Source organism: Acidobacteriota bacterium (genome assembly GCA_040754075.1).
Lineage (GTDB): Bacteria > Acidobacteriota > Blastocatellia > UBA7656 > UBA7656 > JBFMDH01.
In genome coordinates this window covers 115343-346028 of sequence record JBFMDH010000002.1, presented here as the reverse complement: position 1 = coordinate 346028, position 230686 = coordinate 115343, and the positions used below count along the sequence as shown (strand labels likewise).

At 50.8% G+C, this 230686-nt stretch carries 172 protein-coding genes, 3 tRNA genes and 1 pseudogene (2 of these 176 cut by a window edge); 83 read left to right on the top strand and 93 right to left on the bottom strand.

Annotated features, from left to right (window positions below):
- The 6 genes from alaS to selA all read right to left on the bottom strand — a co-directional run.
- A protein-coding gene (gene alaS / locus AB1757_03485) for an alanine--tRNA ligase (protein MEW6126102.1) crosses the window boundary here: on the bottom strand, positions 1–115 show its 5' end (the start). Its footprint begins 2648 nt before the window's first position; only the first 115 of its 2763 coding nucleotides appear in the window; the start codon lies at positions 113–115; the stop codon falls past the left edge of the window.
- A gap of 326 nt (positions 116–441) precedes the next feature.
- The gene (locus AB1757_03480) at positions 442–1356 is read right to left on the bottom strand and encodes a DUF4388 domain-containing protein (GenBank protein MEW6126101.1); all 915 of its coding nucleotides are present in this window, start codon (positions 1354–1356) and stop codon (positions 442–444) included.
- A 96-nt stretch (positions 1357–1452) separates the two neighbouring features.
- Positions 1453–2076 carry a regulatory protein RecX gene (locus tag AB1757_03475; protein ID MEW6126100.1) on the bottom strand — a complete coding sequence of 208 codons (624 nt, stop codon included), beginning with the start codon at positions 2074–2076 and terminating at the stop codon, positions 1453–1455.
- Positions 2040–3248: a type IV pilus twitching motility protein PilT gene (locus AB1757_03470; GenBank protein MEW6126099.1), complete on the bottom strand. Its 1209-nt coding sequence runs from the start codon at positions 3246–3248 to the stop codon at positions 2040–2042. The genes AB1757_03475 and AB1757_03470 overlap by 37 nt, the downstream gene beginning before the upstream one ends.
- Before the next feature lie 320 nt (positions 3249–3568).
- A complete protein-coding gene (locus AB1757_03465) occupies positions 3569–5230 on the bottom strand; it encodes a hypothetical protein (protein ID MEW6126098.1) in 1662 nt (553 codons plus the stop codon).
- A gap of 63 nt (positions 5231–5293) precedes the next feature.
- Positions 5294–6751: an L-seryl-tRNA(Sec) selenium transferase gene (selA, locus tag AB1757_03460; GenBank protein ID MEW6126097.1), complete on the bottom strand. Its 1458-nt coding sequence runs from the start codon at positions 6749–6751 to the stop codon at positions 5294–5296.
- 85 nt (positions 6752–6836) lie between these two features.
- Between selA and AB1757_03455 the strand changes: the two genes are divergently transcribed.
- Both AB1757_03455 and guaB read left to right on the top strand, forming a co-directional pair.
- The gene (locus AB1757_03455; protein ID MEW6126096.1) at positions 6837–7478 is read left to right on the top strand and encodes an MXAN_5187 C-terminal domain-containing protein; all 642 of its coding nucleotides are present in this window, start codon (positions 6837–6839) and stop codon (positions 7476–7478) included.
- A 202-nt stretch (positions 7479–7680) separates the two neighbouring features.
- Positions 7681–9144: an IMP dehydrogenase gene (guaB, locus tag AB1757_03450; GenBank protein ID MEW6126095.1), complete on the top strand. Its 1464-nt coding sequence runs from the start codon at positions 7681–7683 to the stop codon at positions 9142–9144.
- A gap of 78 nt (positions 9145–9222) precedes the next feature.
- Here guaB and AB1757_03445 read toward each other — a convergent pair whose 3' ends face one another.
- The 9 genes from AB1757_03445 to recJ form a co-directional block, all read right to left on the bottom strand.
- Positions 9223–10278, bottom strand: a complete 1056-nt coding sequence (locus AB1757_03445; GenBank protein MEW6126094.1) for an ABC transporter ATP-binding protein — start codon at positions 10276–10278, stop codon at positions 9223–9225.
- 77 nt (positions 10279–10355) lie between these two features.
- Complete coding sequence (locus AB1757_03440) at positions 10356–10763, bottom strand: PTS sugar transporter subunit IIA (GenBank protein MEW6126093.1); 408 nt, start codon at positions 10761–10763, stop codon at positions 10356–10358.
- A 165-nt stretch (positions 10764–10928) separates the two neighbouring features.
- The gene (rapZ, locus tag AB1757_03435; GenBank protein ID MEW6126092.1) at positions 10929–11804 is read right to left on the bottom strand and encodes an RNase adapter RapZ; all 876 of its coding nucleotides are present in this window, start codon (positions 11802–11804) and stop codon (positions 10929–10931) included.
- Between the two features lie 84 nt (positions 11805–11888).
- Positions 11889–12422, bottom strand: coding sequence for a ribosome-associated translation inhibitor RaiA (gene raiA / locus AB1757_03430; GenBank protein ID MEW6126091.1), 534 nt, complete (start codon positions 12420–12422; stop codon positions 11889–11891).
- Positions 12423–12558: 136 nt separating this feature from the next.
- Positions 12559–14112: an RNA polymerase factor sigma-54 gene (gene rpoN / locus AB1757_03425; protein MEW6126090.1), complete on the bottom strand. Its 1554-nt coding sequence runs from the start codon at positions 14110–14112 to the stop codon at positions 12559–12561.
- A 91-nt stretch (positions 14113–14203) separates the two neighbouring features.
- Complete coding sequence (gene lptB / locus AB1757_03420) at positions 14204–14926, bottom strand: LPS export ABC transporter ATP-binding protein (GenBank protein ID MEW6126089.1); 723 nt, start codon at positions 14924–14926, stop codon at positions 14204–14206.
- 448 nt (positions 14927–15374) lie between these two features.
- Positions 15375–17942 carry an LPS export ABC transporter periplasmic protein LptC gene (gene lptC / locus AB1757_03415; protein MEW6126088.1) on the bottom strand — a complete coding sequence of 856 codons (2568 nt, stop codon included), beginning with the start codon at positions 17940–17942 and terminating at the stop codon, positions 15375–15377.
- A gap of 199 nt (positions 17943–18141) precedes the next feature.
- Positions 18142–19998 (bottom strand): hypothetical protein, encoded by a 1857-nt coding sequence (locus AB1757_03410; GenBank protein MEW6126087.1) that lies wholly within the window; start codon positions 19996–19998, stop codon positions 18142–18144.
- A 238-nt stretch (positions 19999–20236) separates the two neighbouring features.
- Positions 20237–21949 carry a single-stranded-DNA-specific exonuclease RecJ gene (recJ, locus tag AB1757_03405; protein ID MEW6126086.1) on the bottom strand — a complete coding sequence of 571 codons (1713 nt, stop codon included), beginning with the start codon at positions 21947–21949 and terminating at the stop codon, positions 20237–20239.
- 247 nt (positions 21950–22196) lie between these two features.
- Here recJ and AB1757_03400 point away from each other — a divergent pair, with 247 nt between their 5' ends.
- Positions 22197–23408 carry an alpha/beta hydrolase gene (locus AB1757_03400; GenBank protein MEW6126085.1) on the top strand — a complete coding sequence of 404 codons (1212 nt, stop codon included), beginning with the start codon at positions 22197–22199 and terminating at the stop codon, positions 23406–23408.
- Positions 23409–23447: 39 nt separating this feature from the next.
- Here the strand turns inward: AB1757_03400 and AB1757_03395 are convergent.
- Both AB1757_03395 and AB1757_03390 read right to left on the bottom strand, forming a co-directional pair.
- Positions 23448–23529: transfer RNA gene (locus AB1757_03395), tRNA-Leu, on the bottom strand.
- Positions 23530–23859: 330 nt separating this feature from the next.
- Positions 23860–24741, bottom strand: coding sequence for a hypothetical protein (locus AB1757_03390; protein ID MEW6126084.1), 882 nt, complete (start codon positions 24739–24741; stop codon positions 23860–23862).
- A gap of 142 nt (positions 24742–24883) precedes the next feature.
- Between AB1757_03390 and rnr the strand changes: the two genes are divergently transcribed.
- From rnr to AB1757_03375, 3 genes are all read left to right on the top strand, one after another.
- Positions 24884–27094 carry a ribonuclease R gene (gene rnr, locus AB1757_03385; protein MEW6126083.1) on the top strand — a complete coding sequence of 737 codons (2211 nt, stop codon included), beginning with the start codon at positions 24884–24886 and terminating at the stop codon, positions 27092–27094.
- 581 nt (positions 27095–27675) lie between these two features.
- On the top strand, positions 27676–28605 hold the full coding sequence (locus AB1757_03380) for a hypothetical protein (protein MEW6126082.1): 930 nt from the start codon (positions 27676–27678) through the stop codon (positions 28603–28605).
- A gap of 167 nt (positions 28606–28772) precedes the next feature.
- The gene (locus tag AB1757_03375) at positions 28773–29795 is read left to right on the top strand and encodes a hypothetical protein (protein MEW6126081.1); all 1023 of its coding nucleotides are present in this window, start codon (positions 28773–28775) and stop codon (positions 29793–29795) included.
- Positions 29796–29891: 96 nt separating this feature from the next.
- Here AB1757_03375 and AB1757_03370 read toward each other — a convergent pair whose 3' ends face one another.
- From AB1757_03370 to AB1757_03360, 3 genes are all read right to left on the bottom strand, one after another.
- Complete coding sequence (locus AB1757_03370) at positions 29892–30701, bottom strand: hypothetical protein (GenBank protein ID MEW6126080.1); 810 nt, start codon at positions 30699–30701, stop codon at positions 29892–29894.
- 124 nt (positions 30702–30825) lie between these two features.
- A complete protein-coding gene (locus tag AB1757_03365) occupies positions 30826–32190 on the bottom strand; it encodes a hypothetical protein (GenBank protein MEW6126079.1) in 1365 nt (454 codons plus the stop codon).
- A gap of 79 nt (positions 32191–32269) precedes the next feature.
- The gene (locus tag AB1757_03360) at positions 32270–32851 is read right to left on the bottom strand and encodes a hypothetical protein (protein ID MEW6126078.1); all 582 of its coding nucleotides are present in this window, start codon (positions 32849–32851) and stop codon (positions 32270–32272) included.
- A gap of 183 nt (positions 32852–33034) precedes the next feature.
- On the opposite strand from AB1757_03360, the gene AB1757_03355 reads away from it, so the two are divergent.
- Entirely contained in the window at positions 33035–35203 is a 2169-nt protein-coding gene (locus AB1757_03355; GenBank protein MEW6126077.1) for a winged helix-turn-helix domain-containing protein, read from the top strand.
- Positions 35204–35251: 48 nt separating this feature from the next.
- On the opposite strand, the gene AB1757_03350 is transcribed toward AB1757_03355, so the two are convergent.
- The 3 genes from AB1757_03350 to AB1757_03340 all read right to left on the bottom strand — a co-directional run bounded on the left by AB1757_03350 (position 35252) and on the right by AB1757_03340 (position 39820).
- On the bottom strand, positions 35252–36298 hold the full coding sequence (locus AB1757_03350) for a VWA domain-containing protein (GenBank protein ID MEW6126076.1): 1047 nt from the start codon (positions 36296–36298) through the stop codon (positions 35252–35254).
- A gap of 150 nt (positions 36299–36448) precedes the next feature.
- A complete protein-coding gene (locus AB1757_03345) occupies positions 36449–37699 on the bottom strand; it encodes a DUF1501 domain-containing protein (GenBank protein MEW6126075.1) in 1251 nt (416 codons plus the stop codon).
- 105 nt (positions 37700–37804) lie between these two features.
- Positions 37805–39820, bottom strand: coding sequence for a DUF1800 domain-containing protein (locus AB1757_03340; GenBank protein MEW6126074.1), 2016 nt, complete (start codon positions 39818–39820; stop codon positions 37805–37807).
- Between the two features lie 235 nt (positions 39821–40055).
- Between AB1757_03340 and AB1757_03335 the strand changes: the two genes are divergently transcribed.
- The 19 genes from AB1757_03335 (at position 40056) to hypE (ending at position 56659) form a co-directional block, all read left to right on the top strand.
- Entirely contained in the window at positions 40056–41126 is a 1071-nt protein-coding gene (locus AB1757_03335; GenBank protein MEW6126073.1) for a hydrogenase expression protein HypE, read from the top strand.
- Complete coding sequence (locus AB1757_03330; GenBank protein MEW6126072.1) at positions 41123–42775, top strand: PAS domain S-box protein; 1653 nt, start codon at positions 41123–41125, stop codon at positions 42773–42775. Before AB1757_03335 ends, AB1757_03330 begins: the two co-directional genes overlap by 4 nt.
- The gene (locus tag AB1757_03325; GenBank protein MEW6126071.1) at positions 42772–43446 is read left to right on the top strand and encodes a response regulator transcription factor; all 675 of its coding nucleotides are present in this window, start codon (positions 42772–42774) and stop codon (positions 43444–43446) included. Before AB1757_03330 ends, AB1757_03325 begins: the two co-directional genes overlap by 4 nt.
- A gap of 231 nt (positions 43447–43677) precedes the next feature.
- Positions 43678–44742: a hydrogenase expression protein HypE gene (locus AB1757_03320; GenBank protein MEW6126070.1), complete on the top strand. Its 1065-nt coding sequence runs from the start codon at positions 43678–43680 to the stop codon at positions 44740–44742.
- Between the two features lie 16 nt (positions 44743–44758).
- Positions 44759–46564, top strand: coding sequence for a nickel-dependent hydrogenase large subunit (locus AB1757_03315; GenBank protein MEW6126069.1), 1806 nt, complete (start codon positions 44759–44761; stop codon positions 46562–46564).
- Between the two features lie 185 nt (positions 46565–46749).
- Positions 46750–47637: a NifU family protein gene (locus AB1757_03310; protein MEW6126068.1), complete on the top strand. Its 888-nt coding sequence runs from the start codon at positions 46750–46752 to the stop codon at positions 47635–47637.
- Between the two features lie 87 nt (positions 47638–47724).
- Positions 47725–48372: a DUF5947 family protein gene (locus AB1757_03305; protein MEW6126067.1), complete on the top strand. Its 648-nt coding sequence runs from the start codon at positions 47725–47727 to the stop codon at positions 48370–48372.
- Positions 48365–49066, top strand: coding sequence for a DUF6084 family protein (locus AB1757_03300; GenBank protein ID MEW6126066.1), 702 nt, complete (start codon positions 48365–48367; stop codon positions 49064–49066). The genes AB1757_03305 and AB1757_03300 overlap by 8 nt, the downstream gene beginning before the upstream one ends.
- On the top strand, positions 49066–50148 hold the full coding sequence (locus AB1757_03295) for a hypothetical protein (GenBank protein MEW6126065.1): 1083 nt from the start codon (positions 49066–49068) through the stop codon (positions 50146–50148). The genes AB1757_03300 and AB1757_03295 overlap by 1 nt, the downstream gene beginning before the upstream one ends.
- A gap of 18 nt (positions 50149–50166) precedes the next feature.
- Positions 50167–50466 (top strand): hypothetical protein, encoded by a 300-nt coding sequence (locus tag AB1757_03290; GenBank protein MEW6126064.1) that lies wholly within the window; start codon positions 50167–50169, stop codon positions 50464–50466.
- Positions 50463–51053, top strand: coding sequence for a hydrogenase maturation protease (locus tag AB1757_03285; protein MEW6126063.1), 591 nt, complete (start codon positions 50463–50465; stop codon positions 51051–51053). Before AB1757_03290 ends, AB1757_03285 begins: the two co-directional genes overlap by 4 nt.
- Positions 51054–51225: 172 nt before the next feature.
- Positions 51226–51453: a hypothetical protein gene (locus AB1757_03280; protein MEW6126062.1), complete on the top strand. Its 228-nt coding sequence runs from the start codon at positions 51226–51228 to the stop codon at positions 51451–51453.
- Between the two features lie 27 nt (positions 51454–51480).
- Positions 51481–52059: a YceI family protein gene (locus tag AB1757_03275; GenBank protein MEW6126061.1), complete on the top strand. Its 579-nt coding sequence runs from the start codon at positions 51481–51483 to the stop codon at positions 52057–52059.
- A 202-nt stretch (positions 52060–52261) separates the two neighbouring features.
- Entirely contained in the window at positions 52262–52606 is a 345-nt protein-coding gene (gene hypA / locus AB1757_03270) for a hydrogenase maturation nickel metallochaperone HypA (protein ID MEW6126060.1), read from the top strand.
- Positions 52607–53266 carry a hydrogenase nickel incorporation protein HypB gene (gene hypB, locus AB1757_03265; GenBank protein ID MEW6126059.1) on the top strand — a complete coding sequence of 220 codons (660 nt, stop codon included), beginning with the start codon at positions 52607–52609 and terminating at the stop codon, positions 53264–53266.
- Between the two features lie 45 nt (positions 53267–53311).
- Positions 53312–53572, top strand: coding sequence for a HypC/HybG/HupF family hydrogenase formation chaperone (locus AB1757_03260; protein ID MEW6126058.1), 261 nt, complete (start codon positions 53312–53314; stop codon positions 53570–53572).
- Positions 53573–53682: 110 nt separating this feature from the next.
- Positions 53683–54372 carry an SIS domain-containing protein gene (locus AB1757_03255; GenBank protein MEW6126057.1) on the top strand — a complete coding sequence of 230 codons (690 nt, stop codon included), beginning with the start codon at positions 53683–53685 and terminating at the stop codon, positions 54370–54372.
- Positions 54373–54384: 12 nt separating this feature from the next.
- The gene (gene hypD, locus AB1757_03250) at positions 54385–55521 is read left to right on the top strand and encodes a hydrogenase formation protein HypD (GenBank protein ID MEW6126056.1); all 1137 of its coding nucleotides are present in this window, start codon (positions 54385–54387) and stop codon (positions 55519–55521) included.
- Position 55522: 1 nt separating this feature from the next.
- Positions 55523–56659 (top strand): hydrogenase expression/formation protein HypE, encoded by a 1137-nt coding sequence (gene hypE, locus AB1757_03245; GenBank protein ID MEW6126055.1) that lies wholly within the window; start codon positions 55523–55525, stop codon positions 56657–56659.
- An 87-nt stretch (positions 56660–56746) separates the two neighbouring features.
- Here the strand turns inward: hypE and AB1757_03240 are convergent, their stop codons facing one another.
- Positions 56747–57814, bottom strand: a complete 1068-nt coding sequence (locus AB1757_03240) for a tocopherol cyclase family protein (protein MEW6126054.1) — start codon at positions 57812–57814, stop codon at positions 56747–56749.
- Positions 57815–58251: 437 nt separating this feature from the next.
- Positions 58252–61872: an FAD-dependent oxidoreductase gene (locus tag AB1757_03235; protein MEW6126053.1), complete on the bottom strand. Its 3621-nt coding sequence runs from the start codon at positions 61870–61872 to the stop codon at positions 58252–58254.
- A gap of 213 nt (positions 61873–62085) precedes the next feature.
- Here AB1757_03235 and AB1757_03230 point away from each other — a divergent pair, with 213 nt between their 5' ends.
- The 3 genes from AB1757_03230 (at position 62086) to AB1757_03220 (ending at position 64851) form a co-directional block, all read left to right on the top strand.
- On the top strand, positions 62086–62658 hold the full coding sequence (locus tag AB1757_03230; protein MEW6126052.1) for a class IV adenylate cyclase: 573 nt from the start codon (positions 62086–62088) through the stop codon (positions 62656–62658).
- Positions 62659–62722: 64 nt separating this feature from the next.
- A complete protein-coding gene (locus AB1757_03225; GenBank protein MEW6126051.1) occupies positions 62723–63742 on the top strand; it encodes an NDP-sugar synthase in 1020 nt (339 codons plus the stop codon).
- 20 nt (positions 63743–63762) lie between these two features.
- A complete protein-coding gene (locus AB1757_03220; protein ID MEW6126050.1) occupies positions 63763–64851 on the top strand; it encodes a phosphotransferase in 1089 nt (362 codons plus the stop codon).
- Positions 64852–64878: 27 nt separating this feature from the next.
- Here the strand turns inward: AB1757_03220 and AB1757_03215 are convergent, their stop codons facing one another.
- The 5 genes from AB1757_03215 to AB1757_03195 form a co-directional block, all read right to left on the bottom strand.
- The gene (locus tag AB1757_03215) at positions 64879–65397 is read right to left on the bottom strand and encodes a peroxiredoxin family protein (protein MEW6126049.1); all 519 of its coding nucleotides are present in this window, start codon (positions 65395–65397) and stop codon (positions 64879–64881) included.
- A gap of 230 nt (positions 65398–65627) precedes the next feature.
- Positions 65628–66764 (bottom strand): citrate synthase, encoded by a 1137-nt coding sequence (locus AB1757_03210; GenBank protein ID MEW6126048.1) that lies wholly within the window; start codon positions 66762–66764, stop codon positions 65628–65630.
- Positions 66765–67121: 357 nt separating this feature from the next.
- The gene (locus tag AB1757_03205; protein MEW6126047.1) at positions 67122–68087 is read right to left on the bottom strand and encodes a tetratricopeptide repeat protein; all 966 of its coding nucleotides are present in this window, start codon (positions 68085–68087) and stop codon (positions 67122–67124) included.
- 67 nt (positions 68088–68154) lie between these two features.
- Positions 68155–69228, bottom strand: coding sequence for a glycoside hydrolase family 16 protein (locus AB1757_03200; GenBank protein MEW6126046.1), 1074 nt, complete (start codon positions 69226–69228; stop codon positions 68155–68157).
- A gap of 19 nt (positions 69229–69247) precedes the next feature.
- The gene (locus AB1757_03195) at positions 69248–70531 is read right to left on the bottom strand and encodes an ROK family transcriptional regulator (GenBank protein ID MEW6126045.1); all 1284 of its coding nucleotides are present in this window, start codon (positions 70529–70531) and stop codon (positions 69248–69250) included.
- A 305-nt stretch (positions 70532–70836) separates the two neighbouring features.
- Between AB1757_03195 and xylA the strand changes: the two genes are divergently transcribed.
- Together xylA and AB1757_03185 are read left to right on the top strand one after the other, a co-directional pair.
- Entirely contained in the window at positions 70837–72000 is a 1164-nt protein-coding gene (gene xylA, locus AB1757_03190) for a xylose isomerase (protein ID MEW6126044.1), read from the top strand.
- Positions 72001–72136: 136 nt separating this feature from the next.
- Positions 72137–74515 (top strand): glycoside hydrolase family 3 N-terminal domain-containing protein, encoded by a 2379-nt coding sequence (locus tag AB1757_03185; GenBank protein ID MEW6126043.1) that lies wholly within the window; start codon positions 72137–72139, stop codon positions 74513–74515.
- A 478-nt stretch (positions 74516–74993) separates the two neighbouring features.
- On the opposite strand, the gene AB1757_03180 is transcribed toward AB1757_03185, so the two are convergent.
- A complete protein-coding gene (locus tag AB1757_03180) occupies positions 74994–78563 on the bottom strand; it encodes a carboxypeptidase regulatory-like domain-containing protein (GenBank protein ID MEW6126042.1) in 3570 nt (1189 codons plus the stop codon).
- Positions 78564–79133: 570 nt separating this feature from the next.
- Between AB1757_03180 and AB1757_03175 the strand changes: the two genes are divergently transcribed.
- Positions 79134–80513, top strand: coding sequence for a hypothetical protein (locus tag AB1757_03175; GenBank protein MEW6126041.1), 1380 nt, complete (start codon positions 79134–79136; stop codon positions 80511–80513).
- A 111-nt stretch (positions 80514–80624) separates the two neighbouring features.
- Here the strand turns inward: AB1757_03175 and AB1757_03170 are convergent, their stop codons facing one another.
- The 10 genes from AB1757_03170 to AB1757_03125 form a co-directional block, all read right to left on the bottom strand.
- On the bottom strand, positions 80625–84131 hold the full coding sequence (locus AB1757_03170; protein ID MEW6126040.1) for an FG-GAP-like repeat-containing protein: 3507 nt from the start codon (positions 84129–84131) through the stop codon (positions 80625–80627).
- A gap of 467 nt (positions 84132–84598) precedes the next feature.
- Complete coding sequence (locus tag AB1757_03165) at positions 84599–85441, bottom strand: hypothetical protein (protein MEW6126039.1); 843 nt, start codon at positions 85439–85441, stop codon at positions 84599–84601.
- Positions 85442–85487: 46 nt separating this feature from the next.
- On the bottom strand, positions 85488–86063 hold the full coding sequence (locus AB1757_03160; GenBank protein MEW6126038.1) for a hypothetical protein: 576 nt from the start codon (positions 86061–86063) through the stop codon (positions 85488–85490).
- A gap of 26 nt (positions 86064–86089) precedes the next feature.
- A complete protein-coding gene (locus AB1757_03155) occupies positions 86090–86980 on the bottom strand; it encodes a hypothetical protein (protein ID MEW6126037.1) in 891 nt (296 codons plus the stop codon).
- A 98-nt stretch (positions 86981–87078) separates the two neighbouring features.
- Complete coding sequence (locus tag AB1757_03150; protein MEW6126036.1) at positions 87079–87465, bottom strand: hypothetical protein; 387 nt, start codon at positions 87463–87465, stop codon at positions 87079–87081.
- A 92-nt stretch (positions 87466–87557) separates the two neighbouring features.
- Entirely contained in the window at positions 87558–88487 is a 930-nt protein-coding gene (locus tag AB1757_03145) for an ATP-binding cassette domain-containing protein (protein MEW6126035.1), read from the bottom strand.
- A complete protein-coding gene (locus AB1757_03140) occupies positions 88487–89302 on the bottom strand; it encodes a hypothetical protein (protein ID MEW6126034.1) in 816 nt (271 codons plus the stop codon). The genes AB1757_03145 and AB1757_03140 overlap by 1 nt, the downstream gene beginning before the upstream one ends.
- Before the next feature lie 278 nt (positions 89303–89580).
- Positions 89581–91371, bottom strand: a complete 1791-nt coding sequence (locus AB1757_03135) for an OmpA family protein (protein MEW6126033.1) — start codon at positions 91369–91371, stop codon at positions 89581–89583.
- 403 nt (positions 91372–91774) lie between these two features.
- The gene (locus tag AB1757_03130; GenBank protein MEW6126032.1) at positions 91775–93643 is read right to left on the bottom strand and encodes a tetratricopeptide repeat protein; all 1869 of its coding nucleotides are present in this window, start codon (positions 93641–93643) and stop codon (positions 91775–91777) included.
- 143 nt (positions 93644–93786) lie between these two features.
- Positions 93787–94440, bottom strand: a complete 654-nt coding sequence (locus AB1757_03125; GenBank protein ID MEW6126031.1) for a hypothetical protein — start codon at positions 94438–94440, stop codon at positions 93787–93789.
- 141 nt (positions 94441–94581) lie between these two features.
- Between AB1757_03125 and AB1757_03120 the strand changes: the two genes are divergently transcribed.
- Positions 94582–95781 carry an endonuclease/exonuclease/phosphatase family protein gene (locus AB1757_03120; protein ID MEW6126030.1) on the top strand — a complete coding sequence of 400 codons (1200 nt, stop codon included), beginning with the start codon at positions 94582–94584 and terminating at the stop codon, positions 95779–95781.
- Between the two features lie 91 nt (positions 95782–95872).
- Positions 95873–97318 carry a dicarboxylate/amino acid:cation symporter gene (locus AB1757_03115; GenBank protein ID MEW6126029.1) on the top strand — a complete coding sequence of 482 codons (1446 nt, stop codon included), beginning with the start codon at positions 95873–95875 and terminating at the stop codon, positions 97316–97318.
- An 80-nt stretch (positions 97319–97398) separates the two neighbouring features.
- Here AB1757_03115 and AB1757_03110 read toward each other — a convergent pair whose 3' ends face one another.
- Positions 97399–97758, bottom strand: coding sequence for a hypothetical protein (locus AB1757_03110; GenBank protein MEW6126028.1), 360 nt, complete (start codon positions 97756–97758; stop codon positions 97399–97401).
- 328 nt (positions 97759–98086) lie between these two features.
- Here AB1757_03110 and AB1757_03105 point away from each other — a divergent pair, with 328 nt between their 5' ends.
- A complete protein-coding gene (locus tag AB1757_03105) occupies positions 98087–99367 on the top strand; it encodes a Glu/Leu/Phe/Val dehydrogenase (protein ID MEW6126027.1) in 1281 nt (426 codons plus the stop codon).
- A 335-nt stretch (positions 99368–99702) separates the two neighbouring features.
- On the top strand, positions 99703–102171 hold the full coding sequence (locus tag AB1757_03100; GenBank protein ID MEW6126026.1) for an OmpA family protein: 2469 nt from the start codon (positions 99703–99705) through the stop codon (positions 102169–102171).
- A 201-nt stretch (positions 102172–102372) separates the two neighbouring features.
- On the opposite strand, the gene AB1757_03095 is transcribed toward AB1757_03100, so the two are convergent.
- Positions 102373–102726 carry a DUF1992 domain-containing protein gene (locus tag AB1757_03095; protein ID MEW6126025.1) on the bottom strand — a complete coding sequence of 118 codons (354 nt, stop codon included), beginning with the start codon at positions 102724–102726 and terminating at the stop codon, positions 102373–102375.
- Positions 102727–102920: 194 nt separating this feature from the next.
- On the opposite strand from AB1757_03095, the gene AB1757_03090 reads away from it, so the two are divergent.
- Complete coding sequence (locus AB1757_03090) at positions 102921–103457, top strand: hypothetical protein (protein MEW6126024.1); 537 nt, start codon at positions 102921–102923, stop codon at positions 103455–103457.
- Positions 103458–103716: 259 nt separating this feature from the next.
- Here AB1757_03090 and AB1757_03085 read toward each other — a convergent pair whose 3' ends face one another.
- A complete protein-coding gene (locus tag AB1757_03085) occupies positions 103717–104682 on the bottom strand; it encodes an OmpA family protein (GenBank protein ID MEW6126023.1) in 966 nt (321 codons plus the stop codon).
- 414 nt (positions 104683–105096) lie between these two features.
- Here AB1757_03085 and murJ point away from each other — a divergent pair, with 414 nt between their 5' ends.
- Both murJ and AB1757_03075 read left to right on the top strand, forming a co-directional pair.
- On the top strand, positions 105097–106809 hold the full coding sequence (gene murJ, locus AB1757_03080; protein ID MEW6126022.1) for a murein biosynthesis integral membrane protein MurJ: 1713 nt from the start codon (positions 105097–105099) through the stop codon (positions 106807–106809).
- 6 nt (positions 106810–106815) lie between these two features.
- A complete protein-coding gene (locus AB1757_03075; GenBank protein MEW6126021.1) occupies positions 106816–107676 on the top strand; it encodes a Rossmann-like and DUF2520 domain-containing protein in 861 nt (286 codons plus the stop codon).
- 2 nt (positions 107677–107678) lie between these two features.
- Here the strand turns inward: AB1757_03075 and AB1757_03070 are convergent, their stop codons facing one another.
- Complete coding sequence (locus AB1757_03070) at positions 107679–109031, bottom strand: pentapeptide repeat-containing protein (protein MEW6126020.1); 1353 nt, start codon at positions 109029–109031, stop codon at positions 107679–107681.
- Positions 109032–109585: 554 nt separating this feature from the next.
- On the opposite strand from AB1757_03070, the gene AB1757_03065 reads away from it, so the two are divergent.
- The 6 genes from AB1757_03065 to AB1757_03040 all read left to right on the top strand — a co-directional run bounded on the left by AB1757_03065 (position 109586) and on the right by AB1757_03040 (position 115529).
- Positions 109586–111205 (top strand): aspartyl protease family protein, encoded by a 1620-nt coding sequence (locus tag AB1757_03065; GenBank protein ID MEW6126019.1) that lies wholly within the window; start codon positions 109586–109588, stop codon positions 111203–111205.
- 139 nt (positions 111206–111344) lie between these two features.
- Positions 111345–111809 carry a type II toxin-antitoxin system VapC family toxin gene (locus AB1757_03060; protein ID MEW6126018.1) on the top strand — a complete coding sequence of 155 codons (465 nt, stop codon included), beginning with the start codon at positions 111345–111347 and terminating at the stop codon, positions 111807–111809.
- Between the two features lie 82 nt (positions 111810–111891).
- Positions 111892–112083, top strand: coding sequence for a hypothetical protein (locus tag AB1757_03055; GenBank protein ID MEW6126017.1), 192 nt, complete (start codon positions 111892–111894; stop codon positions 112081–112083).
- Between the two features lie 19 nt (positions 112084–112102).
- A complete protein-coding gene (locus AB1757_03050; protein MEW6126016.1) occupies positions 112103–113203 on the top strand; it encodes a trypsin-like peptidase domain-containing protein in 1101 nt (366 codons plus the stop codon).
- A 116-nt stretch (positions 113204–113319) separates the two neighbouring features.
- Complete coding sequence (locus AB1757_03045; protein MEW6126015.1) at positions 113320–114159, top strand: DUF3881 family protein; 840 nt, start codon at positions 113320–113322, stop codon at positions 114157–114159.
- 803 nt (positions 114160–114962) lie between these two features.
- On the top strand, positions 114963–115529 hold the full coding sequence (locus AB1757_03040) for a dihydrofolate reductase family protein (GenBank protein MEW6126014.1): 567 nt from the start codon (positions 114963–114965) through the stop codon (positions 115527–115529).
- 99 nt (positions 115530–115628) lie between these two features.
- Here AB1757_03040 and AB1757_03035 read toward each other — a convergent pair whose 3' ends face one another.
- Together AB1757_03035 and AB1757_03030 are read right to left on the bottom strand one after the other, a co-directional pair.
- Complete coding sequence (locus AB1757_03035) at positions 115629–116168, bottom strand: tetratricopeptide repeat protein (protein MEW6126013.1); 540 nt, start codon at positions 116166–116168, stop codon at positions 115629–115631.
- Between the two features lie 93 nt (positions 116169–116261).
- Positions 116262–119261, bottom strand: a complete 3000-nt coding sequence (locus AB1757_03030; GenBank protein MEW6126012.1) for a TonB-dependent receptor — start codon at positions 119259–119261, stop codon at positions 116262–116264.
- A gap of 334 nt (positions 119262–119595) precedes the next feature.
- Between AB1757_03030 and AB1757_03025 the strand changes: the two genes are divergently transcribed.
- The 6 genes from AB1757_03025 to AB1757_03000 all read left to right on the top strand — a co-directional run bounded on the left by AB1757_03025 (position 119596) and on the right by AB1757_03000 (position 126647).
- Positions 119596–121089 (top strand): hypothetical protein, encoded by a 1494-nt coding sequence (locus AB1757_03025; protein ID MEW6126011.1) that lies wholly within the window; start codon positions 119596–119598, stop codon positions 121087–121089.
- 301 nt (positions 121090–121390) lie between these two features.
- On the top strand, positions 121391–123586 hold the full coding sequence (locus AB1757_03020) for a glycoside hydrolase family 44 protein (protein MEW6126010.1): 2196 nt from the start codon (positions 121391–121393) through the stop codon (positions 123584–123586).
- A gap of 212 nt (positions 123587–123798) precedes the next feature.
- Positions 123799–124644, top strand: a complete 846-nt coding sequence (locus AB1757_03015) for a DUF5602 domain-containing protein (protein ID MEW6126009.1) — start codon at positions 123799–123801, stop codon at positions 124642–124644.
- A gap of 167 nt (positions 124645–124811) precedes the next feature.
- Entirely contained in the window at positions 124812–125543 is a 732-nt protein-coding gene (locus AB1757_03010) for an MBL fold metallo-hydrolase (protein ID MEW6126008.1), read from the top strand.
- A 101-nt stretch (positions 125544–125644) separates the two neighbouring features.
- Positions 125645–126016, top strand: a complete 372-nt coding sequence (locus AB1757_03005) for a cupin domain-containing protein (protein MEW6126007.1) — start codon at positions 125645–125647, stop codon at positions 126014–126016.
- Between the two features lie 157 nt (positions 126017–126173).
- The gene (locus AB1757_03000) at positions 126174–126647 is read left to right on the top strand and encodes a hypothetical protein (protein MEW6126006.1); all 474 of its coding nucleotides are present in this window, start codon (positions 126174–126176) and stop codon (positions 126645–126647) included.
- A 109-nt stretch (positions 126648–126756) separates the two neighbouring features.
- Here the strand turns inward: AB1757_03000 and AB1757_02995 are convergent, their stop codons facing one another.
- Together AB1757_02995 and AB1757_02990 are read right to left on the bottom strand one after the other, a co-directional pair.
- Positions 126757–131151 (bottom strand): protein kinase, encoded by a 4395-nt coding sequence (locus tag AB1757_02995; protein MEW6126005.1) that lies wholly within the window; start codon positions 131149–131151, stop codon positions 126757–126759.
- Positions 131152–131229: 78 nt separating this feature from the next.
- Positions 131230–131790, bottom strand: coding sequence for a sigma-70 family RNA polymerase sigma factor (locus tag AB1757_02990; protein MEW6126004.1), 561 nt, complete (start codon positions 131788–131790; stop codon positions 131230–131232).
- Between the two features lie 241 nt (positions 131791–132031).
- Between AB1757_02990 and AB1757_02985 the strand changes: the two genes are divergently transcribed.
- From AB1757_02985 to AB1757_02960, 6 genes are read left to right on the top strand one after another with little or no spacing between them, the layout of a single operon-like run.
- Positions 132032–133336, top strand: a complete 1305-nt coding sequence (locus AB1757_02985; GenBank protein ID MEW6126003.1) for a TolC family protein — start codon at positions 132032–132034, stop codon at positions 133334–133336.
- A gap of 2 nt (positions 133337–133338) precedes the next feature.
- A complete protein-coding gene (locus AB1757_02980; GenBank protein ID MEW6126002.1) occupies positions 133339–134541 on the top strand; it encodes an efflux RND transporter periplasmic adaptor subunit in 1203 nt (400 codons plus the stop codon).
- A 25-nt stretch (positions 134542–134566) separates the two neighbouring features.
- Positions 134567–137704: a CusA/CzcA family heavy metal efflux RND transporter gene (locus AB1757_02975; protein MEW6126001.1), complete on the top strand. Its 3138-nt coding sequence runs from the start codon at positions 134567–134569 to the stop codon at positions 137702–137704.
- 11 nt (positions 137705–137715) lie between these two features.
- A complete protein-coding gene (locus tag AB1757_02970) occupies positions 137716–138243 on the top strand; it encodes a DUF2231 domain-containing protein (protein ID MEW6126000.1) in 528 nt (175 codons plus the stop codon).
- A 49-nt stretch (positions 138244–138292) separates the two neighbouring features.
- The gene (locus AB1757_02965; protein ID MEW6125999.1) at positions 138293–138973 is read left to right on the top strand and encodes a response regulator transcription factor; all 681 of its coding nucleotides are present in this window, start codon (positions 138293–138295) and stop codon (positions 138971–138973) included.
- Position 138974: 1 nt separating this feature from the next.
- The gene (locus tag AB1757_02960) at positions 138975–140384 is read left to right on the top strand and encodes an ATP-binding protein (GenBank protein MEW6125998.1); all 1410 of its coding nucleotides are present in this window, start codon (positions 138975–138977) and stop codon (positions 140382–140384) included.
- A 143-nt stretch (positions 140385–140527) separates the two neighbouring features.
- On the opposite strand, the gene AB1757_02955 is transcribed toward AB1757_02960, so the two are convergent.
- Positions 140528–140698: a winged helix-turn-helix domain-containing protein gene (locus AB1757_02955; protein MEW6125997.1), complete on the bottom strand. Its 171-nt coding sequence runs from the start codon at positions 140696–140698 to the stop codon at positions 140528–140530.
- A gap of 338 nt (positions 140699–141036) precedes the next feature.
- On the bottom strand, positions 141037–142413 hold the full coding sequence (locus AB1757_02950; protein MEW6125996.1) for a hypothetical protein: 1377 nt from the start codon (positions 142411–142413) through the stop codon (positions 141037–141039).
- 276 nt (positions 142414–142689) lie between these two features.
- Between AB1757_02950 and AB1757_02945 the strand changes: the two genes are divergently transcribed.
- The 8 genes and pseudogenes from AB1757_02945 (at position 142690) to AB1757_02910 (ending at position 156833) form a co-directional block, all read left to right on the top strand.
- Positions 142690–146061, top strand: coding sequence for a carboxypeptidase regulatory-like domain-containing protein (locus AB1757_02945; protein MEW6125995.1), 3372 nt, complete (start codon positions 142690–142692; stop codon positions 146059–146061).
- A gap of 280 nt (positions 146062–146341) precedes the next feature.
- Positions 146342–147610: an MFS transporter gene (locus AB1757_02940; GenBank protein ID MEW6125994.1), complete on the top strand. Its 1269-nt coding sequence runs from the start codon at positions 146342–146344 to the stop codon at positions 147608–147610.
- A 32-nt stretch (positions 147611–147642) separates the two neighbouring features.
- The gene (locus tag AB1757_02935) at positions 147643–149262 is read left to right on the top strand and encodes a glycoside hydrolase family 43 protein (protein ID MEW6125993.1); all 1620 of its coding nucleotides are present in this window, start codon (positions 147643–147645) and stop codon (positions 149260–149262) included.
- A gap of 17 nt (positions 149263–149279) precedes the next feature.
- Positions 149280–150356, top strand: coding sequence for an alpha/beta fold hydrolase (locus tag AB1757_02930; protein MEW6125992.1), 1077 nt, complete (start codon positions 149280–149282; stop codon positions 150354–150356).
- The gene (locus AB1757_02925; GenBank protein ID MEW6125991.1) at positions 150356–151858 is read left to right on the top strand and encodes a family 43 glycosylhydrolase; all 1503 of its coding nucleotides are present in this window, start codon (positions 150356–150358) and stop codon (positions 151856–151858) included. The genes AB1757_02930 and AB1757_02925 overlap by 1 nt, the downstream gene beginning before the upstream one ends.
- A gap of 21 nt (positions 151859–151879) precedes the next feature.
- Positions 151880–154237 (top strand): subclass B3 metallo-beta-lactamase, encoded by a 2358-nt coding sequence (gene bla, locus AB1757_02920; protein MEW6125990.1) that lies wholly within the window; start codon positions 151880–151882, stop codon positions 154235–154237.
- 89 nt (positions 154238–154326) lie between these two features.
- Positions 154327–156324 (top strand): YjhG/YagF family D-xylonate dehydratase, encoded by a 1998-nt coding sequence (locus tag AB1757_02915; protein MEW6125989.1) that lies wholly within the window; start codon positions 154327–154329, stop codon positions 156322–156324.
- A gap of 182 nt (positions 156325–156506) precedes the next feature.
- Positions 156507–156833 (top strand): annotated as a pseudogene (locus tag AB1757_02910) (transposase family protein).
- Here AB1757_02910 and AB1757_02905 read toward each other — a convergent pair.
- Complete coding sequence (locus tag AB1757_02905; protein MEW6125988.1) at positions 156717–157202, bottom strand: helix-turn-helix domain-containing protein; 486 nt, start codon at positions 157200–157202, stop codon at positions 156717–156719. The pseudogene AB1757_02910 and the gene AB1757_02905 overlap by 117 nt on opposite strands.
- A gap of 101 nt (positions 157203–157303) precedes the next feature.
- On the opposite strand from AB1757_02905, the gene AB1757_02900 reads away from it, so the two are divergent.
- Positions 157304–157699, top strand: coding sequence for a tyrosine-type recombinase/integrase (locus tag AB1757_02900; GenBank protein MEW6125987.1), 396 nt, complete (start codon positions 157304–157306; stop codon positions 157697–157699).
- Positions 157700–157802: 103 nt separating this feature from the next.
- Here AB1757_02900 and AB1757_02895 read toward each other — a convergent pair.
- The 13 genes from AB1757_02895 to AB1757_02835 all read right to left on the bottom strand — a co-directional run bounded on the left by AB1757_02895 (position 157803) and on the right by AB1757_02835 (position 174902).
- Positions 157803–157879 (bottom strand) — tRNA-Met (locus AB1757_02895).
- Positions 157880–157978: 99 nt separating this feature from the next.
- The gene (locus AB1757_02890; GenBank protein MEW6125986.1) at positions 157979–159565 is read right to left on the bottom strand and encodes a flippase; all 1587 of its coding nucleotides are present in this window, start codon (positions 159563–159565) and stop codon (positions 157979–157981) included.
- A 19-nt stretch (positions 159566–159584) separates the two neighbouring features.
- Positions 159585–160532 (bottom strand): glycosyltransferase, encoded by a 948-nt coding sequence (locus tag AB1757_02885; GenBank protein ID MEW6125985.1) that lies wholly within the window; start codon positions 160530–160532, stop codon positions 159585–159587.
- A gap of 470 nt (positions 160533–161002) precedes the next feature.
- Positions 161003–163093, bottom strand: a complete 2091-nt coding sequence (locus AB1757_02880) for a radical SAM protein (protein MEW6125984.1) — start codon at positions 163091–163093, stop codon at positions 161003–161005.
- Positions 163094–163262: 169 nt separating this feature from the next.
- The gene (locus tag AB1757_02875) at positions 163263–164201 is read right to left on the bottom strand and encodes a radical SAM protein (GenBank protein ID MEW6125983.1); all 939 of its coding nucleotides are present in this window, start codon (positions 164199–164201) and stop codon (positions 163263–163265) included.
- Positions 164202–164853: 652 nt separating this feature from the next.
- Positions 164854–166881 carry a S8 family serine peptidase gene (locus AB1757_02870; protein ID MEW6125982.1) on the bottom strand — a complete coding sequence of 676 codons (2028 nt, stop codon included), beginning with the start codon at positions 166879–166881 and terminating at the stop codon, positions 164854–164856.
- A gap of 21 nt (positions 166882–166902) precedes the next feature.
- Positions 166903–169806, bottom strand: coding sequence for a CHAT domain-containing protein (locus tag AB1757_02865; protein ID MEW6125981.1), 2904 nt, complete (start codon positions 169804–169806; stop codon positions 166903–166905).
- A 124-nt stretch (positions 169807–169930) separates the two neighbouring features.
- Positions 169931–170545: a zf-HC2 domain-containing protein gene (locus tag AB1757_02860; protein MEW6125980.1), complete on the bottom strand. Its 615-nt coding sequence runs from the start codon at positions 170543–170545 to the stop codon at positions 169931–169933.
- A gap of 110 nt (positions 170546–170655) precedes the next feature.
- On the bottom strand, positions 170656–171888 hold the full coding sequence (locus AB1757_02855; protein MEW6125979.1) for a DUF5666 domain-containing protein: 1233 nt from the start codon (positions 171886–171888) through the stop codon (positions 170656–170658).
- Positions 171889–171974: 86 nt separating this feature from the next.
- The gene (locus AB1757_02850; GenBank protein MEW6125978.1) at positions 171975–172577 is read right to left on the bottom strand and encodes a sigma-70 family RNA polymerase sigma factor; all 603 of its coding nucleotides are present in this window, start codon (positions 172575–172577) and stop codon (positions 171975–171977) included.
- 303 nt (positions 172578–172880) lie between these two features.
- Entirely contained in the window at positions 172881–173225 is a 345-nt protein-coding gene (locus tag AB1757_02845) for a hypothetical protein (GenBank protein MEW6125977.1), read from the bottom strand.
- A 33-nt stretch (positions 173226–173258) separates the two neighbouring features.
- On the bottom strand, positions 173259–174467 hold the full coding sequence (locus AB1757_02840) for a S8 family serine peptidase (protein ID MEW6125976.1): 1209 nt from the start codon (positions 174465–174467) through the stop codon (positions 173259–173261).
- A 361-nt stretch (positions 174468–174828) separates the two neighbouring features.
- Positions 174829–174902, bottom strand: a tRNA-His gene (locus AB1757_02835).
- 270 nt (positions 174903–175172) lie between these two features.
- On the opposite strand from AB1757_02835, the gene AB1757_02830 reads away from it, so the two are divergent.
- From AB1757_02830 to AB1757_02805, 6 genes are all read left to right on the top strand, one after another.
- On the top strand, positions 175173–176462 hold the full coding sequence (locus AB1757_02830; GenBank protein MEW6125975.1) for a carboxypeptidase regulatory-like domain-containing protein: 1290 nt from the start codon (positions 175173–175175) through the stop codon (positions 176460–176462).
- Positions 176463–176642: 180 nt separating this feature from the next.
- The gene (locus AB1757_02825; protein ID MEW6125974.1) at positions 176643–179858 is read left to right on the top strand and encodes a M14 family metallopeptidase; all 3216 of its coding nucleotides are present in this window, start codon (positions 176643–176645) and stop codon (positions 179856–179858) included.
- A gap of 48 nt (positions 179859–179906) precedes the next feature.
- On the top strand, positions 179907–181295 hold the full coding sequence (locus tag AB1757_02820; GenBank protein ID MEW6125973.1) for an amino acid permease: 1389 nt from the start codon (positions 179907–179909) through the stop codon (positions 181293–181295).
- Positions 181296–181422: 127 nt separating this feature from the next.
- A complete protein-coding gene (locus tag AB1757_02815; GenBank protein ID MEW6125972.1) occupies positions 181423–182805 on the top strand; it encodes a PQQ-binding-like beta-propeller repeat protein in 1383 nt (460 codons plus the stop codon).
- Positions 182806–183073: 268 nt separating this feature from the next.
- Positions 183074–184444 carry a PQQ-binding-like beta-propeller repeat protein gene (locus AB1757_02810; GenBank protein MEW6125971.1) on the top strand — a complete coding sequence of 457 codons (1371 nt, stop codon included), beginning with the start codon at positions 183074–183076 and terminating at the stop codon, positions 184442–184444.
- Between the two features lie 535 nt (positions 184445–184979).
- The gene (locus AB1757_02805) at positions 184980–186536 is read left to right on the top strand and encodes a PQQ-binding-like beta-propeller repeat protein (GenBank protein ID MEW6125970.1); all 1557 of its coding nucleotides are present in this window, start codon (positions 184980–184982) and stop codon (positions 186534–186536) included.
- A gap of 133 nt (positions 186537–186669) precedes the next feature.
- Here the strand turns inward: AB1757_02805 and AB1757_02800 are convergent, their stop codons facing one another.
- Positions 186670–187167, bottom strand: a complete 498-nt coding sequence (locus AB1757_02800; GenBank protein ID MEW6125969.1) for a hypothetical protein — start codon at positions 187165–187167, stop codon at positions 186670–186672.
- Positions 187168–187439: 272 nt separating this feature from the next.
- Between AB1757_02800 and AB1757_02795 the strand changes: the two genes are divergently transcribed.
- Positions 187440–187856, top strand: coding sequence for a hypothetical protein (locus AB1757_02795; GenBank protein ID MEW6125968.1), 417 nt, complete (start codon positions 187440–187442; stop codon positions 187854–187856).
- 110 nt (positions 187857–187966) lie between these two features.
- Here the strand turns inward: AB1757_02795 and AB1757_02790 are convergent, their stop codons facing one another.
- Positions 187967–190900, bottom strand: a complete 2934-nt coding sequence (locus tag AB1757_02790) for a prolyl oligopeptidase family serine peptidase (GenBank protein ID MEW6125967.1) — start codon at positions 190898–190900, stop codon at positions 187967–187969.
- A 285-nt stretch (positions 190901–191185) separates the two neighbouring features.
- Between AB1757_02790 and AB1757_02785 the strand changes: the two genes are divergently transcribed.
- Positions 191186–191566 carry a hypothetical protein gene (locus AB1757_02785; GenBank protein ID MEW6125966.1) on the top strand — a complete coding sequence of 127 codons (381 nt, stop codon included), beginning with the start codon at positions 191186–191188 and terminating at the stop codon, positions 191564–191566.
- A 105-nt stretch (positions 191567–191671) separates the two neighbouring features.
- Here AB1757_02785 and AB1757_02780 read toward each other — a convergent pair whose 3' ends face one another.
- The 4 genes from AB1757_02780 to AB1757_02765 form a co-directional block, all read right to left on the bottom strand.
- Positions 191672–192796: an MlaD family protein gene (locus AB1757_02780; protein MEW6125965.1), complete on the bottom strand. Its 1125-nt coding sequence runs from the start codon at positions 192794–192796 to the stop codon at positions 191672–191674.
- An 89-nt stretch (positions 192797–192885) separates the two neighbouring features.
- Positions 192886–193701 (bottom strand): ATP-binding cassette domain-containing protein, encoded by an 816-nt coding sequence (locus tag AB1757_02775; protein MEW6125964.1) that lies wholly within the window; start codon positions 193699–193701, stop codon positions 192886–192888.
- A gap of 79 nt (positions 193702–193780) precedes the next feature.
- Positions 193781–194539: an ABC transporter permease gene (locus AB1757_02770; GenBank protein MEW6125963.1), complete on the bottom strand. Its 759-nt coding sequence runs from the start codon at positions 194537–194539 to the stop codon at positions 193781–193783.
- A gap of 357 nt (positions 194540–194896) precedes the next feature.
- Positions 194897–195409, bottom strand: coding sequence for an HNH endonuclease (locus AB1757_02765; GenBank protein MEW6125962.1), 513 nt, complete (start codon positions 195407–195409; stop codon positions 194897–194899).
- A 239-nt stretch (positions 195410–195648) separates the two neighbouring features.
- On the opposite strand from AB1757_02765, the gene AB1757_02760 reads away from it, so the two are divergent.
- Positions 195649–196047 carry a hypothetical protein gene (locus AB1757_02760; GenBank protein MEW6125961.1) on the top strand — a complete coding sequence of 133 codons (399 nt, stop codon included), beginning with the start codon at positions 195649–195651 and terminating at the stop codon, positions 196045–196047.
- A gap of 198 nt (positions 196048–196245) precedes the next feature.
- Here AB1757_02760 and AB1757_02755 read toward each other — a convergent pair whose 3' ends face one another.
- The 7 genes from AB1757_02755 to AB1757_02725 all read right to left on the bottom strand — a co-directional run bounded on the left by AB1757_02755 (position 196246) and on the right by AB1757_02725 (position 203851).
- Positions 196246–197694, bottom strand: coding sequence for an amidohydrolase (locus tag AB1757_02755; protein MEW6125960.1), 1449 nt, complete (start codon positions 197692–197694; stop codon positions 196246–196248).
- 62 nt (positions 197695–197756) lie between these two features.
- Entirely contained in the window at positions 197757–198089 is a 333-nt protein-coding gene (locus AB1757_02750) for a DUF971 domain-containing protein (GenBank protein ID MEW6125959.1), read from the bottom strand.
- Between the two features lie 31 nt (positions 198090–198120).
- Positions 198121–198900 carry an enoyl-CoA hydratase/isomerase family protein gene (locus AB1757_02745; protein ID MEW6125958.1) on the bottom strand — a complete coding sequence of 260 codons (780 nt, stop codon included), beginning with the start codon at positions 198898–198900 and terminating at the stop codon, positions 198121–198123.
- Position 198901: 1 nt separating this feature from the next.
- Complete coding sequence (ftcD, locus tag AB1757_02740) at positions 198902–200488, bottom strand: glutamate formimidoyltransferase (protein MEW6125957.1); 1587 nt, start codon at positions 200486–200488, stop codon at positions 198902–198904.
- A 139-nt stretch (positions 200489–200627) separates the two neighbouring features.
- The gene (locus AB1757_02735) at positions 200628–201407 is read right to left on the bottom strand and encodes a TdeIII family type II restriction endonuclease (protein MEW6125956.1); all 780 of its coding nucleotides are present in this window, start codon (positions 201405–201407) and stop codon (positions 200628–200630) included.
- Between the two features lie 15 nt (positions 201408–201422).
- The gene (locus tag AB1757_02730) at positions 201423–202235 is read right to left on the bottom strand and encodes a TdeIII family type II restriction endonuclease (protein ID MEW6125955.1); all 813 of its coding nucleotides are present in this window, start codon (positions 202233–202235) and stop codon (positions 201423–201425) included.
- Positions 202236–202273: 38 nt separating this feature from the next.
- On the bottom strand, positions 202274–203851 hold the full coding sequence (locus tag AB1757_02725; GenBank protein ID MEW6125954.1) for a DNA methyltransferase: 1578 nt from the start codon (positions 203849–203851) through the stop codon (positions 202274–202276).
- A 466-nt stretch (positions 203852–204317) separates the two neighbouring features.
- Here AB1757_02725 and AB1757_02720 point away from each other — a divergent pair, with 466 nt between their 5' ends.
- The 4 genes from AB1757_02720 (at position 204318) to AB1757_02705 (ending at position 209910) form a co-directional block, all read left to right on the top strand.
- Positions 204318–206093 carry a hypothetical protein gene (locus tag AB1757_02720; protein ID MEW6125953.1) on the top strand — a complete coding sequence of 592 codons (1776 nt, stop codon included), beginning with the start codon at positions 204318–204320 and terminating at the stop codon, positions 206091–206093.
- 170 nt (positions 206094–206263) lie between these two features.
- Entirely contained in the window at positions 206264–207148 is an 885-nt protein-coding gene (locus AB1757_02715) for an SPFH domain-containing protein (protein ID MEW6125952.1), read from the top strand.
- Between the two features lie 90 nt (positions 207149–207238).
- Entirely contained in the window at positions 207239–209302 is a 2064-nt protein-coding gene (locus tag AB1757_02710) for a S9 family peptidase (GenBank protein MEW6125951.1), read from the top strand.
- Between the two features lie 236 nt (positions 209303–209538).
- Entirely contained in the window at positions 209539–209910 is a 372-nt protein-coding gene (locus AB1757_02705; protein MEW6125950.1) for a VOC family protein, read from the top strand.
- 81 nt (positions 209911–209991) lie between these two features.
- On the opposite strand, the gene AB1757_02700 is transcribed toward AB1757_02705, so the two are convergent.
- From AB1757_02700 to AB1757_02675, 6 genes are all read right to left on the bottom strand, one after another.
- A complete protein-coding gene (locus AB1757_02700) occupies positions 209992–211134 on the bottom strand; it encodes a glycosyltransferase (protein ID MEW6125949.1) in 1143 nt (380 codons plus the stop codon).
- A gap of 167 nt (positions 211135–211301) precedes the next feature.
- Positions 211302–212057: a GNAT family N-acetyltransferase gene (locus AB1757_02695; GenBank protein MEW6125948.1), complete on the bottom strand. Its 756-nt coding sequence runs from the start codon at positions 212055–212057 to the stop codon at positions 211302–211304.
- A 191-nt stretch (positions 212058–212248) separates the two neighbouring features.
- Entirely contained in the window at positions 212249–214303 is a 2055-nt protein-coding gene (locus AB1757_02690) for a S8 family serine peptidase (protein MEW6125947.1), read from the bottom strand.
- Positions 214245–214484 carry a hypothetical protein gene (locus AB1757_02685; protein ID MEW6125946.1) on the bottom strand — a complete coding sequence of 80 codons (240 nt, stop codon included), beginning with the start codon at positions 214482–214484 and terminating at the stop codon, positions 214245–214247. Before AB1757_02685 ends, AB1757_02690 begins: the two co-directional genes overlap by 59 nt.
- 203 nt (positions 214485–214687) lie before the next feature.
- Positions 214688–215035, bottom strand: a complete 348-nt coding sequence (locus AB1757_02680; GenBank protein MEW6125945.1) for an AhpC/TSA family protein — start codon at positions 215033–215035, stop codon at positions 214688–214690.
- A 42-nt stretch (positions 215036–215077) separates the two neighbouring features.
- On the bottom strand, positions 215078–215203 hold the full coding sequence (locus AB1757_02675) for a hypothetical protein (protein MEW6125944.1): 126 nt from the start codon (positions 215201–215203) through the stop codon (positions 215078–215080).
- Positions 215204–215399: 196 nt separating this feature from the next.
- Here AB1757_02675 and AB1757_02670 point away from each other — a divergent pair, with 196 nt between their 5' ends.
- The 4 genes from AB1757_02670 (at position 215400) to AB1757_02655 (ending at position 218801) form a co-directional block, all read left to right on the top strand.
- Positions 215400–216062 (top strand): SOS response-associated peptidase, encoded by a 663-nt coding sequence (locus AB1757_02670; protein MEW6125943.1) that lies wholly within the window; start codon positions 215400–215402, stop codon positions 216060–216062.
- Between the two features lie 175 nt (positions 216063–216237).
- Positions 216238–216657: a secondary thiamine-phosphate synthase enzyme YjbQ gene (locus AB1757_02665; GenBank protein MEW6125942.1), complete on the top strand. Its 420-nt coding sequence runs from the start codon at positions 216238–216240 to the stop codon at positions 216655–216657.
- Positions 216658–216701: 44 nt separating this feature from the next.
- A complete protein-coding gene (locus tag AB1757_02660) occupies positions 216702–217595 on the top strand; it encodes a carbon-nitrogen hydrolase (GenBank protein ID MEW6125941.1) in 894 nt (297 codons plus the stop codon).
- Positions 217596–217724: 129 nt separating this feature from the next.
- A complete protein-coding gene (locus tag AB1757_02655) occupies positions 217725–218801 on the top strand; it encodes an agmatine deiminase family protein (protein ID MEW6125940.1) in 1077 nt (358 codons plus the stop codon).
- Between the two features lie 253 nt (positions 218802–219054).
- Here AB1757_02655 and lhgO read toward each other — a convergent pair whose 3' ends face one another.
- The 9 genes in view from lhgO to AB1757_02610 are tightly spaced (at most 35 nt apart) and all read right to left on the bottom strand, a layout consistent with a single transcriptional unit that may run on beyond the window.
- Positions 219055–220251 (bottom strand): L-2-hydroxyglutarate oxidase, encoded by a 1197-nt coding sequence (gene lhgO, locus AB1757_02650; protein MEW6125939.1) that lies wholly within the window; start codon positions 220249–220251, stop codon positions 219055–219057.
- 14 nt (positions 220252–220265) lie between these two features.
- The gene (locus AB1757_02645; protein MEW6125938.1) at positions 220266–221828 is read right to left on the bottom strand and encodes an NAD(P)-dependent oxidoreductase; all 1563 of its coding nucleotides are present in this window, start codon (positions 221826–221828) and stop codon (positions 220266–220268) included.
- Positions 221829–221857: 29 nt separating this feature from the next.
- Positions 221858–223057, bottom strand: coding sequence for a DegT/DnrJ/EryC1/StrS family aminotransferase (locus AB1757_02640; protein ID MEW6125937.1), 1200 nt, complete (start codon positions 223055–223057; stop codon positions 221858–221860).
- A complete protein-coding gene (locus tag AB1757_02635) occupies positions 223054–223719 on the bottom strand; it encodes an acetyltransferase (protein MEW6125936.1) in 666 nt (221 codons plus the stop codon). The genes AB1757_02640 and AB1757_02635 overlap by 4 nt, the downstream gene beginning before the upstream one ends.
- On the bottom strand, positions 223716–224363 hold the full coding sequence (locus AB1757_02630) for a sugar transferase (GenBank protein ID MEW6125935.1): 648 nt from the start codon (positions 224361–224363) through the stop codon (positions 223716–223718). The genes AB1757_02635 and AB1757_02630 overlap by 4 nt, the downstream gene beginning before the upstream one ends.
- Positions 224364–224381: 18 nt before the next feature.
- Positions 224382–225593 (bottom strand): glycosyltransferase family 4 protein, encoded by a 1212-nt coding sequence (locus AB1757_02625; GenBank protein MEW6125934.1) that lies wholly within the window; start codon positions 225591–225593, stop codon positions 224382–224384.
- Positions 225593–227773, bottom strand: coding sequence for an alginate lyase family protein (locus tag AB1757_02620; protein MEW6125933.1), 2181 nt, complete (start codon positions 227771–227773; stop codon positions 225593–225595). Before AB1757_02620 ends, AB1757_02625 begins: the two co-directional genes overlap by 1 nt.
- A gap of 35 nt (positions 227774–227808) precedes the next feature.
- Positions 227809–229227 (bottom strand): phenylacetate--CoA ligase family protein, encoded by a 1419-nt coding sequence (locus AB1757_02615; protein MEW6125932.1) that lies wholly within the window; start codon positions 229225–229227, stop codon positions 227809–227811.
- A 23-nt stretch (positions 229228–229250) separates the two neighbouring features.
- Positions 229251–230686, bottom strand: the 3' portion of a protein-coding gene (locus tag AB1757_02610) for a DUF362 domain-containing protein (GenBank protein MEW6125931.1). The gene runs 85 nt beyond the window's last position; only the last 1436 of its 1521 coding nucleotides appear in the window; its start codon lies off the right edge, out of view — the gene reads right to left on this strand; the stop codon is at positions 229251–229253.

Genomic DNA, 230686 nt, shown 5'->3' with positions numbered 1-230686 from the left:
TGGTAAATAACAAAGTCGGGTCATTTGCCGGAAGCAGAGGCGAGCTTTTCACGATGCGATGCCCGCGCTCGGCAAAATAGTCTAAAAACTTTTGTCTGATTTCATGTCCAGTCATAACGGTTATCTTTTATGTTTAAAGTTGAAATGCGGATTATAACAAACCAAAGCAGACTGTCACAGTAGCGCCCGATAGTTATTGAAGTGAGGGGAAGGCGATGAATAAGCTTTACGGCTTTCCGCACACTCAATTGGTCTGCAATGAGTGGTAAAAATCATCTTGGGATTGAACGGATGAAACGGATTTGACGGATTCAATCCGCTCAACGAATCCTCGCGAACAGCCGCATCCGAAAGCTGAACCCTCTCTCTTGAAAAAAGGCACACGCTCTTCGGAGGTAGTAACTGAAACGGAAAATAAGCGACAGCGCGTGTGATTGCCAATTAATTGATGTGGGCGTTCTCTTCGTCTTTGCTTGCGAGAATGTCGAGCAACAGCCCGGTGTTGTTGCCGGTGTGAAAAATCTGTGTGTAGGCTTTATCGGTTTTTCTGAAGGCGAATGAGCCTTCGTGTAAATCGAGAAAAATACTGAGCGCCTGCGAACCGGTCAGCAGCCCGAATTTCGCATTGACCAGACGACCTTCGTTGAAATAGATAATGCCCTGTTCGTCATTTAAAGGAATGACCAACTCACCCGACACTTTGCTGTTTTCAATCATCTGAATGACATCAAAGAGATTGATAATCGCGAAATTGCCGGTCAGGATGGTCTGCTCGTCCGGCATACTTTGCGCCAGATAACCGCTGTTCATTTGCCGAACCGCCTGCGGCGGATTCAAATTTTGTGTCGGTACACGTGTACCGGCAGGCGGCGGCGCAGGTTTATTGAGCGGCGCGGTCGGCGGGTTTGCCTCGTTTGCAGGTTGCGGCGACTTGCCCGTCGATAAATTGCCGGTCGGCGGACTGTTTTGCGGCAAAGTGAGACCGCCCGAATTCAAAGGCACTGTTGATTTAGTTAGCGAAAGATAAATATTTTTGTCAAAAGGTTCTTTTTCAACGAGACAGCGAATGGCATATTCCTGTTCGGGTTTTAATTTCAAAAATTGAATCCCCATGCCGACCTGCGGCATGCAATATCGCACTTCGCCTTCGATTTCCATCGGCAGTCCTAAAACCACAAAGCGCATTTTCAAAATTGAACCGATTGCCAGATGCGCCAGCGAATCAATAAACAGTCCGGTTATGCTGATGTCGTTAATGCGCGTGTTGAGTCTGCCGATGCCTTTGCCTTCGCATTGAATTTCGCAGATATAACTGACGCGCTTGGCGCGTCTTCGTTCATTGTCTTTTGAAACCATTGGGTATTCTCTTTTTCTTTCGCGGTCTTATCGCTTGAGCATAATCAACTACACAAGGCAGCGTGGATTTCTGAAAATCAACGGATGCAATCTGATTTATGTCCATTCTTCGTCTGTGGCATTTTCAATCAGGCGCAGTTTTTTCATAATCAAATCATATGAAAAACCCTGCCTGATCAGATGCGCGATAATCCGGCGTTTACTTTTCGGGTCATCCGGGAGGCCGTGAATGCGCAGGTGCTTATCTATTGCTTGTTGCAGAGAATTCTCTTCCGTACTCTCCGCATAAATTTTCTCAAAAGTCTCTTCGATAATTGCGCGCGGAACCTTTTTTTCAACCAGTTCACGCCGCAACCGCGATTTACCGATGGCGCGCAAACTGAGGCGCGACTCAGCGTAGTTGAGCGCAAAACTGCGGTCATTGATATAGCCCAACTCTTTCAGTCTGGCAATCGCCTGTTCAATCATTTGCGGCTCAAGCCAGCTTTTTTCAAGTAACTTTTCGCGCAACTGTTGTTCGCTTCGCGCTCTGGCGGCAAGCAGTTTGAGCGCCGCATTCATCGCCTTCTGGCGCGCCTTTTCTTCGCTTAACGGCGCGCGCGGTTTGCTTTCAACATCTTCATCGGCTGCGGAATTTTGTTCCGCTCCCGGATAAGCCTTGCCTGTGCCGCGACGGGCGCGGTTTATCGGATAATCTGTTCTTTTCCTTCTAAAAGCCAATTGACGAACTGTTTGGTTTCAGGTTTTGCGCCTTCAAGTGATGCCGTGCGTTTACGCGAACGTTCCATATCGTCGCGCGCCTGATCGGCGGCTGAACGAATCCCGGAAACCCGCAATTTAAATTCATCGGGATTGGTCGAACTTGCCAACGCCTCTTCATACGTTATCAACCCTTGTGAATACAAATCAAATAGCGATTGATCAAAAGTCTGCATGCCGTATTGTGAAGTTCCTTGAGCAATCGCGTCACGAATCAAATGGGTCTTTTCAGCATAGACCACGCAATCGCGTATGTAAGGGGTTACGACCATCACTTCGACGGCAGGCACACGACCAAGCGTCGGGTCAGCGGCGCGCACCAATCGCATGGAAATCACCCCACGCAGGACGCTCGCCAGTTGCAGGCGAATGGAATTCTGCTGATGCGGCGGAAAACTCGAAACGATGCGTTGAATGGTTTCCGTCGCATCCAGGGTGTGCAGCGTTGATAAAACCAGGTGTCCGGTTTCGGCTGCCATCAAAGCCGTTTCAATGGTTTCGTGGTCACGCATTTCACCGACCAGAATAACATCCGGGTCTTGTCGCAATGCGCCGCGCAACGCCTCATAAAAACTGCGGGTATCGACATCGACTTCGCGTTGATTGACATAAGCTTTTTTGTCGCGATGCAAAAATTCAATCGGGTCTTCGATGGTGACAATGTGCCCTGTGCGCATGCGGTTGATGTAATCAATCATGGCTGCCAGCGTGGTGGATTTGCCGGAGCCTGTGGTTCCCGTAACCAGCACCAGACCGCGCGAATTATCGGATAAATGATTAATCGCCGTCGGCAGGCGTAATTCTTCGATGGTACGAACGGTCGTCGGAATGACGCGCAGCACCATACCGACGGTGCCGCGTTGTTGAAAGATATTGCAGCGGAAACGCCCTAACCCTTGCACCGCATAAGCCACGTCGATTTCCGAATTTTCACTGAAGCGTTGTTTCTGCCGGTTATTCATCATTGAAAAAGCCATGTTAAGCGTATCTTCGGCTGAAAGTCTTTGCGCTTCGACCATCGCTTGAAGGTCACCGTTGATTCGTAGAAATGGAAAGCTCCCGGCTTTGATGTGTAAATCCGATGCCCCCTTGCTACAGGCAAGGGTTAATAGTTGGTCAATGCTTGCTGACATTTTTGCCTCTTTGAAATCTGGGTTAGTAAACTGTTTATACCATCAATGAAAGTTGACGAGGTTCAGTGCAAAGGGGCAGCCTTCTTCAAACTCAGAGATTGACGACGGGTTAAGCTAGCGACAGTTTCAGCGTTGGTATTATAGGTTCAACCAAAATGCACTTCAACAGTTTAGTTTTCAGCGGGTGGTCGGTGGTCGGTAACCGGTACTCGGTAGCCGGTAGTCAGGAATTTCTGATAAAAGTTATGCCGTTTCCCAAACCACCAATTATCGTCTGTCAGCTACCCATTACCGGCTACCGATTACCAGCTACCGATTTTTTATTGTTTTGCCGAAGTAAATTTGATTTCGCCATTTTTGCCGAGCAGTTTGGTGACGCTGTAGCGGGCAAAGCCGCCGCTTTTGCTACCATCATATTCAAACTCGTAAGTTCCCTGCTGGCTGGGTTCGAGGGTAGCGGGGGTGATGGCGACCTGACGAACTTCAATGGGGTTTTCGCCGCGATAAAAAGTAATTTCAACCGATAACTCTTCGAGCGTTTCCTGTGAAATATTCAACACCGCGCCTCGGGCTTTGACGATATTTTTATTCACTTCCGGGTTACGCGAAGGAATGATTTGCGCTCGCGGGGTTTCAACCGCAGGAGCGGGCGCTTGCCCTGTGCGCAATCGCGCCAGCACCGCATCGACGCGATTATGAAATGAAGGAATTTTGAAATAGGCTGCCACACCGCCGCCCATTATTAACAAAACAATTAAAAAGGTAATCAACCCACCACGACTCGTGTCGCCGGTATCCGTCGGTTCGCCATAATGGGTAAATCCGGTGACGCCGATTTCCTCTTCAGCAATGACGGGTTTGCCAATTACCAGTGGCGCATCGCTGGCTTCGACCGGCAACCCCAGAACGGCTCCTGCAACTTTGCGATTGGCTGGCGCAGGGTGCCAGTCCGCCTTGGGGTGCGCGGTCACCACTTCGGTTTGCGGATTGAAAACCGGCACAGGCTGCGGTTTCGCGTTTTCAAAAACCGGCTCTCTATCAATTCGCGTTTCTTTGGTGCGCAAGGGCGCGATGGTTCGCGTCTGTGCAGGTGAGGGCGCGGGTTCGCTTTGCGGAATCAGCGGCTCGATGCGTGGCGGTTCAAACGGCTCGCGGCGCGGGCGGGGCGGCGTGAAATTTTCCTGTGCAGCGGGCGGCTCAACGCGCGCCGAGGCTTCGCTGATGACGCTTGCCAATGGTTTTGTCGCGCTGTCCTCAAATGCGGCATATTGGGTCGTCACCGGCGCTTGTCGCTCACTGGTAAGCGTTGAAGTCGGCTCGGCTTTTAACTCTTCCCATACTTCATCACTAAAGGGGGTTTCTTCATTTGCGGCAATCTCAGGTTCGGGCGCAGACGTTAGCATCGCGGTTTCATCAACCGCTGGCGGCGCAGACGAACTCGACAGAATAAGCGTTTCATCGGGCGCAGTCTGAGTTTCATTTTGATGGGCTAATGTAACATTTGCTTCGTCTATCAAGGCTGCTTGCGCGGGTGTTGACGCTTCGGCTTTCACATTTTCCGGTTCAACAGGCAACGTGGCAGATTCAACTTCGGACGGCGCTTCCTCAAATGATGGAGAAGATTCAACGGCTACCGCTTCGGGCGATTCATCAACGCTTGATTCACCGGCAATTTCATCGCTCCAGTATTTGTGCGGTGACGGAACCTCATCAAGCGCGTTTTTTTTTGCGGTAATCTCTGCCTCAAGAATTTCATCAGGCGCAGATTCCAGAACGCTTTCCTGTTCGGTGACGATTGGCGGTTCATCGGTCAATAATTTTTTAATCTCCGGTTCATCTTCCACCCCGCCCCGCTTGCGGTTAATCATCAAATAAACCAGCAAGGCGAGTCCCGCAAGAAAGAAGAAAATGCCAACCGTCCAAAGCAACCACGAAACTTTCGCCGGTTGCGCCTGCAAGAAATAAATAAGTGTTAAACGCATGCTTTATCGTCCCATTTTGAGAATAACAGTCTGCCTGATTGCTGCTCAAGCAAGACTTCTGTCCTATGTTTCTACTGATGCCGCGCCTGGCTGGGTAGGTTGCGCGAGCCCCATCAATGACTCAATAATCATCGCCTCTTCATCTGGCGCGACGGTTCGTAAATCAATCACCACGCGGTCACGTTCAGTTCGTGCAACAATCGGAATCGGTTGATTTCTCAACTGCGTTTCAATGGTTGCCGCAGATAATTCTGCTGATTGAATGGTCACCAGCACCGTGGACAATTTCACTTCGGGAGCCGAACCGCCACCAATTACCGATGCGCCGCGTTCGAGCGCGATGTGCAAACGCTTGCCGGTTGCGGCAATCAACCGCTGACAAAATGCTTCGGCGCGTCCGGCAATTTCATTTTCGTTCATTGCCATCGCGCGAATCACCGGCACATCGCGAGTAGCAGCGCCGCGTTCATAAATTCTCAAAGTCGCTTCAAGCGCCGCATAAGTCATCTTGTCAACCCGCAAGGCGCGCATTAATGGATTCTTTCTCACCCGTTCAATAATCGCGCGGGTTCCGGCAATGATACCGGCTTGCGGCCCGCCTAACATTTTATCGCCGCTAAATGCCGCAACCGAAATCCCAGCTTTGAAAGATTCATTCACCACCGGCTCATCTTTGACGCCGTAAGGCGCAAGGTCAATCAAACATCCTGAACCCAAATCTTCAAATACCGGGATGCCTGCGCGTTCTGATAATTCGGCGATTTCTGCCAGCGTCGGGCGTTCAGTAAATCCAATAACGCGATAATTCGACGGATGCACACGTAAAATCAACCGCGTATGTTCGTTAATGGCACTTGCATAATCGCTGATGCGTGTGCGATTGGTGGTGCCGACTTCGCGAAGTTTTGCGCCGCTTTTTTCCATCACTTCGGGAATACGAAAACTGCCGCCGATTTCAATCAACTCGCCACGCGAAACAATCACTTCGCCGCCTTCGGCAAGGGTGTTTAATACCAGCAGCACCGCCGCCGCGCAATTGTTGGCGACAATCGCGTCCTCGCTGCCAACGAGTCGCGCCAGCAACTGCTGACAATGCATTTCGCGTTTGCCGCGTCTGCCCGCAAGCAAATCGTATTCGAGATTTGCATAATGCGAAGCGGCGTCTGCAATTGCGGCAATCGCCTCTCGGGCAAGCGGCGCGCGTCCCAAGTTGGTATGAATAATCACCCCGGTTGCGTTTATCACGCGCCTGAGCGAAGGTTGCATCACAACCCTCGCTTTGCTCTCAAGCCTTTGCGTAATCTCTGCTTCTAAATCGACGCCAGACTCCGGGCTTCCCTTTCCTGAATCCTGAATCCTGAATCCTGAATCCTGAACCAGTTGTTCGCGCAATTCGTCGACGATTTCACGCAACAAATCACGAACGCGGTCGCGGCTCAAGGTTGCAGAGAGTTTCACTGCCGCAGAACTTGCGAGCAATTTTTCGATAGATGGCAACGCTCTCAGTAATTCGTTCGACATGGATTATTATTGACACGCCCAAGCGGCTATCTTAGATTCTAGCATAACCCCCAAATTATCTAAGCCTCTGACGAAATTTTATTAAATGGAACCACAAAAGCCCATCAATCCGATTGACCAGGACCTTGACCGATTGGAAACTGAAATCCGTCGTTTGAAAGTTGAGTATGATATTTTTTTCAATGGCGGCACGGCTAAACCACCGATGGATACCAAAGGTCGCGTCGAAGCCATGATTAAACGCATCTTCGATTTGAAGGGCATGTCATTCGGTCAGCGGTTTCGTTATAACAACCTGGTCGCCCGCTACAATGTGATGCGCGAATTGTGGCGGCGTCAGCAACAGAAGCGCGAAGAAAATGGCGTTTTGCCAACTGTCGAAGCGGTCGCGGCAGTCAAATCCATCAACGTCGCGATTCGTTGTCGCGACCCGAAACGCGAACCTGAAAAAGTCAGCGAACTTTATGATTATCTGCTGGCGGCTAAACGCGAATGTGGTGAGCGCATCAATGGTTTGAAATTTGACACCTTCCAGAATTTTATCTTCACGCGCTCAGACCAGATTAAACAGACCTTGAAAACCGAAGCCGTCGATTTCATTGTCGTGGTCGAAAACGGCAAAGTGAAATTTACGGCGCGCGCCGTCAAAGACCCGTCGAAAGCGCCGGAGCGTAAAGTCGGTCGCTTGACCACCGGGGCGCTTACCCATCCACATAACCGCGATTAAGCCAAACGAACTTCCTCATCCCCACCTCGATAATAAAAAAAGCCCGATTTTACAGGCTTTTTCGTATAATTCGGCGAATGACAAATCAATCCCGTTTGCTAATCGGCGAAGCACTCTGTTAGCATCCATAGCTGGCACGGTAGTGACCAGCATCAAATTCAAACTGCATCAAGCCATTGATGCTTCGCGAGGTAAATTAAAGATGCTGGCTGGTGACATTCTTGAAGCTTTAACCTTTGACGACGTTTCCCTGGTTCCGGCGCGCAGTGGCGTGCTTCCCAATCAGGCAGAAACCGAAACCCGATTCTCACGCAATATTCCTCTCAATATTCCCATCACCTCCGCCGCAATGGATACGGTTACGGAATCGCATCTGGCGATTGCCATTGCTCAACAAGGCGGCATCGGAGTCGTTCACAAAAATCTGTCCATCGACGCGCAACGCGACGAAGTCGATAAAGTGAAACGCAGCGAATCGGGCATGATTGTTGACCCGATAACCATGACGCCTGACAGAAAAATTGCCGAGGCAATGGAAATGATGCAGCGTTATCGCATTTCGGGCGTGCCGATTGTCGAAGCCAACGGTCACCTCGTAGGCATTCTGACGAACCGCGATTTGCGCTTTGAAACCCGTTCGGATTTACCCATCAGCGAAGTGATGACCAAAGAGCCGCTCATCACCGTCCCGGTTGGCACCACGCTGATTGAAGCCAAAGCCAAACTGCAACAACATCGCGTCGAAAAACTCCTGGTGGTTGACGAGAATCAAAAGCTCAAAGGTTTAATCACCGTCAAAGACATTCAAAAAGCTATCAAATACCCGCTTGCCGCTAAAGATAATCTCGGACGTTTGCGGGTCGCCGCAGCCATCGGCGCGACCGGCGATTTTGTCGAGCGCGCCCAGGAACTGGTTCGCGCCCGCGTTGACGCCTTGGTGATTGACACCGCACACGGGCACACCGAAGGGGTTATCAGCGCGGTAAAAGCCATCAAAAGACAATTCCCTGATGTTGATTTGGTAGCCGGTAATGTATCGACTGCGGAAGGCACGAAAGATTTGATTCTCGCAGGCGTTGATGCCATTAAAGTCGGGCAAGGCAGTGGTAGTATCTGCACAACGCGAATCGTCAGCGGCGCAGGTATTCCGCAGGTAACTGCGGTAATGGAATGTTCGAGAGCCGCGCATGGAACCGGTGTTCCGATTATCTCTGATGGCGGCATCAAATATTCCGGTGAGATTGCCAAAGCGATTGCCGCAGGCGCAGACACTGTCATGATTGGTTCATTGTTTGCCGGAACCGATGAAAGTCCCGGCGAAATTATTTTATATCAAGGGCGTTCATTTAAATCCTATCGCGGTATGGGTTCGATTGGCGCGATGCGCGAAGGCAGCAAAGACCGCTACGGACAGGCTGATACCGAAATGTCCAAGCTCGTCCCCGAAGGCATCGAAGGGCGTGTGCCTTACAAAGGACCGCTATCGGCAATGATTCAACAACTGGTCGGCGGTTTAAAATCCGGTATGGGTTATACCGGTTGTCGCACTATTCAAGAACTCAAAGAGCGCGCCCAATTCATTCGCGTCACCAACGCCGGGCTTCGCGAAAGCCACGTCCATGATGTCATCATCACCAAAGAAGCGCCGAATTATCAGATTGAATAGAAAGCAGGATTTAGGAATCAGGATTCAGGGGCGGTCAGTGACCGCCTTTTTGTTTAACGAGTCGCAGCATATGAGATTTTATTCGGCGAAATGACAGGCGACGACATGCTGCGGCGCGAGTTCGCGTAGCGCAGGTTCGGTTTTGCATTCATCTTGCGCCAGCGGACAGCGATTGCGAAATCGACAACCGGTGGGGAAATCCAAAGGACTCGGCACTGCGCCGGGTATCACGTCAAGCGTCGCTTTCTTTTCTGCTATCGAAGGTAATGAACGAAACAGTCCGTGTGTGTACGGATGTTTCGGGCGCTCGAACAAATCATTGACGCTGGCGTATTCGACAATCTTGCCCGCATACATCACCGCGACATTATCACAGGTTTCGGCAACCACACCCAAATCATGAGTGATGAGCAAAACCGCCATATTGAATTCGCCTTGCAGTTCTCTTAAAAGTTCAAGGATTTGCGCTTGAATCGTCACATCGAGCGCCGTGGTCGGTTCATCGGCAATCAGCAATTGCGGTTTACAAACCAATGCCATCGCGATCATGGCGCGCTGTTTCATGCCGCCCGACATCTGGTGCGGGTATTCATCAAATCGGGTTTCCGGCGAAGGGATGCCGACGCGCCTGAGCATTTCAACCGCCAGGCGCCGCGCTTCAGCTTCCGACGTTTTCTGATGCTCAATGATGGCTTCGGTGATTTGTTTGCCGATGGACATGATGGGATTGAGCGACGACATCGGCTCTTGAAAAATCATGGAAATCAGATTGCCGCGCACCCGTCGCAATTCTTTTTCATTTTTCGCGAGTAAATTTTCGCCTTGAAAACGTATCTCGCCGCCTTCGTATTTGGCGGGCGGCACGGGCAGCAATTGCAGAATCGAAAATGCCGTGACCGATTTGCCGCAACCCGATTCGCCAACCAGTCCCAAAGTTTCACCTGCGCGCATTTGCAGATTCACCCCATCAACGGCTTTTAAAATTCCATCTTCGGTATGAAAGTAGACTCGCAGATTTTTGATTTCGAGAATAGCAGACGCTTCACTTGCGGATTGCGAACCGTTCAATTGCGGATTGCGGATTGCGGATTGCGGATTGTTGCTCAGGGATTGCAAGTTATCGGTTTCGCTCATGTTTGAGTCTTTAACAAAATGCACCGTCTTTGGCGTGTCGCAGATAATGAAATTTGTTTACCTATCGGCAACTACATTTATTTTTTTCGCGGGGAGAGGATGTCGCTTGCTAAATAGATTTGCTTTTGTCCCTCGTCGCGCACCAGATGCGCGAGGTCGCTCAGTTTTAAATCCGCGTCCTGGGTTGCGAGTTTAATGACCATCGGCAGATTGACGCCGGTGACGACTTCAACCGGCAAATCATCGAGGAAACTGGCGGCAAGATTGGTCGGCGTGCCGCCGAAAACATCTGTTAGTAGCAACACGCCCGCGCCGCTATTGACCTGATTGATGGCGCGTTCGATTTCTTCGCGGGCAATGTCTACATCGTCGTGCCAGCCGATGGACACGGCTTTAATGTGATGAATTTCGCCAACGATGGTTTCGGCAGCCAACACCAGTTCGTTAGCCAGTTGTCCGTGGGTTACGATCACTCCGCCAATCATCAGCTTTCAGGATACAGGAGCCAGGATACAGGATTCAGGGAAAGGAAAGTATGAAGTAGGAAGGCTGAACGATGAACCGAAAGCGTTTTGTAGTTGTTCATCGTTCAGCCTTCATCGTTTCTTCTCCCTGAATCCTGTATCCTGTATCCTGAATCCTAGCTCCTTTCATGCTTTATATCGTTGCTGGTCTTTATCAATATCGCGATGCATCACACGGGTTTTATAACCGCGTGCATTCAATTGTTTATGCAAAGCTTCAGCAATCATCACCGAACGATGCCGCCCGCCTGTACAACCGATGCCAATGGTCAAATAACTTTTGCCTTCGCGTTGATAACGCGGCAATAGATACGCCAGTAAATCAACGAAACGATAAATCGCCTCTTCGACTTCGGATTCGTTTTCCAGATATTCAATCACCGGCGCATCACGCCCGGTATAGGCTCTGAGTTCAGGGATGAAATGCGGATTTGGCAAAAACCGGACATCGAAAATCATGTCGGAACTACGCGGAATGCCGTGGCGGAATCCGAATGAGGCGATGGTGACGCTCAAATCTTTTGCCTGACCTTTTTCGGCAAACCGCTCTTTGATGACATCGCGCAAGGTGTGCACGGTATGTTCCGACGTATCAATAATCACATCGGCAAGAGTGCGAATTTCCGCGAGCATTTCGCGCTCCTGTTCGGTTGCGGCAGAAACCGTGCCTTCCGGCAGCGGATGCGGTCGGCGGGTTTCGCTGTAACGCCTGAGCAAGACATCAGTATCGGCTTCCAGAAACACCACCGTGACATCAACGTCTTTGGCGAGTAACTCCTGATGAATTTGCGGAAAGAGATTAACCAAATCGCGCGACCGCACATCAACGACAAAAGCTGTGCGGTTGATTTCCATGGATTCATCACACAGGCGGACGAATGTGGGAATGAGTTGCACCGGAAGATTATCAACCGCGAAATAGCCTAAATCTTCAAACACTTTGAGCGCAGAAGACATCCCTGCGCCACTCATCCCGGTAATAATGACAACGGAAACAGCCATAAATCAGTAGTCGGCAGTCGGTGGTCGGAAGCCGGTTATTCGCCATTACGACTGACTACCGGCTACCGGCTACTGGCTACCGCGTTAAGGTTCAATCAAACCGAAGTTGCCATCTGTGCGTTTGTAGAGGACGCCGACCTTGTTGGTTTCGGCATCGCGAAAGACGATAAATAAATCTTCAGAATCGGCGACCAGCAAAGCCGCCTCTTCGGGAGTCATGGGTTTCACTTTATAGCGACGCGCCGGAATGATGCGTGGCGCAGGTGGTGCGGCTTCGATAATGCCACCGGGCACGGGGGCGACTTCTTTAACCGGTTGACGATTGCGTTTTGCGGACTGAAATTTTTCTTTGACCTTGAAAATTTGTTTTGTAACTTTGGTTGCCGCGAGGATGATAGATTGCTTGACATCGTTATTTTCGGCAATCCCGGTAAAGACCGTATCACGCCAACGTATAACAATCTCGGCGCGTTTGCGATGTTTTTCGGATGACAGGATGATGTGCGTCCGCATGGGCGCGGAATCCAGAACTTTATTAAGTTTTTGCAACTCTTTTTGTGCCAGTTTCTCAATTGCAGGAGTTACTTCAATATGACGACCTGTGAATTCAAATTCCATAACAGCATATGCTCCTTTCTTTGAAGTAGATGGCAGGCAGTAGGCAGTAGGCAGCGATTTTCAACAACTCAATTCTGCAACATGCTTACTCCTCGCTGATTGAGAGGCGGTCAAAGAACAAGGAAAGACGAAAAACTCAGACAATTGACCGACGTTCGCGCGAGCCGGGAATATTCATCTGGTCGCGATATTTGGCAACCGTGCGGCGGCTCAATTTGACGCCTTCTTTGGCGACGCGCTTGGCAATTTCGTCGTCGGTAATCGGGTTGTGCGAATCTTCTTCCTCAATCATTTTTTTAATCTTCAATTTGAGCACCCGCGTCGAAACATCTTCACCGGTATCCGAGCGCATGCCTTCGGTAAAAAACCTTCGCAGTTCATAAACGCCCTGCGGCGTATTGACATATTTGCGATTGACAACGCGCGAAACGGTGCTGAGGTGCATACCGATGTCTTCGGCAATATCTTTGAGCATCATCGGCTTGATATGCTCTGTGCCTTTGTCGAGAAATTCGCGCTGACGTTCAACGATTGACTGGCAAACGCGGTAAATCGTCTGCCGTCGATGTTCGATATTTTTCAGTAAATCGACTGCCGAACGAAAACGCTCTTTGATGTAATCGCGGGTCTCTTTCGAGGCGTCTTTGGATTCCATCATCTGCCGGTAGGTGCGATTGATTCTCAACCCCGGCACCCCGTCATCTTCAAAGCGGATGACATAATCATCACCGACTTTTTCGATGGTCACTTCGGGAACCACGGGTTGCGCTTCTTCGGCGGAATATTTGCGACCGGGTTTGGGGTCGAGCTTTTTAATAATCGCCATTTCGGCGAGCACCTGATCAACTGAAACCCCCAGGTTCTTGGCGAGGTCGGGCAGTTTATGGGTTTGCAAATTTTCAAAATGGTCGCGCACCATCCGATATGCCAGGCGTTCGCCGTATCCATAATATTCGAGTTGAATCATTAACGATTCGCGAACATTAGCAGCCGCCACACCGACCGGGTCTAATCGCTGAATGATGTGCAAAGCCTGTTGCACGACCTCTTCTGACCACGGACCCATCGCCGCAATCTCTGCAATCGTGGCATCAAGAAAGCCGGTGTTTTCATCAAGGTTGCCGATAATCGCTTCGCCGGCGCGAATCACCTCTTTAGGCGCTTCCACCAGATGCAATTGCCACATCAATTGTTCATAAAGCGACTGGCGGCGGGTCAGCATATTTTCAAACGAGGTCTCTTCGCGCGCTTCATATTCGTGGGTCTTGTAACCCGGATCGAGATATTCTTCAAAAGTGGAGCCGAAATCGATTTCCTGAAAAGAATCGCGTTCGCGGTCAGGTTCCGTATCGCCCTCAAAAGGTGAAGCCTCGGTTGCGGTATTAGTGACAGAAGGCTCAACCGTATCAAAGGATTCTGCCGCGCGGGTTTCAGTGCTTTGAACGGGCGTTTCAGGTGCCGCATAATCGGCAATCGTCGCATCGATTGAGGCGATCTCTTCGTTCATCGAAGTATCCGGCGCGTCTCCCGGTTCGACGGCTTCGAGCACAGGATTGGCGGTGATTTCCGTGGTAATCATGTCAGCCATTTCGAGCTTGGTCATCGCCAGTAGCTCGATACGTTGACGCATCTGCGGCGTGAGCACCAATTTCTGCGAAAGGCTGGTTTGAAGATTTGGTCTAACTGACATAATGCTACCAATCGGTCGTCGGTCGTCGGTCGTCGGTGGTCAGTAAATTTTTGGTTTTAAGAACTGACTACTGACTACTGACTACTGACTCTTACATCCTGAAATTTTCTCCCAAATAAACTTGTTTCACTTCTTTGTCGCGCGTCAGCGCATCCGGTGTTCCGGCTCTGAATATTTTCCCTTCGTTGATTATATACGCTCTGTCGGTAATTGCCAGAGTCTCACGGACATTATGGTCGGTTATCAAAACCCCGATGCCGCGTTCGCGCAGTCTTTTCAATATTTTTTGTATATCAATCACCGCTATCGGGTCAATACCGGCAAACGGCTCATCAAGCAAAATAAATCGCGGTTCAATCACCAGACAACGCGCAATTTCTGTGCGCCGCCGTTCACCACCCGATAATTGATACGCTTTGGTGTGACGCACGCGGGCAATATCAAAATCATTTAACAGGCTTTCAAGCCGTTGTTCGCGCTCAGCTTTCGTAAGCGGCAGGGTTTGCAAGACCAGCCAGATATTTTCTTCAACCGACAATTTGCGAAACACCGAGGCTTCCTGCGGCAAATAGCTGATGCCGTTGCGCGCTCGCAAATACATGGGCAACCGCGAGATGTCTTTGGTATCGAGATAAACCTTGCCGGCATCAGGTCGTTCGATCCCGACTATCATATAAAAAATCGTGGTTTTGCCCGCGCCATTTGGACCCAACAGTCCGACAATTTCCCCCTGTACGATTTCAAGCGAAACATCATTGACCACAGGGCGTTTGCGATAGGATTTTCGCAAATGCTCAACGCCGAGTACGCTCAAGGCTCGCAATCCGGCGCTTTCGCTGATGCCAACTTGCCGGTTCGCTACAGGCTTGCCGTTGATTTCCGACAAGACCAATTCATTGATGACGACTGGCGCATATTCGGTTTGGTTAATTTCGGCTTGCAAATTCACAGTTGTTTCAACAGGGTGTTTCAGAAGTTGTTCAGCAGTTTCCGGCGTCAACGCATCAGATAAATTCACGCTGACCGGTAATGCCGCAAGAGATTCAAAATCATCTGTAGCCGCAGACACGCCCACCTGAATTTCCGCATTTTCCTCAGATAAATGGGTCGTAATGAGCGAATCCGACGAAGGCGTAATCAAGCGCGCAGGCGCGCTCTTTCGCTTAATATTAGGGGCGGTCGGGTTGGATTTACTGCGTCTATTTTTTTTGGCTGGTGATTTACTCACGGACACCTTTGCAACTGCTTTCTGCTGACAAAATTTATTTATTTTTGGTTAGCCGATGAGTCGTTTTCACGCGCCCTGTCCCTTGTTGATTCTCCACAACGACCTTATCATCGCGACTATAGAAAGTCAATTGACCGCCTGTTGTGGTTCCCTTCTCGGCGTCTTCAACTCTGGCATTTTTTCCTACTAAAATGGCGCGACCATCCGCAGATGTGTAAATCGCTTTATCGCCGGTTCCGCGTCGTCCGGGCTGGGTCAACACAACCGCGCCTTCGGCAATCATCTTTTCGACTTCATTGCTTTCCTGCATTAAATGAACATCCACCACCGCGGCTTCGATATTGTCCGTGCCCTGTCGCGCTTTCACGGAACCCTCATAATGAACGAGGCGCTCTTTATCCGAATAAATCATTTTGTCGGCGGTCGCAAAACCCGGAACCACCTCCTGTTGATTGGCGTCATTATTTTTCTTCGCATTATAAAGCGCGCTTTCAACCCGACTGGTGGCAATCATCTTTTTATCATTTTGAAAAAGTTCGATGCGGTCGGCTTTGACAAAATTGTTATCTTGCCAGCCCCGCGCATTGCCCGTGTAAATGGCATAGCCTTCCGAGTTGCGCGCATCAGCTTTTTCAGCCGTCATAAAGACCGGCGACTTGGTATTTTTGAAAGGGGTGGCGTCACCCGCCGTTTCGCGACTGTAATAGGTCGTGCGCACATCGCCGCGCGCATGGGTTTCATCTTTGCTGCGGTCGTAATCAATTTCGTTAGCCTGGGTGCGGGCTTCGGCGTCCCAGACCATCGGACGTTTGCCGCGCAGATAAAGCATCTCGATTTGCCCGTTGTAAGTTGCGGTTTCCGCCGTGCCGTTGCGGTCGCCTTCGTTATATTTGAAATCGCCCTGCTGCACAAGCGTCTGCACATCCTGGGTCTCTTCGATGAAATCGGCTGTGAGCGTTCGACTGGTCGTCGTGCGCAATGGATGGGCGTTTTCAACCGTGGCTTCAATTTCGACCTTCACACCGTTGGTGGCTTTGAAATTTTTCAAGCGATTATTACTTTCAAAAAACTCTGCGGTCATCTGCGGCGCGCGAATCGTCTTTTTATCCGCGCCTTTTTCGGCACGCACCGGCGTCACTTTCATTACGGCGTTTTCCGTCGCTTCGGCAAACGCCAGATTTTTACCGCCCGGATAAAATGAAGCGGTAACTTGACTCGCAGTCAATTCGCGCTCGGTCGGGTTGGCTTTTTCATCTTTCGGTTTGGGCGCGTGAACCTGTAACACAGCGCCGCCGGTTGCCAACGCCGTATTCATCGCGCCTTCCAAAAAAGCGACATTGATTTCGGCGGCGCGAAGTTCGCGATCAACCGTGGACGAACCTGTCGCAAAAACCTGCAATGTCGCATCGCCCGTCGCCTGCAACGAATCAATCGTACTGTCTTTGGCACCCGGCATAAAGGTCGCGTCGAATTTGGCGGCGCGGGCTTCTTTCACAGGTTCACCGCTGAGGGTGCGCGCGAAGGCGCTACCCGTAGCCGTCGCGCGAATCAAGCGTTGTTCGGCAAAAAAGAAATCCATATCCGAAGATTTGATTTCGGCTTTTTCAGATTGTTTCAAATAGGCATTGCCACGCGCTTCGATGCGTTCGATTTTATTATCATCGCTCAACAGTCCGAGCATGGTGTTGGCGCGCATTTCATCTGCGCCCTGGGTGACGATGACCTTGTCATTGAAAGCGACGCGATGGTCTTGGCGTTCCAAAAGACCCGAAACCGCGCGAATGCGAATCGGCAATTTGGCATTGCGCGCGGCTAACAATTGATTATCGGTCGGTGACTGATTTTGATTTTTAGCAGGCGCGTTTTTATTCGGCGATTTCGCCGCGGCAAGCGCCGCCTGGCGTTTGCGTTCGAGTTTGCGGGCGCGTTTTGCGGCTTTACGGGCGGCGCGTTCGGCATCGCTTTCGGTCGTTTCAGGTTTCGCACTTGCAGATTTATCGGCGTTGGTTTTACCGGTTTCAGCCGTCGGTTTAATCGTCAGATCAACATCTTTCAGCAAATGCACGCGCTCATCATTGACTTCAATCATCGCACCCATCGTCGTGCCGGAAACTTTATCGCTGTCGAATTCAACCAACTCCGGCGTATCAATCACGCTCTTTTCGTGGTCGTAATGCAGGTACTGAGTCTTGATCGTCGCGCCTTCGCTGGTGATCACGACGACATTGGAAATAAATTTGGCTTCGAGGGCGTTGAGGTTTGCGGTATCACTGACTTCGGCGCGGTCAGCCGTCACCGTATCATTGCGTGTGCCCTCGTTGCCGAACGATTCGAGCTTCACTTTTTCAAGTTCGTGCGCGCCGTTGGTGTAGGCTTTGTCAACTTCGGCGGTGAGTACGAAACGCACCTTGCCGCCGACTTCGTGCGCGTAGCGTGTGTTGTTGAAGACCGCAACAATTTCGCCTTCGAGAATTTTCGGCGTCGCTGGCAGGTCAAGCGGTTTGCGTTTTTTGACGAAATAGACGCCAAGCGCCACTGCTACGGTAATGAAGACCACCAGGGCAATAACTTTTCCAACCGATACCAGTCTGATTTTGTTCACGGCAAAAATTGTCACACATAGACCGGACAGTTTGCCAGTTCAGGCTTAGCTGTTTTGGGCGCAAAGAAAGCGTCAGGCGCAATTCGTTAATCGCCGCAATGGCGGTTTATATGAGTTCATCGAACCTATTTCCAATTCACCGGCTTAACTCATACAAACCGCCATTGCACGATTTCACATCAAGGGTTGATTTTCTGTTTCATTTTTTGGGCTGATTGTCCGGGCTGGGTTGCGGAGTCAACGAACGCAACAGCGTACGCGATTCGTCTACGGTCAAAACATTGTACGTCCCCTGTCTTTTCACGATACAAAACAGATTGGTCTGTCCGAGCAAATTAAAGAATGAGGCATTCTTATCGTTGCGCGGGTCTAACGAAGACGCCTGTCCGACGTAAAGTGAAGGACACATCACAGAGTTATCGGGAACTGAATCCGGCACATCCAGGCGAAACTGCATTGGTTTGGTCGCTCCCGTTGGAATACTGATGATTTGAATGGCAGGCAATTGAAACAGATTATTCAATCCGCTTCCGTAAGTGCTCACCAATATCCAGCCTTTTGCAAAGAGGGTAGATGGCAATCCATTGGTGAGGTTAACCGAAAACGTACAGCTTCCGCCTCCCGATGGAATGCTTGAACATTGTTGAATATTGGAAAATCTAACGGGCAATGGCGGAACTCGTATATCACCCAGATTTTTATTTTGTCCTTCCGGAACTTCAAATATTTCCGACCGTGTCTGCCGATAGTATTGCGCCGAAATGGAAATCTGATACTGTCCTGCAAGCAACGGATTACCTGAGTAATCTCTATCAAATTGAATCCGTCCTAAGCTATCAGGGTTGCGATAGGCAACCGTTTGATAACAGCCGTATATATTACAGCGATTGAGTTGCGCATAAGCATAAGGCGGCATATTACCGGGCAATCCTTGTCCATTGTTGGCATCAACCAAGCGGGCGCTGATTGAGCCAGCAAGCGGCAAGGCAACCAGGTTGTTATCTCCGAGGTTCTTATTCTCCCCTTGCCCGACCGTGAACATTGCGGATTGACTCGGTTGATAAAGATTGGCATAAAAGAAGGCTTGATAGGTTCCGGTTGGCAACGGTCTTCCCGAATAATCGTGCTCAAACCGAAAGCGTCCCAGATTATCAGTGGATTGCGAATCGACGCCTTCATAACACTGGCCATTATTACAACGCCGCAATTCGACGCGAGCAAAAGGAAAACTATTTCCCGGAAGTGGCGCACCGGTTTCGGAATCGAGCAACCTGCCACCAATCGAATCCGCCAGCGGAACCTGCGTCAAAGAAAAATTACCTAACTCTTTCGCTTCTCCCGGCGCTATCGTAAAAATTGCCGATTGTCCTGAATTGTATAGTTGCGCGGAATAAGCAATCTGATAGGTTCCCGCAGGAATGGGATTGCTATAGTAAATCCGGTCAAATTTAAATCTCCCGTTGCTATCAGTGCCTGCGGTGGCAACATTTTCGTTACATTGCCCGTTGCTGCAACGATATAATTCCGCGCGCGCATAAGGGTAATTTTGACCGGTTAGCGGCGCACCGGTCGCCGCATCAACGATGCCACCGCTGATGAGCCGCGCATCCACGAATTGGGCAATCGTCAACATATAAGTTCCGATGCCGCCGCCGGCAAAATCAGCATCGCAACATCTCGACACGCCCAAAATGAAAACCCCATCTGCCGGAACCGTAAAATCCAATCGGGCATTGTGGTAATAACCGCCATCATCATTGGTTGCCAACAACGTGCAACTGGAATTGAACAGCCCTAAAAATGGATCGGGCAAAGTCCCTCTGCCGGTTGATTGACCTTCGAGGTCAACAAGAATTTTGGTATTGGGCGCAGCCGTGAAACGAAAGAAATCCACATCGGGATTTTGCACTGTAGAAGTTAATCCACCGGAAACCACGAACGGCAAACCGATACTTCCGAAATTTTGTGCCGTTTGACAACTATTATTGGGTTCTTGCTCCTGCGCCTGCCCGAACACCGCAGGCGCAATGGCAAAAAACCAAATGAGACCTATCATTGACAGATAAATTCTGTAGAAATTAAAGAAGTTTGATTTCATAAATCGGCTCCCACGATTAACCGAATCTCGCCTGCAAACATTTTTGCAAGCAGGATGATTTCTGAGGTAAACCCGCAAAAAATTAAGCCTGAACCTATTGAAAGGGAAATTTGTTAGCTAATGAAGCGCGCCAATCATATCCAGCGATTTCTGGCGCGTCAATAAGGTAAGAAAAAATTAATAAAAGTTTCCCGAATTATTGCAATTTCAAATCTTTCAAAACCAGTTGCGCAGAGGTGTTGCCGTTGTAGGTATTTTCGGAAAGCGTATAAGCAATGTTGACGATGTCGCCTGCAAAAACTTCATTCGCTAACTCGGCTCCGCCCCAGCACACGGCATCGAGCCAGCGTCCCGCGTGCAGGAGCCGCAACTTGAGATGCTTGTCTTTCATGATGCGCGGCGGAGAGACGACCTGCGCGCCTGTGGTGGCAAAGACCGGTTCGGGATTGCCCGCGCCGAATGGCTCAAGGCGACGGATTTCTTCGAGGGTTTCGAGCGTCGCCTGTTTGAAGGAAAGTTCACAGTCAATCTCGACAATCGGAATCAAATCTTCCTGTTTGAGAACGCCGCGCGCATGGGCATCCAGACGTCTGCGTAAATCGGCGATTTTATCGGCGCGAATGGTCACTCCTGCCGCGTGCGAATGCCCGCCGAATTTCTCAAACACATCGGCGCAACTCTCCAGTCCTGCGAGTAAATGAAACGCCGGAATCGAACGCCCGCTGCCATGTCCGAGTCCGTCTTCGACGGAAATGATAATCGTCGGGCGGTAAAGTCTATCGACGACTTTTGACGCGACGATGCCGATGACCCCGCGATGCCAGCCTTCGCCTGCGACCACCGCCACGTAAGAATTGCTCAGTTCTTTATCGCTTTCAATCTGTTCAAGCACCTGCGCGAGGGTGTCGGCTTCGATTTGTTGGCGCGCGGCATTTTGCACATTCATGGCATTTGCCATCTGGGTTGCAGTTTGCAAATCGGGCGCGTCAAATAAATCCACAGCCATGCTTGCGCCCGCCATTCGACCAACAGCATTGATGCGCGGCCCGATTCTAAAGCCAATATCGGAACCCGATAGCGGCTTTGCCTGCGAGACACCCGCAACTTCAAGCAGCGCGCGCAGCCCGAAATTTCTCGGATGGCGCAATCCGAGCAGTCCATATTTGGCGATGATGCGGTTTTCGCCCGTGAGCGGCACAATGTCGGCAATCGTGCCGATGGCAGCAATTTTAACGAACGATTCGATGTAATGGGCTTGATTGGTTTTCGTCAGTAACGCCTGCGCGAGTTTGAACGCCACACCGACGCCCGCGAGATTTTTTTCCGGGTAATTACAATCCGTGCGTTTGGGATTTAAAACGGCGTGCGCCTGCGGTAATCCTTCTTCGGGCAAATGATGGTCGGTGATGATGACATCCAAACCCAAGGTCTTGGCGTATTCAACAACCTGTTGGGCGCGAATGCCTGTATCGACACTGACGATTAAATGCACGCCGCGCGCGTGCGCCATATCCATTGCGTCTTCGCGCAGACCGTAACCATCTTTCAAACGTTCGGGAATGTAATAGGAAACATCTGCGCCGATCAGTTGCAGAGCTTTTTTCAAGATGACCGTCGATGTTGTGCCGTCCACATCGTAATCGCCGTAAATCATGATTTTTTCCCGGCGCTCGACGGCTAATAATATTCGTTCGACGGCGTCGCGCATGCCGCACATCAAAAACGGGTCGTGCAGGTTTTCGAGTCGGGGGTTAAAAAATCTTTCCGCGGTTTCAATATCGTTTATGCCACGAGTCGCAAGCAATGCGCCGGTCATTTCGGAAACCGGTAACCCGCGCGATAACAGCAAAGCGATGCGCTTATCATAAGGCTTATAAATCCACCGTTTTTTTTGCGATTTTTTTGGCATTCGTAAAATTTCTGATTGCGTTTTCAGCGGTTATTGAGCAGTCACCCATCTGAAACCTTTTATTGGTGCCCCAAGTCGGTGTCTTCAACGATTGATAAGATAGCACAAGTTCAAAGGTTCACCTAACCCTCAACGTTGATTGCCGAACCCAGGCAATTTTTTAATGCGCTTCCGACTTTTTTATGCTTTGCTTCGTCTTAAACTTGCACTCTCCGTTACCTGCAAGTTTTTCTACAAGGGAGTTCTTATGCAAAACAGTAGCAGCAAGTCCGGTTTGCAGCGTCGCCTGATGCGGATGGTGATTATCGCAGTCCTGGTCGGATTGATCATAACAACCGGATTTTTTTCTCAAGAGGCAGTAAATGCGCAATCGCAGCCAGCAGTGATGCGCAATATCGAATATGCACGAGTTGGCAGCAAATCCTTGCTGCTTGATTTGTATCTGCCGGCAAGCGGGCAAGGCCCGTTTCCCTTGCTTGTCTGGATACATGGAGGGGGTTGGGTTGGCGGAGATAAATCTCTGGGCAGCAGCAGTCTGCAAGTGCAGCAAACGGCGCGCGGCTACGTGGTGGCAAGCATCAATTACCGGTTGAGTCACGAAGCGATTTTTCCGGCACAGATAGAAGATTGTAAAGCGGCGATTCGCTGGTTGCGCGCCAACGCCGCGCAATACCGGATTGACCCCAATCGCGTCGGCGTATGGGGAAGTTCGGCGGGCGGTCATCTGGTCGCATTGCTGGGAACTTCGGGCAATGTCGCAGACCTTGAAGGAGCCGTTGGCGGCAACCTGCAACAATCCAGTCGTGTGCAAGCCGTCGTTGATTGGTATGGCCCGACACACCTGCGCACGATGGCAAGTCAAGCACTGCCGTGCAGCGTCATTGACCATGATGCGGCGATTTCGCCCGAATCTCTGCTGGTCGGATGCGCCATTCAGAGTTGCCCGGACAAAGCCGAACGCGCCAGCCCTACAACTTATGTCACGGCTGACGACCCGCCGTTTCTGATTATGCATGGAACAAGCGATTGTCTGGTGCCGCCTCTGCAAAGCCAGGAACTTACTGACCTGTTGAAAGCCGCAGGGGTAACGGCGACCTTGACCTATCTGCAAGGCGCTGGACATGGCGGCGCGGAATTTACGAGCGCCGATAGTCAACAACAGATTCAGGATTTTCTCGACCAGTATCTAAAAACCGTTGCCTCGCCGCAAACTTTGAAAATCACCAGTGCCGAAGCCGGCAAAAAGAAACTCTTCGTTCACGGAGAAGGGTTTGCCAACGGGGCAGTGATTCTTTTAAACGGCGAAGCGCAAGCGACCATCAACGACGGGCAAAATCCGAGTACGATTTTGATAGCTAAAAAAGGCGGCAAGAAAATCGCCGTCGGGCAAACCGTCATGCTTCAAGTACAGAATCCCGATGGCAGCAAATCGAATGAATTGCTGTTTACCAGGTCTTGAGGATGCGATGCGGGGTGTTGTGAAAGGATAAAAACGGAATGCCGAAGGCGGGACTCGAACCCGCACGGGTCTCCCCATACGCTTCTGAGACGTACGTGTATACCAATTTCACCACTTCGGCATATTCTGAAAGTCAATGATCAAAGAAAACTTATACTACTCAGCCCGCGCAAAATGTGTCAATTCATTTTTCGTTGAACAGCGGTGGGTTCGGTTTTCAAGTCGCTTTCAATGAAAGCCATCGCGCATATATCGCTGGAAAATTTATCCTCGGATTGGGCGGATGAAGCGGATCAGACGGATGCAAACTTTATCCGCCCAATCCGCTTTATCCCTTTCATCCGAGGATAAATTTCAAACTTCTGCCAGTCGCCCATTCACGTTTATGAAGCGAATAAACACTGTGCTTCCCGCTTGGGTTTATCCATTGCTCGAAAGAGCCGTCATCTGACTACTCTTTCGGCAATTCGTTGATTATATCAACGATGATTTTCCACGCGCCTTTCGCATCGCGTTTCCAGGCGCGCACATAATAACCTTTGGTCACTTGCTCCTGGTCGCGCAATTCAAACTTGCCGTAGGTGTAGCCTAAATCGGCTGTAATAGCAACGTCTGCAAACATCGGTTCACCCGACATGGTCAACGTTTTCTCCGCAAGAAATTTGCGAATCTCGGTTTTGCCGACAACCGGCATGCGCCCATTGCGGTGAATGCGCGCATCGTCCGTTGTATAAGCGATGAAGGCTTTGCTGGTGCCCTGGTTGCTTGCAAGACGCAGGAACTCACGGTCGGCTTTCAACAATCCTTCGCGCTCGGTTTGCGGATTCACATTCATTTTTTTGAAAGCCGTTTTCGGCGCGGGCTTGAATTCATAATTGGTTGCTTTTGGTTCGGGGGTTTGAATACCGCAATCAATCACCACTTTCCAACTGGCATCGGCTTGTTTGCGCCAAAACGAAAAATAGTAACCGTGCCCGGTGGGTTGCGGATTAGGTCGCGTGTCGGTGAGCGTATAAGGGCCTGTGGTAAAGCCCAAATCGCCCGCTTGCGAAATGTCTGCGTAAACGGGTTGCCAATTCAAAGTAAATGGCGAACGATTCGGCGGACGTTTGCTGAGATTTTCTCTGGTTTTTGTCGGATGCGGCGTGAAATTAATCCCGTCTTCGGCAAAAAATTCGATAAACGAATCGCGCACTCCTTTTTCAACCGACGTTTTGGCAAATGCGCGTTCGGCATTGGCTATGTCATCCACCGTTGATGGCAACTTTTTATCCCTCGATGAAACCGAAACTACGATGAGCAACAGCATCGCCAGCAGCATAAAACTTTTCATAAACTTCCTCTCGTTTGATTTGAATCTGAATCTTCTTCACTTCACAATCATTTTGCAGGTTTAGCAAGGCTGGGTTCAACGATAGACCGCAGATAGTTTGGATTCCGGCAATCTCGAATTTAAAAGGGAGTGACAAGCCATTTTGAATACCACGGATTTATCACCGCAAAAAATCCTCCAGGCATTGCCGAAATCGCGTGAGCGAAGCATCAGCTTAAATGAAATGGCTGAAGTTCTCAACCTCAGCGATGCGCAGAAAATCGCCCTTCATAAAACCCTTGAAAAATTCGTGCGCCTGAAACTCGCCGCCGCCGAAAAGGGTCGCTATTTTCGCAAACCCAATAGCGCCGTGTTAATCGGCACTTTGCGTTGCACACGCACCGGCTACGCCTTTGTCACCCCCGATGATGAACGCGAACGCGAACGCGGCGACCTGTTCATCAGCGAAAAAGGCATCGGTTCAGCCATGCACGGCGATAAGGTCATTGTCCGTGTCATCGGGCAAAGCGCGCGCGGGCGCGATGGTTGGATTGAAACTGTGTTGCAACGCGCCAATAAAACCGTGGTCGGCAAATTCAGCAAATCCGGCAACGGCGGCTACGTCACGCCGATTGAAACCCGCTTGCTATACGACATTGAAATCGCCCCTGCCGATACCCACAAAGCGCGTCACGGTGAATTCGTCCATGTCGAAATCACCCGCGTGCCTTCCAGCCATAAACTCCCGGCGGGTCGCATCATCGAAGTGCTCGGCGACGAAACCACCAAAGGCATCGATATCGAAATCATCATTCGCAAACACAACCTGCCGTTCGTTTTTCCACAACCGGCATTAAGCGAAGCCGAAAATATAGATGATGCAATCAATGAAACGACACTTAGCGGTCGTGAAGATTTGCGCCATTGGTTGACGATTACCATTGATGGCGAAACGGCGCGCGATTTCGATGATGCGGTGTCGCTCGACGTGTTAGCGAACGGCAGAATGCGGCTTGGCGTGCACATTGCCGATGTCAGTTACTTCGTTCGCGATGGCAGCCCGCTTGATGAAGAGGCATTCCGACGCGGCACCTCGGTCTATTTTCCTGAACGCGCCATTCCGATGTTGCCCGAACGCTTGTCGAATGATGTCTGTTCGCTTAGACCCCGCGTTGACCGCTTGACCATGTCCGCGATTATGGAAGTCGATGGCAAAGGTCGCGTGGTTGATTACCGGCTCACGCCTTCAATTATTCATAGCCGCGAACGCATGACCTATACGGCAGTTAATGAAATTCTCACCAACCCCGAAGGCGAAACTGCCAACCGATACGCGCATATTAAAGAGATGCTTCTTGCAATGCGCGACCTGGCGCTGGTTTTAATTAAACGGCGCGAAGCGCAGGGCGCGATTGATTTCGATTTGCCGGAAGCCGAACTCTTTTTTAATGATGAAGGGCAGATTGGCGGCATCGTGCGCGCTGAACGCAACCTCGCGCACCGTTTGATTGAGGAGTTTATGTTGATGGCGAATGAAACGGTGGCGACGCATTTTGAAAAGCTCCCAGTGCCCTGCGTCTATCGTATACACGACGAGCCGAATCCGCCTAAGGTCAAAGAGTTTTCCGAAATCGCCGCTTCGTTCGGTCATAACTTTTCCATGCACGGCGACACGCCGCAGCGCGGCTTTCAACATCTGGCGCGAGAAATCGAAGGCAAACCCGAAGAGCGTATGCTCTCTTACCTGATGTTGCGTTCGATGCAGCGCGCCAAATACAGCGCGAAAAATACCGGGCATTTCGGTTTGGCGATGAAAACCTATACCCATTTCACTTCGCCGATTCGCCGCTACCCGGATTTGATTGTGCACCGGCTGTTGCGCGAGATTATCGAAAAGGGCAATGCCGACGAAGCCGATTGGCAAGTGCTTGATTTAGGACAAAAACGCGCCTTGAAACAGATGGATCGCGAAGTGTTCGAGGAAGCGCGTGAAATAGAAATCCGGCGAATGCTTGAAAGCATCGCCGAGCAATCCAGTTTGCGTGAACGCGCCGCAGACGATGCCGAACGCGAATTGATGGATTGGCGCAAAGCCGATTTCATGGCTGAACACGTCGGCAGCCAGTTTAATGGGGTCATCACTTCGATTAAAGATTTCGGATTTTATGTTGAGTTGGAGGATTACTTCGTTGAAGGTCTCGTCCATATCACGACGCTCGCCGATGACACCTACATTTATAACGAGCGTCGGCACCGGTTGACAGCCAAACGCAGCGGCTTGCAATTGCAACTTGGCGATTTGGTGCGCGTCTCTGTGGATAAGGTAGACCGTGACCGTCATTTAATTGATTTTTCGCTGGTCAAAAAACGATAAACGTCCGCCAAAGCCTCAAGCATCGCTTTAAGCCAATGGTGAAAAAGCCTTGAAAATACAGGTGATTTCTTAAAGAGCGAACAAAATTTGCCTCTAAAAAAACTGCCGCACTTTTATTATCTTTTGTTCAAACGGGTAGTTCACAACCCAGAGGGCGTTTGATATAGTAGCGCGCAACTCGGCAACCATGAGGGAATTTGGATTGTGGCTGTCAAATAACCTCCTCTTCTTTAATGGTTGAGGGACACAACCATTAGAGGGACGCAGAAAACTGAAGGGTTACTCTCCCGAGTCTCCCTTCAGTTATTTTTTTGTCTTCAAAACGAACGCTAACCCATCACGCTTTCAAGAAACCCGATGGACTTTGAAGCTGTTGACCAAACGGTCTTTGACCGCGTTGTCCAATATCCCCCTGATTCAACCGCAATAAAGGGCTTGGTAAGCCGCGCTAAAGTCAGGCTTCGGGAATTAATTATTGACTTGATTTAGAGACAGTGATAGCTTGCCGACATAGGTTTTTTGGAAATTTGCTCCTACGCTTTTGTCCTGATGTTCCCCCAGAAAAATTTCGAGGAGTGGTTATGAAACTTTCAGCCTGTTCTATCATCTTGCTGCTGGCATTGTTCTGTCTGACTTTGTCACATCCAACCAACGCGCAACGCGGCGGCCAAGCCTATCCCGATTCGGTGGTCAAACGTTCGGATATGTATTGCGCCGGTTACATCAGCGAATCGACGCTGTGGCCCGATGTTTATATCATTGGCGGCGAAAAAGAGAACTTCAAAAATTCATTCTCTCAGGGCGATGTGGTCTTCATGAATAAAGGACGCAATGCAGGGGTTCGCGCCGGACAAACCTATTCGGTGATTCGCCCCGTGGGCAAGATGAAACATCCGTTCAATAAAAAACGCAAAATGGGAACCTATGTGCATGAAGTGGGGATGATTCGGGTGATTCAGGTAAATGATAAAACCTCTACGGCTGAAGTGACAGTGTCCTGCGAAATGATTGAAATGGGCGATATGCTCAAAATATATGAAGAGCAACTCGCGCCCGAACCGCGCGCCGGTGAACCACTGCCTTTGCATGGCGAATCATCGGGCGATTTAAGCGGGCAGATTGTTTTAGCGCGTCACGGACGCGAATATATCGCGACCGGCGATGTGGTTTACATTGACGTCGGCGAAACCAAAGGCGTGAAGACTGGCGATTACTTTACGATTTACCACGCGATAACTGATGATTGGGAAAACGTCGGCAAATATCCGCAGGATAAAATCGATCAATGGCGCAGCCGGGATTATCAAAGCGATCACTGGCGCGGCGGCACGTTTTCCAATCAAGCGCCGCGCGTTAAACGTAATGATGTGGTGCGCGAGCGCCCGGAAATTCCGCGAAAAGTTTTAGGCGAAATGATTGTTTTGAAAGTTGAAAAAGGTTCAGCCACCTGTGTCATCACCCGTTCCGTCGGGGAAGCCAACATCGGCGATTGGGTTGAACGCAACAACTAACCGGCTCATTGAGGCTGACAAATTTAATCAAAGGACAAGTCTTGTGCTTGTCCTTTTTCATTTTTCCAACTCATTGATTAAAATAAATCCGATTCTTTCTAAATCCTGCTTTTCCAGTTCGGACGTAATCAATATAATTCTCAGGCTTATTGAAAGGAGAGAACCCTATGCCACGGAAAAACAAATTTTTTGTCTGGTTGTTGACTTTCAGTTTACTTTGCAGTTGTACAACCGTTGCCTTCCCTTCGATTGATGACACGAAAGAAAAAAAACAAGGAAAGAAGGAAAAAGAAAATGGCGGTGATGAAAAGGCCAAAGCCGTAATGTGGCAAGAGCCAACCGATTTGGAAAGTCGTGACCTGTTTTACGGACCCGGCGGCGCTGCCGGTGCGCCAGACCCCAACGATACTTTCAAATTCATTCGTCGCGTGACCTCCGGCACTTCCGAAAAAATGGAGGTCGAAGACCCCAAAGGACGCAGTTGGACGGTGAAACTCGGTGCCGAAACCCGCCCCGAAACCACTGCCACAAGGTTGGTGTGGGCGGTCGGTTATCACGTTGACCAGGATTATTTCGTCAAACTCGCCAAGATTGACGGGCGCGGCGGGTTTGACGTTGCCAATACCCGATTTGAACGCCGTGATGACGGTTATAAAGAAGTAAAAAATAATCCGATTTGGAGTTGGACAGAGGGTGGTCAGTTCGCCGGCACCAAAGAGTTGCAAGGTCTCAAAGCCTTAATGGCGCTGTTGAACAACTGGGATTTGAAAGACATCAACAACAAAGTCATTCGTCCTGATAAAGAGAGCGGCGGCGACCGCAATATGCAGATTTATTATGTCGGCGATCTGGGCGGCACACTGGGTTCAACCGGCTCGGCATTTCGCAAAATTCCCGGATTCGGCAGTGCCCCCGCCGGCAGCAAAGGCGACCCCGATGACTTCGCCGGACAAACCTTTATTCTCGGCACCAAAGACGGCAAAGTTTTGTTCAATTACAAAGGCAAAAACCGTAAAGCCCTTGAAGATGTCAGCGTCGAAGCCGCGCGTTGGATGGGCAATCTACTCGGTCGGCTTTCCGATAAACAACTCGGCGACGCCTTTCGCGCCGGTGGCTTTAGCGAATCCGAAACCGCTATTTACATTCGCGCCATGCGTAGTCGCATCAATCAACTGAAAAATCTTCGCTAGTGAGCCAGTCCGTTGCCGGAGAAATTGTTTTTGATGACACCGGCGGTTTACTCAAGCCGGTCTCTATTTTAAGAGACCGGCTTTTAACTTTCATCATCATTCCTGTCTATGGACGACAAACCACACAACATTGCTGCCTTTCATAAATATCGGGCGCGTTCTCTCAGGTGAAGAGTAGCGATATAAAACGGCAACGGCATATCTTCCGGGCGCAAGATTTTCTGGAATACCCGCGCCTAAATAACCATTCGCTCCACCATAATTCTGCAACAACCTTTGCAGATAGAAACGCTCGGAAATCCCGCGACGGTTTCTGAGGCTTTCAACCGTCACCAAAGCGATGACCAAGTCATGGCGACCGGGTCCTGCGCCGCCCAGAACAATTTGCCCACTTGGGTGCGCGAGCCGCGCATCACTTATCCAGATATGCTTCATGGGGCGTGGGCACTCTCGCCCCGCGCTTCTTTCATAACGCTCGTCGCTTCTTGTACTGACCGCTTGACAATCATTATCGAGAATCTGATTGGAGTCGGCAGCTCTCGCTGGCGGCGCGGGTTGGCGTACGATAACCGCGACGCGATTGCTGGATAGAAATTCTCGCCCCGGAACCCGGATGTAAATACCGTAACTATCGGGCGGAATCGTGAGAGGAATCCGCGCGCGAATCACCTGCTCGCGCCACTCCAGAATCGCCATCTCATAATCATCAAGCTGGCGATTGACGACGCGCACAATCACCAGACGCTTGCCGCGACTGCTACCAAAATTTCTTCCGTGAATGGTGACTTCGTTGCCGCTTTCGACCTGATGCGGTTCGATGGTTTCAATCCGCATTTGCGCTCGCGCCGTGCCAGCCAAACCGTATAACAATGCCAAAAAACATCCTATAAAAATAATGCGTCTCATCTACTCCTCCTGTTGTGACTCGGTTGATGACCCTGGTAAATGGACGGGGATGAAAATCCTGTAAGAAAAATATTTTCATCCCCGTGCGCTTCAACCTTTTGCCGGATAGTCAAGTGCATGAATCTCACCCAAAGGGCAGGATTGATGTCACCCTGAAATAGACCTGATAGTCTGCGCCGGCTGCGCCATCCGTCCATCCTCCATCATTATTGTTTTGATGATTGGTGCTGAAGTGATAAAAAATATTTCCTCGACGATGCGGGTCTTCATTGTCCCAACGACGCAGATCATCGGCAGAAATATTTTTAACTTTCGTTTCCACCAGATCATCTTCACCGCCGGTAAACAAATTGATCGCGACATTGATGACCAGCGCAATGCCAAGCCCGACGATACAGGGAACGATGGTGTTATGTGCTGTGGCGCTACAGATGGCTCCGGCGGTTGCCCACATCAAGCGGATGGCTTCTTCCACTTCTGCGGGGTCGCCCTCATCTTTTTCAAAGAGGTGAACGGTCAAAGTCAGGTTCTGTGCCAATTGTCCGTTTCCTCCTCCCCAACAACCTCTTCGCGGGCCGGTTCGGGTTTCATCGGAATCTACTCCCGTATACCAGTTTGGTTCATGTGGGCGGGGGTGGCGCGTCGTCCAATCGTTGCCGCTGGCATCTACTACGGTCGTAATAATGTAGATTTCATCAGCATCGCTCAGGTTATCGGCGTCGGTGTCCGAACGGCAGCGAAGTCCTTCGTACCAAAGTTTGTATCTCGCCGGTTCGTCCTGCCTGACCATCAGCGCATCAGTTGGCGCCATAAAACCGGCATAAGTCACCAATGGCGTTTCAGACCCATTGAGAATACTCCGGTTCAAAGGTTGGCGTTGTAACGGCTTTCTCTTTTGCTGCTGTTTACGCTTATCAACATCAGCGGGTGCGGGTTCAGAATCGGGAGGTTCGGTTTTTGAATGTTTTGAATTTGACCGAACTCTTGGCGCACGCTCATCAGGTTCCGAGCGTTGCAGGTAACGGCTGATGTCGGTGTTGGTTAAACGATTGAAAGCGGTTTGATATTCTTGATTTGAAAATTTTCTCTCAAGCGGAATATCCCCATATTGTCCGAACGCCGCCCGACGCTCTGCTAAAGGAATACTCTGAAAATTTGCCATCAGTTGCCGAACACGTTCCCGATTGAACTTCTTTTTTGTGAGTGTTTGTTCAAGGCGTTTGTCCATCTCCGTTTTATCGGCAATGTTGTTCGCATAGCGTTCCAATAGATGAATAAACATGGCGACTGCCTGGGGGTCTTTCAGATTACTCAACCGTTTGTCTTTACGCGCTCCCTCGGTTTTGGTTTGGCTACGCGCCTGATTACGGATAACAGCATCTTTGCCTGATTGGGGATACCCCATAGCCAGCAAGCCTAGGATAGCCGTCAACGCAATGAAGCTTCTGAAAGACATAGATTTGATTTTTGGTGAAATGGGTAACTTCATACTTCTTACTCCTCAGTAGTTTTACAAAGCTGCCTCCCGACACATTAAGGCGGCTTCTGTCAGGTACTCTATTTTTCAATCAGGTGAAATGTCCTGAAAAAGTTGGTGAAAAACTCTGAAGAAGGCGGAATAAAAGGGTTCGCGGTCGAAAGCGCGAATGATTTTCAAAATTGCGCATCGGTTTAACTTCATAAAGTTCGATGCGGGCAATCTGATATTGCTCATCAAGAATTGCCCCTTCCGGAATTCGCAGTGAAAAGCGAAGCCTTCCTTGACGGAGTTTGACCTCAAACTGTTCTCCCGGCTCATTCGTTTTGATACGTAACGGTTTCTGGAGCATGCCGTTGACTTTCAGGCACTGCGAAGCCAGGAGTTGCCAGGTTTGTCCGCTACGCTTATTAAAGACTCGCGGCATCTTTTTAATCTTCATTAAGACCGTTTCGTAAGGCGCAGGTTTCATCGATTCGTAGGGCCAAATGAAGTTGAAGCCTTTTTCCGGCGATAAATCAAAGGCAACGATGAAGCCATTGTCTTGTCTAAGCGGATGCGTTGACGAAGCGACGCTAACAGACTGAGATGGGGCTATCCCGGCAAACAGCAAGAGGGGAATCGCTAAGGAAAGGAGCAAACGATTGGCATCAGAACCATTCACTTGAATCATAAAACCTCCCGCCCTGGCAATTGAGAATGTCCTTCCCTGAAGGAAGCCGACAGGAATATAATGGCTGCCGGCTAATCTTGGAGTTCCAGTGAAGGACATCTTCACCATAAGGTTTTATCTGGTGAAATGTCCTGAAAAAGTCGGTGAAAAATTCCGAAGTTTGCGAAAGAGGCTGGAACCGCTATGGAAACGACGCAACCTCAACCGCATCAATGGCGTTTTGGCGAATTCTTATTGGATACCCAACGGCGCGGTTTGTATCGCCATCAGGAACGCATTCGTCTGACCGCAAAACCCTTAGAGGCGCTAATTTTTCTGGTTGAAAATCACAGCCGCATCATCAGCAAACAGGAATTGCTTGATGCGGTTTGGAAAGATACCTTCGTCACCGAAGACGTGCTCACCCATGCCATCCGCGATATTCGGCGCGCCCTCGGCGATGACAAAGACAATCCCGTTTTCATTCAAACCGTTCCGCGTCAAGGCTACAGATTTGTCTGTGCGGTCACTGCGGCTGAAGCGATAGCCGATGCCCAATCAACTGACCTGATGGCAAAAACGAATTCACTCGCTTCGAGCGCGCCTCGTTTGCCAACCCCTGTTCGACGCCGGATGTTGACGCGGTGGGTTTGGCTCGGTTTAATCGGCTTGCTGAGTGTTTCGCTGTTTATCTCGACGATAGATGTATTCACGCACAAAAACCTGTCGCCTCGTCAAGCGCCAACTCCCGCTATCAAACAACTCACTTCGGGAGAATTTTCCAGTGGCAAACCCATGTTTTCACCCGATGGAAAATTCATTCTCTACGTTTCATCTTCGGAAGAGACCCGCGGGTTTGGCGACCTGTTCATCAGGCAATTTCCCGAAGGCAATGCCCTGCGTATCACTAACAAAATTAATCCGAGCGGCGATATGGCGGTCTTTACTGGCGATGGCAGCCACATCGTTTTTTCGATTCCACGCAAAGACGCAGCAGATGTTCGCCATCATGATTTATGGATTGTGCCCGCGTTTGGCGGCCCGCCCAAACGCTACCTCGAAGACGCCAGCGGCGCAGGTTTTTCACCCGATGGCAAATGGATTGCCTATACCAAACATTCACCCTCAGGAGATGGTCTATGGATCAGCCCGACCGATAAGTTGGAAGAAGCCAGCGAAGTGATGCGCGACGCTTATACTCCACGATGGTCGCCCGACGGCGCGTGGCTCGCCTTCACGACCAGCAATCCCAATGAAGGCACCGGCAATTTGTGGATTAACAAAGTCACCCCATCAACCGATGGCAAAGCGATAATCACCAATCAACGACAACTCACACCGGATAAAGAACAGCTATATGGGTTGAGCTGGTCTGCCGACAGCCGGTTCATTTTTTTTGCCTCAAAACGCAATGGCTCTTCACAACTCTACAGCGTCGCGCTCGCTGATGGTTCAACTGCCGCTTTAACGCCGGGCGTAGGCGATTATGCAGCGCCTTCGGCATCCCCCGATGGACGCGCCTTGATTTTCCAGCATTTTCGTTTAGTCAATAACCTGATGACCACAACCCTGGGAAACAATTGTGAAGCAAAAAATATCACCTTCGAGCAATTTCATCTGTCGCCCAGATTGTCGCCATCGGGAGAAAAATTAGCCAGCATCGTTGAACAATTGGATGAAAGCAAACGACTCTATCTCACAGACCTGAAAACCAAAGCGAGTTCCGAACTTAGCTCCCGCGAGGCGCATTACCCTTGCTGGATTGATGAAACGAACCTGGCATTCCTATCAATCAATGAAACCTCACAAATCACCGAAGTATTAAAAGTCAATCTCCTCACCCGCGAAGAAACTTTACTGACGAGTTTTACCAACAAAGCCTCCTGGTTAGCGGTTCATCCCGACGGAAAAAAATTAGCGGTCATCGTCAAAGCTTCCGATGGCAAGGAAAAAATTCTGATGCGCGATTTGAGCACTCAGGTTGATACCACCATTCATGCAGGAGCCGAGTACGAATTTCTGCGCTGGCTGCCCGATGGACAAAGATTGTCGTGGTCTCAACCGGGCGTCTCAAGAGATTCGCCGAACATCAGCGGCGGCATCTGGATAATCGAAATCGGCGCATCTGCGCCCCAGCTTATCGTCAAAGATGGCTTTTGTCCGGTTTGGAGTGGAGATGGAAATACGCTTTATTTTTCCGGCAAACAGGGGCATTCGGGCTTGTGGAAATATCATCGGCAAGATCAAAGCGAACAGTCGCTTTGTAGTTGGCAACACTGGGGACTCAGTTTCGATCTGGTTGGCGAACGCTTAGTTTATGTGCAGCACAAAAACAATAGCCAGGTTTATTCCATATCCCTACAGCCAAAATAAATTTAATGATAATCACTGGTCTCAAAAACGGCGCATAAACTTTTGTTCTCAATCTGTATAACTGCGACGCGCTCTGACCACCACTTGCGGTTTGGCAACTTCAACTTTTATTTTATGCGTCGAGCCTTCTTGTCTTTCGCCATCGGGATAAAAGCCCAGCCGATATTGATGCCGCAGTTCATCGGCAATCAACGCAAAATTCATTTTTAAATCGCTGACTTCGCCTTCATAAAAACGCCCTGCCGAAACGTTCGATAATTCTTGCAGAAATTCCTGCGCGTTTTGATTCTGTTGCTGGCGACGTTGGGGGCGTTGATTTCTATCGGGAAATTGCGGCGATAAAAATTGCTGATTCATTAACGGAAATCTGCGATTGCCGCCGCCGCGACGGGTAATCGGCGGAAAAGGTCGCCGGTCACGCATACGAAAATTCGGTTGATTGGTCGCATAAAAAATCGAATAAACCATAGCGTCGGATTCGGCTGCCGCGTCCATCAACTCATCGGTTGTCACATTGCTGCCGTGGTCTTTGCCATCGGTGAGCAAGATAATCGCTTTGCGTCCGCTGACATTTTTAAAGTGTTTGTCGAAGACCTCAAACACTGCATCGCGCAACGTGGTGCCGACATATTCGCCTATCCCGGCTCGTTTAATTCCCTGCTCCAACTCTTTGCGATTCGAGGTCAGCGCGGTCAATACATGAACATCGTAATCGAAAGTCACAATCAGGGCGCGGTCTTGCGGTTTGAGTTGTTTGAGAAAATCTTTGGCGCGGTCTTTGATTTCATCAAGCACATCCGTGGTGCTGCGACTGGTATCGAGTAGCAAGGCGATATTCAAAGGTTCTTCTTCCGTCGCAAAAAACGCGATGGATTGTCTGGCACCATCTTTATAAAGCGTAAAATCTTCCACCTTGAGTCCGCCGATGTATCGCCCGTTGCGGTCGCTGACAATCACCGGCACACTGACCAGGGTTGAACCGAGTTTAATCGGCGCGTCAGGTTCGCTCTGGCTTTGAGCCTGTGCGCTGAAAATAAAAACCGGGAAAAACAGTAATAAATTAAGGGCAAATAGAATTCTTTTAGCGAAGGTCATCACTTCCATCCTTCAACGAAATTTTGCAGGTCGAATAAATTTTGATTTGAAAAAGTGTGAGAGGGACTCGCGCGAGTCCCTCTGAGAATTGACGTTGGACAAGAGATGCGAACTCAATATTCGCACTTCAATTGATGTTTCGGTTCGCGATTAACCTTTAATGAACCCTTTGAAATTCGCAGGGTTCACCGCATAACCCGGAAAGATTGAATTCACGTTGCTCGCGTTCAGGTGACGCGCCGCAATTTCACCAAATACATCGCGAAAATCTGTCGTCAATGCCAGGTCGCGCCCTTCGTACAATTGCTCTTGCGCAAGCCCCGGGAACTTGCCGTAGACTTTGCCGCCTTTCACTTTGCCGCCAAGCGCAAATAGACAACTGGCGTGTCCGTGGTCGGTGCCGCCCGAACCGTTTTGCCGAATCGTTCGTCCGAATTCGGTCATGGTTAAAATGACGACGTTGGTCATGCGGTCGCCGAGGTCTTTGTACAATGCAGCAATGGCTTGCGAAAACTGTCGCAGATTATTCGCCAGTTGCCCGCGCGCATTGCCTTGATTGGCGTGCGTATCCCAGCCGCCGATGTCGGCAAATGCGACTTCCAATCCGATGTTCGATTTGATCAACTGCGCGATTTGCAGCAGGCTTTGACCGAATGGGGTGTTCGGATAGGTCGCGCCATTTGCAGCCCGGTATTGCTGCGGATTGGCTTTTTTCAACATCTTCATGGCTTCAAAAGCATCTTTGCCGGTGTCGTGTAGCGAATCCGCCATGTTCTGCGCGTAGAGCGCTTCAAACCCTGTGGCATTGCTGCGCACCCCGAAATCATTGATGTTGGTCAGGGCAATCGCATTCTCTTTGCCGAGCAAACTGCGCGGCATATTTGAACTGAACGCGACGGCGCGAAACGGCGTTGCCTGCGCATCTTTTTTCGCCGACAGGTAACGATTCAACCAGCCATCAGGCGTTCCTTTTTTTCCCGGTGTAGCCGATTCCATGTAATCCTGCGCGTCGAAATGTGAACGGGTGTTATCGGGCGAGCCGACTGCATGAACGATGGCGAGTTGCCCCGCATCATAAATCGGTTTGAATGCGGCAAGCGCCGGGTGAAGCCCGAAAAATCCATCAAGGTCAATCGTCGTTTCCGCATCGCCGGTTTTCGGTTGCCCAATTGCGATTTGTGAACGCAGGCTGTAGTAATTTTTATCGCCAAACGGCACCACGGCTGAAATGCCATCCATTGCGCCGCGTTGAAAAATCGCAATAATGACGGGCTTATCTTTGCCGCTTGCGGTTGATTGCGCGAGCGCCGCGCGTTGTAAAAATTGCGGCACTCCGATTACTCCTGTGCTTGCAAGCGCCAGCCCTGATGACTTCAAAAAATATCTTCGTGTGATTGCCATAACCTTACTCCTCGTGCTGAATGCTTATTGAATGATGAATGATGAATGATGAATGATGAACAAAAGAGTTCTTCTATATTTCATCGTTCACACTTCATACTTTGTTTAACGACGTTGAAATTCCGGCGAACCGAGTACGAGTCCGAATACTTTCGCGAAGGTCGGGTCAACCGGGGTTTGCGCGATGGTCGGGCTTTGAATACCCATTCGTCTTTCAAAGCCGAGCAAATTGCGTTCGGCTCGGCTCACCTGATCGCCGCCGCCGAGCGCCTGTCGCGGTCGCGGATTCGCATTCGGATCATTCATCATCTCATCGGCTTTCGCGGCTCCGGCGATGGTTGGAATTTTCGCTTCATCGCCGAGTTCGCCTTTCACTGCGACCCCTTCTTTCAATTGTTTCTCAAGCACCGCGCGGGTTTGCGCTGACACTTGATTATCCAACAATACGGCAATCGCTTTATCGAGCACCTGTTTTTCATTTTTCGCATCGGCTTTGCCCGCAACTTTGTTGATGTCGGCATTGGTTCCGGCAATCTTATTTGAACTGAGCGCCAAGGCGAAATTCAATCGTTCCAGCAACGCGCCGGTGTTGACCCATTGTTCGGCGCGGTCAGGATAACCGGTCGGCGGTTGATAAAGGTAAAGCGGTTGTCCCATCTTGGCAACAAATTGCGCCACCTGACGCGGGTTGACGGTTTCTGCGCCAACGGCGCGAATCGCTGAAATGGCGAGTTCAAACGGCGATTTGATTTTGGCGCGATAGCTTTCCGTCGCGTAAAACTCCGGTGAAGTGTAAATGGTTTTTAACATTTCGCGGATGTCGCCATCGGTCTTCATATAAACGCCTGCGACTTTTTCAATCAACGATTGCGGCGGGTTGTCGCTGACGAATTTATGCGCCAGTTTAGTTGAAATGAATTTCGCGGTGCTCGGATGTTTCGCAAGAATTTCAATAACCTTTTCGCCATCTTCGATACCGCCGCCTGCGGCAATTTTTTGACCGAGGATGATTTTTTCGCCGCTATCATGCATCACTGGACGGAACATAAATTCGCCTGCGGCTTTTTTGCCCCCGGCGTTTGGTCGTTCAATTGTCCAACCGGTAAAGCAACGCGCCACTTCCTGCACATCTTTTTGCGTGTAGCCGCCATCGACGCCAAGCGTGTGCAGTTCCATCAACTCGCGCGCATAGTTTTCGTTGATGCCGGGTTTGCGGCGGGCGAATTGCTCTTGCGCCTGCTGCAATCGCTGGCGTTGTTCTTCGGTCATCTGCCCCGGTTGAAAACGTCCGCCCGGACGATTGGCTTGTCCTCTGCGCGCTGTCGGCAAATTCATATTCGGAGAACTCGATTGAAAGTTGTCGAGATATTGCATCATTGCCGAACTCCTGGCAGTTGCCAGCACCAGGTCTTTGAATTTGCCGAGCGTATGCGGGCGAATGGCATTCATTTCGTAATCGGTTGCGGTGGCGCGCACACCGTTTTTGGGCCAGAAGACATTGAAATGATTGAACCAGAAATCGGTCAGCACTTCCTGTAACTGGCGTTCGCTGTAAATCGCGCGGATGATTTTTTGCCCCTGTAGTTCCTGCAACAAAAAAGCCTGCGGTCGGGCATCGTTTTCCTGGTAATACTTCATCACCGCCTGACGTTGTTCGCGGCGGTCTTTTTCATCCGCCTGCGCGTCAGGGTTTTGATTATTTGCTGCCTGTTGACCGGGCTTAAATCCAAGCTGGCGCAACAAAAATTGCGGATTCGGGTATTTTTCGTTGATCTGAGCAAGCGTCATATCAAGCGACTCGAACGGTTTCAACCGCGCATTGATTGCCGAATCATCAATGCGGTCGGGGTGGAGTTGCAAATCGAGATATTTGTCAATGCCCATTTTTTTGACCCGTTCGACATCGCCCGGACGCGCGCCGAATCCCGCGCGGTTAAGCAGATGAACAATTTTTTGTTCTTCGCTGAGTCCTTTGTTTGCAGAGGTTTTCATCTTACTATCGGCTGCGACCAACGCAATATTGGATGCAATCATTGAGAAAACCAGAAACAGCGCAGTCATTGAATACAGCGCGCGCCGATTGGCTGTCATTAAATTAAATGTGAAAGCTTTTTTCATCATAACCACTTCCCTCAAAAAGATATTGCCACTGACTGACCCGTTCGTCAGCAAATTTGCTCAAGTCCTGTTGTTGATTTTGGCGTTGCAAAACCTTAGACGAATGAGGTGGTCATTTGGTTTGGAAAGTTGAAATATTTTGCGCGGCGGAGAAAAAGAAATAAATCACAGAAAGATGGCGCGAAACCGCAACTCGAATTACTATTGCTGTAATTTGTCAACGAGGAAACCGGAATCAATGAACGCGAACCAACCTGTCACAGACGCAAGTCAATTGCCCGCAAGCGAGATTTATGTTTTGTGGATAACCGCAGGGCTTGGTTGTGACGGCGAATCGGTCGCGCTTACGGCAGCCATGCAACCGAGCATCGAAGACCTGGTGCTCGGCAATTTGCCGGGACTGCCGAAAGTGCATTTCTACAATCCATTTTACGCTTATGAAAATGCCGATGAGTTTATGCGCTTGCTGGCATTGGCTGAGGCAGAAAAACTCAAGCCGTTTATTCTGGTTATTGAAGGCTCAATTCCCAACGAAGCGATTAAAAGCGAAGGGTACTGGGCGGCGCTTGGCACCGACCCGACAACCGGACAACCGATCACCACTTGTGAATGGATTGACCGTCTCGCGCCCAAGGCTTGGGCAGTAATGGCGGTTGGCACCTGTGCAGCTTATGGCGGCATACACGCGATGGAAGGCAATCCGACCGGGGCGATGGGGCTTGCCGATTATCTCGGTTGGAATTGGAAATCGAAAGCCGGTATCCCGATTGTCAATGTGCCGGGCTGTCCGACGCAACCGGACAATCTGACAGAGACCTTGCTTTATCTGCTTTTTCAAGCCGCAGGGCGCGCGCCGGAGATTCCGCTTGATGAAGCCTTCAGACCGGTATGGCTATTCGGCGATACGGTTCACGAAGGCTGCGACCGTGGCGGCTACTATGAACAGGCACAGTTTGCCGAAAGCTATGGCTCGCGTTATTGCATTGTCAAACTCGGATGCTGGGGACCGGTCGTACAGTGCAATGTTGGCAAGCGCGGTTGGATAAATGGATTGGGCGGTTGTCCGAATGTCGGCGGCATTTGCATCGGTTGCACAATGCCGGGTTTCCCCGATAAATTCATGCCGTTTATGGAACAGCCGCCGGGGTCATTGCTCTCATCTCAGGCAGTGATGACTTATGGTCGGGCGATTCAGGCGTTGCGTCGCTATACCCAGATTTCTCTGAACCAGGAACCGGCATGGCGCAAACGCGGGTCTCGATTGACCACAGGCTATCACACGCGAATCTACACCAATGAAAAGTCATGAACGTTAATGAGCCGCCCACAACTGTCAACCGCAAAGGTGAACCATCCTATACGGATTCGGCTTTGCCCGCCGACCTCAGCGAAGCAGAAAGCGTATTGACCGCGCTTGCCGATGTTTTTTTTCTGGTTGAATCGAACCTCGGACAAACGCCGCTTTCATTCATCGGGCAGGCGCAAAGAGAGTTGCCCGATTTAAGCGAGCGTTACCGCATTCTGGTCGAGCAAATTCCGGCAGTAGTCTTCATGGCGTTTTTCGACAGAGGCATCAGCGAAGCCTATGTCAGTCCACAAATCGAACGCACGCTCGGCTTCACGCAGGAAGAATGGTTGCGCGACCCGGTGCGTTGGTATAAACAGATTCACCCGGATGACAAAGGGCGTTGGAGTATCGAAGCGGCACAAACCTTTTTGACCGGAGAACCTCTGCATTCGGTGTATCGCGTCCTGACGCGCGACGAACGGGTGGTGTGGTTTCAATGTGAAGTGAAGATGGTGCGCCACACCGACGGGCGACCGTGGTTCATTCACGGCGTCGGCTTTGACATCACCGACCTCAAACAGACGGAAGCGGCGCTCTCTCGCAATGAAGAGATGCTGCGCGGGATTTTTGAATACGCGCCGGACACCATGCTGGTGGTTGATCACAACGGGCGCATTGAACGGGTCAACGCTCAGGTAGAAGAGATGTTCGGATACCGACGCGACGAGTTGCTTGGGCAGCAGGTTGAAGTCCTCTTACCTGAAAAATTCCGCCAGCACCATGTGGCGCGCCGCACCGCTTACACCCTTGACCCGCACCTGCGACCGATGGGCGCGGGGCTGACGCTTTACGGCAAACGTAAAGACGGCAGCGAGTTTCCGGTTGAAATCATGCTCAGTCCGGTAACTGCGGCATCCGGCAGATTGGTTATCGCCGTCATCCGTGACATCTCCAGACGCAAACATAATGAAGAAGCCTTGCGCGAATATGCCGAGCGCATGGAAATCCTGTCGCGCCGTTTGATTGCTGTGCAGGAAGCCGAACGGCGCAAGCTGGCGTTGGAGTTGCACGATGAAATCGGACAAATTTTAACCGGGCTTAAACTCAAATTGGAGATGAGCGCCAAACTCACGACCGGCGCGGCACACGCAAGCCTCACCGAAGCGCAGACCCTGGTCAATGAATTGATGACCCACACGCGTAAACTGTCGCTGGATTTGCGCCCGGCGACGCTTGACCATCTGGGGTTGTTGCCGACTTTATTGATGCACATCCGGCAATATTCTTCGCAAACTCAGGTGCGCGTCGATTTCGGGCATAGCGGACTGGAAAGCCGACGCTTTGCCCCGGAAATTGAAACCGCGGCTTTCCGCATTGTGCAGGAAGCCTTAACCAATGTTGCCAGACATTCCGGCGCACAAGAAGCAAAGGTGCGCATCTGGGCTGATCAACATACGCTCGCCGTTGACATTGAAAATTCCGGCAAAGGCTTTGATGTGGAGACGGTTTTTGCCGCCGGACAGGGGAACGGACTGACCGGGATGCGCGAACGCGCTCTGCTTTCAGGCGGACAATGGGCTATCGAATCAACCGCAGAGAGCGGCACCCGGGTGGTCGCCGAATGGAATCTCAGCGACACTCCCGACTCGCCAATGAATGAGGAAAAATGACGCCAAAAAAAATCTCCATCGTCCTGGCTGATGACCACCGCATCGTTCGTCAAGGATTGCACGCTTTGCTCAGAGGTGAAGCCGATTTCAATGTCATTGGTGAAGCCGATGATGGGTTGGAAGCGCTCGAACTGATTAAGAAATTGACCCCCGATATTGCGGTGCTGGATTTAATGATGCCCGGATTGAACGGCTTGGAAGTGGCGCGACAGGTCAGCAAACAACTGCCGCAGACCAAAGTCATCATTCTTTCCATGTATGACGATGAAGGGTTCGTGCTGGAGGCGCTTGCCAATGGAGTTTCGGGTTATGTGTTGAAAGATGCGGGGTCGTCGGATTTCATTCAAGCGGTGCGCGAAGTCGCCGCCGGTTATCGTTACCTCAGTCCGCCGTTATCCGACCGCGCCATTGAAGCCTATCAACAGATGGCGAAATCCGGCACCTTCGATAAATACGAAACCCTGACGACACGCGAACGCGAAGTGTTGCAACTTTCCGTCGAAGGACATACCAACAGCGAAATTGCCACGCGCCTCAACATCAGCGTGCGCACTGCTGAAACTCACCGTTCGCACCTCATGCACAAACTCGGCGTGCATACCCAGGCGGACTTAATTCGCTACGCTTTGCGACGCAAAATTATCCCGATGGAAAAGGATATCAAGAAGTGAATCCGGCGCTAACTTATCACTTCATAAAACTACGTAGTTTTTTCTCAAAAAATGCGTAGATTTTCGTAGGGCTAGTACGTAGAGTTGCGAATAGACGTCCAAGCCGCCTCGCCTTACAATCGTTGCTGTTTCAGTCTGTAAAAAAACAAGAAATTCGGACTCAGCATCATTAACGCTTAGTAGCACTCTAATTTCTTTACATCACTAACCGGTCTCGGAAAGGAGGCATTAATGGCAACGGAGACGATTCCCTATGGTCGGGTGACGCAACGCGCGCCAGCCGTCAGCGACATTCATATTCTCTGGATTACCGCAGGTTTGGGCTGCGACGGCGACTCGGTCGCCATCACTTCCGCCACTCAACCCGGCATTGAAGATGTGCTTTTGGGAGCCATTCCCGGACTTCCCAAAGTTCACCTCTACAACCCTGTGCTGGCTTATGAAGTTGGCGACGACTTCATGCAGTATTGGGATAAAGCCGAACGCGGCGAACTTGATCCTTTCGTGCTGGTTGTCGAAGGTTCGATACCGAACGAAAAAATCAAGAGCGAAGGTTATTGGGCGGCATTTGGCACCGACCCGACAACCGGGCAACCGATCACCACTTGCGAGTGGATTGACCGGCTCGCGCCGAAAGCCTTAGCCGTGGTTGCCATCGGCACCTGTGCGACTTATGGCGGCATACACGCGATGGAAGGCAATCCGACCGGAGCGATGGGGCTTGCCGATTATCTCGGTTGGAATTGGAGATCGAAAGCCGGTATCCCGATTGTCAATGTGCCGGGCTGTCCGGTACACCCGGATAATTTTATGGAGACGGTGCTTTATCTGCTGTATCTGGCGGCGGGGCTTGCGCCGATGATTCCGCTTGATGAGGTCGGGCGTCCGCTGTGGTTATTTGGCAGCACGGTTCACGAAGGCTGCGACCGCGCAGGCTATTACGAGCAGGGCGAGTTTGCCGAGGAATACGGCGCGCCTCAATGTATCGTTAAACTCGGATGCTGGGGACCTGTGGTCAATTGCAATGTGCCCAAGCGCGGTTGGACAGGCGGCGTTGGTGGTTGCCCGAATGTCGGCGGCATCTGCATTGGCTGCACGATGCCCGGTTTCCCCGACAAGTTCATGCCGTTTATGGATGAGCCGCCGGGCGCGAAACTTTCTTCGACAACTGTCGGGCTTTACGGCAAAGCAATCACGACATTGCGCAAGCTCACCAATGCAACGCTCAATAAAGAACCGAAATGGCGGCACACGCGCGCCGAACTAACCACCGGCTATCGCCCAAGAACTTACTAATAAGGAGCAGAACATCATGTCAACAATGACGAAACCGAAATCAAGCGCGCCGACCGCCTCAAAGAAATTAGTAGAGATGAACTGGGACCCGATTACCCGCATCGTCGGCAGTCTGGGCATCTACACGAAAATTGATTTTGACAATCGCGAAGTCGCCGAATGTTACAGCACCTCGTCAATCTTTCGCGGCTACAGTATCTTCATGAAGGGCAAAGACCCCCGCGATGCGCATTTCATTACCAGCCGCATCTGTGGCATCTGCGGTGATAATCATGCCACCTGCGCCACCTATGCGCAGAATATGGCATTCGGCATTCATCCGCCGGCGCTTGCCGAATGGATTGTCAATCTTGGCGAAGCGGCAGAATATATGTTCGACCACAACATCTTTCAAGATAATCTGGTCGGCGTCGATTTCTGTGAACAGATGGTCAGAGAGACCAATCCGAGTGTCTGGGAAAAAGCCAAGAAGACCGACGCGCCGCACGCCGATATTCATGGCTATCGCAAAATTTCCGACATTATGACGGCGCTCAATCCGTTCACCGGGGCTTTTTATCGCGAAGCTTTGCAAACCAGTCGCTATACCCGCGAAATGTTCTGTTTGATGGAAGGCAAACACGTCCATCCATCAACTCTCTATCCGGGCGGCGTCGGCACCGTGCCGACCATTCAACTCTTCACCGATTACATCGTCCGCCTGATGCGTTATGTCGAATTTATGAAGAAAGTCGTACCGCTGCATGATGATTTGTTCGATTTCTTTTATGAAGCCCTGCCGGGTTATGAAAAGGTCGGACAGCGGCGCGTGCTGCTTGCCTGTTGGGGGTCGTTCAATAACCCGGACATTTGCGATTACACCTATAAAAACATGAGCGATTGGGGACGCGCCATGTACGTGACGCCGGGCGTTGTCGTGGATAATAAACTGGTCACTACAGACCTCGTGGACATCAATCTCAACATCCGCATTCTGCTTGGCAGTTCATACTATGATGGCTGGGAAAACGCTGAAACTTTCGTCAAGCAAGACCCGCTTGGTAATCCCGTAGACCAGAATCACCCGTGGAATCAAACGACGATTCCCCGACCGCAAAAGCGCGATTTCGATGACAAATATACCTGGGTAATGTCGCCGCGCTGGTATCACGCCAATGAACCGGGCGACACCAAACATCTGGCATTGGATACCGGCGGCGGCGCGATTGCCCGGCTCTGGGCGACGGCGCTTGCCGGACTCGTGGATATCGGTTATGTCAAAGCCACCGGCAACAGCGTGAAAATCTATTTGCCAAAAACCATGTCAATGCCGGAAGTTGAATTCGAGTGGAAAGTGCCGAAATGGTCAAATGCCATCGAACGCGACCGCGCGCGCACTTACTTTCAAGCTTATGCGGCGGCTTGCGCGCTGCATTTCGCCGAACAGGCGATGGCGGAATTGCACGCCGGACGCACCAAGACCTGGACGGAATTCAAAGTTCCCGAAGAAGCCATTGGTTGTGGTTTTCACGAAGCGGTGCGCGGGGTGTTATCTCATCACGTCGTCATCCGTGATGGCAAGATTGCCAATTATCATCCGTATCCGCCGACGCCGTGGAATGCCAACCCGCGTGACATTTATGGCACTGCCGGACCCTATGAAGATGCTGTACAAGGCACTCCGATTTTTGAAGAGAACGGTCCCGATAATTTCAAAGGCATCGATATTATGCGTGCCGTAAGAAGTTTCGATCCCTGTCTGCCGTGCGGGGTGCATATGTATTTAGGCAACGGGAAAACATTGGAGACGCGCCATTCACCCATGTTCGGCGTCAATTATTAAAAGTGAGGGAGTCCTGAGTCAGTCGCTCTCACGCATCCTAAGGCACGGAGTTTTATCTATGGTTCTTAACTTTCAGCTCCGTGCCTTAAACCGTCTTTAAAAAGCCGACCCGATTTTATTGCGGCGACCATTTACAATTGGGGTTATCCAATTAAAATTTTGCGAACCTGAAAAGAGGCATGGTTGTGGCTCAAATCGATAAAAGAGAATTTCAACAACGACTGCAAAAAATCGAGCATCTGGTTCACACCATCGAATCGGCAGCCGACCCGAATGTACGCGCCAGCGCCGTCGAGTTGATGCAAACCGTGATGGAACTCCACAGCAAAGGCATCGAGCGCATGCTGGAAATAGCATTTGAATCCGGGCAAACCGGCAGTGAACTGATTGACCGTTTTGGCGACGACGATCTGGTTGCCGGGCTGTTGTTACTTTACGGATTGCATCCGCTCGATATGGAGTCGCGCATTCTACAGGCGCTCGATAAAGTGCGTCCTTATTTACGTTCGCACGGCGGCAATGTTGATTTTCTCGGCATCACTGACGGCGTGGTTCGCTTGAAATTGCAAGGCAGTTGCAATGGCTGCGCGTCGTCGGCGATGACGCTGAAATTAGCCATTGAAGAGGCGATTTACGAAACGGCTCCCGATGTTCTCGGACTCGAAGTCGAAGGCGTGGTCGCTCAACCAACGGCGTTTGTGCAATTGGAGAAATCCATTGCCCAAACACAGCAAACGACGGCAACCGGCGAGAGCCACGGTTGGGAAAATGTCAGCGGCTTGATTTCTTTGCTCGAAGGCGCGGTGCGCACCATAGAGGTTTCCGGTCGTCCGATTCTCTTTTGTCGGGTGGGAGAAAATTATTATGCCTATAACGACCTCTGCCCCGATTGCGGTCAGACCTTGCAAACCGCCGCTTTAAAAGCAACCGCGCTCATCTGTCCCGCTTGCGAGCAACGCTTTGATGTGATGCGCGCCGGACGCAGTTTAGATAAACCGCATCTTTACCTGGAGCCGTTTCCGTTACTGGTCGAACAAGGACAGGCGAAAATTGCTTTGCCGATGTTTGATTGAGTTTAATCATCGGGAGCCAGCGGTTTTCATTTTGCCAGAGAACAGGGGTGAAAATGAGGCTCCTGATGATGAGAGTAAGTGCATTCCATGCATATATCACAACGCCACAATCCATTCACTACGTTGCGCCGCCTGATGCGCGAAAGCGCGCCGCTTGAACGGTGCGAATTGTGCAACACCGAATTGAGCGCAGAGCATCAGCACCTGCTTGAGCCTGCCAGCCGCAAATTGGTTTGTGCCTGTGAGGCGTGTGCCATCCTGTTCAGCAATCCCGACAGTAAATTTCGTCGCGTTCCCAAACGCATCGGTTATTTAAGCGATTTTCTGCTGACCGATGGGCAGTGGGAAAGCCTGATGATTCCCATCAATATGGCGTTCTTTTTTCGCAGCACGATTGCCAATCGCGTGCTGGCGTTTTACCCAAGCCCCGCAGGTCCTACGGAATCGTTGCTGACGCTTGAAGCCTGGCAGGAGATTGTCGCGCAGAACCCGATTTTGCAGACGATGGAAGCGGACGTTGAAGCGTTGTTGATCAATCGCCTCGGACGTGAGCGGCAGTTTGCCGCTGCTCAATATTATCTGGTGCCGATTGATCAATGTTACAAACTGACGGGACTGATTCGCGCACACTGGCGCGGGCTTTCGGGTGGGACGTTGGTATGGGATGAAATCAGAGATTTTTTCGACGATTTGCAAAATCGCGCAATTTCCATCAAGGAGCCGGTTCGTGCCTGATTTACATTTTGAAATTCGCGCCGCCGAAGCCCAAGCTTATGCCGCTGCGCCGACGTTGATTTTTAAACTCGAAATTACCAACGCCAATTCGCAGGAGTCGATTCATACCGTCGCGTTGCGCTGTCAGATTCAAATAGAAACCACGCAGCGTCGCTACAGCGCCACCGAGCAAGAACGGCTGCACGATTTATTTGATAAACCTTCGCGTTGGCATCAAACCCTCAGAACTTTGCTGTGGACGCATACCAGCGTGATTGCGCCGTCATTTACCGGCAGCGCATTGATTGATTTGCCGGTTCCCTGCACGTTCGATTTCAACGTGGCGGCGACCAAATATTTTGCCGGGCTTGAAAGCGGCGAGGTGCCGTTGGTTTTGCAATTCAGCGGCACGATTTTTTATGCCGGCGCAACCCACCCGTTACAGGTGGCGCAGATTCCCTGGAGCAAAGAGGCGAAATACCGACTGCCGATAAGCGTCTGGCAAGAGATGATGAATCTCTATTATCCGAACACGGCGTGGCTCAGTTTACGTCGCGATGTTTTTGACCGCTTATACCTGTACAAAATTGAGCGGGGATTGCCGACCTGGGAACAAACCTTAGAGCAGTTGTTGTCGGCATCCGCGCAGTCGCCAAAAAACGAAACCCCAGGGATGCAGGCGATAGAGACGGATGATAACGAAACGGTGCATTGATGAATTTTAAACAGGTGGAAAAAATTGCCGACGCGGTGCTTTATGAAGGCTATATTCTCTACCCGTATCGCGCTTCGGCGGTCAAGAATCAACAGCGTTTCAATTTCGGCGCGTTACTGCCCGAATCCTATTGCGAAGCGCAACGCGGCAGCGAACACTCAAGCCTGCAAACCGAATGTCTGGTGTTGAGCAAAGCGCACACCACGATTGCTATAAAAGTGCGCTTTCTGCATTTGATGGCGCGGGACATTTACCAACTTGCGGATGCCCCGATTGCGGATGCAAGTGATGACGGGGAGTTGGCGTCGGCGCTCGCAACAAAGTTGCAAGCAGTCGAGGCGCTGGAGGTTGACGGGCAGTTTTTTCAACGATGGCAAGAGGCAACGGAGCGCGAATTCAACGCGCCAAACCTTCAACTGGATGAACTCCTTGCCAAACCGCAGCAGTTGACTTTTTCGTTTCCGGCAAAGCTGGAGCGCGAACTGCTCAGGGATGCCAACCAGGCGGTTGTCGGGGCGGTGATTCGCACACAACAGACGATTGCAGGCACGATTGAATTGCAGGCGCAAGACACCGGATTGCCGGTTGATTCACCGGAACGTTTATGCAAACTCACGGTTCGCCTCCTCAACTTGACGCGCCTGGATGATGCCAATGGTAAAACCCGGGATGAAGCCTTGCTTTACGCGCTGGCTTCCGCGCATACGATTTTAGGCGTGCAGGGCGGCGAATTTGTTTCGCTGCTGGAACCGCCGGAAACCTTCAGCGAGGCGGTTGCCGATTGTCAAAACCTTGGCACCTATCCGGTGCTGGCGGGCGAAGCAGGCGCGCGCGCGGTGATGCTGTCATCGCCGATTATTCTTTATGACTATCCGCAAATCGCGCCGGAAAGCGACGGTGATTTGTTTGACGGAACCGAGATTGACGAAATTCTGTTGCTGAGAATTATGACGCTCACGGATGAAGAGAAACGCGAGATGCGCGCCGTGGATGAACGCGCGCGAAAAATTTTGGACAGGGTCGAAAGTTTGCCGCCCGAACAGTTGATGAAATTGCATGGCGCGCTGCGCGAACGAATTTGATTTGAGGTTCTCAACACCATGAACGAATTGGATTGGCATCTGCTTGAAGACAAACTGCCACTCGATAGCATTACAGTTGGCGGCGTCGAACTCAAAGCGGGCAATCGGGTGCGCCTCAGACCGCGCAAAGGCGGCGACATTTTTGATCTGGCGCTCGCGGGCAAGCTCGCGACCATCGAAGGCATCGAGCAGGATTATGAAAATAATATTCTGCTGGCAGTCGTCGTTGATGACGATCCGGGCAAAGATTTGGGAATGCTCAGGCAACCCGGTCACCGCTTCTTTTTTTCGCCGGAAGAGATTGAGCCACTCGTTTGAAGGGCATTTTTAAAGGTGAAGGCATGGAACAACCGCGCATCCTGATTGCCTGTATCGGCAACATTTTTCAAGGCGACGACGCTTTCGGTGTGGAAGTCGCCAAACAGCTCAGGCAACGCGAAATGCCTGATGCGGTGCGCGTGGTTGATTACGGGATTCGCGGTTTCGATTTGGCTTATGCATTGATGGATGGTTATGACGTGACCATCTTCGTTGATGCAACCATGCGCGGCAATGCGCCGGGAACGCTTTATGTGATTGAACCGGATTTACAGGAATTCGACGAATCAACCGAGCAGGGCTTGATGGTTGAACCTCACGGCATGAATCCCCTGAAGGTGTTGCGTATGGCGCATTCAATGGGCGCGCAGTTCAACAAATTGCTGGTGGTCGGTTGCGAACCGGCATCGCTTGGCGGCGAAGAAGGCGCGATGGGATTGAGCGCGCCGGTGCAGGCGGCAGTTGGTGAAGCCGTCAAGCTTCTTGAAGAACTTATCAAAGAGAATTTGTATGGTTGCTCATCACCTGAACGAAGTCAGCATTCGGCAAGCGGCAGGTCAAAATCATCAGGCGGTGAAGTTGGTTAAACCATGCCGATGTGAACGGTGGTTTGCACGGCTTTCTAAAGTTGATGAAGTGAATCGTTGAAGGTGTTTGGAAGCTATCGAAGCATTGATGTCTGCGGTCAATTCAACCGCTAACCTAATTTGATTCAAGATGCCCGCAATACCCTGCGGGAACTTTGCAAAGGAGCGCAACATGGAACACAACGGCAACAATTCGGAAAGCAAAGAAACGCTTTATTTGATGGGTGGTCTTGCCCTGATGGTTTTCGGTGCGGGTCTGGTGATTACGCATCCGGTTGTGCGTAAGACGGTGAGCGCGGGATTATCCGCCGTTTTGCCCGGATTACAGAACAAATTTCCGGTGGATTTGTCGGCTATCGGTCCCGATATTCAGAGATACTTCAAACTTCGAGAAATGTAATTTGTATAGAAAGGCTGAATCAATTGCATGAGTGAACGTGACGGCTCAGTAACTCGCTATAGGTTGGATGCTGCTCAAAGTAAATTCACGGTACAGGCATTTGCCACAGGCTTGCTCGCCGGGTTCGGGCATAATCCGACCATTGCCATCCGTAATTTTACGGGCGAAGCGCAATTCACCCCGGATAATCTGACCAACGCCTCGCTACAGTTAACGGTAAATATCGATTCTCTGAACTTGCTTGATGATGTCAAAGAAAAGGACAAGCAAGAGATCGAGCGCACGATGATGCATGATGTGCTTGAAGCCAGGCGCTTCCCTGAAATCATTTTTCAGAGCAAAGAAATTATGCTGACGCGCATTATTGAGGGGCGTTATAAAGCGAAAATTATCGGCGACGTGACCTTGCACGGCGTGACGCGCAGCGGCATCTGGGTGATTGCGCAGATTACCCTGAATGGCGATGGGTTGCGAGCAGTCGGTGATTTTACGTTAAGGCAGACCGATTTCAATATCAAACTGGTGTCGGTTGCAGCCGGCGCGTTGAAAGTTAAAGATGAAGTGAAATTCACTTTTGATCTCGTCGGGCATAAAGAAACCGCTTAGACATCGAAGCTGAGGTTGAGCAAGCTGAGTGAAGAACCTGAACAGCCAAGCTCCGGCAATCGCCGCCTGGCAAGCCTGGTTCTGGCTCTCGGTTTATCAAAGCCCGCTGAACCGACTGATTATAGAATTGGCGAGATTGAGGTAAACGAAGTGAAGTACATTTGGCAACAGCACAAAGGTGAATCATCAACCGGATAACGCCATGCATGAATTATCTATTGCAATGAGCATGATTGAGATGGCGACTCAGGAAGCGGCGCGTCAGGGCGCGGCGCGAGTCACCGCGCTTCATTTAAAACTGGGACAACTTTCAGGGGTGGTCAAAGAGGCGTTGTTATTTTCGTGGGAGGTCGCCTGCGTAGACACGCCGCTTGCCGGTTCACGACTGGTCATCGAAGACGCGCCCGTGGTGGTTTATTGTTCGCGGTGTCAACGCGAACGCCCCCTGGATTCGATTCAAAAATTTTTCTGTCCGGTTTGCCACGCGCCCGCACCCGAAATCCGGCAAGGCAAAGAACTCGAAGTCATCGCTTTGGAGGTTCAATAAATGAGCACTCCCCGTTTAGTTCAAGTCAGACAAAACGTCCTGAAACACAATGATGTTTTGGCGCGCGTGTTGCGCGAACGCCTCAACAAAGCCGGGGTGTTTGCCGTGAGCCTCGTATCAAGTCCGGGCGCGGGCAAAACCGCTTTTTTAGAGCAAACCCTCAAACAATTGCGTTCGACTTGCCGGGTTGCGGCGCTGGTGGGCGATTTGGCAACCGATAATGACGCGGCGCGGCTTGCGCGCGCTGAAGTGCCGGTCAAACAGATTACCACAGGCACGGTTTGCCATCTTGAAGCTGAGATGGTGGCGCGCGCTCTTGAGGGTTGGAATCTGAGTGAATTGGATTGTCTGTTTATTGAAAACGTCGGCAATCTGGTGTGCCCGTCGAGTTACGATCTCGGCGAAGCGTTGCGATTGGTCTTGATGTCGGTTACCGAAGGCGAAGATAAACCGCTCAAGTATCCAACCATTTTCAATACTGCGGATGTTGCCATCATCACCAAAATAGATTTGGCTGCGGCAGTCGAATTCGATGTGCAGGCGGCGCAGCAAAGCATTCAATCGGTTCACCCTGAGATGCCGATATTTGAATTGTCGGCAAAGACCGGACAGGGCATGCAGGAATGGCTCGATTTTCTTCACGCTCAGGTGCAGCGGTAAAAAATATCGACAAACGGCGACGGACGTCACGGAGGGTTTGAATTTATGTGTTTAGCGATACCGGGAAAAATCATCGAACTGGTTGACGAAGAAAATCAAATTGCCAAAGTCGAAGTCGGCGGCGTGCGCCGCAATGTCAACACCGGTTTGCTCGATGAGGTTCACATCGGCGATTACGTGTTGATTCACGTTGGTTTTGCCATGAGCAAAGTAGATGAGCAGGAAGCTCAGGAAACGTTGCGGTTGCTGGAGGAACTCGGCTCTTATCAAGATGAGTTCGAGCAGTTCAGCGCCACTTTAGAGTAGCGCACTTGCGGTTGCGTTGAACCTCTAACGGCGACCGCATTTCAACAGTTCGCGACAAATCGCCGTCCCAAAATTTTTTTGAATTGCAACCGCAAATCAGCAACAGACAAATGACCAAAAGCCTTGAAGATTTTTCACGCGCCTTCTATCCCTTCCTGCATGACGAAGAGAAAAAGCCGCAGGAGTTGATGGCAGCCTTGCGCTTTTCTCTCAGTGAAAAAGCGCGTGAGAGCGTCGCCGTCAAAGAACAATTTTTTGCGAACAATCAGGATGCGATACTGGCAGCTTCGCTGGCTCTGGCTAAAGCGTTTTATCACGGGCGCAAATTGCTGGTGTGCGGCAATGGCGGTTCGGCAACCGACGCCGAGCATATCGCGGTTGAGTTTATGCACCCCATCACGGTCGGGCGCAAAGCGCTGCCGGCAATCTGTTTGAATAACGATATGGCGATGGTCACGGCGGTGGCGAATGATGTGGGGTTTGCGGATGTTTTCGCCCGGCAACTTATCGCACTTGGCAAACCGGGCGATGTGTTGCTGGGGCTTTCAACCAGTGGCAATTCCGAGAATCTGCTGCACGCTTTTCTAACGGCGCGCCGTTTGAAACTCATCACTATGGCGTTTGCCGGAGGCGATGGCGGTCGGGTGGCGGCGCTGCGCGAGGAAGGTTTGCTCAATTACTGCTTGACGGTTCCGACTTCCAGCATTCATCGCATTCAGGAAACCCACGTCGCGCTTTACCATGTGATGTGGGACATGGTGCATACCTTCCTCGAACACAAATCGCTGATTGCAGATTGACGGAGGCAAATAATGAAATTCATAGATGAATATCGGCAAAGCGAATTGGCGCGCGTGTTGGCGAATAAAATTTCCCGTTTGACGACCCAACCGCTCAAACTGATGGAAGTCTGCGGCGGGCACACGCACACAATTTTCAAATATGGGATAGAAGATTTATTGCCTGCCAACATTGAAATGATTCACGGTCCCGGTTGCCCGGTCTGTGTCATCCCGACCGGTCGCGTCGATGATGCGATTGCCATCGCCCAGCAAGCGGAGGTGATATTTACCACCTTTGGCGATGCCATGCGGGTGCCGGGTTCAAAAACCAGTTTGCTCAACGCCAAAGCCGCTGGCGCAGATGTGCGCATGGTTTATTCGCCGCTTGATGCCTTGAAACTCGCCCGCAAAAATCCTGACCGTCAGGTGGTCTTTTTCGCGCTCGGTTTTGAAACCACTTCCCCGTCAACGGCATTGACGGTTTTGCAAGCCGCCAAAGACGGCATCGAAAATTTCAGCATCTTCTGCAATCACATCATGATTGTTCCGGCGCTGAAAGCTATGCTCGATTCGCCGGATTTGCAACTTGATGGGTTTGTCGGTCCCGGGCATGTGAGCACGGTTATCGGCACGCGCTGTTATGATTTCGTGCCGCAACACTATGGCAAACCGCTGGTCGTCACGGGTTTTGAACCGCTCGATATTCTGCAATCGGTTTATATGATTGTCACCCAAATCGTTCAGGGACGCGCCGAAATCGAAAATCAATACGGGCGGGTCGTCGAACGCAACGGCAATCAGCGGGCTTTGGAAGCTTTGTTTGAAGTCTTCGACGCCCGCGATTATTTCGAGTGGCGGGGACTCGGTTCCATCGCCCATAGCGGTATGAAATTGCGCCATCAATACGCGAAGTTTGATGCCGAATTGAAATTCAGCGTACCGGGTTTGCGGGTTGCCGACCCGAAAGCCTGTCAGTGCGGCGAGATTTTAAAAGGCGTCAAAAAACCCTGGGAGTGCAAAGTATTTGGAACCGCGTGCACGCCGGAAACCCCGATTGGTTCCTGCATGGTATCAAGTGAGGGCGCGTGCGCGGCTTATTACAATTTCGGCAGGCTCTCGAAAATCGCCGAGCGTGCAAACACGCAACCGGTTGCTGCGAGGATTTGAAATGCCCACAGAATTTATATCATCGCCACTTTTTGAGCGCGTCGAACGGGCGCGGCGCAGAAAACCAAAAATCAAAGACACCCATATTACTCTGGCGCACGGCAGCGGCGGACGCGCCATGCATGAATTGATTGAAGGGCTTTTCCTCGATTATTTGAAAAACCCCTTGCTTGAAAAGCTTGAAGACCAGGCAGTTTTTGAAATCCCTCAGCATTCGTCAAAATTGAACGGCAACGGAAATCAGGGCGCGACGCGGCTGGCATTTACAACCGATTCATATGTGGTTGACCCGATCTTTTTTCGCGGCGGCGACATCGGCAAACTTGCAGTTCACGGCACGGTCAACGACCTGGCAATGAGCGGCGCGCGTCCGGTTTATCTTTCGGCAGGGTTTATTATCGAAGAAGGCTTTGCAGTTGACGACCTCAAACAGGTTCTCGCTTCGATGCGCGATGCGGCGCATGAAGCCGGTGTTGACATCGTCACCGGCGATACCAAAGTTGTGCAAAAAGGCAGCGCCGACAAACTCTTCATCAACACCTCGGGCATCGGAGTGATTGAACATCCGGTCGATATTTCCGTTTCACGCGCCGCGACCGGCGATAAAGTAATCGTCAGCGGCAGCATCGGCGACCACGGCACCACGATACTGATTGCCCGTGGCGAACTCGAACTTGAAACCGACATTGCAAGCGATTCCGCGCCGCTTAATTCACTCGTAAGCGATATGCTTGATGAAGCGGCGCAAGGTTCGCGGTTGGATGGAATTCATGTTTTACGCGACCCGACGCGCGGCGGTGTGGCAACCACATTGAATGAAATTGCTCTTGGTTCCGAACGCTACATTGAAATTTATGAAAGCCGGATTCCGGTGCGTGAAGAAGTAAAAGGAGCGTGTGAAATTTTAGGACTGGATGCGCTCTATGTTGCCAACGAAGGCAAGTTGATAGCGGTGGTTGCCGATGATATTGCCGAAGCGTTGGTGGCGCGAATGCGGAAAAATATTTATGGGCGCGATGCCTGCATCATCGGCGAAGTCAAAGCCGAACCGCAAGGCATCGTTTCAATGGTCACCGGATTTGGCGGCACACGCATTGTAGATATGCTGGTCGGCGAACAACTGCCGCGCATTTGTTGACGGAGTGGTCGCAGATAAAAGTTGATGCCGCGTCAACCATTAAAAGAGATTGATGAAAAGTTATCTTGCGGGTTGATAAATACAGGCTTAAATCATTCGCACGGTTTCATCGAGGCTGCGCGCGGCGTGTTCGAGATGCGCAGTCGCATGGGCATGAATGGTTTCAACATGACGCCAGCGAATGCCATGCACGCGGCGCAGGATTTTAATTTTCAAATGCGCCACTTCGCTGTTGATGCAATAGAGCGGCTCGCCATCCGGGTCAACATATTTCACCTGCAACATATCTTTCAAACGACATTGCGCCGTGCCTTTGATATAAACCCTGGGATTGAGCGCGGCAAAATGCCAATAGCCGATGCCCAGTTCATGCTGCCATTGTTCGGTAAACCGCATGCGTGTGAAATGATGTTCTTCGTCGTGATGACGCAGATAAAGCGAAAGCAGCGGCGCAAGCGTCCGTCCTGCGCGACGCGGACGCGCCGATAGACCTTCAAAGACTGTGCCTTCGTTTTTTTCAAAAGCGTTGGCGTGCACCCACACCCATTCATCAACGTGTTTGCTGCCCCAGAGATGGGTCTGACAACCGGGTTCATCATCAATTAAAATCGCTTCACCATCAACATAGATGACGCCGCTAAAGCGGGTATCGAGATTGGGGGAACAGACGAATGATGACGGGCGCACAATCGTCGTCAGGCTTTTCGGCACATGATAGTAGGTCGTTTCATTGGGAGTGAATCGCAAATCCCAGGCTATCGTGTGTTCGCCGTTTTCAACCCGACCGCTCGCGCCTGACGAGGTGAGCGTGGCTTCTTCGATGCGCAATTTGAATTGCTCTTTTTCGGTGTCGAACAAATCAATCGCATGAGTTTGCACCATACCGAAATTCTTTTCGGGATGCTGGCGGTCAAAAACCGTCGCCCAGAGTTCGGCGTGTGGCAGTTGCCCGCTATGCCCAATGGTCACGAAGGGGTCTTGCGCGAGGTGCGGGACTTCGATGGTGTAGCGAAACCAGAAGCCGCGCCCGGTCGAGCGTTGATTGAAAGTTAAAAACCAGACTTCGTAATGTCCGGCGCTTTTACCGTCCCAACGACAACGATTCGCCGCAGCCTCTGCTGCACCACTCCTTGCCGGATTGACACTGACCGCCATATGCAAAAGTCCTGTTTGAATTTCGTTTTGCGAGGGTTCTGATACTAACTCGGAACCGATTAAGGGTGACTTGACAACCAGACATTAACACCGCTTTGACTGGTTGGACAAACGCTTTTTGCTTTTGAAAAAGGATGTATTGAAGTCCCCTCAATGATTGGGCGGCTGGTCTCAGTCCGGTTTTATGATTAATGGGAATGACGGAAAATCACTGTACGACTGATCAAGGTTGGCTTCCCGGCGGATACTGCGGATCGAGCGGATCAAAACGGATAGATTCATACAGGTTTTATCAACCCTGAATCGGCTTTATCGGTTTTCAAAATCCGCTTGAATCCGCAGTATCCGCCGCATCCGCTGGGAAATTCACTTTAAAAATTCGCCCGGTCTTTTTCCGTAAGCGCATTGACTGCTCAACCATTGGTTCTCGATCTCACTTAAACCACCTGCACTTCGCGTTGTTCAAAGAGATGATCTAACCACAGCGAAGTCAGTTTCTCCGATGTCGAGTTTTGTCTCAAGCGTTGATGCAGGAAACTGAAATCAACGCGGTCAAGGTCCTGGTCTTGATTCAAACAGCTAAACACAAACGATTCTTTACCGCTCACCGGGTCAATGTGGCGTTGCAGACATTGCGAGCAGACCTCTTTCATCATGCATTGCATCGGCGAGTTGATTGAACCGATGCCCACATGCGTGGGATTTAACACATCGGCTAAAATCGTGTGTCGCGCTTGACGAACTGCTGCCATCATTCTGTCCGAACCGATGCAAATCAATCGCTCAACCGCCTGCAACGGAATCGGCACTTCGCCGAGTTCCCCGCGCGCATAACGATTCATCGCCTGCACGATATTGCCGACGACGCTGCGATCCTGCGGACGATGCGCAGGGATGGCTTCGCCTTCATCAACGCTCCAGATGACAATATCGCAAGCCTCTTCGATGGCGCGACGTTTGAACATATCTTTGCCGCGTTTGTAACCGGCGAAATAGATGACGCGATTGCCACGGGCTTTTAACGCTGCGGCAATCGAAAACAGCACAGCGTTGCCGAGTCCGCCGCCTGCCAGCAACACCGTTTGATTTTCCGGTATTTCAGTAGGCGTGCCTGTGGGTCCCATCAAGACAATTTCTTCGCCGGGTTCAAGCATCGCGCAAAGCCTGGACGAACCGCCCATTTCCAAAACGATTAATGAAATCAAGCCGCGTTCGGGGTCTGTCCACGCACCGGTGAGCGCCAGAGCTTCCATAGTCAAGCGAATGCCTTCGACCTCTTCGGCGGCGCTTTCGTAATTTTGCAAACGATAAAATTGACCGGGTTCAAAATTACGCGCAGCCATCGGCGCGCGGGCAATCACTTCGACAATGTTTTCGCCGAGGCGGATGGCATCCACGACCTGCGCGCGCAAGCCATCTTCCAACACTTCGGCAAACCGCACCCAGGCATTTTCACGCTCGGCTTGCTCTTCCAGAGTCTGTTCGGCAACTTCGCGCTCGAACAATTTCTTCACGTCCTGATAACCGTGTCTTGCCGAAGCCATCGCTTTCACGACGTTACCGGCAAACACCGGATGCGCGTCGCCATAAAATGAAATGAACCGACCGTTGTTTTGATACGAACTGAGAAAGCCAATGTCATTGCCGGTGACGCGCTCAAGTTCAAACTTGCCATCAACGGTTTCCACAGCGCGATGCATCGCGAAACATTTGCTCCTTTCATCAATGATAAAGGTGCCGGGATGCTCTTTTTCATAAACCGTATTCGGATTGGTTCCGGCGGCAATCATAATCGCCCGCGCCGGAAATTCGACCTTCTCGCCGGTGTCAGCCCATTTGCCGTCAACCAGCGTCTGGCGTGTGCAGACCAACGCTTTGGCGTGTCCGTAATCATCGAGCAAACATGCCGCAGGACTCATGCATTCGGTAAAGCCTATGCCTTCTTCGAGCGCCTTGATGACCTCTTCGTGATTCAAACGATAGGCGGGCGAATCCTGCAACCGTTTGCGATAAACAATGGTCACGCCGCCCCACAAGCGCACCAGTCTCGCAAAATCCGCAGGGCGACCGGCAGCCGCAGCCGCTGCGCGTTCGGTCTGCACCATGCGCCCATGCGCGAGAAAAGTGTGTACACGTTCGGTCTCTTCTTTATCGAGTTTCGCCCAGATGGCTTCTTCACCGATGCGACGGCGCAAACGCTCGAAGCGTTCCAGAACTTTTTCAACTTGTGTGACATAGTAAGCCTGCAATTCGGTCGCCGTATCAATTGCTGTAAGTCCGCCGCCGATGACTACCGCTGGCAGTTCAACTTCGAGATTGGTTAGCGAATTTTTACGAAATGCGCCCTGCCCTTGCAGTCCCATCAGAAAATCGGAAGCCATACGCACGCCACGCGACAGGTTATTTTCCATTGGCACCAAGGTCGGGCGACCCGCGCCCGCGGCAATCGCGATGTGGTCGAACCCTGAATTCCACGCATCTTCAATAGTCATCGTGCCGCCAAATCGCACGCCATCCATCAAGCGGAATTTTTTGCGCCGCATCAACAGAATGTAATTAATATCGAGGAAATTTTTATCCCAGCGCACCGTGATGCCATATTCGGCAACGCCGCCAAAGCCGACGGTTGGGCGTTCCGATAGCGGGCCTAGAATTTCTTTAATATCGCGAATCGGTTGCGGCACGCGGCGTTTTGCGCCTCGCAGTTGCAATGCCAGCGGTTCGACCTTCAAGCCTTCGATACCGACGACGCCGAAGCCTTCGTTAAGCAGATGATGCGCCAGCGTATAACCGGCAGGTCCCATGCCAACGACCAAAATATTTTTGCCGTTGTAACGCAATGGGTAAGGTCTTCGCGCATTGAGCGGATTCCAGCGCGCCAGGAGCGAAATAATCTCGAAGCCATACGAAAGATGCAATACTTCTGTGAGAATGCCGGTTTCGATTTGCGGAATGTTCACCGGGTCTTGCTTTTGAAAGATGCACGATTTCATGCAGTCATTGCAGATGCGATGACCCGTTCCGGCAAGCATCGGATTATCAATCATAATTACCGCAAGCGCGCCAATCGGATGCCCGTTTTTATAGAGGGCAATCATCTCCGATATTTTTTCATCGAGCGGACAGCCTTCGAGTTTGATGCCCAAAGGGTTGCGTTGTACCGCGCCGTCTTTGGCAAGCAGCCCTGTCGAACAGGAATCTTTGCCGCGTTCGTGACAGGTCAAACAGTAGTGTGATTCGCGCAGGTTTTCGCGCGGGGTGAACCGTTCATCGGTTAAATTGAATCCGTCACGATGGCGGCGCGTATCGTGCGGACCCATGAAAAATTCGGGAAGGTCAGGGCGCGGGTGAATGCGCGGCACCAGTTCCGTGTATTCGGTTTTGTGCGGAACCTGAAAACTGACGATTTGGGCGCGGCGTTCGGCGAGGCTTGGATGAAAGGCGAGCGCCTGAATCCACGTTTCGACATGCGTAAAACGCTCTTGCGCCGCAGCTTTTTCTTCCGGGTTTTCGCTGGTTTTGATGATGTCCTGCAAGGTCATGCAGACGACTGCCAGTTCGCGTTCGGAATCGGCGGTCAATGACACATCGAGCATCATCTCATCAACAATTTTTCTAAAGGTGAATTCCACTTCGACCGGGTCAATTTCGGCGATGGCTTCGAGGGTTGGCGGATTTTTAAAAATCCGTCTTTCCAGATAATCGCGTTTCCAGCGAAATAATACCTGTTCGTTGCGCACCCGTTCACAAAGCCCCTGGTAATCATTTTCGATTTTGAACAACTGCGCAATAAAGCTGCCCAGATAGGGCGCGATACGCATCAAGAGTTCCGATTCCTGAAGCCGCGTACAATTTTTTCCGCCGGTGTCGCGATACTGTTTAAATTCGGCGGCTAGTCCACTGTCGCCTTGCTCCAGGTAATGAAAAAACGTGCGGTCGAGCGCTTCGAGCCGCCGCACGCGGTTAAGGTCAGCATATTTGAAACCGGGTATCCCCAGTTGTAAGTTCCACGCCCGCGCTTCACCACGGGTATTTTCGGATAAATGTTTTAATGCCATTGGCGTCCCCAGTATGAATGATATGAATTTAAAGCCTATTGCTCGATTTCACTTTACCACGCGGTTTTTGTTCGCAAAAGTATAACGCTCTCGCGCCCGGCGTTTTCCCGTCGTCGCCTTGACCTGTTCAAATTATCTTAATTGAACTGAGCATTGACGCGCGGTTAAGCCAGCCTAGATAATTAGCGATTAAATTTTTACCCGAGGTTTTGCGTGGCGAAATCAAATACCCATCTGGAAATTGAAGTCAAACTGGCATGTGATTCGGTTGACGCGCTTCGCAACGCCGGACTTGACCTGAGCATCGTAAAACCGCGCTATTTTGAAGACAACTGGCTTTTCGATTTTGCCGACCAGCGATTATTCAAAACCGGCGCGGCATTGCGCGTGCGCAAAGTGGAAAATCAAGGGCTGGTCACTTATAAAGGCATCGTGATGAACAGCGCCACCTCGCCGCTCAAAGTTCGCGAAGAGATTGAAACCGAAGTTGCCCAGCCTGAACACCTGGCAACCTTATTTGAACGTCTGGGTTTGCATCGCTCATTTCGTTATCAAAAATATCGCACCGATTATCGCGTCAAACTCGCCGATAAATTCGTCAGCGTTACTTTTGACGAAACGCCGATGGGCAATTTCATCGAAATCGAAGGCGATGAAACCGAAGTATTAGCTGTGATGCAGGCGGCAGGTTTTCGCGCCGAAGACATCATCCGCGAAAGCTACCCTGAACTTCAGGTCAAACGTTGTCGCGAGATAGGCATACCAGTTAAAGATTTAGTTTTTTGAAGGATTCAGGATTCAGAGAGATACTTTTTGAAATCCTGAATCCTGAATCCTGAATCCTCGAATTATGAAAGCAATGATACTCGCAGCAGGATTTGGCAATCGCTTGTGGCCCTTGACACAAGACCGCGCCAAGCCTGCTATTCCCTTTCTCGGTCGCCCGTTAATCGCCCATTCGGTCGAACTGCTCAAACACGCAGGCATCACCGACATCACCGTCAATTTACATTATCAGGGTGAGTCGATTAAAAAGGCTCTCGGTGATGGTTCCCGGTTTGGCGTCAACCTTGATTACTCCGAAGAAGCCGAGATACTCGGCACCGCAGGCGGCATTGATAAAGTTCGCGAAAAATTCCTGGACGATGATTTCGTCGTCATCAACGGAAAAATTGTCACCGACGTTGATTTGCAATCGGCAATCCGCGCCCATCGCGAACGCCAAGCGATTGCCACACTGGTATTGAAAGAAAATGTGGCGCGCGAACGCTTCAGCATCATCGAAGTTGATGAGCGCAATTATATTTCGCGGTTTGCGGGATTTCCGCAAGCGGTTGCCACCGCCGCCGATTCGCAAAGCGGTGCGACTTCACCGGTTGAACCCGCGCCGTTGATGTTCGTCAGTATTCACATTCTTTCGCCGCGAATTTTCAATTACATTCCGCGCCACGGCTTTTCCGATACGGTGATGGATGTTTATCCGGCGGCAATGCGCGCCGCCGAAGCCGTCATCGGTCACATCGCCACAGGTCACTGGTATGAATTCAGCACCCTGACGCGCTATCTGGAACTGAGCCTCGCGCTGCTGCATAAAGATGGAAAACACATGGTGCAGGGCGCGAATTGCCAAATTGCCGACAGCGCCAGAGTCAGCGATTCGATTTTATGGGATAACGTTACAGTCGAAGCCGGTGCGCGTGTGCAGCAGGCGGTGTTAGCCGAAGGTGTGCGAATTCCTGCTGGCGCGCACATCGAACGCGCCGTGGTGGTGCGTCGCGAAATCATCAATCGCGGTGTTGAAGAACGCCAGCGCCTTGAAATTGCCAACATCGAAGAGGCGGGCGAAAATATCATTGTTCATCTGAAATAAGCGTAAGTTGAATTTTCATTATGACAGCAGAACCCTCAATCCCCCTTTCTGAAACAGTCATCGGGTTAATTGCCCGGTCGCTACAAGCAACGCCTGAGCGTGTAAGCGTCGAGCGCGTCACGGGCGACGCTTCGACCCGCGCCTATTTCCGCGCCCGCGCAAACGAACAAAGCCTCATTATCGCGCTTTACGGTTCGCCATTCGATGAACGATTGAGCGGCGCAGAACGGCTCACCCTGCTGGAGATGGATAACCCTTCGGCGCGACTGGCGTTTGCCAGCGACCCCATCGCTTACCTCGAAGCCACGGCGCTTTTCCTCGAAGCCCAATTGCCGGTGCCGAAAATCATCGGCGTATCGGGCGAAAATCGCGTGATTTTTATTGAAGATGTCGGCGATGCCCGGTTGCAGGATTGGATGCAGAATCGTTCAATCAGTGGAGTGCGTGAAGCCTACCAGCGCGCCATGCAACTCATCGTCAAAATTCAGGAAGCCACGGAACTCACCAAACAATCGGGTGTCATTTGCTCTGAGCTTGCCTTCGATGAAGCGAAGTTGAAATGGGAATTGGGATTTTTCTTTGTTAATTTCGTCAACAAGTATTTGAACCTGAAACTCGATGCCGCAACATCAATGGCGATTCAACAGGATTTTAAAACCCTCTGCGCAGACCTTGCGGCGCGTCCACGGGTGCTCACTCATCGCGATTATCATACGCGCAACCTGATGATGAAGGACGGCGAGATGTTTATCATTGACCATCAGGATGCGCGCATGGGTCCTGCGAGTTACGATGTCGCATCATTTCTGAGCGACCCTTACGCGGCAATTGATGAAGCGATAAAGAACGACATGCTCGACTATTTTATTGATTTGAAATCAAGCTCGAGCCAGCCGCTCGCAAGCCTTGAGGCGTTTCGCGAAGAGTTGCACCTGATGACCGTGCAACGCATGGTCAAAGCCATCGGCACTTATGCCTATCAGGCGGCGGTGATGAAAAATGAAATCTATGTTTCATACATTGCGCCCGCCGCCCGTGCCGCACTTGATTCAATGCATACCTTACAACGCTTTGAACCGTTAAGCGCGCTGCTTGAAAAGGCTTTGTGAAATACGGCTTTGGTGTTTCGACACCGGCTATTTAATTTTTTTCAATTCCTCAAGCAAGGTGTCATCTAGCGGTCGCACTTTGTAATCACTCGCCACATATGACCAGCGCACGATGCCACGCTTGTCTAATATGAATACGGCGGCGGTGGAAATTTTTCCGCCGGGGTCGAGAATCGAATAAGTGTCGATGATTTTGTGCCCTTCGTCTGAAAGAATCGGGTAAGGGATTTTAAGCTGTTCTGCCATCTTCTGGCTTTTATCGGGTGAGTCAACGCTGATGGCAAGCACGTCTGCGCCTGCGCTTTTGAATTTCTCATAATTGGTAGCCAAACTGGCTAGTTGTTTTCGACAATAAGGTCACCAGTAACCTCTATAAAAAACCAGCACGAGATTGGATTTTCCCGCGTAATCTTTAAGCGCCACCGGTTTGCCGGTGTGCGCAGGTAAATTAAATTCAGGCGCGCGATCACCTACCTTTGGCGTTTCTGCGAATGCAATGAGCGCCAGCAACAGCGTGAGCGTGCCTGTTTTGATTATTTTCAACATGACCTTTCTCCAAAATGAATTTCAGATATTGTTGGGGTGTGGGCTTCAACCTTTTAAGCGACAAAATTCAGTGGTGTTGGCTTTGGCTTCCTGCATTGAATTTTGCCGAAGGGAATCCCCGTTGATTAAATGCCTGCGACGGGCGATTTTATTCCAACCCGTAAAAATAAAAACAGCCACGCCGGTTTTACGACGTGACTGTTGAATCTTCCAAAAGCGTTTTAATTCGATTAACCGCGCTCGTCAATCGGCGTATAGGTCAAATCCATTGCCCCGACGTATTCGGCGCGCGGACGAATCAAACGATTACTCGCGTATTGTTCAAGGATGTGCGCCGTCCAGCCCGAAATCCGACTGCAAGCAAAAATCGGGGTGAACAAATCGGTCGGAATGCCAAGCGAATAATAGGTCGACGCCGAATAAAAATCGACATTGGCATAAAGCCCTTTTTCGCGCATCACCACTTCTTCCATCTTGCGCGACATTTCATACCAACGCGATTCGCCGGTCTGTTGCGCGAGTTCGCCCGACATCTTCTTCAAATGTGTGGCGCGCGGGTCTGTGGTTTTATAGACGCGATGCCCGAAGCCCATGATTTTTTTCTTTTGGGCGAAAGCATTCAATGTCCAGGCTTCGACGTTATCGACCGTGCCGATTTCCAGAAGGTTTTTAATCACCCCTTCGTTTGCGCCGCCATGCAAAGGACCTTTGAGGGTGCCGATTGCCGAAACCACTGCCGAATACATATCCGAAAGCGTCGCCGCCGTGACGCGCGCTGCAAAGGTCGAGGCATTCAATTCGTGGTCGGCGTGCAGGATGAACGCGACATCCATGGTGCGCGTTGCCACGTCATCAGGCTGAGTGCCGTTCAAGGTGTAGAGGAAATTGCCCGCCACCGATAAATCTTCGCGTGGCGCAACCGGTTCCAAGCCGTTACGCAAACGTTGAAAGGTGGTGACGATGGTCGGAAATTTCGCGGTCAGGCGAATGGCTTTGCGCAGATTGGCTTCGCGCGACATATCCTGCCCGTCAGAATCGTAAAGCGCCAAGGCAGAGACCACCGTGCGCAACATATCCATCGGGTTGATGCCTGCGGGAAGTGAACGAATCAAATCAACAATCTCACGGGGAAGCGCCGCTTCTTTTTTGAGTTGTGATGTGAGTTCTTCGAGTTCGGGTGCGGTAGGGAGTTTGGTGTTCCAGAGCAGATAGATGACTTCTTCAAAGGTTGAGCGTTGTGCGAGGTCGTGAATGTTGTAACCGCTGTAAATCAGTTTTCCGATTAATCCATCAACCGTGCTGATAACTGATGAAGCGGCGACAATGCCTTCGAGACCAGCCTTCGCGGCATTGGCTTCACTCGACATTTAGATTTTCCTTTCACTGAGGTGTTCATTGAATCCTGAATATTTTTCAGATATTCAAGAATAGGCAACGCTTAGAAGCGTGTCAACGAAGAGTAAAAACAAGCTTGAAAAAATCGTTACTCGTTGACCGAATGCTAACGGTTTCGTTGGTTGCAAGCGCGCTTGCCCGAAAAAATTGTCCATTTGGATGAGACCGACGGAGCCGAAAAGCTGGCGAAGCGCATTTGCCCGACCCGTTTTTTTTTGCTCAATCCGGGGATAAAATTTCATCTTCCGGTCGTGAGCCACTGACTTGCTGAAAGAGAACCGAATCCCCTATTTATCTTGATGAGTTCAGGAATAAAAAACGGACGGAGTTCAGTTGGCATTCAATTTATCGAGCATCTCTTTCGCATGCGTCGCGGTTTCACCCACAGGCGTGACGGCAAGATACAATTTCAACTCCCGCGCCGCTTCTTCGCGTCTGCCGGTTTTTAAATAGATATGCGCGAAATAATAATGGGCAATGGCAAACTCATTGCCGCCTAAAAGCAATGCCCGCACCAACTCTTTTTCCGCCACCGGCAAATCATCTATATCGAGCGCGGCAATGCCTAAAAAAAGATGCGCCGCTGCATTCGCGCTATTGGCAGCAATCGCCTGACTCAGATGGTCAATCGCTTCCGCATAGCGTTTCTGTTCGACCCGCACAATGCCTAAATTTAAACGGGCGCTAAAGAATTTCGGGTCTTGTTCCAGTATGGCATCGAACTGTTCGGCGGCTTCGTCGAAACGTTTGAGCTTGAGGTATTGCACACCGAGGTCATTACGCGCCGCCAGATAATTCTCATAAAGCGCAATCGCTTCTTTGAAATAGGCAATCGCCTCCGGCGCGGCATTTTTCTTTACGCTCTTGATTCCCAGATCATAAGCTTTTCTGGCAGCCAGTGGAATCGCGCTGTCAGCAACTTTTGCCGATACGACTTCCCCGCGTTTCTCTTTTACGGTAGGCGCATTTTTTTCCGCCAACGTGATAATGACAAAAGCCTGTTCGCCAGGGTTTAAATGGATTCGTCGAGTGACCGGTTCATAAATTTTTTCATCACCGATGGCCTGCACTACATAATTGCCTTCGAGCAGATTAGTGAAATTAAATTCGCCGGTTTTATTGGTGTAAAGCGTCACCAGCGGGGCTTCAGGTTTACTGAGAATGATTTTGACGCTGGCGCTCATGGTTACGCCGGTCGCCAGCACCAGGCGACCCGAAATCGTTGCTGACCCGGTATCAGAATAAGGCACGCCGTTTTGACCGGGGATTCGCTGCGCCTGAACAGGTGTCGCCATAGCGATTATGCAAATAGCGAAAATGAAAACGTGAAAGCTGAGTTGGGCTTTCATATCGACTCCTTTTTCAAGGGCGCGTGTAGTTAAAGGCTTCTGAAAGTGTACCGTCCGCGTTCCGCACTTGCAATATCACGGTTTGCCCCGGAGAGATTTTCTTTGCCAGTTTCTTGCCGATTAACAGGTTGGCGTTTTGTTCGTCATACAAGGTCTTCTGTTGTTCATCATTCATGAAAATCTTTGCGCCGCTGTCGAAATTTTCACCGCTTACGCGCAGGTCTTTTTTTTTAACCGTCACATTGATGATTTTCGGGCGCGTGCTGTCGCTGTCCGCATAAACGCGCACATAATCGACCGTCATTGATTGCGGAAAAACCGTGGTGTCGTCGGGGTTGCCGGGAAAATTGCCGCCGATGGCGATGTTCAAAATCATGAAGAACGGATGGTCAAATACCCAGCGATTGCCTGCCGCAACATCATTGGCGGTTTTCGTATGATAGAGATTGCCATCTACGTAAAAACGAATCGTCGTGGGAAACCATTCGACCGCGAAAGTGTGAAAGTCATCGGAAAATTTTTGCCCGCCTGCAAGGGTGTAAATGCCTGTCAGGGGATTGGCGCCCGAATAACCCGGGCCGTGCAAAGAGCCGTGATTGATGGATGGCTCCTTGCCGATGTTTTCCATAATGTCAATTTCACCGCAACGCGGCCAACCGTTCGCATCAAGGTCATTGCCAAGCATCCAGAATGCCGGCCAGATGCCTTGTCCATAAGGCACTTTAATGCGCGCTTCAAATTTGCCGTAGCGTTGCTCGAATTTGCCTTTCGTCAGCAATCGCGCCGAGGTGTATTCGCGCGTCACGCCGTCCGCGCCGGTGTAGCGTTCTTTGAGGGTTTTGATAACCAGATTGCCTTGCCCATCAAGATAGGCATTTGCCAGACGGTTGGTGTAATACTGCAATTCATTGTTGCCCCACCCGTTGCCGCCTATGTCATAGCCCCACTTCGCCGAATTGGGCGCGGTGCCCGTTTCGCCGTCAAATTCATCCGCCCAGGTGAGCGTCCAGTTTTGCGCGGTGCTGGAACTCGCCAATGCACAAATCAATAATAAACCGCCGAGAATTCCCAAAAAACTTTTACCCATGAGAGTGATTCGCTTTCGCTTACAAAGCTCTTTCCAATATTGGGGGATTGGCTAACACGGCGCGATAGACGCGCGCCACGCCGCCCATCACGGTGGCATCGAAACCGTATTTGGCGACCACCAGTTTGACTTTCTCTTCCGTCCAATGTAAAGCGCGTTTGTGCAATTCCTCATTGATGCGCGGCAGCAAAAATTCACCCGCGAGACTGAGAATGCCGCCAAAAACCACCAGGCTGGGATTGAGCACATTGATTAGCGAAGCGATGCCGGTGCCGAGATATTTGCCGACTTTATCGAGCGCCACAAGCGCCGCCCGGTCGCCTCTGCGCGCTGCGTCAACCACCATCTCGACAGTTAAATGGTCGAGTTTGCCTTTGGTTTGCGCCGGCAGCGAACTCGTCGAACCGGCTTTAATCGCTTCTTTGATATAACGAAAGAGCGCAAATTGCGACACCTGAGTTTCCCAGCAACCGCGATTGCCACACATACAGGATTCGCCTTCCGGGTTCATGGTCATATGACCGAATTCGCCTGCAAACCCCGATGCGCCGTTATACAAATGACCTTCGATAACCATGCCGCCGCCAAGTCCCACGCCGGCGCTGACGTACAGCACTTCGCTGTAGCCTTCTGCCGCGCCGAAATATTGTTCACCGAGCGCCGCCAGCGTCGCTTCATTTTCCACAATAATCCGGGTGTCGAATGATTTGCGCAGCCAATCCCTGAGCGGCACATCCTTCCAGCCGAGATTGGGCGCAAAGAGTAAATTGCCGCTTTGCCCATCAACCAATCCGGGAACCCCGAGCGCCAGACCAAGCAGCGGGTAACCTTTTTTATTGCCAATGGCGATGGCTTCTTTTAAGAGTTTGAGCAGGCGTTCAAGAATGGCGGTTTGGCTGAGCGTCGGGCTGATGCTTTCGCGTTTTTTCCAGATGATTTCGGTAGCAAAATCTGTCGTGACTGCCGAGAGAAAATCGCCGCCAAGTTCGGCGCTCACAATCGCACCGCGAGCCGGATTGATGTCGAGCATCACCGAGCGTCGCCCGATGCCTTTGGGAGAACTGATGCCGATTTCCTGAACGAAATGGTTATCCATCAATTCGGTTATCAAACTCGACACCGTGGTTTTATTCAGTCCGGTCATTTTGGCAAGGTCGGCGCGCGAAATCGGCGCTTTGTCATGCAGATGATGCATAATCCCTGAAAGATTTTTTTGTCGTAGCAACCCTTGATTACCAGTTTGAAAATTATCAGCGAACACCCCGCGAGTGATTTCTCTCGCAGCTTTTAGGTAAGATTTCATGTCGTTTGTTCCCTTGCCCGCGCTTTGATTTCCCGTACGGCTCAATGAGTCTAAGACCGGTTTACTGATTTACAGTTTTTAGTTACGGTTGTTGAGGGCATTAAGTTTTTTGTAGCCTGAACGTCTACCATAAACTTGTTGTATTATGAAGCTTGTTTTCATCGTTCGCCAAATTCTCAGGGATTATAAATTAGTTAGTTGACAAAACCAACTAATTAAAATAATCTGCAAGATATTCTCAAGTGCCAAAGAACAATCAATAAAATGCTGGCATTGACGGTTTCGCGAGAGAGTAAGGAGAGTCTATGACAGATCAGTTCACGCCTCGTCCTGAACATCACTTCACCTTCGGACTTTGGACAGTTGGCAATCGCGGACGCGACCCCTTCGGCGAAGCGGTTCGCCCGTCACTGCCGCCGGTTGACATCGTTCACCTGCTTGCCGAAATCGGCGCCATGGGAGTCAATTTTCACGATAATGATTTAGTGCCCATCGACGCCACGCCTGCCGAACGCGACCAGATTGTTCGCGATTTTCGCGCCGCTTTAGAGAGCACCGGACTCAAAGTGCCGATGGCAACCGTCAATCTGTTTTACGAACCCGTCTTTCGCGATGGCGCGTTTACCGCCAACGACCCGCAGGTTCGCGCTTATGCGTTGCAAAAAACCCTGCGGGCGATGGACCTCGGAGCCGAATTCGGCGCCAAAATATTTGTTTTATGGGGCGGGCGCGAGGGCGTTGAAACCGATGGCTGCCGTCGCGCCGATGATGCCATCAAACGGTTTCGCGAGGCGCTCAATTACCTTTGCGAATACTCGATTGATAAAGGTTATGATTATCGCCTGGCACTCGAAGCCAAACCCAATGAACCGCGCGCCGACATCTATTTCGCCTCGACCGGCGCTTACCTTGCCTTGATTCCGACGCTTGCCCATCCCGAACTGGTTGGCGTCAACCCGGAAGTCGCGCACGAACACATGGCAGGACTCAATATGACGCACGCCGTGGCGCAAGCCTGGGAAGCCGGTAAACTTTTTCATATAGACCTCAATGACCAGATACCCGGACGCTACGACCAGGATTTGCGCTTCGGTTCGGCAAATCCCAAAGCGGCTTTCTGGCTGGTGAAATTTTTAGAAGATGTGGGCTATGAAGGCTCGCGCCATTTCGACGCCCACGCCTATCGCACGGAAGATTACCAGGGCGTCAAGGATTTCGCGCGCGGCTGTATGCGAACCTATTTGATTTTGAAAGACAAAGCGGCGCGTTGGAATGCCGACCCGGAAATCAAAGCCTTGCTTGCGGAAATCAATGAACCGAATGCGCAACCGGCGTTCGGCAAGTTTTCCAAAGATGGCAGCGCCAGGCTTCTGGCACAAACTTTCGACAGAACTGCGCTTTCCGCGAAAGGCTTGCAGTACGAGCGGCTCGACCAACTGACGATAGACATTCTGCTCGGCGTGCGTTAAATCAGAAATTCCTTGCGACACGAAACCAGCTACAGTAGCTGATTTCGTGTCGCTTCCCTTTTGTAACACCGGTTCAGGTTCCGGCAAACCCGAAATACCTTTCTGTTCAGTCAATCCCAACTCACAGGTCAAAACTATGCGATTAAGCAAATTGCTCTCTATTTCGATTCACAAAAATCACTGTCGTTTTCTGGTTTTCAGCTTAACTATCTTGTCACTTTTCGTCGGACTCTTGCCGACCCGCGCGGCACACCTGCAAAGCAACCCGCCAGCCTATCGCAATGCCGGTTTGCCGATTGAACAGCGGGTTGCAGATTTGCTTTCACGCATGACGATTGATGAAAAGGTCGCGCAACTTGAATGCCTGTGGTTTAAAAAGCCGCAGGCATTACCGTCGAATCCGGCTACCATGCCCGATAGAGGCGATTTTTCGCCTGAACAGGCAGCCGTGGTCATGAAAAACGGCATCGGGCAAATCGCCCGGCAGCGCGAAAGAAAAGATGCGCGGCAGGCAGCCATTTATGCGAATGCCGCGCAGAAATGGTTGATTGACCATACGCGGCTCGGCATTCCGGCAATTTTTCACGATGAAATTCTGCATGGCAATATGGGGCTTGGCAGCACACACTTCCCGACGCCGTTGTCGCTCGCTTCGAGTTGGGATACCGAACTCATCAGTCGCATTTTTACCGCCGCGGCGCTTGAAACCCGGGTGCGCGGTTCGCATCAAGTTTTAGGTCCAAATCTCGATTTGGCGCGTGAGCCGCGTTGGGGGCGCACCGAAGAGACCTATGGCGAAGACCCTTATCTGGCATCACGAATGGCGGTCGCCTGTGTAAAAGCCATTCAAGCGCAAAACGTCATCGCCACGGCAAAACATTTTGTTGCCCACGGACAACCTGAAGGCGGCACCAACGTTGCGCCCGTAAATGTTTCGGAAAGAGTGTTGCGCGAAGTCTTTTATCCGACCTTTGAAGCGGCAGTGAAAGAAGCGGGCATCAAGAGCGTGATGCCATCTTATAACGAAGTGGACGGTGTGCCATCGCACGCCAATTACAAACTGTTGCAAAATTTGTTGCGCGAAGAATGGGGTTTTGATGGCTTTGTGGTTTCCGATTATTTTGCCATCGGCGAATTACAGGGACGACATTTGTTGACCGCAAATAAAGCCGAGAGCGCGAAGGTTGCGTTTGAAGCGGGCGTTGATGTTGAACTGCCTGACCCGGATATTTATCAAACCTTGCCGCAGCTCATCGCTGAAGGAAAAATTTCCGAATCGCAGCTTGACCAATCGGTTGCGCGGGTTTTACGCGCCAAATTTCAACTCGGACTTTTTGAAAACCCTTATGTTGACCCGGAACGCGCCGCGCAAATCGTCAACTCACAATCTCATCGCGAGCTTGCAGCGGAAGCCGCGCGGCGTTCGATTACCCTGTTAAAAAATCAGGACAATCTCTTGCCGCTCGATAAAACCAAAGTGAAATCCATCGCCATTATTGGACCCAATGCCGCAAAAGCGCATCTTGGCGGCTACAGCGATGACCCGCAACGCGGCATCAGTATTTTGCAGGGCGTGCGCGATAAGGTCGGTAGTCAAATCAAAGTCAACTACGCCGAAGGCTGCAAGATTACTAAAGAAGGTGGCAACTGGTTTGGCGATACGGCGACGCTCAATGACCCGGCAGATGATGAACGATTAATCAACGAAGCGGTGCAGGTCGCTAAAAATTCGGATGTTGCGGTGCTCGTTCTGGGCGGCAATGAAGATACCAACAAAGAAGCGTGGGCGGAAAATCATTTGGGCGACCGCGACAACCTCGATTTAGTCGGCAGACAAAACGATTTGGTGAAAGCGATTTTAGCGACTGGCAAACCGACAGTTGTTTTTTTAATCAACAGCGGCGCGCTGTCGATTAATTACATCGCCGAAAAGGTTCCGGCGATTTTGGAAGGCTTTTATCTCGGACAGGAGACCGGCATGGCTGCGGCAGATGTGTTATTCGGCGACGTCAATCCCGGCGGCAAACTGCCTGTGAGTTTTCCGCGTTCGGTCGGACAATTGCCGATTTACTACAACCAGAAACCGACAGCCAAACGCGGCTATCTGTTTACCAGTAAAGAGCCGCTCTATCCTTTCGGCTTCGGGTTGAGCTACACCACATTTGCGTATAGTGATGTGAAAGTCTCGCCGGAAAAAATCGGAGTTGCCGGAAAGGCAACAGTGAGTGTAACGGTCACTAACACCGGCAAAGTTGCAGGTGATGAAGTCGTACAACTCTACATTCACGACAAAGTAAGTTCGGTGACTCGCCCGGTAAAAGAATTAAAGGATTTTGCCCGCATCAATCTCGCGCCCGGTCAAAGTAAAACCGTGACGTTTACGATTACGCCCGAAAAATTACGCTTTTATGACATCAATATGAAGCGTGTGGTTGAGCCGGGAATGTTTGACATTATGGTCGGCACCAGTTCAGTGAAATTACAAACGGTGAATTTAGAGGTCGTCGTGAAATAGAAGCGTATTTGAGTGATGAACGCGGCAATTGTGAATCGCCGCGCTCATTTCGAGTTGATTTTGCCTGATGGCATTTTTCAATTGCACGAGAATGCCATCAGGCAATTGGTTCACTGACACAGCCGACGGCATTGTGGTTTGATTGAAGGGCTACTCCCAGGAATGCTGCGAATTACCCAAATGAATCATCGCAGTGACTCGTCGCGTTGAATTGGGGTACTTCAGGCAATTCGGGTTTAAGGAGCATTGACCTCTCGTTCTTAACTATCCGACTTCGCAATCAATTCCTCTATTGCAGATTGCAAAACGATTTACTGGAGTTGAGGAAGCGGTCTTTAGACCCTTGTTCAACCGATTCAAAGTAAACGCCATCGCACACCGCTCTATACACAAAATCATAAACCGATCAGCAAAAAAATAGCGCGAGGAAGAAGAACTTCCCCGCGCTTAACCGCTGCTAGAGTCATCGAAAGGATGATTAGAAGTAATACTTCAAAGCGAATTCAACCACGCGATGCCCGTGTTTGTTGGTGACTCTTCCAAAGTTGTTGATGGTGTCCTGAGTGAACTTGAACCCTTTGGTCGGGTCACAAACGTTATCGGTAGTTCCGCCGGTGCCATTGGGAACGCCGTTGACTTTCACATTACATTCAGTAATCAATCTGACGTTGATGTCGCTATTGGAGTTATCGCCCTGAATGAATCGGGGGTACGCCTGATTGAAGATGTTAAAGAATCCCGCACGGAATTGAATCTTCTGCCGTTCCGTGAGTTGGAAATTCTTGAAGAAGGTGATGTCGTGATTCCAACGATGCGGCGCTCTCAGATAGAAAGGTTGGACATAAGGCCCGGTGGTTCCGAATGAAGGAATCGCCAGCGCGTTCAGGTCTAACATTCTGCTGCCGAGTTTCAGACCGCTTTCAACTTGCGGGTTCCCCAAATAAACGGGGGTTACCGCGCCCGATGATGAGCCGGAATTGCTGAAAGCGTCCGTTCCGAAGAAGGCAAGCGAAGTGCCTGCGGCAAAGAGGTCGCCTTCAAATCTGAGGCGAATCGGCAAGCCGCTCTGGAAGGTGGTAATACCGGACATCTGCCAGCCATTGAACACCGCATTGGTAAACCCGTTCTTGAATCCGCTTCTTGCAATATCCGGCACCAGATAGTTGTAAGAGAGATTAAAAATGTGGGTTCTATCGTACGGCAAAATGCCATAGCTGCGTCCGCGAGTATCAATCGGGTCAACCAGATCGCCTGTCTCATTGACGCCGGTGGTGCCGAGCGCTTTCGAGAAGGTGTAGGTTGCAAAATACTGCAAGCGTTGTCCCGTTTGATGACTCAAGGTCATTTGCAACGAATGATAGGAAGAGGTCGCCGCATATTCAAAGGACGTAATGTTATTGTACGCCGGGAATGGGCGGAATTGCGCCAACACACCTGACTGTCCGGCAACCGCTACCCGCTGAACCGGATCAGACAGGTCGGCGTTACCGACTCTGCCGCTTAACAATCTGCCCAGCGGCACATAATTGATGTTCCGTCGTTGTGGCAGGTGTCGCGCTTGGGTGCCGACATAACCGGCTTCAAAGAGGTTGTTCCAAGGTAACTTCCTGGCTACGGACAAACTCATGGTTGCGATTCGCGGAATCTCTATTGAATCCGGGTTCGCGGTTTGAACATCAATCGAACCGATTTGGGTGAAGGGATTGATGAGCGGCAAGGTGCTATAAGTCAATCCTCTACCGCCTCCTAAATCACCGAAGGCATAGCTATCAAAGGTTGCCCCATAAGTATTCGGCGGTGAACCATTCAAAATATAATACTGATAGTTCCCCTGTACGCGATTGTAGAAAAGTCCAGCGCCGCCGCGCACCACAGTGTCGCCTTTGCTGCCAATATCCCAGGCGAAATTCAGTCTGGGTGCCCATTGAACCCCCGGCGAATCGGTGATGCCTTTGGGGATTTCACCTCTGGAGGCTTGTAAAATACCGTTCGGTCGGGTCGGGTCGTTGTTGATCAACACGCCCGCGCCCTGCACATAAGAAGCCGGATCGAAGCGCACTGCCAACCCGTTCTTCTCTTTGTTGGTTGGGAAAAAGGCTGCGCGCAAACCATATTCAATCGTGAGATTCGGTCGCACTTTCCAGCCATCCTGAGCATAGGCTTCATAGTTCCAGAAGACGAAATCGCCAATTGGAACTTTGGTCGAAGCGGCTACCTGTGTCGGTCTGCCGACGAGAATGTCCGCAAACACATTGCCGGTTGAACCGTTGCCCCATTGCGAGAAAATCAACTGGGTTTCCGCATTGCTTTGGAGGTTTTGAATCTTACCGCCACGTTCAATCAAACCGCCGAATTTCATGGTATGCGCGCCATAAACTTTCGTCAGGTTGTCGGTGACAGAAAGACTTGAATTATGCGCAAAGAGCGGCAATCCGCCCGGTTCCCAGAAATCGCCGGAAGTTTGACCTGACCAACTGGTAATCAGGGAAATCGGCGCATAAGGGCTTTGCTTGCCGAAAGGACCGGCAAAATTCGGAATGCCCAACGCCTCCAGGGTCACTTTGCTCGGGTCTCTGTAGTCATTGTCCAGTTTCAATTTGCTAAAGCTGAACAACACTTCGTTGGTCATTGTCGGGTTGATGACGTTGGTCATGTTGACAGCCAGCGACCGACCGAGGTTGGTGCCTTGAACGTGCGAAGGCAATTCATAGGCAGAAGGGTTCCACCACAAACCGCGCGCATAATCCTGATCTTCAAATTCACGTGCCCAACGCACATAGAGTTTGGTGTCATTGGTCAGATTGTAGTCAACTCTTAGAGTCTGTTGATTACGATTGATGGGTTGCAGTGCTTGCGAGACATAATTGTTGCGACCGCCATTGGGGTCTGTGAAGTTCGGCAATGGATAAAGGTTGATGAGCGCTTTTCCGACCGGGTCGATGCGATTGCGCACATCCAAGCCGCCCGGGAAGATGCCGTTGCGCTCGGCTTCGGTCGGTACAACATCGAAGCGCGCGCCAGGGTCTACTTTCTGGCGCTGAATTTCCAGTCCGTAGAAGAAGAAAAGCTTGTCACGGTTTTTATTGAAATTGGTTCCCGGAAAGATCACCGGACCGCCGACGTTGCCGCCCGGATACTGGTAACTTTCTTCAGGCCTGGCCACCCCATTTATTGTATTTGAGCGGTCATTGGCATTGATTTTGTGGTTGCGAATGTAATCATAGAGCGTTCCATGAAACTCGCTGCTGCCGCCTTTGGTGGTGGCGCTGATTTGCACCCCGCTGGAGCCGTGTTCAGCAGCATAGTTACTGCTCTGGACTTTCACTTCCTGAACCATGTCGTTGTTGGCGGTAATGATGGTGCCATTGTTCGCGCCGATATCGATAACTCTGGAACCGTCAATACTGACGTTGTTGTTTTCACCGCGAAGTCCATTGACGTGGTATTGATTGTTAGCATTTGCGCCGGCATTGAAACCTACAGCCTGTTGACCCGCTTCATCCGGGTTCGGAGCCGTCACTCCCGGAAGAATACGCAGCAGTTCGAGCGAACTGCGGCTGATGATGGACAGGTTTTCAATCTGCTTAGAGGTGATGGTATTCTCTTTTGCACCTGTCTCTTTTTGTATCTGCTCACCGGCCGCCTGTACGGTCACAGTTTCACTGGTGGCACCGACCTCCATAACGATGTCGAGACCACGCGTATCACTGGTGTTAAGCACCACATTGGTTTGCTGGTTGGTTTTAAACCCTTGCGCTTCAACCTTGACCGTGTAAGTGCCGGGCGTAAGCGCGCCAAAGACATAATTGCCTTCGTCGTTGGTTGACGCTTGCCGCTCTTCCCTGGTTCGATCATTGACAATCGAAACATTGGCTTTTGCGATGACCGCGCCATTGGGGTCTTTAACCGTGCCACGCAAAGTTGCGCTTCCAGTGACCTGTGCGTAAGTTGTCCAGGTGCCAGCTAAAATCGCCGCCAAGCAGATGACCAGGCTGTAGGAGAGGCGTCGAGATGTTGAGAGAAGCCTTTCCTTAAACGGAATTAGCATATAGGTACCTCCTGATTATTTATGAGCGAAACAGCACGAAACTACGTAGTTGATATAGAAACCTGCCGTGCAATAAAGTCCTGACGAGAAATTTACGGTTCCGACAAATCTTAAATTCTCAATTCACTCACCAAGTTTATTACACAGCAGGTTTAGCCTTTTGCACCGAATTTCTGAGCGGTTTGTTGAATGCCGATTAATATCCACTTCCCACTCATCAGTGCAGAACTTTAGAAAATAGCTTGCTGATTAAAAAAAGCGTTGGTGTACCAGCCTGCGACCAGCACACCAAAATCGCTAGAGAGGCTTACCTAAAAAACTGAACTGCCTGTATTAGACCACTTAACTTTAAATCCGCTGCACTATAATTTAATTAGTTGGTTTTGTCAACCAACTAATTAAATCGCCCCGAGAAAAATCACTTTGCCACGCAATTTCGGATTAATGGGGTTTGAATACTTTCCTATGCTACGCTGTTACGGACTTGTTTTGGAAGTTAATGGGGGTATAATACCTGAGTTACTAGGGGTTTTATACCTTTCCACAAGTTCATAACTCGGCAGTTTCATTATGGATACAACGAGAGAACAAAAACTGGAGCAGGTGGAGCGCATCTTGCAAAGTCAGGCGCTGCAAAGTTCCGAAAGTCTCAAATCTTTTCTGAAATTCATAGTGGATAAGGCGATTGATGAAAAGGAAGATGAGCTGAAAGAATATACCATCGCCACAGAAGTTTTTGGTCGCGGCAAACAATATAACCCCAGAACCGATTCCGTCGTGCGTGTTCAAGCCGGACGCTTGCGCGCAAAACTTTTGGAGTATTACGCCACTGAAGGAAAATTCGATAATCTGATTATCGAGTTACCCAAAGGACATTACAAACCGGTCTTCTCTTACGTTCCGGCTCCCGAACCGGCGAACCTATCGGCGTCTTCATCGCTCACGCTTGCTCCTTCGGTCGTTCATCATCTGGAGGCTTCCGATCCGGCGCACGCCGATTCCATACAAAGCGAAATCGCAACTTCAAAAAATCAAAAACGCTGGTTAATGATTGCCGCCGTCTTGATAGTCGCGTTGCTTGCGACCGTTGCCATTTTGGCGTTTTCAAACCTTGAACTGCAAAAGCGCGCCGAACAAACCGCAGCGACAATCCCTGCGGAAGTTCAGGAAGGCATCTGGTCGCCGTTTTTGAAAACTGACAGTCCGACATTACTGGTGCTCAGCAATCCTCCGGTTTATCGTTTTTTAAATGCCATGGATCCGCCCTATCTGGCTGAACGCGCCGTCCCGCTCACGGCTGAACAGAACAAGACCTTAACCGAAATGCTTGGCGAGACCTTTATTACCAAAAACAATCCAACGCCCAAGCTGATCATCTGCCCTGATGAATTTACAGGCGTCGGCGAAGCTATCGGCTTGTATCATGTCACAGACCTTTTCCGTAAAGCCGGACGCGGGCTTTCCCTCAAACAAAGCCGCACGGTGAGCAGCGAAGATTTGAAAAACCATAATGTCATCATGCTGGGCAGCGTCTGGGTCAATGAATGGACAGTTAAATTACCGATCAAAGAAGATTTCGTTTATACGAATCGCGCCACTATCGAAAATCACAATCAACAACCCGGTGAAGAGGGCGAATACAAACCCCAATTCGACAATTATGGTCGATTGATTGAAGATTACGCGTTGATTACCGTGAAACCGAATATCTCGGAAAAAGACACGGTGATGGTGTTAGCAGGCATCCATAGCGAAGGCACACAGGCGGCGGCTGAGTATGTCGCCGGTGAAAACTATCTGAGCGCCCTGAATCAACGCCTGCGAACCTTGGATACCGGCAACGAACCGCCACGTTATTATCAAATTTTATTAAAGGTCGCCGTCGATAACGGCATTCCAACGACCATCACCCCAATTGCCATTCACCCGCTCACCTCCGAGAGAAAATAGCGATGCCAGTCTGAACGCGTGCAAATCATTCAAAAAATTTACCCATCTACCAGATCAATAAAACGCCATATTTTTCAGCGCATTTCCCGTACCGATATTGCCAACCGTTATTCAACGACTTCCGCTTTCCAGAAATTTTGCAGCAAGCGGGGCTTCGATGCGCGGCAGCGGCGAACCGACAACCCGCGTATTAAACCGCTTGAGATAATCGCGATGCACCGCCGTTTGTGGATAAGTTTGCATATCTTCATAAGGATATTTTTTCATCGCGTGAAAAGGCAGAGGCGTTACCGCATCCGGGCTTGCGGAATGAATATCCATCTCTTTGCTGTAACCATCCGAATAGAGTAAAAACGCGCGTTTCCAGCCTTTCGGCAAAGGTGCTAGTTTTTTAGCATCAAAAGCGAGCGCAATTTCATCGCCCGGACGCGCAATCACAAATAGATCGTCGGTGCGCGCAAGTAGTGTGCGAACATCACCTTCTCGCGTGTACCGCCCGGCGAAGGTTTTCCACGGCGAAGTTAAGGTCACGCGCTGGTAATCATAGGTGTAAGGTTCGCGACCATCCGGGGTAACTTCCGCTGAAAACCCGCGCCAACTGAGTTTCGCTGTCAATGCTTTCAACCACTCGATTCGCGGTTGCGCCAATACACCTGCCCTGTCGACCAGAATCTGATCCCAGTAAATTCGCATATTGGTCACAATGCGAACCTCACGGCTGGCGGTCAGAAATTTCCCGCTTAAATCAAGCACAATGGTTTGCGGACGCCCGACCGGAATACCAACCTCCATCACGGTTTGCCAGTTGCCGTCTTTATCTTTCACTTGTAAACCTGGCGGTTGCATCGTCAACCCTGCTTGATGCGCCGCCACGTTATCGCTTGAAAAAGCGTAATCCGTCCACCCTGTGAGCAGCAGCAAAGTTTTTTTGCTGCTGGCTTCACCTAAATTCAAGGTCAGTGAATGGGTTTCGGCATAACCGCGTATGCGGTGCAGCGTAAAATTATCGGGATAACTTCTATCCATCTTCGCAATTCGCGCCAGCACATCCTGCCCTTTATCATCGACTGCCGACACCGGCGGTTGCGCGTTGCGTGTGGTGAACAATTTAAATTCACGCGGCGGACTCGTCATGCCTTCGTTGGGAAAAACTTCGATGTTCGATGGATGAGCAATCGCCATCAATTTGAGATTATCGACAAACAATACCTCTTCGAGTTCATTGGTGACGCGAAGTTCAAAAATTCCGTTGCGCGCTTTCAATTGCTCGTCGCGTATGCGCGTATATTCAACGGGGTCTGGATGATTGTAAACCTCCGGCGCTTCCCAGTAACCCATTTCCCCGCCGCCCATAAAATCGGTGATGAATTCAAAGCGTTCGCCATTCCAGGTATAGAGATACGGACAGGACGAAGGTTTGCGGTCAACCTCAGTGATTGACATGGTCTGGGCGTTGATATTTGCGGCGCGCGGCGTTTCGGTTTCCGATTGTAAAATCCCCGAGGTCCACAATACGCGCACGGTGTCTGCGGCGGCGCGTTTGCCCAAGCCGAACAACACATCGGCGGGTTGCGCAGCGGGAACGGCGGAAGCGGTTTCGATTTTTTGTTGCAAACTTCCGGCGCGCATTTCGACTTTTGCGCCGACGCCGCTACGATTGCTGATTTTTCCGGCAAGGTTGATGCGCAGCGAGCGGTTGCGATTGCCGCCATCATTGCGCGCCACTTTGATTTGTTCGGGCGTTATGTGCAACAGCAAATCGGTATCGCCATCACTGTCCAAATCAGCCGCCGCAAACCGATGCGGCGAATCACTGGTCGGCACACTCATCGCAAAATTTTTTGCCACGGCGCGGTCGGTAACGTTTTGCCAGTTGTTGCCGAGATTTCTCCAAACGCGCAATTTGCCGCCGGCAATCGCAATTAAATCGAGCAAGCCATCGTTATCGTAATCGACAAATTGCGCCGCGCTCGCGCCTTCTATCCCCGCGCTTGCGGCAGTCATGGTAAAGCCGCCACGCCGATTGCTCAGGGCAAAAAAGCCTGCGCCACTTGCTTCGCCAAAATAGAAATCGGTGAAACTGTCCTTATTAATATCGCCTGCCGCCACGCAGGTGAACCGCCCTTTCATCGTGAGTCCGACTTCACTTGTGACATCTTTAAAGCTGCCATCGCGTTGATTGCTGTAAAGCGTCGGCGGCGCGTCATAATTTACCAGTAACAAATCCACATCACGACGGTTATTATAATCGGTTGGCACGACGGCTACCGCGTGACCGGCTCCTGTAGCCAGTTTCGCGGCTTCACTGTTATCCGTGAAGGTGCCGTTGCCATTATTTCTGAGCAGTTGATTGGGCGCTGCGGCAAAGTCATCAGGAAAGGTTAATGCGCCGGTTGACTTGGTCGGTTTATTGAGGTCGGCAAACCCGGCAATAAAAATATCAAGGTCGCCATCGTGGTCAACATCGACAAGCGCGGCGGAAATCGCAAGCGGATTGAATGCTGGAATCTTCGCGGTTGGTGTAGCGTCTGAGAATTTGCTGTTGCCGTCGTTGTGGTAAAGCGCGTTGCCGCCCAGTCGCAAAACGAAAAGGTCAGCGCGTCCGTCATTATCATAATCACCGGCAACCGCGCCGATGGCTATTGTCTGAGGGTTGGATAAAGCAAGCCCTGAATCTTTGCTCACATCAACAAACTTGCCTTTGTCGTTGCGATAAAGTTTTTGCGCGCTCGGCGTCACTTCAAATAAATCAAGGTCGCCATCGCCATCAAAATCAATCGGCGTCAAACTGCCGCCAAGCGCGGCAATCAATTCACGCTTTGCCGCATCGCTTAATTCTGCCGCTGAATTAAACCGCTGTCCGAAAAATTTGTTCGCCCCTGTTTTTTTCTCTACGCCTGCGGAAAAGAAACTGCCGGTCGCTTCGTTAAAGGTCACGTCGGGAATCGTCGTATCAATCAACTCAGGTTCCGCGCCGGTTGACACCATCGCTTCGGCATATTGCCCTTGCTCAAGATAATTTTGTCCGAGACTCGTCCCATAGCCGCCATCGCGCAGCGCCAAAAACCGCGCCATCATTGGCTGTCCCTCTTCGCGCACCCCTGAGCGCGTCAAGGCAATCGCCAGATTATACGTCGCGGTTATGTTGTAAGGCTCGATTCTCAAGGCTTCGCGCAACAACTTGATGGCGTCATCAAATTTGCGCTGCTGCATATAAAGCTGCGCGAGGTTGATGTTGCTTGCGACATCGAGCGGGTCGGCTTTGAGAACTTTTTGAAAAGCGGCAATCGCATCTTCGGGGCGACTCTGATTGCGCGCAATCAAGCCGAACATAAATTGCACCTGCGGCGCATCTGGCGCGACTTCAGCGGCGGCTTTGATTTCCGTAAGCGCCCCTTCGACATCGGGCACGTTGTAGAGCGCGATGGCAAGGTTGATGCGCGCCGCGTAAAGTTGCGGATTGATTTTCAAGGCGCGGCGAAATTCTTCTGATGCTTCTTTGTGTTTGAACTGTTCAAGCAAAGCGACGCCGAGATTGTTTGCTCGGTAAGCGTCTTCGCGAACCGATAAATTGGGCTTCGTCGCGTCATTTGATTGCAGCAAAACCGGCGCAGTCACGACAAAAGCGCACACTGAAATGAATAGAAAAATTACAAGCCTACGCTGAAGGGGTTTCATAAGCGAATACAACTACGCTCCATATTTATTGAATTGATTTGTCGCCTACCAACTTTAGCGTCACTGACTCGTTCTCGCAAATTTCGATTGAAGGCGACGGCAAAATCTTCGACGCTCAGTTAAGAGCATGGTGATTAGTATCGGTGTGTTTTGATGTGCAGTAGCTAAGCCTCTCTGATAAGCGCGATGAGGGGCATAGCCCCGAAAGAAAATTAACAATGCCGAACGGTGAGTCTCGGACTCACCGCACATCAAAGCGGCACAGCCGCAAAACCACCGATACCCACCCCTTACGCGATCAGAAACCGCCGCTCAACCAATATGGAAATATTTTCCAGTGCCCAAAAACCAAAGGCGCAAAGCTTGCGACCCTGCGCCTTCTGAAAATCTTCAATTGATTTTTTAACCTACATTTTATTTTCGGGTGGCGGCGCATCAGGCGAATTGCCGACGGTGACGGGGTTGGGTTTGCCTTCGAGAAACGGACTGATTAGCTCGGCGAGGCGTTTTTCTTCGGCTTCGCGACGCACCGCAAAATCAATCGATTGACGGCGGGCGTCGGCGACTTCGGTTTTCAACGCTTCCATCTCGGCTTGCTTGCGTTTCAAATATTCTTCGACCTCTTTGGAAATCAGTTGAACCTTTTCGCTGTTGCGTTGTTCGATGCCGTTGGCGCGATCCGTCAGCATTTTCTGATACGCATCCAACGCGCGGTCACGGCGCGCGGCATCGGCAATCGGCACATCAATGCCGAGGTTTTTTGCCGACAATGCCAGATTGACCGCGATGATTTTGACGCTCAGAGGTTGATTGGCGACCGTTGGATTGTCCATCAACTGCGCGAGTTCATCGACACTGCAAGGCGAATTGGCAATGCCCGCATCCTTATAAATCTGCGCGAACTCTCGTTGCGCCAAATCATCGCCGGGCTTGGTCGCCGGCGGTTTAAACGTAGGCGGCGGTTCGCTGGCAACCAAATCGCCGACCCGTTGCTGTGGTCGCGGCACACCGAGCGAACCCGTAGGCACAGCGCGGCGCGGCGGCGCTTGTTGCGGTGCGGTAAATTGCGGTGGTGGCGGCGACGACGATGGCTCCTCTTCGGGTTCAACCTTGATGAAAAAATCCATCAATGATTTAAACGCGCTGCCCGATTTTTTCGTCTCACCCGACGGACTGACGCCCTGCGACATCTGTTCCATCTCACGCAAAATATCTTCGGTACTTTTCGGTCTTTGTGGCGGATTCGGCATTTGATTCTCCTTAGTAGAGACCAAGGGGATTGGCTATTCTTGTGAATCAATCTCTACCCATTAAATAGTTGATTACATAGTTGAGGTCTACCCCAACTCCTTTTATATTTGGTCGCAGGAGCAGTGCATCAGCTAATGCCCCTAACTTCCCTTTTTTCATCTCACTACTAACTTGAAAGTTGGACAAGGTTTTCTTTTCTTTTATGCCAGTGAATAGTCGTTCGATAAGAATTACAACGTCTCTTGGTGTCTTACAAATTTTTTGTAGTGGAATTAATAATAACCGATCAGAATAGTCATCTCGCAATGTAGAATAGTTATATTGACGATCCTCCTTAAATAAATGGGGATGCCTTGTTGTAATTAGAATTGCTGGAAGCAACTTATCGCCCGGTTGACCATTGATATTATGCCAAGACAACACATCATCATTAAAATGGCTACCTTCTAGTCCCATCATGACAACTGAGTGTGTTTCTGATGCTAATGTTGCCATCTTGTGAAAGTTCGACCTAAGAGTATCAGCTATTGGCTCTTTCCAACCATAATCAAGCAGGTAAATGTAATAATCTCTCTCAGCATTAAGCGGTAATTTTGCAAGCGAATGTATCATTAATCCCATTTTTACTCTCCGAAACATCAATTGCTTCATTTCACGCGGCGAAGGTGTTCGCGTTGCGGCAAGCGACGCGCTTCTTCACCTGGCGGCGCATCCCAATCGCTTAAACCGGACTCTTCGGGGGCGGCTTCAAGGGTCGCCAGATTATCACCTTCGGTGACTAAAACATCTTCGTAAGCCGAGCGGAATTCATCGCTGATGCTTAGATTATCGAGCAGATTGCCAACCAGATCGGAGATGCCCGCGACGTTGGTAAATGAATAAACTTCGTCTTGAATCAAACTCAAGGAATTTTTAACGACGTGAATGCGGGCTTCGAGGAGCCTGACCAACTCATCGAGTTTTTGAATGCGTCCGAGCCGCTTTTTGAGAATGCTCAAATTTTGCGCCAATGCCTGACGCACGGCTGGCGATTGTTCGCGTTCAACCGCTTTTTCGGCTTTGGCGATTTCATTCGCCAGCATGGTTTGCAGGTTGCGATAATTGCGCGTCGAAAGCAGGTGATGGGCGCGCAGCATCTTGGCATATTCGATACGAAACGCGAATAACCGTTCGATGACCCCTGACAACATCACACGGCTTCCGGCATCGCCCAGTTCATTCGAGCGTTTTTCAATCTCCTCGCAAAGCGAGCGCACGGAATTGAAATCCTGTTGATAGTTGAGCGGCAACGATTGCACGATGGTCTTTTCGGTGTCTTCGCTTTCGAGTTTCTGATGCCGGTTTTTGCGGGCGCGAATGATGCGTTGCACACGCACATTTTGGGCAATGAAAATCGCGGCGATTTCACCGGCAACCAGCAGCGGCAGAAAGCCCAGGAAATTCACTACCAGCATCAAAAAAGCCATCACTCCAACGAAGGCAAGATTGATGTCGCTCTTTAAGACCTCTTTGACATAATTGATTTCTTCGTCAGCCATAAAAATAACATTTCGAGTCGAGAGTCGAGGGTCTGGAGTCCGGTGTCCGTTTATTTGAACACCATCACATCCTGACTGGGACTTGCGACATTCGGTATTTACGCAGCGTGCGTCATGAAAATCATTAAGAAATCCTGCTCATCGGTGACGTAAAGTTCATGGCAGATGATATTGCCGAGTTGCGAACTGGCGTTTGCCATCGCCTGTTCGAGTGCCGAAAAATCGCCGCCCGAAGCATCGACTTTACCAAGCGATACCGATTGCAATTGAATCGGATAAGGTTCTTCATCATCGCGATAACCGAGCGTGATAATAAGACGTTTTGCCGATTCCAGATATTCAACGCCAATGCTTTTCGCTGCAATTTTATTGTCGCTGGCAAACTGCGCCACCGCATCGGCAAGGCTGCCAATAGTTTTATCAGCCTGCAATTCTCCTGAAAAGACTTTAAATTTGTTATGAACTTGACTCTCGATTTGACTCATAATTTTTCTCCTTTTGGTTCCACTGCAATCTCAACTCTATAAATCACGGTCTAAACGATGCAGACCACGGCATGAACGATATAACCAAGACTTTACAATTTTGGAAACTCGACCATTTTAATCTCTTTGCGAATTTCCGCAAAGCGCGGCAAATCTTCGATGTTCGGTTGATAAGCCACGCCTTCGGCAACCAAATCGTACTCTTTCATCACCCGCGACCCCATAATCGGTTTGCCCTGCGAATCGCGTTCGCGCCCGAGCAGATAAACATGGTCGGAAATAATCAATGCCGAAGTCACATCATGGGTGATGATAATAAACGTATTGAGCGTGTGTTCATGAGCGATGCGATTAATCAGGTTAATGACGTTTTGAATATTCACCGGGTCGAGTCCCGAAAACGGTTCGTCGAGAATGATGAAATGGCGGTCGCGCATCAACTGTTGCAAAATGGCGACGCGCTGTCGTTGCCCGCCTGAAAGTTGCACAGGCCAGGCAAGCCCCTGTTTGACCAAATCGAATTCATCCAGATAACGCGCGGCTTTATCTCTGGCAGCTTCTTTGCTCATGCCCGTGCGCGTTGCCGGAATGACCAAATTATCCAGAACATGTAAATCTTCAAAGAGCGGATAACGTTGAAAAACGACGCCGACATCGCCGACCTTTACCGAACGCATCCCTTTGCCGTTGGTAATCATCACGCAACCCGATGTCGGTTGATCAAGTCCGGCAATCAATCTAAGTGCAGTGGTTTTACCGGAGCCTGATGGTCCCAGGAGGCTGACGATTTGCGGTTTGCCTTTGATGTCTTTAATGGTCAGGGAAAGATTTTTGAGCGCGATAAACGTGGTGCCGTCATTCATCGGAAATTCTTTGCAGACGTTTTCCAACGTCAGCAGCGGTTCAAGCATGGTCGCGCCATCTTTCAAGGGACCGTCAATGCAATGTCCGTCATCGGCTTCGGCGTGGCTGGCGTCAGGCGTTTCTTTTACCTCTTCATTGTTTGGTTTGGTCTCGTCCATTAAGCCCTCTCGGCAATCACGCTATAAGGAAACAGTATGCGCTTCATCAATTTGAACAAAGCGTCTTCGATGATGGCAATCGCGCCGATGATGATGAGATAGGCGTAGACTTCCGCAAGTTGATTGGTCGCGTTGTAGGCATAGATTTGCGCGCCGATGCCGCCTTCCGTTCGATTATAAGTTTCAATTGCGGTAATCATCACCCAGCCCATCGCCGCGTTTTGCGCCACCATATCAATCATCTGCGGCAAGGTCGGGCGCACAACGACGCTATAAAAGGTTTGCCAGTCGTTATAGCCCAGGACTTGAGCCAGCTCGAATTTTAATTTGGGAATCGATTCAATGACCGCGGTCATACTGGTGACTAAAAAGAACGACATACCGGCAGTGAGCATTGCGACTTTCATTGGCCAGCCAATCGAAAAGAGCGTCAGGAAAACCAGATTGAAGCCGATGATGGGAATGTAGCGCAACCATTGCACGATTTTGTTAAACGGTTGCAGGATGGGCAGCACGCTCATGTAAGAAATCAGTAGTGAGATAATTGCCGAATAGAGCAGCCCCACGACATTGAGTTTCAAGGTGACATAAACATTGGGGACGAGATTGCTGCTGCCTTCGGCGTTGAACATTTTGCCGAAGGCTTGCAGGACTTCAAACGGATTGGGAAGCGATTGAATCGGATTGACAAACCAGACCAGTAAAAACAGGGCAATCCAGATGATCATCAAACTCGAACGCGCAAAGGCTCCAAGTTGTCCATACACGCGAATCGCATCACTGAAAGAACCAAAGGAACTTTTTGAGTTGGTCATAAACTATTTAAGGAATTCCCTCTACCGCACATCTCAAAGATATTTCTCCATCAGGCTATCTTCCAAAATGCGCTGTACCTTTTCATCATTGGGCGGTGAATCTGTGATAGCAATTCCCAATGCCTTTTTCAGCGTTCGTTTTCGGGAATGCAATTCATAAGGCGCAAGGGTTTGCAAAACCTCTTGAATTAAGTGGAATCGTTGAGATGGCGGTTATTGCCCTACCCTCTCAACGATTCGTTCATAACCGAGTTCTGCCTGCCGTTCCATCTTTTCTCCTACTTCAAGATTATCACGACGCGGCGATTGGCGGCGCGTTCCGCCTCATCTTTGTTGGTATTGCCGGGCAAGGGACGCGCCGGGCCAAAGCCTTCGATATTCTCTTTGCGCCGGTCGCTGATGTTGACGCCGGTCGTGTCGGAATCTTTCAACCACTGCCAGACCGAATTGGCGCGCGCCAGTGACAATTGCACATTGGTGGCAAAATCGCCGACACTATCGGTGTGCCCTTCAATAGATACTTTGGTATCGCTGGCGCGAATGAGCAGGCTACGGATTTCCTGCAATTGAGCCATCTCTGAAGGTTTGATTTTCGCCGAACCGCTGTCAAATCTGATTTGGAAATTTGCCTGCACGACTTTGCCTTGACTTTGCCCCTGGTCGAAACTCGCCGTGTAAACGCCTGTGGTGCTGCGTTCATCGGTAATGTCGCGAATGAAACTCGTATCCACCACCTGCTCAACCGTCGCATAATTTGAGAGTCTGTCGGGCAGCAATTTCCTCAAGCGTTTGGCGTGGTCTGAATAGGTGATGCCGAAAATCGTATTGGCAATCGGCGTGTTGCTGTCCATGCCGAAAAGATGGCGCACTTCGGCGATGTTGTTGACGCGCGAACCGCCAAGCGGCACACCGTTTTCAACCGTGTTATTGAAATAGGTATTCCAGAATGTCGGTCCCATGCCTTCCATGTTGAAGACCACCGCATTCAATGGAGCAACGCGGTTTTTGAAATAATCCGGGTCGGTTTTGATTTTTTCATTCGAGCGCGCGATGCAACGCAACAGCGTTTTCACATATTCGCGATGCTGATTGAGCCAGTCTGCATTGCCGAAAAGAATTTGCGGCATCATGTAGCTGTATTCCTTGGTCGAAACAATCTTCTGCAACTTTTCATTGACGCCTTTGTAATTGACTGCCGGGCGACCTTTGACAGCCATCACGTCGCCGGGTGTCCAGGTGGCGACGGCATTGATTTCATAAGCTTCGGTTCTGCCGGTCGCTTTATTGCGCAGATTGACCTTGGCGTTTTGGGTGAATTTCGTAGCCGCTTCAATATGGTCTGTGGCATTAACGAAATTAATCGCGTCGGGGTCATAAACCTGCTCATCGGCATTTACGGGAATCTGGTTATCGGCAGCCCAGTTGACGGTGACGTTCCAGTCGCAATACGGCACAGCGGTGACGACCAGTGCGCCGCGCGCCAGTTGCGGGTCTTTTTTCCACGATTCAGGTCCCATCAAACAATCTTCACCAAATGAATACCCGCTCGACCAGATGACCTTGGCTTTGTTGCCGCGCAACAATTGATTTGCGCCATTGATGTCAACCGCTGCTTGATCACCGGTTGTCGTCACCAGTTGCATTTGCCCTGCGGCGAGTGCCTGCACCTGTTTCGAGGTATCGTTTTCAACGATGAGTTCGGTATTGGTAATTCCTGCCTGACACAAACAACTATCGAGATGGTCGCCGGATTTGCCGGGTCCACCGACGGCATCAATCAGACCGCTGACGGTCTGCCAAGTCCAGATGCCAATTTTTACCGGCGGATTATCGTTGGTGCGGGTTGGCGGCGAAACCGAAGACGGGGGGAGATTGCCCAGCGCAATTTTGCTGAGGTCTTCGGGTTTATCTAAAATTTGTCCCGCCGTGCCGTTTTTGTTTTGATTTGAATTTGAACTGAGCTTTTCAAGGATGCCTAATTGTTGGAGTCCCACATAAACCAGACCTCCCATTAAAGCTAAAATTAAAATGATGGCTCCGGGTCCCAGTTGTACGCGACCAATTCTCATAATCGTCTCCTGATGTCAAAAGTTTTTATAAACAATACGGCTGTTCAGTTGGCTAAAAGCGCCTGCGCTAACCTGTACGAGGGCGTGTGATGAAACTGTGCAGCCGCCATTATATTCAGCGCATCGCCCTGTGTAAACAAACTCCTCAAGGCGCGCGCGATTTATTGCTTCGCGCCTTCGTCTTCATAAGCGCCGCCCTCTGACGAGCGCCATAAAAATCTATGACAGAAAAAAGCAAAGCGGAGACGAAAGAAATTTCGCCTCCGTTTTGATTCTTGCTCATCTGAATTAACGCAATGCCAATGGTGGGTAAATGTATTGCCGGAACCCCAGAGGCGGTCACTGACCGCTGCTCAACTTATTAACCCCTGACTTTCAGTTCATCTCAATTGACTATCTCAATTCAATTGACTATCTCAATCACCACCGCTTCGCCATTGACCCGTTTATCACTTGAAGGCTTGAAATAAATCACCGCAGGAATTTTATTTGCTCCGCAAACGAATTGCACATCGTAGAACCCTTTGCGGCTGAACATGGGAATTTTGTCGTAATCAGCGATGAAAAATTTTGCCAGTTTCGCGCCATCTTTTAAGGTCATTACCATCGTATTGCCTTTGCATTCGATGGCAGTAATCACCCCACTCAGGTTTTGCGACTGGGCAATGAGGTCAGCAACTCGTGGCGGAATCAAAACTCTTTGTTGCGGGGACTCTTCGTAAACTCTGCCATCGGTTGGCGGGCTGTTAGGTGTTGTCACATTGGCATTGCGCTCTTTGCTTTCGGCAATGAATTTTTCCTGCGCGTCAATGGCTTTCAATAATCGTTCAGCCGAACTTTTCGCCTGCGCATCATCGGAAGCCAGCATCGGTTCCAGAGTTTTTCGCGCCGCCGCAAAATCACGCATGAACAGTTGCATTTCTGCCAACCGCCGACGAAACTCGGCATTTTGCGGCTCCAAGGCAAGCGCCGTTTTCATCTCCTGCAATGCGAGATTTTGCTTGTCTGTATCCAGCATATAAACATGCGCAAGCAGGGCGCGCGCATGAGCATAATAGGGACTGAGGCTGATGGAAGTTTTCAGCGAATCAACGATGGATTTATAAGTAGCGGATTTTATATCGCGTGTGGTTCGCAACGAATCGTTATAGAGTTCCTGCGCATAATAAAAATGCGTCAGGTAATTTTTTGATCCACGTTCGACCGCCTGTTTGAAATATTGTTGCGAGGCTGGAAAATTGTTTTTACGAAGCGCGGCAAAACCCATTCCTTCATAAGGCGCGGCAAAGTTCGCATCCAAAGCAATCGCCTGTTTGAAATATTCTTCGCTCTCATCAAGGCGCTGGGTTCTCAACAGCAGGTTGCCTAAATAATATTGAATTTCGGCGTCTGAAAGCGGGCGCGATGTTACCTCTTTTTCGCCTTCGATGCTATCGAGCGTGTAAGTGACAATCGTATAAGCGTTGAGGTTGACATAATCGCGCAGATTTTTTTCAACCGTCGCGAAATCGGTTTTGAAGATTTGCAAAAATGCGGCTTCGGTATTTGCGCCTTCATTAATCAGGCGCACGAACTGAGTCAACTGCGGCTGTCGCGCCAGTTTATCGCCAAGCATCAGGTAATGCACCAACGCCCATGATTGCGCGTAAAAAATGCTCTGCTTGTCGCGTTCATTATAAATTGGCGAGTCCTGCCCGACATTGAACAGTTCCTTGAGGCTGAGCATTTTTTTATCGCGCAAAAATAAAAGGCGATTGGCGCTTGCCGAACCCAGCGTGACTTTATTTTTGTTCACCAGAAAGGTCGAATAGACTTCGGCAATTCCTTCGTTGAGCCAGGCGGGCCAACGCCGCGGCGCGCGGCTCGTCAGATAGTGAGTGTATTCGTGAAAAATCACCGCCAGCGGAAACTCTTCGCTTTTCGCATCAATGTTCAGCGCGATAATGTCTTCGTCTGCCGAGCGTTGAAAATAGCCTGAGAGATTGGCGGGTTTGCCGTTGTAAAGCGGTTTGAACGGTTTAAAGGAATCGTCGCTTTTAAATACCATCAAGGTAATCGGTGTGGTATTTTGCGCCCGAAAAATTTTGGCAAAGGCGGCGCGAAACTGTTCGAGTTTAAGCAACAGGTCGCGGGTCGCGCCTTCATCGGCATTGCTGACGACATTGAAATTTTTGGTTTGCAGATTGAGCCATTTGTCTTTGGCTTCAGCTTCTACAGAAAAAGCAATGAGAATAAATACAACAAGCCCGAAGGCAAGGCGATAAGTTTTCACGCAACTACTCCTATGAAGTTAATGCTGCAAACAGGTTGTAAAAATTGCTGCACTTCTAAGTGCTGACTGGCATGATACACAAGGAAATGCCTGCCGCAAAAGTTTTCTCCTATAAATTTTTTGCGGCAGGCGTTCGCGTAACTTTATGCTTCAAGGGTAGCGGCTTTCGCGTGGCGGTCAATAAATTTGAAAATCTGAAAAGCGATGAACGCGGCAACGATGATGCCCGAAAGATTCCATTGCAAATCATTGGCAGTGTCGCGCGGTGTCCAGAGTCTGGTGAAATCGCCCCAGAACAGCTCATCCCACAATTCGAGAATTTCATACCACGCGCATAAACTGAAGGTAATACAAACCGAAAGAAATGCCACCATATCATTCGGCAGATAAAATCCCCATCGGCGGGTCGTCGTTCTAAACGCCCACATCACCGGAACCAGCGAACCGGCGGAGCCGAAAAAGTGGGTGTATTCGTCATATTGAATGCTGAAAAATTCTCTGCCATACAGATGAAAGACGTTGCCAATCACATCGATGCCAATGGCGAACACCAGACAAAAAACAATAAACGCCGGAGGCTTGGCTTTGACGCGAAACCTGAAATAACAATAAAACAGTCCGATTATCAGCGAAGTCCAAAAAGCATTGATATACCATTCACGATAAGGGAGCCTGACAAGCAGTGCCGATTTGGCGACAAAACCAACGATGCTGAAAGCCAAAAATTCATAGCGTTGAAAAAACGATTGCTTTTCAACAGCCTCTTCCGGTTGTATGGTGAGGGTAGCGTCCGACATTTGAGCCATCCTTAAAAATTTTGATTTTCGGTCTGCAAGCATATCAAAAACGACGTCAACGCGCCCCGCCTTAGACGCATTTTTCGCGCTTTGGTTGCCAGAGCCGAAAGCCAACGTTTACGATGTTGCCTTGTAAATCTCATGACCGACCAGACACCATTCCGACGAACCGAAGAAAATAATCAACCGTTAATCAACGCCCTTAAAGACTTTTCAACCTTTAAAGAACTGCGCGCTTCTGAAATCTATCAACGCCATCAATCAAAGCTTGCGGAACTCTTCAACACCCCGCGCATCTATCGCGCAGAGGCGACGAAACCGCGCCTGCAATCATTTTTGCGGGTTGCGGTCTGGAACATCGAACGCGGCAGAGAACTTGACGGCATCATCGACGTCTTAAATCATCATCCGGTTTTGCAATACGCCGATTTGCTGCTGCTCAATGAACTCGATGACGGCATGGCGCGCTCAAACAATATCAATGTTGCGCGTGAACTCGGTCGCGCCATTTCCGCGCACGCGATTTATGGCGTTGAGTACCTCGAATTCACCAAAGGCACGGGCAAAGAATTGCACTTAGCCGACGACAACACCGCGGCATTGCATGGCAATGCAATTTTGACGAGGTATGATTTCGCCAATCCGCAAATCGCCAGGCTGTCGCGTTGTGAAAACAATTTTGAAAGCGCCGAAAAACGCCTCGGCGGGCGGTTGTGCATCCTGACCGACATTGCAATCGGAAGTGCTAATTTTTTAGCATCAACGGCGCATCTGGATGTCGTCAACACGCCGCGTTGTCGGGCGCGGCAACTTCAATCGGCAATCGCCGCAATCGAAGCGCGTAGGCAATCCGGCGCAAATCCTATCGCCAAAATTATTCTCGGCGGCGATTTCAATACGCACACCTTTGCGCGTGGCGGCAAACTGCGCGCTCTGAAAAATACTGCAAGAATACTCGGCACCAGTCCCGCGTGGCTCCGCCGCAGTTTGATGAAAAAAGAACCGGCAATCCTTGAACTGGGGCATCGCGGCTTTGCGGTTGATCAATTCAACGACCACGAGCCGACCAGTTATTCCATTGTCTCTTCGCTTGATGATAAAAGTTCGCTGCCCGCGCCGGTACGCTGGTGGGCGATGCGGCGCATCGGACATGCGGGACTCAAACTCGATTTGCGGTTGGACTGGTTGGCGGCGCGCGGGTTTCGCGCTTTGCAAGATGGCGAAATTATTGATGCGGCAACCGGTGTTCAAAGTATCTGCCCGCAAACTATTAAAAACCTTTCATACGAAGGCAGAGCGCTTGCCGACCACGACCCGATTGTCGCGGATATGCTCTGGTAAAACTGTCAACCGTGAGTTCGATTTGACTACCCCTGCACAAAGTTAATAACCTTCGTCAATACTTGAATCAAATTGCGCTAAGAGAGGTAAAATGACAGACAAAACAAATAACCCGAAAAAATTGAACGCAGATGCTTATGAGTTGGAAGAAACCACAGACCTTAAAGACACAACACCCGATAAACCCAAAGGGATGCCGCTGCACACGCGCATCCTCATCGGTTTAGTGGTCGGGGTCGCGGCGGGCGTCATCAGCAACGCCACGCTTGGCGGCAATCACCCACGCATCACCTGGGTCATCAGCAACTTTACCGAACCGATTGGCAGCCTGTTTTTGAGATTGCTGCTGATGACTGTGGTGCCGCTGGTGTTCTCTTCTCTGGTCGTCGGGGTTGCAGGCATCGGCGATATTCGCAAACTCGGACGTGTCGGGTTGAAATCCTTTGCCTACACGTTAATTATTTCCGCCATCTCGGTAGTGATTGGATTGACGATGGCAAACACTATCAAGCCGGGCACGCGCATCAATCCTGATACAGCAGCGGCACTGCAACAACGCTATGGCACGGACGCGACCAAGCGGGTTGAAGACGCGCAAAAAATCGGCACCTCGACCGATTCGGTGTTGATGCAGGTTGTTAAAACCGTTGTGCCGTCAAATCCGCTGGCATCGATTGTCGGCATACGCGCCGGTGAAGAAAAACAGACGGACACCCCGGATATGTTGCACTTGATGTTTTTCGCCCTGATTTTAGGCATTGCCATCACTTTGGTTAATCCCGAAGTGACCGCGCCGTTTGTGCGCGGGCTGGATTCGCTTTTTCAAATCTCCACGAAAATCATTGACCTGATTATGAAGCTTGCGCCGTTTGCTGTCGCCTGCCTGTTATTCAATAACACAGCGCGATTCGGTTTGGATTTACTCGGCGCATTGGCGTGGTTCATTGTTGCGGTTCTCGGTGGACTCGCGTTGCATATGTTCGGGGTCTATTCGTTATCGGTTTATCTGCTGTCGCGCATTTCGCCGCTCGAATTTTTCCGTCGCATAAAGACCGTGATGCTCACGGCGTTTTCGACCTCATCATCGAATGCGACCTTGCCAACGGCGCTTCGCGTATCGGAAGAAAATCTCGGCGTGCCCAGAGAAATCAATAGCTTTGTCCTCACGGTTGGAGCCACTGCCAATCAAAATGGCACGGCGCTTTATGAAGGCGTGACAGTATTATTTTTAGCGCAACTTGCGGGCGTTGACCTCACGCTCGGTCAACAAATCCTAGTCGCCTATCTGGCGATTCTCGGCGGCGTGGGCACTGCCGGTGTGCCTTCGGGTTCAATTCCCTTTATCGTCATTGTGTTGACGACCATCGGCGTCAATCCTGCGCTGATTGCGATTATTTTAGGGGTGGATCGAATTTTGGATATGTGCCGCACGACGCTGAATGTCGCGGGCGATTTAACCGTTGCCACCTATGTGGCGCGTTCGGAAGGTTATGAATTACTTAAACCGCAGGTCGAAGCGAGCGTCGCCGCTGATTGAAAAGGTGCCGTAAAACGGCAAAAGGCAAGAGCATAGGTCGCTCTTGCCACTTTCCTTTTGCCTGTTGCAACTTGTGATAGCTATTTGCGGTTTTCGCGCGTGCGGCGTTCGCTTTCGTGCAAGCCGGTGCCAAAATTTCGCCCGTTATAGGTAACCCCCGGTATGACTTTGCCGGAAACCCCGATGTAAGCATCTTTACTCGGCACGCCATATTTTTCCGTGACCACCCACATACGACCTGTGCCATCATCAATCTCGAACACCCCATATCCCAATGCGCCATAGGAATTGGTAACCCGACCGACGATGGTGACCTCTTTGTTGTTGAAACGTCCGGGGTCTGCCGTAATATCCCGAATCTTTTTGCGTTCCGGGCAACCTGTCAGCCCTATCGCCAGCAGCGTAATAAAGACGCCTAAAATAATGCTTTTATTTTTCATCTTTCTCCTCCTTCGATAAACGAGTTCGCTTGTTTGTGACGTTTCAGTGACCTACAGGCGTTGCCTCAAATTTTTCACTTTGGCTTTTACCCGACCCTGCGCTTGCTTGGAGTTGCGAGACAGATGAAAAGATGCCCGTTATAAAAATTTACTCAATCGCAGATTGCTTATGAAAATATTTTTTTCAATGGCTAAATTCGCCGCTGTCTATCTTCGGAAAGTTCTTTGCCTAAACAATTGGTTGTTGGCTATAATCGCCGCTCAATAGCACAAGTCTGCAACGTTGCAGCAAGCTCTTTAATTACTATTTACACACCGGAGGTCTTCCATGCCAAATGCATTTGTTGATGATGGGCATCACATCAAAGAAGAAAATCCTTTTGATTCCATGATGGAGCGCTTTGATGAAGCCGCCCGCTTACTGAATCTCGACCCGAACATTTATAAAATTCTTCGTTGGCCTAATAGAGAAATTACCCTCTACATTCCCGTGATGATGGATGACGGGAACTACCAGGTGTTTACCGGCTATCGTGTACAACACAATTTTGCGCGCGGTCCTGCGAAAGGCGGCATTCGCTATTCGCCCGACGTCACCATTGATGAAGTTCGCGCGCTGGCGGCGTGGATGACCTGGAAATGCGCGGTTGTCAACATTCCTTTCGGCGGCGGCAAAGGCGGCATCATCTGCAACCCGAAAGAGATGAGTCCGGGCGAACTCGAACGCCTGACGCGGCGTTACACTTCGGATTTGATGGATTTCATTGGGCCCGAACGCGATGTGCCCGCGCCTGATATGAATACCAATGAACAGACCATGGCGTGGATTATGGATACCTATTCCATGCACATGCGTCACACGGTTACGGCGGTGGTTACCGGCAAACCGATTGAAATTGGCGGTTCGCGCGGACGCCGCGAAGCGACCGGACGTGGCTTGCTATTTGTTTGCAATGAAGCCTGCAAAAAATTCAATCTCGATTACCCGAATACCCGCGTGATTATTCAAGGCGCGGGCAATGTCGGCGGCGTGGCAGCGGAATTGATGTACGATATGGGCTACAAGGTTATCGGCTTAGCCGACATCACTGGCTCCGTATACAACCCGAAAGGTCTGAATATTCCCGATTTACTCAGCTATTTGAAGAAAAATAAAACGGTCGAAGATTACAAAGACGGCGACATCGTTGACCGCGACGAATTCCTCGAACTCGAATGCGAAATCCTGATGCCTGCGGCGACCGAAAATCAAATCACTTCGGATAATGCCGACCGCATTAAATGCAGAATTCTGGCTGAAGGCGCGAACGGCCCGACCACGGCGGATGCCGATGAAATTATTGCCGAGAAAAATATCTTCGTCATTCCCGATATTCTGGCTAACGCAGGCGGCGTCACCGTCAGTTATTTTGAATGGGTGCAAGACCGCATGGGCTATTTCTGGAATGAAGATACAGTGAATGAACGGCTGAAAGAGATTATGGTCAACAGTTTCCATGATGTCGTCCGAGTTGCGGAAAAATACAAAGTCAATACGCGCCTTGCGGCTTACATGCTGGCGATTGACCGCGTCGCTTATGACACCAAGATTCGCGGCATCTATGCCTAGCCCGACCGTTTGCTGAGCGAGCCGCAAACGGTAAATGTCGGAAAGATTTTTTGTAACCCGCAGAGGTTCCCTAAAAAGGGAGTCCGTAGAGGTTTAATCAGCCGATTTTCGGCATTGTCGAAAAAGTGTTTTTAGTGTTGACCCAAGGGCTAAATGCTTGTATAAAAAAGGGGTCGCACTAATCAAAGAGTCTTGCAGGAACGACTCGCAATTGCGCTCACATAAGCTTCATCCCACACTTTCTGAGGGGGCAGCAAAAAATCCTCTGGCAGCACAATAGAGGCGGAACGAAAGAGAACCGCAAAAATGGTGAATAATTTAGGAGGCAAATAATAATGAAAGCGGCTATAAGAATCAGCACGCTGTTGTTGACGCTTTTGGCTCTTGCAAGCGTAAGCTTTGCACAAGGCAGCCTGGCAGAAAAGCAGAAAGCGCCAACTGTTCTCGGCGGCACGGGGTTATTCAATACGTTTTCGACTCGTACCCTGTGTAAAGGAGAATTTAATTTCGCTCTGTTCTGGAATAATTTCGACCGTGATCCGGGCGATTTAGACATCAATCAAGTTCCGTTTAACTTCACGGTCGGTTTAACCAACAGATGGGAACTCTGGGTTGATTGGGTTACCTGGCAACAAGTAACGTCGCGCAGTCCGTTCCTGTTGAGCGGTTATCAATATAGCGCTGTGCAATTTTTTGGCAACCCCTCAACCTTACTTGGTCCTGCGGTCGGCGGCAAAGATGCGGCAGCCGCATTCTTCCCGCGCACCGGCGCAGAATTCGGCGGCATCCTTCCGAAACTTGGCGCCTGGGGCGCACCATTGAATTTCACCGGCGCAAGTGTCGTGTCACCCGGCGGACCAAACGCTTCACAAGTCGTTGGCTTGGGTCCGGCGTTTACCACCCCGCTTCCGAGTTTCTATAACGAATTGCCGTTTTTCGGCGAATTGGATTTCGTCGGCTTCGATAGCGCCGGTCGTCCGGTATTCGGGCCTCGCCAATCCTCAAACGGCACCAGCGATTTTTATATCGGCACCAAATACAGCCTGATCGATCCTGACCACAACTGGTTCAGCATCGCGCTTGCCGGTTATGTCAAGATTCCGATTTCCGATAGCGATTCGGCACTTGCGCGCGGTCGCACGAGCGGTCAATGGGAATATGGACCGACCTTGATTTTCGGTCAGGAATCGGGCGGCAAACGTTTCCGTCTGTATGAAGAGTTGGGTTACATTCACACCAACGATCCGCATCGTAATGATGTGAAAATTTTAGACCTCGCAGACAAATTCAAATTCAACATCGGTATGTCCGTGGCGCTCAGCAAGAATGTTGAATTCGTCAGCGAATTGTTACATACGCGCTTTGTCGGCAACGACACCCCGCATTTGATTGAAAACGACCCGTGGGATTTGAACGTCGGTTTGCGTTTCCACTTCAAAGATGGACGCATTCAATTCGGCGGCGCGTACAGAAGATACCTGAATGGCGAAGACACGCAGAATTTGCAAGTGGCAAGATTTGCGGGCTTCGCGCAACCGTTCTTCTTCTTCATTCCGACCTTTGATTTCCCGACCCAGAGCTTCGGTGCTAATGGTAGCGAAAATGGCTTCGTCAGCTATGTCAACATTGGCAGCCGTCGCGCTTGCCCGGCTCCGCCTGCGCCGGTTTGCGTCGTCACCGTTTCGTCAAGCACCGTCAACAAAGGCGAACGCATTACAGTAACGGACAAACCGACCACTCCGGGTTATCAGGAAGGTCAGGTGACTTACGAATATAAATGGGATGTGAGAGATGCATCGGGTCGCCCGGTTACCATCAGCGGCTCCGGCGCATCGGTTGACATCGCCACCGGGCAATTGCCTTGCGGAACCTATATGGTCACCACCACTGTAGTCGCCAGCGTTCCGGCAGTTGATTGCCCGAGCGATTGCGTTACCACAGGTTCGACGACCTGCACCACCAAGTTTGAAGTCACCGAACCGCCGTGCCCGACGGTGGCTTGCGAAGCGCTTACCACACCATCATCAGTCAATCCTGGTGAACCTGTCACCCTGCGCGCAACCGCAACCGGTGGCGGCAACTTCACCTTCAGTTGGTCAGCAACCGGTGGTCGTCTCTCCGCTTCGACCGGTTCAGAGGTCACCATTGATACCGCTGGCTTATCCGAAGGCACCTACACCGTCACGGTGAACGTGGCAACCGATAAGACACGTTGCGACCAACCATGTCCGGGTAGCAGTTGCACGACTTCATTCTCAGTGAAGGCATTACCACCGCCAGAAGTTGTACGACCGCTCGTACCGTGCGGACCTATCTTCTTCAAGTTCAACTCAGCTCGCATCAACAACGAGCACAAGGCGTGCCTGGATGAAATCGCATTGAGATTGCAGCAAGACCCGCGCGCCGCGCTTGTCATTGACGGTCATCGCGATTCGTCAGAACGTGTTGGCATCTCGCTTACCCGCGCCAACAACGCACGCGACTACCTCGTCAACGAAAAAGGCGTGGATGCGGCTCGCATCACCGTACGCAACTACGGCGATACCTGCGCACATGACTCTGGCGATATGAACCTCAATCGTAGAGTTGAGTTCTACATCGTACCTGCGGGTTCAAACGTGGGCTTGATTGATGAGTTGAAGAAGTGCGCTACGGGTTCATCACCGCGCGTCATCACCGATGAAACGCCAGCGGTTTCCGATGATAAGAAACCGCCTGTTCGTCGCGTTCCGCGTCGCACCCGCAAGGGTCGCAGAGGCGAACCGATCATCCTGATGAACGAGCAACAAACCTCTAATCAATAACCGGAACCTCATGGTTCAAAACCTAAAAGGGCGACTCTTGCAAGAGTCGCCCTTTTTCTTTTGCGTAAATATATCGTAAGCACACTTGGAATTTTCAGACATCCTTGTCCGCATTGTTTTAATGCCTGCGGGTATCCTTGCCCGCGCTCCTATCTACGCTCCTTCGCGCGCGGCACTTCGCGCTCCGCAGTTCGCCATTCGTTATTTTTTCTTGCGATATTTTTCAATCAGCAGGTTGTACTTCATGATGGTTTCATCAATGGCTCTTTTTAATTTTCGCTTCTCTTCTTCATTAGTAGCGCGTTCAAGTTTGGCTCTGAGAGTTTCGGCTTCTTTCAGGAGCGCGGCTTCCTGTGGAAGAACATTGGCATTCTTCAAAATCGAATAACCGATGCGCAAATCTTCGGGCGTTGCAAAATAGGCGGTCAAATCAATCGGTTTACCTTTGCCTGCGAGATTATCGAACTCGCCGCTTTCCATCGCCTCTTTGATTTTTTCTTCAGCTAGTTTCTCGAAACTCATACTCGGATTATAACGAATCAGCGGATATTGCAAATCCGCTCTTCACAACGCGGTCAAATGCCGCTTGCTCAACTTTAGTAAATCAGTTGGCAATCTACGCCGGGCAAACCTGTCGCTCTGTTTTCTCCATCAAAATTAACTCCCACAAGCCTCGCTGGACAAAATGCCTGAAAAAGACCAAAACTAATAAGGTGGGAAGAAAAAGATTAACGAAGGAGAAATAAGCATTGAAAAACATTTTAATCATCTTCTTACTGATTTGCCTGTTTTCATTATCCATTTCCGCAGACGCGCAGAGCCGCAAGCGCCGCACACCGAAACGCAGCAACGCGACAGCGGCAGCAAAAGCCGCAGCGGCTCAACAGACCGCTGCCGATTTAAAAATGGGACGCGAACAGGTTGCCGCGCAGATAAAAACCATGACCCGCTTTCTTTATCTGTTTGCCGGTATCACCAAAGGCATCGAATCCGTCGACCAGGCAGCCCGCGCCCGCGAAGCATCGTCGGTAACTATCGAAGCCAATGAACGCAACAAAACTAAAGTTAAAGAGAGCATCAACAACATCCGTGCAGGACTGGATAAACTCGAAAGCGACTTTCGCTTCAACGAGACCTTGAAAAAATACTTCCCCTTTATTACAGGGGTTGCCCGAATCGGCACCGACGCTGAAAGTCAAGCCGCTGCAAATCGCTTTGATGAGGCAGGTCGCTCACTGCTAAAAGCCGTCAATCAACTGACCGACGCGCTGGCACTGATGCAATAGTCAGCCCTTACATCCGTTTTTTTAATCGGGCGCGATGCATAAGTAAGCGCGGAAGCAGTAGCCCAAGCGTGAGCGCGGGCTTGTCTGACAGTCCTCCCTAACGGTCGGGCTACGGTTCATCTCCCTGGATTGCTCCACTACCAGAAAACGTTCAGCGTTTTTTGGCGACTCGTTAAAATAAATAAAGCCCGGTGAATAAATTTACTCACGGGGCTTTATTATTTCGAGGTTGTAATCTTACAGCCGATTTACAGTTTAGTTATTGCTGTCGACTGCTGGATTGCGTGAGTCCGCTGCTGACCAACACCTTAACTTCGACGCGACGATTTTGTCTGCGACCATCGGCAGTTGCATTATCGGCAACCGGTCTTAACGACCCATAACCAAACGGAGTGATGATGCGGCGCAACGGAATGTCATGGTTTTCCTGTAAATAACGCACCACCGCATCAGCGCGTTGCTGGCTGAGAACGCGATTGCGCGCCATATTCCCGGTTGAATCTGCGTAGCCGGTTATTTCAATAACAAAGCCTTTTGTGGTCGCAGCTTTTTGAGCGATTTGATCAAGCGCCTGTTTGTATTCAGGCGTAAGCACTGCGCTGTTGACTCTGAAATAAACGGTTGTCGAATCTTGCACCGTATAATCATCAATTGCCGAGATGCGCTCGTTTGCGGCAGCCACACCGGCATTGGCGCGGTCGGCTTCGCTTCTCGCCATCCTCGATACTTCATTTAATTCATCCACCTGTCCGGCGATGCGTTGATTTTCGCGTTCAACCGGAGAGACCCGCGATTCGACGGTGCGCGCGACCTTCAAATCCGATGAATCGAAACGCACTTTATCGGCAACCAGTTGCCCATCCATATTACCGCGTCCTTCGATTTCAACTTCAAGACCGCGCAGCAAACTGGTCACATCATAATTTTTCCCGCGACGGAAAAATCCGCCTTTCGATTTCACGCTGGTTTGATCCGTGAGCCGCACAACGGTTTCCATATCCTGCTCGTCGCGAACACTGAAGGTATCAGCCTCGCGGCTGACGATTCTGCCCTTGAGTTTCGTTTTTTGCCCGCTCGAAACCGCGCGAATTCCCGGCTTGTAAACGGTCGCCTGCGGCGATTGCGAACTTGATTGAACTTGCTGTGCGAAGTTCGCCGGTACGCCGGTCAACAAGAAAAGACTCATTACCAGGCTTAACGATAGAATTGATTTGCACATTCTCATTGAATACCCTCCTTAAAAGCAAAGCGCGCAAAAACTGCAAGGTGATGCGCCCTTTGCTGAGTTGAATTAAATGTTGATTCCCCGATAACCCATAGCTTCTTAAGTAATGATTCGGGATTAAAACCGGATTAATTTTGCAGGTAGCTGAAACTACCTTCAGTTTGGTTGTGAGGCGGGTCCGAACTGATTTGAAACAGCATGGCTTTCAATGACGAAATCTATGGTCATCGAAAAACGCACGATAAAATTGTAAACAATCATGGTTGATTCTGCTATAGCACAGAGGCGCGCAAATTATTATAACTTTCTTACGTTTCCGATTGCGAAAACGCGCATCAAAGATCGTCTCAGCTGGATGACACCAGTATAAGCAGCTAAAATCACACGGAAGCCCGATAAGCAAAACACGACAACATGGATAAATCATCAGCCATCGATCAACCCAAGCAAATTACCAACGACCGCAATGCCAATAACCAAACCGTGCAAGCGAAGAAAAAATCGCCAAGCGTGGCGCGTTCGGCGGGACTCATCAGTCTTGCGGTCATGGCAAGCCGCATCCTTGGATTGGTGCGCGAAATGGTTTTCTCGCGTCTGTTTGGCGCATCGGCAAGCTACGCCTATGACGCTTATGTGATTGCTTTTCGCATACCGAATTTGTTGCGCGACCTGTTTGCCGAAGGCGCGCTCTCGAATGCTTTTGTCACCGTCTTTTCCGATTATCTGGTGACGCGCGGCGAAAAAGCGGCGTTCAGATTATCGAATCTCATTGCTACGGTTTTGATTTTTATCTTAGGGGTTTTTGTTGTGCTCGGCGTTATCTTTGCGCCGGAACTCGTCAGCCTCTTTGCCTCGGGGTTTAAATCCAATCCCGATAAATTCGCGCTCACCGTTAAACTGACGCGCATTATGATGCCGTTTATATTGCTGGTCGCCCTGGCTGCGCAGGCGATGGGACTTTTAAATTCGCGTGACCGTTTCGGCATCCCTGCACTCTCGGCTTCGTTTTTCAATGTCGGGTCAATCATCGGCGGACTGTTTTTCGCGGTGATTATGACCGGACGCGATTTTGCGCACCCCGTTCAATCGGTTCTCGACCATCCCATCGAAGGCATCGTCGGCATGGCTTACGGGGTGTTGATTGGCGGTTTTCTGCAATTTGCCGTGCAATGGCCGAGTCTCAGAAAAGTCGGATTTCATTTTCGCCCGATGCTCAGTTTTCGCGATGAAGGGGTAAGAAGAATTTTCAAATTGATGGGACCAGCCGTCATTGGCGCGGCGGCTGTACAAATCAATGTGCTCATCAACAGTCAATTCGCATCAAGCATTCCCGGCGATGGCGCGGTTTCGTGGCTCAGTTATGCCTTTCGCCTGATGCAATTTCCGCTCGGGGTTTTCGGTGTAGCGATTGCCACGGCGACGCTGCCGTCGATTTCCAAAAATGCCGCGCTCAGAGAGATTGAAGATTTTCGCCACACCTTGGCAAGCTCGATTCGTCTGGTTTTCGTGCTGACGATTCCTTCGGCAGTCGGTTTAATCGTTCTCGGTCGCCCGATCATCGCGCTCATTTATGAAAGCGCCAAATTCAAAGCCAGCGACACCCAGCATACAGCCGCCGCGCTTGCCTGTTATGCCATCGGGCTTGCCGGTTATTCGGCGCTCAAAGTAATCGTTCCGGCGTTTTATGCGCTCGGCGATGCGAAATTTCCCATGCGTATCAGTTTGTTTTCGATTGTGATTAATTATGCACTGAACTGGTCGCTGGTCGGCGTGTTGCAAGAGCGCGGCTTGGCGCTTTCGACTTCCGCCGTGGCGTTGCTGAATTTTTTCGTCCTCTATTTCGTTCTGCAACGTCGTATCAACGGCATCGAAGGCAAAAGGACGTTTGTTGCGGTTTTGAAAATAATTCTTGCGTCGATTGCAATGGCGTTGGTGTGCTGGCTGGTCAGTCAAGGCATTCATCAATTCGTCGGTGATAATCGGATTGCGCGAATGATTAACGTCATCGTTTCGGTTAGCGCAGGCGCGAGCGTGTTTTACATTGCGGCTTTGATGTTGGGCGTTGAAGAATTGAAGTCCGCAATGAATGCTATCCTTGGACGGTTTATCAGAAGATTACGAAAATAGAATGCGATGAAACTATCAATCATTGGCGCGGGGCGCGTCGGGCAAACCCTTGGGCGCAGAGCGCGCGAAACCGGTTTTGAAATCATTGATGTCGTCTGTCGCACAAAAGCGTCGGCAAATCGCGCTGTTAAATTCATCGGCGCAGGTCGCGCGCAAGCCGCCGCAAAAGCCAGGTTATCACCAACGGATTTAATTTTAATCGCCACCCCCGATGACAAAATCGCTGATGCAGTGGCGATGATTCAAACAAGCCCTATCAATAAAGCGATTGCCCTGCATACCAGCGGCGCATCATCAAGCGCGATACTTGAGCCACTCAAAGAAAAAAATATTCTTGTGGGTTCGTGTCATCCGCTGCAAAGTTTCGCAAGCCCCGCGCAAGGCTTGCCGTTAATTTCCCAAACCTATTTCTGCATTGAAGGCGAAGCGGCAGCCGTCGGCGCGGCGCGGCGTTTGGTTCGCGCTATCGGCGCGCGTTATTTTGAAATCAAGCCGGAGATGAAAAGCCTCTACCACGCGGCGGCGGTCATGTCATCAGGAGGGGTGACCGCTTTACTGGCTGTCGCCATTGACATGCTCATCCGTTGCGGTTTGCCGGAAAAAGAAGCGCGGAAAATTTTATTGCCGTTAGTTGAAGGAACCTTAAAAAATCTACAGACGGTCGATGCGGCGCAGGCTTTAACCGGCCCCATTCGTCGAGGCGACATGGGAACTGTTGAGCGGAATTTACAGGCATTGAAAGCCGTTGATGAATCGGCTATGGAAATTTATCGCCTGCTTGCCAAACGCAGTCTTCAGTTAGCTCGACAGGCGGGAAGCGATAAAAAATTATTGCGGCGAGTTCAACAAGTTTTGGATGCGTCTTGAGATCAACGTTCATTCGGCAGGAAATGACCTTGTACCAAATCGAGTTTGCTGGTGGTGTTATTGGGCGGACGCATGGTAAGCGAAGGACTCGAAACCGCTTCCATATAAATCTGTCGCCCTCCGGTTAAAATTACAAACCCTTTTTCGCTTCCCCAGAACGGCGTGGTCTGGAGTTTTTCCGCAAACGAGGCTTTGCCCAACCCCAAACCGAGCAGGTCATCCATCGAATCGAGATTGCCCAGTCCGAGTGCGCCATTGAGGTTATTTTGCAAAGAGGATTCAACCGACAAGGGTCGCGCGCTGCTTAAAACATTACCATTGATACTTTTCAAATAGGCGAGCTTTTCCGATAACTGGCGCGCGCCTTTGCCGACCAGTTCACATAAATCCTTGAAGTATGCCACCAGACTGGTTTCGCGTTCGGCTTCGACATAAAAGGCTGATGAATTGGTTCCCTTGTGAACGCCTTTCAATTGAATATCGGCGCAAGCGGGATTGGTGATTTGAAATTCGCACAGGTGCGAAATCAGCAGCGACCAGACATGGTTGGGCATCGCGCCTTCAATGAAAATCTGTCCCATCGGTCGCGTCAAGACGCCGACAAAAGCATCTTCGAGGGTCGCGCGCATGATGTTATTGCCATCGGCGCTGAGGTCAATCCAATCCGCCCAGGCATCTGCAAGATTGACGCCCGAATATTTCACGCCATGTAATTTGGCGCCCGTGAGATTGCAACCGCTCAAATCGGCGTTGGTCAAATCGGCATTGCGTAAATCACAACCGACTAACGAACAGGCGGCAAGGCGCGCGCCCGACAGGTTGGAACTAATCAGTGAAGTGTTTTCCAGACGCGCGCCGGAAAGGTCGCTATAAGAAAGGTCGGCGTTTTCAAAAACTGCGCCGGTCAAATTGCAACCCGACATCTGCGCCATCCGCGCATAGGCGGCGGCAATATAGGCTCGACTTAAATTGGTTTCGGTAAGAAAAGCGCCAACCAGAAACGCGCCCGACAGCATGGCTTCTTCGAGATTTGCGCCGGTGAGGTCTGCGCCGCTGAGGTCTGCGCGGCTGAGGTCTGCGCCATTTAAAATGCAGCCAATCATGCTGGCTTGCACAAGATTTGCGCCGACCAGATTTGCCTGACTCAAAGTTGCGCCGCTTAGAAAACTGCTGGTTAATCGCGCATCGCTCAAATTCGCCTGCGAGAGGTTTGCCATTCGCAAGTTGGCTTGCGTCAGATCAACATACATTAATTCCATGCAGGATAAATCGGTTCGCACCAGATTCATCCCTCGCAGGCTGTCACCTTTTGATAGACGATGAAGCGCTTCACCCTTTGAAAGAGGCTGTGTCATTGACCTTCCGACTAAGAACTTTTAAGCGAAACTTACCAATAGAGGGCAGGAAATTCTGAGCCTTTTCAGCCTGAATTTCGATAGCGGAATGTTAAAAAATCGCGAGCGGATATTAACCCATCAATCCATCTAGCCATTACAAATCGAAACTCAACACTAAGTAATATACTTTCTGATCTCATCTGCTCATAAGAGACCGGGGAACCAGGCTCCGACAACGCTTATGTTAGCCTCGATTACAGGCAGAGTAAATACAAATTTCAGGGGGCTTTTCGTGACAATTTTTGGAAAATTCACTGAAATCAATCGCTACTTGAGCAATTATCGTAAACTTCACTTAGGCATTGTCAGATTTCCTTTTTACGAAACAGAGCGGATACGATTTCGATTGTTGACTTTCATCACCGCGAGTCATAGACTTTTTTTGCTCGGCCTGTATGAAATGCATTGACAGCTGAACCGATAATCATTAGCGGATTCCATAACAACCACTTTTGATGAACCCGTTGTGCCCTCTGGTTTATCTTGGCAACTATTTTTGAGTGAGGTGCAGTATGAAACACGCAACAGCAGTTGCTTTGTTGTTCGCGCTCGCATTAACTTTTATTGCGCCACCATTGATTTTCGCGGCATCCGAACAATCCCCCCTTACCAAAGCCGAACAGAAAAAGCGCGATGCAGAGCTAGAAAAACTCGGCAAAACTGCACGGAAAGCTTTCCGTAAAGGCTATTACCCGGATGCCGTAAAAGCTTATCAAGCGATTCTCCACCTCGACCCGACCAACATCGCCGCACGCCTCGGCGCATCTTACGCTTACTATAAAGGACTCGATTATAAATCCTGTTTTGATTTGGCTACCGAAGTTTTAAAACTCGACAGCACCAATGCTCGCGCGCATGCGTTAATCGGCGCATCCTTGTTGCGCTCCGGGTTTATTGTCGCAGCCATCCCTGAATTGAATCAGGCATTCAAACTGAATCCCAAAGAAGCGCTCGCTTACGGCGCTGCCGCCGAGATTGATTATTATGAAGGGCGTTGTGACCAATCGATTGCCAAAGCCTTTCGCGCCATCTCGCTTGACTCTTCCGAAGAGGATTTTTTAATCACCATTGCCCGCGCTTCATCACGCATCGAATTATATGACCAGGCGGCAGAAGCCTATGAACGGTTTCTTACAGTCGCGCCTGAAACCGATAAAGAGCGCCGCGACCGCATCAGCGGTTTGATTGAATTTTATCGCAAACTGGCAGGACTCAGGGTTCACGAAGTGAGCGGGTCGAAAACTTCGCAAGTGCCGTTTGAACTCGGCAATGACCGTCGCCCTTACATCAACGTCAAAATGAACGGGCGGGATGCCATCTTCGTGGTTGATACCGGTTCCGGTTTCACGGTGATTTCCAAAGAGGCTGCGAAAAAATTTAAAGTTCCGGAAATCGCTCACGGCGGGCATTCACAGGGGGTCGGCGGCAGCGGCAAATTCCCTATCGTTTACGGACTGGTCAACACCCTGCAACTCGGTGAGGTAAAGGTTCGCTCGGTGCCCTGCTTTATTCGCCCCTTCCATTCGCTCAACAATTCCGCCGCAGACGTTCAGGCTGACGGCTTTATTGGCTTATCGGTTTTGTCGCGGTTTTTAACCGAGCTTGATTATCAAAGCAACGTCATGCGTTTAAGTCAGGACATTGATCAATCGGTCGTGGCTACCTCGCCTGATATGACGGTCGTGCCGTTTCGCACCACGCAAAACGGTTTAATCAGTATCGAAACCGAATTGGATGGCAAGAATACCATCAATGCGATTTTGGATTCGGGCGCAAGTTCCACCGTCATCTCAACCCACGCTGTTGACCGGTTGAATTTGCGCGAACAAATCATCAAAGGGCAAAAAGTGCGGGTCATCGGCGCAGGCGGCATTTCCGATAATGTGGAATTGCTGTTTATCAAAAACTGTCGCGTTGCCGATTTGCGACAGGACAATTTACGCGCTCTGGTTTTGGATTTCAGCGCCATCAACGAAACCTCCGGCTTTGAACAAAGCGGCATTTTAGGCGGCGATTTTCTGCGCCATTTCAGTGTGACGATTAATTTCGCGAAAGCTCAGGTTGGCTTGAAACCGCACACCACTTCAATTAAAAAAATACCGGCGGAGACCAAGAATCAAGCATTAAACTAAACTAAAATTTTTCTGCTCCTCAACTCATCATCGCTTAATCGAACGAGCGACCGCTCAATTAATTTGAAGAATATTTTTTTCTCAAGCGGAATTCCATCCGACAATTGCGGCTTGTGTTAGAATGAATTTCGCAGTTGTTATGAAGAAAAGTTTATATATCGAAACCTCCGTTGTTGGCGCTTATCTCGATAACGGAGAACCCTTTCGTCGCGATTTAACCATTCGCTGGTGGGAGCATGAATTGCGCGATTATGAAGCCTTCGTTTCGCCGCTGGTGGTGCGCGAACTCGAACGCATGGATGAACCGCGTCGGTCATCTTATTTGAAATTGATCAAATCGTTGCCGCAATATGAAATCACCGAAGAGGCGGCGATTCTCGCGGATGGCTATGTATCGCGCGGCATTTTTCATCGCAAATATCTGGCGAACGCTTTGCACGTCGCCCTGGCATCGGTCAACAAAGCCGATTTTTTTGTAACCTGGGATTTTGGTCATCTGGCAAATGTCCATCGGCAATCGCGTGTGCAACTCTTCAATACCGTAGCCGGTTTTTTTGTGCCGATGATTGTGACGCCGGAATTTTTAATTAGTCCCGAATTTTAATCGGTAGCCGGTAATCGGCAGTCGGTGGTCGGTCAAACGACAATCACCGATTACCGATTACCGGCTACTGCCTACTGAGCCTATGTATCCGAAACCGAGATTTTTAGAAGAGCTTCACGCCATTCGCGAAGAGATGTCGCGTGATTGCGATTATGATGTAGACTTGTTTGCGGAGATGATTCGTTCGGGTGTGCGTCCGCAATATGGACCTGCGCGAAATATCCGTGGCGTTCGCGTTTATGCCCCAGCCCGAGAAATTCAAGAAGAAAATTAAATTCAGGTAAACCGAAATCATGAATAAACTGGCAAAATCGTTACTCACCCTTTTATTTTGCGTTGCAGCCTCGCAAACAGCCTTCGGGTTTTCTGCGTCCGTCGAAAGTTTTAACAGTCCGCAAAATGCTAAAGATCAGGTGCAATCCTCACGCGCAAAAACCAAGCCGGCTTTTCCCGATGTGCCCGAAATTGTTGAACGACTCAATGATGTGGTGGTCAATGTGCGTTCAACATCGGCGCTTGGCGAAAATCTCGGCAGCGGTTTCATCATTGATAACAAGGGTTTGATTGTCACCAATTTTCATCTGATTTCCGCAGGCGAAAGCAGCCGAAGAGCCAGTCAAACCGCAGAAAATCGCCAACCCCGTCTGGCAGACCGCGTGTGGGTGACCTTGCATGACGGTCGGCAATTCCCTGCTTCGGTGAAAGGCTATGACGAAGTCACCGATATTGCGCTTTTGCAAATTATCCCATCAGGCGCGGCTTTGCAGGTTGCCGAACTTGGCGATAGCGATGAACTGCGCGTCGGTGAATGGGTCATCGCCATTGGTAATCCTCTGGGGCTTGACCACACCGTGACGCTCGGTATTTTAAGCGCCAAAGGGCGCACCGATTTCGGCGGACAGTTTGATGATTATCTGCAAACCGATGCGGCAATCAATCCGGGAAATTCCGGCGGCCCGCTGGTCAATGCCGACGGCAAAGTGATTGGCATCAACACGCTGGTGTTGGAACGTTCGCAAGGGTTGAGTTTTTCGATTCCGATTAACAGCGTCAAAGCGCTCTTGCCACAACTCATCGAACGCGGACGAGTAGCGCGCGGCTATCTGGGAATCGAAACCCGCGATTTGACGCCGGATTTGCGCGGCGTCTTAAAAGTTCCGGCTGATACGCGCGGCGTCTTGGTGGTTCGTGCCGAACGTGGCACACCGGCGGCGCGCGCAGGGCTTAGACAAAACGATTTGATTCTCAACGTCGATGACAAACCGGTCGCCTCATTCGTGCAGTTCAATCGCCTGGTTGCGAACAAAGCGCCGGGCACTAAACTTGCCCTTAAAATTTTGCGCGACGGTAAAGAATACACTTTGAGTGTCGAGGTCGGTGAAGAGAAAAAATAAATTAGTCATTGGGCATTTGTCCTTTGTCAGTTGCTAACTATTGATTGCCCTTGAGGCAGTGCCGTTATTTAGCAGTTGACCGATGACAATGACCAATGATCAATGACCAAAAGAAAATGTCCAAAAAAGTTTTACCCGCAGAAACCTTTGACGAAGATTACGATGATAATCTTTTTGAGGCGATAGGCTTTGAAATCATCGAAGATGACGATTTCTTTGACCTTTTTGAAAGCGCCGATAAATACGGCACCTATAGTTTAATCAATCGCGGCGAAGCCACTTTACAAGGCAAATGTTGGAAGGTCGGCGATGGCTTGGAAGTATGGGCATGGCTTTGCGCCAGTGGCAAAAAAATTCAATATGAAGATTGCCGTCCGGCTTTTCGCAGTCGCTACGCTTACATCTTTTCGCCCTGGGAGTTGATTGAATACGAAGAGAGCGGCGACGCTTTGCTGCGCGGCTATCTCAATGCCGATACCGAGATACTTTTTCAATTACAGAACCTCACCGAATTGAATCTCAACGTGTTCAATTATTCGCACCTTCATGTCGCCTTTGCCGGACTCGCATATTCAGCGGTGCTGCATTCGGGTTCCTATCTCAAACGCAATCCGCCGGTTTTTGAATTGGCTGAAAAGACCCCTGAACTCGCAGAGAATGCTTATGAAAGCGATTACCTGATTCGCGGGCGTGTGCTGGCGTGGCGTTATTTGAAAAACCCACTTACGGAAAGTGACCTGGTCTGGCTTCACGTTGATGTCGGCAAATTCCGCCTGGAAATTTTAGCTAATCGTCATGCCTTGCCGGGTCGTTTGAAAATCGGCGCGGCAATCTCCGCGAGAATCTGGTTGCAAGGTCACATTCTCGACCGCGAGGATTTGGAAGCGCGTTATGAAGGTGTAGACCGCGCTTATGAAATCAGTGATTTCTGGGGCAGACTGCAACGCGGCAATTAATTGCATCCTTCGATAGTTTTGAATGAAATTGCGCTTGCGTGTTGAAAGGCTTTTGACCAAGCTATTTCGGCTACCTGGTTCGGAATGAATTGATGGAAGACCTGGTAGCTTGCCAATTCATTGTCGATGTCCCAGCGGATGTCGCGGATGAAACGGATGAAGACGGATGATTTAAATTGATTGTTTCAACATCGGATGAAGCAAGTAATTTATCCGCGCCCATCCGCGCAATCCGCGACATCCGCTGGGAATGTCCATTGAAATTTATCTGATTGGCAATTCGTTGAACCTGTAAACGCATACTCAGAATTTTCCTGATACCACTCAATTCTGGTTAGACTGCTTGTAGGTGTACGGCAGCAGGACTTGAATGAGGTATGGCAACATTCACGTTCATAATGGAATACAAGGGCGGAACTTACGTATCACAGGTTTCGGCTGCATCAGTCCAGGCAGCAGTTACAAAGTGGGCTATAAGCTTAAACCCGGATGAGATTGCCCATCTCGGCACTAAACTCAAGAAGCAGCTAATTGAAAGTTTGAAAGCCGACAGGGATCGGTGCTACGAACCAGTAGAATTGAGTAGGCTAAAGAACGTGTGGCACATAAGCGTGCCGTCGTTAATGCAATCAAGACAGACCTCGGTTGATGGGGCGCAGTCTGATCAGCGATTCGACCAGAGCGCGAGCACAACGGCTCTCAGGCATCCAGTGTTTTCGCGTTCGGTCAACCGCAGCGTTAAGCTTTCGTGAACACGAATGGATATATAAATAAATGGCATGAATTTATGGGAAGACGAAACGATGTCAAACACGGATTCTCTTGTAACTATTCACATGGCTGCAAGCCTTGACGGCTTCATCGCTCGGCAGGACGGGAACGTTGACTGGATGGAGACTTCAGACGAATTCGTAAGCGGGGACACAATGGATCCAGCATTCGTCCAGGAGTTTCTCAAAACGATTGATTGTTATGTGATGGGATCGCGAACCTATGAGACCGCCTTGAGTTTTGAAGCCAAAGGATTGGGATGGGCATATGGTAACAAACCTACCTTCGTTCTCACGCGACGCAACTTGCCGCGGACAAGAGATACTATCGAGTTCTACGCCGGTGATCTCACAGAATTCGTGAATGGCCGTTTGCGTCCTGCGTTCCGTAGCATCTGGTTCGTTGGCGGTGGTGTAGTCTCCGGCGAATGCCTGCGTCGTGGGTTGGCCGACGAAGTTCGTTATTCAATCCTACCGATCTTGATTGGGGAGGGCATTCCATTCTTCGAGAAACTCGACAGAGACATTGCCCTGCATCTGGCAGAGGTCAAAGCCTACAAAACCGGAATGGTGGCGCTTCGTTACGAAGTGCGAAAATAGGACACCGCCGAACATCTATTGCACTGAAGCGCGCTCCACAGGTCGTCTGTAATTCAGCGTCACAGGGGCGCGCCCAGTCAATCGAATCGTTAGAATAATCTACTTCACCCCTAATTCTTTCAACATCGCGCGGGCTTGCTCCTGCATCGCCACATCTTTGCTGAGTTCAATACAGCGCTTTAAATCATAACTCGCTTCGTCGCGTTTGCCGCGTTCTTGATTCATCAAGGCGCGATAATAAAACGGGTCGGCGTAATCCGGCTTTAAACGAATGGCTTTTTGAAAAGCGGATTCCGCTACCGAATAATCTTTGATTGCGGCGCTGGCGCGCGCCAATGCATTCCAGGTCTCGGCATCGTCCTGATTTCTATCGAGCGCATCATAATAATTTTGAATCGCCTGCTGGTAATCCTGCTTTTCAGCGTAAGTCAGACCGCGCAATTTATACGCCGTATCGACTTCGGGCTTCATTGCGGCAGCTTTTGAATACGCCTCGATGGCTTTATCATAATCTTTGGCTTCGGCATAAGATTTGGCGCGGTTGGTTTGCGCTTCGTACTCTTCCGTCGTCGCGGGATTTTTTGCACAACCCATCAAACCCATCGGCAACAATAACAGGACAATCAATAGTCGTTTCATCTTTCTTACCTGACCGATTTTTTTTAGCAGCATAAACAAAAAAGAGGCTGCGTGTAAACAGCCTCTTTTCGATCAAAGCGATTTCAACTTGTCTTAGAAAATAATTTTCGCGGCGAGTTGAATGATGCGCGGTTCAGTAGTGTTGGTCGGTCTGCCGAACGCCGCATTCGGCACCAGCACTGCGGAACTTCCCGTGCCCGACACCGTAAATGCGGTGGCGTTGACAGCCGTGAAATTCGCCCGATTGAACGCATTGAAAGCTTCGCCGATGAACTGTAATTTGACACGTTCATTCAAGCGAATATCTCTGGCGATGCGCGGGTCAAAGCTGGCAAAGCCCGGACCCACATTGGTGTTGCGTCCGATACCCGGAACCCGGTCTGTGAAGCGATTGCCATCGTTATTGAGGTCGCTGCCGAGCAAACTCGTATAGGGTCTGCCGTCTTCTGCGGTGAAGATGGCGCTCAAACTCCAATCCGAAAAGATGGCGCGCGCGACTTTATTATCGATGCCTTTCGCGTAATTGCCGACTTCCCAGATACCGCTGATGACAAAACGATTGCGCACATCGTTTACCGATGAAGCGCGATCATCGCGAATGTTCAAAGTGTTCTGCACTACTTTGCTATCATCGCCAGCGTTGCCGGGTACGACAGATGTCGCGTCCGGCGCATCATCAATCGCGTGTGAGTAAGTGTACGCCACCAGCAATTGATAATTCTGCGCGAAACGTTTGTTCAATTGAAAGGTCAAGCCTTGATAAATCGAATTGCCGGTTGATTCAAATTGCGAGATGCGCGCAAAACTGGTGGTCGCTCGCGAGGGGAAACGGAAATAGGTGTAACTCTTGCCCGAAGTATCGCGGATGGTGGTCGCAACCGGCGTGCTCAAGTTGATGTCGCGAGTGCGTCCGAGATGCGTGCCTTTGACACCGAGATAATTCACCGTCAAGGCAAGGTCTTTCATCAATTGATGTTCAACGCCGAGACTCCATTGCTGTGTATACGGCGCGACATAATCGGGCGAGAAGGCATAGATATTTGACGCCGGGATGGTCACGCTCGTTGGAATCGCTGAAAAGCGATTCGGATAGGCGGGTATTGCTGAGCCGGTAAAAGTCAAACTGACGACTTGAATACCGTTTTGCGAATGCGCAGTGCCGAGCATAATTGCCGGGGTTCGTCCGAAAAACGCGCCGTATCCCCCGCGCACCACTGTACGGTTGGAATCCAGCGGACTCCAGGCAAAACCGACACGCGGCGCAAAATTATTTTTGTCGCGATTGACGCGGCTGGTATCAATGCCAAACGCCGCAAGCGCCGGAGAAGGATTTTGAATCGGCGGCTCTTTCATGTTTTGAATGTCATAGCGCAATCCGGCATTGATGGTCAGGCGTTGACTGACGCGCCAATCATCTTGCACGAAGGCTGCAAATTCACGATTGTTCGGGCGGGTCGTCGGGCCATCAGTGCCCGCGCCCGCAAATGCCTGCGCAAATCGCGCCGGGCGACGATTGGCAAAATCCGCCAGTGAATTGAAGGTATATTGCCCGCCGAAAAGTCCCGGGAAGAAATTCAAAATATTTTCAATGTTCACATCGACGCCGGTTTTCAATGCATGTCTGCCGAGCGAATAACTGATGTTGTCAATGAATTGATGACGCCGCACAGTGGTTTCACGCGGGCTGAAATTATTGCGCCCGATTTGCAGCGCCGTGACCCCGCCCTGCAAAATGATGGCTTCCGGCTCATCGGAATTTGCGGTGCCGGGTTCACGGTCACGCGCATAGTTATAACGGAATTCATTCAACAATCGTGTGGAAAGCACTGTAGTCATCGAAAGCGTCAAGGTGTGAGTGCGAACCAATGAGTTGCCCGTGTGTTCAGCCGTTGACGTTGTCGAAGGAATGCCCGGAGGCGCTGAGTTTTCCAGCGAACCGCCGGTGAATTTCTGAAAGTTGTAGCGCGCCGTGAAATGATTTTTATCATTCATCTGCCAGTCGCCTTTGACCAGATAAACATCCTGGTCGAAAGCGCGCGGGTAGTTGCCGATTTTCGGCGCGAGTTCGGCAAGCGCCCGTTGTTGCGCCGCAAAATTCGGGTCGCTGGCGCCAACCAGTGTGCCTTGCAAAATCACATCCACAGGGTCGCGGCGACGTTGTCCGTCATAATCGAAAAAGAAGAAGGCTTTGTTTTTGACAACGGGTCCGCCAAGGTTGCCGCCGAATTGATTGACGTGCAACGCCGGGCGCTTGCGACGATTGGCGTTATTGAAAAAGGTGTTGGCATTGAGCGATTTGTCGCGATAAAACTCAAACGCGGTTCCGTGAAAATCGTTGGTTCCCGATTTGGTCACGACATTGACCACTGCGCCCGCAGCGCGACCGAATTCCGCGGAATAGCCGTTCGAGTTGACTTGAAATTCCTGCACCGCGTCTTGCGAAAATTGATAAGGCGCGCGCCCCGAACCGGTACGTCCGAGCGCCTGCCCGAAAAAGGTGTTGTTATTGTCTGCGCCATCAATTTGCAAACTGTTCAAGGTGCCGCGTTGACCGCCGAAACTGATGTCGCCGGTTCTCACATCGCGGGTGACGCCGGGCGTGAGCAAAACGAAATCGATGAAGTTGCGCCCGTTGACCGGCAAATTGGCAACCGCGCGGTCATTAACTGTCGCCGAAACCTGTGTGCGGGTGGTTTCAACAATCGGCGCTTCCGAAGTGACGTTGACGGTTTCCGAAGCGCCCGCCGCGCCGAGTTCGATGTCGAGCGTGACCTTATCGCCGATTTGCACTTTAACGGCTTCGCGTTTGACGACGGCGAACCCTTGTTTTTCAACGGTCATTTGATATTCGCCAACCGGTAAAGCGAGCAAGCGATAAAGCCCGTCGCTGTTGGTTTCGCTCTGGCGTTTCAAACCCGTCTGTAAGCTGATAACCGTAACTTTGGCATCGGGTACGACCGCGCCTGTGGCGTCGGTCACGATGCCTTCAATGGAACCTGTCGAAGCTTGGGACTGCGCAAAAACTCCGAAAGTAAATTGTCCAATAAGCAGTAGTGTAATGGTAAGGTGACTTAAAAATTTAAACCTTTTCACGAATGCCTCCTGTCGCATTTTTGGTTAGCCTCATTTAACTTCTCGAAGTGAAACAGAGAAGATGCAATTGAAATTTATTTAAACTGCCGGGTCGTTCATGTAAAAACCTGCCTATCGTTTTACAGGTGACGGAAGAACGTAAAAGCGATGCTAAGTCACTGGTCACAAGCCTGTCAAATTAACTTACCTGAAAAAATTTTTACATGGTGATTCATTTTTTTAATTTTCTTCGCGTTATTGATTGAAGGCGAAGAACGGGGCTGAATCGGCTGTTGATTTGCCTCGTTCATTCGCTGCCAAATTTAAAATCAACAGAACCGATTAAGAGGATTTTATGAACCGCAGCAAACTAATTTATGCGCTTTTAATACTGGCAATCACCATACAGACCATTTCATTGACCGCTTTGGCGCAAAACCGCGGCGCGAAAAAACCTGTCGCCAATTCATCAACCGGTCAGGATATTAAAATCCGCACGCAAATGACCATGCAGGGACATAGCAGTGAAAGTCTCATCTATATCAAAGGCGCGCGCCAACGCACAGAGATGGGCGCAGGTTTGGGCTTCGTCAATCTCGTCCAATGCGACCTCAAACGCGCCGTACAAATTAACGACAAAGCCAAAACCTATTTAATTCAACCATTCGCTAACAACGACACCACAACCAGCACGCAACCGAACGAACCACAAAGTCCTGCGCCGCAACAGAGGAAACGCGGCGGCATTATTACTCACATAACGACCATCACCGACACCGGCGAACGCAAAGACTTTTTCGGTTACACAGCGCGTCACTTGAAAACTTCAATGACCACGGAATCCAGCCCCGACGCCTGTAACCAGACCAAAATGAAGATGGAAACCGATGGCTGGTACATTGATTTGAATTACGGATTGGATTGTCAAAACAACGCTGCTGCCGCGCAGGCAAACAGTTATGGCAATCAAGGTTGTCAGGATCAAGTGCGCACCAGAAATATCGGTTCCGCTAAACTCGGCTATCCGGTTGATGTGACCACGACAATTTACGACGCCAGCGGGCGCACAACAACCATGCGAACCGAAGTTGTTGAACTATCGCGCGCCGCTTTGGATGCCGCGTTGTTTGAAATTCCCGAAGGTTACAGCGAAGCCAAAGATTATCAGCAACTGATGGGCATCAATGTCGGTGCCATCGCTAAGCAGGCAATGCATCCATCAACCAAAGAAGCCGAAACGCAAGCCCCCTATAAACCCTCGAAACCGGTCGATATTTTGCCGATTGCCACGGGACCGAAAAAAGCCGGGGTGATTCGCGTCGGCGTGTTGATGCCGAAAACTCAGATGGGCAAATCGTTTGAAGGCGTTGAAGCAGCCGAACCGATTCGCAATACAGTGTTGAAATATTTGAGCCGCCCGGCGATTGAAGTGACGATTATCGAATCGCGCGTCGCTTCGCAAATCGAAGTCGAAGCTAAACAAAAAGCCTGTGATTACCTGCTCTATACCGATGTCACACAGAAACAGGGTGGCGGCGGTTTTGGCGGTTTTCTGAAAAAAGCCAGCCCTTTGACCGGGGCGATTTCATCCGTCGGTTATGCGGGTTCAACCGCCAGCGCCGTTGCAACCACGGTTGCTACCGCTATCGTCTACACGGCGGCAGACATCGCGGGCAATACCAAAGCCAAAGATGAAGTGACCATCGAATACAAACTGGTTGCGGCGAACAACACCACAACCCTTAACAACACACTCAAAGCGAAAGCCAAAAGCGACGGCGAAGATGTTATCTCGCCGCTCATTGAACAGATTGCCGCAGCGGTGTTGAATGTCATCAGCAAACGTTAAAGGTTAATGAGTCAACGATTCGCTTAAAAGCAGTTGTTTCAAACGACGGTTGAGGGACGACTCTGATTGCAAACTGCCAAATTCTGGAAAATCCGAAAGCGTCCCTCAACCCGGTTGCAAACCTACACACTTGAATTCAACTGCCACACATCACCAGCCTCCCGACAAAATAATTAGTGTGGCAATCGGGCAACGGTTAAACTAAGATGACCGTTGCCCGTTCTCATTTTTCCTCATCATTAAATTCGGGATTCGCGTGGGAAACTAAATTTTTTCAGCCATATTGAAAGGGATTTCTCATATGAGAACACTCAAGTTGATGCTCATTTCGCTGCTCATGGTTTCATTTTTCATCCCAATTACATTGGTTCAAGCGCAAAATCCGGCAATCACCATTAACGTCGATGCCAATGCCAATCGTCAGGCAATCAACCCATTGATTTATGGCGTGGCTTGGGCGGATACAACTGCATTAAACGATTTGAATGTGCCGCTCAACCGGCATGGCGGCAACACCACGACCCGTTACAACTGGCAACTCAACGCCGACAATCGCGCCAATGACTGGTACTACGAAAGCATCGCCTATTCAAGCAATCTCGCGGGCGAACAGGGCGACACCTTTATTTCACTGAGCAAATCCGCGAATGCCCAACCGATGCTCACCATCCCGATGCTCGGTTGGGTCGCCAAAGTCGGCAGCAATCGCAGCAAGCTGGCGAGTTTTTCCATTGCCAAATACGGCGCGCAAACCGGCAACGATTGGCAATGGTTTCCCGATGCCGGAAATGGCATTCGCGCCAATGGTCAATATGTCACAGGCAATGACCCGAATGATGCAAACGTCGCTGTCGATTCGCTCTTTCAACAAAGCTGGATGCAACATCTCGTGAATCGTTGGGGAAGCGCAACCGACGGCGGATTGCGTTATTACATTCTCGACAATGAGCCGAGCATCTGGCACGCCACCCATCGCGATGTTCACCCGACCGGCGCAACGATGGATGAAGTGCGCGACAAAATTTTCGATTATGCCGCAAAGGTCAAAGCCAATGACCAGTCAGCCATCGTCGTCGCCCCGGAAGAGTGGGGCTGGACGGGATATTGGTTGAGCGGTTATGACCAGCAATGGGGCGCAGCCAACGGTTGGAACTGGAGTTTGATGCCTGACCGTTCGAGTCACGGCGGTTGGGATTATATGCCTTATCTATTAGACCAACTGCGCCAGCGCAATACCGCCACAGGTCAACGACTGGTTGATATTTTCAGTCTGCATTTTTATCCGCAAGGCGGTGAATTCAGTAACGACACATCATCGAACATGCAGTTGCGGCGCAACCGTTCGACCCGCGCCTTGTGGGATGCCGGTTATGTTGATGAAACCTGGATAAATGACAAAGTCAATCTCATCCCGCGCATGAAAAATTGGGTAAACACTTACTATCCCAACACCCGGATTGCCATCACCGAATACAATTGGGGCGCGGAAAATCATATCAATGGGGCGACTACCCAAGCCGACATTCTCGGCATCTTTGGACGCGAAGGGTTGGACTTGGCAAATCGTTGGACGACGCCTGACGCCGCGACGCCGACTTATAAAGCCATAAAAATGTATCGCAATTATGATGGCAATCAATCAACTTTCGGCGATACCAGTGTCCAGGCGACTGTGCCCAATCCCGATAATGTGTCGGCATTTGCGGCGCTGAGAAATGCAGACGGCGCATTGACGCTGATGGTGGTTGGCAAACAATTATCCGGCAACACATCGGCAACCATTAACCTCGCGAATTTCCCGGCGCAAGGCATCGCCCAGGTCTGGCAATTGACATCAACCAATCAAATCAATCGGCTGTCGAATATCAATTTCACCGGCAGCAGTTTGAGTTTAACCATACCGCCGCAAAGCATCACTTTGTTGGTCGTCAGTCCCGCGACAACCGGTAATCAACCGCCTGTTGCTTCGGCAACTGCCAGTCCAACATCAGGCACAGCGCCGCTCGCGGTCAATTTCAATGGCAGCGCCTCGACCGACCCGGACGGAACGATTGCGGCTTACGCCTGGAATTTCGGTGATGGCGCGACAGCTTCCGGGGTAACCGCAAACCACACCTACGCAACCGCCGGAACTTATACCGCAACGCTTACCGTCACCGATAACAGTGGCGCGAGTTCGTCAACGAATCTCACGATTAATGTCAGTCCTGCAACCGCCGTGGTGAATGCGCCAAGCAATTTGACGGGTAACGTAAAAAACACGCGGGTGAAATTATTCTGGGTTGATAACGCAAATAACGAAACCGGGTTTTACATCGAACGCGCTTTAACTGCCACAGGCGCGTTTGCGCGTGTCGGGCAGGTCGGCGCGAACGCCACAACTTATACGGAGTATCCCGGACGCGGAAATTATCTTTACCGCGTACAGGCTTTCAATCAAACAACCGGCGTGACATCCGGTTATTCAAATCAAATTCAATTAAAAGTAAAGCAGTAAACCCAAGTATCTTTTCTTCTGCATACTGAGCGCGGAGCAATAGACTCCGCGCTTTTTCTTTTTCGTCATTCATTAAAAAATTTTTTTCCAGGGTGATTCATTCCGGCAATTTCTTTCGCGTTAAGGAGTGAAGGCGAAACACAAGATTTATTGATTACAAAAAATTACTGAAATTGGTTTTACAGTTTGCTATCGCATAAGGAGATTGTTGTATGAAACGATTTAAACGATTACTGACCTCGCTGGTTACTGCTTCACTTCTTTTATCACTCAATCTATTCTCTTTCGCGCAGCATAACGCGCAACATCAGGGGCAATCCGCCTCGCCCGATTGTCAATTGCCCGGTGGTTCTGCGATATCCGAAGGCAGAACGGTTTACGGCGAACCTAAGCCCATTGGCAATGGCGATATGCGTTCCTGGGTTCGCCTGAACAAAGCCGGTAAACCGGTAGCCGTGGGCATTGCGCTTTCGGAATCGGCATTGACCGGACTGCCGCTGGAATTGCCGAACGGAGAGATGGGCGTCGAATACGTTTTACATTTCCCGAAATCGGCTCCTGTAGCCCCTTTCAACCACATCGGCGTCAACTGGAATCCGAAAGGTCATCCGCCTGAGCACATTTATAATGTCGGTCATTTCGATTTCCATTTCTATATGATTTCGGAATCGGAACGCGCCGCAATTACCGCTCAGGGCGAAGATTTGGAACGCTGCAAAAAGAAACCGGCAGATGAATTTGTCCCGCAGGATTATTTCTATGCGCCTGAAACCGAACATGCCAATATGGGTTCGCATTGGGTTGATAAAAATGCCCACGAATTTCACGGGCATCATTTCACCTCGACGATGATTTATGGCAGCTACAACGGACATTTCACCTTCATCGAGCCGATGATTACCAAAGCCTTCATTGAATCGAAACCGTGTTTTTCGCAACCGGTCAAACAACCGGCGAAATTTGAAAAAGCCGGTTATTACCCGACCAGTTATTCGATTCAATTCGACCCGGTAAACAAAGTCTATAACATCGCCCTTGATAATTTAACCTGGCGATAAATCGACTGAGATTCTTTCTCCCCTGGACGGCTGCGCCTGTCTCTCAATAAACGCTCAACAGGCGCAGCTTTTTTTTTATTTCCGTTTACGTTGCGAATCATTGCAGTGAAGGCTTATAAAAAACCTGCGACACATTTTGACATTCCCATTTTGAAAGGAGTTTGACAATGGCAATAACCAATACAGAGTCGGGAACCAATATTCATGAGATTGCTGACGGGATTTACCGTATCAACACGCCGGTTTCAATGAATGTGGGACCCGGAGGCTTTTCTTTCAATCAATATCTCATCGTTGATGACGAACCGCTGCTCTTTCATACGGGTCCGCGTAAAATGTTTTCGCTCGTTCAAGAGGCGGTTGCAAGCGTGATGCCTGTCGAACAACTCCGTTATGTCTCTTTTTCGCATGTGGAAGCAGACGAATGCGGCTCGCTAAACGAATGGCTCGTAGCCGCTCCGCAATCGGTTCCCCTATGTGGCAACATCGCGGCGATGACTTCGATTAATGACCTTGCCGACCGAGCGCCACGCGCCCTCGCCGATGGTGAGACCCTGACGCTTGGTAAACACCGGGTACGCTGGTTTGATACGCCGCATCTGCCGCACGGATGGGAATGCGGTTATTTAATCGAAGAACAGACGCGCACCTTTTTGTGCGGCGATTTGTTCACCCAAGGCGGCGCAAATCATCCGGCAATAACCCAATCCGACATTCTTGAACCAAGCGAAGCCTTGCGCCAGAAACTGGATTATTTTGCCCACGCGAAAAACACCGGTGCGATGCTTGAGCGGTTGGCGGCAACCGAACCATCAACGCTTGCCTGTATGCACGGCAGCGCCTGGCAAGGAGATGGCGCAAAACTTTTGCGCGCTCTGGCTGAAGTGCTGTCACGATAGCGATACCCAATTTGCCGAATGCCTGAAAGATGGTGAAATAAAATTTTGAAAAATTGGATTTCATCCGGTGTGAATATCCATGAGGTTAAAGGAGATTTTTCATGAGCGTGATTCAACATTCGGCATTAGAAAAATTTGATTTTCCAGGCATCATCCATCAAACCATTGCCAGTGAGAAACTCGGTGTAAACGGCATCGAAAGCTGGATGCAGACGGTTGCGCCACAAAGCGGAACTCCCGCGCATAAACATGATTGCCCTGAAGTAGTGGTCATTTTACGCGGTCAGGGACAATTGATTCTTGATGGTGAAACATCAACCTTTACTGCGAACTCGACGTTATTAATTCCGGCGGGCGCAGTTCATCAAATCCTGAATACCGGCGATGAAGAGATGCAGCTCATCGGCACGTTTAATCAATCCCCCGTCAGGGTCTATACAGCGGAAGGCGACCCGATCAACTTGCCGTGGTAGGCGGACACTGATTTTATTTAGCCCTTTAACACCCCCTAATCAATCAAAGCCGTGATATGAAAATTCATATCGCGGCTTTTGATTTTTCGGGAACATCCATTCAAACATCTTTCGTATGCGATTGCGGTGGAGAGCAACAAAATGATGGAGCACAATTTTGCAATCGAGTTTATCAATCAATCATCAATCACTTTCACTCATTGAAAAAGCCGAACAATTTTTACTGACTCAATTAAAACCAAACCGGTGGGCGAGATTATTCACCACCGCCACACGTATTCTCTTAGCACTCGGCTTTACGCCATCGGGACTTACCAAAGTTTTAGGCAACCGCTTTACCGTGCTGGGGCTGGATAACCCGGTCGGATTTTTCTTTGAAGCGTTTTATCGTACAGGTTTTTACTGGAATTTCATCGGTCTCGCGCAACTCACAGCGGCTTTGCTGTTATTGATTCCGCGAACCACCACGCTTGGGGCAGTAATTTATTTTCCTATCATCCTGAATATTTTTCTCATCACGGTGTCGATGCATTTCACCGGAACGCCGGTGATTACCGGCGCGATGCTGCTCGCCAGTATTTATCTGTTGTGCTGGGACTTTGATAAATTAAAACACATCGTGAAGAAGTGAATCGCGGTTTGGAGAGAACGGCAAAACGCTTTACCAAAGGAGTGGTCTCTGACCGTGTTTGCATACGGTCGCGGTCAAAGACCGCTCTCTCAACGTTCTAAAGTGGTTTTCAACTGAAGGCACCGAGTTTTCTCATCAGTTCATTGAATCGCGGCTCGGCGCGCAGATTGTCGAGGCGCGGGTCGACCTGCGCGAAATTAAACAGGTGGGTTTTCGAGGCTTCGGCTTTCGCAAGCCACATCAAGGCTTCATCATTCTGATTGAGCAATGAAAACGCCACCGCGAGTTCGTAAAACAGATAAGTCTCTCCCGGTTTGAATTCCGGCGAAGCGATAAAATAGCGCAAGGTTCGTATGGCTTCATCGCGCTCGCCACGCATGGCTTGCAGTTGGGTTAGAATAGCGTACCACTCTTTATCTGCATCGCCGCTGAAACTTTTCTCATTTTGATAAGCATTCATGGCGTCTTCGTAACGATTCATCGCTTCATACGTCCAGCGCAAAACCCGATGAGCGGGAACCAATCCGGGGTCAAGTTCCAAAGCTTTATTCGCCCGCTCGATGGCTTGGTCGTATTGTCGCGCATAAAAATAGACCGTACTGGCGGCAGCGCGAATAATCGGTGAACGAATGTCGAGTTGTTCAGCCTGTTTGATTTCGGCAATCGCTTCATCGTGTCTTCCCGATGCCGATAGCATCATGCCGAACCAGTGATGCGCCGTGGCATAACTCGGATTGAGTTCAACGGCGCGACGAAATTCTTTTTCAGCACCGGCGCGGTCACGTTCCGAATAAAACTTCACAAAAGCGAGCGAGGCGTGCGGCTCGGCAAGCGATTCATCAATCGCCAGCGCCTTCAAAGCATTCTCTTTGGCTTTGGCAAACGCATCCGCCGGGGGGATCGCCTGATATTGATTCAATATCGCATAGCAATCGGCAAGTCCTGCATAGGCGGGCGCGAAATTCGGGTCTTTCTTTAAAGCCTGTTCAAAGCTGCGCGTTGCTTCGGTGAGTCCGCTGCCGGTGCGTTTGCCCCATTGATAACGCCCGACGAGATAGAGTTGATAGGCTTCGCTGTTTTCGGTGTAGCGTTTATTCAGGCGTTGGCGTTGACTGGCGGTTAATTCGATTTTCAAGACGCGCAAGATGCGTTCGGCAATTGCCGAGTGCAGATTGGCAACATTAGTGAGCTTTTCATCGAACACATCCGCCCATAACACTTTGCCGTCTTTGACGGTTTGTAACTGGGCGCTGACTTTTACCGCGTCATCGAAATTTTCCATCGAACCGCTGACCAAGTATTCAACGCCGAGTTCCTGACCGGCTTTTTGTTCATCCACATCCTTTCCGAAATAAACCCGCACCGCTGAAACCGGGCGCACGGAAAACTGTTGCAACTCACTCAACTTGGATGTCATGGCATCGGCAATCCCGATGCTGATTGAGCGTTCGGTTTCACCTGTGGCATCGGTTTTAAACGGCAAGATTGCAATCGACTTGGGCACACTGGCTTGCGCCAGGTCAGGCGTAATTTTGCGTAACACCATAGGCTTTTGCGCGTTTTTATAGACATACCAACCGATTGCACAAACTGCCGCAAAGACCAGCGCAAACACCGCCCAGTGCATTAAAGAGAGCCTGCGGGTTTGCTCGGCGGTAATCACTGGTTCAAGCGGTTTTTCCGGCAGTGAATCGCTTTGGTTTTCAGCCACCAAACTGGCGGTCGCTGGCGAAACGTCCATCACTGCCGTCACCTGATTGCGATTGACGATGAGGGGTTCGGGCGTCGCCACCATTCCGCCTCGGGTATGCGCTGCGTCGTGAACTAAAGTGGCAATCGCTTCATCATCGCCGGTGTTGCCGGTTTTAAAAGGTCGCAGGCGTTGCAAAACCTCGCCAAAGCGCGGGTCATCACGCAATGGGTCAAGCGAAGGTTCAACCCTCAACCACAACGCCCAATGGTCGTGATACTCGAATAATTTTTCAATCTGTTTGAAAGCCGCTTCGTATTCACCGAGCGCCGTATGCACGACGACAAGAAAAAACGGTGAGATGTAACGTTTATCTGCCGCTTGAGTTAATTCATCAAGATATTTCCGCGCTTCGTCAATTTTCCCGGCATCGGCAAGCGCGCGCGCATAAGAACAAATCGTCAAAGGGTTGCCGCCCGAAACCTCTACGCCTTTACGCCCGGCGACGAGCGCATCATCGAATCGTCCGACTTTGGTTAAACTCCACGCCGCGCCCTGCAACGCCAGATAATAATTCGGCTCCAGTTCCAAAGATTTATCGGCGAACTTGACCGCCTCTTCATAACGTCGCGCATTGTAATAAACCCGCGACATCATCGTATAAAGCGAACGCGATTGCGGGTCAATTTCCAAAGCCCGGCGCATGGATTTTTCGGCTTCTTCAAAACGACCATACGAGGTGCAGAAATGACCGTACCATTCATAGGCTTGCGAATAATTGCTATTGAGTTCAAAGGCGCGTTTGAAAAAGCCTTCGCTCTTTTCGGCGTCCCAATCATACGCCCAGGCGGTGAGTCCTAAAGATGAATAAACTTCCGCGAGTTTATTATCAATCTTCAATGCGCGAATCGCCGCTTCTTTGGCAGCCGGAAAGGTATCGGCGGGCGATAACACCGATGTAACGCCCAGGAGGTTATGATAATCGGCAACCCCCGAATAAGCCGCTGCAAAATTTTCATCCAAAGCGATGGCTTCATAAAAACAGGTGATGGCGCGCGCCAGTCCGCTTTCCGTGTAGGTGTGCCAGTGGTAACGCCCGCGCAAATAGGCTTCAAAAGCTTTGAAATTATGGGTGCCGCGTTTAACCAGTTTTTGGCGTTCTTCGCCGGAGATTTTTTTGACCAGTTCTTTGACAACCTGCGACGAGATGGAATCCTGTAATTCAAGAATGTCGGTGTATTTTTCATCGAATTGCGCTGCCCATTGCGGCGATTCGGTTTTCACATTGATGAGTTGTGTGGTGATGCGTATGCGGTCGCCGGATTTCAGCAAGCGACCATCAAGCACATAATTGACATTCAACTCTTTGCCAACCGAAAGCGCATCGGTCGTCAGTTCCGTATAACGCATCACCGAGGCTGTCGGTCTTACGGTCAAGCTGCGAATGTTACTCAGTTGAGTAATCAATGAATCGGCAAGCCCGATGCCTAAAAATTTGCTGCCGGTATCCTCTTCACCGGATATTTCAATCAGCTTGAACGGCAAAATGGCAATGGCATTTTGCGCCGCATGGTCATCGCCGGTGTTCGATTTGATAACCGGCGTCGGCGGATGATAGGAAGGCGCAGTGACCGGAAAGCCCGATAAATAGCGATTGATGTCCGCCATCAGATGTTCGATGGATGGATAGCGCATCGACACATCTTTGCGAAGCATTTGCATGATGATGTTGTCGAGTCCGCTTGCGAGTTCCATCTGCAAGCCTTCGGGCGAAGTGTGGCGCAACTGGCTTACGAGTTCGGGGGTTAAGTAGACCTCTTCGCCATCGCGATTGATAATTTTTTCAACCCGCGAGATGACAATGCTCGGTTTTTCCGGTTCGGTTTCGCAAATGATGCGCACGATTTCGTGCGGCAAATAGTTGGTCAAACGATACGGGCGATGACCTGTCATCAGTTCATATAACAACACGCCGAGGCTGTACTGGTCGCTTGCGGGCGAAACTTTTTCGCCGCGTGATTGTTCGGGACTGGCATACTCAGGCGTCATCAACCGCATGGCGGTTGCCGTCGGATCGAGGGTGTCAAACGCAAATTCGGGATTGAGCAATTTTGCAATGCCAAAATCCAGGAGCTTGGGCTTGCCATCAGATGTCACCAGAATGTTGCTCGGTTTAATATCGCGATGCACGATTTGATTGAGGTGTGAATACTGAACCGCCGAACAGACTTGCAGAAAAAGTTTCAAGCGGTCGGCAAGCGAAAGCTTGCGTTTATCAGAGTAGCGTGTGAGCGGTTCGCCTTCGATGTACTCCATCACGAAATAGGGCAAATCGTCATCGGTGGTGCCGCCGTCTAAAAGACGCGCGATATTCGGGTGGTCAAGGTTTGCAAGAATCTGGCGCTCATTGCGAAAGCGGCGAATGATGAAATCGGTATCCATGCCGCGTTTGATTAATTTGATGGCGACCCGCTTAAAGAAAACTTTGTCGGCGCGCGATGCCAGATAAACTGCCCCCATGCCGCCGCGTCCGATTTCGCGTTCCACTTCGTAAGCCCCGACTTTACGACCAATCATGCCGTCCACCGGGTAATCATTCAGGGCGTCGGCGAATTTGGTGATGTGCGAAAGCGGAACAGTGGATTCGATAAAATCACCGGCATCTTCATCGGCTTGAATGAGCTTTTCAACCTGGGCGCGCAATTCGCTATTGTCACCACAGGCTTCACGCAAAAAGACATCGCGACTATCGGGCGGCATTTCGACAGCTTGATTAAACAACTCTTCAATTTTTTGCCAATGTTCGGGTGTCATACAAAACGGGTTACTGGTTCAGGCAGCGGTTACTAATAAATTGTAATTGTGGGAGGCAGAAATCTGGAAGTCAAAAATTTATTTGTTAATTTCCGAATAAAGCCAGGCTTTGGCGAGCCGCCACTGGCGAATCACTGTGGCGGTGCCGATGCCTAAAACTTCGGCAATCTCTTCAATGGAAAGACCGCCGAAAAATTTGAGTTCAACGATGCGGCTTTTTTGTTTATCGATTTCGGCAAGCGCATTGAGCGCATCATCGAGGGCGATGAGTTCACTGGCGCGCTGGTCGGAAATATCAATATCATCATCGAGCGACAGTTTAACCCCGGCGCGTTTTTCGGTTTGATAATTGCGGGCATGGTCAATCAGTATGCGTCGCATGGCTTGCGCCGCCACCCCGAAAAAGTGCGCGCGGTTTTGCCAGTGAACACGCGATTGGTCAACCAGTTTGAAATAGGCTTCGTGAACCAGGGCGGTCGCCTGCAAGGTGTGGTCAATGCGTTCGCGTCGCAAATAACGGTCGGCAATCTGGTGGAGTTCCCGGTAGACCATCGGCAGCAGTTCTCCCAATGCCTCTTTATTGCCTTCACCCCAGGCGACTAAGAGATTGGTCACGTCGTTTTTTGAGGATGTATCCATGAATCTTGTGGATAAAAAACGCTACCGATTTTTATCAGTGTGAGCATATGAAAAATCGCCCTTCAAGTCAACGAAGCACTCTCAGGGTGGTTTTAATCTTCGCCTAATCTTCTTTTGCTATATTGCCGCTAAAGCGAATTTGCTGTTGCAAGGCTGACGAAGAAAGCCTGCGCCCCAGTGGAATCCTGAGCCATCAGTCGCACCGGTAAAATCTGTTTCTGAAGACGAATTGATATTGCTTATGACCCGACGCTATGCCTTGATATTTACCATCATTTATTGGTTCATTTATTCGCCGAACGGCTTTGCCCAACAACTATCCACAAATCCATCAGCGCCAACCCTGACGCTCAGCCAATGTCTCAGTCAGGCGTTAACCAAGCACCCGGCGCTTGCCGCCGTTCGTTCACGCATCGAAGGCGCTGAACAATTCCGCCAATTTGCTGCTGCGCGCCTGAATCCCTCTATCACTTTTCAAAGCGAAAACTGGCGATTTACCGGTGAGCCGCCATTTAAAGCCAGTCAAGACCTCGACCTCTTCATTTACGGAACGCAGACGCTGGAACGCGGCGGCAAAGCGGCGCGTCGGCGTGAAGTCGCCGCCCAAGCCGAAGAGGTTTTACAGGCTGAACTCGAAACCTTGAAACGGCGACTGACACTGGAGATTTTGCGAAGCTATTACAAAGCGGTGGTCGCCCAATCATTGCTGGAAATCCTCAGTGAAAACCGGCAAAACCTTGACCAGTTGGTTAAGTACAACGATGTCCGCGTGCGCGAAGGTTACACAGCCGAAGGCGAATTGATTCGCGCGCGTCTGGAAATGCAAACCGCGACCACCCACGAAGCCACAGTTGCTTTGGAATTGGAACGCGCCAAACTTGAACTACTGAAAACCATAGGCGAAGCGCAATTCAATACCAACTTTCGCGTAACCGATGAAGCCGATTTAACCCCTACAGCGAGACTTGCGAATGCGCCGGTTGCTGCGCCGCTTTCTGAATTGCTGCAACAGGCGCTCGCCAAGCGCCCGGAACTGCTCACCCTGCGTGCCCGGCTCGAACACGCCAAAGCGGCTTTGCGTTTAGCCGAGGCGAATGCCAAGAGCGATTGGTCGGCATCGTTTGGTTATAAACGCACCACTGGATTTAATACTTTCATTGCGGGCATTTCGATTCCGCTGCATCTCTTCAATAAAAATCAGGGCGAGATTGGTCGCGCCGCCGCAGAGATTGCTGCCATCGAACACGAATTATCCGCCGAAGAAAATTTTATTCGCGCCGAAGTCCAGACCGCTTATCAGGCGAGCGAACGAATTCGCCAAAACCTCTTTGCCTTACAAAGCGACTTTCTCTTGCGCGCCGATGACACGCGCGACGTGGCGCTGGCGGCGTATCGCGAAGGCGCAACCGACCTTTATAAATTGCTCGAAGCGCAACGCGCGCGAAACGATGCGCGGTTGCTCTACCATCGCCTGCTTTACGATTTTCGCTTGAGCCTCGCCGAACTTGAACTCGCAAGCGGACAGGAGGTGACAACCACGAAATGAAGATGCATCGAAACCTTATTCAATTGCTCGCGCTGCTCATTCTGCTTTTCACCTTGATTTCCGCAGGCTGTCGCAAAGCGGCGTCAGAAAATGTGCAAGCCAACGAACCCGACGCCAAAGCCGACCCCAATATCATTGAGCTTTCACCCGATTCCGCTCGTTACGCGCAGTTCGTCGAAACCGAAGTTGTCGAACAACTGCTCACAGTTCCCTTGCGCGTCACTGGTCGCGTCGTGGTCAACGAAGAACGCACCGTGCATGTCGGAGCACTTTTTGAAGGGCGCGTTGAAAAGGTGCTCGTCCAACTCGGTGACCGGGTTCGCCAGGGGCAAGTGTTGGCGCTGATGCACACCCACGAAGTGCATGATGCGCGCGCCGACAATGACAAAGCGCACGCGGAACTTGATATGAAAAACAGCCAGTTGGCTTTTGCGAAATCGGCTTATGAACGGGCGCAGCGACTCTATCGGGCAAAAGCCATCGCCTATCGCGAAGTCGAAGAAGCTGAAAACGCCTTGAAAGCTGCCGAACAGGAGGCGCGCCGCGCGACTGCTGAACTCGAACGCACCGTAGCGAATCTCGAACATCTGGGACTCAATGAAAAGAGCGGAACCTATGACGATTCGGTTTCCATCACGGCACCGATTTCAGGTGTCATTATGTCACGCGACCTCACGCCCGGCGCAGCCGCAACACCCGGCACACCGGCTTTCACCATCAGCAACCTCGCCTCGCTCTGGGTAGTTGCCGAAGTCGGCGAACGTTACCTCGCCTCGATTAAACGCGGCGCAACCGTGACCATCGAAGTCGCGGCATTTCCCGACACTACCTTTACCGGCAAGGTTGTGCGCATCGGCGATCAACTGAGTCCGCAAACCCGCACCGTTGAAGTGCGCTGTCTGGTGGAAAACCAGGCGGGACGGTTGAAGCCTGAGATGTATGCCACGGTCAATTTAAATCTCGGCGAAACCGCGATGGCGCAAATGGTGAGCGAACAGGCGGTGCAGGAAATTGACGGACAATCGGTGGTTTTTGTTTCGACCGGCAATCATCGTTTTGAAAAACGCGAGGTCACAACCGGGCGCAAACAAAATGGATTGGTCGAAATTACCAAAGGCGTAGAAGCAGGACAGAAGGTCGTTGCGCAAGGCAGTTTCCTGCTCAAATCCGAATTTTTGAAATCGCGTTTTGCCGAAGAAGAATAACCCCTGGCTGAAAAATTTTCGCACGATGATACGAGCACTGATTAAATTTTCATTCACACAGAGATTCATGTTGCTGGCTTGGGTGCTGTCGATTTTCTTAGCCGGTATTTATGCCCTGTCAACCATTCCGATTGATGCATTTCCAGACCTGACCAACAATCAGGTCACCATCATCACCGAAGCGCCCGGCATGGCTGCCGCAGAGATTGAACCGCAAATCACTTTTCCGATTGAAAGCGCGATGATGGGCGTGCCGCACACCGAAGAGGTGCGCTCGATTTCCAAATTCGGATTGTCACTGGTCACCGTGGTTTTTGAAGACCGCGTTGATACCTATTTTGCGCGGCAATTGATTAACGAACGCTTGCAGGAAGCCAAGGCGCGCATCCCCGCTGGGCTTGAACCAACGCTGGGACCTGTGGCAACCGCATTCGGAGAAATTTATCAATACACCATCGAAGGCAATCAAAGCCCGCTTGATTTAAAAACCCTTCACGATTGGTCGATTCGCACGCAACTGCGAGCCGTGCCCGGCGTCAGCGAAATCAATTCGTGGGGTGGGTTCACCAAACAGTTTCACATTCTCGTTGACCCTGCGCGACTGCTGAAATACAACCTGACGCTCAGACAGGTCTTTGATAGCGTCAGCGCCAACAATGCCAATTTCGGCGGCGGATTCATCGAACATCGTTCGGAACAATACATCATTCGCGGACTGGGACTGGCAAAAAACGAAAACGATTTGAATAAGATTGTCATCGGGTCGCATCAGGGTACACCGATTTTTTTAAGCGAAGTCGCGGAAGTTAAAGTCGGCGCGCTGGCGCGTCAAGGCGCGGTCACACGCGACGGCACGGGCGAAACGGTTTCCGGCATGATCATCATGCTCAAAGGCGAAAATGGCAAAGCGGTCGCTGAACGCGCCAGAGAAAAGATTGATGAAATCTCAAAATCGCTTCCCGCTGATGTCAAAATCAAACCGTTTTACGACCAGACTTCAGTAATTGATCGCACCATTCAAACGGTAAAAAAGAATCTGCTCGAAGGCGGCGCGCTGGTCATCATTATTCTCTTTCTCTTTTTAAGAAACATTCGCGCTTCGGTGATTGTCGCTTCGGTGATTCCGCTTTCGATGATGGTGGCATTTATTTTCATGCGACTGCTGGGCATTTCGGCAAACCTCATGAGTCTTGGCGCAATCGATTTCGGACTCATCGTTGATGGCGCAGTGGTGATGATGGAAAACTTCGTGCGTCATTTGAGCGAAGAAAAAGAAAACCACACACCGGCGCATACGCAAGCCATCCTGCAAGCTTCGGCGCTTGAAGTGGCGCGACCGATTGTTTTTGGTGTGATGATTATCATCGCCGTCTATCTGCCCATCTTCACCTTGCAAGGCATGGAAGGCAAGATGTTTGTGCCGATGGCGCTTGCGGTCTGCGCTGCACTGTTAGGGTCGCTCTTGATGGCGCTCACCTATGTTCCGGCGATGTCATCGCTGCTGTTGCGCGGCGGCATCAAAGAACATCGCGGGCGCTTGTTTGAACTGATTCGCAAAATTTATGAGCGCAGCTTAAAGAGCGCCTTGCATCACAAATGGCTGACGGTTGGCGTGGCATTGATTCTGGTTACGGTTGCCATCGGTTCGCTGGCGTTTATCGGCACAGAGTTTATGCCGAGACTCGATGAAGGGTCGCTGCTGATTGAAACGCGCAAATTGCCGAGCGTGTCGCTTAGCGAATCGGTGGACATCAGCACCAAGGTTGAAAAGATTGTTAAATCATTTGCCGAAGTCGAAACGGTGGTCACGAAAATCGGCAGACCTGATGTAGCAACCGAAGCGATGGGCATTTATCAAGGCGATGTGTATGTCATCTTGCACCCTCACGAATCGTGGGCAAGCCATCGCACTAAAGAAGAATTGATTGAAGCGATGGACGTTGAACTGCGCAAATTGCCCGGCGTCAATTACAACTTCACGCAACCGATGGCGATGCGCCTGGATGAAGTGGTTTCAGGCGTAAAAGCCGATGTCGCCGTTAAATTATACGGCGAAGACACCGCTGTGCTTGAGAGAGAAGCCGAAAACATTCGCCAGGTTTTAACCAAAGTCAAAGGCGCAGCAGATGTACAGGCAGAAGTGCTGTCGGGTTCATCGCAGCTACAGATTGAATTGAACCGCGAAGAGTTGGCGCGTTATGGCTTGAATGTTCAGGACGCGCAGGATTTGGTCGAGACCGCTGTGGGCGGCAAAGTGGCTACGGAATTGATTGAAGAGCAGAAACGTTTCGATGTGCTGGTGCGCTTTCCCGAAGCCTTGCGCAACGATATTGAAGCTATCGCTGATTTGCAACTGACAGCGCCGGGCGGTGAACGTTTGTCGCTTGCGCAGGTCGCAAAGATTACGGTCGTCAATGCCCCGGAAATTATCAATCACGAAAACAGCCAGCGTCGCATCGTCATTCAATCCAACGTGCGCGGCAGAGACATCGGCAGTTTCGTCGGCGAAGCGCAGAAAGCCATCGACCGCGAAATCAAATTGCCTGCCGGGTATCTGATGGAATGGGGCGGGCAATTTGAAAATCAGCAACGCGCCACCCGCAGACTGATGATTGTTGTGCCGCTGGCGCTGCTGTTTATTTTCGGTCTGTTATTTGCGATGTTCGGTTCGGTCAAACATTCGTTTTTAATCATTATGAATGTGCCGTTCGCGCTGGTTGGCGGCATCGGCGCATTGTGGTTGCGGGAACTCAATTTGAATCTTTCGGCATCAGTCGGATTCATCGCGCTTTTTGGCGTCGCGGTATTAAACGGCGTGGTGATGGTTTCCTACATCAACACCCTGCGCGGCGAAGGCAGAAGTGTGACGCAGGCGGTTTTAGAAGGCGCAAGCGTTCGTCTGAGACCGGTACTGATGACCGCGCTGGTCGCCAGTCTCGGTTTTATTCCGATGGCGCTTTCGACCAATCCCGGCGCGGAAATTCAACGTCCGCTGGCAACCGTAGTTATCGGCGGACTAATCACATCAACACTGCTGACGCTCTTTGTTTTGCCGGTGCTCTATTGCATTTTTGAAAGAAAGAGTTTGAAAGCGATTTTGCATGACGATTCATCTGATGAATCAGGTGAACCCAATGACGAAGTGACCGGCAGGTCGCTTTAAGGAGGTCGTATATGAATTGGGCACACGTCCATTTAATGCTGAATCATTTGCCGGTGATCGGCATGATTTTCGCTTTTGGTCTATTGATCGTTTCTCTGCTGATGAAAAATCAGACCTTGCAGAAAGTCGTCCTCGGCGTTCTGGTGTTTACCGCAATCACCGCGATACCGGTTTATCTGACGGGGGAGCCTGCCGAAGAGGTTGCCGAACATTTGCCGGGGGTTACCGATGCCATCATTGAACGCCACGAAGATTTCGCCAAATTTTCTTTGATTGCCATTTTGATTACCGGCGCGCTTGCCGCAGTCAGTCTGTTGCTCGCGCGCGGCGGAAAAGCCATCTCGAATCTCTTGATGATGTTGCTGGTCGCGCTGTCGCTGGTCACCGTTGGTTTAATGGGTTATACGGCAAACCTCGGCGGCGAGATACGCCATACGGAAATTCGCGCAACCAATCCACAATCAACCGGTAACCAGGCAGAAGATAAATCCAACGATTCGGAAACTGAGAAAAAGCGCGGTAGCAAAGATGATGACTAAATGCGAAAATTGCGCTGATTCAACATCAGTCGTAAGGTTCGTTGAGGCTATGAAAATTTTAGTTATCGAAGATGACACGAAGATTTGCGAATTGCTCAAGCTCGGTCTCAGCGAAGAAAAATTCGTTGTCGATGTCGCAACCGATGGCGAAGCCGGTGAATTTATAGCCGCAACCAACCATTACGACTTGATCATACTGGATATTCTTTTGCCAAAGATGGATGGGCTTGCAGTTTGCTGCGCCTTGCGACAGGCAAAAAATCACACGCCGATTTTGATGCTCACGGCGCGCGATAAAACCACAGATAAAATCGCCGGGTTGGATTCGGGAGCCGATGATTATTTGACCAAGCCGTTTGTCTTCGATGAACTGTTGGCAAGGGTTCGCGCGCTCCTGCGTCGCGGTCCGGTGCTGGAAGACGCGGTGTTGACTTATGAAAATGTTTCCATTGATCGCCTCGGTCATACGGTAAAAGTCCACGGTGAGGCGGTTGAATTAACCGCCCGTGAATACGGTTTACTGGAATATTTCATTCGTCATCCGGGAAAAGTTCTGACGCGCCAACAACTCGCAGACCATGTCTGGGATGCAAGCTATGACCCGTTCAGCAATGTCGTCGATGTTTATATCAATTACCTGAGAAAAAAAATCGACACCGACCCGAATTTCAAATTGATTCATACATTGCGTGGACTCGGTTATATGTTGAAACAGAAACCGCGAGATTAAGATGTTGAGGTTGCCGTTTAAACCACGGAGCTTTCGCGCCCGCCTGACGCTCAACTGGACGCTGGTCTTTGGCGTGTTGTTGACTTTGACCTTAATCGGCATCTATTTCAGTTTGAGCTATAACCTGAAATCGGCTCTGGAAGCCAATTTGAGGACATTGGCGCTTACCGAAGTGGCTTCGGCAATCGACGAATATCAAGGCGTCCACCTGCACGATTTCAATCATCCGAACGAACAGCACATCGAAAAATATGTGCAGATACTCACTCCCGCAGGCGACATCGTCAATCAATCGCCGCAACTGGTCAGCCGCGCGCCACTCATCACCCGCGAGGTGATGGATACGGCGTTAAGCGGGCAGGCGCTGTTTACCAAAGTCTCTTTGGATGACCATCCCGGTTACGGGGTGAGTTTACTCGCCGAAAAAGATAATCAACGTTATGTTTTTGTCGTCGCCACACCCGAAGAACCGATGCAGGCGGTGCTCGGTTCTTTAAAACGCAATTTGATTATCATCGGCTTGATGGCGCTGCTGGCTACGGCTTTGGTGGGTTACCGGCTGGCAACCTTGGCGCTGCGTCCGGTGGATTTGATTGCGCGGCGGGCGCGGGTTATTGGCTTTGACCATTTGCGCCTGCGCCTTGAAGAGCCACAGACCGATGATGAACTCGGACGCCTGACTAATCTGTTAAATGATATGCTCGACCGGCTCTACAGTTTGATTGAATCGCATCAGCGATTTGCTGCCGACGCTTCACACGAATTGCGCTCGCCGCTTGCGGCTTTGCGCGGGCAGATTGAAGTCGCGCTCAGGCAAAGTCGCTCGGCAGAACATTATCGCGCGGTGCTGGAAAGTTGTCTCGAAGATGTTTCGGCGTTAACGCGGCTGACGGAAGATTTGCTTGAACTGGCGCGCGCCGATGCCAAACAACTCAATCTCGATTTATACGAAGTTGAATTAAAGCCTTTGGTTGAAGAGACGCTTTCGCAATACGAACCGGATGCCGAGAAAAAACAGATTGCCCTGTCGGCAAATATCCCCGCGAATTTTGCAGTCATCGCTGACCCTGCGAAACTCAAACGCCTGCTGACGAATTTAATCAGCAACGCGATTGCTTACAGCAAACCCGCAGGCGGTCGTATTGATATAAGCGCCGGCGCGAGCGACAAAGAGGTGTGGATTGAAGTGCGTGATAACGGCATCGGCATCGGTGATGAACAGAAAGCCAGAGTGTTTGAGCGATTCTGGCGAGCCGACAAAGCGCGCACTTTGAGAAGCGGCGGCGTCGGTTTAGGACTTGCCATCTGCAAAGGCATCGTCGCGGCGCACGGCGGCGAAATCAGCGTTAAGAGTTCTTTGAATGAGGGCAGTTGTTTTCGCATTTGCCTGCCGAAATACGATTCCAACTAAACCCTATCCGATGTGCCAATCAACCGAACTGCACGGCAATTTATCGCCAATTGTCATTTATGCGAACGGTGAGTGTTGGTATGTCGGGATGCATAGGTCCTTTCTGATTTTGCTTAAATTTGCTCTCATCACTTTTCAACCTATCAAGCGGTTTGATAAGAGAAGCCGAGACGCTTGAGCAACCGAGCGATGTAGAAGACCGAGTAGGTGACCGCGAATTTTTCGAGGATGAGTTGTTGAATCATCGGCGCGCGCCAGCAGGCTGATGAGAACCGCAGAAGGTGGAAATCAGGCAGGACACAACGGTCGGTCACCTTACGGACACAAAAGCAAAAAGGCAAGCCGGTTAGCTCGCCTTAATTTATTGAAAAAACTGGTGGCGGGGGTAAGGTTTGAACCTACGACCTTTGGGTTATGAGTTTGAATAAACAATTGCCTGTGCTTTGCTGTCTCTCCTTTACCTTCCCGCTGTTTCCCGGTTTTCCCCTTATAGAAAGGTTATTGCGTCCCAACTGTTATTCTTAAATTCCTGAAGGATTTATATAGTTATCTTTGCTCCTGCCTCCCGTTCGCTAAAGAGGTAGCAGCGGTGGAGGTAAAACCAAGAAGGATGGTAAAGGTTAAGGAGTAAGTGTTTTCAATCGCAGTCCGATTACGGAATGATACGATAGTCCTCATAGCTGAAGTTAATAAGAATACTGTCATCGGTCTCGGCTCTGACCACTACCTGATAGGCTGGTGGGAAAGTATCGTATCCGGCTTTTTTCAATTGATTCTTCAATTCGAGCAGGTGGTCGGGCGAGCTGAAAAACTCAGCCGCCGCTTGTGTGCCGGCTGAATTCACTCCTGAAAAGATGAGGATGCGAGGCTGCTGATTGGCAGTGCTTTCGCCGGACAGCACGGTAATCAAGCCAAAGACCTGCGTCAATCGCTGCTGTTGATCACGTTTAAGCGCGTAACGGGTCACCGGTAACTGTTCCGTGGCCGGGCCGACAATGGCATCCAGATAGTTGACATGTAGGGGACATTTTTCCAGAAAGCGGGTAACTATCGGGCTGTATGCGGACGCGCCAAACAAGATCACATTGCGACGGCGCAGTGTCGACATCGATGTGACCATTTCGGGGAACATCTGCGGTGAAACATTGGCAGTATTAAGGGTTTTGAGCGCCGCCAGTGCGCCCAAGACATCTCCCCAGTAAGTCGCATTTGTCGTGATGGTTAAACTCAGGTTAGCTGTCGCAGGGTAACGCGTGGTGTATAGGTCATAAAGGTCCTGCGGCAGAGGTCGCTCACCGGCGAGTGGGGTTTGGGGTGCAGGGGGTGAGAAGGGTCCCGGAAGTACCGAAAAAGCGGGCGGATTAGCGACACAGAGCAGCACATCGGCATTGGGCGTCAGTAGCGGTCCCCAGGCTTCAGCCAAAATCGGTGCCGGGTTACGCGAGACAACATTAGTAATCGGTTTGGTTCCCTTCCACCAGTAAAGCCCACCGGCGAGCAGCGCCGTCAACACGATTCCGGCGCTGAAGGGAAGCAGCCAACCGCTTTCCCATTCACGCCGACTCGCTGCTTTGGCAGGAGGCAATTCTTGGTGCGCCATGGGTGAATGGATAGGCTGTGGGACAAGATGATTGCCGGATGTTTCGGCACCATTTGCTTCTTGACGCGCCTGTTTTTCAACAAAGTGCGGACAGTAAGAGCCTTTCAGAAACTCGATGCGCAGGGTGGCATTGGGCTGTTCGTGCTCATAAAACTCCTGCAACTTTTTCCTGAGCGCAAATGCCCTTGTGCGTACTACCGAATCGTCACCCGGCGAATAAGTATCTGGTCGCCTGAGAATTTCGATGCCGATAAGATACTCTGTCAATTCCTGACCGCGCCCGGACATCTCCATTTCACAGACATACTTCAGGAAACACCGCAACTGGTCAGCGCGGGAAAAGGTTTGGCTGTGCAGTACAGCATCAAGCGCCGCACGCTTTTGCTCGTTCGTAAGAGAAGAACTGATTTCGAGAGCCAAGTCACTCATAAGTGTCTCTTAATCTTTAGATAATTACCAAGGTTGGAACCGTTCAAAGATATGTTAGCAAACGTTTAATAACGTTCCAATACTTGTATGGCAATTTTAGGGGGAGTATAACTTTAGTGCTTTCCATTTAGAAATTTTGCCAGATCACATTGCGAGATTCAGTTGGTCAATGTGATACCGGTTCCGCTGGCTCTCGGATAATTTAAATCAAATCCATATCAAGTCCTTTGCAGATTGACAGGCTGTGGCACATCTTTGACTGGAGGAAATGTGAAAATGAGATTGCGTTCTGTACTTCTTATGCTGGGCAGTGTGGCGATGCTTTACGTGTTGTCCGCCACCTGTAATGCACAAACCAATGGTGATATAACGGGTCTGGTGAGTGATACTTCAGGTGCGGCGGTGGTGGGTGCCAACGTGACGGTTACGAACAAAGCCACCGGCGCTATGCGCAAGACCATAACCAACAGCGAAGGGCTTTATGCCTTCCCCTCGCTGCTGCCCGGTGTCTATGAATTGAAAGTCGAACAATCGGGTTTCAAAACGGCGCGGCTTGATAACATCAGGCTCGAAGTTCAGCAGTCAGCACGGTTGGATGTGACGATGGAAGTCGGACAGGTCAGCGAAATGGTAGCAATCACCAGCACCAGCGCACTGCTCAACTCCGAAAACACGACAGTCGGCACCGTGATAGAAAACAAGATTGTCACGGAGTTACCGCTGAATGGACGACAATATCTGAATCTCGTCGCGCTTTCGCCCAACGCCAACGTCCTCGCGCCTGCGGCGGGGCAAGCGGGTGCCCGGCAAGGCGGCGAACGCGCTCAGCAAGCCATATCGGTCGGTGGGCAGCGCATATTCTACAATTACTACACACTCGACGGTGTCAACAACCTGGACGTGAACTTCAATACCTACGTTGCCCTGCCATCGATTGATGCGATTCAGGAGTTCAAGGTTCAAATCGGTGTCTATCCGGCAGAGTATGGGCATCAAAGCACACAAGTGAACGTACTCACCAAATCTGGCGGTAACCTCTACCATGGCGCGCTTTTTGAATTTCACCGAAATGACGCTCTGGACGCCAAGCAGTACCAATTCACCACCGCCAAACCGAAGAATCCGTTCAAATGGAACGACTACGGCTTTGAGCTGGACGGGCCGATACGCATCCCTGGCTTGTTCAACGGGCGCGACAAACTATTCTTCATGACCAATTATGAGGCGTTGCGTCGTAGACAAAGCGTGTTGAATACTTTTACGGTTCCGACTGCCAAGATGTTTTCCGGTGACTTCAGCGAGTTGCTGCCCTCGACGATCATCTACGACCCGAACACCGGGCAGCCCTTTCCGGGCAACATCATTCCCAGCAATCGGTTGGATCCGATTTCGCTGAAGTTTTTGAAGTACTACAATTCCGCCAGTACGCTTACAACCAACAACTATGCGCAGACCAGTTCCCAGCCTTTCGACCGCTACGGATTTGTTGTAAGAGTTGACTTCATCGAGTCGCCGAAGTCGCAGTGGATGGGACGATACAACTGGGGCGACGAAAACACCTCCACGCAAGGTTTAAATCTGGCGGGAACAAAGGTTTTGACCAACTACAAACAATATACCGGCTCGAACACCCGGACTTTAACACCGAACCTGGTCAACGACGCGCGTGTCGGCTATACACGTTTCTTTAACTCACTTGGCACTCTGAGCGCCGGTAACTTGGATGTGGTTTCCGAAATCGGCATTCCGAACCAAAAACCGGGCGATCCCATCACTTGGGGAATTCCCAACGTGGTATTTAACGGAGGCGGGTTTACCGCGATTGGTGACGCCAATGACGGGCCATTTGCCAACAATAACAACTACCTGCAATTCGTCGATAAGTTGTCCTGGATCCATGGCAAACATACTTTCGCCTTCGGCGGCGAGTACAGTCGGCAAAATTTCAATCAGGTAGGCAACCAGTTCTCACGCGGGGTGTTTACTTTTCAGGCAAACGCAACCAGGAATCCTGTCAATGGAAGCGGGGGCTTTTCCTTTGCCGAATTCCTGCTCGGGAGAATTTTTGTCTCCACCAATGCCGCCGCCATTGCCGATGCGAAATTCCAGCGTAATGTCTTTCATACGTTTATTGATGACACTTGGAAGGTTACTCCCAAGCTGACGCTGTCGCTCGGCTTGCGTTACGAACTGACGCCGCCTTTCACCAATACGCTGGGCAACTATTTCGCTGTTTATGTACCCAAGATTCAGTTTAATGCGAATGTGCCGGAAGCAGATTGGCCGTATTTCGTGCGGCAGGGCAAGGGTTGCACGGATCCGTATGAGGGATTGAGTATCCGTTGGACCAGCACGAAAGCGGTCTGTGGCGGCGGTCTGAACAATGCCCTCAAGGAAACTAAATATAAGAGCTTCGCTCCGCGCCTTGGCATTGCCTACTCGCCCGATGATAAAACTGTGATCCGCGCTGGTTTTGGCATCTTCTACATGGAAGACATCGCCAACTCTGTGTACTTTGACATGGCTCGTAATATCGCAGCTCGCGTAGACCTCACTTCTACGCCCGCCAATCCGGTTACCTGGAGCAATGCGATTCCCGGCGGCAGCGGAAGCTTTGTGCAAGTTCCACCGCCGTTTGCGTTGACAGCCGCTTACAGTCACGCGACTCCCTACACCATACAGTACCTGCTGAGCGTGCAACGGCAACTCAGTGTCAACTGGTTGGTAGAAGCTGGTTATCTGGGATCGCAAAGCCATCACCTCTATGGCTTCCAAAACGTCAACCAAGCGCTGCCCGGCCCCTTAAATAGCATTAATTCACGCCGCCCGTATGCCAATTTTGGGATCATCTCTTATGTCAACGATGGTTTCAACGCAAGCTACAACTCTGGAAGTGTGAAACTGACCCGGCGCTTTGGCGAGGGGATTAGCTTGAACACCAGTTACACCTATGCCAAGTCAATTGACAATGCCAGCGGCACCCGTACGCAAGGACTCGACACCCTCTTTCCACAAGACAGTAGTTGCTTGCGTTGCGAGCGAGGATTGTCTTCCTTCGATGTACGCCATCGTTGGGTTCTCGGAACGGTCTATGAACTGCCGATAGGCAAAGGCAAACCCCTGAGTGTTACCAACTCAGTCGTCCATGGGTTTGTTGGCGGGTGGCAGTTCAGCACGAACCTGACGATTCAGAGCGGTGTTCCGCAGACCCTCACCATTGGCATCAATAATGCCGGTACTAATAACCCATTACCCGACCGCCCCAGCTACTCCGGGGTAGGAAATGGCTATGCGGCAAACCGTTCACCCTCACGATGGTTCGACCCCGCGTCATTTATCGTGTCACCCCAGGGAACCTTTGGCAATGTCGGACGCAATACCATGCTCACACCGCATTTCCAAGCCATTGATGCGGCACTGGCGAAACGATTTACCATGCCTTACAACGAAAACCATGCCATACAATTTCGGCTGGAAGCATTCAATGTGTTCAATCATCCTGTCTGGGGTGCTCCGAATGGCAACATCCTTGCGGGACCGGCATTTCCGGGAGCGCCTGCCAATGCTGCGCATCAAGGCTTTGGCGTTATCAGCACAACGGCTATCCCGATGCGTCAGCTTCAACTTGGACTGAAGTATTCGTTCTGACACTCAGACGCAAATCAAACACCGGCGACAGTGACCAGTACTGTGTTGATTATCCTGATGGTGAGCCTTGCTGCGCCAGTGGCAGGCTCACCATTTTTTCAGCCTGGGGTTTAACTCCCGGATGACCGCCGATTATACTGCATCTCCAGGCTCGGTTGACACAGCAACTCTACGAAACGAGGATGTGATTTCGGTATGCAAGCACAGTAAATTTTTTGATAAGGCTGGGCGAGGTAACCAGAATTTACAGGGTTGCGCAAAGTAACGGATGGGGATGGCAATGTCTAAAATCAGAGGACTGCGGTGGTGGATGATCGGGCTTGTTATGCTTGGCTCGATTATCAATTACCTGACACGCAGCACGCTCTCGGTGGCCGCGCCGACGCTGCTGAAAGACCTGAACATCGGCGAACAACAATATTCGTGGGTGGTCGGCACATTTCAGGGTGCCATCATGCTGCAACCGCTCTGCGGCTACGTGCTGGATGTAATCGGGCTGAAGATCGGCTATGCGCTCTTCGCCGTCGCCTGGTCGCTCATCAGCATGGCGCACGGACTGGCGCACAACTGGCAAGTGCTAGCGGGTCTACGTGGACTGCTGGGGCTTGCCGAAGGCTCGGCGAATCCTGCTGGGATGAAGGCGACGGCGGAGTGGTTCCCGGCTAAAGAGCGCGGGCTGGCAGGGGGCGTTTATAACATTGGCGCTTCCTTCGGCTCGATGCTCGCTCCTCCACTCGTCGCGTGGGCGATTTTGCAGTACAACTGGCAGTCGGCATTCGTGTTGACAGGTGCATTGGGGCTGGTCTGGGTAGCGGTATGGCTTTGGCTCTATCATCCACCGGAGAAACACCCGGCGCTCTCGCCGGCGGAATTCGATTACATCGCTGCCGGGCAGGAGCAGCATTTGCGACACGACGGAAAGCGACCTTCGGTGCCCTCGCTCGTGCGACGGCGCAACTTCTGGGGCATTGCGCTGCCGCGATTTTTGGCCGACCCGACGTGGGGGACGCTGACATTCTGGATGCCGCTCTACCTGTCACAGACACGCGGCTGGGACTTGAAACAGATCGCGCTCTTTGCGTGGCTGCCGTTTCTAGCGGCGGACATCGGCTGCCTGTTTGGCGGAACGTTCAGTTTGTGGCTGCAAAAATACTGGCGCATCAACCTCCTCAACGCCCGGCGCGCCGCCTTCACGCTCGGTGCCTTCCTGATGCTTGGCGTCGGTTTCGTCGGTTTCGTCGAAAGCCCGTATGCCGCAATTGCTTTGCTCAGCCTTGCCGGTTTCGCCCATCAAACTTTGTCGGTGACCGTTATCACCATGTCTTCGGATTTGTTCAAGAAGAACGAAGTGGCAACGGTTGCCGGAATGGCTGGTACATTCGGCAACGCCGGGCTGCTAATCTTTTCACTGCTGATCGGTGCGTTGGTGCTGAAGATCGGCTACACCCCATTCTTCATTTGTCTTGGCCTGCTGGATATTATCGGCGCAGTGATCTTGTGGATCGTGGTTAAAGCAGATGTAGAGACGGCCGAAGCGGTCGAGGTTTGAAGAAGGAACGTGCGATGAGCAGCTCAATGACAATGATTCAAAACCCCATCCTCCGCGGGTTCAATCCCGACCCTTCGATTGTGCGCTTGGGTGATGATTATTACGTCGCCACCTCGACGTTTGAGTGGTTTCCCGGCGTGCAGATTCACCACTCCCGCGACCTCGTGCACTGGCGGTTGCTTTCGCGCCCCCTGAACCGTCCGAGTCAGTTGAATATGCTTGGTGACCCGGATTCCTGCGGCGTGTGGGCGCCCTGCCTGACATATGACGACGGGTTGTTCTATTTGATTTACACAGACGTCAAACGCTACGGGCGCACCTCACATCTGGGCGCAGTGGGCGCGGGCTTGCGCGACATGCACAACTACCTGGTGACCTCGCCGACAATTGATGGTGTGTGGTCCGACCCGGTCTATTTGAACAGCAGCGGTTTCGACCCGTCCTTGTTTCACGATACAAACGGGCGAAAATATCTGGTCAACATGCTCTGGGACCACAGGCCAGGCAAAAACCGGTTCGGCGGTATCGCGCTGCAAGAGTATTCGCCTGTAGAATGCCGGTTGATTGGCGAGCGGCACAACATCTTCACAGGAACAGCCATCGGCTTTACCGAAGCGCCGCACCTGTACAAGCGCAACGACTATTATTATCTCATCACAGCCGAAGGCGGTACGGGTTGGGGGCACACGGTGACGATGGCACGCTCGCGTGAGTTGCTGGGGCCGTATGAACTGCACCCGGATACTTATATCCTGACAGCGCGCAACCGCCCCGACGCGGAACTGCAACGCGCAGGGCATGCTGACCTTGTTGAGACGCAACAAGGCGAGACCTACATGGTCTATCTCTGTGGTCGCCCGCTGAAAAATCGCGGTCGCTGCACGCTCGGACGCGAAACGGCAATTCAACGCATGATATGGGGCGCGGACGGTTGGTTATACACAGAGGACCGCGACGCCTTTCCGCAGCGCGAAACGGCAGCGCCAAAGTTGCCGCCGCACTCATTCCCGCCCGTGCCAACGCGCGAAGATTTCGACAGCCCGACGCTTCCCATTGAATTTCAATGGCTGCGCTCGCCGTGGACTGATGAGTTGTTCAGCCTGACGGCGCGTCCCGGCTACTTGCGTCTGTTCGGGCGCGAGTCGACCGGCAGCCTGTTTCGCCAGGCGCTTGTCGCGCGGCGACAACAATCGCACTGCTACAGCGCCGCGACGTCCCTTGAGTTCGAGCCGCAACACTACCAGCAACAGGCCGGGCTGATCTGCTACTACAACGGCTCCAAGTTTCATTACCTGTATATTTCAATGGATGAGGTTGTCGGCAAACATCTTTGCGTGATGACCTGTCACCCTGAGTTGCCTGACATGTTCACTGCGCCGGTTCCTATCATTACGGATGTGCCCGTACACCTGCGGGTGGAGGTGGATTACGAGCGGTTGCGCTTCGCCTTTCGCTTGGATAGTGGCGAGTGGCAGTGGTTGCCGGAACAGTTCGACGCCAGCATCGTGTCCGATGAGGCAGGTCCGCCCACGGCTGCAAATTTCACCGGAGCGTTTGTCGGGATGTGCTGTCAGGATGCTGCGGGCACAGGGCACCCGGCTGATTTCGATTACTTTGAATATTGCGAGCGTGAATTCTCCGCCGCGCCTTAGTTTTCAAGAGAGAAAAAATGACCATTACCAAATTCTTGCACATCATCATACTGATAATCATTGTTGCGTTCGCATTGCCGTTGCTGGCACAGGTGCAAACCGAAGTGCCTCCGGTAGTGCCCGGTGCAAAGCTTGTGACAGTGGAACACATTAAAATCCATGGAACAGCCCTTGAGGGCAACCTGGAGGGCGATGCCGTTGACCGCGAGGTAATCGTATTTCTGCCGCCGAGCTACGCCAGGGAAAAGTCGCGGCGCTACCCGGTCGTCTATGCTTTGCATGGTTATTCCATCGGCGCTGAACAATGGAGTAAGGAAATTCATGTGCCGCAAACCATTGAGGGCGCTTTCGCGCAGGGCGCTAAAGAGATGATTGTCGTGCTGCCCGATTCCAAGACCATTCATAACGGTTCGATGTATTCAAGTTCGATTACCACAGGGGATTTCGAGAATTTTATTTCGCATGATGTGGTCTCTTATATTGACGCGCATTACCGGACGATTCCAAACCGGCTGGCTCGCGGACTGGTAGGACATTCCATGGGAGGGTATGGCGCGACGCGCATCGGCATAAAGCATGCGGATGTGTTTGGTAGCCTCTACATCATGAGTCCCTGCTGCTTATCTCCGCGACAAGCGGGGCCGCCGAATCCGGAAATGGCGAAGGCGCTGGAGGCAGTAAAGACGCCCGAAGATTCGGCCAGGCTGCCGTTTATGGCCCGCGCGCAGTTAGCCAGCGCCGCTGCCTGGTCACCCAATCCGAAGAACCCTCCACTGTACCTTGACTTGCCTGTCAAAGATGGTCAGCCACAGCCGGATGTTCTGGCCAAATGGGCGGCGAACGCACCGTTAGCCTTCATTGATCAGTACATTGGCAATCTCCGCCAGTATCGTGCGATTTCACTGGATGTAGGTGACAAGGACGGCTTACGTGTTGATACAGGCAAACTGCATGATGTGCTCGATAAATACGGGGTCATGAACAGTTTTGAAGTGTATCAAGGCACTCATACAAGCGCGGTGGCGGTTCGTTTCCAGAACCACGTCCTGCCGTTCTTCAGCAAGAATCTATGCTTTGGAAATAACTGTAAATAATGGCTATGAAAAATACTTTAGCGGCAGCCCTCTTCATCTGGTTGACAACGGCATGGGCTCAGGAATCATTGGTCTTCGCGCTCAACGGCGAAATCCGAATTCATGATCCTTCCACCATTATTTTCTGCGAAGGCAAGTTCTACACCTATGGCACAGGTGGTACCGCACTCGTCTCTGATGATGGTTGGAGTTGGCGGCGGGGCGCACAACTTCCGCGACGCGGACTGGCCCCAGACGTGATTCACATCGGCGACCGCTATTTTCTGTATATCGCCGCCAACAGCGCGCCGACGAAGGCGGACATCAACCTGCTCACGAACAAAACCCTCGACTCTGCTTCGCCTGACTACAAATGGGAAGAGGGCGGCGTCGTGGCGTCTTCGGACGGCATCGAAGACTGCAACGCCATTGATCCGGGCGTTTTTCTTGATCCCACCACCAAAAGGCTGTGGCTCACCTACGGCTCCTATTTCGGCTACATCCGGCTCTTGGAGCTTGACCCCAAAACCGGCAAGCGCCTCAACCCCAATGAAAAGCCCCGCAACATTGCAATCAATAGCGAAGCCTCAATCATTATTTACCACGACGGATGGCATTACCTATTGGTCACGCATGGCAGTTGTTGCAGGGGCGCCGACTCGGGCTATAACATCCGCGCCGGTCGCGCGAAGAAGGTCACGGGTCCTTTCCTAGACAACCTGGGCGTGGACATGATTCAAGGCGGGGGCAAGCTTTTCGTTGGCTCATCTGGACGTGTGATTGGCCCCGGCCATTTCGGACTGTTCGATCTCGGCGATGGAGTGCAGAGATTTTCACTTCACTACGAAGCCGACCTGGACCTGGGCGGCGCTAGCGTGCTCGACATTCGCCCTTTGCTTTGGAAAGACGGTTGGCCCGTCGCCGGTGAAAACCTTAAGGGCGGGACCTACCAGATCGAATCTCTGCGCACCGGCACGGTGCTTGAGCTTGCCGTGGAAGGATTTCCCGTTGGCGGCAGTCCCGTGAGACGAGTGCCGCCGCCAGGAGTCACCGGCAGTAACGCAGTCCCGCCTGGTACTGGAGGTGGAATCTTCGCAGGCACCGGCAAACCCATTCCGATACAAGATGTCGCAGAGGTTTCGCCGAAATGGCCGGCGGGCAACATTGATGCTCGTCTGGCCAACTACTTGTGTCAGGCGCAGCAGAAGTGGACGATTGAGCCAGTCACGAGCGTGGGCGGCTACCTTGGCTCACCCTATTTCAAAATCACCATTGCCGGAACAAATCGGACATTGGCGGCGACTGATGGCGCGGAGTTGGTCGTCTTACCTGGCTTCACCGGAGGCCCCGAACAGCTCTGGCGTTTCGACCAGCTTGCCGACGGCAGTTGGCGCATCAGTCCGAAGGCGATTCTCAACGCGAAAACTCCGCTTGTCCTTTCGGCGGTCGGTAGCAGTTTCGCCACCCTCGTCAGGTTCGACCCACAGGGCGAGAAGCAGCGTTGGTTACTCAAAACTCCATGATGTGATTGTCCAGGAATATTTATGAATATGCGTCTCACTAAACAGTTCACCTTCGTCGCCGTATTTACAGTTTCGGCGCTTCTGGCGCTTGCCGCCACCTCGAACATTGCGACTCAGATTCCGGCTGCTACTTTGACGAAGCCCGCCTCAGCGGAAAAGGCGCCCAATGCCGAAGGCTTCATTCAACGTTGGCTCCTGCTCGAACCGATTGGCGCGAGTGGACTAACGGACAGCGCGGTTCAGGGGGCGGTCAAGAAGGAGTATTTCCCTGAGCAGTTCACGATTGTTCCGCGCAATGGCGACCAGGTGATTGTCGGCGGCACGGAACTCACCTGGCATGCGGTGGACAGCGTGAACTATAACGTCAACCTCTTTCACTTCGCCCGCGCACATGGCAAGAAGACTTCCGATGTGCTGTTCTGGGCGGTGACGGTGATCAACTGCCCGCGCGAGATGCGTGACGTGCGGCTGTCGATTGGCTCCAACGCGGCATCAGTGTGGTGGGTCAACGGCAAAGAGGTGATTGGCATTTATGGCGACCGCCAGACTGTTATTGACGATGGCGTCTCCAAGCGACTCACGCTCAACAAGGGGACAAACGTCGTGCGTGCCGCGATTGTTAACGGCGGAGGAGCCACGGATTTTTGCGCGCGGTTTCTCGACGCGGAAGACAGGGCGCTAAAGGAGATTACGGTAAACCTGAGCGCGACACACACCACGCCTGTACCCACAAAATTGCAAAGACAGCCACAAGCTTCACAGCCGGACCCGAATTTCTACATCTTCCTATGCTTTGGGCAATCAAATATGGAAGGCGCAGGGCGAATCGAAGAACCGGATCTGCGGGTTGATAATCGCTTTCAGGTGCTAGCGGATTTTGACAATCCCGACCGCGGCTGGACGAAGGGCCAATGGTACAATGGCGTTCCTCCTTTGACTCGTCGAACGAGAGGCATATCCCTGGTTGATTCCTTTGGCAAAACGATGGTCGCCAATCTTCCGAAAAATATCCGGGTCGGCGTGGTCAAGGTCGGCGTTTCCGGCACGAAGATCGAGTTGTGGGATAAGGACAGTTACAGGGAATATCTGGCGACGACTGATGTTTGGAAGGTCAAAATTGCTGATGAATACGGCGGTAACCCTTACGGCTACATGGTTGAGCTGGCAAAAATCGCCCAGCAGAATGGCGTGATTAAAGGAATTCTGTTGCACCAGGGAGAGTCGAATGCCGAAGACAGGGACTGGCCCCAAAAAGTCAAGGTAGTCTATGACAACCTGATGAAGGATTTGCATCTCAAGCCCGAATCGGTGCCGCTGCTTGCGGGCGAAGTGGTCAATGCCGATCAGGGAGGCGAAAAGGCAAGCGCCAATGAAATCATTAAGAAATTGCCGGAAACGCTTCCCAATTCCTACGTCATCTCTTCGGCTGGTTTGCCGTGCAATGCCGATCACCTCCATTTCACTGCGGAAGGTTACCGGCAGTTTGGAAAACGTTACGCCGAGAAGATGCTCTCGATTCTTGGATACAAAGTCAACGAAACTAAATTGCCAACCCCTGGCGCTTTGTATGCCCAGGGGAATACGGATTGGACCGAACCCTTTCCACCGTTCAAAATTGCGGAGAACCTCTACTACGTTGGCAGCAAAGGCCTCGCCAACTATCTGATCACTACGCCGCAGGGGCACATCCTGATTAACAGCGATCTTGAGGAGAACGTTCCGCTCATCCGTGCGAGCGTGGAGAACCTTGGGTTCAAGTTTACTGACATTAAGGTTCTTCTCATTAGTCACGCGCACTGGGATCACAATGCCGCCAGCAATACCATCAAGAAACTGACCGGCGCGAAGTACATGGTTATGGATGCCGATGTGCCGGTTGTTGAATCGGGCGGCAAGACGGACTTTCAATATGGCAACGAGCCGACAGCCCTCTACACCCCTACCAAGGTGGATCGCGTGCTACATGACGGCGATGAGGTCAAGTTAGGGAACACCGTTTTGGTGGCGCATCTCACGCCCGGCCACACCAAGGGGTGCACGACCTGGACGATGAAAGTGAAGGAGGCAGGGAAAACCTACAATATTGTGATCATCGGCAGCCCTAATGTGAATCCCGGCTACCGGCTGGTGAACAACACTGCCTATCCGCAGATTGCGGCGGATTACGAAAAGATGTTCCGCGTCTTGAAATCCTTGCCGTGCGATATCTTTCTCGGTGCGCATGGCAATTACTTTAATATGGAATCGAAATACGCACGGCTGAAGGATGCTGGTCTTGCCACCTTCATCGATCCTGAAGGCTACAAGAAATATGTGGCCGACAAAGAACAAGCTTTCAAGTCCGAACTCGCAAAACAAAGAGCTGCTCCGCCAAGATGATTAATGAACGGATAGGGCAGGCTAATCAACCGGGTTGATCGGGGGCGCGAAGCAGATTTCTGATGGTTACTTTGCATTAGAGGAAAGTTATGTCGAGAGATTTGGAAGGTAAATCTGAGTCAAATTCCAGGAATATCTTCGACTCGGATGTCGAAGATGTTTGTCGGATAGTGACTGCTTCGCAGGGGCCAGGCGGACAACTGCCCCTCACGGCGGAAGACCTGACCATCCGTCCCAGTGGCGACATCTTCGGCTGGACGCAGGATGTTGGGATGGGTTGGAATCCATCGCAGTTGCGACGCCCTGAAGTCTTGATTCTAAGTACGCAGGGCGGCATCCGCCTGCCCGACGGCACGCCCCTCGCGCTCGGCTACCACACGGGGCACTGGGAGGTCGGTCTTCTCATGCAAGCTGCCGCCGAGGAGTTGCACGCGCGCGGCTGCATCCCGTTCGCAGGTTTCTGCACAGACCCGTGTGATGGTCGGACGCAAGGGACGACAGGGATGTTCGACAGCCTGCCTTATCGCAATGACGCGGCGATGGTCTTGCGTCGCTTGATCCGTTCATTGCCCACGAGACAAGCGGTGATTGGCGTTGCGACCTGTGACAAAGGGCTGCCGGCCATGATGATGGCGCTTGCCGGTTCATTCGACCTTCCCGTTGTGCTCGTCCCCGGTGGGGTGACGCTGCCCGCGAGCGATGGAGAAGACGCCGGCCGCGCGCAGACCATCGGAGCGCGCTTCGCCAACCGGCAGATCACGCTCGAAGAGGCCGCCCAGATTGGCTGTCGCGCCTGTGGCTCGCCGGGCGGAGGCTGTCAGTTTCTGGGTACGGCAGCAACTTCACAGGTCGTTGCGGAGGCGCTTGGTCTTGCCATTCCGCACAGCGCGCTCGCGCCTTCGGGCCAACCCATATGGCTCGACGCGGCGCGCAGATCGGCGCGTGCCGTGCTGCGGCAGAAGGAACTCGGCATCACCCTGCGCGACCTCGTCACTGACGTCGCCGTCCGCAACGCGATGGCTGTGCACGCAGCCTTCGGCGGCTCGACGAACCTTCTGCTGCACCTGCCGGCGGTGGCGCATGCGGCGGAGCTTGAGCCGCCGACGATTGACGAGTGGATCGGTGTGAACCGTCGCGTGCCGCGCCTTGTCGAAGCGCTGCCGAACGGGCAGCATACGACCGTGCGCGTCTTTCTCGCAGGTGGTGTCCCCGAAGTGATGCTGCACCTGCGCCGCCTCGGTTTGATTGATGGCAAGGCGCTCACGGCTGTTGGCAAGACGCTCGACGAAGTACTGGACGAATGGGAAGGGTCTGAAAGGCGGCGGGCTTTGCGCGCACGCCTGCTGGAAGCTGACGGCGTTGACCCCGACGAGGTCATCTGCCCGACCGAGCGCGCAAGGGAAAGAGGACTCACGAGCACAATCTCTTATATCAAAGGCAACCTCGCCCCGCAGGGCGCAATTGTCAAGAGCACAGCCATCGCGCGCACAGCATTTGGGGCTGACGGCGTCTTTCGCCTGACGGGACCTGCCCGCGTCTTCACGACTGAGCGCGCAACCATTGCCGCCATCAAGAGCCACGGCGAGGACTGCATCAAGCCCGGCGAGGTGATCGTGCTCATCTGCCGCGGACCAATGGGCGCGGGGATGGAAGAGGTATACCAGATCACCTCGGCACTCAAGTACATGCCCTACGCTGATAAGGTTGCGCTCATTACGGATGCACGCTTCTCTGGCGTCTCAAGCGGCCCGTGTATCGGGCACGTCGCCCCTGAAGCTCTTGCGGGCGGCCCCATTGGCAAGGTGCGCGACGGCGATCTGATTCGCGTCGTGATAGACCCGATTGAGTTGCGAGGAAGCATTGATCTGGTGGAAGCAGGCGCGCCGGGCGACTATGTGCTGGCTGACGCGACGTTAGCGGCGAGAGAGCCGCGACCGGACATACGGACTGACCCGGCTCTGCCCGCCGACACAAGATTATGGGCGGCGCTCCAGAACGCGAGCGGAGGACCCTGGCGCGGCAGCGTCTATGACGTTGACCGAATCATCCGCGTCATCGAAGCGGGACTGCGCGCGCTCAATTCTTAAGGTCGTCAAGCGAGGCGGAATGCCCGTTGGCTACACCTTCGGCAATGACCTGAGTTCATGCGTTATCTGGCGGCTGGTCAATCATCCAGGGCTGTAACAAAGTCGCTTGACAATTAAAAAGAAGAACCTTCCTCGGTTACTCTGTTAGTTACAAAACCACACAGAACCGGAGGAAGGTCTCGATGAAGTATAACACCGCTGCCATTTTACTCGCGGCTGTTGAAGCCGCCTTCTTCTTTGATGTTGGGAGCCTCTATGAACATCTGGAATCGCTTACTGACTGCCGCGACCCCAAAGGCGTCCGCTACCCGCTAGCCGTCGCTTTGGTCTTTATCATCCTCGCCAAACTCGCTGGCGAGCAGGAACCTCGCGGCATCGCCCAGTGGGTCGCCTTACGTAAAGACCTGCTTAGAGAAGCGCTCCAATTTGCCCGCGACACGACTCCGGCGGCGATTACGTTCTCGCGCATCTTGGGGCAGGTGGTTGTGGTCAGCGAACTTCAAGACGTCATCAGTCGCTTTTTGCTGTCTCATCCTCAAGCCGGGCAAGGGGTCGAATTCAACCTCGATGGCAATGCCCTGCGTGGGACGATCCCTGCTGGTCAGACTCAGGGCGACACCTGCTTGCCGCTTACCTCCTGGACGCGGGGCATCGGCAACTGGCGCGACCAACTCAACGTTTTGGCGTTGCTGGAAACGGCTCGCCCAGTTGTAAATGGTCTGACGCGAGACGCCCAAGCGTTGCGCGATTTCCTCAACCGAATCGCCATCGTCGAGCCAGAAGGCATAGGCGCGCAAGACCTGGCGGGCATCTAGCGAATTAGAAATAATGTGTTCGAGCAGGATTCGCTCTTTTGGGTTGAGTTCAAAGTAAGTCATCACTCCCTCAATTCTGAAATCGATGGTTGATGACCTGATTATACTTTTGTCAAAGAACTTTTTCGGCTCTACTTGGCATAAGAAAGTTTCGATTGCATCCTATGCTGGTTACGCAGTTGCGAGAGCATCAGGCGAAAACGAAATACCCGAATCCTGATAATTATATCTTCTCACGGGAGGATGGTCGCCCCATCGATCCTGATCATCTGCAAGAGCGCGTTCTTTATCCAGCAATGGATAAAGCGGAAATTAAAAGAACGTCTCGCGCTTATGGGTTGCACATGTTTCGACACACGGCAGGCAGTATCGGGTATGACAAAACCGGTAAGATGAAAATAGTTCAAAGGCTTCTTGGACGTGCTCAAGAATCTACGACTTCAAACATTTACGTCCATACTCAAGAAGATGAAGTGGCGGAAGTTGCTGAGCTGGTGGCTGAAGAGATATTTTCCAAAATGCAAGAGCTACAGGATTTCAGTGGTGGACTTGTAAATTAAATTGGACCCTAGCTTGGACCCTGGAAGGCAAAGGTGTGCGTAACAATCACTCCTCAAAGAACCCTAACCCAAATGAAAAGCCCGACGTAGGTCGGGCTTAAATTGGTGGCGGGGGTAGGATTTGAACCTACGACCTTTGGGTTATGAGCCCAACGAGCTACCTGGCTGCTCCACCCCGCGTCAAATTTAATACGCAAAGCGAAAGAGCAGTATAGCCACCTCGTTTATCTATTGCAAGAGTAGTGTCAAACCTTTTATACAGGAAATGCAATTGCCTTTTTATGAAGACGGAACGGCATCAACCGCCACTTTTTTTTTGATGCCAAATTTCTCGGTGATTTTTAAAACCGCAGCGCGCTCAGATTGATCCATGCAAAAAGCAAAAACTGTAATCCCATAGGGAAGCAACGCTATGGAAATTTCTGCAAAGAAAATTAACAATAACCAGCCTCTGTTTGAAGTGCTCACCAGAGCCGTCGGCGGCAAATAGCTTTTAATTCCCAACAGCAATAAAACAAAAGGTAGCTGCACAAGCAACGCTCTCGGCAGCGACCGCTTGATGTACTCAATCAGCGAGACGCGCAAATAATTTCTGAAATAGATAACTATCGCGACCACTGTAAAGCCCACCGTCGGAATCGTTGTGCCAAACGCCACGCCTTCAAGTCCGTAAGGTTTAACCAGCACCAAACTCAACACCAGATTGGCAATCGCCTGCGCCAGCGTAAACAATGCCACAACCTTATGTTTGCCGAGACCGAGCAATATCGTATGCGCGGGCATTTCCAGTAAATGCGCCAATACGGCTACGGTTAAGATGGAGAGTATCACTGCGCTACGGATATATTCCTGCCCCATCCACAAGGCGATAAACAAGTCGCCAAGAATAAAAAATACCGCAGCCACCGGAAGCGCAATGAGCAACATATATTTGGTGCTCAAAATCAACATCTCTTTAATTGCCTGGTGGTCATTGCGCGCCCCCATATCGGATGCCGTGGGCGTGAGCACCCCCATGGTTTCCGAAACTTGCAATAAATAGGTCACCAACCGGTTGGCGATTGAATAGAGCGTAACCGCCGCAGGCGATAAAAAAATTCCGATGACAATCGCATCCGTGTAAAAAATGATGCGCTTTCCGACAATCATTAAAAAAGCGAAGATGCTGTAACCGAAAAGTTCTCTCAGTTGCGCTTTATCGAAATACTCGCGCTTGATGGCGATTTCCGAATTCAACCGATATGCCGAACGCATCAGATAAATGAGCCGCAACATATCGAACGCAAAGGTCACCAAAGCCAATGCCAGTATGCCGTAGCCTTTTAAAATCAAAGCGACAATCACCCCGCTGCGGACGAGGATATTGATGGTCGTAACCGACGAATCCAAATCGTATCGTTGATAACCGCGCAGCACGCCTACGAAAACCGTTGCCGGAAAGGTGAGCGCGAGATTCAATCCGGTTATTAAAACCACTGCGGCTGCAGTGTTGAATGAAAGCGGGGTGTGAAAAATACGGTTAAAGAAAATGGCGAAACCGACGCTAAGCAGAAGCGCCAGCAATCCGATGATTGAATAAATCGTCAAGCTGGTGGTGATCAGACGATTGATCGATTGTTGTTCACCGCGCGCGCGATATTCTGCAACGTATTTCACCGTCGAAGGGGTGATACCGAAATCGAGAAGCCCCAGATAACCAACCAGCGAACCTACGAGCACCCAGACCCCGTAAATTTCATCGCCAAGGTTGCGCACCAGAAACGGTGACATCACAAAACCGATGCCGATGGTGACAATGAATGCCGCCCAGTTCATCACTACGTTTTTGATGATTTGTGAAGCGCGATGCTGATTTTCGATTTGCATGACAATCGGTTTCGATAAGTTAAAAATCAAGGGGTAATTTTTTTAACGATTTGTTGAGCGAGAGCACGCGGTGGCGCAGGCGGTCGGGCAAGGCGGCAATCAGGAAAAACGGCAGGCTGCCCGCTTGCCAGGGCCAATGGCGAAAGGCTTGCCTGAAACACCGGCGAGCTTCTGCGAATCGCTGTTGACTGAAATAATAGCGCCCGAATCGCGCATAGATTCGTCCCGCGAGTTTGCGTTTCGGGATAGCGGCATCAGGAAACATCGTCGATATTTTATCGAGATTTTTAATCTCATCGCGGCACATCTGTTCCAGATTGTCGGAAAGACTTGCGCCATGCAGCCGCACATGCACCAGGACTTTATCCAGAAAACCGAATTGGTATTTTTTCGCCAGCCGCAAATAGAGATTGTAATCTTCAGCGCCGGTCAGCGATTCGTCAAACAATCCGACCTCGTCCAGACAACGGCGACGCACCATCACCGAAGGCATGGCGATGAAATGATTGACCAGCAACTCTTCAAATATATTTTCATTGGGCACGTACCCGTAGGTTTCCCGGAAACTCGGACGGAATCCGCCTTCGGTGTCAAACCGCGCCGAATCAGTAAAGACCACGCCGACATGGGCATTTTGTCTGAGATAATCAACCTGCAACTCAAGCTTGTCTTTTACCCAGATGTCATCGGCATCCTGAAAAGCGATGAACTCGCCGCGCGCCTGGGTGAGCGCCAGATTGCGCGCCGATGAAGGCCCGCCATTGGCTTTGCGGAAATAGCGAAGGCTTTCGAGATAGGGCTGAATCACCGCTTCGGTATCGTCGGTTGAACCATCATCAACCAGTAGAATTTCAAAATTACCATAGGTCTGATGGAGAATGCTGTCGAGGCACTCAGACAAAAATCGCGCATTATTGTACGTGGGAATGATGACGGAGACCAGCGGATGCTCTCGATTTTCAACCATAGGCTCTACTGAAATTGTAAACTGTGAATGGGGAGACAACATTCCAGAGGAAGAAAATACCAAAACCTCCTGTGATTCCAAATAAAATATTGGGTTTTATTCCGCTAGATACCCGAATCATCAACCAAAAAACTGTAAGTGTCATAGGATTTTGGCAGGTCACTGTAGAGATGCGCCAAGTCTGCACGCTTATGCGAAGTTTGCGTCACCGGCAATTGTGTTGTGAGGAAGATGCCGGATGCAATTCGCCGGATGACCGGCATAGTGGCGAAAATTTGTCAGGTTAGGAAATACGTTGTTCGGTTATCGGCGTCGTCACTGCAACAATCTTGCTTTATAAAATGAATCTGGAATGACGCAGCCCAATCGCAAGGCTCTCCAAATAGCAGTTGCTCGGGAATCGCCGGCGAAATAAAAAAGGCTGTTGAGCGCGCCCAACAGCCTTGCGGAAAATCCGTTAGGTTTAAGAATTAATCACCCGCCATAGTTTCGGTTTGCGGTTTGGCTTTGCTCAATCCTTTGAGTTGAACGATTGGCGCTTCGGGTTCCGATTGCTCTTTGAGAATGTGCTGACGATAGAGTTTCGCCATTCGCGCATTTTCCTGTTCCTGACGCAGACGCTCGGCGCGGGCGCGTTGTTTCTCTTCGCGCGCGGTCTTGGCAATGCCGAGATTGTCGAGGTCGTGTTGAATTTCGTTGGTGACCAGTTCGTCTTTCAAAACCAGCGAGTGGTCAACGCTTACCAGACCAACACTTTTGCCACCCGCAAAAATCTCGTGATGCCCATGCTCTTCGTACCACTTGGTGAGCGTCGCCGTCATATGCATCTTCTCGACGATGTTGCGCCAACCGATGCCTGTGTTATAGGCGCAGAAAGAGATTTCGCCTTCCTGTGTGGCATACGGAATGATGCACTGCTCGGTACGGCGGAAATCGTAGTTAAACAAATCCTGGAACCACATACCGGCAATGAACAGGAAGTTCCAGCGGTCTGAACGACGTTTGGCAATATCTTCGGCGGTGCGGTCGCCCGACACTTTTCCGTAATCTTTGCCCGATGCGCCGAATGATTTATCGAATTTCATCATCAGGTCTTTGATTTTGAAATGCGTCGGGGCTTTGAACGGGTCATAGTTGCGAAGCAGCGCAAGACCAGCGCCGAGCAGCGACATCTTTTTGCCACGCGCCGCATCATTGACCTTCATCAAATCTCTGGCGAATTGATTGGCATCCAGAAATGCAGTGACCGGCGCGCATTCTTTGGTCTCTTTGTCAATCATCACCGCCATACCGATGCCGCAATTGGGATGGCAACCGCAACTCAGTTGTCCCCAATCGTTCGAGGGTCCGTGTACGAGGTCTGCCCAATCCGAAAAGGTTGACATAAACGAAATCGGGAACCAATCGCGCACCGGTTCGCCAATGCCCGTCTGATTTTTGATGTCGTGCGCCATATGCGAAAGCGTGTAACGTTGCGCCTGACGACGCTCATCGGTGATCTCTTCGTCGCGACCGGTGAACGACACCGGCTGGAACGACAGGAAAGAAATCTTTTTCGGGTTGTCGAGCGCGAATTTAATGATGCGACCGACCTGTTCGTTATTGACGCCGTTGACGATGGTCGTAACCGGCACGATTTCCACGCCCGCCGCGTGCAGGTTTTCGATGGCGCGCAGTTTCACATCGAAGAGGTTACCGACGGCGCGATGTTCGTTGGCGGCATTGCCGATGCCATCAAATTGCAGGTAAGCATAACGCAATCCCGCGTCTGCCGCCTGTTTGCAGAACTCAGGACTCTTGGCGAATTCAATGCCGTTGGTTGCCGCTTGCACGCTGTTGTAACCGACTTTGCGTGAATAACGCACGGCATCTAAAAAGTAAGGTGAGAGGGTCGGTTCGCCACCGGAAAATTGTACGGACATCTGGCGACGCGGTTTGATCGAAATCGCATTGTCGAGCATGGTTTTGATGTCCTGCCACGACAGTTCATGAACGAAGCCCACTTGATTGGCGTCCATAAAACAGGGGTCACACATCATATTGCAGCGGTTGGTCAAGTCGATGGTCAAGACTGCGCCGCGACCGTGGGTGATGGTCGAAGAACCGTGATTGTGCAAGCCTTCGTCATTGTGGGCGCGAATGTCACGACCGGGAAAACTCTCTTCGAGGTGTTTGAAGAAATCCGGGTCAATCGCCATCACGTCTTCAAAATGACCGCCGCAATTCGGGCAATCTTTGACCATTAAAATTTTGCCGTCGCGTTCGATGATTTGCGCTTTGATTTCACCGAGCTTTTCATTTTTCAAAATTTCGACGGGCAATTTACCATCCAAAATATCCTGGCGAATTTTCGGGACGCATCGCGGACAAAGCGAATCAGTAGTGCGCGGCCAGCCAAGCGGCGGTTTGGTTTTTTGATACGATTTCAACAAGGGTTTATCTGACCAATTGGGCGTAAATGACGGGTTCGGATTGATGCGATTCAATTTTTCATAAACGAACCACGCAGCGTTGGCGGCAACCGCTACGCTTTTTTCTACATACTTAATTGCTTTTGCCATACTTTTCTTCTCCTCAAAATCGCGAAGCTTGCAGCATCCCAACACTTCGCACGAATTTTTAATAAAACTTTTTTAAGAAAGTGATTTGGAAATCAACCTGCACTTTTCCAATTGTAAAGATGAGAATCGCTCGACTCACATCCTTTAAAACTTCTACCCGCTGTTCTGTTTAACTGGCGCGATGGTCGCCGCGCACTTCTAACTGCACCAGACGACGAATCGCCTGTACCGATTCTTTTTCCACCAGACCTTTTGCCGGAAGCAATTGCGGGTTGCGTTTGTTATCGAATGCCGCAACCTGATGGACACAGGCAATCGTGCAATACGGCGCACAGGCTTTTTTGGTGTTGTATTCGCGTTTAATATCTTCAAAGGAATATTCGGCAAGCGGAATGCCGGGATAGCCGCGTTGCTGCGAGCAGTAATGCACCAGCCCGTCTTCGCAAATGTAGAGGTAACGCGCCCCTGCGCGACACCGCCATTTGTTCGGTTTGCCGTCCGCGAGATTATCTTGAAATTGGTTGACCCGCGTGTGCCCCTTTTTTCCAAGCGTCTTCATCTTGTTGAAGACTTCGCGCTCAAGACCTTTTAAAGGTTTAAGGGTGCCAAGCCCGTCGTGAATGATGCCAAGCGAACTTGAAAAACCCAGTTCAACGGCGCGACTGCCAACCGCCAACGCATCATCGGGACTTTTAATCCCCCCGCCAATCACCGAATTGATGTTGACTTTAAAATGTGCAAGCGCCGACAACCATTGCAATTTTTTATCTAAAACCTTGAGGCTCTTTTTTGAGACTTCATCGGGGTTGATGTTATCAATGCTGATTTGCATGTATTCAAGCCCCGCATCATTGAGAGCTTTGATCCTATCTTGAGTCAGCAAATAGCCATTGGTAATCATGCAAGCAAGCATTTTGTGATGCCGAATGCGCGCAATGATCTTTTCGATGTCGGGGTGCATGAGCGGTTCGCCGCCGCTGATGATAACTGCAGTGGTGCCGAGCATAGCCAGCTTATCTAAGCGTTTACACATCTCTTCGAGCGGCACCGGTTTGGAATAATCGTCATATTCATTGCAATAGGTGCACGACAAATTACAACGCCGCATCGGGATGATATGCGCCAGGATGGGGTGCTTGGTCGAAAAAACACCCTTCGCTAGAAACTTAAACTCTCTCCAATAGATTTTGAGCTTGGTTGAGGTTTTCATAAGCCAATGAATCGGAATCAAGAGTGACCGAGCATCTTGTGACTTATGATGATGCCTGCACAAGAGACCGAATTAGGTAACAGCAAATGCCGTACCTTTTTAGGTAATCCGCCCACATACCGCTTTTATTCCACCTAAATCAAATTATTTCTGCAAATAAATTTTTCAAAGCAAGTTTGTCGCTGTTTTACTTCACACCCCTTATTCTGCTTTTGACACAAAACCCTGAGGTAACGAAAACGTAAACACGAATAATTGACCCAGCCTTGCCTAATACGACCTTTAGCAGGTCGTTATGACTCAGTCAGGCAAGATAACGAATTGGCGATTTTAAAAACTGCGCCCTATCGAGTCAAGTGAACGATTTAGATGAGGACAGATTTCTACATCAAGCTATTGCTTATTGGTTCACTCCGGTTTTAAGGCAACCGATTAAAAGTGGCGTAAAGAATATGGATTTTGGCAGGCAGTGTCAAACGGAAATGCTAAAAGTTATCCATTCAAAAAAGTGGCTTTCCGAATGGATAACTTTAAATCGAGTTTTTAAACTTCAACGAATTGGTGAAGCCGCCACCGGGACGGCGCTGAATTGACCGCGCAGAATCACTTCGCCGCGCAGATTCCGCAATTCAATCAGCCGCACATTCGTAAGTGGCAAAAGCGCCGGCGGCAGCAGTTGTCCGAAGCTCGGATTGTTGGAAAATTGCGCCCGTATGAATCCCGAATCGGCAAACCGCGTCCCTAAAAATACCCCATCAACGAAAATGGCATATGCGGTATCAGACGTTAGCGCATCGGCTTCAATGCGGAGAATCTGGTCGGCATTTAAAATTTTCACATTGGCGCGTCCTCCCACTTTCGCAACCGTAGCGGGCGAGAGCAATCGCGCCTCTTTTTCAAGTGCGCGGACAATTTCCGGCGCTTCGGTCTTGAGGTCGCCCTGCAAAATGAGAATGCCTCCCGAAGCATCGCGAACTTCTATGTGATGAATGTTACTGACAGGATTGAGTGATGCGGGCAAAGCCACCTTTCCCGGCTCGGTTGAAAACTCATAGCGAATCGTGCCAAGCGGGGTGACGCTGCGCTCGGCTTGCGGGCTTTCAAGCGTGAGGTCTTTGCCATCGATAAACAGTTTATAGCTGGTGCGCACGCTCAGGTTGTACGCCTCTAAACGAAAAATCTGTCGCGCATCCGAAAAGATGATTGAGGCTCTGCCTTTGGCTTCCGGCAAAGCGACGGCGCTTAAATCGGTTTGCGCATAGTTTTCATTGATTGGGCGAATCGCATCGCTGCTGTTAATCATTTGCAACGCATTCAATGGGTCAATGCGCCCTTTGCCGAGTTTTCCTGCAAGCCCCGGATTGACGGCGTCGAGACTTTGCGCGGTCTCTTCAATCAATTTTTTCACATCGGGATTTTTCGGGTCGGCGCTGAAAATCAAAGCCGCTTCGGCGGCGGCAAGCGGCGCGGCAAACGATGTCCCGCTCCACACGGCAAAACTTTCTTCGCTTGCTCCCGGATAGGCGCTGATGAGTTTTGAACCCGGCGCACAAACATCCACATGCGCGCCGAAATTGGAAAACGGCGCTTTCTGTCCGCTCAATTCAACGGCGGCAACAGCCAGGATGCTCTCCATATTTGAAGGAAATTGCGGCGTCTTTTCATCATTGTCATTGCCGACGGCGGCGACCACGATAATGCCACGGGCGCGCGCATCTTCAATGGCGCTTTGCAGCAGTTCAGAGACTTCGGGCGAACCCAGACTGAGATTGATGACCTGTGCGCCGTGGTCTGCGGCATATTTAATTGCCGAAGCCACCGTAAACGCATCGCTTTGCCCATCAGCCGGGAACGCGCGAACCGGCAGGATACGCGCGTCCGGCGCAAGCAAGGTAACAAGTCCAGCGATAAACGTGCCGTGCCCGGCTACGGTTTTTTGCGGGTCATCGGGCTTTTCGGTCGGGTCATTATCGTGATCAACAAAATCCCAGCCCCAACTGTCATTGAGCAAACCATCCAAATCATTATCAAGATTATCTTCGGGGACATCGGCGCGCGCGCGCGCGTCGCGCCAGATTTTGTTTTGCAGCAGGGGATGCAGCCGGTCTATCCCTGTATCAATAATCGCCACCACGATGCCTTCGCCGGTGGCGCGTTTTTGCACCTCATTCAATTTCAACCAATCAAAAAGCGGTTGTTGGGCGGAAAAATCGGCGTGATGAAAGCCGGGCGTGGCAAAGCCTTCGGGAAAACTGAAGGTCGAACGCCCGAACAGACTCGGACTGCTGATCACCGGATTGAGCGCCGCGCTCAAGACATCGGCGTCTTTCGACAGACGTTTGCGCCATTTGATTTCGCTCTTATTTTTCGGCGTCCTCAGCCGGTAAAAATTTGTCCCGTACAGGCGTTCAAGTACCGTTGTGCGATGGCGTTCATTGATGGCTTCAATGGACGCGCCCGGTTTGATTTCAACAATCACTTCGCCTTTGGCAAAAGCACGCGCGGGGTCTGGAGTTTGCGCTTGCGAAATCACTGGCAAGCACAACAGCGAAAATAGAATGAGTAGGAGACGTTTCATAATTTCCCTCACTTGATTGCATCAATTCGGATTTCCCATTAATACAAAAGGTGCCCAGTAATAGGGATGCCCGTAAGCATCTTTGACAGCGAGTTGGGCGGCGCGAATGGCGGCGCGCTTCGATGCGCCCGCCTGGATTTGCCCATACATCTCTCGCATAAACTCAGATGTCGAGGTGTCATTTGCAGCCCAGAGGCTTGCCACCAGTGTCGGCGCTCCGGCATATAAAAAGCCGCGCATGAGTCCGTGCAACTCATCGCCCGGAAAAACCATATTCATGCCGGTGTGACATGCCGAAAGCGTCACCATTTCGGCTCGCAGTTTTAAATCCAGGAGGCTGTAAAAATTGAGCGGCGAATCGGCGAGCTGTAAAAACGAAAACATCGGATTATCGCGGCGAAAATAGCCGTGTGACGCGAGATGCAGAAATTCTGCGCGACCGGCAAAGCGCAGGAGGTTTTCTCGCGTTGCGGCTTTTCCGGTAAGCGTCACCGCCTGCGGGAAAATTTTTCTGAGCGCGAGAATTTCCGATTCGATGCTTGGCGTCTCGTCATCGCCAATGCCTAACGCCACCAGTTCAATTGCGGATTTGGTTGAAAATGCTTGCCGATTGAAATTTGTATTTTGCACATTCAATTGCAAATTGTTTTTTTGACTGCGCGAACGGCAAAGTTTGAGTACCGTGGCGCTTGGCGCATAAGAAATTTCAAAGCGTTCAATCAAATACCCGCGACGGTTCAAGAGCGCGTGAAACGGCACATAATGCAAAACGTCATGCGGGATGATGATTAATTTTTCGCAGTTCAGGTGCGGTTCAATGGCGGCAAAGACTTTGCGATAAATTTCAATCAGATGTTGATTGATGGCAAAGTTGAGTTGTTCAAAATGTTCATCGGCAAATGCCGCGCCGTAATTAAATTTTTCAACTTGAAACCTGAGTGACGCGAGCAACGCTTCGAGTTCAGGTTTTGCAGCGATATGGCGCGCGAGTTTAATTTCATCACGCGAAGCGATAAATGCCGACACGCTATCAGCTGTGGTGAAATATTCGATGGCGATTTCATCGGCGTCCAACACCGCAGACATTTCCTCTGCCGTGAGCGCCTGCATACGGTGTATCTCGGCAAACTCCGAACCGGCAATTTCCATCTTGCGAAACAGTTCGGTTATCTGTTTTTCGCAACGCGCAATTTCCCGAACATATTTTTGCGCGACCATCGCTTTGCGTTGCCCGCCCTTTTGTTCATCAAGATTGGTTTGCGCGTTATACCAATTCAACTCTTCAATCAATTTCAACAATTTGGCGCGCCCCGTTTGCTCGACATTTTTTTGGCTGGAGCGGTTTTGCGAAGCGTCGCGCAAATAACCGGCAATCAAATCGGCAAGGGCGCGCGATTTCGAGGATTCAACCAGACGGAAAGCTTCTTTGAGCATGGCATCGCTGCCTTCATCCAGACAGGCGTTGATGGCGTCTTCATATACAACAATTTTATCGCGTAAAAAAGATGCTTTGAATTCATCAACCGTGAGCGCCCCACGCATCCGTTCAATGATTTCAATGGCGCGACGAAAACTTTGCAGCGCTTCGCGGTTATGGTATTGACGGCTTTCAATCTTGCCGATGAGGTGATGCGCCTGGTAAGCAATCGTCGGCGCAAAAAGCTTTTCGATTGTCGCAAGCGTCGCCTTTGCCAGTCGTTTGGCTTTGGTGAAGGCATTCACCTGATAAGCCACACGCGCCAGCAGCAATCTCGCATAAGCTGCTTTGGTGAGCAATTTTTGCTGCGAAAAAATTCGATAAGCCGCGGCTGCCAGCCTTTCGGCTTTTGACAAGTCGTTTTGTCTCAAGGCAAGTTCTGCCCGATAGGCATCAATCTGCGCAACGACAATCTGATTATCGCTTTTAGAAAAAACTTTGCGGGCGCGAATGAAATAATCCTGCGCGCCGTCTGTATGTTTCAAACCCATTGCGGCAAAGGCGCAGATGAGTAGCGCCTGCGCCGCTTCGTAAGGCATGGCGAATGCTTTGAACGAATCGTGCGCCCGGGTTGCGCGCTCCATTGCATCATCGAATGAATTGAGCGCCAGCAGAATTTCGCCGATTTCGAGATTGCACCACGCCACCTGTTGATTCTCGCCAAGCGCTTCCATCTCGTCGCGGATTTCGTAATAACTGGTGAGCGCCGTATTGTAGTTGCCAAGCAAAAAATAGAGATAAGCGATTTTTGCGCGCGCCTGCGCGGCGGCAAATTGTTGTCCGGCTTTGGCAAAAGTTTTCGCGGTCTTTTCAAGTAAAGCAGCGGCTTCGCGGGGTCTATCGAGTTCGGCAAAGATATTCGAACGATTGCCATCAACAATCGCCAGCATTCTTTTATCACCAACGGCGGATAAAATTTTGGCGGCGCGGTCATAATGCGTCAGCGCCTTTCGATAACGGTCTAAACGGTAATGAACGTTGCCGACGTTGGTTTCGAGTTGCGCAAGTTGTACGAGGTCTTTTTGTTTGAGAATACGCCGCGCCTGCGCCGCAACCCGCAACGCTTGGTCATAAAGTCCGAGTTCGGCAAGCGTATCGACCTGTTGTTTTTGAATGATGGCGGCTTCAAGCGCGCGTTGGTTTTTTTGAAAAGCGCGAATTGCCGATTGATAAAATTTACTGGCGTTTTTATGTTGTCCGAGCAAATGCAACAGGCGCGCCCGACTGGCATCAGCATAGGCTTGAGCCAACGGCTCTTTGATGAGTTTGGCAAGTTGGGCGATTTTTTCAACCAGGCGTTTAGCAAGCGCAATATCTGAATACGCCAGTTGGTCAGCCTGATTTTTTAAGGCGGCAAATAGTTGCGCATCCGCACGACGCCCCAATTCGCGCAAAAACACTTGCGCGCTTTCCGCTTCAATCAATCTGTTTGCCAGCGATTTACTCATATTCAAAAAGTCTGGAGTCTGGAGTCCGACAGTTAAAGTTTTATTTGGTTCCGAATTACTGTTCTGTCCGGTTTTGCAAAACGACTTAAGCAAGGACTCCAGGCTCGCGACTCCGGACTTCCCATTATCCTACAGGCAACCCGACGACCGTGATAGAAATTTCGCGGGTCTCGAATTGCAAATCATAATTGCCGGTTGCCAGTTTAGAGAGCGAAAATTCCCCGAATTTATTGGTGTTGGTCGTCAGTATGGTTTGCCCGTCACGAAGCAAATGCAATTCAACCTCGGCAACCGAATCGAATTTGAATTCATCATCGCGCAAAATTTGCCCTTTCAGTTCACCCTGCGCGTCCGCTGCCGGCGTGAGTTGCAAATCAATACTGTAGGGTTCGGCGCGATAAAGCAATTGGCGTTCGGCGCTTGCAAAAGAACGCGCCCCGGCAAACCCAAGGTTGCCGAAACTGTCGAAAACCAATGCCGCAATCAGGCGTCCGGCGCGCTCAACAAAGGTCTCGCGCAAATTTTGTGAGCCGAATATTTTACTGGCTCTTCGCAAAACCCATTCGGGTGGCGCGACGGTTTCATCATTTGCCGCAATCGCTTTGACCTGCTCGTACCAGGCGCGGGCGGCGTTGCAACTCGCGCAACTTTCGAGATGCGAATGCACCGCGAGCGTCAGCGGTTTATCCGCTTCGCCTTCCAGATAAGCGATGAGCTTTTCAAATGGTGGGCAGTTCATATGACAACTCGCAAAATCGTTTGTGAGCGCAAGCGATAGGCTCTCCCTTACCTATCCAAATCCTCATGGTTCGCCCGCGCTCACAAAGCTTTTAATCAATAGCAACCGGTTTATCTGCCGCCACGCGCGGCAATTTCCGTCGCGTTCAAAGTTTCCCGGCAAAAAGCGGCGCTTGCGCGCATCCCGACCTGTAAATCGGAAAGTCGCGCCGGTGCGTCATTCAACATAATCACCGTGCGTTCAACCACATTTAAAATAACCGGCGTCGTTGCGTCTCGCGGCGTGATGGCAATCAACTGATTTTCCAAATCAATGCGACTAATGACGCCACGCACACGCGCGGCGGTGCATTCGCCCGCATCGCTTTGCGCAGCAAGGCGCGCGGCGGTAAGCGCCGCGACATCATAAACCGCGCGAACTGCCATGCCGACTTGCAATCGGTCAAAAGTCGATGGCTCGCCGTTGATGGTGATTTCTGTGTTGTGGGTAACGAACAAACGCACCGGATTACCTTCAACAAGCGGCGCAATGGTCAACGTTGTGCCTTCGATTAAGCGAATGTGCCCGGCAATTTCTGCAAGCGAATCGGCGGCGACGCGAATGGCTACGAAATTCGCGGGGATGAAGGTCGCAAGCGCCTTATAGCCGCGACGTAAATCGGCAAGCGTGGCGGGACGACCATTCAAAGCGATTTGCGTGCTTGAGGTAACCGTAAGCGTCACGGTTCTTTCACCGGCAACCACGGTGAAGGTGTTTTGCGCCGTATCGACGGCGCTGATGACGCCGCGAATTTCGGCAAAGCCTTCAGCAGAAATTCTCACCGCTTGATGATTCGCAGGATTGTATGTGGCTCCGGCGCTGAATCCTCTTTGCAATTCATCGAGTCTTGCCGGACGACCATCAAGGGTAATTTCAGTGTTAGCGGAAACCTGCAAAGTAACCGGATTGCCTTCGCGTGGCGCAATGATAAGCGTCTGCGCGCCCGTATCGACGTTTTGAATGACGCCTTCGACTCTTGCCAGTTGTGGGGTGTCTTCGCCGGTGGCGGTGATGCGCAAAGCGAGTAAAGTTTCGGTTTCATAAGCAGCCTGCACACGGTCGCCGGTTTGTAAATCGCTCAGTCGCGCAGGGCGTTCGTTGCGCGTGATTTCGGTCTGTTCGTTGGTGTTTAAAACCACTGTGCTGTCTTGTCGGGTGTGGATGGTGACGGTTCGCTCTTCGAGATTAACGGCTCGGATGGTGCCGCGAACCCGCGCAGTCTCGGCTTTCGCTACCAGAATGGGGAAGCAGATGAGCAGCGAGAACACTAAAATTCGTCCGCTTAGGTTAATTATTTTTTTCATTGCTTATTCTCCTCTTATCTATTTGACGGATTAGACTGCGCAGTCCGAGTAATGGAGAAAAGCCCGCGAGAAAAAAATACCTGTGGTTAAAAAATATTTTGCAAATCCTTTTTAAGTTTTTGCAGACAGCGGGCGCGCGTCGGCCCGATGGAGGCGACAGGGATATGCAAGCGTCTGGAAATCTCCGCGTAAGCGGGTTCATCCTGACTGTAAAACAACAGGGTAATCAATTGACGGCAACGTTCAGAAAGTCGCGCAATGGCTTCGCGAACGAGGTGCTGGCGTTCAAGCGCGAGTTGTTCGTCTTCGGCAAGCGGTTCGATGATGGCGGCTTCTTCCAATCTACCGGTCACCTCATCGCCTTCGCGTTCATAGGCGTCGCGTTGCCAGCGTGCAGCGACGCGCCAGCATTCGCGTGTCGTGGTGGTCATCAACCATGAATAAAGTTTTTCCTGTTTGCGTAAAGCAGCGAGATTTTTCAGCAGAATCAAGCAGACCGATTGAAAGACATCAGCGGCATCAACGGATGAAAAGCCGTGCTTAATGGGAATCGAATAAATCAACCGTTGATAACGATGAATCAAGGCTTCCCAGGCGAGCGCATCATTTTCAAGACAGGCAACAACCAGTTGGCTATCGGTGAACTGCGTGTAATTGGTTGGTGCGTCACTCGGGTGTTTAGGCGTCATCTCTCAACCGTTCCGGTCATCAGTTCCCGATTGCATCGCGGCGGCAATCTGTAAAACAAATGACCAAGAACTAATGACAAACGCGGCTGTTTTAGCATAGGCGTATGACGTTGGCAACCATAATCAAATTGGTGATTTCAGAATTATCCGGTTACTGAAGTCAGATTTGATGGAATTGGACGGTGGAACCGGTCTGCCTGATGCGCAATTTTTGTTTTTCCGATGCCTCTTAAAGATAAGAATGCGGGCGCGGACGTCCGCATTCCCGGTAAGCAATGCTCCTTAACTTAATGCCATTGCCCTTCAAGCGGTCTTTAATTTGATCGAACCCTTGGGTTGACGGTTTGCCATTGCCGCAGAGATTTCCGATTGATTCAACATTTCGCGAATGAAAGCAGCCCTGGCTGAGACCACGAAAGAACCGAGGTTTTCAAATATATTCAGGTCTTCGGGAGACACGCCAACTTCTTTGGTTACCTTTTCAACAATTCGTCTGGCGGTCGCTTCAACGATGTGCGGGTCAGTCAATTTTTTGAGGGGCAGCGCCAAAGTGAAAACCGCCTGAATCGGTTCGCTGCTGGCAGCGACCGCATTAATTTGTTTAATCAATTCGGGGTCGGTTTTCACTTTATGCGGTTTCTTACTCATAGAGAGTCAATAGTATCAGTTAAGCGATTTCGGTTACAAAGCGGCTAATGCTTTCGGCGCATTGGGAATGCCGCGGTTGGCGCGCAAATTTGACATCCCTTGTGGCAGGGTGCAGGAAGCAAAAATGGCTTTTTCAATCTGGCTGACCGTGGCAGTTGGTTTCGCCTGCCATAATAAAGCAGCCAAGCCCGCAATGTGTGGGGTTGCCATCGAAGTCCCGCTCATCAATTGATAACCGCCGCCGGGTTTGGCTGAAATCGTATCGACGCCGGGAGCCACCAAATCCGGGACGATGGGGTCTTTTTTGCGCTTGAAAATCTGGCTTGATGAAAAATCGGCAACCTGATTATGTTTATCCAGCGCGCCGACCGATACGGCTTGCGCATAGTTGCCCGGCGAACGACTGGTTCCGGCATATTCGTTGCCGACGGCAAACACCGGCAAGACGCCGCGCGCCCTGAGCACTTTGGTCAATTGCAAAAAATCATCCCAATAGCCCGGAAATCCCAAAGACATACTTAACACGCGAATGCCTTTGCCAACTGCCCAGTTCATGCCGCCCAACACCCGCGCTATGACATCGCCGCCTTCGATAACCAGGGCGCTGGCTAAATCGGCTTGGGGAGCGACGCCGACGGATTTTCCGCTAACGGCGCGACCGGCAATTGTCGCGGCGGTGTGCGTGCCGTGGTCTTCGCTGTCATAAGCTTTGGGTTTCGGCATAACCTCTTTGCCCAGTAAATCGAATTCCGTAAAATCGACAAGCGCATTTTTGAGTGCCGCATGTTTGCCATCGACACCGGTATCGAGATGCCCGACCAATACGCCTTTGCCGGTCAGTCCCTGATTCCACAGTTGCGGAATTTCAAGCGCCTTGATTCCCCAGGTAATCGCGATTGATAGACTTGCGGTCGCGGTTTTTACCGGACGAATCAATCTGATCTGTGGCGCGCCGCCAACTTTTTCGACGGCGGCATCGGCTTTCAAGGCTGCCAGACCATCACGGTCTACGGTGCCCAACGCGACACCTAAATTGGGATAGTAACGCATGGTTGGAACGCTGGAGGGTTTGACGCCAAGGCTCTCCGCCAACGCGGTGGTTTGACTGCGTTCCGAACGCACGAAATGATTTTCGAGACTTGACCGTATTGCCGATGTAGAACCTTTGACCTGGGGTTTCAAAAACACCAGAACTTTGGCTACACCGGATGCCTGCATTTGTTGCGTGATCTGTGTTGACATAGTGAACTCCCTTCTTGAATTTTCAGGTGCAAAAATATTTTCCCCATCGTTAAATGCGGTTTTTCAATAAACATTACATTGGTCTCAGGGAATGGTCGGGTCGGTTGGCGATACGTTCAGGGAAATCAAGCAGGCGATTTGCACATCAGTGCGGATAGGCGATGCCCGCTATTTTGAAGTGGCAATATCGACGCCGCGTTAAGTAAACGGTTTTTGATTGCGGGTTGGCGTAGCCGATTAGCCATTCATTTTATAATCCGCGCAATGAAGGGTTATCGGAAAGTGGAACTCGCAGAGTGCAAAGTTACGGTGGACGAGAATAAAAAAAGCCATCGCGGGGATGGCTGCAAATTTTTATGAGGGAGAGTAGTGGGTCTCGAACCCACGACCTCCAGGGCCACAACCTGGCGCTCTAACCAACTGAGCTATACCCTCCAGATTTTCAAGCATCTGTGCTAACGGATGCGCCATTACTTTCGCTTAAAGGTCGCGCGTTTGTCAATCTCAGAGAAAAGCTTGTCGCGTTGACACTCCCATGTGAGGTTTTATAAACTGGAACTTTCAGTGGCGCTTTAGACATACAGAAAAATATTCATCTCGCAATTCAACTACCAACGAGATGCCCGCAAAAAGGCATCGTATGTCGGCAATAATTTTAATCAACCGCCCGATTCTCGGCGGATGGCAACGGAGGATAATAGAACAATGTTTAACTCGGTGATGAAGAAAATCTTTTTGCTTGCGGCAACGGTTTTCGTGTTAGGCGCTGCGGTTTTCGCGCAAACCGGTCCCGTCGAAGGCACCATAAAAGTGAAAAACGCCGATGGCACCACCAAACCGGTGGCGGGCGCAAGAATCGATATTTATCGCATGGATATTAAAGGAAAGTGGGACGTGACGACCGACAAAGCCGGTCATTATGTGCGACTCGGTATGCCTTTACAGGGAACTTATCTACTGGTCGTTTCCGGTCCCGGTCTGCAATGGACATTTCAAAACAACGTGCGCTTGACACAAACCTCTGTGGTTGATGTGGTCTGCAATCCGGGCGACGGCTCAACGCCTACGCTGGAACAGGTGCAATCCTTAATCGCCCAACAAAAGAGCGGTGGCGGCGCTGCCACGGGTGGTGGCACTCCACAGGTGTCGGCTGCCGATAAAGAAAAAGCCAGGAAAGAAGAGGAAGAGTACAAGAAAAAAGTTGCCGAAGCAGAATCGGTCAACGCTTCTTACAAAGCCTCGGTTGACCATTACAACGCCGGCGTTGGCATGATGCAGCAGAACAATTTTCCCGGCGCGCTATCGGAATTTGAAGCCGCCGCCTCGAACATTGACGCGGCAGCAATGAATAAATATGCCGATTTCAAACGCATCAAATATAAATCCAATGCCAATATCGCCGAAGGCAATTATCAATTAGGCGTAGAAAAATTCAACAAGAAGCAGAAGGACGATGCCAAAGGCAATTTTGAAAAGGCTGTGGCTTCGGCGCAACAAGCCATCGAACTGGCTTCCACAGACACTGCTGAACCGAACATCAATAACGATTTGCTGGTCTATTATGGCATTTATGCCAAAAACGTCATGCTCTTAATTGAACACTATGGACAGGCTGACAAACTGGATACCGCCGTCGCCAACTTTGACAAAGCCGCAACCCTTGATGCAACCAACAAAACCAAGTGGGGCGTATGGAAAGCCGATGCCTATCGTTTTATCGGTGATTCCGAAAAAGCCACAGCCGCTTATAAAGCAGTGCTGGCGACCGACCCGAACAACATCAATTCACTGTATGGTCTCGGACTCACTTTGATTGCTTCGCAGGAACGCAACATCATTCAGGAAGGCGCTAATGCTCTGGGTGATTTCGTCGCCAAAGCGCCGCCCGATGATCGCCGCGTCCCGGCTGTCAAAGAAGCGCTTGAAGCCGTCAAGAACGCTTACAAGATTGAAGCGGAAAAACCCTCAAAACGCGGCACCAGGAAGCCCAACTAAGGTATTTCTGTACCGCTGACTCTTAAAAGCCATGCCGCAATTGCAGCATGGCTTTTTTCTTGGTTTCCTGGCGAGTTTGCTCTCCAGCCTTTGCATTCGCCCCACAAGACTTGTCATAATGGCAATCTCAAAAAGACGCGCTCCCAAAATCCCTGCAAAAAATTGGCAGAAGGCATGTTGATGAAGGAACCCTTAATCAGCCGCAGATGGATTACGGCGATTATTCTTTTAATAACTCTCGCAATTTTAATCGCGCCTGCGCGCTGGCAAAACTTTGTCTCGGCGCAAATCAACCGCTCATCTCAAACCGGCAATGACGAGTTGCGCTTACGCGAACAACGCCACCTCGGGTTAAAAGAAAATCTCGCAACCGCCGATGCCGGACTCTTTCAGCAAACCCTAACTGAACTCGCATACTTAGACGAACCGGGAACCTTAAAACTCTGGAAGACCGCGCTCAACGCCACAAATCCCGCATTCAAACAGCAGGCGTGGGAAGCTTACGAAAAGGTTCGCCTTGAACGCGAACGCAAAGAGTTCATTCCCCAACTGGCGCAAATCAATGCCGCCAGCGAAACGGTTTTACAAATCGCTCAAGCGCACAATCTGGAAACCGACATCTGGTTTTCACAGGCAAATGAAACCATCGCGGCTGCGCCGATTTACCTGCTTGAACAACTCGAAAAAAACGGCATCACTTCTTCGGTGATTTACGATTCGCTTGCCGATTTTCAAAAAGCCCTAAAAACCAACGAGGCGCAGGCTCAACAACTGAAAGCCGCGCGCGACCAGTTCCAACCGGAAACGCCCACGCAGGTGCGCGTCGCCGTCATTGACCTCAGCCAAAATGCCCAACCCGCCGCCGGGTACAGCAATTGGCTCGGTGACAGTGAAAATGTGCTGCTCGCCACTGACCGCTTCATCGCTTATCTGGATGTCTTCGCGGCTGACGACACGCCTGACGCCATCAACCGTCATATCGACGAACGCTACACCCGGCGCGGCTACCGGCTTGCCGGCTTTTATACGCAGAAAGCCTTCAGCAAAGCGGTGCAGAAATATTTTCCCGGCAAATCCTTCAGTTTTGAAAATCGTTTATCGGGAAACAATTCACCGGGAAACCTTTCAACCGCAACCCTTGCGCCCGACGGAGCCGAAGGGCGTTATCACACGGTGGAAGAGACCCTCACGGAATTTACCGCGCTCACGCAAACCTATCCGAACCTGGCGCGGCTCGTCACGCTTGGACAAAGCTATGAAAACCGCCCGATTTTCGCGCTCAAAATCAGCCGCGACACGGCAGTTGACGATTCATCGAAACCCGATGTTTTAATCACCGGCTGTTACCATGCGCGCGAATGGATTTCGGTAGAATCGCCAATCTATTTCGCCAATCAGTTGCTGAGCAAATATGCCAGCGATGATGCCATCAAATATCTGGTCGATCATCTGCAAATCTGGGTGGTGCCGATTGTCAATCCCGATGGGTTGACCTACAGTCAATCGGCGACGCAAAGCGATGGCACACGTTTCTGGCGCAAAAATCGTCGTCCGATTCCGGCAGCGGGCGAATGTCCGGGGTCAACCGGCATTGATTTGAATCGCAATTTTGATTTTCAGTGGCGCTTGCGCGGCGATGAACCTTGCCCGCAGACGCGCGATGACGTAGGGGCGAGCGACGACCCGGCGAATGAAATTTATCGCGGCACCGAACCCGACAGTGAACTCGAAATCCGCGCCTTGAAATCGTTGGTCAGCAATCCCGCGAGACATTTCAAAGCCCAGGTCGATTATCACAGCTACTCGCAACTCATCCTTTACCCCTGGGGCTATCAACAACTGACTGCACCTGATTCCGGCACGCTGGCGACGCTCGCCAAACAGATGTCGGATGAAATTAAAAAAGTGGATGGAAAAATCTACACGCCGCAACAGGCGCAAAAACTTTACATCACCACAGGCTCATCGACCGATTATGCCTACAGCATCAATCAGGTCGCCGCGCCGTTTACCGTAGAGATGCGCCCGACCTGTTGCGAATTCGTGATTCCCGAAGAACAGATCGACCTGACCAATCAGGAAAATTGGGCGGGGATGAAATTTTTGTTGAACTGGGTGAGCGCGCCGCCAGTGCTGCAAAGCGTCAATGCCTATCAATTGGAATCCGACGGCAGATTTGCGCGACAAATCTATTCGGCAAGCTGGGTTGAATCCGCCGGTATGCGCATTTTAAATGTCGATACGCGGCTCACGGGAATGGAAGCCGGACGGTTGCAGTTGCGTTTGCAATTTTCAAAACCGATGGATGCTTCGCAAACGCCGCAGGTTTTCATCGGACGCAATGCCGCAATTGATGAACTCACAGCCGTACAGATTGACGCAACCGAAGGCTGGCAAAAAACCCTTTATCAAAATGACACGTGGATTGGCGAAGTGGTCATTCCGCAAGACACCGATACCACCAATAACTGGCGATTGTCGGTGAATGCCACAGACGCTGTCGGGTTCAAACTCGATGCCATGCCCGAAACCATTGCGGCATACGGCATCGGCACCAACCGCTGGCAAGTTTACGAAGAAAGTGACGGCACAGGTTCAACCGGCGGCAAAGACATTGCGCACCTTTTACCGCCGACCTTGCAAGGCAGTTTCTTAAATATTTTCGTTGCCTCTCCCGGTGGCGGCGAGCGTCTCGCGGCGGGCGATACTTACACGGTGACCTGGACACTGCCGCAAGATGCAGGGTTTATTCCCGTCCAACACGAAATTCAATATTCGCGCGATGGCGGTTTCAGTTATACATCGCTTCTTCGCAACATCGGCGGCAATGTCGCCAAAGCGCAAATTACTTTACCGAACACCTCGACGACGCAGGCGCGCATTCGGGTTGCTGCCAAAGAAGGCATGTTCGGCAATGTTATTTTCGGCGACAGTCAGGCGGATTTCACCATCGGCACGAATGTCGGCAGCGGCATCGAGATGAAATTTGTTTCATCCGAGCGCATTGACCAGAGTTGGACGGATACGCCTTTTGATGACCCGACGTTTACGGCAAGCGGCGCGATGCGGCTCGCCTTAACGCTCGATATTACCAATCGCGGCACGGTTGCGGTTGCCAATCCTTTTTTGCGGGTTGCCGAAATGTCGCGTCCGAATGTTTTGCTGTCGCGTGACCGCAAATCGAAACAGGTGGTTGGCGCGCAACAAACCCTCAATGTCGGTGACAGTCTGCTGTCGCCCGGCGAAACCGTGCGGGTGCGATTATTGATTGGCGCGATTAATAAAAAAGTTTTCCTGATGTCACTGAATTTGTATGGCGTTGCCCATAATGGTAGCATTGCCCCCGCAAATCCCGTGGTTGTCTGGGAGAGCAAAGTTAAAACCAAAGGTCTATAGTTTTCCGCATTCCATTCAAAAATTTTCAAAAGGATTGAGACTACCTACATGACCAAACTGGCGCGCACCCTCGGCTTTCGTGATTTGTTGTTTATCGTTATCGGCTCAGTCATCGGTTCGGGCATTTTTCTGACGCCCGGCGAAGTGCTCAGTCAAGTTGGCGGCTCGGTCTTCCCTGCTCTTTTGGTATGGATGGTGGGCGGCGTGTTGTCTCTGTTGGGCGCATTCACTTACGGCGAATTGAGTACCACCAACCCTTCGGCGGGCGGTCTCTATGTTTTTATACGCGACGCCTTCGGGCGATTCCCGGCATTCATGTTCGGCTGGACATTTTTCACGGTAATCACCAGCGGTTCAGTCGCCGCGCTGGCTGTCGCTTTCACCAAATACCTCAGACAAATCGTTTCGCTCACCGACCCCGAAGCAAAAATTGTTGCCGTCGGCATCATCGCCTTGATGACCACCGTCAATGTCTTGGGCACCAAGCGCAGCGCCAATTTAAATAACCTGACCACCATCATCAAAGTCGCGGCGCTTTTGCTAATGAGCGTCGCGCTATTGTGGCTTGGAAGAAATTATGACCACACGATGGAAGCGTTGATGCCCAAACAGATTGACGGTTCCCTGGCGTCCGGTTTCGGACTGGCAATGATTGGCGTGTTGTGGGCATATGAAGGCTGGCAATACGCGACCTTCAGCGCCGGTGAAGTCATCAATGCGCAGCGCAATTTTCCGCGCGCTTTTTTAATCGGCATGCTCACCCTGATTGGCGTTTATCTGCTGGCAAATGTCGCTTATTTCATTACTCTGGGACCGGAAGCCGCCGCCAAATCCGATAGCATTGCCGCCACCTCGGTGATGTATGTGCTCGGCACAGAGGTCGCGAAACTCGTAGCCATTGCGGTGATGATTTCGACATTCAGCGCCGCCAACGCCACCTTTTTAACCGCGCCGCGCGTCTATTTCGCGATGGCGCATGATGGGCTGTTTTTTGAAAAACTCGCAGAGGTACACCAACGTTTCGGCACGCCCGCAGTGGCGGTGATTGCCAGCGGCATCTGGGCTGCGGTATTGGCGCTTGCCGGAACCTTCAACGAACTCATCACCTATGTGGTCTTCATCGGCTGGATTTTTTACGGGTTGGGTGCGGCAAGCATATTTTCTTATCGCAAACGATTTCACGAATCGACGCGCAGTTACAGCACGCCCGGTTATCCGCTGACGCCGATTATTTTTATTCTCTCAGCCGCGGCGCTCGTCATTAACACGATTGTCAGTTCGCTGGAAACCAAAGAAAAGGCAATTAAAACCGCCATCGGGTTAGGCGTGGTGGCGCTTGGCGCGCCGGTATATCTCATCTGGCGGGCGCGACTGAAAAAGATCGAAGCAAAATTTGCAGAAAACCTTGAGCCGCAATTTGAGCGAACCGAGAATTAAATTTCGGCGTACACCTCAACGAAAATCGCTTTCCACGCTTGCTTGGGCAACTGAAAATGAAGGATAGTTTTACGGTTCAACTCTTATCGAAACCCCAGCTACCTGTTTTTATATCGCGGAGGAGTCATTGAAAAAGCACATTTCATCCATTCTACTCATTCTGTTTTTTGCGACCCTTGCCAACGCGCAGAACTGGCCCGCGTTTCGCGGCAACAATGCTTCAGGCGTCGCCGAAGGTAAACCCACCCCGGTGAAATGGGACGCCAAAACCGGCGAAAATATTTTATGGAAAACCCCGATTCCGGGACTGGCTCACGCCAGCCCGATTGTCTGGGGCAATCGTCTGTTTGTGACGACTGCCATCAGCAGCGACCCTAATCCTTACTTTCGTCATGGACTCTATGGCGATGTCGATTCGGACAAGGATTTATCCAAACACACCTGGAAAGTTTATTGCCTGGATAAAACCACAGGCAAAATTCTCTGGGAACGGGTGGCGCACGAAGGCGTGCCAAAAAGCAAACGCCACATCAAATCAACGCACGCCAGTTCGACGCCGGTCACTGACGGCAAATATGTCGTCGCCTTTTTCGGTTCCGAAGGCTTGTACTGTTACGACTTCAAAGGCAAATTGATGTGGAAGAAAGACCTCGGCGTTTTGAGCGCCGGATGGTTTTACGACCCGGATTACGAATGGGGCACCGCAAGTTCGCCAATCATCTACAAAGGCATGGTGATTTTGCAATGTGATGTGCAGAAAAATTCCTTCATCGCGGCTTATGACATCAAAACCGGCAAAGAGATTTGGAAGACCATGCGCGATGAAATTCCTTCGTGGGGAACGCCGACGATTTACGAAGGCAAAACCCGAACCGAATTAATTACCAATGCCACACACGCCGCCAGAGGCTACGACCCGCTGACCGGCAAAGAGTTGTGGGCGATGAAAGGCAACCCGGAAGTCACCGCGACGACGCCCGTCATCGGACACGATTTAATTTTCATCGTCAATCACTATCGCCCCAATCAACCGATTTATGCGATTCGCCCGGGCGCGACCGGCGACATCAGTCTGGATTTGAAAAAAGGCGAAACCGCGAATCAATACATCGCCTGGAGCGTGCAACGTGGCGGCGCTTATATGCCGACGCCGGTGATTTACGGCGATTATCTTTACATCTGCCAAAACCAGGCGATACTGCGATGTCTCGATGCCAAAACCGGCAAAGTGGTTTATCAACAGCGCATCGGTGAAGGTGGCGCGTACAGCGCCTCGCCGGTGGCTGCCGATGGCAAGGTTTATCTGTCGAGCGAAGATGGCGTGGTGTTTGTGATTAAAGCCGGAGAACAATACGAAGTGCTCGCCAAAAACGAAATCGGCGAAGTGTTGATGGCAACCCCGGCAATCTCGGATGGCATGATTTTCGTGCGCGGGCTGAAGACGCTTTTTTGCATCGCGGAAAAACCGACAAAGCCTATGGCAGGGAAAGCCGCGAAAGCCAGCAAATAACCTGACCATTGTGATGGTTGAGGGCAACGCCGCACATCAGTTCAGGCGTAAATCTTGAAAAGCCGCTTGCGCGGTTGTGCGATTGCGCGCGCTTCCTGTAACTCAGCACATGGATTTATCAGGTGGCTTTTAGTATCATTGGGCATCACGTTTTTTTCAGTGGAATCTTTCACCAGGAGTTTTCACCCCAGCCAAGATTTAAGCAAAGTCGCGCATACTCTTTTGAGTACAGGGTATGGTTGTGACGCTTTTCTGAGGAGAAAAAAGTATGAAGCGATTATTCGCAGCAGTGAATTACTTATTATGTGTGGCATTGATTGGCGCGTCGCTCGCGGATGCCAAAACCAAGACCGGCTCGACCAATTATTGGACGGGGTGGCGCGGCGCAGATGGTCAGGGCATTTCGCAGGAAACCAATTTCCCGACCGAGTGGAGCGAAACCAAAAACATTCAATGGAAAACTGCGATTCCCGGAGCCGGTCACTCTTCGCCGATTGTCTGGGGCAATCGCATCTTTTTAACATCGGATACCGAAGGTGAAGTGGTGCCGGGTGCCAAAGCCACCATTCATATGCTCGGCAAAGAAGAGTTCAAACACCCGGATTGGGCAGGCGCAGACAAAAAACACACCATGCGCGTGATTTGCGTGGATGCGGTAACCGGGAAAATTCTCTGGCAACAGGTGGCTTACGAAGGAACGGTTTTCGACCATCGCCATCGCCGTAACACTTACGCATCGCCCACAGCCGTAACCGATGGCAAACTGGTTTATGCTTATTTCGGTTCCGAAGGCATCTATGCTTATGATTTCACCGGCAGACCAATCTGGAAAAAATCGCTCGGCGGCATTGCCACTTTAGGGATGGGCGTCGGCACCTCGCCGGTGCTTTATGAAAATTTAGTCATCTTGCAATGTGATGAAGATAGCGGCGAAAAATCTTTTATTGTCGCTTTGGATAAAAAGACCGGCAAGGAAGTCTGGCGCGTCAAACGCCCGGTCGAAGTCAGTTGGTCAACGCCTGTGCTGGTAAAAACCGCAACGCGCCTGGAACTCATTACCAACGGCAATGAATTCGCGATTTCATATGACCCGAAAACCGGCAAAGAACTCTGGCGCATCGAAGGCGTCAAGAGCAACGCCATTCATGTGCCGCTGGTTGGCGATGGTTTGGTGATTGTGTCGGCGGGTTATCCTGAAAAACGCACGATTGCCATTAAGCTTGGCGCTGATGGCGATTTGACCAAAACCTCAAACGTTCTCTGGAAATATGAAAAGGGCACAGCCTATTGCGCGTCGCCGATTCTTTATAAAGGTCTGGTCTATTTAATTTCCGATAAAGGCATTCTGACCTGTGTAGATGCCCAGAGCGGCAAGGTGATTTATGAAGGCGGTCGGGTTCCGGTGCCCGCCTCGTTTATGGCATCGCCGGTGGCATTCGGTGACAAGATTTTAATCACCAGCGATGACGGCGATACGTTTGTCGTGAAAGCCGGCCCGCAACATGAAATCATTCGCACCAATTCAGTGGGCGAACCGGTCTTTGCAACACCGGCGTTAGCCAACGGCAAGATTTACATTCGCGGCGAAAAGCATCTCTATTGCATCGCCAACAAAGCCTCCGCAACTGCCGGAAAATAGACGCTTCACAAAATCAATCACAAAAAAGGCAAGGGCTGCATACTTCCCTTGCCTTTTTGTTGGTGCAAGACGCCTTCTGTGGAGTGCGGTAACGCAGAGTATAACTCTACGGTTACCGCTTTTATTTCGCAGCAAACTGACCGATTGACCTGATGTCCTGAATCGCTTTATGGCTTACACCAAAGCGGCGACGCAGAGTATGACTCTACTATAGCGGTTTGCAAAACGATTTACTGAGGTTGAGAGAGCGGTCTTTGACCGCGTCGTTAAGCAGTCGCGGTCAAAGACCGCTCTCTCAACAGATGCTGAGTAAACTCAATTGCAAATCGCTCTAGAGTATGACTCTACTGTCGCCGCACTCCACAGCAAGTCCCACTTTAATCGCACCCGGCAGTTTATCGGCAAATCAAATTCGCTTGATGATAATCGAATTCACACGGAAAATAGAAAGGTCAACCAAACCCGGCTTGAAACAATGGAATAAATCCGATTTTTGTTGCGTCTAAATTTCAACCATTTGAAACAGCGAGGTTTTATGCAAGCAAACGACACGGCATCATCGAATGCGCTTTCAACCAAAGCGATTCTGCTGACAACCATTTTATTTCCACCCGCCGGGCTGGTGATGCTCTGGCTGAAACGCGATACCCCGACCGATAAAAAACTTCTCGGTTCGGTCGGCATTGTGGCGCTTGGCGTTCTCTATATTTTCGTCCTCGCCAAAGTCGGCATCCTTTCAGCCATCTTTACACGCCCCGATGCGGATGCCGAATCGCACTATTCGGCGCTTGAACGACACCGCGAACAACAAAAACAGGAAGCCGAAAATCCCGGCTCAACAAATTCAACCGAGGGAACGACGGCTGCAACCAGTAATCCGACCAACGCGCCCGCGACAACCGATGCGGCAAAACCCGCAACCTCCACGAGCACTCGAACCTATTGGACGAATTATCGCGGACCCAATCGCGATGGGCGTTATGATGAACAGAAAATTTCCACCAACTGGTCTGCCGAAGGCTTAAAGCCCATCTGGAAACAACCGGTCGGACTCGGCTGGGCTTCATTCGTGGTTGCGGACAATCTCGCCTACACCATTGAACAACGGCGCAATCTGGAAGTGGTGGCGGCTTACAACATCGACAACGGGCGCGAGGTGTGGACGCAGAGTTGGAACGCAGAGTTCGTTGAATCAATGGGCGGCAATGGACCGCGCGCCACCCCGACGTGGGACGACGGCAAACTTTACGCGCTGGGCGCAACCGGCGAATTGCGTTGTCTGGATGCCAAAACCGGCAAAGTTATCTGGGGCAAAAATATTTTAACCGACAACGGCGCAAGCAATTTGCAATGGGGCATGGCAGCCGCGCCGCTCATCGTTGATGATAAGGTCATCGTGCAACCCGGCGGCAAAAATAAATCCTTTGTCGCTTACAACAAAAATACCGGCGCGGCGATGTGGCATACACTCAGTGATACGCAGGCGTATGTGTCGCCGATGCTTGCCACGCTTGCGGGCAAACGCCAGATTCTCGCCGTCACTGCCAATCGCATTGTCGGCATTAACCCCGATGACGGCGCATTGCTCTGGGATTATCCCTGGGATACGCAGATGGGCATCAATTGTTCGCAACCGATTCCCATAAGCGACACGCGCTTTTTTATTTCGTCAGGTTATGGCAAAGGCGCGGCGTTGGTTGACGTAAGCGACAGTGGCGGCAAACTCGCAGCGCGAAAAATCTGGGAAAACACCAACATGAAAAATAAGTTCAACAGTTCGGTGATTCTCAACGGCTACGCTTACGGACTCGACGAAGGCATTCTCACCTGCGTCGAGGTGCAGACCGGCGAGCGCAAATGGAAAGGCGGGCGCTATGGTTTCGGACAAATCATTTTAGCGAGCGACCATTTGATTATTATTTCCGAACAGGGTGAACTCGCGCTGGTCAAAGCGACGCCTGATAAATACGAAGAGGTTACGAAATTTCAAGCCCTCGAAGGCAAGACCTGGAATTATCCGGCAATCGCTAACGGAAAATTATTGGTTCGCAATGGCAATGAAATGGCTTGTTTCAATCTGGCTATGCAATAAACCGGAAATGATAAAGGGTTGAAGTTCAATAAAGCGATTTGCAGAATTATTGATTAAGTTGAACAAGCGGTCAAAGACCGCTTGTTCAACAAAGTATAAAAGCGCATCAATTATCAATCATTCATTGTCGTGGTTAATTGCCTTGATACACCAACACACGTTTTTTATGACTGCCCAGTGAGCCGATGAGCGCGCCGATGCCTGCGCCGATAGCCGCGCCAATACCGCCGAGAATACCGACCAATTCGGCAGTCCCTAAATCTTCGTAACTACCGGCGGCTCCGGCAACAATAGCGCCTCCGGCAAAACCTATTCCTGCGCCAATGGCTGCGGATTTAGCAACGGATTTTCCTGCTGAATTGGCAACGAAACGATAAATTCTGGCAATCGCATCGCGACGGTAATCGGTCGGTCGGTTTTTGCGGTCAATGGTCACTGTCGTATCGGTTACGCTAATCAATTTGCCTTCGACCTTTTTGCCATCTTTCAGGTGAATGCTCAATTTGTCGCCTACAGGAATTGACTGAACCGCTGACCATTGCGCCGAGGTGTTCGCCGGTTGCGCTTTTACAGGAAAGGCATACAACAGCATGAGGATTAAGGTTATAAGTGCACTGGATTTGATTTTCATAAAAACTCCTTACGAGGAAGGTGATTCAGAGGAAAGTGTAAATCGGTCTGACCGCAATTGGATAGTAACACGGCAAGAGCGTCATGGCATCGCTAAAAATGTAAAGCTTTCGTCCGGGCAGGCGTTATTTGACGGCGATAACAAATGTCTTTACCTTCTTTTTCCGAGCGATTATGCTGCATTTTGTTTCTGCTGAAATAAGCCAGCGGTTGCCCTCATTAAGCAATCATTCCAATAAAAACAATAAATATTTAAAGGGAGAAGAACGTCCGATGAATCTCGAACCCAGACTAACCGAACAAATTGTTACGCGCCTTGAAGAATATTTGAAAGACCCTGACCATGACGCGCTCAATCTGCGGCAACTCGCCGGTCAATTCAAAGCTTTGCCGCTGTGCATCGATTGGGAAAAATGCTGGGCGCTCAAGCCCACAGGTGAGGTGGTGGTCTTTTCACACGAAGGCGATAGTCCGCAACTTGCCGAAGAACGCGATGTGCGAATGATTAATGTCGCGTTGTTTCAAGGCAGTCTCACTTACCCGGAAATCAAACCGCTGGTTCCCGCGCGCCCCTCGGACGCCAGGGATTGTCCGTTCTGCACCGAAAAAGGCATTGAACCGCAAAGCCTGGAAAACCAACAGATGATTTGTTATTGCGGCGGTCTCGGTTGGGTGCCCGAACAGGCTTAAATTATCGAACCAACCAACAGGCGCAACGCAAACCTGTGCGCTAAAAAAGCAGAAACTTCATTTGGAGTGCGGCGACTGGTCACCGCACTCCAAAGCAATCACGAATTGCGTTAATTATCAAACTCCGGTTTGTCTTTGGCTTCTTTAACGCGCTCCTCAAGGTGCTCTTTGATCTTCAAATGCGGCACCCCGTCCTGTAACCACGGCGGCGCGGGTTTGCCTTTCAAATGATGGTCAAAAAATTCCAGCATGCGCACCGAATAATCTTTGCGATTTTCGAGTTTCGCCAGTCCGTGATTTTCACCTTTGTATTGCAACATCACCACAGGTTTATTCAACCGTCTGAGGGTGTTGAAATATTCGATGCCCTGTGTCCAATCGACCGCGCCGTCTTTATCGTTGTGTAAAATCATGAGCGGCGTCACAACGTTCCTGGCAAAGTAAACCGGCGAGTTGCGTTGATAGGCTTCGGGCACTTCCCAGTAACCGCCCGTAAACCGGCCTTGACTGCTCTCGAAAATCGGCTGATTTGCAGAACCTGAGTTCCAGTAAATCAAACTGTACATGCTGATCATATCCGTGAGCGGCGCACCGGCTATGGCGGCTTTGAAAGCTTTGGTCTGGGTAATCAAAAACGCCGTTTGGTAGCCACCCCACGAATGCCCGTGAATCGCCACGCGGTCTTTATCGACCACGCCGGTCTTGATTGCCGCATCGAGCGCCGGAAGCACGCACCACACAGCGGACATTCCGGGGTCGTTCACTTTGTAAACAATATCGGGCATCAACACCGCGTACCCCTGACTGGTGTACAAAGATTTATTGAAGCCACCAACCGATGGCGAGGTGTAGTTGTTCAACCCCTGCGATAGCTTTTCGTAAATGTACACGATGGTCGGATAGCTTTTGCCGGGTTCGTAATTGGCAGGCAGGAAAAGCGCGCCCTGCAATTTATCGCCTTTGGCGCTGGTGTATTCAATCAATTTGCTGCCGCTCGACCACTGGTAATTTTTCTGTTGTGGATTGGCATCGGTCAGGCGTTGCCCGTTGGCAAGCATCGCGTCGGCAAGATAGACATCCGGGTAGGTGTCGAAAGTATCCCGCGTGTAAAAATATTTCTCGGCATTTTTGGCTTTCATTATTGAGCCGAATCCCGCGTCATCCCAGAGCAACGTTTTCGCGCCCGGTTTGCCGTTTTCAATGCGGGCGATACCGGCTTTCTTCGTCCATTCGCCGTAGGCTCCGACGTACATCGGTTTTGCGAGGTCAATGCCTTTTTCGTCGAGGTCTAAGCGGAAACGATTGCGATAGCGAATCTGCTCTTTCTTGCCATTAACTGTCAGGTTGGTCGCCTGTCCGCCACGCGCCGAAACGTTCCAGATGTCCCAACCATCCGATAGCAATATGGACACACCATCTTTCGTCCAGCCCATCGGAAAACGCGGCGGCTTGACGAGGTTGTGGTCGTCTTCATCATTATAGAAATTGGTGGCAACCCCTTTGGTGATGTTCATCGATTGACCTGTGGTCATATCGTAAGTGAAATAGTTGCCGTCATCGTAATAAAGAAATTTTGTCCCGTCTGGCGATGCGCCGAAAAAGTTCGAGGTCTTTTTAATCGCAAGTTTTCGCGCCCCGGTTTTCATATCAATCGCGTAAACATCCTGGAAACGGCGACCATCCAGGTTGCTCATCCATTCATATTCGCTGTTATCCGTGCCGATTGCCCAGTTCTGTTTCGGCGCGACGCTCACCTGGCGAACCGCATCATCGGCGAGACGAATGAATTTCTTTTCCTCCACGCGATAGATTGAAGTGTAGCTGAAATTTTTGTCGAAACTCTCCTGCACCTGTTGTTGCGATTGCAGGCGTTTGTCTTTCCAATGCCAGATGACCATGTCGGGTTTATCGGGTTCGTCATCTTTTTTCATCGCCGCCATCATTGCGGCGCGCGGGTCAGGTTTTTCTTCGCCCTCTTTGGGTTCGGGTTTATCTGCGCCTTCTTTCTTTTTGACATTGGCAATGCCGAAAATCAGTGTGCTCAAATCCTCGCTCCACACCGGCGCGCGATTCGGGCTGACGCTCATGCCAGCGGGAAAACTTTTATCATCTTGCGGATTGAAAGTTATTTTTTGCGCCGGCGAAGTTGCAAAATTTTTAAAGCCAACGACGCTGTAGAGTTTGTCTTCAAATTTTTTATCCTCTTCGCCTTTGAGCACGGCAAAGGCATCGCCTTTTTCCGTCCAGTTCAAACTTCGATAAATCGCTTTGCCGCTTTCGAGTGGCTGAATTGCGCCGGTTGCCATATTGCGAATCTGCACGCCGTTTCCGACTTTGTCGGTCGCATCAATGGTAAAAGCCAACCAGTCACCCCGTTTATTGAAAGCAAAGTCCGCGACATTGCCGACGTTGAGTTGATTGCCGCTTGCGAGTTCATAAAGAATCAAATCCGAACCCGTCGGTCTATCGGGTGGCGTTGCGCCTGCGGGCGTCGGTGGCATTGCCGGAGCGTCCGCGCCATTGCGATGCAGGGCAACCCAGATAGCTTGCTCGCCCGAAAAGGCGAAGCGTTTGATTTTCTCAAACTCGATTTTTTTCTCGGTTCCGAGTTCAACCAGCACCGCTTTAGTAGTAATCGGCTTGCGGTCTTTTCTCAACTTTTTGCTTTCTTTTGCGGTAGGCGAGGTGGAAAAGGCAAACCATTTTGAATCATCGGAAAACGCCAGCGGCGCAAAGAATGAGGTTTCGCCCGCCGGGAATTTCCATTCTTTATTGTCCGCAAGTCTTCTGACAATGACTTCGCTATCGCCTTCGTTGGGTGCCAGACGATAGGCAAACCATGCGCCGTCATTGGAAACCGTGGGTTGCTGAATGCGTTTCCACGCGGCAACGTCTGCGACCTCGATGGGACGCGGCGCTTTGGCGGTCGCCGGAGCTTTTTGCGTGGTTGTCGGTTGCGGCGCAGGTTGCGCAGATTGCGACAGCGCAAGGTTGAGTAAAAGTAGAAGCCAAAGGATTACTGCAAGGGGTTTTTTGTTATTCACATTTACCTCCAAAAAAGAAAGGTCATCCACTGGTTGAAAGGAATCTATCGTGCCGGGTGAGAGATGAGCCTATAACCTTTAAGCGCAATTGGCAAGTTTACTGCCGGGCAATTTTTTACAAATGCCTGGTGGCATTTTGCAAGCAAGCGATGCCACCAGGCATTCACCCAACTTAACCCGATGGGCGATTCATCAGCGGTCATTAAAGGTAGCGCAAGCTTCGACGGAAGTGGCAATATGGTGCGTCGGGTTTTAAACAGATTCAATTTGTATGTGGAGAAAACTATGAGAAAAAATTTAATGATTTTATTGGTGCTTTTGCTGTTTACAACAACGGTTGCGGCAGAAGGCGTCAGAAAAACCATACGCTTTGCGCGCGGCGCATCATCTGCAACCATAAAAGGCGCGGTGATACGCGGCGAGCAGGATAGCTACACGCTTGAAGCGCAAGCCGGACAACGCATGACGGTGCGCATCACCTCGCTTGAAAAGAATGCCGTCTTTCAAATTTACCAACCCAACAGCGAAGGCGCGCTGCCTGGCGCGGATGAAGGCGATGATGCAACCAATTGGACTGGCAAATTACCGTCATCGGGGGGATACACGATAGTCGTTGGTGGCACTCGCGGCAATGCTTCTTATAAACTGTTCGTCGAGATTAAATAATCAAATATTCCAATAAAAATGGCGGTCATTGACCGCCACTCAACCACACTCAGTTGCCCCATCAACCGCATTCAGCGGTTAAAAAATCACTCTTAGAAATTCACCTCAAAACAGACTGACCTTGACGCTCAGATATTTTTTCGGACTCTGGCGAAAATCGTAAAGCATCTTGACCATCTCCGTAGACAGGTCGTTGATGTTGTTATAAAGCCTGTCGTCGTGCAGCAGTTTACCAGCCGTGCCTTCGCCCTTATCCAGACGGTCGGCGATGTTACGCATGGAAGCCAAGGATGCCTGCAAATCGTCGTGCAGTTTTTCGTCCTTCATCAATTTGCCGACCGTGCCTTTGCCGGCTTCGATGTCACCGGCGATGCGGTCGAGTTTGGCAATCGCATTGTTGGCTTTTTCCAGGGTTTCATTCAAACGGTTATACGCCTGCTCATCTTTCAAGAGTTTCCCGACCGTACCTTTGCCAGCCTGTAATTCGGCGGTCATGGTTTTGATTTGCGCGGTTACCTCTTTGGCTTCGCCCATCATTGCCCGCACATCATCATAAACCGCCGGGTCATTGATTAATTTGCCAAGCGTGCCATTGCCCTCCTGAATGCGTTTCATCAAGGCTTGCGCTTCGAGGACGGTGCGATTGACGTTCACATAAACCGTATCATCGTGAAGAAATTTGCCGACCGTCCCCTGCCCTTGATTGATGCTGTCCATCAATTCCTGAAGTTGTTTACCGACGGTGTTGAATTGCACCAGGATGTCATTCGCTCCTGCGAACACTTGCGCGAGTCCCGGTTGGTCGGCGCTCGGAATTTCTCCGCCATCGCCAAGCGGCGCGCGCGCGGAAGTGCCGGGCATAATGTCGATGACGCGATCACCCAGAAAACCCTGTTGCGCAAGCACCGCTTTTGAGTCTTCGCGAATCAACCCGGCAATCTCTTTTTCGTCCAGACGCATGGTCACCAGGATGGGTTTGTCATTGGTGGTCGCGGGCACGCCGGTGAATCCGACATCTTCGACCTTGCCAACTAATCTTCCGGCAATGCGCACTTCATCACCGGCTTTCAATCCTTCTGCGGCATTGAGCCGCGTGGTCATCCGAACCGTCTTTTTGAACAGGCCGATGTCTCCGGTCACTGAAAGAATGAAGATAATGAGAATGGCAATGGTCGCAAGCGCCAGCAATCCGACTCTCAGTTGCGATATTGTGGTTTTGGCTCTTGGCATAATTCCCTCCGGTAGTCAGTAGCCGGTAGCCGGTGGTCGGTAGCTGATTGGATTTAACCGACTACCGACTGCCGATTACCGGCTACCGATTACGATTCCCGCAAAAAATCCTGAATATAAGGGTCTTTGGATTTCCAGAGTTGTTCATCCGTCCCGTTAAAAATGATTTTTCCGTCTTTGAGCATCAGGAACCGTGTGTTGATTAAATTCAAATTGCCGCCTTCGCCTCTGAATGCCACTTCGCCGCGTTCATCGATGGTTGCGTAATTTGAAGAAAGCATTTTGATGTCATCAATCCTGTGCGTCACAAAAATCGAACTGACGCCTTCCAAATCGCGCAATTTAATTGCCAGTTCCAAAATGGCACGCGCGGTAATCGGGTCAAGCCCGGCGGTCGGTTCATCAAAGAGAATCAATTTCGGCGAACCCACTAAGGCTCGCGCAATGCCAACGCGACGCCGCATACCGCCCGAAAGTTCCGCAGGCATCATGTCTATGCTATGTTCGAGATTCACGAAACGCAACATACGGCGAACATTGTCTTCGATTTCCTGTTCGCTTACGCCTTTTTCAAACAGGCGATAGCCGACATTTTCATAAACCGAAAGCGAATCAAAGAGCGCGCCTTCCTGAAAGACCATGCCGATGCTTTGGCGAACGTCGGTAATCTCGCGCTCCGATAAATCGGTCACATCAACGCCATCGACCAGCACGCGCCCCGATTGCGGTCTAATGAGTCCGAGCACCAGTTTTAAAATCGTTGATTTGCCGGTGCCCGACCCGCCCATCACGATTTTGGTTTCGCCCGGATTGATGAAAAAGCTGACATCATCGAGAATCTTCCGGTCATCGTAAGCCATCGTAACGTTTTGAAACTCGATTGCTCTGTTGATATTTTTCGACATAAGTTCAGGATTCAGGATTCAGGATTCAGGATGCAGGCAATTCAGTAATCTGGCGCTTAACCTAAACCCTGTTTCCTAACTACTGACTGAACGCCAGTATCAATTTCCCCAAGAAAAAGTCCGAAGCCAGAATTAAAATATCCGATAACACCACTGCCTGTGTGGTTGAGCGCCCGACACCCACCGTGCCGCCGTATGTGCGAAGTCCCGCGCGGCAACTGACAATCGCAATGATGAAGCCAAAGACAAACGGTTTGAACACGCCGCCAACAATGTCGCTATAGGTCAAGGCGTCTTTTGCGGAACTGATATAAACCGAGCTTGCGACATTCATCAACGTCGTTGCCACCACCCATCCGCCGATGGCTCCGACAATGTCAGCGACGAGGGTGAGCGCCGGTGTCATAATCAATAAAGCCAGCAACCGCGGCCACACCAGTTTTTTTACCGGGTCGGTTCCCAGGGCGCGCATCGCATCAACCTGTTCGGAGACCACCATTGAACCGAGTTCTGCGGCGATTGCCGAACCGACGCGCCCGGCGAGCATCAATGACGCCAGCACTGGCCCCATTTCGCGCACCAGTGAAGTCATCACCAAGGTTCCGGTGACGCCGGTCGCGCCAAAGGTTTTCAGGGTATTGGAAGTTTGCAGCGCGAGAATCGAACCGGTAAACGCGCCCGTGAGCACGATAATCATCAGCGACCCAACGCCGATGAGGTCCATTTGCGTAATGATTTCGCGAAAATATTGCGGCTTGGAAAACGGCGCGCGTAGCGCCCGCCCGGCCATCAGAGTTGCTTCTTGAACTTCAAAGACTGCTTGTATCAGTGGGTTCATCAGGGTCAAGTTTACGGCTTAGGGATTTGCAGCCTCCTCGCTGTGCGGTCGTTCTCGGTCTTTGAGCGCTTGTTGTTGAACGCAGCTATGATGAAGGTTTCACGGCAGACAGTCAAGCGAACTCATTGCGGATTGCGAAATGCGGATTGCGGATTGAATGCAGAAGTCGGTTTTCGATAACTCCGCGTCTTCGACAAACCTGATTCAATTTACGATTTAAATCTGAGCACGACGCACACCCGCACCGCGCTGACCACGACAAACCTGATTCAATTTACAATTTGAATGCCCATATCAACTTACCGGATGAGAATCTTGCCGCGCAGAAATTCGCAATCCGCATTTCGCAATCCGCAATTAATAGAAGAGGTATTTGCGCCAGGTATCGTCGGTGCGCCCCAGATAGCGAATGATTTGGCGATTGACATGCAGGTTATAGGCTTGCGGTTTTTTGAGTAATCGCATCCCGGCGGCTTCGGGCGAGAGATTGCCTTTGCGATTGTTGCACGAACGACAACATGCCACCAGATTATCCCAGCTGGAATCGCCGTTTCGTGAACGCGGCACCACATGGTCGAGCGTCAGTTCCTGTGGCGGGAAAGCTCGCCCGCAATACTGGCAGATGTTGTTATCGCGCATCAAAATATTTTTCCGCGACAGGCTCTTGCGTTCAAAAGGAATGTGAATGTATTCGATCAAGCGAATAACCGATGGCACCGGCATTGAAAATCGCGAGGAGTGCAACCATCTGGTGGAATGTTCTTCGACGTGCGCCGCGCCTTTTAAAATTAACACGACAGCGCGGCGAGCCGTGCAGACATTGATTGGCTCGAAGGACGCATTCAGAACTAAAACCCTGGAGTTCATCATTCTGAAAACTGAATATAACTTGCGCAATTTACCTCTGTCTAGTCGTCGCTCAAATGTTCGCGCCATTTCCGGTAAATTGATTGTAAAATTTCAAGCTCCATACGCCCCCTCGACGTTCGACGATTGCCAATTTTGCGCCAGCCTGTTATGGTTAGGGCATCACAAAACAACCGCCCGCGAACTTGAGTTCGCGGGCGGTTTTCTTTTGTGCAAATTCATCAATTCAAAAAGGAGCGTTTATGAACGACAACGAATTCATTCGCCAGTTTGAAGACTGCACGCTGTCACCCGATCATTTCCACCATCAAAACCATGTGCGTCTGGCATGGCTCTATTTGCAAAAGTACGACACGCTTGCTGCCGTCGCCAGATTTTCCCAAGGCTTGAAACGCTATGCCGCGTCGCTCGGCAAAGCCACCCTCTATCACGAAACCATCACCTTCGCCTATATCTTTTTAATTCAGGAACGCCGCGCGCGTGGCGGCGAAACAACCTGGCAAGCTTTTGCCGAACACAACCGGGATTTACTCGACTGGCAGGATAATATTCTCAAACGCTTTTATCGCGAAACGACTTTGAAATCGGATTTGGCAAAACAGGTTTTTCTTTTCCCCGATAAAATTTCAAATGAACGTTAATTAACCTTCCCCGCCCAACTCTGCTTCACGCATAAAACCTCTTTCTCGCAAAGTCGCTAAGCGGCGCAAAAGACGCCAAACCCTCGCTTCAAGGTTTGGCAGACGCAGGATAGTTTTGCGCGCTTTGCATTATGCAACTTTGCGAGAAATCATTTTTCTAACGCCTTAACTTTGATGATGCCAAAACACTCGCTTGCTTTAATTTTCGGATTTCGGCACCGGCGGCGGGCCATCCGGGATATAACCTTTATAAACCTGCCCACGGGTGCGTTCTTTGAATTCGGCTTGAATGGCTTCGCGTTTGTCTGCATCTTCAAATAAATCGACCATCGTCGCTGCTAAATTTTTAGCAGCGAAAACCATTCCTTTGTGCCCGATGGACATGCCCCCACAAGCCACTACGGGCCAGGCGTGCCAGGGCGCGCGATAAGGAGCCGTAGTCGCGGAAAAATGCAAAGTCGGGATAATCCAACTGACATCCGCCACATCTGTGGAACCGCCTTGCGGGTCGCTTGGCGGCGATTGCAGGGGTTTGATTTCACCCCTCAGTCCAACCGGCTCGACATTGGTGGTGCGCTGAATCTGACGCGCGAATTCCTGCTCCTCTTCGGTGTACTTGATTGCGCCGAGCCAATCCATATTTGCCTGCAAAATTTTTGCGCCCGCAAGATTCACGAGCATTTCATAATCGCCGCTTTGAATGGTGAGTTTGCCTTCAACGTCAGCCATCAACGCCGCGCCTTCGACAATCTTGCGCACTCGTTGCATCACGTCTTCCACACCCACACGTTTGGAATCGCGCACCCAGCACCAGAGTTTGGAATATTCGGGCACAACGTTTGGCACATCGCCGCCTTTTAAAATCGTATAATGCATGCGCACCGTGGGTTTGACATGTTCGCGCATCATATTGAGTCCGTGGGTAAACAGTTCCAACGCATCAACCGCGCTTCGTCCATTCCAGGGGTCAGAAGCGGCATGCGCGGCTTTGCCTTTGAATTCGACAATGAAATCAACCATCGCCTGTGAACTGCTGACATCGGCTTCGGTTTCATCAGCCGGATGCCACGCCAGACAAACGTCCAAATCGTTGAACAGTTTTTCGCGCGCCATATACAATTTGCCGCCTATGGATTCTTCGGCGGGCGTTCCGTAAAAGCGAATCGTGCCTTTGAGTTTACCTGCGGCAATCAACTCTTTAATCGCGGTCGCCGCGCCGAGGCTCGCCGCGCCAAACAGATTGTGCCCGCAACCGTGACCGGGCGCGCCGACGTTTAAGGCTTCTTTGTTAGGCGAAGCTTTTTGTGAGATACCGGGCAAGGCATCAAATTCACCGAGCACGCCGATAATCGGGCGACCTTGCCCATATTCGGCAGTAAAAGCGGTCGGCATTCCCGCGACATTGCGTGTGACTTTAAAGCCCTGACGCTCGGCGTAATCGGCAAGCAGTTTGGCGGATTTATATTCTTTCAAAGCGGTTTCGGCAAAAGCCCAAATCTGGTCGCTCATTTTCATGAGGTCGGCTTTCTGGCGTTCAATCGCCGCCACGGCTTCTTCTTTTTTCTTCACATCAGCGGCAAGCGTTGACAGCGGCGAGCAGAGAAAAGTTGCAATCAATATGGCAACCACAGACAAAGGTTTATTCATAAATTCTCTCCAAAAAAATTTAACCGGAATGGACAGGATAAACAGGATGGATTCATCCGATTTTATTCCTGCTGGCTGGTTGATTCCTGTGCGCGTTTTTTCTGAAGTTCATCGAGTTCGCGCAAACGTTCCCAGGTATAAATGCCATCATCGTGCCCGTCGCTGAATACGAATTTCACCCCGTATCGCCCGACGAGTTGCGCATCTTTGATGGTTAAATCTTCGGCGATGGTGCGCGGGTCGAGAATGCGCAGCCCGGTGATTTCATTGACACATCTGGCACAGGTACATTCGGAACGCAGAAAATGAATCGTAAACACGGAGACCAATCCGTCATCCCAGCGAATGGTCATCTCACGCGGACTGCTTTTAGTTATTTCAGTTGGTATCGGCATAGGGTTAATAGTCTAGCGAGCCGCTAGACTCTCATCTATGTTTCCACTCCGGCTGGCGTTTGGCAATATAAGCTTCGATGCCTTCCGCAGGGTCTTTGCAAGACATCAAATCATTCAGATAAACGCTCTCAGCCTGTTTCATCGCTTCTTCAAATCCTAAATTTTGCGTCGCATTCAACACCCGGCGCGTCATCTGCAAAGCGACCGAACTATGTTGCCGGAGTTTATCGAAAATCTCTTCGGCTTTTTTTTCAATCTCTTCATCGGCGACGACATGATTGACCAATCTGTAATAACGCGCCGCTTCCGCGCCAATGAGTTCGCCCGTGAGGATGAGTTCGGCGGCTTTCTTGTCGCCGATGATGCGCGGCAACATCACGCAGGCAGCGGGCGGGAAAACCCCGAGGCGGATTTCCGGTTGTCCGAATCGCGCCGATTGTCCGGCAATGACGATGTCTGCAAAAGCCACAAGTTCACACCCACCACCGAGCGCCGCTCCCGTTACCAGCGCCACGACGGGTTTCGACACGCTATTGAGTTCATGAAAAATCGCGTGAAAGGCTTCAATCATTTGATAAGCCAGTTGCGGGCGATGTTCTTCAATGGAAACGCCTGCGGAAAATGCTTTGGAGCCGGGCGCGGCGGAAAAGGCAATCGCACACACGTCTTTCAGGTTGCCGATTTGATTAACCGCCGCAGCAATCTCTTTCATCATCGCAATCGTCAAGACATTGAGCGGCGGTTGCGCCAGCACAATGCGCGCCACGCGATGCGTGATTTCAAGATGTATGGTTTTAAACGAACTCTGCATCTTATTTCTGCATTAAGCTGTCAATGTCACCCGCAAGTTTTTTCGCTTCGTCAACGATGGCGTCGGCTTCGTTGCGAAAAGCATTGGCTTCCTGTTCATCGGCAAGCGATGACAGGTTGATGCCGACATTGTACGACGCGCCTTTGACGGCAGTGAGCGCGAGTTGCGCGCCGACGCCGACATCGGAAAGCGCATTTTGATTGCCGATTTTCACCAGTTCGCCAAGCAATCGCAAAACATCGAGCGAGGCTTTAGCGGTTTCCATCGGCACGACGATGGCTCCGCGTGTCGCCGCCTCAATCGCCTCCTTGCGCGCCGCTTTTTCTTCATCGGTAGCTTTCGGCAATTTAAATGCCTGCATCACGGCGTCGAAACTTTTTGCATCTTCAACGATGAAATCGCGCAACCAACCGGCGAGTCGCATCAGGTCATCTTTGATTTCCGCAACCCGCGTTTCGACATCGGCATATTTCTTTTTGCCGAGCGTCAGGTTGCAAACCATTTGACCAAGCGACGCGGCGAGCATACCGCTGTGGGCAGCGACGCTGCCGCCACCGGGCACGGGGTCGCTTGAGGCAACCATCTCGGCGAATGTGCCGATGGTGTCGGCGAGAGTAAAATCTTTCTGGTAATTTTCGGCTTCTTCAGCGGCTTCGCGTTTATGCGCCGTCACCACCTGTTCGGCAATCGCCGCTTGCAAACGGTGTTCGAGAATCTGGTTTTCGCTGAAGTTTTCGAGTTGCAGATAGAAATCGCTGCAATCATTCAGAGCTTTTTGCGGAACCAAGCCGACGATTTCCGAAGCGATGACCGGCACGCCGTAACGTTCGGCTTCACGGCGAATCATCTCGAACACGCGAAACAGCGGCGTGCCTTCAAAGTTGACCATATTCATCGAAACCTGCACGATGGCGCGGTCTGAGAGTTCAAATCCCAGAGCTTTCACATAACGCAACCCGCCTGAGAGATGACGCACAGCGCGGGCGATTTTATTGGCGATTTCGATGTTGCTGGTTCCGAGATTGACGTTGTAAGCGATAAGTGGCGGACGCGCGCCGACGGCGGTGATGCCGGCTGACGGGTGAACACGCGGTTCGCCGTAATCGGGTTTGCGCGATTCTTTGATGGCGATTTCATCGCGTATGCCTTCAAACTGACCTTTGCGAACCGCCGCCAGATTTTCGCGTTCGGGTCGGGTCGCGGCTTTTTCATAGAGGTAAACCGGAATGCCGAGTTCTGCCCACAGGCGCTTGCCGCACTCTTTTGCGAGTTGCACGCAATGCTCCATCGTGACCCCGGCAATCGGCACAAAAGGAATGACATCGGTTGCGCCCATTCGCGGATGTTCGCCGGTGTGGGTGTTCAAATCAATTAATTCAGCGGCTTTTTTGGCGGCAGCGATTGCCGCATCGACGACGGATTCGGGCGGCGCAACAAAAGTGATGACCGAGCGATTGTGATTGGGGTCGGATTCGCGGTCTAAGAGCACTGCGCCTTGAACCGCTTGAATTGCCGCGACGATTTCATCAATCACTTCCAAGCGACGACCTTCACTGAAATTCGGAATGCATTCAACAATTTTTTGCATAAGAGAATATCTGTACCGCTTGCGTGGGCAAACGGGTTCACATTTAGATACGAACGCATCCTACCCGATTCGCTTGCCGCTTGCAAAGAAGGTCGTTAGTCATTGAAGAGGATTGAATGGTGGAGATTTTCCGAACAACTCACTTTTTATTGAATCGAGAGAAATAGGCATCTATTTCTGGTCTTAGTTCTTTGCCTGCTTCTTCAAAACAATCAAGCAAATCTGCATAAGCGCCTTGACCGCCGAGAAAATCCCAAAATTCTTCGGCAACTTTCAATTCATAACTGAGGTCGAGCATACCTTTTAATGTCCAACGTTCATATGGTTTGGGTTCGTAAGGATTGTATGGAATGGCAATCAACGTATTTACTTTTGCAGTTGAATCTTTCGTTAGCGTAATCCCCACCCATTCCAACAGTGTTCGTTTAAAATCCTTAAAATTACTGATGTTTGGTTTGGCTGTTTTCAAATCAAAGAAATAGAGGTCGCCTCCCAGACTTTCAACAAATAAATCAACTTTAACGGTCTTGAGCGAAGTCAGTTTATCCTTTGTCATGGCATTTCTAATCTGTTCGACTTCCCTCGATTTATCAGGGTCAGCGCCCATTGTGAGGCTGTTGATTATTGCTTGTATAACGTGTTGGCATCCTTCACTGATGACATTACCTACTGCATATTGAGCAACTGCCTGTTTGAAACGGTCTTTGGCAAGAGCAACAGCAACCGGTTCAAATATTGAAGTCCCGAAGGTTGTGTTGAGGGATTGAATAAAAGAGTAAAGCGCAATTCGATCTTTGCCGAGCAACCGAAAGTGAAAAGGCATATTACTTGATTCGGGTTTGTAGTTCTGAAATTTATTGCGCAAACAAGTTTTAATGACTTGTCGAATGTGGTCTTTTTGTTGAGCAGATAGCGCCATTAAAGATTATCTAATCTACCTTGTTTGAATGTTTTGAACGGTCTCTCGAACAATTTCCAATATACTTTCCATCGTATTGGATTGCCCTGATAAATGATCCCAAAGCTCGCCGCCAATTAATACTTCGTCAGGCGCAAAAAACTTCTTAAATTCAACGAGGTAACGGAAGAAGCTCTCTTTGTCATATCCGGCAGGGGTACTAGAAGTCGGGTCAAATGGAAACCCCATATAAAACCGAACCTCTTTGGTCGGGCAAAGGAGTTTGAAAGCCGCTTTAGCATTCAAAATCTTCTGTTTCTCGCCAATACCTACTCCAGAGTTTGGGCGCACTGTTTTCAGCTCTATAGCTTGGATGAAGGTAGCGGTTTCAATATAGTTATCCGCGGTAAATCCCAAAGCTTCCTGTCGTTCGCCTTGCATTGCTTCTTCCGAAAACAAAAGGTCATTCTCTCGTTGAAGGTTGGGATTTCCGTTTCGCTTCAGCCCATTCACAATTTCAGTTATTCGCTTACTTTGAATGGTTGTAATGTGTAGTGTCGCTCCCTCAGTAAACTTGCGTTTCATGCCACCGTTTAAAATTGAAGCTAAATGTTCAAAGCCTGTACCAAGAGATGTATTCAAACCATGTAACCAACTTGTCAGAGAAATCAGTTTAGGAATCGGAATATTGTAGGGTCTCAGATGCTCTTCAAAAGCAGTCAAGAAAATTTCATGAAACGGAGCATTCCGATTGTCCGAGTCATCCACAGGAAATTTACCCCTTCGTTTTGTCAGTATCTTTTTAACTACATTTTGAATACGTTGTCTTTTATTTTCATCAAGAGGCATTAATCACCATATTCCGAAGTCGCAAACAGCAGAAGGATTTAGTTTTTTTTCAGATGAAAAATAATCTCCGAATAAGCGCCTTTGTCTTTTTCAGTGCGATTTAAGACCGGGCGTTTATAGCGATTAACAATTTGCATCCCTGCATTTTCGGCAATCGTCGGGTACATATTGTATTTATCATTAGCGACCAAAAAGATGTCGTAATCTTCAACTAGAAATCGTTTGCAATTGTTTAGGACAGCAGTAATCCCTTCGATATAACTTTGCTTTGCTTCCCGCCCTTGCCCTTTGAACAGAGGACCTATCTCCAATTCGTCATTTCGTTCAAATTTGAATAGGTCATAAGCGTAGGCGTGTTGTTCATGATAATCAATCAATCCGACATAGGGCGGGCTGGAAAAAATTCCTTTAATTTTCTGGGTTTTTGCCAACTCCGCAAAGACAGGATGCTTTGTCTCAAGCGCCGCGAAAATATCTATGGTTCGACTATCACCTCTGAGACACCATTGGTAGGTGTTTGTGCGAAGCCTGCCAAATTCAGCAAGGCGCTTCACCGTATCCTTGGTGTAGGTTTCCCACCACTTGAAAATTGAGAATAATGGCTTACAAACCTTTCCATGTTTTGCGCAGTAATAGGTCGTTGTGATTGGTTCAACAAGTGTCGCAAGATCAGCATGGGTTGTTGCTCTGCACGAGCGAATCGTTCGGCTTAAAATAACACTGAGAATCCCTTTCGTTTGAGGGTTACTTACTTGTTTGATTTGTTCAAAAACAAATTCAATTTCATCCCGAATATGTTGTGAATACCATTTATCGAGGAAAGTTGCCGATTTATCTTGTCTCAATTTAATGTCGTATTTTTGCACGAGAGCCTCATAAATCGGTAAAAACTCCTGAGCTTTCTCTTCACCGTAAACATCGCCGTTAATTTCGTCTCTTTTGACTTTGTATTTATATTCTGGAACTGGAAAAAATTTATTGTTTAATTGGTAAAGGGCTTGCAGCAATTTATTTTCAAATTCAATCGTGTTTGTTTGAAGAAGAAATTCTCTCAATGCTCGGGTGATTTTTTTTATTTCAATTTGAACGTCATCAAGGTTGTACTTCATCACCTTGCAATTGGCAATCAAGGCGTTAAAGGCGGAAATATCAATTCCAATGGCATGCATTCCAAGTTCATTGGCTTGCACCATTGTTGTGCCACTACCTGAAAACGGGTCGAGCACAATATCTCCCTTTTGGAAGTAAACCTGCTTCTTAAAATTATCTACATGGTCGTCGAGAAAATATTCAACTAACTGCGGGATGAATTTACCTTTGTAAGGGTGAAGACGGTGAACGTGCTTGGTCGTTTCGGCTTCTTTGTATTGCTCAAATGATAACGCCCAGTTCAGGTCTTCTCCGAGTTGATCTTTCCAGGTGATCGCCCGATAGGCATTATAGGATTTGTAGTATTCCAGCAACTCTTTTTTAGAAACTTTGGTTGCCCCGTTGTCACCGATTTTTCGGATGCGCCCGTATTGAACAAGATAAGAAATATTTGACGTGGTGACCTTTTTTCCTAAATACTCTGTTGCCCAACGGCTGGCTTCTTGTATGGATAAGAGTTCTTCCATTTAAAACCTTCCTGTTTTCTCAAGCTGAAATTTACTTTTAATATAGCAACTGTTTAGTGACGATGCTTGCTATTCTTTAACTGCTTTACTTGCGTGAATCAACCTCAAAGCTTAAAGCCGCTGAAGTTGCCAAAGCATAGCAAAATTCGCTGGCAAAATCATCAGCATCAGGTTGTTGAAATTTACTGCCGCTGGCAAAGCAGTCCTGGCACAGATTTTGAAACTAACCCTTGCTTTCGGCGTTCAGTTGAGGGTTATTAAGAAAGCATCTTGCAACGCCGCCTTATCCAATTCGATTAAAAATTTTTCGGTTCAGGCGCGTCTTTGTCCGTGCAAAAATTAAAGACCCCTCGAAACAATCGAATAACTAAAACAGTCTCATCCCTCCTCTACGCAAAATGGGGCAGTAAAACTGCCTTTTAACCTGCGATGAGGTGATTGAGATTTTTCAGAAACAGGAGATGATATGAAACGAATTCACATCTGGCTTTTCATCTTTGCGTTTGCCCTTTTGACGGCAAAATTCTCTACCGCGCAATCTGCCGCGCCGCTTGCCGCGCTTGCCAAAATGCCCGTCAAAGAGGTGACGATTTTCAAAGACGGTCACGCCTTTGTTTTACATGAAGGCGCGATGCCGGTTGATGCGACCGGCAGCGTGTTGATGGATTACTTGCCCGCGCCAGTGCTTGGTACGTTCTGGGCTTACTCGGCGGATAAAAATCTCAAGTTGAATTCCGTCACCGCAGGTCAGCGCCGCGTCCTGGTCGAACGCACGGCGCTGCGTCTATATGAAATGCTTGAAGCCAACGCCGGCGCAGAAGTCATCATCACCGAACGCGACCTGATGGGGCAGGTACGGACTTACAGTGCCACAATCATCGGCATTCCGCGTCGCACGGCGCAGGAACTTGAAGCCACTTCGCCACCCAACACCGGTGACAAATTGCCGCAAAAAGGCGAAGTCATTATGCTCAAGACCAGTGAAGGCACCAAAGTCATCGCGCTTGACCGCATTCAGGATGTGACCTTTAAAAATCAGCTTAAATCATCAATCGGCGAAGAAGAGTTTCGCAATCTGCTGACCTTGAAACTGGATTGGGCGGGACGCGCGCCCGCAAAAACCGCCGATGTTGGGTTGGTCTATCTGCAAAAAGGCATTCGCTGGATTCCCAGTTATCGCATCGCCCTCGACGGTCAGGGAAACGCCATCGTGAAATTGCAGGCGACGCTTATCAACGAACTCACTGACCTCGATGATGTCACTGCCAATCTGGTCATCGGCGTGCCATCGTTTACCTTTAAAGACACCCTTGACCCGATGGCTTTGCAAAGAGAAGCCGCGCAGCTATCCGGCTATTTTCAACAGGCGAGCGACCGCACCCAGATGCTGTCAAACGCCATGATGACGCAGACTGCGCGCATGAGTGAACGGGTTGACAGAGTCGCGCCGCCGCCCGCGCCTGCGGCTGCGGATTTGGGACCCGAAGTCACCGACGCGACGCGCAATGAAGATTTGTTTCTGTTTACGGTTAAACGATTGTCGCTGAAAAAAGGGCAACGCATGACGCTGCCGGTGACGGAATTCACCGTGAAATACAAAGACATTTACGCGCTTGAACTGGCGTTTGCCCCACCTGCGGAAGTGCGCATGAGTTTGAACAATGAACAGCAAGCTGATGTTGCCAGACTCTTGAACGCGCCCAAAGCGACGCACAAAATTCGCCTGACCAATTCGAGTCAAATGCCGCTAACAACCGCGCCGGTTTTGCTCGTCAAAGATGACCGGGTGCTGGCACAGGCGATGATGACTTATACGGCGTCCGGCGCAAGCGTGGATATCGAACTGACGAAAGCCGTCGATATTCAAGTCGCCAAAAGCGAAACCGAAACCGGGCGCACACCGAATGCCGTGCGCTGGAATGGCGATTGGTTCATTCGCGTTGAGTTGAACGGCTCGCTGAAACTGACGAACTATCGCAAAGAGACTTCGGAAATCGAAATTACCCGCTTCGTGCTCGGCAATGTCACGAGCGCCGATAATAGAGGCGTGATTCAAAAAATCAATGTGCTGGAAAATGACCAGTATGTGCCGATGGGCGAATATCCGTCGTGGTGGCGCTGGTACAGTTGGCCGCATTGGTGGAATCAATTGAACGGCATCGGGCGCATCACCTGGAAAGTCAATCTCGAACCCAACAAGAGTATCGAATTGAATTACCGATGGAATTATTACTGGCGGTAAAAGAGCATCCTCTATTAAGATGCCCTTTTGATTTTGCCGGCTCCGGCAAGTCAGGAGCGAATGGACATCAGGTTTGACTGCCAGTCAATGCGAAAATGGTTTAGCCAAGCGATCTGAAAATTCGTTCTCCAAATCGGCTTACAGCTACGGAGCCGGCATCAACCGATTCTATGAAAAACCGCGAAGTCATCATTAAAGATACGCATAGAGGATTGTGGTACGAAGACGGGGTTTTAACCAAAATTCTGGAAGCCGGGCGTTATGAAGTGCCGGATTCAAAGAAAACATTTTTGGATGAATTGCGGGGCAAACGAAAACCCATTGTCGAACTCCTGCTCGTTGATATACGTGAACGCGATTTGAATATTAAAGGGCAGGAGATTCTGACCGCTGACAAAGTGGCGATTCGCGTAAGCATCATCGTTCAGTTTCGCGTCACCGATGCGCGCGCCGCCATTCATAATGTCGCAAACTATGAAGACCGCCTTTACAGCGATGTGCAATTAGCCGCCCGCCGTTCATTGGCTTCAATGAAACTTGAAGAAATTCTCACCAATCGCAATCGTTTAAGCGAAGATATATTGCGCGATGTCAAAGAGATTGCTTCAAGCTATGGGGTTGCGATTTTTCGCGCCGATGTAAAAGACCTGATTTTTCCGGGCAATTTGCAAGAAATCATGAACCGCGTGCTTGCCGCCGAACGCATGAGTCAGGCGCAACTCGTAGAAGCGCGAACCAAAGCTGAAACTCAAAAAATCGAAGCCCAGGCAAAGCTCGAAGCCAGCCGACGCGACGCAGAGGTTCAAGCGGAAGCACAGCGCATCGCGGCTCAAACGCAAACCGAAATTCAGGCGCTGAAAACTCAGTCTGAAATCCAATCGCTGAAAGAGCGCGAACAGGCAGCAAAAGCTTATCAGGAACACCCGGCTTTGTTGCGGCTGCAAGAATTGGAAACTTTACGCGAACTGGCGCGAACCGCCAATGCGCGAATCTATATCAATTTTGACGGTCACGCCAAACCCGCCCAACCTGCCGAGTCACAAACCGAAGAGTAATTCTTCCTTGACAGCGTGCAAGGGCAAATTCATAGTTCAGCCACCTGCTTTTTATTCTGGCATTTTTCAAAATCCATATGGAGGTGGCTTATGCGAAGGCTTTTCTTTCAAGCGATGATGATTCCACTCGTCATCGCTTTTGTTTTTTCATTCAAGGCAACCGCGCAAAGCAACGCGAACCGTTTGACGGCAATGGATGTGTTCAATCTGGAATTCGCATCCGACCCGCAACTCTCGCCAAACGGCAAACAGATTCTCTACGTGCGCCAGTTCGCGGACATCATGTCCGACAGGAATCTCTCGAATATCTGGATTATCAATGTCGATGGCACCAACAATCGCCCGCTCACCACGGGCAATCGCAGCGACTCGTCGCCGCGTTGGTCGTCCGACGGCAGCAAAATGATTTATGTTTCTGACCAGGACGGCACCGCGCAAATCTATTTGCGCTGGATGGACAACGGACAGACTGCAAAGCTCACAAATTTGCAATACCCGCCAGCCGGTATCAACTGGTCGCCTGATGGCAAATGGATTTCTTTCACAAGCTTTGTGTTCGATAAACCGGCAACGGTTGCGAACATCCCCGCGCCGCCTGCGGGAGCCAAATGGGCTGACCCTGCAAAAGTCATTGATAAACTTATCTATCGTTTCAATGGGCCAGGTTACTTGCCGCCCGGTTATCATCACGTTTTCGTGTTGCCCGCAGAAGGCGGCACGCCGCGTCAAATCACCAGCGGCAATTTTCAACACGGCGGCGTTTTTCGCGCCAGCGAAGCCGTGTGGACGCCCGATGGTAAAGCGCTCTTGATTTCCGCCAATCGCAATCCCGATTATGAAGCCGAGCCGGTGGATACCAACATCTTTGAATTTTCGATTGCCGATGGCACGATGAAACAACTCACCACACGCAAGGGACCCGATTCGGCTCCGGCAATTTCGCCCGACGGCAAACGCATCGCTTACACGGGATTCGATGACCGCTATCAAGGCTATCAAGTCACCCAGCTTTACCTGATGAATCGCGATGGCAGCAATCCGCAACTTCTTTCTGCAAGTCTCGATAGAGATGTTGGCGGGGTGCGATGGTCGCCCGAAGGTGAGCGCATTTACTTTCAATACTCCGACAAAGGCAATACGAAAATCGCTTACTACACGCTTGACGGAAAACTCACCAATGTAACCAACAACGTCGGCGGCAGCGGCTCGGCTTATGGTGGCGGCGGGTTTTCGCTTGCAGCAAACGGGCAAGTGGCGTTCACCTATTCAACGCCGAAAATCCCTTCGGACATTGCGGTCGCCGGTGGCAGCAATGCAACCGCCAAAGTCATCACCGCGTTGAATGAAGATTTGTTTGCCAATAAACAACTCGGCGAAGTCGAAGAAATCTGGTACGAATCTTCATTCGATAAACGCAAAATTCAAGGCTGGATTATCAAACCACCGGCGTTCAATCCGGCGAAAAAGTATCCGTTGATTTTGGAAATTCATGGCGGACCGTTTGCCGATTATGGCGACCGCTTCGATGTTGAAAAGCAGGTGTGGGCGGCAAAAGATTACGTCGTGCTTTATACCAACCCGCGCGGCTCGACGAGCTACGGTGGGGAATTTGGCAACCTGATTCATCACGCCTATCCGGGCAACGATTTTTACGATTTGAATTCGGGTGTCGATGCGGTGGTCGCGAAAGGTTACGTGGATGCAGAAAATTTATATGTCACGGGCGGCAGCGGCGGGGGTGTGCTGACCTGCTGGATGATTGGTCGCACCACACGGTTTCGCGCAGCGGTAACCGTCTATCCGGTGATTAACTGGTATAGCTTCGTGCTCACATCCGATATTCCCTGGACAGCGAAATACTGGTTTCCGGGAATGCCCTGGGATAACGCCGAACATTACGAAAAACGCAATCTGTTGTCGGTGGTCAAAAATGTCAAAACGCCGACGATGGTGCTCACCGGTGAAGAAGACTATCGCACCCCGATGTCGGATTCCGAGCAGTATTATCAGGCTTTGAAATTGCTCGGCGTTGAAAGCGTACTGGTGCGCGTGCCCGGCGAACCGCATGGCATACGGCGGCGTCCGAGTCACTGGATGGCGAAGATGACCTTTATCGGCGGCTGGTTCGATAAACACAAAAAAGCCAACCCTTAGGATTGACCGTGAACCTATCGATTACTAAACCATAATTGATGTGCGAAGGCTGAAATCTGCAAGCGATACCGAATGAAGCCGATTGTCAAACGATTTACTTAGGGGTCTCAGCAGGTCGCGGTCTCAGACCGCTCCCTAAACAGATCAAATTTAGTAAATCAATGACAAAAGGCTCACCATGATTCGCCTCACTTGCGCGTTTCAGCCTTATTACTTTTTCAGATTGGAGAGATTCGATGTTACCGATTCGTGGAATTTATGAAGTGGCGATTCGCGTGAAGGATTTAGCCGCCGCCGAAAAATTTTATCGTGAAGTGCTGGAACTCGAAGTCGGTCTTCGCGATGAGCGGCGCAACTGGCTGTTTTTACGCGCCGGTGGTGAAGACGGCATGATTGTTTTGCAGCAAGACCCTGAGCATTTCCATCCCCAGCATTTCGCATTCACGGTTGCCGAAAGCGATATTGAACGCGCTGCCGCCCTGCTCAAAGAGCGCGGCGTCGAAGTTGACGGCACACACTTTCACGAATGGATGCCCGCAAAATCCATTTATTTCACAGACCCCGATGGCAATGACCTGGAGCTTTGCGCGCCGCTGAAACCAGCTTAAAGTCATCCTATTCATCGTTGAGTAGCGGTCTTTAACTGCGTTATTTCGGGTTAAACATCGCTCTCAGAAAATCCCGCTCGCTTACACGCGATGTTTCCTGCCTTTTAACGTCAATAATTTTTCAACAATGTCGAACGCGGCGCGGGGTCGCGCAAGATTCAGCGCGTTCGTTTGCATCGCGGCAAAACGTTCAGGGTCATCAAGCAAACGGTCAATTTTATACGCCAGCACCGGAAGATTATTGCAACGAATCGCCGCGCCGTTTTCGAGCAAATGGTCAGAGTTGCGTTCTTCCTGACCGGGGATGGGATTGACAATCACAAACACCAAACCCATCGCTAAAGCTTCCGAAGTTGTGAGTCCTCCGGGTTTGCCCAGCAAAATATCCGACGCCGCCATGTATTCATCCATCTCTGTGGTGTACCCGATGGGTTTTATGGCAACGTGCGCGCGCGGTAGCTCTCGACTAATTTTTTCAATTTCATCTTTGAGTTCGACGTTGCGCCCGCAGATGGCGACGATCTGGGCTTTGTGTTTGAGGTGCAGAAGCGATTGCAGAATTTGTTTGATGGGACCAACGCCAAATCCGCCCGCCGACACCAGAATGGTCGTGGCATCGGCTTTTAGTTTATGTTTGGCGCGCATCTCCTGTTTGTCTTTACGACGCGAAAAAATCGGGTCAATGGGAATGCCGGTGACTGCGATTTTATGCGGCGCGATGCCGAGTTTTTCCAGGTAAACCCGCGTTTCATCAAGCGCCACGAAATACTGTTCGTAATGATGACAGAGCCACATCGCATGGGCATCGAGGTCAGTGACGACAACCGCGTGCGGCGCGGCAAGCCGTCGTTTGGCTTTGAGCCAGGAAACCAGTTCAGCCGGTAAGAAATGCGTTGAGATGCAAAGATCGGCATCGTATTCTTCGACCATCTTTATCAGCGGTCGGGCATTCAATTTATCCAGAGCTAAACGGCGGCGTTCATTTTCCCAGGGCTTATCGAACTGGTCATAGAGCCAACCCAAAGCGTCGGGGGCGCGATTCACGAGTTCAATATAAGCTTTGGAATAGAGCGCGCGAAAAATTTTATTAGTGAACTGGAGCGCATCGACGTGGCGGATTTTCGTAGCCGCGTTCATCTCAATCATGGCGCGTTCGATGGCTTGGGCGGCGCGAATGTGGCCTGCGCCGGCGGATGCAGAAAGCAGCAAAACTTTTTTGAACATTTAGTCAGCCTCAACCGGAATCAGTTTTTCGAGGCGTCTATTTTCAGCGATGCGGCGAAGTTTATCCAGTTTTAATTTGTAAGCAGCAAATAGAGGTGAAAGTTGTGAGGTCATTGCGTGAGCAAAATCGCTGGGAATTGCGGCGTCCTTGCTCACGCAATGAGAGTTTAATCCAGAGGGGTAAGGAAATGCGCCAAGTGGTCTTCTTCGTGCACAAAGCCTATGCGTTCATAGATGTGCATGGCGGTGATTTCCTGTGGTTCAACTAAAATACCGACGGCCTTCTTTTGCAGGTGAAAACGATTGACCAGTTCGGTCGCGCAACGAGTGCCGATCCCTTGATTGCGGTATTCGGGATGTGTCCAGATACCTTCCAGGTATACGGCTTCGGGCGATTCACTGACCAATTCCGCCTTGAAGATAATTTTTCCATCTTCAACCTTAACCCAGGTGCGGCTGCCTTCGATGCGTTCAAGAGCGCGACGGCGGAAACCTTCCGGGTCTTTGGCGCGCGGGTCAATGCCGCCATTTTGTTCCATCACCAGCAGGGCGTGGGTTTCAACGATTTCATCCAGTTGTTCCGGCTTTGCGAGTTGCAATTGTACGGAATCCGCTTTCAGTTGTAGGGTGCGGCATACATACCAGAGTTGGTCGCTACGCATACGCGACTGGCGTCCCAGTTCTGATAAGCAGGCATAAAATTCTTCGACTTGACCTTTCGGTCCGAGCACCAGGTAGCCCTGGGCGTTGATTTCAGCAGCTTTTTCTGCGAATTGTTTGATTCCCTCATACTCTTTGTAAATGAGGATGTGGTGTCCGAGAAGCGCTAGGTTCAGCAACTCACCATCTTCGTAGTAGCCAAACAAACGACCACGAAGCGCTGCGGTGTTTGAGATGCCATAATCTTGAATCAACCCACGCAATTGAACTGCTCTAAGGTGATCTTGTTTTAAGAGCTTGATAACAGCTTCAAAGTCCTGGTCCGTCAATTCCCGTACCTCTTGACGGGGCACGACACGCAGTCTGTAGCTCTTATATTCTTCGCTTTGCTGGATTTTCTGTAACGGTAACATTGCCATCTCCATTCAAAGTTCTAATTAAGTTGCTACAACTGTTATTCTGCTTCCATAGCGCTTGTGTCATCGCCAAGTAAAGCTGTCAGAGTTCTGGCTCGACTGTCAGCGATCAGCGTACCGTCGGAAACCAACGTACCGTCGGAAATCAAGGTGCCGTCGGCAATCAACGTACCATCGGCAATCAACGTGCCGTCGGCAAGTAAACAACCATCGGAAACCAACGTGCCGTCGGCAATCAGCGTCCCGCTGGACGATAAAGCGCCCTGAGTTTTGCTGACACCGGCGGTTATGTCTATGGTGTTTATGGTCAGCACACTGCCCGCAAAGGTTGTGGCATCGTTCAGTCTTCTTCCCTGTACATAAACGCTTTGCCAGTAGGTCATCAAAGCATCGCCGTACACCAGACAATAGTTGGTGACCATGCCTTTGCCCCAAGGGCAGGCAACGCCGACGATGGTGCTCGATTGGGTTGTCGGCAAGCTAATCAAGGCTTGGCCTTTCGTCATGGCAGACGAAACTACCGCCAATTTCGCCAACCGCACAGCGCCTTCAACATTGACTCGGCCTGCGCCTTGCTCAAAGCTGCTGGCTCCCATGATAGGTTGCGCTGAATACATGAGGATGGCTTTTACCAAACTCGGCGTGAGGTTGGGATTTGCCTGAAGCATTAAAGCGGCTGCGCCGGCGACGATAGGTGCTGCCATTGAGGTGCCGCTCATGCGCATTAATTTATTGGTGGGATCGGTTTGCGTACCAACTGCGAAATTAGGATTGCTATTGACCAGCCCGTTACCGCCACCGGTAGCATTGTTTGATCGGGCGGCAATGATTTTATTACCCGGTGCCACGACATCCGGTTTAATAAAATTGTCATACTTTTTGATAAGCCCGACTAACCGGGAACCGCGCGTCGGGCCGCGAGAACTGTAACTCGCCACCGCATCATCTGAACGCAGGTTGGTTCCATAGGTATTCGTAGCGCCGACGGTGATAATCGCCGGTTCAGCGCCGGGTGAATGGATAGTGCCAAAGAGCTTTTGCCCGGTTGATGTTTTACCGTCATTACCGGCAGCCGCGACCACTACAATACCTGCATCATGAGCGCGTTTTGCTGCCAGACACAGCGGATCATTGGTGTAGGAATCTACCGCAGGCGCTCCCAAACTCAGGTTGATGACGCGGATGTTGTAGGTGGTTTTGTTGGCAATACACCAATCGAGAGCGGCAAGCGCAAAGCTCGACGCGCCACTGCCGCTGTCGTCCAATACTTTCAGGTTGAGGATATTAACACCCGGCGCAATACCGCGATACGCGCCATTTGAAACCAAGTCACTGCCATTAATGATAGAAGCGACGTGCGTACCATGACCAAAGGGGTCTGCCGGGTTGCCGGTTCCTGAAGTAACCGTGAAATCTTTTTGAAAAACGATACCCGGATGATTGGCTGAGGCTTTAACCAGATTATGGTTCGGGTCAATGCCACTGTCGAGAACCGCAACGCCGATCCCGCTGCCATTATAAGAAATCGTGCCACCTAAGGTACGCGCGGCAAGCGCACCGGATGTGGTTTCAATGTGACCGGTTGAGGTCGTCTGTCTATCGGGACTGATATAGGCAACCTCCGAATCATCCGCGAGTTCACGAATTTTCGCCAGCGGCATATCCGCACTAATCATGCCTATCGCATTGAAGGCTTTTTTCAAGCGTCCGGTTAACCCTTCGATTTTTGAACGCAGAACCGTCGAGCGCATGTCGTTGGTATTGATTTCGGCACTCAACATTTGCTCGTCCATGGTCTCGCTCACGGCTTGTATCATCATGGCATCCGGGGCTTTTGGCATTTCACGCAATTGAATAATCACTTTTTGCCGTTTATTGGGTTTTTGCCTCAGATTATTCTCCTGCAAACTCTCTTCCAGTTGGGGGGAAATTTTACGTCTTCCCGCTTTTCCCGTTCCTAATTCGTCATCGCCTGCAAAAGAACGTATATCCTGTACCCTGCGCTCTTTTGCGGATGAACGACTACTCGCCCCATTAGCGATTGGGGACAACGCCAATAAAACGGTCAGCGTTGTAGTGAGAAATTTTTTCATCGTTTTCATCCTCATTGACTACTTCCGGGGGGGATAACCGTTGTTCGTCCGATTTAAATGCTAGTTGATCGAAATGCTCAGGCGGATTCGAGTTGCTAAATTCGTGCCAGGTGATTTCCTGAAAATTGCCGGGAAAAAACCACCAATTGCTGCCCTTTTCAGGGAATGCTTCGGTCAGCATTTTACCCGGCAGGTTGATTGAAATTGAATGAGTGGGCATCAATCTGACTGAATCGGCGTCTTCCCCAATCGGGGAAACGCTTTGCCAGAGACTTTGAGATAAACCTGTAGAGAAATGCCTGCCGATAGGAGGCGCATTTATTGCAATGACTTGAATGCCAGGCTCTACAGTTTACAGTGAGCGGTTCATTAGGTGGTGGGAAGTTACTGGTTGAGTTGCTTAAAATCGGGATGGTCGCCGCTATGTTTTGAAAGGTACTGCCAGACAATCTGATTTTTTTGAATTAAAAAATAGCCGGATAAAATCGTGGTATCGCCTACGGGTTTGCCGACGAAATTTCCCTTGGCAGCCGCCTGAACGCCGCGCGCAATAACTGCGGGACCCAAAAGTTGGACAAGGTTGCCGCGCCTGAGATCAAAAGCTTCATAAAAACGTTTCGGTCGGTCGGCAATGGCGCGCGCCTCTTTCCAGAACCTGTTAAAAAATTCTTCGCCCTCTTTGACGGTGCCCTGATAAACAAAAACGATTGCCGGATAATTTACATTCTGCATCGCAGCCTGGCGTAAATCCTTTACGCTCTCACGACAAAAAATTCAGCCAAAATGTCTGAGAAAAACCAGCAGCGTCGCGCCTTCACCGAACTGCTCGCCAAAAGTTTTCCCGCGCAGATTCAATCCATCAACCGGCGCGTGCAATATCGCTTCTGTGAGTTCTTGCATTGCTTAGTCCTTTAGGATACAGGACAAAGAAAACGATGAAGGCGGAACGATGAACGATGAACAAGGTGGAATTCTTTTAGTTCATACTTCATCGTTCATCGTTCATACTTTCTTCTTCCTGTATCCTGTATCCTGAATCCTGTATCCTCTTCTACGCATAGTCTTTTTTCATGGATTGACTTAATATTCAACTATTATGTGCGGACGATTTGTAAGAAGCCGAACCATTGACGAAATTGCCGAAGCCTTTTTCATCGACATCGTCGAAGCCGACTTGCAACCGAGTTTTAACATCGCGCCAACGCAAAATCTGTTGGCGATTTCCGGCAATTCCGTTAAACGATTAACCGCCATGCGCTGGGGACTCATTCCTTCGTGGGCAAAAGACGATTCGCTTGCCGCAAAAATGATTAATGCGCGCGCCGAAACCATCATTGAAAAACCGAGTTTCAAAACCCCGTTTAAAAACAGTCGTTGCCTGATTGTTGCCGATGGATTTTATGAATGGAAAAAAACCGGCAAAGAAAAGATTCCGTTTTATATCCATCTGAAATCCGATGAACCGTTCGCCTTTGCGGGGCTTTTTGACCATTGGGAAACGCCTGAAGGTCAGGTGCTCACGACCTGCACCATTATTACCACCGAAGCCAATGATTTGATGCGCGACCTCCATGAACGCATGCCGGTGATTTTGCCGCGCGAGCAACATGAATTATGGCTTGATGCTTCGGTGAAAAATCAAAACGTGTTGCTCGAGATGCTGCAACCTTTTTCGGCAGACTTGATGGAAGCCTATGAAGTCTCGCGTCTGGTCAATTCGCCGCGTAACAATTCGCCCGCGTGCATCAAGCGCGTGTGAGATTGAATGGTTGGTGAAAAAATTGTCGGGGATTTCTCTGCGCTGCCTTTGCGTTCTCTGCGGCTCTCGCGGTGAAGCAGCATTTTGCAGCCCAGGCAATTGAATTCACCTGAAACCTTCCCCTTTCATCAACCGCGCTTTGTCATCACCAAATGATTGAACGATAATTGCCGCTATGAAAAGTTATCGAAAAGAACTCTGGTTCAATATTTCAACGCGCCGCGCTTTTATCAACATCACGCCGCAGGTCGAAGCCTGTTTAAAAGAGAGCGGCATCAAAGAAGGTTTGTGTCTCGTCAACCCCATGCATATCTCATCTTCGGTTTTCATCAACGATGACGAATCGGGATTGCATCACGACTACGAAGTATTCTTAGAACGCCTCGCGCCACACGAACCCATCGGTCAGTATCGCCACAACGACACCGGCGAAGACAATGCCGACGCCCACATCAAGCGCCAGATTATGGGTCGTGAAGTCGTAGTCGCCATCACCAATGGCAAACTGGATTTTGGCACCTGGGAACAAATTTTTTACGGCGAATTCGACGGCAATCGCCGCAAGCGTGTGCTCGTTAAAATCATCGGCGAGTAGTTGAATTAAAAAATCCGCAATTGAAATGTTAAGCTTGAATCACTATGCAAAAGGAAAAGAATTTTAAAGTTGGTCTGGTGCAGATGCAGATGTCGAAAGATATTGACGACAATCTGCGCCGCGCCGTGGCGATGTGCGAAGACGCCGCACAACAAGGCGCAGAGGTCATCTGTTTGCCGGAATTGTTTCGCTCCGAGTATTTCTGCCAGCGCGAAGACGCCGAACTTTTCGACCTCGCCGAACCGATTCCCGGCACAGCTACCGAAGCCCTCGGCAAAGTCGCGCGCCAGGCGAAAGTCACCATTGTCGCATCGCTTTTTGAACGCCGCGCCGTCGGACTCTATCACAACACCGTCGCTTATATTAACGCGCAAGGTGAAGTCGCAGACCTTTACCGCAAAATGCACATACCGGACGACCCGGCTTATTACGAAAAATTTTATTTCACGCCGGGCGATTTGGGATTCAAAGCATTCGATACGGATGCCGGTCGCGTCGGCACCTTGATTTGCTGGGATCAATGGTATCCGGAAGGCGCAAGACTCACGGCGCTGCGCGGCGCGAACGTCCTGTTCTATCCGACAGCGATTGGCTGGCACCCGCATGAAAAAGCGCAGTACGGCGCACAACAACGCGACGCCTGGCGCACCATTCAACGCGCTCATGCGATTGCCAATGGCGTTTATGTTGCGGCTGTCAACCGCGTCGGTCATGAGAAATGGAAAGAAGATGTGGCAGGGATTGAATTCTGGGGCACGACATTTTTATGCGACCCGTTCGGCGTGGTCATTGCCGAAGGGTCAATCGACAAAGAAGAGATTTTGATTGGCGAGATTGATATAGCGCGAATGGAAGACGTGCGGCGAAACTGGCCCTTTTTGCGCGACCGCCGCATCGATGCTTACGTCGGCATTGACCGCCGCTTTCTTGATGAATAATTTTCCACCACAGAGGCACTGAGACACAGAGACGAAAAAACAAAAAAGAGAAACGCTTCTCACAACTCGCAGTTCTCTTTTATCTTTTGTTTTCTCTGTGTCTCAGTGCCTCTGTGGTTTAATCAAAAAATGACAAACTCAAAAAACACCCCCGCAGCTAAGGGCTTTCAAATGCCCGCCGAATGGCAACGCCACGAAGCGACGTGGATTGGCTTTCCGCATAACCGCACCGACTGGCCCGGAAAAATCACCCCGATTTACTGGGTTTATGGCGAAATCACCCGCAAACTCGCAATCGATGAACAAGTCCGCATCATCGTCAACGATGCCAAACACGAAGCATTGGCGCGGCGCATCCTCGAAAAGGTCGGCGCGGATTTTTCGCGTATCGAATTTTTCCGCTTTCCGTCAAATCGCGGCTGGACGCGGGATTTCGGTCCCCTTTTCGTTAAACGCCAATTGAACAGACGCGCCGAAATTGCCGTCAGCAAATTCAAATTCAATGCGTGGGCGAAATACTTAGATTATCAAAAAGACAATCGCATCGCGGAACTTGCCGCCGATGCCCTCAACTTAAAAATCTTTCACGCGAAATTCAATGACACTGATTTTGTTCTGGAAGGCGGGGCGGTTGATGTCAACGGGCGCGGCACGCTGCTTACTACCGAAGAGTGTTTACTCGATAAAATCGCGCAAGCGCGCAATCCGAGTTTGAGTAAAGCAGAAACCGAAGCGGCGATGAAAGTTTATTTAGGCGTAAGCAATATTTTGTGGTTGGGGAAAGGCATTGAAGGCGACGACACCCACGGACACGTCGATGACATTTGCCGCTTTGTAAATGCCGACACGGTCGTTTGCGTGCGCGAGAAAAATCCGACGGATTATAACTACGCGGTGATGGAAGAGAATTTCGAGCGGTTAAAAACTATGCGATTGGAAAATGGCGCGAAGCTCAATATTGTAGAACTTCCAATGCCCGCGCCGCTTTATTTCGAGGGTCGTAGACTTCCGGCAAGTTACGCCAATTTTTATATCTCGAATGCGGCGGTTTTAGTTCCGACCTTTAACGACGAAAACGACCGTCGTGCGTTAGGGATACTTGCGGAACTTTTTCCCGATAGAAAAATCATAGGGATTCACGCCGTCGATTTGGTGTGGGGACTCGGCACCTTGCATTGCCTGACGCAACAACAACCCGCGAAATGATTATCTTTCGTGAGCAATTTTCAAATGCGCAATTCATTCGGACTTTGAATCTCCTCTGCGCTTTCCGCTGTGCCCTCAGCGGTTGCTTTTTTATGCAAATTAACCGCAGAGGTCGCACAGGTTTTCGCAGAGGAACGCAGTGCAGTTACATTTGCCTGTCGAATGTTATTCACCTAATTCACGAATTGCGCGGTCAAAGACCACTTGTACAACCGCAAGAAAAAACAAAGCCGTTATAAAATTTATGGCAATCTTAAAAATGCGTGGCGAGTTTTTCGACAACCAGTTCACCAATGCTCAAGGATGCGGTTGCCGCTGGTGACGGCGCGTTGATGACATTTAAAATGCGCCGTGATTCCTGAAAAGCAAAATCATCCATCATCGCGCCCGTTGGTTCAATCGCCATAGCGCGAACCCCTGCAGGCGCGGTGTCAAGGAGTTCCGCTTTAATTTCAGGCAACAACCGTTGCAGAGCGCGCGCGAACGCCGCTTTGCTCATCGACCGCCACATCTCGCCCGCGCCAACACGCCAATGCTTTCGCGCCAGTTTCAAAAATCCCGAATAGGTCAAGGTTTCAAACAGGTCGCGCAGATTGACATCGGTTTTGCGATAGCCTTCGCGGGCAAACGCCAACACGGCGTTTGGCCCGCATTCAACCCCATCATTAACCAATCGCGTGAAATGCACGCCGAGAAACGGAAAGCGCGGGTCGGGCACCGGGTAAATCAATCCGCGACAAAGATATTCGGCTTCGGGTTTGAATAGATAATACTCGCCGCGAAACGGCACGATTTTGACTTGCGTTTTTGCGCCCGCAAGTTTCGTCACTCTATCCGAAAACAATCCCGCGCAGTTAATCACATATCGCGAAGTGAAATCGCCTGCGGTAGTGCTCACTGTAACTTCATCTTTGGTTTCACAAATAGCAGTGACCTTCGCGCCGAATTTGATTTCGCCGCCGCGTTCTCGAATGCGAAATCCTAAACGCTCGCACGCCTGCCGGTAATCAACGATGCCGGTTTCGGGAATGTGAATGGCTTTTATCCCTGCCGCGTGTGGTTCGATTTCTGCCAGTTGCGCGCGGTCAATCAAGGCGCAGTTGATTTGATTTTCAATGCCGCGTTTGTAAAGCCCCTGCAAACGCGCGGCTTCGTCTTCGTCAATCGCCACAATCACCTTCCCGCAAATGTCGAATGCCACGCCTTCGGCTGCGCAGAAATTTTCGAGCGCCCGTTTCCCTGTGCGGCACAACCGGGCGCGCAGCGAACCGGGTTTGTAATAAATTCCCGAATGCAACACGCCGGAATTATTGCCGGTTTGATGCGCCGCTAAACTATTTTCTTTTTCGAGCAGGAGAAGGGATTTGTCAGGGTATTGTTGCAGGAGTTGATAAGCGGTTGCGAGTCCAACGATGCCACCGCCGATGATGATGACATCGGGAGTTTTCATTCTGAAATAACTTTCTATAAATCTTTGCCGGCGACTAAAACTTCAGGCGTCTCCTGGTTAATCAAATCGTGCGCCCAGCGATGATAACCGCGCACGAGGTGTGAATTGGCTTCATCGCTCAGGAATTTCACGTTGCTGTAACGCGCATCCTGATAATCAATCACCTTACCGCTTTGCATGGCGTCAATCACCTGTTCGATGCCTTGCGCCAAAGTCCATTGCGGTTTGAAAGCGAGGATGCGATTGATTTTGGCGAAACTGACTTTGTAATCGCGTTTGTCTGCGTCTTCACCTTTGCTGACGAGTCGCGCCGAGGGCACCATTTGTTTAATCATTTCGCCGACCTGGCGAATGGTGTAGTTCTGCTCGTCACTGCCGACATTGAAAATCTCTTTACCGACCAATCCGACCGGCGCTTCCAGGACATTTAACACCGCAAGCGCCGCGTCATCGACATGCACGAACGGTCGCCATTGATTGCCGCCGAAAATAGTGATTTCGCCTTCTTTCAAGGCTTTTGCGGTAAGCAGGTTGACAACTAAATCGAAGCGGGTGCGACCCGATAATCCGTAAATCGTGCCGAAACGCAACATCGTCGGCGCAAATTCGGTGCTCGCCATACTCATCAACACCCGTTCGGAGGCAATTTTGCTGCGCGCATAAATCGACACCGGATGCAGAGCCGAGCGTTCGTCCAACAGAATTTCATTTGCGCCATACACCGAACAGGTACTCGCGAAAATGAATCGAGAGACGCCGCTGCCTTTCGCCACTTCGGCAATCATGCGCGTCGCCATCAAATTGACTTCGATGGTGAGTTCTTCGTCAAGCGCGCAAGCCGGGTCGCCGACAATCGCGCCAAGATGAATCACTGCATCAACGCCGCGCATGGCTTCGACGACTTTGTCTACCTGGCGAAAGTCGGCTTGCAGAACTTCGAGGTTCGGATATTTCAGTAAATCGTCGATGGTTTCGGTGCCGTAAATCAGCAAATCGAGCAATCGAACCTGATAGCCCTTATCTAATAGTTTCGGCAATAACCCAGAGCCTATATAACCTGCGCCGCCAATCACCAGAACGCGCCGCACCTCTTTGTTCGGCTGCTCAACGGCGGGGCGCGCTTTCACGACATTGACCCAAAGCCATGACCAGATTCGCGAAAAGACAAAAACCGGAACGCTGATTGCCCAGGCAATCACCAACGCGCCGCGCGCAATGTAGAGCGCGCCGCCTAAAAAATAAGAAAGGAAACCGAAAATCAAATAGACCAGACTGACTGCCTGGGTCACCACCAGCGCTTTATAACGTCCCTGATAGGCGCGACCATAAGTATAAAAACCGCTCAACGCAAAAATCAGAATGCAAATCGTGGTCAGCAACCAGGCGATGTGTCCATATCTGCCAAGCAAATACCAGAAATACGCTTCGTAAGTGACATCGGCAAGCGGCTCAAATAGCAGTGTATAAAAAAATCGGATGACCAGCGCCGTGACCACACACAAATTGAGCATCAAGATGTCCGCGATTACCCGCAATAAAATTTCCGGTGCCAGTAATTTTGAATGTCTATCGGACAATTGATTACTCCTTGTTACCCTTGGCTCGGTTACCTTGCCTGCCGGTTGGTTGATTGATGAATCGCCTGTTTTACTTCTCCGGCGAAATCCTGAATACGTTGAACGGCATGAGAAATTTTCAGCGCCGTTGTCGCATCCATATTCGACCAGATGGGTAAACTCAGACTTTGCCCGGAGAGGGTTTCGGTATTATCCAACACCGTCTGATTTGTCGCAAATTGCGCGTATGCGGTTTGCCGATGAACCGGCGGTTCATAATATTTACGCGAATCAATATTTTCAGCAGCAAGCGCCGCTGCCAGTTCATCGCGATTCATGCCGAAAGCCTGCGGGTCGATGGTGATGGAAAAATCTTTATATGAATGACGATTGCCGGGACGCACCGTTTGAAAACCGACGCCGGGCAACGCGCCAAGCTGTTCCCGGTAAAGTTCAACGAGTTCATTGCGTCGCCGCGCTCCGGTTTCAAGTCGTCGCAAACTATGCAGTCCCATCAAGGCGTTGAATTCCGGCATTCGCGCATTGATGCCCGCAAAGGCGCTGTCATAATTTCCGCTGTTGCCATATTCGCGCCCCCAGCGAATTTTTTCGGCAAGTTCATCATCATTGGTGGCGACGATGCCGCCTTCACCGGCAATCACGAGTTTCGTCGGACTGAGGCTGTAGACCTGCGCGTTGCCCTCAGCGCCTACAGGCTTGCCTCGATAAAGCGCGCCGAAGCCATGCGCCGCATCGAAGATCAGTTTGAGGTCGCGGCTATCGGCTAAGGCTTGCAACTCATCAATGTCTGCGGGGTTGCCGAAATTATGCACAGCAACAATCGCCGTGGTTTCAGGGGTGATAGCGGCTTCAGCGGCAGCGACATTGAGATTCGTGGTATCGAAATCAACATCGGCGTAAACCGGACGAAGCCCTGCCCAGATAAGCGCGCTCACGGTTGCCATAAACGTAAAGCTCGGAACCACCGCCTCGCCGGTTAAATTCAAACAGCGGTATGTGAGCATCAAGCCCGTCGTGCAACTGGAAACCGCAATCGCGTGACGCGCGCCGAGATGCTCTGCAACCGCCTCTTCAAAAGCGCGCAGATATTTGCCTTTGGTGACCATGCCGTTCGCTAAAATATCCTGCGCGTCAGCGGCTAAATCGCTAAACGCCGGTAAGTCCGGGCGCACGATGTGAATTTTGTCAGTAAAGATTGGTGTATTTCCGAGTATAGCCGGATGATTCATGATTCGATTTCTCTGGTTTTAATGATTCGCGCAGGGACGCCGACGGCGGTGACGCGCTCAGGCAAATCCGCAATTACGGTTGCGCCCGCGCCGACGATAGACCAATCGCCGATGGTTCGCCCCTGAATGATGTTTGCGCCCATGCCGATGTAACAACCTTCACCGACCGTCACATTGCCCGCCAGATGCGCGCCGGGATTGATATTCGTATAACGTCCGACCTGGGTGTCATGACTGACGCTTACGCCGATGTTCAAAATCACATGGCTCGCAATGAAGGCGTTGGTATTGACCACGGCGTGAGGAAAGATGGTTACTCCTTCGCCGAGTCGCGCAAACGAAGAGAGGTGCGCAAGAGGTGAAATCGCACTCACGAACTTTAATTCAAGTTGGTGCGCGCGTTCAACCAGTTGTTGATTAATTAGCGGATTGCCCACGGCAGTGATGACCGCGAAGTCCCGGCGACCGACGCCCTCAAACCACGTCCAGTCGCCAAGCACAGGCACACCGTCGAGCAGTTGCCCGCGAAGCGCCGGGTTATCGTCAATGAATCCGACGATGTCAATCTGCCCTTGAATTTGTGATTGATGGCGCAAAATATCTGCGACTTCGCGCCCGTGTCCACCTGCGCCGATGATGACGATGCGTTGCAATTTGCTCAAGCCTTTTTGTGCAAACTTCCTGTGAATTCCTGTGCGGTCGCCTGCCCCGCCTGATTAATGCCTTCGCGCTTCAGAATTTTCCACGCGGTCAGCGCGAGGATTTTAACATCCAGCGCGAAAGTTTGCCGGTCAACATACCACACATCGAGCGCAAATTTCTGTTCCCAGTCGAGCGCATTGCGCCCGTTGATTTGCGCCCAGCCGGTGACACCCGGCAACACCTCATGGCGGCGAAACTGTTTTGCGCTGTATCGCTCGCGATAATGGGCGTGCAGCGGGCGCGGTCCCACCAGACTCATCTCGCCGCTTAAAACGTTAAGCAATTCGGGCAATTCATCGAGGCTCGCGGCGCGCAAAAATTTTCCAAACGGGGTGAGGCGTTCGCTATCGGGCAATAAATTTCCCGCCTCATCTCGCGTATCAGTCATCGTGCGGAATTTGCAAATCTGAAAACTATGCCCATTAAATCCCAGTCGTTGTTGTTTAAATAACACCGGCGCACCGAGTCGCCAACGAACCATCAGCGCGGTGATGCACGCAAGCGGCAATACAACCGGCAAAGCGATTACCATTAGCAGCAAATCAAACAACCGTTTGCCGCTTCGTTGATAAAAGGTGCGGGTTGATTTTAAGGCTTTCGGCATAAACAACCGGTTTTCTGCTCAATTTTTTCTGCTGACTTTTTCAATCAAATCAATGAAGGCGCGACCCTGGTCATCGCGATTGAAATATTTTTCAACATAGGCGCGACCGCGTTCGCCCATCGCCTGGCGCTCGCTTTCATGTTCGCACAGGAAACGCGCGGCGTCGGCAAGCGCCTCGGCATTGCCGGGCTTTATAAAAATTCCTGCCTGCGCGGTTTCGACGACTTCACGAATGACGCCATCAATCGCCAGTAAAACCGGACGACCGGCGGCAAGATAATCAAATACTTTGTTCGGATAGGTCAGGCGAAACATTTCGATGTTTTGCAACACCGCAACGCAAGCATCGGCGCTCGCCAGGAAATCAGCCATTTCCTGTTTCGGTTTCGCGCCCGTAAAAATCACATTTTTCAACTGTCGTTGGCTTACAGACTGTTCCAGACGTTCGCGTTCATTGCCATCGCCGACAATTAAAAACCTGATACGCCCATCATCGTCGAGTCGCGCTGCGGCATCGAGCAATAAACCCACATCATTTGCCAGGCTGATGGCTCCTGCATAAACGATGACAAATTTTCCATCAAGACCAAACTGAGAACGAATCTCTCGACCATCGGTTTTCGGGTCGAACATCGCCGGGTCAACACCGTTCGGAATCAAAGTGATTTTTTCAGACGCAACGCCTTTGTTGATTAGATAATCAACGTATGCCGGAGAATTGACCAGCAAATGGGTGGCGCGTTGATACAAAAACTTTTCCAGCCATCTGGAAAGTCGAATCGCCAGCGGATTTTTGAGCTTGCCCATGTTGATAATGAACTCGGGCCACAGGTCGCGAATCTCCAGTAAAAACGGACGGCGACGCAGCGCAGCAATCAACCACGCCGAAGCCGCCTGGAATATCGGCGGCGAAGTTCCCATCACCACATCGACATCGCCGACCGCAAGCCCCCGCGCAAAAGCCGATAACGCAAAACTGATAAACCCGAAAAGTCGCCCGATAAAATTTCGCCGCGCGCGATAAGTAAAAACCCGCAACACGCGAATACCGGCAACGGTTTCATCTTTGGGGTATGCGAGTTGGCGGCTCGCCGTGAGATAACTGATGTCACTGGTGATCACGGTAAAACGATGCCCATGTTGTATCGCTTTACCGAACAGTTCAAAATGGCGCGTCCCACCGGCATCTCTGGGCAAAGCGAACGATTGATGAATCAAGAGTACCTGCATCAACCGATCTCCAATCGGTCTTTGAGCGCACCGTGAATCGTCAGTGTTGCAATCAGCGGTTTGCGAAAATTATTTTCTCGTTCAGCGGTTTGCCAGTTCACTGTCGCCTGAAAGTTATCGCTTTGCACCCGTAAAGTTGATTCATCGTTTTCCAGTGAACATGGCTCAGGACTAAAAAATGAAAGCCAACGCACGGTTTTTGCGCAGGTGGTGAGCGCAACCGAAAGCGCCGCCTGGCGGTCGTTGTAATAAGGCGCGCACCAACCGCGCGCGCTGCGTTCATCGGCTCTGACCATCGAAACCTCGGCGTTGCCCTCAAGCGTCAGCAGGTACAAATAATAATCACCCGCCGCTGTAGCCAGTTTCATCACTTTCGCTTGTTCATTCCATTCATAAGGCGCATCGGCAAGCAACCAATGCAGGCGATATTGATGGTCAGTTGCGGCAGTGAGTTCATCAACTACCAGCCAACACTCGCCGAGTTGCGCAATGGCTCTGCGATAACCAACGGGTGAAGCCAGTCGTTCAAACCCGTTATGTGTGCCTTCAAAACAGGCTAGATGTTCAGCCTGTGAACGACACCTGTGCAAACATTTGCCGCGCGCCCACGGCAACCACAAAAATTTTCCGGCGCGGTTCATCTGATCAAATCCGTCAACCGTCACGGTGTTATGAAATGCCGTATGGGCAAGCGCGTTATCCCACGGCAAGGGCGCATGGTAGCTGAATGTGCCTGCATCCATAGCGATGTTTTGCCCGCGCCACCATAAATCCATATGCAATAAATCGGCTTGCGCCGGGCGATGCGCGAATTCGCCGCAACCTGTAAAGACGAAACTTTCCTGAGCACGCAAGGTGTAATAACCGCTGTGCGCGGCTTGCAAATCTTCGCGGGTCTTTTGTCGAACCGGCGACTTGAGCGCATCCTCGCCAAACAGCCAGAGCAAATCTTCATCCCACGCGCCGCTTTCATAACAGCGCGTCTTTTCCGTTAAATAATTCATCGCCTGAATCAGCGGGCGAAAATCCTGATAGTCTGAGTTGTTCAAAGGCAAAACGAGCGCGCCATCGTTATGTCCATAATTCGGCAATCGCCCGGTCGTTTCGTCCTGAAGTTGATAGAGAAAATTTGTCGCCGCGCAAAGTTTGGTTTGCAACTCATCGCTAAATGGCGCACCTATAATTTCGCCAAGTCGCACCGCCCACAAATAATCGTGCAGCATCAGACGCTCATAATTTAGCGAGTGTTGCGAAAACGCGCCGTCTTCATAAATCAATTCGCGAGCCTGCGATTCGAGCACCTCGCGTCCCTTGGCTTGCCAGCTTGCGGCTTCACGAAATTCGGGAAACAGGGTGCCAATGGTAAAGATGCCAACGGCTTCGCTGATGCCGTGATTATTTTTTTGACTGAGCGCGTAATCGAGATTCGCGGCGATGCGTTCGCCCGACACGGCAATCGCCTGCGCGAGTTGGGCTACTCGACTCGCAGTCGTTGCGGGCGCGTCAAACAAACCGTAGAGCGCAAAGCACCATGCCATCACGCGAAAGGCGGTCTCTTGTCCACATTTCCAGTTGACCCCAAGTTGCGGCGGGTTGTGAGCGCGCCAGTCTTCAAAGGCTTGCCAGAACCGTTCGGCGTGGACGTCATCACCGGTTCGCCAGTAACTCCGCGTCAATGGGTAAGCGAATGCAAACCGCGAAGGCTCCCAGATGATTTTGATGTCGCCGTAATCAAAATCACCAATCGCGCTCCAATGTAAATCGACCGGCGCGCGTTGCCCGGTAAATGGATTGCGGTGCCAATCGGGGGGAAAACCCGCTGCCGCGAAGGTGTGTTCAAAATATCGCAACTCACCACGCTCAAGTCGCGCACTCAGTTCAAGCGGGGTAATCACTGCTGCGCTATCCCAACCGGCAAAGTGTGATTGAAAAGCCTGACGATTTTCGCAGTCGAAAAAAAATCCGGGCGCGCGCAAACGCCGATACTCGAAATAGCCTTCGGGGTCAGCAAGCTTTACATCACTTAAAAACTTACTGAGCGGTTGTTCATGCCAATGGGTCGCCGGTAATTTCCTGCGCAGCGCCCCGATTTTCAGTCGCGTTGCATAAGCCAGGCGAAAAGCCAGCCAATCCGTACCGAAGTGTCGCCAGAGGTGATTGAACTGTTGGATTTTTTTCATCACCGGTTTTAACGCCTTAATCCAAACATTCAAGGTTATGAAAGTATGGATTTCGCATTGACGATTTCAGGTTTAAGAAACGATTTAACCGCACGAATTTTGCCATTGCTTTCACGTTCGATTTCTTCGACATACTCAAATTCCACCAACAAGGTCGGGCTGATTTTTTCGCGCATCGCATCTCTTAAATGCGCTTCGTCACGTTGCGAATACGCCGGACGCCGGACAATTCGCAACACCACACCGCCTGACTCTTTTTGCACGACCTGAGCGTCACAAACCTGTTGGGTGTCTTTAAAAATATAGTCGAAGCGCAAAATCCGCGAACCTTCGGGCGTGATCACAAAATCTTCGATTCGTCCATTGATTTGCGTCAGCGCGTTGGAATATCTGCCACACGCGCAATTGTCCATTTTCCAGGTTCCCACATCACCGACATCATAGCGAATAAATGGCATGCCATAACTGCTAAACCCTGTGGCGATGATTCGTCCCTGTCTGGTGTTCTCGTCTAAAAATTCAGGTTCTCCACATTCCAAGATGCCAAATTCAAAATCTTCATGAAACCGGTCTCGCTCACAACGCGAAGCATTGCCGCAGCCTTCCGAAAATCCATACTCATCGGTCACCTCAGCTTTGAAGATTTTTGCAATCAATTGGCGGTGATGTTCATACAAATTTTCTGCCCCGGTAAAAATCTTTTTCGGCGGCGCGCTGATCGCGTAGTCAAATCGTTCAATGAATTCCGCCAGTACGAACAGAATGGAAGGATAGCCGGCATAATAAGTGAAGCCGCCTTCGTTCAATCGTTCGACAATCGTTTCAATTTTTCCGGGAGTGAGATGGTGCATGGTGAAAATCGTCTGATGGAGGGCGCGGTTTTCGCGCCAGAACGGCGGTTGATTTTGCGCCAGCGGCACTGCGGCAAGCCCTGTGAATGTGGCATACGGCGAATCGAATTTCACGCCGAAACGCTGGCGATGCCGCCACCACACCGCCCAGCGAAATTGAATCGCGCGCGGCTCCTGGTAAAACTTCAAACTCTTTCCGGTCGTGCCACTGGTCTGGCATAACTTCATCTCTTTACTATTGAATTCGCTCGATACCATTTCGCGAAAGTGATTTCGCACATCCTCTTTGGTAAGCAACGGAAGTTTTTGTAAATCAGCAAGGGTTTTAATATCTGCCGGTTTCAGTTTATGTTCATCGAATCGACGACGATAAAAGGGAGTCGTGTGATAGGCATGGTGAATCAGTTTTTGCAATTCGGCTTCCTGATAAACTCGAATCTGTTTGGCAGACCACCATTGGGATTGTTCCAGCCACTCAAGTAACTTTTCAAACTCGCCACCAAATCGCAGCTTGCGTTGGCGCTTGCCTTCAATCGTGCAAGCCAGATTCTGCAAAGATATGGGTAACGTTGAATAGAGCTTTTCTTGCCAGTGAGCTGTCATGGATTGTTAAAACGAAGCCGTAATCAACGCGACGAATTTTTTGTCTCAGCTTGCGGCGCTTCAACTTGAATCATCGGTGGGCGTTCTATATGTTCGCGCCAGCCGAAATGCGGTTTGAAATGCAAGGTCGCCGCGTCCGCAATTTCCGGCAAGCGATGATTCCAGGCTTGGTGATTGCTGAGGATTTGCACATCGCGCCAATCCCACTCGGCAAGCGGAAAATGGCGACAGCGAAATGCCTGTCGCACAATGGGAATGCGTTCGGGGTCAAAGCCCATCAAATAAGCGCACGCCGCATCGACGCTTGCAGGGTGCAGTCCGAAAATAATCAACCCGGCATTGATGGGGTCGGGATTTACCGGACCGCTGCCTTCACCGGCAATGATGCCATCGACCAGCACATAATGGCGTTTGCGATTTTCAGCTAAGCCTTCGCGTAAAGAGCCATCTGCATTGCCATATAAAATCAGTTTGTTCAAATCCAGACACATTCGCCAGATGGTATCGTTGCCGTGCCAGTTGCCGCTGCGAATCACGGTTTCAGTATCGCCGAAAATATGTTTGCCGATGCGCCGCGCATAGCGATGCGTGAGTGTTCCGACCCCGGGCATTGCAAGTGACATGCGGCGCAACATTGCCGCCAGTCGGCGTTCAGTTTTATGTTTTGCATCGGGGTTTGGGTGTTCGTCGCCGCCTTCGGCGGGGTGGCCTTCGGTGTGATGCGGCAACCAGTTTTTATCGCCGTTGATGCCAACCAGATTTTTCAAACTCACGGTGATACCGGCTTTTTTATGGGTCTTCAATTTCGGCAAGCTGAAAATCACATCGCATTTGATGGCGCAACCGGCAATCAAATATTCGTGGCGTCCGTTGGTGTGATGAAAATTGACTTCGCGGTCATCATAATCCGCGCCGTAATAATTTCCCGCGCCGCTGTGGTCAACGAATTCGCTCGCCTGAGCTAAATCAAATGCGACATTGCCATACGGGTTTTCCGCGAGTGCGCGACGATGGACAATCACCCCATCGCGATTCGTCCATTCTTCGCGGCGCAAATCGATCAATTCAAAATTGAGACCTTTTGATTGGTAGAACTCTTTGATGGTATCAAGCCCAAGTCTGCGCACAATCGCCGCAAAAGCAGAATCGGTTTGCGGCGCGTCGGCAATAATGATTTTGCCTTTGCTACCGATGGCTTTATAAACGTAATCGGCGACGGCGCGAATGACACTGCCGTGGGTGAGCACATACTGCCAGCCTTGCGGGTCGCGTGGATGAGATTCTTTTACCAGGTTGGGTTTTAACAGAACGGTTTCGCCCGGGTGCAGCAATTCGCCGAGCGGGTTCCAATCCGGCGCATCAAAATATTCGGCATGAAGTCCCGCTTGTTGAAAACAGGCGCGCACGCTTTCGTAGACCAGGTTTGACTCGCCGCCGAGTTCCGAAAATAGATTTTCAG

Coding starts and splice junctions, on each gene's coding strand:
- AB1757_03480 (MEW6126101.1), bottom strand. CDS start 1,356: ATGGTTTCAAAAGACAATGAACGAAGACGCGCCAAGCGCGTCAGTTAT.
- AB1757_03470 (MEW6126099.1), bottom strand. CDS start 3,248: ATGTCAGCAAGCATTGACCAACTATTAACCCTTGCCTGTAGCAAGGGG.
- AB1757_03465 (MEW6126098.1), bottom strand. CDS start 5,230: ATGCGTTTAACACTTATTTATTTCTTGCAGGCGCAACCGGCGAAAGTT.
- selA (MEW6126097.1), bottom strand. CDS start 6,751: ATGTCGAACGAATTACTGAGAGCGTTGCCATCTATCGAAAAATTGCTC.
- AB1757_03455 (MEW6126096.1), top strand. CDS start 6,837: ATGGAACCACAAAAGCCCATCAATCCGATTGACCAGGACCTTGACCGA.
- guaB (MEW6126095.1), top strand. CDS start 7,681: ATGCTGGCTGGTGACATTCTTGAAGCTTTAACCTTTGACGACGTTTCC.
- AB1757_03445 (MEW6126094.1), bottom strand. CDS start 10,278: ATGAGCGAAACCGATAACTTGCAATCCCTGAGCAACAATCCGCAATCC.
- AB1757_03440 (MEW6126093.1), bottom strand. CDS start 10,763: ATGATTGGCGGAGTGATCGTAACCCACGGACAACTGGCTAACGAACTG.
- rapZ (MEW6126092.1), bottom strand. CDS start 11,804: ATGGCTGTTTCCGTTGTCATTATTACCGGGATGAGTGGCGCAGGGATG.
- raiA (MEW6126091.1), bottom strand. CDS start 12,422: ATGGAATTTGAATTCACAGGTCGTCATATTGAAGTAACTCCTGCAATT.
- rpoN (MEW6126090.1), bottom strand. CDS start 14,112: ATGTCAGTTAGACCAAATCTTCAAACCAGCCTTTCGCAGAAATTGGTG.
- AB1757_03410 (MEW6126087.1), bottom strand. CDS start 19,998: ATGATAGGTCTCATTTGGTTTTTTGCCATTGCGCCTGCGGTGTTCGGG.
- recJ (MEW6126086.1), bottom strand. CDS start 21,949: ATGCCAAAAAAATCGCAAAAAAAACGGTGGATTTATAAGCCTTATGAT.
- AB1757_03400 (MEW6126085.1), top strand. CDS start 22,197: ATGCAAAACAGTAGCAGCAAGTCCGGTTTGCAGCGTCGCCTGATGCGG.
- AB1757_03390 (MEW6126084.1), bottom strand. CDS start 24,741: ATGAAAAGTTTTATGCTGCTGGCGATGCTGTTGCTCATCGTAGTTTCG.
- AB1757_03380 (MEW6126082.1), top strand. CDS start 27,676: ATGAAACTTTCAGCCTGTTCTATCATCTTGCTGCTGGCATTGTTCTGT.
- AB1757_03375 (MEW6126081.1), top strand. CDS start 28,773: ATGCCACGGAAAAACAAATTTTTTGTCTGGTTGTTGACTTTCAGTTTA.
- AB1757_03370 (MEW6126080.1), bottom strand. CDS start 30,701: ATGAGACGCATTATTTTTATAGGATGTTTTTTGGCATTGTTATACGGT.
- AB1757_03365 (MEW6126079.1), bottom strand. CDS start 32,190: ATGAAGTTACCCATTTCACCAAAAATCAAATCTATGTCTTTCAGAAGC.
- AB1757_03360 (MEW6126078.1), bottom strand. CDS start 32,851: ATGATTCAAGTGAATGGTTCTGATGCCAATCGTTTGCTCCTTTCCTTA.
- AB1757_03355 (MEW6126077.1), top strand. CDS start 33,035: ATGGAAACGACGCAACCTCAACCGCATCAATGGCGTTTTGGCGAATTC.
- AB1757_03350 (MEW6126076.1), bottom strand. CDS start 36,298: ATGACCTTCGCTAAAAGAATTCTATTTGCCCTTAATTTATTACTGTTT.
- AB1757_03345 (MEW6126075.1), bottom strand. CDS start 37,699: ATGGCAATCACACGAAGATATTTTTTGAAGTCATCAGGGCTGGCGCTT.
- AB1757_03340 (MEW6126074.1), bottom strand. CDS start 39,820: ATGATGAAAAAAGCTTTCACATTTAATTTAATGACAGCCAATCGGCGC.
- AB1757_03335 (MEW6126073.1), top strand. CDS start 40,056: ATGAACGCGAACCAACCTGTCACAGACGCAAGTCAATTGCCCGCAAGC.
- AB1757_03330 (MEW6126072.1), top strand. CDS start 41,123: ATGAACGTTAATGAGCCGCCCACAACTGTCAACCGCAAAGGTGAACCA.
- AB1757_03325 (MEW6126071.1), top strand. CDS start 42,772: ATGACGCCAAAAAAAATCTCCATCGTCCTGGCTGATGACCACCGCATC.
- AB1757_03320 (MEW6126070.1), top strand. CDS start 43,678: ATGGCAACGGAGACGATTCCCTATGGTCGGGTGACGCAACGCGCGCCA.
- AB1757_03315 (MEW6126069.1), top strand. CDS start 44,759: ATGTCAACAATGACGAAACCGAAATCAAGCGCGCCGACCGCCTCAAAG.
- AB1757_03305 (MEW6126067.1), top strand. CDS start 47,725: ATGCATATATCACAACGCCACAATCCATTCACTACGTTGCGCCGCCTG.
- AB1757_03295 (MEW6126065.1), top strand. CDS start 49,066: ATGAATTTTAAACAGGTGGAAAAAATTGCCGACGCGGTGCTTTATGAA.
- AB1757_03290 (MEW6126064.1), top strand. CDS start 50,167: ATGAACGAATTGGATTGGCATCTGCTTGAAGACAAACTGCCACTCGAT.
- AB1757_03280 (MEW6126062.1), top strand. CDS start 51,226: ATGGAACACAACGGCAACAATTCGGAAAGCAAAGAAACGCTTTATTTG.
- AB1757_03275 (MEW6126061.1), top strand. CDS start 51,481: ATGAGTGAACGTGACGGCTCAGTAACTCGCTATAGGTTGGATGCTGCT.
- hypA (MEW6126060.1), top strand. CDS start 52,262: ATGCATGAATTATCTATTGCAATGAGCATGATTGAGATGGCGACTCAG.
- hypB (MEW6126059.1), top strand. CDS start 52,607: ATGAGCACTCCCCGTTTAGTTCAAGTCAGACAAAACGTCCTGAAACAC.
- AB1757_03260 (MEW6126058.1), top strand. CDS start 53,312: ATGTGTTTAGCGATACCGGGAAAAATCATCGAACTGGTTGACGAAGAA.
- AB1757_03255 (MEW6126057.1), top strand. CDS start 53,683: ATGACCAAAAGCCTTGAAGATTTTTCACGCGCCTTCTATCCCTTCCTG.
- hypD (MEW6126056.1), top strand. CDS start 54,385: ATGAAATTCATAGATGAATATCGGCAAAGCGAATTGGCGCGCGTGTTG.
- hypE (MEW6126055.1), top strand. CDS start 55,523: ATGCCCACAGAATTTATATCATCGCCACTTTTTGAGCGCGTCGAACGG.
- AB1757_03240 (MEW6126054.1), bottom strand. CDS start 57,814: ATGGCGGTCAGTGTCAATCCGGCAAGGAGTGGTGCAGCAGAGGCTGCG.
- AB1757_03235 (MEW6126053.1), bottom strand. CDS start 61,872: ATGGCATTAAAACATTTATCCGAAAATACCCGTGGTGAAGCGCGGGCG.
- AB1757_03225 (MEW6126051.1), top strand. CDS start 62,723: ATGAAAGCAATGATACTCGCAGCAGGATTTGGCAATCGCTTGTGGCCC.
- AB1757_03220 (MEW6126050.1), top strand. CDS start 63,763: ATGACAGCAGAACCCTCAATCCCCCTTTCTGAAACAGTCATCGGGTTA.
- AB1757_03210 (MEW6126048.1), bottom strand. CDS start 66,764: ATGTCGAGTGAAGCCAATGCCGCGAAGGCTGGTCTCGAAGGCATTGTC.
- AB1757_03205 (MEW6126047.1), bottom strand. CDS start 68,087: ATGGCGACACCTGTTCAGGCGCAGCGAATCCCCGGTCAAAACGGCGTG.
- AB1757_03200 (MEW6126046.1), bottom strand. CDS start 69,228: ATGGGTAAAAGTTTTTTGGGAATTCTCGGCGGTTTATTATTGATTTGT.
- AB1757_03195 (MEW6126045.1), bottom strand. CDS start 70,531: ATGAAATCTTACCTAAAAGCTGCGAGAGAAATCACTCGCGGGGTGTTC.
- xylA (MEW6126044.1), top strand. CDS start 70,837: ATGACAGATCAGTTCACGCCTCGTCCTGAACATCACTTCACCTTCGGA.
- AB1757_03185 (MEW6126043.1), top strand. CDS start 72,137: ATGCGATTAAGCAAATTGCTCTCTATTTCGATTCACAAAAATCACTGT.
- AB1757_03180 (MEW6126042.1), bottom strand. CDS start 78,563: ATGCTAATTCCGTTTAAGGAAAGGCTTCTCTCAACATCTCGACGCCTC.
- AB1757_03175 (MEW6126041.1), top strand. CDS start 79,134: ATGGATACAACGAGAGAACAAAAACTGGAGCAGGTGGAGCGCATCTTG.
- AB1757_03165 (MEW6126039.1), bottom strand. CDS start 85,441: ATGCCGAATCCGCCACAAAGACCGAAAAGTACCGAAGATATTTTGCGT.
- AB1757_03160 (MEW6126038.1), bottom strand. CDS start 86,063: ATGGGATTAATGATACATTCGCTTGCAAAATTACCGCTTAATGCTGAG.
- AB1757_03155 (MEW6126037.1), bottom strand. CDS start 86,980: ATGGCTGACGAAGAAATCAATTATGTCAAAGAGGTCTTAAAGAGCGAC.
- AB1757_03150 (MEW6126036.1), bottom strand. CDS start 87,465: ATGAGTCAAATCGAGAGTCAAGTTCATAACAAATTTAAAGTCTTTTCA.
- AB1757_03145 (MEW6126035.1), bottom strand. CDS start 88,487: ATGGACGAGACCAAACCAAACAATGAAGAGGTAAAAGAAACGCCTGAC.
- AB1757_03140 (MEW6126034.1), bottom strand. CDS start 89,302: ATGACCAACTCAAAAAGTTCCTTTGGTTCTTTCAGTGATGCGATTCGC.
- AB1757_03135 (MEW6126033.1), bottom strand. CDS start 91,371: ATGAGAATTGGTCGCGTACAACTGGGACCCGGAGCCATCATTTTAATT.
- AB1757_03125 (MEW6126031.1), bottom strand. CDS start 94,440: ATGTCGGACGCTACCCTCACCATACAACCGGAAGAGGCTGTTGAAAAG.
- AB1757_03120 (MEW6126030.1), top strand. CDS start 94,582: ATGACCGACCAGACACCATTCCGACGAACCGAAGAAAATAATCAACCG.
- AB1757_03115 (MEW6126029.1), top strand. CDS start 95,873: ATGACAGACAAAACAAATAACCCGAAAAAATTGAACGCAGATGCTTAT.
- AB1757_03110 (MEW6126028.1), bottom strand. CDS start 97,758: ATGAAAAATAAAAGCATTATTTTAGGCGTCTTTATTACGCTGCTGGCG.
- AB1757_03105 (MEW6126027.1), top strand. CDS start 98,087: ATGCCAAATGCATTTGTTGATGATGGGCATCACATCAAAGAAGAAAAT.
- AB1757_03100 (MEW6126026.1), top strand. CDS start 99,703: ATGAAAGCGGCTATAAGAATCAGCACGCTGTTGTTGACGCTTTTGGCT.
- AB1757_03085 (MEW6126023.1), bottom strand. CDS start 104,682: ATGAGAATGTGCAAATCAATTCTATCGTTAAGCCTGGTAATGAGTCTT.
- murJ (MEW6126022.1), top strand. CDS start 105,097: ATGGATAAATCATCAGCCATCGATCAACCCAAGCAAATTACCAACGAC.
- AB1757_03075 (MEW6126021.1), top strand. CDS start 106,816: ATGAAACTATCAATCATTGGCGCGGGGCGCGTCGGGCAAACCCTTGGG.
- AB1757_03070 (MEW6126020.1), bottom strand. CDS start 109,031: ATGACACAGCCTCTTTCAAAGGGTGAAGCGCTTCATCGTCTATCAAAA.
- AB1757_03065 (MEW6126019.1), top strand. CDS start 109,586: ATGAAACACGCAACAGCAGTTGCTTTGTTGTTCGCGCTCGCATTAACT.
- AB1757_03060 (MEW6126018.1), top strand. CDS start 111,345: ATGAAGAAAAGTTTATATATCGAAACCTCCGTTGTTGGCGCTTATCTC.
- AB1757_03055 (MEW6126017.1), top strand. CDS start 111,892: ATGTATCCGAAACCGAGATTTTTAGAAGAGCTTCACGCCATTCGCGAA.
- AB1757_03050 (MEW6126016.1), top strand. CDS start 112,103: ATGAATAAACTGGCAAAATCGTTACTCACCCTTTTATTTTGCGTTGCA.
- AB1757_03045 (MEW6126015.1), top strand. CDS start 113,320: ATGTCCAAAAAAGTTTTACCCGCAGAAACCTTTGACGAAGATTACGAT.
- AB1757_03040 (MEW6126014.1), top strand. CDS start 114,963: ATGTCAAACACGGATTCTCTTGTAACTATTCACATGGCTGCAAGCCTT.
- AB1757_03035 (MEW6126013.1), bottom strand. CDS start 116,168: ATGAAACGACTATTGATTGTCCTGTTATTGTTGCCGATGGGTTTGATG.
- AB1757_03025 (MEW6126011.1), top strand. CDS start 119,596: ATGAACCGCAGCAAACTAATTTATGCGCTTTTAATACTGGCAATCACC.
- AB1757_03020 (MEW6126010.1), top strand. CDS start 121,391: ATGAGAACACTCAAGTTGATGCTCATTTCGCTGCTCATGGTTTCATTT.
- AB1757_03015 (MEW6126009.1), top strand. CDS start 123,799: ATGAAACGATTTAAACGATTACTGACCTCGCTGGTTACTGCTTCACTT.
- AB1757_03010 (MEW6126008.1), top strand. CDS start 124,812: ATGGCAATAACCAATACAGAGTCGGGAACCAATATTCATGAGATTGCT.
- AB1757_03005 (MEW6126007.1), top strand. CDS start 125,645: ATGAGCGTGATTCAACATTCGGCATTAGAAAAATTTGATTTTCCAGGC.
- AB1757_02995 (MEW6126005.1), bottom strand. CDS start 131,151: ATGACACCCGAACATTGGCAAAAAATTGAAGAGTTGTTTAATCAAGCT.
- AB1757_02990 (MEW6126004.1), bottom strand. CDS start 131,790: ATGGATACATCCTCAAAAAACGACGTGACCAATCTCTTAGTCGCCTGG.
- AB1757_02985 (MEW6126003.1), top strand. CDS start 132,032: ATGACCCGACGCTATGCCTTGATATTTACCATCATTTATTGGTTCATT.
- AB1757_02980 (MEW6126002.1), top strand. CDS start 133,339: ATGCATCGAAACCTTATTCAATTGCTCGCGCTGCTCATTCTGCTTTTC.
- AB1757_02975 (MEW6126001.1), top strand. CDS start 134,567: ATGATACGAGCACTGATTAAATTTTCATTCACACAGAGATTCATGTTG.
- AB1757_02970 (MEW6126000.1), top strand. CDS start 137,716: ATGAATTGGGCACACGTCCATTTAATGCTGAATCATTTGCCGGTGATC.
- AB1757_02965 (MEW6125999.1), top strand. CDS start 138,293: ATGAAAATTTTAGTTATCGAAGATGACACGAAGATTTGCGAATTGCTC.
- AB1757_02960 (MEW6125998.1), top strand. CDS start 138,975: ATGTTGAGGTTGCCGTTTAAACCACGGAGCTTTCGCGCCCGCCTGACG.
- AB1757_02950 (MEW6125996.1), bottom strand. CDS start 142,413: ATGAGTGACTTGGCTCTCGAAATCAGTTCTTCTCTTACGAACGAGCAA.
- AB1757_02945 (MEW6125995.1), top strand. CDS start 142,690: ATGAGATTGCGTTCTGTACTTCTTATGCTGGGCAGTGTGGCGATGCTT.
- AB1757_02940 (MEW6125994.1), top strand. CDS start 146,342: ATGTCTAAAATCAGAGGACTGCGGTGGTGGATGATCGGGCTTGTTATG.
- AB1757_02935 (MEW6125993.1), top strand. CDS start 147,643: ATGATTCAAAACCCCATCCTCCGCGGGTTCAATCCCGACCCTTCGATT.
- AB1757_02930 (MEW6125992.1), top strand. CDS start 149,280: ATGACCATTACCAAATTCTTGCACATCATCATACTGATAATCATTGTT.
- AB1757_02925 (MEW6125991.1), top strand. CDS start 150,356: ATGGCTATGAAAAATACTTTAGCGGCAGCCCTCTTCATCTGGTTGACA.
- bla (MEW6125990.1), top strand. CDS start 151,880: ATGAATATGCGTCTCACTAAACAGTTCACCTTCGTCGCCGTATTTACA.
- AB1757_02915 (MEW6125989.1), top strand. CDS start 154,327: ATGTCGAGAGATTTGGAAGGTAAATCTGAGTCAAATTCCAGGAATATC.
- AB1757_02905 (MEW6125988.1), bottom strand. CDS start 157,202: ATGACTTACTTTGAACTCAACCCAAAAGAGCGAATCCTGCTCGAACAC.
- AB1757_02900 (MEW6125987.1), top strand. CDS start 157,304: ATGCTGGTTACGCAGTTGCGAGAGCATCAGGCGAAAACGAAATACCCG.
- AB1757_02890 (MEW6125986.1), bottom strand. CDS start 159,565: ATGCAAATCGAAAATCAGCATCGCGCTTCACAAATCATCAAAAACGTA.
- AB1757_02885 (MEW6125985.1), bottom strand. CDS start 160,532: ATGGTTGAAAATCGAGAGCATCCGCTGGTCTCCGTCATCATTCCCACG.
- AB1757_02880 (MEW6125984.1), bottom strand. CDS start 163,093: ATGGCAAAAGCAATTAAGTATGTAGAAAAAAGCGTAGCGGTTGCCGCC.
- AB1757_02875 (MEW6125983.1), bottom strand. CDS start 164,201: ATGCGGCGTTGTAATTTGTCGTGCACCTATTGCAATGAATATGACGAT.
- AB1757_02870 (MEW6125982.1), bottom strand. CDS start 166,881: ATGAAACGTCTCCTACTCATTCTATTTTCGCTGTTGTGCTTGCCAGTG.
- AB1757_02865 (MEW6125981.1), bottom strand. CDS start 169,806: ATGAGTAAATCGCTGGCAAACAGATTGATTGAAGCGGAAAGCGCGCAA.
- AB1757_02860 (MEW6125980.1), bottom strand. CDS start 170,545: ATGAACTGCCCACCATTTGAAAAGCTCATCGCTTATCTGGAAGGCGAA.
- AB1757_02855 (MEW6125979.1), bottom strand. CDS start 171,888: ATGAAAAAAATAATTAACCTAAGCGGACGAATTTTAGTGTTCTCGCTG.
- AB1757_02850 (MEW6125978.1), bottom strand. CDS start 172,577: ATGACGCCTAAACACCCGAGTGACGCACCAACCAATTACACGCAGTTC.
- AB1757_02845 (MEW6125977.1), bottom strand. CDS start 173,225: ATGAGTAAGAAACCGCATAAAGTGAAAACCGACCCCGAATTGATTAAA.
- AB1757_02840 (MEW6125976.1), bottom strand. CDS start 174,467: ATGTCAACACAGATCACGCAACAAATGCAGGCATCCGGTGTAGCCAAA.
- AB1757_02830 (MEW6125975.1), top strand. CDS start 175,173: ATGTTTAACTCGGTGATGAAGAAAATCTTTTTGCTTGCGGCAACGGTT.
- AB1757_02825 (MEW6125974.1), top strand. CDS start 176,643: ATGAAGGAACCCTTAATCAGCCGCAGATGGATTACGGCGATTATTCTT.
- AB1757_02820 (MEW6125973.1), top strand. CDS start 179,907: ATGACCAAACTGGCGCGCACCCTCGGCTTTCGTGATTTGTTGTTTATC.
- AB1757_02810 (MEW6125971.1), top strand. CDS start 183,074: ATGAAGCGATTATTCGCAGCAGTGAATTACTTATTATGTGTGGCATTG.
- AB1757_02805 (MEW6125970.1), top strand. CDS start 184,980: ATGCAAGCAAACGACACGGCATCATCGAATGCGCTTTCAACCAAAGCG.
- AB1757_02800 (MEW6125969.1), bottom strand. CDS start 187,167: ATGAAAATCAAATCCAGTGCACTTATAACCTTAATCCTCATGCTGTTG.
- AB1757_02795 (MEW6125968.1), top strand. CDS start 187,440: ATGAATCTCGAACCCAGACTAACCGAACAAATTGTTACGCGCCTTGAA.
- AB1757_02785 (MEW6125966.1), top strand. CDS start 191,186: ATGAGAAAAAATTTAATGATTTTATTGGTGCTTTTGCTGTTTACAACA.
- AB1757_02780 (MEW6125965.1), bottom strand. CDS start 192,796: ATGCCAAGAGCCAAAACCACAATATCGCAACTGAGAGTCGGATTGCTG.
- AB1757_02775 (MEW6125964.1), bottom strand. CDS start 193,701: ATGTCGAAAAATATCAACAGAGCAATCGAGTTTCAAAACGTTACGATG.
- AB1757_02770 (MEW6125963.1), bottom strand. CDS start 194,539: ATGAACCCACTGATACAAGCAGTCTTTGAAGTTCAAGAAGCAACTCTG.
- AB1757_02765 (MEW6125962.1), bottom strand. CDS start 195,409: ATGATGAACTCCAGGGTTTTAGTTCTGAATGCGTCCTTCGAGCCAATC.
- AB1757_02760 (MEW6125961.1), top strand. CDS start 195,649: ATGAACGACAACGAATTCATTCGCCAGTTTGAAGACTGCACGCTGTCA.
- AB1757_02755 (MEW6125960.1), bottom strand. CDS start 197,694: ATGAATAAACCTTTGTCTGTGGTTGCCATATTGATTGCAACTTTTCTC.
- AB1757_02750 (MEW6125959.1), bottom strand. CDS start 198,089: ATGCCGATACCAACTGAAATAACTAAAAGCAGTCCGCGTGAGATGACC.
- AB1757_02745 (MEW6125958.1), bottom strand. CDS start 198,900: ATGCAGAGTTCGTTTAAAACCATACATCTTGAAATCACGCATCGCGTG.
- ftcD (MEW6125957.1), bottom strand. CDS start 200,488: ATGCAAAAAATTGTTGAATGCATTCCGAATTTCAGTGAAGGTCGTCGC.
- AB1757_02735 (MEW6125956.1), bottom strand. CDS start 201,407: ATGGCGCTATCTGCTCAACAAAAAGACCACATTCGACAAGTCATTAAA.
- AB1757_02730 (MEW6125955.1), bottom strand. CDS start 202,235: ATGCCTCTTGATGAAAATAAAAGACAACGTATTCAAAATGTAGTTAAA.
- AB1757_02725 (MEW6125954.1), bottom strand. CDS start 203,851: ATGGAAGAACTCTTATCCATACAAGAAGCCAGCCGTTGGGCAACAGAG.
- AB1757_02720 (MEW6125953.1), top strand. CDS start 204,318: ATGAAACGAATTCACATCTGGCTTTTCATCTTTGCGTTTGCCCTTTTG.
- AB1757_02715 (MEW6125952.1), top strand. CDS start 206,264: ATGAAAAACCGCGAAGTCATCATTAAAGATACGCATAGAGGATTGTGG.
- AB1757_02710 (MEW6125951.1), top strand. CDS start 207,239: ATGCGAAGGCTTTTCTTTCAAGCGATGATGATTCCACTCGTCATCGCT.
- AB1757_02705 (MEW6125950.1), top strand. CDS start 209,539: ATGTTACCGATTCGTGGAATTTATGAAGTGGCGATTCGCGTGAAGGAT.
- AB1757_02700 (MEW6125949.1), bottom strand. CDS start 211,134: ATGTTCAAAAAAGTTTTGCTGCTTTCTGCATCCGCCGGCGCAGGCCAC.
- AB1757_02690 (MEW6125947.1), bottom strand. CDS start 214,303: ATGAAAAAATTTCTCACTACAACGCTGACCGTTTTATTGGCGTTGTCC.
- AB1757_02685 (MEW6125946.1), bottom strand. CDS start 214,484: ATGCTGACCGAAGCATTCCCTGAAAAGGGCAGCAATTGGTGGTTTTTT.
- AB1757_02680 (MEW6125945.1), bottom strand. CDS start 215,035: ATGCAGAATGTAAATTATCCGGCAATCGTTTTTGTTTATCAGGGCACC.
- AB1757_02675 (MEW6125944.1), bottom strand. CDS start 215,203: ATGCAAGAACTCACAGAAGCGATATTGCACGCGCCGGTTGATGGATTG.
- AB1757_02670 (MEW6125943.1), top strand. CDS start 215,400: ATGTGCGGACGATTTGTAAGAAGCCGAACCATTGACGAAATTGCCGAA.
- AB1757_02665 (MEW6125942.1), top strand. CDS start 216,238: ATGAAAAGTTATCGAAAAGAACTCTGGTTCAATATTTCAACGCGCCGC.
- AB1757_02660 (MEW6125941.1), top strand. CDS start 216,702: ATGCAAAAGGAAAAGAATTTTAAAGTTGGTCTGGTGCAGATGCAGATG.
- AB1757_02655 (MEW6125940.1), top strand. CDS start 217,725: ATGACAAACTCAAAAAACACCCCCGCAGCTAAGGGCTTTCAAATGCCC.
- lhgO (MEW6125939.1), bottom strand. CDS start 220,251: ATGAAAACTCCCGATGTCATCATCATCGGCGGTGGCATCGTTGGACTC.
- AB1757_02640 (MEW6125937.1), bottom strand. CDS start 223,057: ATGAATCATCCGGCTATACTCGGAAATACACCAATCTTTACTGACAAA.
- AB1757_02630 (MEW6125935.1), bottom strand. CDS start 224,363: ATGCCGAAAGCCTTAAAATCAACCCGCACCTTTTATCAACGAAGCGGC.
- AB1757_02625 (MEW6125934.1), bottom strand. CDS start 225,593: ATGCAGGTACTCTTGATTCATCAATCGTTCGCTTTGCCCAGAGATGCC.
- AB1757_02620 (MEW6125933.1), bottom strand. CDS start 227,773: ATGAAAAAAATCCAACAGTTCAATCACCTCTGGCGACACTTCGGTACG.
- AB1757_02615 (MEW6125932.1), bottom strand. CDS start 229,227: ATGACAGCTCACTGGCAAGAAAAGCTCTATTCAACGTTACCCATATCT.